Annotated in this window: 209 protein-coding genes and 3 tRNA genes (2 of these 212 cut by a window edge); 147 read left to right on the top strand and 65 right to left on the bottom strand. The window is 60.3% G+C overall.

The window, feature by feature from the left end; all coding sequences use genetic code 11:
- From tldD to thpD, 6 genes are all read left to right on the top strand, one after another.
- Nucleotides 1-297 carry the 3' portion of a metalloprotease TldD gene (gene tldD, locus ERD78_RS09540; RefSeq protein WP_129969015.1) on the top strand. 1161 nt of this gene lie to the left of the window's left edge, so only the last 297 of its 1458 coding nucleotides appear in the window; its start codon lies beyond the left edge, outside the window; the stop codon is at nt 295-297.
- A gap of 228 nt (nt 298-525) precedes the next feature.
- Nucleotides 526-1071 carry a MarR family winged helix-turn-helix transcriptional regulator gene (locus tag ERD78_RS09535; protein ID WP_129969014.1) on the top strand — a complete coding sequence of 182 codons (546 nt, stop codon included), beginning with the start codon at nt 526-528 and terminating at the stop codon, nt 1069-1071.
- Nucleotides 1068-1631 carry a diaminobutyrate acetyltransferase gene (gene ectA, locus ERD78_RS09530; RefSeq protein WP_371734576.1) on the top strand — a complete coding sequence of 188 codons (564 nt, stop codon included), beginning with the start codon at nt 1068-1070 and terminating at the stop codon, nt 1629-1631. The genes ERD78_RS09535 and ectA overlap by 4 nt, the downstream gene beginning before the upstream one ends.
- A 95-nt stretch (nt 1632-1726) precedes the next feature.
- Complete coding sequence (gene ectB, locus ERD78_RS09525) at nt 1727-3034, top strand: diaminobutyrate--2-oxoglutarate transaminase (protein ID WP_129969129.1); 1308 nt, start codon at nt 1727-1729, stop codon at nt 3032-3034.
- A complete protein-coding gene (locus ERD78_RS09520) occupies nt 3031-3426 on the top strand; it encodes an ectoine synthase (RefSeq protein ID WP_129969013.1) in 396 nt (131 codons plus the stop codon). The genes ectB and ERD78_RS09520 overlap by 4 nt, the downstream gene beginning before the upstream one ends.
- 33 nt (nt 3427-3459) lie before the next feature.
- The gene (gene thpD, locus ERD78_RS09515) at nt 3460-4380 is read left to right on the top strand and encodes an ectoine hydroxylase (RefSeq protein ID WP_129969012.1); all 921 of its coding nucleotides are present in this window, start codon (nt 3460-3462) and stop codon (nt 4378-4380) included.
- A gap of 110 nt (nt 4381-4490) precedes the next feature.
- Here the strand turns inward: thpD and ehuA are convergent, their stop codons facing one another.
- From ehuA to ehuB, 4 genes are all read right to left on the bottom strand, one after another.
- Nucleotides 4491-5342: an ectoine/hydroxyectoine ABC transporter ATP-binding protein EhuA gene (gene ehuA / locus ERD78_RS09510; RefSeq protein ID WP_129969011.1), complete on the bottom strand. Its 852-nt coding sequence runs from the start codon at nt 5340-5342 to the stop codon at nt 4491-4493.
- The gene (gene ehuD / locus ERD78_RS09505; RefSeq protein ID WP_129969010.1) at nt 5339-6031 is read right to left on the bottom strand and encodes an ectoine/hydroxyectoine ABC transporter permease subunit EhuD; all 693 of its coding nucleotides are present in this window, start codon (nt 6029-6031) and stop codon (nt 5339-5341) included. The genes ehuA and ehuD overlap by 4 nt, the downstream gene beginning before the upstream one ends.
- Nucleotide 6032: 1 nt before the next feature.
- The gene (gene ehuC, locus ERD78_RS09500; RefSeq protein WP_129969009.1) at nt 6033-6704 is read right to left on the bottom strand and encodes an ectoine/hydroxyectoine ABC transporter permease subunit EhuC; all 672 of its coding nucleotides are present in this window, start codon (nt 6702-6704) and stop codon (nt 6033-6035) included.
- A 107-nt stretch (nt 6705-6811) separates the two neighbouring features.
- On the bottom strand, nt 6812-7672 hold the full coding sequence (ehuB, locus tag ERD78_RS09495; RefSeq protein ID WP_129969008.1) for an ectoine/hydroxyectoine ABC transporter substrate-binding protein EhuB: 861 nt from the start codon (nt 7670-7672) through the stop codon (nt 6812-6814).
- Between the two features lie 132 nt (nt 7673-7804).
- Between ehuB and ERD78_RS09490 the strand changes: the two genes are divergently transcribed.
- The 7 genes from ERD78_RS09490 (at nt 7805) to mnmA (ending at nt 15945) form a co-directional block, all read left to right on the top strand.
- The gene (locus tag ERD78_RS09490; protein ID WP_129969007.1) at nt 7805-8143 is read left to right on the top strand and encodes a hypothetical protein; all 339 of its coding nucleotides are present in this window, start codon (nt 7805-7807) and stop codon (nt 8141-8143) included.
- Between the two features lie 3 nt (nt 8144-8146).
- Nucleotides 8147-9232 carry a 3-deoxy-7-phosphoheptulonate synthase AroG gene (gene aroG, locus ERD78_RS09485; protein WP_129969006.1) on the top strand — a complete coding sequence of 362 codons (1086 nt, stop codon included), beginning with the start codon at nt 8147-8149 and terminating at the stop codon, nt 9230-9232.
- 63 nt (nt 9233-9295) lie between these two features.
- Nucleotides 9296-10708, top strand: coding sequence for an FAD-binding oxidoreductase (locus tag ERD78_RS09480; protein WP_129969005.1), 1413 nt, complete (start codon nt 9296-9298; stop codon nt 10706-10708).
- 87 nt (nt 10709-10795) lie between these two features.
- Nucleotides 10796-12289 (top strand): FAD-linked oxidase C-terminal domain-containing protein, encoded by a 1494-nt coding sequence (locus tag ERD78_RS09475; protein ID WP_129969004.1) that lies wholly within the window; start codon nt 10796-10798, stop codon nt 12287-12289.
- An 8-nt stretch (nt 12290-12297) separates the two neighbouring features.
- A complete protein-coding gene (glcE, locus tag ERD78_RS09470; protein WP_129969003.1) occupies nt 12298-13488 on the top strand; it encodes a glycolate oxidase subunit GlcE in 1191 nt (396 codons plus the stop codon).
- Nucleotides 13489-13497: 9 nt separating this feature from the next.
- Entirely contained in the window at nt 13498-14754 is a 1257-nt protein-coding gene (gene glcF / locus ERD78_RS09465; RefSeq protein WP_129969002.1) for a glycolate oxidase subunit GlcF, read from the top strand.
- Nucleotides 14755-14826: 72 nt separating this feature from the next.
- Nucleotides 14827-15945: a tRNA 2-thiouridine(34) synthase MnmA gene (mnmA, locus tag ERD78_RS09460; RefSeq protein WP_129969001.1), complete on the top strand. Its 1119-nt coding sequence runs from the start codon at nt 14827-14829 to the stop codon at nt 15943-15945.
- A 33-nt stretch (nt 15946-15978) separates the two neighbouring features.
- On the opposite strand, the gene ERD78_RS09455 is transcribed toward mnmA, so the two are convergent.
- Together ERD78_RS09455 and ERD78_RS09450 are read right to left on the bottom strand one after the other, a co-directional pair.
- Nucleotides 15979-16593, bottom strand: coding sequence for a glutathione S-transferase N-terminal domain-containing protein (locus tag ERD78_RS09455; protein WP_129969000.1), 615 nt, complete (start codon nt 16591-16593; stop codon nt 15979-15981).
- Between the two features lie 433 nt (nt 16594-17026).
- On the bottom strand, nt 17027-17488 hold the full coding sequence (locus ERD78_RS09450; protein WP_129968999.1) for an Lrp/AsnC family transcriptional regulator: 462 nt from the start codon (nt 17486-17488) through the stop codon (nt 17027-17029).
- 140 nt (nt 17489-17628) lie between these two features.
- Here ERD78_RS09450 and kynU point away from each other — a divergent pair, with 140 nt between their 5' ends.
- Complete coding sequence (gene kynU, locus ERD78_RS09445) at nt 17629-18879, top strand: kynureninase (RefSeq protein WP_129969128.1); 1251 nt, start codon at nt 17629-17631, stop codon at nt 18877-18879.
- Nucleotides 18880-19417: 538 nt separating this feature from the next.
- Here kynU and ERD78_RS09435 read toward each other — a convergent pair.
- Nucleotides 19418-20089: a cation diffusion facilitator family transporter gene (locus ERD78_RS09435; RefSeq protein ID WP_129968998.1), complete on the bottom strand. Its 672-nt coding sequence runs from the start codon at nt 20087-20089 to the stop codon at nt 19418-19420.
- Between the two features lie 71 nt (nt 20090-20160).
- Here ERD78_RS09435 and ERD78_RS09430 point away from each other — a divergent pair, with 71 nt between their 5' ends.
- Nucleotides 20161-20601 (top strand): MerR family transcriptional regulator, encoded by a 441-nt coding sequence (locus tag ERD78_RS09430; RefSeq protein ID WP_129968997.1) that lies wholly within the window; start codon nt 20161-20163, stop codon nt 20599-20601.
- Between the two features lie 227 nt (nt 20602-20828).
- A complete protein-coding gene (locus tag ERD78_RS09425; RefSeq protein WP_129968996.1) occupies nt 20829-21149 on the top strand; it encodes a DUF1330 domain-containing protein in 321 nt (106 codons plus the stop codon).
- 394 nt (nt 21150-21543) lie between these two features.
- On the opposite strand, the gene ERD78_RS09420 is transcribed toward ERD78_RS09425, so the two are convergent.
- The 7 genes from ERD78_RS09420 to ERD78_RS09390 form a co-directional block, all read right to left on the bottom strand.
- Nucleotides 21544-21619, bottom strand: a tRNA-Lys gene (locus ERD78_RS09420).
- Between the two features lie 76 nt (nt 21620-21695).
- Nucleotides 21696-22151: a c-type cytochrome gene (locus ERD78_RS09415; protein ID WP_129968995.1), complete on the bottom strand. Its 456-nt coding sequence runs from the start codon at nt 22149-22151 to the stop codon at nt 21696-21698.
- Between the two features lie 62 nt (nt 22152-22213).
- Nucleotides 22214-23590 carry an adenylosuccinate lyase gene (gene purB / locus ERD78_RS09410; protein ID WP_129968994.1) on the bottom strand — a complete coding sequence of 459 codons (1377 nt, stop codon included), beginning with the start codon at nt 23588-23590 and terminating at the stop codon, nt 22214-22216.
- A gap of 128 nt (nt 23591-23718) precedes the next feature.
- Nucleotides 23719-24420, bottom strand: a complete 702-nt coding sequence (locus ERD78_RS09405) for a cytochrome b/b6 domain-containing protein (RefSeq protein WP_129968993.1) — start codon at nt 24418-24420, stop codon at nt 23719-23721.
- Between the two features lie 17 nt (nt 24421-24437).
- A complete protein-coding gene (locus ERD78_RS09400) occupies nt 24438-24794 on the bottom strand; it encodes a hypothetical protein (RefSeq protein WP_218940809.1) in 357 nt (118 codons plus the stop codon).
- A 14-nt stretch (nt 24795-24808) separates the two neighbouring features.
- Nucleotides 24809-25300, bottom strand: coding sequence for a hypothetical protein (locus ERD78_RS09395; protein WP_129968991.1), 492 nt, complete (start codon nt 25298-25300; stop codon nt 24809-24811).
- A gap of 156 nt (nt 25301-25456) precedes the next feature.
- On the bottom strand, nt 25457-25654 hold the full coding sequence (locus ERD78_RS09390; protein ID WP_129968990.1) for a hypothetical protein: 198 nt from the start codon (nt 25652-25654) through the stop codon (nt 25457-25459).
- Between the two features lie 199 nt (nt 25655-25853).
- Here ERD78_RS09390 and ERD78_RS09385 point away from each other — a divergent pair, with 199 nt between their 5' ends.
- The 5 genes from ERD78_RS09385 to ribA all read left to right on the top strand — a co-directional run bounded on the left by ERD78_RS09385 (nt 25854) and on the right by ribA (nt 31435).
- Entirely contained in the window at nt 25854-27212 is a 1359-nt protein-coding gene (locus ERD78_RS09385) for a substrate-binding protein (RefSeq protein ID WP_129968989.1), read from the top strand.
- 58 nt (nt 27213-27270) lie between these two features.
- Nucleotides 27271-28137, top strand: coding sequence for a branched-chain amino acid ABC transporter permease (locus tag ERD78_RS09380; protein ID WP_245152397.1), 867 nt, complete (start codon nt 27271-27273; stop codon nt 28135-28137).
- A complete protein-coding gene (locus ERD78_RS09375; RefSeq protein WP_209019959.1) occupies nt 28134-29969 on the top strand; it encodes a branched-chain amino acid ABC transporter ATP-binding protein/permease in 1836 nt (611 codons plus the stop codon). The genes ERD78_RS09380 and ERD78_RS09375 overlap by 4 nt, the downstream gene beginning before the upstream one ends.
- Entirely contained in the window at nt 29956-30660 is a 705-nt protein-coding gene (locus ERD78_RS09370) for an ABC transporter ATP-binding protein (RefSeq protein WP_129968987.1), read from the top strand. Before ERD78_RS09375 ends, ERD78_RS09370 begins: the two co-directional genes overlap by 14 nt.
- A gap of 100 nt (nt 30661-30760) precedes the next feature.
- Entirely contained in the window at nt 30761-31435 is a 675-nt protein-coding gene (gene ribA / locus ERD78_RS09365) for a GTP cyclohydrolase II (protein WP_129968986.1), read from the top strand.
- A gap of 24 nt (nt 31436-31459) precedes the next feature.
- Here ribA and ERD78_RS09360 read toward each other — a convergent pair whose 3' ends face one another.
- Complete coding sequence (locus ERD78_RS09360) at nt 31460-32107, bottom strand: FMN-dependent NADH-azoreductase (RefSeq protein ID WP_129968985.1); 648 nt, start codon at nt 32105-32107, stop codon at nt 31460-31462.
- 154 nt (nt 32108-32261) lie between these two features.
- On the opposite strand from ERD78_RS09360, the gene ERD78_RS09355 reads away from it, so the two are divergent.
- On the top strand, nt 32262-33170 hold the full coding sequence (locus ERD78_RS09355) for a LysR family transcriptional regulator (protein WP_129968984.1): 909 nt from the start codon (nt 32262-32264) through the stop codon (nt 33168-33170).
- A gap of 39 nt (nt 33171-33209) precedes the next feature.
- On the opposite strand, the gene ERD78_RS09350 is transcribed toward ERD78_RS09355, so the two are convergent.
- The 10 genes from ERD78_RS09350 to ERD78_RS09305 all read right to left on the bottom strand — a co-directional run bounded on the left by ERD78_RS09350 (nt 33210) and on the right by ERD78_RS09305 (nt 41331).
- Nucleotides 33210-34478, bottom strand: coding sequence for an AI-2E family transporter (locus ERD78_RS09350; RefSeq protein WP_245152396.1), 1269 nt, complete (start codon nt 34476-34478; stop codon nt 33210-33212).
- Between the two features lie 96 nt (nt 34479-34574).
- Nucleotides 34575-34838, bottom strand: coding sequence for a 30S ribosomal protein S20 (rpsT, locus tag ERD78_RS09345; RefSeq protein ID WP_129968983.1), 264 nt, complete (start codon nt 34836-34838; stop codon nt 34575-34577).
- A gap of 54 nt (nt 34839-34892) precedes the next feature.
- Complete coding sequence (murJ, locus tag ERD78_RS09340) at nt 34893-36449, bottom strand: murein biosynthesis integral membrane protein MurJ (RefSeq protein ID WP_129969124.1); 1557 nt, start codon at nt 36447-36449, stop codon at nt 34893-34895.
- 19 nt (nt 36450-36468) lie between these two features.
- Nucleotides 36469-37227: a 3-hydroxyacyl-CoA dehydrogenase gene (locus ERD78_RS09335; protein ID WP_129968982.1), complete on the bottom strand. Its 759-nt coding sequence runs from the start codon at nt 37225-37227 to the stop codon at nt 36469-36471.
- A 43-nt stretch (nt 37228-37270) separates the two neighbouring features.
- Nucleotides 37271-37927 (bottom strand): adenylate kinase, encoded by a 657-nt coding sequence (gene adk / locus ERD78_RS09330; protein ID WP_129968981.1) that lies wholly within the window; start codon nt 37925-37927, stop codon nt 37271-37273.
- A gap of 137 nt (nt 37928-38064) precedes the next feature.
- Nucleotides 38065-38829, bottom strand: coding sequence for a 3-deoxy-manno-octulosonate cytidylyltransferase (kdsB, locus tag ERD78_RS09325; RefSeq protein ID WP_129968980.1), 765 nt, complete (start codon nt 38827-38829; stop codon nt 38065-38067).
- Nucleotides 38826-39092, bottom strand: coding sequence for a Trm112 family protein (locus ERD78_RS09320; protein WP_129968979.1), 267 nt, complete (start codon nt 39090-39092; stop codon nt 38826-38828). The genes kdsB and ERD78_RS09320 overlap by 4 nt, the downstream gene beginning before the upstream one ends.
- Nucleotides 39093-39126: 34 nt before the next feature.
- On the bottom strand, nt 39127-40212 hold the full coding sequence (lpxK, locus tag ERD78_RS09315; RefSeq protein WP_129968978.1) for a tetraacyldisaccharide 4'-kinase: 1086 nt from the start codon (nt 40210-40212) through the stop codon (nt 39127-39129).
- A gap of 103 nt (nt 40213-40315) precedes the next feature.
- Nucleotides 40316-40726 (bottom strand): ExbD/TolR family protein, encoded by a 411-nt coding sequence (locus tag ERD78_RS09310; RefSeq protein ID WP_129968977.1) that lies wholly within the window; start codon nt 40724-40726, stop codon nt 40316-40318.
- Nucleotides 40723-41331 carry a MotA/TolQ/ExbB proton channel family protein gene (locus tag ERD78_RS09305; RefSeq protein WP_129968976.1) on the bottom strand — a complete coding sequence of 203 codons (609 nt, stop codon included), beginning with the start codon at nt 41329-41331 and terminating at the stop codon, nt 40723-40725. The genes ERD78_RS09310 and ERD78_RS09305 overlap by 4 nt, the downstream gene beginning before the upstream one ends.
- A gap of 486 nt (nt 41332-41817) precedes the next feature.
- On the opposite strand from ERD78_RS09305, the gene xseA reads away from it, so the two are divergent.
- From xseA to pcaF, 3 genes are all read left to right on the top strand, one after another.
- Nucleotides 41818-43185, top strand: a complete 1368-nt coding sequence (gene xseA, locus ERD78_RS09300) for an exodeoxyribonuclease VII large subunit (RefSeq protein WP_129969123.1) — start codon at nt 41818-41820, stop codon at nt 43183-43185.
- A 115-nt stretch (nt 43186-43300) separates the two neighbouring features.
- Complete coding sequence (gene sodB, locus ERD78_RS09295) at nt 43301-43879, top strand: superoxide dismutase [Fe] (RefSeq protein ID WP_129968975.1); 579 nt, start codon at nt 43301-43303, stop codon at nt 43877-43879.
- Between the two features lie 156 nt (nt 43880-44035).
- Entirely contained in the window at nt 44036-45241 is a 1206-nt protein-coding gene (gene pcaF, locus ERD78_RS09290; protein ID WP_129968974.1) for a 3-oxoadipyl-CoA thiolase, read from the top strand.
- A gap of 122 nt (nt 45242-45363) precedes the next feature.
- Here pcaF and ERD78_RS09285 read toward each other — a convergent pair whose 3' ends face one another.
- Together ERD78_RS09285 and ERD78_RS09280 are read right to left on the bottom strand one after the other, a co-directional pair.
- A complete protein-coding gene (locus ERD78_RS09285) occupies nt 45364-45897 on the bottom strand; it encodes a DUF192 domain-containing protein (protein ID WP_129968973.1) in 534 nt (177 codons plus the stop codon).
- A 36-nt stretch (nt 45898-45933) separates the two neighbouring features.
- On the bottom strand, nt 45934-46179 hold the full coding sequence (locus ERD78_RS09280) for a cold-shock protein (protein ID WP_129968972.1): 246 nt from the start codon (nt 46177-46179) through the stop codon (nt 45934-45936).
- Between the two features lie 161 nt (nt 46180-46340).
- Here ERD78_RS09280 and clpS point away from each other — a divergent pair, with 161 nt between their 5' ends.
- The 11 genes from clpS (at nt 46341) to ERD78_RS09225 (ending at nt 61682) form a co-directional block, all read left to right on the top strand.
- Complete coding sequence (gene clpS / locus ERD78_RS09275) at nt 46341-46664, top strand: ATP-dependent Clp protease adapter ClpS (RefSeq protein ID WP_129968971.1); 324 nt, start codon at nt 46341-46343, stop codon at nt 46662-46664.
- 140 nt (nt 46665-46804) lie between these two features.
- A complete protein-coding gene (clpA, locus tag ERD78_RS09270; RefSeq protein ID WP_129968970.1) occupies nt 46805-49126 on the top strand; it encodes an ATP-dependent Clp protease ATP-binding subunit ClpA in 2322 nt (773 codons plus the stop codon).
- Nucleotides 49126-50469, top strand: coding sequence for a paraquat-inducible protein A (locus tag ERD78_RS09265; protein ID WP_129969122.1), 1344 nt, complete (start codon nt 49126-49128; stop codon nt 50467-50469). The genes clpA and ERD78_RS09265 overlap by 1 nt, the downstream gene beginning before the upstream one ends.
- A 9-nt stretch (nt 50470-50478) precedes the next feature.
- Nucleotides 50479-52137 carry a PqiB family protein gene (locus ERD78_RS09260; RefSeq protein WP_129968969.1) on the top strand — a complete coding sequence of 553 codons (1659 nt, stop codon included), beginning with the start codon at nt 50479-50481 and terminating at the stop codon, nt 52135-52137.
- Nucleotides 52138-52186: 49 nt separating this feature from the next.
- The gene (locus ERD78_RS09255) at nt 52187-52816 is read left to right on the top strand and encodes a PqiC family protein (RefSeq protein WP_129968968.1); all 630 of its coding nucleotides are present in this window, start codon (nt 52187-52189) and stop codon (nt 52814-52816) included.
- A 124-nt stretch (nt 52817-52940) separates the two neighbouring features.
- Entirely contained in the window at nt 52941-56750 is a 3810-nt protein-coding gene (gene putA, locus ERD78_RS09250; RefSeq protein ID WP_129968967.1) for a trifunctional transcriptional regulator/proline dehydrogenase/L-glutamate gamma-semialdehyde dehydrogenase, read from the top strand.
- A gap of 132 nt (nt 56751-56882) precedes the next feature.
- The gene (locus tag ERD78_RS09245) at nt 56883-58046 is read left to right on the top strand and encodes a branched-chain amino acid ABC transporter substrate-binding protein (protein ID WP_129968966.1); all 1164 of its coding nucleotides are present in this window, start codon (nt 56883-56885) and stop codon (nt 58044-58046) included.
- 54 nt (nt 58047-58100) lie between these two features.
- The gene (locus tag ERD78_RS09240) at nt 58101-59033 is read left to right on the top strand and encodes a branched-chain amino acid ABC transporter permease (protein WP_129968965.1); all 933 of its coding nucleotides are present in this window, start codon (nt 58101-58103) and stop codon (nt 59031-59033) included.
- Nucleotides 59030-60118, top strand: coding sequence for an ABC transporter permease subunit (locus tag ERD78_RS09235; protein WP_129968964.1), 1089 nt, complete (start codon nt 59030-59032; stop codon nt 60116-60118). Before ERD78_RS09240 ends, ERD78_RS09235 begins: the two co-directional genes overlap by 4 nt.
- A complete protein-coding gene (locus ERD78_RS09230) occupies nt 60115-60951 on the top strand; it encodes an ABC transporter ATP-binding protein (protein WP_371734575.1) in 837 nt (278 codons plus the stop codon). The genes ERD78_RS09235 and ERD78_RS09230 overlap by 4 nt, the downstream gene beginning before the upstream one ends.
- Nucleotides 60948-61682 (top strand): ABC transporter ATP-binding protein, encoded by a 735-nt coding sequence (locus ERD78_RS09225; RefSeq protein WP_129968963.1) that lies wholly within the window; start codon nt 60948-60950, stop codon nt 61680-61682. The genes ERD78_RS09230 and ERD78_RS09225 overlap by 4 nt, the downstream gene beginning before the upstream one ends.
- Before the next feature lie 26 nt (nt 61683-61708).
- On the opposite strand, the gene dut is transcribed toward ERD78_RS09225, so the two are convergent.
- The 5 genes from dut to ERD78_RS09200 all read right to left on the bottom strand — a co-directional run bounded on the left by dut (nt 61709) and on the right by ERD78_RS09200 (nt 67892).
- The gene (dut, locus tag ERD78_RS09220) at nt 61709-62158 is read right to left on the bottom strand and encodes a dUTP diphosphatase (RefSeq protein ID WP_129968962.1); all 450 of its coding nucleotides are present in this window, start codon (nt 62156-62158) and stop codon (nt 61709-61711) included.
- Between the two features lie 93 nt (nt 62159-62251).
- The gene (gene coaBC, locus ERD78_RS09215; RefSeq protein ID WP_129968961.1) at nt 62252-63469 is read right to left on the bottom strand and encodes a bifunctional phosphopantothenoylcysteine decarboxylase/phosphopantothenate--cysteine ligase CoaBC; all 1218 of its coding nucleotides are present in this window, start codon (nt 63467-63469) and stop codon (nt 62252-62254) included.
- Nucleotides 63470-63507: 38 nt separating this feature from the next.
- Nucleotides 63508-63999: a signal peptidase II gene (gene lspA / locus ERD78_RS09210; protein ID WP_167668899.1), complete on the bottom strand. Its 492-nt coding sequence runs from the start codon at nt 63997-63999 to the stop codon at nt 63508-63510.
- Nucleotides 64000-64099: 100 nt separating this feature from the next.
- A complete protein-coding gene (ileS, locus tag ERD78_RS09205; protein WP_129968959.1) occupies nt 64100-66937 on the bottom strand; it encodes an isoleucine--tRNA ligase in 2838 nt (945 codons plus the stop codon).
- A complete protein-coding gene (locus ERD78_RS09200; protein ID WP_129968958.1) occupies nt 66927-67892 on the bottom strand; it encodes a bifunctional riboflavin kinase/FAD synthetase in 966 nt (321 codons plus the stop codon). The genes ileS and ERD78_RS09200 overlap by 11 nt, the downstream gene beginning before the upstream one ends.
- A gap of 47 nt (nt 67893-67939) precedes the next feature.
- Between ERD78_RS09200 and purN the strand changes: the two genes are divergently transcribed.
- The 4 genes from purN to ERD78_RS09180 all read left to right on the top strand — a co-directional run bounded on the left by purN (nt 67940) and on the right by ERD78_RS09180 (nt 73876).
- Entirely contained in the window at nt 67940-68626 is a 687-nt protein-coding gene (purN, locus tag ERD78_RS09195; protein WP_129968957.1) for a phosphoribosylglycinamide formyltransferase, read from the top strand.
- Between the two features lie 200 nt (nt 68627-68826).
- Entirely contained in the window at nt 68827-70056 is a 1230-nt protein-coding gene (locus tag ERD78_RS09190) for an RsmB/NOP family class I SAM-dependent RNA methyltransferase (protein WP_180029202.1), read from the top strand.
- Nucleotides 70057-70307: 251 nt separating this feature from the next.
- The gene (locus ERD78_RS09185) at nt 70308-71516 is read left to right on the top strand and encodes a DesA family fatty acid desaturase (protein ID WP_129968956.1); all 1209 of its coding nucleotides are present in this window, start codon (nt 70308-70310) and stop codon (nt 71514-71516) included.
- Entirely contained in the window at nt 71513-73876 is a 2364-nt protein-coding gene (locus tag ERD78_RS09180) for a UvrD-helicase domain-containing protein (RefSeq protein WP_129968955.1), read from the top strand. The genes ERD78_RS09185 and ERD78_RS09180 overlap by 4 nt, the downstream gene beginning before the upstream one ends.
- Nucleotides 73877-73883: 7 nt before the next feature.
- On the opposite strand, the gene ERD78_RS09175 is transcribed toward ERD78_RS09180, so the two are convergent.
- Nucleotides 73884-74891 (bottom strand): 4-hydroxyproline epimerase, encoded by a 1008-nt coding sequence (locus tag ERD78_RS09175; RefSeq protein WP_129968954.1) that lies wholly within the window; start codon nt 74889-74891, stop codon nt 73884-73886.
- An 87-nt stretch (nt 74892-74978) separates the two neighbouring features.
- Here ERD78_RS09175 and ERD78_RS09170 point away from each other — a divergent pair, with 87 nt between their 5' ends.
- Nucleotides 74979-75629 (top strand): GntR family transcriptional regulator, encoded by a 651-nt coding sequence (locus ERD78_RS09170; RefSeq protein WP_129968953.1) that lies wholly within the window; start codon nt 74979-74981, stop codon nt 75627-75629.
- Between the two features lie 38 nt (nt 75630-75667).
- Here the strand turns inward: ERD78_RS09170 and ERD78_RS09165 are convergent, their stop codons facing one another.
- The 6 genes from ERD78_RS09165 to ERD78_RS09140 form a co-directional block, all read right to left on the bottom strand.
- Nucleotides 75668-77680, bottom strand: a complete 2013-nt coding sequence (locus ERD78_RS09165) for an ABC-F family ATP-binding cassette domain-containing protein (RefSeq protein WP_129968952.1) — start codon at nt 77678-77680, stop codon at nt 75668-75670.
- Nucleotides 77677-78573 (bottom strand): 50S ribosomal protein L3 N(5)-glutamine methyltransferase, encoded by an 897-nt coding sequence (prmB, locus tag ERD78_RS09160; RefSeq protein ID WP_129968951.1) that lies wholly within the window; start codon nt 78571-78573, stop codon nt 77677-77679. Before prmB ends, ERD78_RS09165 begins: the two co-directional genes overlap by 4 nt.
- A gap of 12 nt (nt 78574-78585) precedes the next feature.
- A complete protein-coding gene (gene dapE / locus ERD78_RS09155) occupies nt 78586-79728 on the bottom strand; it encodes a succinyl-diaminopimelate desuccinylase (protein ID WP_129968950.1) in 1143 nt (380 codons plus the stop codon).
- The gene (gene dapD, locus ERD78_RS09150; protein ID WP_129968949.1) at nt 79728-80549 is read right to left on the bottom strand and encodes a 2,3,4,5-tetrahydropyridine-2,6-dicarboxylate N-succinyltransferase; all 822 of its coding nucleotides are present in this window, start codon (nt 80547-80549) and stop codon (nt 79728-79730) included. Before dapD ends, dapE begins: the two co-directional genes overlap by 1 nt.
- 93 nt (nt 80550-80642) lie before the next feature.
- Nucleotides 80643-81839 (bottom strand): succinyldiaminopimelate transaminase, encoded by a 1197-nt coding sequence (dapC, locus tag ERD78_RS09145; RefSeq protein ID WP_129968948.1) that lies wholly within the window; start codon nt 81837-81839, stop codon nt 80643-80645.
- A 73-nt stretch (nt 81840-81912) separates the two neighbouring features.
- A tRNA-Leu gene (locus tag ERD78_RS09140) sits at nt 81913-81997 on the bottom strand.
- Nucleotides 81998-82292: 295 nt separating this feature from the next.
- On the opposite strand from ERD78_RS09140, the gene tig reads away from it, so the two are divergent.
- The 4 genes from tig (at nt 82293) to lon (ending at nt 88268) form a co-directional block, all read left to right on the top strand.
- Nucleotides 82293-83600 (top strand): trigger factor, encoded by a 1308-nt coding sequence (gene tig / locus ERD78_RS09135; protein ID WP_129968947.1) that lies wholly within the window; start codon nt 82293-82295, stop codon nt 83598-83600.
- Between the two features lie 6 nt (nt 83601-83606).
- A complete protein-coding gene (gene clpP, locus ERD78_RS09130; RefSeq protein ID WP_129969119.1) occupies nt 83607-84263 on the top strand; it encodes an ATP-dependent Clp endopeptidase proteolytic subunit ClpP in 657 nt (218 codons plus the stop codon).
- 80 nt (nt 84264-84343) lie between these two features.
- Complete coding sequence (gene clpX, locus ERD78_RS09125; protein WP_129968946.1) at nt 84344-85651, top strand: ATP-dependent Clp protease ATP-binding subunit ClpX; 1308 nt, start codon at nt 84344-84346, stop codon at nt 85649-85651.
- 145 nt (nt 85652-85796) lie between these two features.
- The gene (gene lon / locus ERD78_RS09120; RefSeq protein WP_129968945.1) at nt 85797-88268 is read left to right on the top strand and encodes an endopeptidase La; all 2472 of its coding nucleotides are present in this window, start codon (nt 85797-85799) and stop codon (nt 88266-88268) included.
- A 142-nt stretch (nt 88269-88410) separates the two neighbouring features.
- On the opposite strand, the gene ERD78_RS09115 is transcribed toward lon, so the two are convergent.
- On the bottom strand, nt 88411-88779 hold the full coding sequence (locus ERD78_RS09115; RefSeq protein WP_167668891.1) for a DUF4148 domain-containing protein: 369 nt from the start codon (nt 88777-88779) through the stop codon (nt 88411-88413).
- A 213-nt stretch (nt 88780-88992) separates the two neighbouring features.
- Here ERD78_RS09115 and ERD78_RS09110 point away from each other — a divergent pair, with 213 nt between their 5' ends.
- The 6 genes from ERD78_RS09110 to ERD78_RS09085 all read left to right on the top strand — a co-directional run bounded on the left by ERD78_RS09110 (nt 88993) and on the right by ERD78_RS09085 (nt 94589).
- Complete coding sequence (locus ERD78_RS09110) at nt 88993-89892, top strand: LysR family transcriptional regulator (protein WP_129968943.1); 900 nt, start codon at nt 88993-88995, stop codon at nt 89890-89892.
- Nucleotides 89893-90011: 119 nt separating this feature from the next.
- Nucleotides 90012-90359: a carboxymuconolactone decarboxylase family protein gene (locus ERD78_RS09105; protein WP_129968942.1), complete on the top strand. Its 348-nt coding sequence runs from the start codon at nt 90012-90014 to the stop codon at nt 90357-90359.
- Nucleotides 90360-90436: 77 nt separating this feature from the next.
- Complete coding sequence (locus tag ERD78_RS09100) at nt 90437-91192, top strand: DUF3348 domain-containing protein (RefSeq protein WP_167668890.1); 756 nt, start codon at nt 90437-90439, stop codon at nt 91190-91192.
- Nucleotides 91193-91202: 10 nt separating this feature from the next.
- On the top strand, nt 91203-93296 hold the full coding sequence (locus ERD78_RS09095) for a DUF802 domain-containing protein (RefSeq protein WP_129968941.1): 2094 nt from the start codon (nt 91203-91205) through the stop codon (nt 93294-93296).
- Nucleotides 93293-93940: an OmpA family protein gene (locus tag ERD78_RS09090; protein WP_129968940.1), complete on the top strand. Its 648-nt coding sequence runs from the start codon at nt 93293-93295 to the stop codon at nt 93938-93940. The genes ERD78_RS09095 and ERD78_RS09090 overlap by 4 nt, the downstream gene beginning before the upstream one ends.
- A complete protein-coding gene (locus ERD78_RS09085) occupies nt 93933-94589 on the top strand; it encodes a DUF2894 domain-containing protein (protein ID WP_245152394.1) in 657 nt (218 codons plus the stop codon). Before ERD78_RS09090 ends, ERD78_RS09085 begins: the two co-directional genes overlap by 8 nt.
- A gap of 49 nt (nt 94590-94638) precedes the next feature.
- Here the strand turns inward: ERD78_RS09085 and ERD78_RS09080 are convergent, their stop codons facing one another.
- Nucleotides 94639-95547, bottom strand: coding sequence for a MurR/RpiR family transcriptional regulator (locus tag ERD78_RS09080; protein WP_129968939.1), 909 nt, complete (start codon nt 95545-95547; stop codon nt 94639-94641).
- Between the two features lie 353 nt (nt 95548-95900).
- On the opposite strand from ERD78_RS09080, the gene ERD78_RS09075 reads away from it, so the two are divergent.
- Nucleotides 95901-96866, top strand: a complete 966-nt coding sequence (locus tag ERD78_RS09075; RefSeq protein ID WP_129968938.1) for a Bug family tripartite tricarboxylate transporter substrate binding protein — start codon at nt 95901-95903, stop codon at nt 96864-96866.
- Entirely contained in the window at nt 96863-98359 is a 1497-nt protein-coding gene (locus ERD78_RS09070; protein WP_129968937.1) for a M81 family metallopeptidase, read from the top strand. Before ERD78_RS09075 ends, ERD78_RS09070 begins: the two co-directional genes overlap by 4 nt.
- A gap of 41 nt (nt 98360-98400) precedes the next feature.
- On the opposite strand, the gene lexA is transcribed toward ERD78_RS09070, so the two are convergent.
- Together lexA and ERD78_RS09060 are read right to left on the bottom strand one after the other, a co-directional pair.
- Nucleotides 98401-99060, bottom strand: a complete 660-nt coding sequence (lexA, locus tag ERD78_RS09065; RefSeq protein WP_129968936.1) for a transcriptional repressor LexA — start codon at nt 99058-99060, stop codon at nt 98401-98403.
- A 130-nt stretch (nt 99061-99190) separates the two neighbouring features.
- Nucleotides 99191-100393, bottom strand: a complete 1203-nt coding sequence (locus ERD78_RS09060) for an amino acid aminotransferase (protein ID WP_129968935.1) — start codon at nt 100391-100393, stop codon at nt 99191-99193.
- A gap of 191 nt (nt 100394-100584) precedes the next feature.
- Between ERD78_RS09060 and uvrB the strand changes: the two genes are divergently transcribed.
- From uvrB to ERD78_RS09010, 10 genes are all read left to right on the top strand, one after another.
- Nucleotides 100585-102609, top strand: coding sequence for an excinuclease ABC subunit UvrB (gene uvrB, locus ERD78_RS09055; protein WP_129968934.1), 2025 nt, complete (start codon nt 100585-100587; stop codon nt 102607-102609).
- 529 nt (nt 102610-103138) lie between these two features.
- Nucleotides 103139-103630 (top strand): low molecular weight protein-tyrosine-phosphatase, encoded by a 492-nt coding sequence (locus tag ERD78_RS09050; protein WP_129969116.1) that lies wholly within the window; start codon nt 103139-103141, stop codon nt 103628-103630.
- A gap of 267 nt (nt 103631-103897) precedes the next feature.
- Nucleotides 103898-104404, top strand: coding sequence for a Fe-S cluster assembly transcription factor (locus ERD78_RS09045; protein WP_129968933.1), 507 nt, complete (start codon nt 103898-103900; stop codon nt 104402-104404).
- A gap of 23 nt (nt 104405-104427) precedes the next feature.
- Nucleotides 104428-105642, top strand: a complete 1215-nt coding sequence (locus ERD78_RS09040) for an IscS subfamily cysteine desulfurase (RefSeq protein WP_129968932.1) — start codon at nt 104428-104430, stop codon at nt 105640-105642.
- Nucleotides 105642-106025, top strand: a complete 384-nt coding sequence (locus ERD78_RS09035; protein WP_129968931.1) for an iron-sulfur cluster assembly scaffold protein — start codon at nt 105642-105644, stop codon at nt 106023-106025. Before ERD78_RS09040 ends, ERD78_RS09035 begins: the two co-directional genes overlap by 1 nt.
- Before the next feature lie 5 nt (nt 106026-106030).
- Nucleotides 106031-106354: an iron-sulfur cluster assembly protein IscA gene (gene iscA, locus ERD78_RS09030; RefSeq protein WP_129968930.1), complete on the top strand. Its 324-nt coding sequence runs from the start codon at nt 106031-106033 to the stop codon at nt 106352-106354.
- 76 nt (nt 106355-106430) lie between these two features.
- Nucleotides 106431-107318, top strand: coding sequence for a methylglyoxal synthase (locus tag ERD78_RS09025; protein WP_129968929.1), 888 nt, complete (start codon nt 106431-106433; stop codon nt 107316-107318).
- 275 nt (nt 107319-107593) lie between these two features.
- Entirely contained in the window at nt 107594-108817 is a 1224-nt protein-coding gene (locus ERD78_RS09020) for a capsule biosynthesis protein (RefSeq protein WP_129968928.1), read from the top strand.
- Nucleotides 108814-109617, top strand: a complete 804-nt coding sequence (locus tag ERD78_RS09015) for an SDR family NAD(P)-dependent oxidoreductase (RefSeq protein ID WP_129968927.1) — start codon at nt 108814-108816, stop codon at nt 109615-109617. Before ERD78_RS09020 ends, ERD78_RS09015 begins: the two co-directional genes overlap by 4 nt.
- A gap of 1 nt (nt 109618) precedes the next feature.
- On the top strand, nt 109619-111259 hold the full coding sequence (locus ERD78_RS09010; RefSeq protein ID WP_129968926.1) for an LTA synthase family protein: 1641 nt from the start codon (nt 109619-109621) through the stop codon (nt 111257-111259).
- Here ERD78_RS09010 and gdhA read toward each other — a convergent pair.
- The 3 genes from gdhA to trxA form a co-directional block, all read right to left on the bottom strand.
- On the bottom strand, nt 111256-112599 hold the full coding sequence (gene gdhA / locus ERD78_RS09005; protein WP_129968925.1) for an NADP-specific glutamate dehydrogenase: 1344 nt from the start codon (nt 112597-112599) through the stop codon (nt 111256-111258). The genes ERD78_RS09010 and gdhA overlap by 4 nt on opposite strands.
- 32 nt (nt 112600-112631) lie before the next feature.
- The gene (gene rho, locus ERD78_RS09000) at nt 112632-113888 is read right to left on the bottom strand and encodes a transcription termination factor Rho (protein ID WP_129968924.1); all 1257 of its coding nucleotides are present in this window, start codon (nt 113886-113888) and stop codon (nt 112632-112634) included.
- A gap of 99 nt (nt 113889-113987) precedes the next feature.
- Nucleotides 113988-114314, bottom strand: a complete 327-nt coding sequence (trxA, locus tag ERD78_RS08995) for a thioredoxin TrxA (RefSeq protein WP_129968923.1) — start codon at nt 114312-114314, stop codon at nt 113988-113990.
- A 215-nt stretch (nt 114315-114529) separates the two neighbouring features.
- On the opposite strand from trxA, the gene parE reads away from it, so the two are divergent.
- The 18 genes from parE to trmD all read left to right on the top strand — a co-directional run bounded on the left by parE (nt 114530) and on the right by trmD (nt 136333).
- A complete protein-coding gene (parE, locus tag ERD78_RS08990; RefSeq protein WP_129968922.1) occupies nt 114530-116491 on the top strand; it encodes a DNA topoisomerase IV subunit B in 1962 nt (653 codons plus the stop codon).
- 18 nt (nt 116492-116509) lie between these two features.
- Nucleotides 116510-118816, top strand: coding sequence for a DNA topoisomerase IV subunit A (gene parC, locus ERD78_RS08985; RefSeq protein ID WP_129968921.1), 2307 nt, complete (start codon nt 116510-116512; stop codon nt 118814-118816).
- A 54-nt stretch (nt 118817-118870) separates the two neighbouring features.
- Nucleotides 118871-119902, top strand: a complete 1032-nt coding sequence (locus ERD78_RS08980) for a CDP-6-deoxy-delta-3,4-glucoseen reductase (RefSeq protein WP_129968920.1) — start codon at nt 118871-118873, stop codon at nt 119900-119902.
- Between the two features lie 57 nt (nt 119903-119959).
- Entirely contained in the window at nt 119960-121213 is a 1254-nt protein-coding gene (locus ERD78_RS08975; protein ID WP_129968919.1) for a D-amino acid dehydrogenase, read from the top strand.
- A 7-nt stretch (nt 121214-121220) separates the two neighbouring features.
- Nucleotides 121221-122543, top strand: coding sequence for an extracellular solute-binding protein (locus ERD78_RS08970; protein ID WP_129968918.1), 1323 nt, complete (start codon nt 121221-121223; stop codon nt 122541-122543).
- A 240-nt stretch (nt 122544-122783) separates the two neighbouring features.
- Nucleotides 122784-123671, top strand: a complete 888-nt coding sequence (locus tag ERD78_RS08965; RefSeq protein WP_129968917.1) for a TrbG/VirB9 family P-type conjugative transfer protein — start codon at nt 122784-122786, stop codon at nt 123669-123671.
- Nucleotides 123668-125257, top strand: coding sequence for a type II secretion system protein GspD (locus tag ERD78_RS08960; RefSeq protein WP_129968916.1), 1590 nt, complete (start codon nt 123668-123670; stop codon nt 125255-125257). The genes ERD78_RS08965 and ERD78_RS08960 overlap by 4 nt, the downstream gene beginning before the upstream one ends.
- A gap of 8 nt (nt 125258-125265) precedes the next feature.
- On the top strand, nt 125266-126621 hold the full coding sequence (locus ERD78_RS08955; RefSeq protein ID WP_129968915.1) for a type IV pilus inner membrane component PilO: 1356 nt from the start codon (nt 125266-125268) through the stop codon (nt 126619-126621).
- Nucleotides 126602-127036 (top strand): hypothetical protein, encoded by a 435-nt coding sequence (locus tag ERD78_RS08950; RefSeq protein ID WP_129968914.1) that lies wholly within the window; start codon nt 126602-126604, stop codon nt 127034-127036. Before ERD78_RS08955 ends, ERD78_RS08950 begins: the two co-directional genes overlap by 20 nt.
- Entirely contained in the window at nt 127033-128802 is a 1770-nt protein-coding gene (locus ERD78_RS08945; protein ID WP_167668889.1) for an ATPase, T2SS/T4P/T4SS family, read from the top strand. Before ERD78_RS08950 ends, ERD78_RS08945 begins: the two co-directional genes overlap by 4 nt.
- Nucleotides 128799-129938 (top strand): general secretion pathway protein, encoded by a 1140-nt coding sequence (locus ERD78_RS08940; protein WP_129968912.1) that lies wholly within the window; start codon nt 128799-128801, stop codon nt 129936-129938. The genes ERD78_RS08945 and ERD78_RS08940 overlap by 4 nt, the downstream gene beginning before the upstream one ends.
- A 38-nt stretch (nt 129939-129976) precedes the next feature.
- Nucleotides 129977-130585: a type 4 pilus major pilin gene (locus tag ERD78_RS08935; RefSeq protein WP_245152393.1), complete on the top strand. Its 609-nt coding sequence runs from the start codon at nt 129977-129979 to the stop codon at nt 130583-130585.
- A gap of 21 nt (nt 130586-130606) precedes the next feature.
- Nucleotides 130607-131476 (top strand): hypothetical protein, encoded by an 870-nt coding sequence (locus tag ERD78_RS08930; RefSeq protein WP_129968911.1) that lies wholly within the window; start codon nt 130607-130609, stop codon nt 131474-131476.
- Nucleotides 131477-131581: 105 nt separating this feature from the next.
- Nucleotides 131582-134203, top strand: a complete 2622-nt coding sequence (alaS, locus tag ERD78_RS08925; protein ID WP_129968910.1) for an alanine--tRNA ligase — start codon at nt 131582-131584, stop codon at nt 134201-134203.
- 22 nt (nt 134204-134225) lie between these two features.
- Entirely contained in the window at nt 134226-134477 is a 252-nt protein-coding gene (locus ERD78_RS08920; protein WP_129968909.1) for a sulfurtransferase TusA family protein, read from the top strand.
- Nucleotides 134478-134589: 112 nt separating this feature from the next.
- Nucleotides 134590-134844: a 30S ribosomal protein S16 gene (rpsP, locus tag ERD78_RS08915; protein ID WP_129968908.1), complete on the top strand. Its 255-nt coding sequence runs from the start codon at nt 134590-134592 to the stop codon at nt 134842-134844.
- A 19-nt stretch (nt 134845-134863) separates the two neighbouring features.
- Nucleotides 134864-135454 carry a ribosome maturation factor RimM gene (gene rimM, locus ERD78_RS08910; protein ID WP_129968907.1) on the top strand — a complete coding sequence of 197 codons (591 nt, stop codon included), beginning with the start codon at nt 134864-134866 and terminating at the stop codon, nt 135452-135454.
- Nucleotides 135455-135520: 66 nt separating this feature from the next.
- On the top strand, nt 135521-136333 hold the full coding sequence (gene trmD / locus ERD78_RS08905; RefSeq protein WP_129968906.1) for a tRNA (guanosine(37)-N1)-methyltransferase TrmD: 813 nt from the start codon (nt 135521-135523) through the stop codon (nt 136331-136333).
- Nucleotide 136334: 1 nt separating this feature from the next.
- Here the strand turns inward: trmD and ERD78_RS08900 are convergent, their stop codons facing one another.
- Nucleotides 136335-139208, bottom strand: a complete 2874-nt coding sequence (locus ERD78_RS08900; RefSeq protein WP_129968905.1) for a valine--tRNA ligase — start codon at nt 139206-139208, stop codon at nt 136335-136337.
- 281 nt (nt 139209-139489) lie between these two features.
- Between ERD78_RS08900 and ndk the strand changes: the two genes are divergently transcribed.
- The 19 genes from ndk to rpoD all read left to right on the top strand — a co-directional run bounded on the left by ndk (nt 139490) and on the right by rpoD (nt 160438).
- Complete coding sequence (gene ndk, locus ERD78_RS08895) at nt 139490-139915, top strand: nucleoside-diphosphate kinase (RefSeq protein ID WP_129968904.1); 426 nt, start codon at nt 139490-139492, stop codon at nt 139913-139915.
- A gap of 17 nt (nt 139916-139932) precedes the next feature.
- A complete protein-coding gene (gene rlmN, locus ERD78_RS08890) occupies nt 139933-141105 on the top strand; it encodes a dual-specificity RNA methyltransferase RlmN (protein WP_129968903.1) in 1173 nt (390 codons plus the stop codon).
- Nucleotides 141102-141680 carry a helix-turn-helix domain-containing protein gene (locus ERD78_RS08885; protein WP_245152392.1) on the top strand — a complete coding sequence of 193 codons (579 nt, stop codon included), beginning with the start codon at nt 141102-141104 and terminating at the stop codon, nt 141678-141680. Before rlmN ends, ERD78_RS08885 begins: the two co-directional genes overlap by 4 nt.
- The gene (ispG, locus tag ERD78_RS08880) at nt 141677-142963 is read left to right on the top strand and encodes a flavodoxin-dependent (E)-4-hydroxy-3-methylbut-2-enyl-diphosphate synthase (protein WP_129968902.1); all 1287 of its coding nucleotides are present in this window, start codon (nt 141677-141679) and stop codon (nt 142961-142963) included. Before ERD78_RS08885 ends, ispG begins: the two co-directional genes overlap by 4 nt.
- The gene (gene hisS / locus ERD78_RS08875) at nt 142960-144249 is read left to right on the top strand and encodes a histidine--tRNA ligase (protein ID WP_129968901.1); all 1290 of its coding nucleotides are present in this window, start codon (nt 142960-142962) and stop codon (nt 144247-144249) included. The genes ispG and hisS overlap by 4 nt, the downstream gene beginning before the upstream one ends.
- Nucleotides 144250-144252: 3 nt before the next feature.
- Nucleotides 144253-144888: a YfgM family protein gene (locus ERD78_RS08870; RefSeq protein WP_129968900.1), complete on the top strand. Its 636-nt coding sequence runs from the start codon at nt 144253-144255 to the stop codon at nt 144886-144888.
- Nucleotides 144889-144891: 3 nt separating this feature from the next.
- Nucleotides 144892-146049 carry an outer membrane protein assembly factor BamB gene (gene bamB, locus ERD78_RS08865; RefSeq protein ID WP_129968899.1) on the top strand — a complete coding sequence of 386 codons (1158 nt, stop codon included), beginning with the start codon at nt 144892-144894 and terminating at the stop codon, nt 146047-146049.
- Between the two features lie 5 nt (nt 146050-146054).
- A complete protein-coding gene (gene der, locus ERD78_RS08860) occupies nt 146055-147446 on the top strand; it encodes a ribosome biogenesis GTPase Der (RefSeq protein WP_129969113.1) in 1392 nt (463 codons plus the stop codon).
- Nucleotides 147443-148516 (top strand): histidinol-phosphate transaminase, encoded by a 1074-nt coding sequence (gene hisC / locus ERD78_RS08855; RefSeq protein ID WP_129968898.1) that lies wholly within the window; start codon nt 147443-147445, stop codon nt 148514-148516. The genes der and hisC overlap by 4 nt, the downstream gene beginning before the upstream one ends.
- A gap of 126 nt (nt 148517-148642) precedes the next feature.
- Nucleotides 148643-148879, top strand: a complete 237-nt coding sequence (hfq, locus tag ERD78_RS08850) for an RNA chaperone Hfq (protein WP_129968897.1) — start codon at nt 148643-148645, stop codon at nt 148877-148879.
- 72 nt (nt 148880-148951) lie between these two features.
- The gene (gene hflX, locus ERD78_RS08845; protein ID WP_129968896.1) at nt 148952-150058 is read left to right on the top strand and encodes a GTPase HflX; all 1107 of its coding nucleotides are present in this window, start codon (nt 148952-148954) and stop codon (nt 150056-150058) included.
- On the top strand, nt 150024-151328 hold the full coding sequence (hflK, locus tag ERD78_RS08840; protein ID WP_129968895.1) for an FtsH protease activity modulator HflK: 1305 nt from the start codon (nt 150024-150026) through the stop codon (nt 151326-151328). The genes hflX and hflK overlap by 35 nt, the downstream gene beginning before the upstream one ends.
- A 9-nt stretch (nt 151329-151337) precedes the next feature.
- The gene (gene hflC / locus ERD78_RS08835) at nt 151338-152267 is read left to right on the top strand and encodes a protease modulator HflC (protein WP_129968894.1); all 930 of its coding nucleotides are present in this window, start codon (nt 151338-151340) and stop codon (nt 152265-152267) included.
- Nucleotides 152268-152408: 141 nt separating this feature from the next.
- Entirely contained in the window at nt 152409-153572 is a 1164-nt protein-coding gene (locus ERD78_RS08830; protein WP_129968893.1) for an ATP phosphoribosyltransferase regulatory subunit, read from the top strand.
- Nucleotides 153573-153655: 83 nt separating this feature from the next.
- Nucleotides 153656-154951, top strand: a complete 1296-nt coding sequence (locus ERD78_RS08825) for an adenylosuccinate synthase (protein ID WP_129968892.1) — start codon at nt 153656-153658, stop codon at nt 154949-154951.
- 66 nt (nt 154952-155017) lie between these two features.
- Entirely contained in the window at nt 155018-155560 is a 543-nt protein-coding gene (locus tag ERD78_RS08820; protein WP_129968891.1) for a phosphoribosyltransferase, read from the top strand.
- A gap of 156 nt (nt 155561-155716) precedes the next feature.
- The gene (gene rpsU / locus ERD78_RS08815; RefSeq protein WP_129968890.1) at nt 155717-155929 is read left to right on the top strand and encodes a 30S ribosomal protein S21; all 213 of its coding nucleotides are present in this window, start codon (nt 155717-155719) and stop codon (nt 155927-155929) included.
- The gene (gene dnaG, locus ERD78_RS08810) at nt 155930-157960 is read left to right on the top strand and encodes a DNA primase (protein ID WP_129968889.1); all 2031 of its coding nucleotides are present in this window, start codon (nt 155930-155932) and stop codon (nt 157958-157960) included.
- Between the two features lie 243 nt (nt 157961-158203).
- Nucleotides 158204-160438 (top strand): RNA polymerase sigma factor RpoD, encoded by a 2235-nt coding sequence (rpoD, locus tag ERD78_RS08805; RefSeq protein WP_129968888.1) that lies wholly within the window; start codon nt 158204-158206, stop codon nt 160436-160438.
- 149 nt (nt 160439-160587) lie between these two features.
- Here the strand turns inward: rpoD and ERD78_RS08800 are convergent, their stop codons facing one another.
- Nucleotides 160588-161973, bottom strand: coding sequence for an L-serine ammonia-lyase (locus ERD78_RS08800; protein ID WP_129968887.1), 1386 nt, complete (start codon nt 161971-161973; stop codon nt 160588-160590).
- 199 nt (nt 161974-162172) lie between these two features.
- Between ERD78_RS08800 and ERD78_RS08795 the strand changes: the two genes are divergently transcribed.
- Together ERD78_RS08795 and ERD78_RS08790 are read left to right on the top strand one after the other, a co-directional pair.
- The gene (locus ERD78_RS08795) at nt 162173-162724 is read left to right on the top strand and encodes an NADPH-dependent FMN reductase (RefSeq protein WP_129968886.1); all 552 of its coding nucleotides are present in this window, start codon (nt 162173-162175) and stop codon (nt 162722-162724) included.
- Between the two features lie 9 nt (nt 162725-162733).
- On the top strand, nt 162734-163498 hold the full coding sequence (locus ERD78_RS08790) for a LamB/YcsF family protein (RefSeq protein WP_129968885.1): 765 nt from the start codon (nt 162734-162736) through the stop codon (nt 163496-163498).
- Here the strand turns inward: ERD78_RS08790 and ERD78_RS08785 are convergent.
- Nucleotides 163495-164673, bottom strand: a complete 1179-nt coding sequence (locus ERD78_RS08785) for a benzoate/H(+) symporter BenE family transporter (RefSeq protein WP_129968884.1) — start codon at nt 164671-164673, stop codon at nt 163495-163497. The genes ERD78_RS08790 and ERD78_RS08785 overlap by 4 nt on opposite strands.
- A 145-nt stretch (nt 164674-164818) precedes the next feature.
- Here ERD78_RS08785 and ERD78_RS08780 point away from each other — a divergent pair, with 145 nt between their 5' ends.
- Nucleotides 164819-166888: a TonB-dependent receptor domain-containing protein gene (locus ERD78_RS08780; RefSeq protein ID WP_129968883.1), complete on the top strand. Its 2070-nt coding sequence runs from the start codon at nt 164819-164821 to the stop codon at nt 166886-166888.
- 142 nt (nt 166889-167030) lie between these two features.
- Nucleotides 167031-169529: a membrane-bound PQQ-dependent dehydrogenase, glucose/quinate/shikimate family gene (locus ERD78_RS08775; protein WP_129968882.1), complete on the top strand. Its 2499-nt coding sequence runs from the start codon at nt 167031-167033 to the stop codon at nt 169527-169529.
- A 31-nt stretch (nt 169530-169560) separates the two neighbouring features.
- Here ERD78_RS08775 and ERD78_RS19775 read toward each other — a convergent pair whose 3' ends face one another.
- On the bottom strand, nt 169561-169698 hold the full coding sequence (locus ERD78_RS19775) for a hypothetical protein (protein ID WP_167668888.1): 138 nt from the start codon (nt 169696-169698) through the stop codon (nt 169561-169563).
- A 153-nt stretch (nt 169699-169851) separates the two neighbouring features.
- Here ERD78_RS19775 and ERD78_RS08770 point away from each other — a divergent pair, with 153 nt between their 5' ends.
- From ERD78_RS08770 to ERD78_RS20020, 6 genes are all read left to right on the top strand, one after another.
- On the top strand, nt 169852-170610 hold the full coding sequence (locus tag ERD78_RS08770; RefSeq protein WP_129968881.1) for a GntR family transcriptional regulator: 759 nt from the start codon (nt 169852-169854) through the stop codon (nt 170608-170610).
- 3 nt (nt 170611-170613) lie between these two features.
- Entirely contained in the window at nt 170614-171399 is a 786-nt protein-coding gene (locus ERD78_RS08765; RefSeq protein ID WP_129968880.1) for an ABC transporter permease, read from the top strand.
- 45 nt (nt 171400-171444) lie between these two features.
- A complete protein-coding gene (locus ERD78_RS08760) occupies nt 171445-172218 on the top strand; it encodes an ABC transporter ATP-binding protein (RefSeq protein WP_245152391.1) in 774 nt (257 codons plus the stop codon).
- A gap of 35 nt (nt 172219-172253) precedes the next feature.
- Nucleotides 172254-173252, top strand: a complete 999-nt coding sequence (locus ERD78_RS08755; protein ID WP_129968878.1) for an ABC transporter substrate-binding protein — start codon at nt 172254-172256, stop codon at nt 173250-173252.
- Nucleotides 173249-174382, top strand: coding sequence for a mandelate racemase/muconate lactonizing enzyme family protein (locus tag ERD78_RS08750; protein ID WP_245152390.1), 1134 nt, complete (start codon nt 173249-173251; stop codon nt 174380-174382). The genes ERD78_RS08755 and ERD78_RS08750 overlap by 4 nt, the downstream gene beginning before the upstream one ends.
- A 170-nt stretch (nt 174383-174552) precedes the next feature.
- Nucleotides 174553-174708 (top strand): BrnA antitoxin family protein, encoded by a 156-nt coding sequence (locus tag ERD78_RS20020; RefSeq protein ID WP_218940804.1) that lies wholly within the window; start codon nt 174553-174555, stop codon nt 174706-174708.
- A 122-nt stretch (nt 174709-174830) separates the two neighbouring features.
- Here the strand turns inward: ERD78_RS20020 and ERD78_RS08740 are convergent, their stop codons facing one another.
- Nucleotides 174831-175274, bottom strand: coding sequence for a multidrug/biocide efflux PACE transporter (locus tag ERD78_RS08740; protein ID WP_129968876.1), 444 nt, complete (start codon nt 175272-175274; stop codon nt 174831-174833).
- Between the two features lie 125 nt (nt 175275-175399).
- Complete coding sequence (gene aqpZ, locus ERD78_RS08735) at nt 175400-176107, bottom strand: aquaporin Z (protein ID WP_129968875.1); 708 nt, start codon at nt 176105-176107, stop codon at nt 175400-175402.
- 286 nt (nt 176108-176393) lie between these two features.
- Between aqpZ and ERD78_RS08730 the strand changes: the two genes are divergently transcribed.
- The 5 genes from ERD78_RS08730 to ERD78_RS08715 all read left to right on the top strand — a co-directional run bounded on the left by ERD78_RS08730 (nt 176394) and on the right by ERD78_RS08715 (nt 179769).
- The gene (locus tag ERD78_RS08730) at nt 176394-177110 is read left to right on the top strand and encodes a TerC family protein (RefSeq protein ID WP_129968874.1); all 717 of its coding nucleotides are present in this window, start codon (nt 176394-176396) and stop codon (nt 177108-177110) included.
- Between the two features lie 181 nt (nt 177111-177291).
- A complete protein-coding gene (locus ERD78_RS19770; protein ID WP_167668887.1) occupies nt 177292-177507 on the top strand; it encodes a thioredoxin domain-containing protein in 216 nt (71 codons plus the stop codon).
- Nucleotides 177508-177889: 382 nt separating this feature from the next.
- Nucleotides 177890-178072, top strand: coding sequence for a hypothetical protein (locus tag ERD78_RS08725; protein WP_129968873.1), 183 nt, complete (start codon nt 177890-177892; stop codon nt 178070-178072).
- Between the two features lie 239 nt (nt 178073-178311).
- Entirely contained in the window at nt 178312-178662 is a 351-nt protein-coding gene (locus ERD78_RS08720) for a hypothetical protein (protein ID WP_129968872.1), read from the top strand.
- A 513-nt stretch (nt 178663-179175) separates the two neighbouring features.
- A complete protein-coding gene (locus ERD78_RS08715) occupies nt 179176-179769 on the top strand; it encodes a DUF4142 domain-containing protein (RefSeq protein ID WP_129968871.1) in 594 nt (197 codons plus the stop codon).
- Nucleotides 179770-179959: 190 nt separating this feature from the next.
- Here the strand turns inward: ERD78_RS08715 and ERD78_RS08710 are convergent, their stop codons facing one another.
- Nucleotides 179960-180166, bottom strand: coding sequence for a hypothetical protein (locus ERD78_RS08710; protein ID WP_129968870.1), 207 nt, complete (start codon nt 180164-180166; stop codon nt 179960-179962).
- Nucleotides 180167-180294: 128 nt separating this feature from the next.
- The gene (locus ERD78_RS08705; RefSeq protein WP_129968869.1) at nt 180295-180483 is read right to left on the bottom strand and encodes a hypothetical protein; all 189 of its coding nucleotides are present in this window, start codon (nt 180481-180483) and stop codon (nt 180295-180297) included.
- Nucleotides 180484-180618: 135 nt separating this feature from the next.
- Between ERD78_RS08705 and ERD78_RS08700 the strand changes: the two genes are divergently transcribed.
- A complete protein-coding gene (locus tag ERD78_RS08700) occupies nt 180619-180885 on the top strand; it encodes a manganese catalase family protein (protein WP_129968868.1) in 267 nt (88 codons plus the stop codon).
- A 50-nt stretch (nt 180886-180935) separates the two neighbouring features.
- Here ERD78_RS08700 and ERD78_RS08695 read toward each other — a convergent pair whose 3' ends face one another.
- Nucleotides 180936-181370, bottom strand: coding sequence for a low affinity iron permease family protein (locus tag ERD78_RS08695; RefSeq protein WP_129968867.1), 435 nt, complete (start codon nt 181368-181370; stop codon nt 180936-180938).
- Between the two features lie 140 nt (nt 181371-181510).
- Between ERD78_RS08695 and ERD78_RS08690 the strand changes: the two genes are divergently transcribed.
- Complete coding sequence (locus ERD78_RS08690) at nt 181511-181990, top strand: hemerythrin domain-containing protein (RefSeq protein WP_129968866.1); 480 nt, start codon at nt 181511-181513, stop codon at nt 181988-181990.
- A 204-nt stretch (nt 181991-182194) separates the two neighbouring features.
- On the opposite strand, the gene ERD78_RS08685 is transcribed toward ERD78_RS08690, so the two are convergent.
- A tRNA-Ile gene (locus ERD78_RS08685) sits at nt 182195-182273 on the bottom strand.
- Between the two features lie 223 nt (nt 182274-182496).
- Between ERD78_RS08685 and ERD78_RS08680 the strand changes: the two genes are divergently transcribed.
- The 5 genes from ERD78_RS08680 (at nt 182497) to ERD78_RS08660 (ending at nt 193418) form a co-directional block, all read left to right on the top strand.
- On the top strand, nt 182497-188439 hold the full coding sequence (locus tag ERD78_RS08680; RefSeq protein WP_129968865.1) for an alpha-2-macroglobulin family protein: 5943 nt from the start codon (nt 182497-182499) through the stop codon (nt 188437-188439).
- Nucleotides 188436-190703, top strand: a complete 2268-nt coding sequence (gene pbpC, locus ERD78_RS08675; protein WP_129968864.1) for a penicillin-binding protein 1C — start codon at nt 188436-188438, stop codon at nt 190701-190703. The genes ERD78_RS08680 and pbpC overlap by 4 nt, the downstream gene beginning before the upstream one ends.
- 127 nt (nt 190704-190830) lie before the next feature.
- Entirely contained in the window at nt 190831-191478 is a 648-nt protein-coding gene (locus ERD78_RS08670) for a SecDF P1 head subdomain-containing protein (protein WP_180029199.1), read from the top strand.
- A gap of 147 nt (nt 191479-191625) precedes the next feature.
- Nucleotides 191626-192009 (top strand): hypothetical protein, encoded by a 384-nt coding sequence (locus ERD78_RS08665; protein ID WP_129968863.1) that lies wholly within the window; start codon nt 191626-191628, stop codon nt 192007-192009.
- Nucleotides 192010-192125: 116 nt separating this feature from the next.
- Nucleotides 192126-193418: an aspartate carbamoyltransferase gene (locus ERD78_RS08660; protein ID WP_129968862.1), complete on the top strand. Its 1293-nt coding sequence runs from the start codon at nt 192126-192128 to the stop codon at nt 193416-193418.
- A 79-nt stretch (nt 193419-193497) separates the two neighbouring features.
- Here the strand turns inward: ERD78_RS08660 and ERD78_RS08655 are convergent, their stop codons facing one another.
- From ERD78_RS08655 to ERD78_RS08640, 4 genes are all read right to left on the bottom strand, one after another.
- Nucleotides 193498-194400 carry a recombination-associated protein RdgC gene (locus ERD78_RS08655; protein WP_129969111.1) on the bottom strand — a complete coding sequence of 301 codons (903 nt, stop codon included), beginning with the start codon at nt 194398-194400 and terminating at the stop codon, nt 193498-193500.
- A 351-nt stretch (nt 194401-194751) separates the two neighbouring features.
- Nucleotides 194752-196377, bottom strand: a complete 1626-nt coding sequence (locus ERD78_RS08650; protein WP_167668896.1) for an MFS transporter — start codon at nt 196375-196377, stop codon at nt 194752-194754.
- A 158-nt stretch (nt 196378-196535) separates the two neighbouring features.
- Nucleotides 196536-198032: a sensor histidine kinase gene (locus ERD78_RS08645; RefSeq protein WP_129968861.1), complete on the bottom strand. Its 1497-nt coding sequence runs from the start codon at nt 198030-198032 to the stop codon at nt 196536-196538.
- Nucleotides 198033-198046: 14 nt separating this feature from the next.
- On the bottom strand, nt 198047-198736 hold the full coding sequence (locus ERD78_RS08640; RefSeq protein WP_129968860.1) for a response regulator transcription factor: 690 nt from the start codon (nt 198734-198736) through the stop codon (nt 198047-198049).
- Between the two features lie 218 nt (nt 198737-198954).
- On the opposite strand from ERD78_RS08640, the gene recA reads away from it, so the two are divergent.
- Complete coding sequence (gene recA / locus ERD78_RS08635; protein ID WP_129968859.1) at nt 198955-200043, top strand: recombinase RecA; 1089 nt, start codon at nt 198955-198957, stop codon at nt 200041-200043.
- 19 nt (nt 200044-200062) lie between these two features.
- A complete protein-coding gene (gene recX, locus ERD78_RS08630) occupies nt 200063-200659 on the top strand; it encodes a recombination regulator RecX (RefSeq protein WP_129968858.1) in 597 nt (198 codons plus the stop codon).
- Here the strand turns inward: recX and ERD78_RS08625 are convergent.
- Entirely contained in the window at nt 200656-201606 is a 951-nt protein-coding gene (locus tag ERD78_RS08625; RefSeq protein WP_129968857.1) for a LysR family transcriptional regulator, read from the bottom strand. The genes recX and ERD78_RS08625 overlap by 4 nt on opposite strands.
- 178 nt (nt 201607-201784) lie before the next feature.
- Between ERD78_RS08625 and metE the strand changes: the two genes are divergently transcribed.
- The 22 genes from metE (at nt 201785) to ERD78_RS08520 (ending at nt 223987) form a co-directional block, all read left to right on the top strand.
- Nucleotides 201785-204079, top strand: coding sequence for a 5-methyltetrahydropteroyltriglutamate--homocysteine S-methyltransferase (gene metE / locus ERD78_RS08620; protein ID WP_129968856.1), 2295 nt, complete (start codon nt 201785-201787; stop codon nt 204077-204079).
- 29 nt (nt 204080-204108) lie between these two features.
- A complete protein-coding gene (locus ERD78_RS08615) occupies nt 204109-204684 on the top strand; it encodes a DUF2889 domain-containing protein (protein WP_129968855.1) in 576 nt (191 codons plus the stop codon).
- Nucleotides 204685-204768: 84 nt separating this feature from the next.
- A complete protein-coding gene (gene sucC, locus ERD78_RS08610; protein WP_129968854.1) occupies nt 204769-205929 on the top strand; it encodes an ADP-forming succinate--CoA ligase subunit beta in 1161 nt (386 codons plus the stop codon).
- Between the two features lie 20 nt (nt 205930-205949).
- A complete protein-coding gene (sucD, locus tag ERD78_RS08605) occupies nt 205950-206831 on the top strand; it encodes a succinate--CoA ligase subunit alpha (RefSeq protein WP_129968853.1) in 882 nt (293 codons plus the stop codon).
- A 204-nt stretch (nt 206832-207035) separates the two neighbouring features.
- Nucleotides 207036-207740, top strand: a complete 705-nt coding sequence (locus tag ERD78_RS08600) for a YjbE family putative metal transport protein (protein WP_129968852.1) — start codon at nt 207036-207038, stop codon at nt 207738-207740.
- 172 nt (nt 207741-207912) lie between these two features.
- Nucleotides 207913-208038 carry a hypothetical protein gene (locus ERD78_RS20115; protein WP_257216505.1) on the top strand — a complete coding sequence of 42 codons (126 nt, stop codon included), beginning with the start codon at nt 207913-207915 and terminating at the stop codon, nt 208036-208038.
- Nucleotides 208039-208042: 4 nt separating this feature from the next.
- Nucleotides 208043-209023 (top strand): hydroxymethylbilane synthase, encoded by a 981-nt coding sequence (hemC, locus tag ERD78_RS08595; protein ID WP_129968851.1) that lies wholly within the window; start codon nt 208043-208045, stop codon nt 209021-209023.
- A gap of 14 nt (nt 209024-209037) precedes the next feature.
- Nucleotides 209038-209922, top strand: coding sequence for a uroporphyrinogen-III synthase (locus ERD78_RS08590; RefSeq protein ID WP_280634112.1), 885 nt, complete (start codon nt 209038-209040; stop codon nt 209920-209922).
- Between the two features lie 15 nt (nt 209923-209937).
- Nucleotides 209938-211539: a uroporphyrinogen-III C-methyltransferase gene (locus ERD78_RS08585; protein ID WP_129968849.1), complete on the top strand. Its 1602-nt coding sequence runs from the start codon at nt 209938-209940 to the stop codon at nt 211537-211539.
- A gap of 3 nt (nt 211540-211542) precedes the next feature.
- Nucleotides 211543-213099, top strand: coding sequence for a heme biosynthesis HemY N-terminal domain-containing protein (locus ERD78_RS08580; protein WP_129968848.1), 1557 nt, complete (start codon nt 211543-211545; stop codon nt 213097-213099).
- 34 nt (nt 213100-213133) lie between these two features.
- A complete protein-coding gene (gene ppa / locus ERD78_RS08575) occupies nt 213134-213670 on the top strand; it encodes an inorganic diphosphatase (RefSeq protein WP_129968847.1) in 537 nt (178 codons plus the stop codon).
- Between the two features lie 2 nt (nt 213671-213672).
- Nucleotides 213673-214368: a fumarylacetoacetate hydrolase family protein gene (locus ERD78_RS08570; RefSeq protein WP_129968846.1), complete on the top strand. Its 696-nt coding sequence runs from the start codon at nt 213673-213675 to the stop codon at nt 214366-214368.
- 255 nt (nt 214369-214623) lie between these two features.
- A complete protein-coding gene (locus tag ERD78_RS08565) occupies nt 214624-214878 on the top strand; it encodes a hypothetical protein (RefSeq protein ID WP_129969109.1) in 255 nt (84 codons plus the stop codon).
- Entirely contained in the window at nt 214875-216251 is a 1377-nt protein-coding gene (locus tag ERD78_RS08560; RefSeq protein WP_180029198.1) for a hypothetical protein, read from the top strand. Before ERD78_RS08565 ends, ERD78_RS08560 begins: the two co-directional genes overlap by 4 nt.
- Entirely contained in the window at nt 216251-217015 is a 765-nt protein-coding gene (locus tag ERD78_RS08555) for a hypothetical protein (protein ID WP_129968845.1), read from the top strand. Before ERD78_RS08560 ends, ERD78_RS08555 begins: the two co-directional genes overlap by 1 nt.
- Nucleotides 217005-217682: a hypothetical protein gene (locus ERD78_RS08550; RefSeq protein ID WP_129968844.1), complete on the top strand. Its 678-nt coding sequence runs from the start codon at nt 217005-217007 to the stop codon at nt 217680-217682. Before ERD78_RS08555 ends, ERD78_RS08550 begins: the two co-directional genes overlap by 11 nt.
- Nucleotides 217660-218655 (top strand): Flp pilus assembly protein CpaB, encoded by a 996-nt coding sequence (gene cpaB / locus ERD78_RS08545; RefSeq protein WP_129968843.1) that lies wholly within the window; start codon nt 217660-217662, stop codon nt 218653-218655. The genes ERD78_RS08550 and cpaB overlap by 23 nt, the downstream gene beginning before the upstream one ends.
- Complete coding sequence (locus ERD78_RS08540) at nt 218652-220112, top strand: type II and III secretion system protein family protein (RefSeq protein ID WP_245152389.1); 1461 nt, start codon at nt 218652-218654, stop codon at nt 220110-220112. Before cpaB ends, ERD78_RS08540 begins: the two co-directional genes overlap by 4 nt.
- Nucleotides 220113-220117: 5 nt before the next feature.
- The gene (locus ERD78_RS08535; protein WP_129968842.1) at nt 220118-221902 is read left to right on the top strand and encodes a TadA family conjugal transfer-associated ATPase; all 1785 of its coding nucleotides are present in this window, start codon (nt 220118-220120) and stop codon (nt 221900-221902) included.
- Nucleotides 221899-222747, top strand: a complete 849-nt coding sequence (locus ERD78_RS08530; RefSeq protein ID WP_129968841.1) for a type II secretion system F family protein — start codon at nt 221899-221901, stop codon at nt 222745-222747. Before ERD78_RS08535 ends, ERD78_RS08530 begins: the two co-directional genes overlap by 4 nt.
- Before the next feature lie 113 nt (nt 222748-222860).
- The gene (locus tag ERD78_RS08525) at nt 222861-223634 is read left to right on the top strand and encodes a type II secretion system F family protein (protein WP_245152388.1); all 774 of its coding nucleotides are present in this window, start codon (nt 222861-222863) and stop codon (nt 223632-223634) included.
- Nucleotides 223631-223987, top strand: a complete 357-nt coding sequence (locus tag ERD78_RS08520; RefSeq protein WP_129968839.1) for a DUF192 domain-containing protein — start codon at nt 223631-223633, stop codon at nt 223985-223987. Before ERD78_RS08525 ends, ERD78_RS08520 begins: the two co-directional genes overlap by 4 nt.
- Before the next feature lie 15 nt (nt 223988-224002).
- Here ERD78_RS08520 and ERD78_RS08515 read toward each other — a convergent pair whose 3' ends face one another.
- The 4 genes from ERD78_RS08515 to ERD78_RS08500 form a co-directional block, all read right to left on the bottom strand.
- The gene (locus ERD78_RS08515; protein ID WP_245152387.1) at nt 224003-224872 is read right to left on the bottom strand and encodes a BPSS1780 family membrane protein; all 870 of its coding nucleotides are present in this window, start codon (nt 224870-224872) and stop codon (nt 224003-224005) included.
- Between the two features lie 8 nt (nt 224873-224880).
- On the bottom strand, nt 224881-225852 hold the full coding sequence (locus ERD78_RS08510; protein ID WP_129968838.1) for a homoserine kinase: 972 nt from the start codon (nt 225850-225852) through the stop codon (nt 224881-224883).
- 141 nt (nt 225853-225993) lie between these two features.
- A complete protein-coding gene (locus ERD78_RS08505; protein WP_129968837.1) occupies nt 225994-227202 on the bottom strand; it encodes an ABC transporter substrate-binding protein in 1209 nt (402 codons plus the stop codon).
- Between the two features lie 71 nt (nt 227203-227273).
- Entirely contained in the window at nt 227274-228560 is a 1287-nt protein-coding gene (locus ERD78_RS08500) for a hydroxymethylglutaryl-CoA reductase, degradative (RefSeq protein WP_129968836.1), read from the bottom strand.
- A 125-nt stretch (nt 228561-228685) separates the two neighbouring features.
- Between ERD78_RS08500 and ERD78_RS08495 the strand changes: the two genes are divergently transcribed.
- Nucleotides 228686-230686, top strand: partial view of a helix-turn-helix domain-containing protein gene (locus ERD78_RS08495; RefSeq protein ID WP_129968835.1) — the 5' portion only. The gene runs 30 nt beyond the window's last position; only the first 2001 of its 2031 coding nucleotides appear in the window; its start codon is at nt 228686-228688; its stop codon lies off the right edge, out of view.

Genomic DNA, 230686 nt, shown 5'->3' with positions numbered 1-230686 from the left:
AAAGGCTTGTACGCAGCCAATTTCGGAGGCGGTCAGGTCGATATCACCAGCGGGAAGTTCGTTTTTTCCGCGTCGGAGGCCTATATGATCGAGAACGGCAAGCTGACTTATCCGGTCAAGGGAGCCACGCTGATCGGCAACGGCCCCGATGCCATGAATACCATCAGCCTGATCGGCAACGACCTGCGGCTGGACTCGGGAGTAGGCACCTGCGGCAAAGAGGGGCAGAGCGTCCCGGTTGGTGTCGGCATGCCGACTGTCCGAATGGACGGCCTGACGGTGGGAGGGACTGCCTAGGTCTCCCGCCCGTAGCGGCAAATACCTGGGCGCCTAGTCCTGGAAGCATCGCCCCAGCCGCCGCATGAATCGCGGCGCTGGGGCGATGGCCGTTTGGCCCACGGAATTCCTCATTTTCCCTGGCGAGCGGAGCGGGAAACGCCGGCGCCGCGGCTTGACTTAATTGTTCGATACTCTTATGATTTCAGTAGAAATCAATTTTATTGAATTCTTTATAACACTACGTAAATGACTACGCCCTTGATGCCTTCCCAACACTACGACCTGCGCATATTGCGTGCTTTGCGCCGCATTACGCGTTCGGTTGCGTTGCACTCGCGGCAACTGGCCGCATGCAGCAACATTACCGCGCCGCAGTTGGTGTGCCTGGGTGCGGTCATCGACCATGGCCCGCTTACAGCCACGGCCATCAGCCGTGAAATTCACGTCAGCGCCAGCACGGTCGTGGGTATTCTTGACCGCCTGGAAGACAAGGGGCTGGTGCGGCGCGAACGAGGCCGCGAAGACCGCCGCATCGTCTTTGTGTCCGCCACCGATGCCGGCCGGAAACTGGCGGCCGATACGCCTTCGCCGCTGCAGAAAAAGCTGTCCGAGGCTTTCAAGGCGCTGCCCGAGTTAGAGCAGGCCACCATCACAATGTCGCTCGAACGCATCGTCGATCTCATGGAGTCCGATGGCGTCGTGCCGGCCGAAGCGCCCGGCGAGCAAGCCTCGCCCATACTGGATGTACCGACAACCAGCGGGACGCTTCCCGAATCGGGACTGGTGGTGTGACAAATTGCCCAACAACCGCGCAACCTCTTCGATCTCCCCCTGACCTCCTCGCCAAACACGAGGGCGAGGCCGCCGCTGCCTGGCTGCGGCCGCCGCAAAGAACGGACGGCGCCGCTGTCCATCGCCTGATTTCCGAGTGCCCGCCACTCGATCTCAATTCACTTTACAGTTATCTACTGCTCTGCGAGCACTTCAGCGCCACCAGCGTGGTGGCGGGCAGGGCGGACGCATTCCTGGGCTTTATTTCGGGATACCTTGTCCCCGGACGCCCGGATACATTGTTTGTCTGGCAGGTTGCCGTGCATGCCGATGCCCGGGGCCAGAGGCTGGGCAAGCGCATGCTGGCGCATCTGCTGCACCGTCCTGGCTTGGCCGGCGTGCGTTATATCGAAACCACCGTGGGTCCGGACAATGGCGCATCGCGTGCCATGTTTGCCAGTCTGGCCCGTCTGTACAAGGCTCCCGTACATGAAAGCCCCCTGTTCGATCGCGCCCTCTTTGGCGCGCAGGGACATGACGACGAGCCATTGTTGCGTATCGGCCCTCTGCAGCCCCTGTGATCCCCAGGATCGGGCCGATAGTCTGAAACCGGAACGTCCGGCAGCGCACTGGGCTGCCAGAACGTGGCGTTTCTCAAAATAGGAGAGAAAACATGATGGATTTGAAAATTTTTGACCGGATGGAGTCGGAAGTACGGGGCTACGTCCGGTCATTTCCCGTCGTTTTCAAGAAAGCCACCGGATCGATCCTGACAGATGAGGAAAACCAGGAATACATCGACTTTTTCAGCGGTGCCGGTACACTGAATTACGGTCACAACAACCCTATTCTCAAGCAGAAGGTCATCGACTATCTGAACACTGATGGCGTGGTGCATGGCCTGGACATGGCCACCAGCGCCAAGCAGTACTTTCTTGAAACCGTCGAGCGCGTGCTGTTTAAGCCGCGCAATATGGAATACACCCTTCAATTCACCGGCCCCACGGGCACCAACGCGGTGGAGGCGGCACTCAAGATTGCCCGCCAGGTCAAGGGCCGCCAGAACGTCATTTCCTTTACCCATGGTTTCCATGGCGTCAGCGGCGGTTCGCTGGCCGTCACGGCAAATGCCAAATTCCGCAAGGCGGCGGGCGTGGCGCTGGGCAATACCACATTCATGCCTTTCGACGGCTACCTGGGGCCCGATGTCAACACCATGGCCTATCTCGAGCGCATGCTTGATGATCCGAGCAGCGGCATGGACCATCCGGCGGCGGTCATCGTCGAAACTGTGCAGGGTGAAGGCGGGGTCAACGTCGCGACCCGCCGCTGGCTCAAGGAGCTGGAAAAGCTGTGCCGCAAGCATGACATGCTGCTCATCGTGGACGACATCCAAGTGGGCTGCGGCCGCACGGGCAGCTTCTTCAGCTTCGAGTCCGCCGGCATTCAGCCAGACATCATCACGCTGTCCAAGTCCTTGTCGGGCTTTGGCCTGCCCATGTCCCTCGTTCTGATGAAGCCAGAACTGGATATTTGGAAGCCGGGCGCGCACAGCGGCACCTTCCGAGGCAACAACTTGGCCTTCGTGACCGCGGCCCAGGCGCTTGAAAGCTATTGGAGCGACGACCGCTTTGCCGCAGAGACGGCGCGCAAGGAGCATATGGTGCGCGACTGGCTCGAGAACCTGGTGCACAGCTATCCCATGGCTGGCCTCAGCGTGCGCGGGCGCGGCCTGATACAAGGTCTGGTTACGCCGGTGGGCGACGATCTGGCCAACGAAATCGCGCATAGGGCGTTTGAGCATGGCGTGGTCATCGAAACGTCGGGCGCCAACGATGAAGTGCTCAAGCTGCTGCCGGCATTGACCATTGAGGACGATCTACTGGCGCGCGGGCTCGAGGTCATTGAACGCAGCGTGGGTGAAATTCTGTCGGAGAAGGGCGTCAGTGCCCGTGTATTGAAATTTGGAGGTCAAGCACGATGATCGTGAGAAACGTGAAGGATGTCATTGGAACCGATGGCGAGGTCAAGACGGAAAACTGGCTGAGCCGCCGGGTCCTGCTGAAGAAGGATGGCATGGGTTTTTCCTTTCATGAAACGGTCATCTTTCCCGGTACCGAAACCCACATTCATTATCAGAACCACCTCGAGGCGGTGTGGTGCATAGAAGGCGATGGCGAAGTCGAAACCATTGCCGACGGCAAGAAATACGCACTGGGTCCTGGCGTCGTGTATGCCCTGGACCAGCACGACGAGCACTGGCTGCGCGGCGGCAAGGAGCCGCTGCGTGTCATCTGCGTGTTCAACCCGCCGCTGACAGGCTATGAGGTGCATGACGACAAGGGGGTCTATCCTCTTGAGTCGACTGCGGCGTAAGTCCGCAGGCCACATCGCGAGAAAGGAGTTGCCATGAATACGATGCAAGACCTGTACGCCTCGCGCACCGACAGGACGGCGGCCATTATTGCCCGCCAAGATCCTGTCGTATATGGTGGCGGCAGCTATGCGCAGGCGATCGAGCCCGCGCAACTGTCCAGCTATGAGCGCGATGGCTTCCTGCTGCTGGAGGATGTTTTCAGCGAGGACGAAGTCCAGGCGCTGCTGGACGAAATCAAGCGCATGAGCGCGGATCCCGCCATCACGGTGCTGGAGGAAGCGATTACGGAGCCTGGCAGCGATGCCGTGCGCTCCATATTCAGAGTCCACGAACTCAGCGAACGGATCGGCCTTCTGGCGCGCGATCCGCGCCTGATCAATGTGGCACGGCAGATACTCGGCTCGGAGGTGTACATGCACCAGTCCCGTGCCAATATGAAGCCCGGTTTCAAGGGCAAGGAGTTCTACTGGCACTCTGACTTCGAGACCTGGCATGTTGAAGATGGCATGCCGGCCATGCGGGCCCTGAGCTGCTCGGTGCTGCTGACCGACAACAATGCCTGCAACGGGCCGCTCATGCTGGTACCGGGTTCACACCAGCAGTTCATTTCCTGCCAGGGCCAGACGCCTGAGAACCACTACAAGAAATCGCTCAAGAAGCAGGAGTATGGCGTACCGGATACGCTTAGCCTCCAACTTCTGGTGGAGCAGGGCGGCATTCAACCGATGACCGCCAAGGCGGGCTCGGTGGTATTTTTCGACTGCAATACCATGCACGGATCGAACGGCAATATCTCGCCGTGGCCGCGCGCCAATGTGTTCATGGTCTACAACAGCATGGAAAATACCTTGCAGCCGCCCAAGTACGGCCTCAAGCCGCGTCCGGAGCACATCGCCACGCGTAAGCGTTTCCAGGCGCTGGAGCCCGTCGAGGCGCCGGCCACCGCGGGCTGAACTGGACGGCCCGGCATCGAATAGCGGTGCCGATGAACGAACACCCCGCCGGCCTGGCCCGCGGGGTGTTTTCTATAAAGCCTGTTCGTGCAATCCGCTCTCGCAGGACATCATTCCGGATTGATGAAGCCCTTCAGGAACTCCTGCGTGCGGGTTTCGTGCGGGGCGACCAGCACCTGCTCGGGCGGACCTTCCTCGACGATGCGGCCTTTGTCGAAAAAGCACACGCGATCGGAAATTTGCTTGGCGAACTGCATTTCGTGCGTGACCAGCAGCATGGTCAGGTCGTGTTCGCCCGCCAGGCGCTGAATCACATTGAGCACTTCGCCCACCAACTCTGGATCCAGCGCCGAGGTCGGCTCGTCGAAAAGCATGATGTTTGGCCGCATGGCCAGGGCGCGCGCAATAGCCACGCGCTGCTGCTGGCCGCCCGAGAGCTGGCTGGGGAATTTATCCGCATGCTCGGCCAATCCCACGAGATCCAGGTATTTTTCAGCGCGTTCCGCCGCTTTTGCCTTGGACAGCCCCAGTACATGCACTGGCGCCTCCGTGATATTGCGCCGCACCGTCATGTGCGGAAACAGATTGAATTGCTGGAAAACCATGCCCATTTCCTTGCGCATCTCGCGCAAGTGCTCCTCGCCTGCGGGCACAAGCCGGCCATCTTTTTCCTCGTGCCACAATGGCTTGCCCGCAACATGGATGACGCCGTCGTTGATGGTTTCCAGCGTCATGAGAATACGCAGCACTGTGGACTTGCCCGATCCAGACGGACCGATGATGGTCACTTTCTCGCCCTTGCGCACCTGGAAATCCAGCTCGTCCAGAACGGTGATGTCGCCAAAGCGCTTGATGACTTTTTCGAACTTGATGATGGGTTCGCCCGCCGCGGCCTGGTCGGGTGCCGCGATGGTCTGGCCCGTTTCCGGGGAGGCGGTGTTGGCGGTGTCGGTCGAATTCATCGTAATGGTATTCCTTGCTTGGGCAGGCGGCGATCCAGGTGGCGCACGGCGGCCGATGCCAGCAGTGTCAGCACAAGATACAGGCCGCCGACCATGGACAGCGGGATCAGATAGTTGAACGTGCGATCGCCGATGATCTTGGCGACATTGAGCATTTCCAGTATGGCCACCACGGACAACACAGGCACATCTTTCATGATGGAGACCAGATAATTGCCCAGAGCGGGAATGATGCGCGGAATCGCCTGCGGCACGATGATGACGCCGAACAGCCGCAAGGGTGAAAGATCCAGCGCTCGCGCTGCCTCGGTCTGCCCGTGGGCCACAGATTCGATGCCCGCCCGGTAGACCTCGGATGTGTAGGCGCTGTATTGCAGGCCCAGCGCCAGCGCGCCGGTCAGGAAGGCTGGCAGCAGGATGCCGTATTCCGGCAGCACGTAGTACAGGAAAAAGACCTGGACAAGAAGTGGCGTGTCGCGCAGAAACTCGGTGATGAAGCGGGCGGGCCATGAAATGATGCGTAGGCGCGCGGACTTGAGCGCCGCCAGGACCAGACCCAGGACGCTGGCGATGAAGAAGCCAACCACCGTGGCCTCGATGGTCACCACGAGCCCGCGCAGGAGGATGGGGAAGATCGAGACGGCGAGCGTCCAGTTGCTGCTGGTGTCCCATTCTATGCCGAACAACATGTCAGGTCCTCCCCACGCGCCAGCGCCCGACGGAGCGCTCCAGCAGCTTCATGACGCCCGTCAGCACCAGGGCCATGCCGAAGTACATGAACAACAGCAGCGTGTACACACCGATGCTGTCCTGGGTGAAGTTGCGAATCTGTTCCGCGCGGAAAGCCATGTCGCCCAGGCTGATCAGCGACACCAGCGCCGTATCCTTCAGATTCTGCACGGCAAGGTTGCCGAAGCTGGGCATCATTTCCGGGATGGCTTGCGGCAGCGCGATCCGCCACAGTACCTGTCTGGGCGTGAAGTCCAGCGCCTTGGCCGCCTCGTGCTGGGAGCCGGGCACGGCCTGGATGGCGCCGCGCACGACTTCCGCGCCGTAGGCGCCAATGTTCAGGCCCAGCGCCAGCGTGCCGGCCATCACCGGGTCCAGGCGCAGGTCCACGCCGATTTTCTGCCCAAGAATGGGCAGGGCAAAATACAGCCAGAAGAGCTGGACCAGTAGCGAGGTACCCCGGAACACTTCAATAAAGCATACGGAGATCGCCTTGATCAGCCAGTTGCGGGACAGCTTGCCTATGCCGAAGGCAAACGAGGCAATGGCGCCCAGGATGGTTGAGTACACCGTCAGCTCCACGGTCACCCATGCCCCCTGCAACAGGGGATTCAGGTAGCTGATCCATTCCATCAGGGTTGTTTCCTGGTTTCAAGCAAATGGAAGACGCGCACCCCACTTCGCGGCCGGCAAGGCTGGCCGCGCGATGGGGTGCCTGGATGCGTCCATGGCGGACGAGATTACTCGGCCGTGCAGAGCTGCTTGGTGGATTGGTCGAACGAAGCCTTGGCGTCGTGCTCGCTGAAGCCGTAGCCGGTCAGTATCTTCTGCCACTCGGGCGTCTTCTTGAATTTGGCGAGTTCGGCATTGACAGCGTCGCGCAGCGCCCCGGAATCCTGGCTGAATGTGAAGCCGCCCCAACTGCGCACGGGCTTGCCATCCACGACGGGATCCTCGAATTCGGCTGCGGCCTCGACCTTGTCGCTCTTTGCCGCCAATTGGGCCACTGTCAGGCTGGTGGCGGCATAGCCCGCCGCGCGGCCGGTGGATACGGTTGAAATAGCGTCCGCATTGCTCGAGATGGTGACCATGCGGTCGCCGGGCACGCCCAGTTTCTGCAGCATTTCCAGTTGGTCCGCACCTGCCATGATGGCGATTTTCTTGTCGTTCTTGGCAAATGCGTCATAGGAATGCAGGCCGTCGGGATTGCCTTTGGCTACCAGCAGGCCTTCACCATACGAGCTGTTGGGCTCGGAAAAAAGAACTTCCTTGCAGCGCTGGGGAAGAATGGCCATCTCGGCAGCCACCATGTCAAAGCGATTGGCCCGCAACCCCGGAATGAGGGAGCCGAAATTCGTAGTGACCCATTTGATGTTCTTGATGCCCAGCTGCTCCATGATGTGTTTGGCAACGTCGGGGCCGGCGCCCTTTGCCTGGCCGTTCATATCCATGTAGCCATAGGGTATTTCGTTGGCGACGGCGATGCGGATGGTACCGTTGTCCTTGATTTCCTTCAGGCTGGCGGCACTTGCCTGCGCAGCCACGCCGCCCGTGAGCAATGCTGCCAGGGCGATGAATGTGGTTCGGCGGATATTGAGCATAGATGTCGTCCTTATCGTTGTTTCGATGCGAAAGCTCGCTGCACGGGCCGGCGACCAGCCCCTTCTTGTGCAATAGTCTCGAAGAAAATCATACACTACATAATTATTTGAGTTCAAATCAATTGATAGCGCATGATTATCGTGCGACATATTTGCTTTGTGGAAAACAGGCCGGATCGGCGTGCCTGCATCGCGCCGCAATGCTGCGCCGGCAGCAAGGGGCATGCCAAGCGTCATGAGGGCCAAGCCCGCTGTGCGCCGGGCTTGGCAAAGCGGGGTCTCTGTGCTAGGATTATCGACTATGTACCGCGCCATTTCGTTTTTTTTCTTTTATTTTGCTTTTCCAAAACCGCTGGTGGAGGAAGGGAAGCGCTGTACGCAGTAAAAAATCATCAAATTCCCAAAAAGCCGCCAGCTTCGCTAGGCGGCTTTTTTGTTCCGCATACTGGCTGGCAAACACCCTGGAGTTGAACCGTGTCGCACAATACTGACGATCTAAGAATCCGCGAAATCAAGGAACTCAGCCCGCCTGCCCATGTCATGCGCGAATTTCCCTGCACCACTGCCATTTCCTCGACGGTCTACGATGCCCGTCGTGCGGCACACCGCATTTTGCATGGCGAAGACGACCGCCTGGTGGTCGTCGTGGGCCCGTGTTCCATCCATAATCCGGAGGCCGGCCTCGAGTACGCCCGTCGTCTCGCCAACGAGCGCAGCCGGCTGCGGGGCGAATTGGAAATCATCATGCGGGTGTATTTCGAAAAACCCCGCACGACCGTGGGCTGGAAAGGCCTGATCAACGATCCGGGTCTGGACGGCAGCTTCAACATCAACCAGGGGCTGCGCACAGCACGCGAATTGCTCATTGACATCAATGCCTTGGGGCTTCCAGCCGGCTGCGAGTTCCTTGACATGATTACGCCCCAATATATTGCCGACCTGGTATCGTGGGGCGCCATAGGAGCGCGCACCACCGAAAGCCAGGTGCACCGCGAGCTTGCCTCCGGCCTTTCTTGCCCCGTGGGGTTCAAGAATGGCACAGACGGCAATACGCGCATTGCCATTGATGCCATCAAGGCCGCTTCCCAGCCGCACCATTTCCTGTCGGTGACCAAGGGCGGTCATTCGGCCATTGTTTCCACTGTGGGCAATAATGATTGCCACGTTATTCTACGCGGCGGCAAGCAGCCCAATTACGATGCGGCCAGCGTCGGGTCCGCCTGCGAGACCCTGGCGCAGGCTGGGTTGGGCAACCGTGTCATGATTGACGCCAGCCATGCGAACAGCAACAAAGACTATCGCAATCAGCCGCGCGTCATCGACGACATCGCGGGCCAGCTTGAATCCGGCAGCGTCTCGGTCTGTGGCGTCATGATCGAAAGCCATCTCGTTGCGGGGCGGCAGGATCTGGTTGCGGGCAAGCCTCTGGTATATGGCCAGAGCATTACCGACGGCTGCATAGACTGGGACACCACCGTGCAGGTGCTTGATCGCCTGGCAGAGGCGGTGCGAGCACGCCGGCAGGCGCAATCCTCGCCGGCGCACAGCCAGGCTGCATGAAAATCGTCTTTGGCGCTATGATCATGGGGGGCGCCCGCCCTGACACAAGGAGGTCCAGTTACCATGAATGCCCCAGCCCAGGCGCAAGGGTTGCGTCGAGACATACCCGCGGGGTTTCTGCAGGCGTTGTCCGAGCGATTCGGAGACCGGTTTTCAACTGCTGAGGCGGTGCGCGAACATCACGGGCGCGACGAGTCTCCCTATCCGCCCATGCTGCCGGACGGTGTCGTGTTTGCGCAAAGCACCGAGGATGTCGCCTGGGTGGCGCGCCATTGCCACGAATACCGCGTGCCGCTGATTCCCTATGGGGCTGGCTCGTCGCTTGAGGGCCATTTGCTTGCGCTGCATGGGGGCATCAGCCTGGACTTGTCGGGCCTGAACCATATTGTGGCGCTGCACGCGGAGGACTTCACCGTCACCGTGCAGGCGGGTGTCACCCGCAAGCAGCTAAACGAGTCAATCCGCGACACCGGCCTGTTTTTCCCCATAGATCCCGGCGCGGATGCCAGCCTTGGCGGCATGGCGGCCACGCGCGCCTCGGGCACCAATGCCGTGCGTTACGGCACCATGCGCGAAAACGTCATGTCGCTCAAAGTCGTGACCGCCGACGGGCGCATCATTGAAACCGCGAACCGGGCCCGCAAATCGTCGGCGGGCTACGACCTGACTCGAATTTTTGTCGGAAGCGAAGGCACCCTGGGCATCATTACCGAGGTGACCGTGCGCCTCTATCCTCAGCCCGAGGCGCTTTCGGCCGCGATCTGCAATTTTCCGTCGCTGGATGCGGCTGTGCAAAGCGTTATCGAGATCATTCAGATGGGCGTGCCGGTGGCGCGGGTCGAGTTCATGGATGCCTGGGCAGTCAAGGCCACCAACGCTTACAGCAAGCTCGAACTGAAAGAGACGCCGCTGCTGCTGTTCGAATTTCATGGTACGCCTTCGGGAGTACGAGAGCAGGCCGAGGTGGTGCAGGAAATTGCCCGCGGCAATGGCGGTATGGATTTCGACTGGGCCGAACGCCCCGAGGATCGCAGCCGCCTCTGGACTGCCCGGCACAATGCCTATTTTGCCGGCCTGCAACTTCGCCCGGGCTGCCGAGCCAGCACCACCGATGTCTGCGTGCCTATTTCCCGCCTGGCGGACTGTGTTTCAGCGACTGCGGCAGACCTGGACAACGCCAGCTTTCCCTATACCGTCGTCGGCCACGTGGGAGACGGAAACTTCCATGTGCTCATGCTACTCGATCCCGACAGCCAGCAGGAGTGGGAAGAGTCCGAGCGACTGAACAAAAGGCTGGTGCAGCGTGCCATCGAAATGGAGGGCACCTGCACTGGCGAGCATGGGGTGGGCATGCACAAGATGGAATTCATGCTGGCCGAGCACGGCCAGGATGCGTTGGACCTAATGACTTCCCTGAAGCGGGCGTTCGATCCGCATGACATCCTTAATCCCGGCAAGATGATTCCGCGGGCGTAGACCCACCAGCCGGAACGCCTGTCGCCCGAGCCAACCTCATGCGACGGTTGCGGGCGGAGGCGCGACATGAGCGCATAACGAGAGACAATGACTGATACCCTGATCAGCCCAGCGTACCAGCAGACCCCCGACTTTCCCGGACTGCTGGCGCGTCTTGCGGGCAAGCTGCCCCAGCACTGCATACTGTCCCGGGTCGAGGACACGCGTGCCTACGAGTGCGACGGCCTGTCGCTTTACCGTACGCTCCCGCCGGTAGTCATCCTGCCCGAAAACGAAGCCCAGCTCATTGCTGTTGTCACGGCCTGCAAGGTGCTCAACATTCCCATTGTGGCGCGCGGGGCGGGTACAGGGCTCTCCGGCGGAGCCATGCCGCACGCCCAAGGCATTATTTTGGGCTTGAGCAAGCTGAACCGCATTCTCAGCATAGATCCGGCTTCGGCAAGCGCCGTCGTGCAGCCGGGCGTGCGCAACCTCGCCATTTCCGAAGCGGCGGCCCCTTTCGGTCTGTACTATGCACCGGATCCCTCCAGCCAGATCGCCTGTACCATCGGCGGGAACATCGCCGAGAACTCCGGCGGCGTTCACTGCCTGAAGTACGGGCTGACGGTGCACAACATATTGCGCGCGCGCGTGATTACGATTGACGGAGAGGTGTTGGAGCTGGGTTCCGAGGCGCCTGACAGTCCGGGGCTGGAGCTGCTGGCCGCCTTCATCGGTTCCGAGGGGATGCTGGGTTTCGTCACCGAAGCCACCGTGCGGCTCATTCCCAAGCCCGCGTGCGCGCGCGTCGTCATGGCCAGTTTTGCCAGCGTCGAGTCAGCCGGGCACGCTGTCGCCAACGTCATAGGCGCTGGCATCATTCCCGCTGGGCTGGAAATGATGGATAAGCGCGCCGTGCATATGGTCGAGCCCTTCGTCAATGCTGGCTATGATCTTGAGGCCAATGCCTTGCTTCTGTGCGAGTCAGACGGCACGGAAGAAGAAGTGGAGCACGAAATACAGCGCATGGAGGCGGTATTCCGCGAAGCCGGCGCCACGCGCCTGCAGGTATCGTCCAGCGAGCAGGAAAGACTCACATTCTGGGCGGGCCGCAAGAATGCCTTTCCCGCTGCGGGACGGATCTCGCCTGACTACTATTGCATGGACGGCACTATTCCGCGCCGCCACCTGGCGCGGGTGCTCAACGCCATCGAAGAGATGGAAGACGAATACGGCCTGCGCTGCGCCAATGTCTTTCATGCCGGCGACGGCAATCTGCACCCGCTCATCATGTTCGATTCGAACAAGCCCGACGAGGTCGAGCGCGCCGAGAAATTCGGCGCCGCCATCCTGGAGCTCTGTGTACAGGTGGGCGGAACCATTACCGGCGAGCATGGCGTGGGCATAGAGAAGATCAATCAGATGTGCGTGCAGTTCACCCGCCCCGAGCTGGATTTCTTCAGCGCCTTCAAGCGCGCCTTTGACCCGTACAGTCTCCTGAATCCGGAGAAGGTCGTGCCGACGCTCGCGCGCTGTGCCGAGTACGGAAAGATGCATGTACATGGCGGCGAACTGCGTTTCCCCGATCTGCCGCGTTTCTAGGATTGAAGATGGAATACATGCTTTCGGAATTATGTGAGCACGTCATGACCGCCCACGGGGCGGAGCGGCCTGTCTACATAAGAGGAGGGGGCACCCGGGATTTCTACGGCGAACCCTGTCCGGCCGACCCCGAGGGGCCGGCGGTACTGGACATGTCGGGCTACAAGGGGATTGTCAATTACCAGCCTTCCGAACTTGTGATCACCGCGCGAGCCGGCACGACCTTGGAAGAAATAGAGGCGGTACTGCATGCCGAAGGTCAGATGCTGGCCTTCGAACCGCCTCGCTTTGGCGCCGGATCCACACTGGGCGGCGCGGTGGCAAGCGGTCTGTCTGGCCCGCGGCGTGTGGCGGCGGGGCCGTTGCGCGACTTTGTTCAGGGCGCCAAGCTGCTGGAGGCGTCGGGCGAGGTGCTGTCATTTGGCGGCGAGGTCATGAAAAACGTGGCAGGTTTTGATATTTCGCGCCTGTTGGCCGGCTCCATGGGTATCTTCGGCGCGCTGACCGAGGTATCGCTCAAGGTTCTGCCTTTGCCGCAGGGTGAGCAGACACAAGTGCTGGAGGTGGATCAGGCCCAGGCGCTGGATCTCTTCAACCAATGGCGCAGCCAGCCTTTACCCATCAGCGCGAGCTGCTGGCTGGGCCAGGCTGACCTGGCCAGCATAGTGTCTCCCGACGCCGAACGCGATACCGCAAATGGGGACGCGCCATCATTCCAGAGGCAGGGATGCTTGCTGCTGCGGCTGTCGGGCAGTGATCCGGCCGTGGCTGCCGCCGCACGTAAGATTGGCGGGACGGTGCTGGCTGCGCCGCAGGCCGCCACTTTTTGGACTGCCTTGCGCGACCAGACATTGCCCTTCTTCGGGCACCGTCCCCTGTGGCGCATTGCGGTGCCGCCAAGAACCCCTGCTCTGGATTTTGGCCACACCATGCTGGAGTGGAATGGCGGGCTACGTTGGGTGGCGGGGCCAGCCAAGCTGGCCGCCCAGCCGGGCAATGGGCCACGCGACGGCGGCTTGCGTGATGCGGTGGCCCGGCATCACGGCCACGCCACGCTCTATCGCTATGAGGAGCGGCCGGCGGGCGTAACCGTGTTTCATCCCCTGGCCCCCGCATTGAGAAACATTACCCGGCGCCTGAAGCAGGAGCTGGACCCGGTCGGCATTTTCAATCCCGGCCGCCTGTATCCCGATTTTTGAGGCAATAACGTGCAAACAAATCTGGCATCCTGGGCGCGCGGCACGAACGAAGGTAATGATGCGGAGGAAATCCTGCGCCGCTGCGTGCATTGCGGATTCTGTCTGGCCACCTGCCCGACCTATCAGATACTTGGGGACGAGCTGGACAGCCCGCGCGGCCGCATTTATCTCATCAAGCAGGTTCTGGAAGGTGCAGAACCCACGCGCGCCACGCAACAGCATCTCGACCGCTGCTTGACATGCCGGAACTGCGAAACAACCTGTCCTTCGGGGGTGGAATATGGCGCGTTGGTGGATATCGGCCGCAAGCTTGTCGATGAGCGCGTGGAACGCCCGCTCGCACAGCGCCTGCAACGCGGCGCGTTGCGCACGCTGCTGACCTCCCGGTTGTTCGGGCCGGCACTGGCATTGGGGAGGCTGATGCGTCCCATGCTGCCCGTGCTGCTGCGCAATAAGATTCCGGCCCGGCGGCCTGCAGGCGCTGTGCCTCGCCATGGTGGGCGTCATGCGCGGCAGGTTCTGATGCCGCGCGGCTGCGTACAGCCGGACATGCTGCCCAGTATCGATGCCGCAACGTTGCGTGTTCTGGATGCCGTGGGCATAGGCGCGCGCGATGTACCCGCCGCGGGGTGCTGCGGGGCCATCCAGTTCCATCTCGATGCGCAGGACAGGGCATTGGATCAAATGAGGGCCAATATCGATGCCTGGCTACCGCTGCTGGATAGCGGCCAGGTCGAAGCGATTGTTATCAACGCGTCCGGTTGCGGCGGCATGGTGCGCGAGTATGCCCATCATCTTCGGCACGATCCAAACTACGCGGCCAAGGCGCTGCGTGTGGTGGACAAGGTGCGTGACGTATCGGAGATTCTTGCGCCTCATGCGCAACAGTTACGCGCGCGAATGGCTAGCCTGCCGGCACGGGTGGCCTTTCATCCGCCATGCACATTGCAGCACTGGCAGGGCCTACGGTCGGTGAGCGAGCGCCTGCTCACCGACCTGGGCTTTGCGCTGCAGCCATTCAACGAGTCCCATCTGTGCTGCGGGTCGGCGGGGACTTACTCAGTGACACAGCCGTCGCTGTCGGGCAGCTTGCGCGAACGCAAACTGCAGGCCATAGGCGAGACGCAGCCCGACTGCATCGTTTCTTCCAACATCGGCTGCATAACGCATCTGCAGGCCGGCACCGAAACGCCTGTGCGCCACTGGATCGAGGTGGTTGACGAGGCGCTTTCCGCGGGAGATGGCGGCATGCGCAATGCCGCCTGAGCGGCGCCGCCAGCGCGGTACGGGCCGCCACTGACGGCGGGCTCCCGGCTTGCCACCGATTACAATACAGACATGTCCAATACCACCATTTCAAAGAGACGAGTCGTTGTCGGCATGTCGGGCGGCGTCGACTCGTCCGTTACCGCCTGGCTGCTCAAGGAGCAAGGCTACGACGTTCTTGGCCTGTTCATGAAGAACTGGGAAGACGACGATGACTCGGAGTACTGTTCCACACGGCAGGACTGGCTCGACGCGGCCAGCGTCGCGGATGTCATCGGCATTGACATCGAAGCCGTCAATTTTGCGGCCGAGTACAAGGATCGCGTGTTTGCCGATTTCCTGCGCGAGTATTCCGCAGGCCGCACACCCAACCCCGATGTGCTTTGCAATGCCGAAATCAAGTTCAAGGCTTTTCTGGATCATGCCATGTCCTTGGGTGCCGAGCATATCGCCACTGGGCACTACGCGCGCGTCAGGCAGGTGCAGGGCCCTGATGGCCGCCACACGTACCAGTTGCTCAAAGCGCTGGATGGCAGCAAGGACCAAAGCTATTTTCTGCACAGGCTTAACCAGGAACAGTTGGCCCGCACTTTATTTCCATTGGGTGAAATACACAAGACGGAAGTGCGGCGCATTGCCCGGTCGCTGGGCTTGCCAAATGCGGCCAAGAAAGACTCCACCGGTATCTGTTTCATCGGTGAACGGCCATTTCGAGAATTCCTGAACCGCTATTTGCCGACGCATCCCGGCCCCATCAAGACGCCGGAAGGCGCCGTGGTGGGACAGCATCAAGGGCTTTCGTTTTATACGCTGGGCCAGCGCAAAGGCTTGGGTATTGGCGGCGTTAAAGGGCGCCAGCGCGACGATGGCACGGCCGACGCCTGGTATACGGCACGCAAGGATCTGGATGAAAACACACTGTATGTGGTGCAGGGTCACGATCATCCATGGCTGCTCAGCCAGGCAGTGAATGCGCAAGATGTGAGCTGGGTTGCGGGTCATGCGCCGCAGGCCGGGCGCTATGCAGCCAAGACGCGCTACCGGCAGCCCGATGCGGCGTGCGATCTGGTCTCGGCGGATGCGGCGCATTGTGCGCTCGCATTTCCTCAGGCCCAATGGGCGGTTACTCCGGGGCAGTCGGCCGTGCTCTACGAGGGCGAAATCTGTCTGGGAGGCGGCATCATCATCTGACGCCTTTGGGCATTATTCGACCCGCCGCGTGAATCAGGCCTGCGCGGGTGCCGTGCTGCTGAAAGAGGGCCGGGCCTGCAGTTTTTCGTTCAGCCTGTGCAGATTGCCATAGCCGGCTCGCCAATCGAGCTCAGGGCAGCGAAGATCGAGATAGCCAAGGGCACAACCCACGGCGACATCAGCCAGGCTGAAATTGACGCCCATACAGAATGGCTGATCGTCCAGGCTTTTGTCCATGGACTCCAGCGCCGATTCGATCTTGCTCCGCTGGCGAGCTATCCACTTTTCGCTGCGGAATTGCGGCTCCCGGCGGTTGTTCTCGATATTGATGGCCACGGCCGCGTCCAGCATGCCGTCTGCAATGGCTTCCCAGCACTTGGTGGCGGCACGGTCGCGGCCAGGCTGGGGAATAAGCCGGCCCACCGGTGACAGCGTATCCAGATACTCGACGATCACCCGCGAGTCGAACAGGCTGCCGTGATCGTCCATGAGCAGACAGGGAATTTTGCCCAGCGGATTGTGCTGCTGGATGCTGGTGTCGTCGGCCCACACATTTTCGAGTATGAATTCGTAATCCAGCTTTTTTTCCGCCATGACGACGCGCACCTTGCGCACGTAAGGGCTGGTTAACGAGCCTATGAGTTTCATGAGTAGGTCGATGAGTTTCAGGGGGCGAAAAAAGTATAGCAGGATAGCGACGCGATCCTTGCGCTGCGGCAGCTAAAGAAGGCTGAATTGCCCTTGTTTAACAAAACTGTCGTTTATCTGCGAATATGGATGCCGCTTGAAGGGTAGAGTGCGCCCCTGGTCCGCGCCAGGTTTGGCGCGATGCCATAGTGTGCCTATCTTCTGGATACCAGGTAGAGCAATCCCCAGGCAAGCGCGGCAACGCAATAAAGCAGCCCAGGCACGTTTTCGGAATAGAACACCTGTCGCTCGTCACAGTAGTCTGGATGAAACAGGATAGTGTCATTTTTGACGGTATTTTGCAATGCGTCATTTGGCCAGGGGTGTCAAACATTGCAAATACCGTAATTCGGCGAAGGCCGTCTGGCCGCACGTCGATCCGACTGCGAAATAATCAGACCGGCACCTGTCCCTCGTGGGCCTTCAGTTCGCTGAGAACTAGCTGTGAACGTATCCTGGTCACCCCCTTGAGCTTGCTCAGACGGTTCACAATAAATTGCGAAAATTCTTCGAAATTGCGGGTACGCACGTACAGCATGTAATTGGCCTCTCCGGTAACGATGCTGGCACTAACGACTTCGGGCATGGCGCTGATTTCGCGCGTGAAGTAACGGTGTTCGGCATCGCTGACCTGGCCTAGGTTCAATTCGACATAGGCCTGGATGTCGAATCCCAGCTTTTTTGCGTTTAGAACTGCGCCATAGCCTTCGATGAATCCTTGCTCCTCGAGAAGTTTCACGCGCCGATGGCAGGCTGAAGGGGACAGGGAAACGCGTTCGGCAAGGTCCAGATTGCTCAGGCGTCCATCCTGCTGCAGGATGGCCAGAATTTTCAGATCGACGGGATCTATTTGCATGATTCGAATTCTATTCGAATAAATTTAATATTAGTGGGATTATATTCAATAAAACCATATTTTTAATCGAATAATCGAATCCTTCACCTCATTGCCGATGCTAAACTATTTTCAGGAAACAATGATGCGCGGGAGGCATGTTGATTACTCTGGAGCAATGTCGAGTCTGGGATCAGGCAGACGAACTGGCGGCGCTAAGGCAGCAATTTGATTTGCCCGATGGCATCATCTATCTGGATGGAAACTCCCTGGGGGTCTTGCCCCGGAGCGCAATGAGTCGCGCCCAGGATGTAATCCGCAGGGAATGGGGCGCCGACCTCATCAACAGTTGGAACAAGGCAGGGTGGTGGTCACTCCCCGTCCGACTGGGCGATCATGTCGCCCCTTTGGTAGGTGCCGGGGCGGGTGAAATCGTCGTCACCGACACCGCCTCATTGAATCTGTTCAAGGTTCTGGCCAATGCGGTGCGCATCCAGAATAGCCGCCATCCGGAAAAGAAAATCATCCTGGCGGAGCGCGATGCCTTTCCGACTGATCTGTACATGATTCAGGGACTGATCGAACTCCTTGATCAAGGCTATGCTCTGCAATTGTTGGATGAACCCGGAGATCTGGCAACAGCAGTCACGGAGCAGACGGCAGTGGTGGTGCTGTCACATGTAAATTATCGAACAGGCTACCTGTACGACATGGAGGCCGTCACTGGATTGGTACATGCGCATGATGCTCTGATTATCTGGGATTTATGTCATTCGATAGGCGCTGTTCCCATGAACCTGAAAGCCGCGGACGCGGACTTTGCCATCGGCTGCACCTACAAGTATCTAAACGGTGGGCCGGGCGCGCCGGCCATGCTATGGGCCAACCCGCGGCATCATGGCGCCCTATGGCAGCCGCTGTCTGGCTGGTGGGGCCATGCACGCCCCTTCGATATGTCGACCGAATTCGTACCTGCCACGGGCATACGCAGTTTTCTTTGCGGGACGCAGCCCATCGTTTCCATGAGCCTGATTGCATGCGGTGTGGACATCTTCCGGCAAACGGACATGCAGATCATCCGCAGCAAGTCGCTGAGATTGACTGATTTATTCATTCAGTTGGTGGAGCAGGAGTGCGCCGGCCTGGACATGATGCTGATCACGCCGCTTGATCACCAACACCGGGGCAGCCATGTCAGCTTTCGCCACCCGCAAGGGTACGCCGTGCTGCAGGCGCTTATTGCGCGCGGCGTGATCGGCGACTACCGGGAGCCCGAGGTCATGCGTTTCGGTGTGACCCCGCTTTACCTTGGCTACAGCGACATATGGCATGCAGTGCAGAACCTGAAGGCAGTGCTGCAGGATCGAGAATGGGACCAGGACAGATTTCGCGTGCGCGGCCTGGTGACCTGACTTGCATCATCGCTGCCAGGGCCTCTGCATCCGTGCTGGAGACATCGCTTTACATTTTCATTTACGGCAGGCGCAATCGTTCTTTCATGCGTCTGGTATAAAAACGCCTGTACCGTCTTTTTTGAGGCCAGCGAGCATGTCCATTCAAACTTTAAGCCGATGGGGCGCCGTGCTGTTCGCCGCCGCATTTGTTTCGGGGTGTTCTCTGATTGGACTTGGCGATTCAGATGGCGACGATGGCCGGGCAAATGCATGCAAACGGGATCGCAGCAGTTGCATGTACGAGGGGCGGTATGAGCCCGGCGAACGGGGCTATGCAGAAGAGGAGGCAAAACGTCTCAACAAGGCGGCCTCGGCCCGGTTGCGGCGCAGTGCAGACTGGTGACCCGGGCCGGTATGCTTAAAATTCCTTGATCCAACGCTTTGTTGGTAACAGAACATAATTGCGGGTGCTCGCTTGGCTGGCCACAGGCAGGTGCGGCGCGGTTCGGCATGCAGCGGCCACCGCATAAATTGCGTTTGACTATGCCCCTTCAGTTCAGCAGCCGGGTTTTCCGTTGGAGGCGTGATCGCAACTGTGCGATGCGCTCTCTGGCGAGGATGGCCGCAATGCCAACCAGGCTTCCTTGGTCACCTGGCGGGCTGAATACAGAAACAGGACGGCAATCGCCACGCCGATAAGTAGGTCGGGCCATAGGCTGTCGGTGAAAGCGACCAGAATGGCAGCAGCAATGACACTGCTGTTGGCCAGCAAGTCGTTACGCGAGCAGATCCAGGTCGACCGCATATTCAGGTCGTCGGCGCGATGGCGATGAAGCAGCGCGAAGCATACGCCATTGGCCAGCAGCGCCAGCGCGCCGGTTCCACCCATCCAGTCCGCCGCCGGCACCTCGGGTACGAGCAGTTTACGAATGGCCTCGGCAATAACCACAGTGCCGAACATCAGCATAAGCCCTCCCTTGGCCATCGCCGCCCTGGCCCGGGCGCGCTTGCCTCGGTGGAGGACAAATAAAGTCAGTGCGTAGACGGCGGCATCGCCGAACATGTCCAACGAGTCGCCCAACAGGGCGGTTGACCGCGCCAGCCAGCCAGCAATGAATTCCACAAGAAACATTACCGCGTTGATAGCGAAAACCGCGTACAGTACCCGGCCCTGCCGCACACGCAACTGGGCCAATTCGGCCGATTTGTCCTGACAGCAACTATCCATGGCGGCGATCTCCACTGAAGCATATGACGCCTATTACAATGAAGGTTATAGCCGCTATAAGGTCAAGTGCCATGGACAAGATCGCTTTCAGCATCGGACAGCTGGCCCGCGCGACCGGCGTGAAACCGGTGACGATTCGGTACTACGAGCGAGTCGGCTTGCTTCCAATGGTTTCCCGCAATGCCTCTGGCTACAGAAAGTATTCCGAAGCGGCCCGTAATCGCTTGCTCTTCATTCGTCGTTGTCGGGCGTTGGGGTTTGGTCTCGACGATATTCGGGAGTTGCTGGAGCTGGCGGGGCTTCATGAGGATTCTTGCGCTCGGGTTGATGGGAAGGTGGCGGCGCAACTGGACCAAGTAAGGGTGCGCATCCATGATTTGCAAGATCTCGAGCGGGAGTTGGAACGCCTGCTGTCCAATTGCCATGGCGGCATTATTGACGAATGCCGCATTATTGAGTCGTTGAGCCGTCGCGCCTGCCCATCCGTTCAGCCTGATGCGCCCATGACATGATGCGATTCTGTTGCGGAACTGGAGACCCCTTCTGTTGGAAATAAATGCAGAGCACCCCAGTTTTGCTTGACTCGATTATGGCACCCAATCTCGAGAGGTCTCCCCGTTTTGCTTGACCTTTAATACTTTTACTTCGTCTTTGATTTTTAATTGGCGCGTGGCGCTGTCCCGCTTCTAGCTGTGCAAGCGTGATATAAAAATGGGCTTGTGATCTCTTGGAGGGAGTAATGACTGCTTATGCTGTAGCTGTGATTCGGGAAACACGATTCAATGACGAAGTGGTCGGGTATCTGCAGGGTATCGATGCGACGCTGGCGCCGTTCTCCGGCAAGTATCTGATTCACGGTGGCCCGTATCAGCCGCTGGAGGGCGCCTGGTCTGGGGATTTGGTGGTAATCGAATTTCCGTCGATGGAGCAGGCACAGGCCTGGTATAACTCCGATGCCTATGCTGCGATTCGCCCGCTTCGGACCGCCAATACCGAAGGTGACGTGCTGCTGGTACAAGGCGTGGCGGAAGGCCATAAGGGGGCGGATATCCTGACGTAAGTGTGATCATCCTCATTCCCCCGGCGGCGGGCCGCGCGATTAGCGCAAGATGCATCGGGAAAAGAGAAAAGGGCGCGGCCAGCTGGGTGGCGCTCCTCGCTCATCATTGCGACGTAGTGGGTGGCCGGACACCCTGGCCAGGATGGCGTTATCTGCTTAGGGGCTTGATGCTGTGCATCCCGAGACATCGTTAACAACTGGTCGCGCTGACTGATATATGCCATGCCAGAAGACGCCATGCGATAGGTTTAGCGATCGCTTGGGTTGGCATTCTTCCGTTCCGGCAAAATTCCGGCAAAGGCCAGTTCTTGACACTGACAGGCCCAGAAATGGACAAAAAAGAAAAGGCCGCTTGAGAGAGCGGCCTTAACGTACTGATCTACAAGAAAATTCTTGGTGGGCTGTGAGTGGCTCGAACACTCGACCTACGGATTAAGAGTCCGCTGCTCTACCAACTGAGCTAACAGCCCGTGTGCTGCAAAGAACGAAATTTTAGCGCAAAAATTTCCATCGCGCCAATCGGGTGTGAGGGCGCCACCTCAAAGGTCAATCATCCTTCTCGCGATAGGAGTCGTGACAGGATTTGCAGCTTTTGCCGACTGTACCAAAGGCAACGCGGAACGCGTCAAAGTCGCCGGATGCGGCGGCGGCGTCCAGTTTCTTCATGCCATCCAGGAATTTTTCCTGAGCTTGCTTGAAGCCCTCGGGATCGCTCCATATCTCGGGTTTGGCATCGCCTGCCTGGGTGTCCGGGCCGAAAGCCTTCCAGGGCAGTGTAGCCAGGACGTCAAGGACAGCGACGTTTTTGCGGACGACTTCCGCGTCGAAGGGAATTTCCTTCTTGGCCATTGGCGCCATGCTGCCGAAATGGTAGGCCATCACATGCATGACGGACTCCCGGTACTGATGGGCATCCTTGGCTTTTTTCGATTCGGCGTGCGCCGGCATACAGGCAACGCCGATGAGGGCGGTTGCTGCAAGGAGGGCGAGCTTGGTTTTCATCGTGATCTCCTGAAGGTCGGTCGTGGGAAGCAGGCCGCCAAAACGGCATGGGTCGGGGAAAACTAGATGTCGCTGGCCAGATTTGCAGCCAGACCGATATAACTGCGCGGCGTCAGGGCCATGAGGCGGGCCTTAGGCTCCTGGGGCAGATCCAATCCGGCGATGAATTCGGATAGTGCTTGCTGCGTGATGCCCTTGCCGCGGGTGAGCGCTTTAAGTTGCTCGTAGGGTTGGGGCAAGCCGTAGCGGCGCATGACGGTTTGCACCGGCTCGGCCAGGACTTCCCAGCAGCTGTCGATATCGGCGTCGATAGCGGCGGCATTCAGCTCCAGCTTCGCCAGGCCGCGCAGGCAGGCGTCGTAGGCCACCGCGCAGTAGCCGAGGGCCACGCCCAGATTGCGCAGTACCGTGGAATCGGTGAGATCGCGCTGCCAGCGGGAAACGGGCAGCTTCTCGGAAAGATGCCGCAGCATGGCGTTGGCCAGACCGAGATTTCCTTCGGAATTTTCGAAGTCGATAGGATTGACCTTGTGCGGCATGGTGGAGGAGCCGACTTCTCCTTCTTTCAGTCGCTGCTTGAAGTAGCCCAGGGAAATGTAGCCCCATATGTCGCGATTCAGATCCAGCAGAATGGTATTGGCGCGTGCGACAGCATCGAACAGTGCGGCCATCCAGTCATGCGGTTCGATCTGGATGGAGTAGGGGTTTTGGGTCAGGCCGAGTCCAGACAGAACGCGTTGGCTGAAGGCCGGCCAGTCGATTTCCGGATAGGCCGACATATGCGCGTTGTAGTTTCCGGTGGCGCCGTTCATCTTGGCGAGCGGCTGCACCGACTCAATGGCTGCCAAAGCGCGCTCGAGTCTGGCGGCCACGTTGGCGAATTCCTTGCCAAGTGTGGTGGGGCTGGCAGGCTGCCCATGTGTGCGCGACAGCATGGGTTGATGCGCAAACTGGCGTGCCAGGTTTTTCAGTGTGTCATTGAGCTCGCCGATTTTTGGGGTGATGAACGCCGAGCGTGTGCGCGAAAGCATGAGCGCATGCGACGTGTTGTTGATGTCTTCGGACGTACAGGCAAAGTGAATGAATTCCGCCGCCTTGGCCAGCTCGGCATTGTCGGCCACGCGTTCCTTCAACCAGTATTCGACGGCCTTGACGTCGTGATTGGTGGTTCTCTCGATTTCCTTGATGCGCGCAGCATCATCCTCGGAAAAATTGCGCACCAGATTCTGAAGTGCGGTTCTGGATGCATCGGAGAACGGCGTGAGTTCAGGCAGGCCGGCTTCGGACAGGCCTATGAGCCATGCGATCTCCACCTCGACCCTGTGCGCCATGAAGCCCGCTTCCGATAGAAATGGGCGCAGCGGCTGGCACTTGGCGGCATAGCGGCCGTCCAGGGGAGACAAGGCGTTGAGAGATGTGGATTGCGGGTTGACTTGCATGGCGGCTCAGGATGGAAAATTCAGCCTGAATTCTAACATTCCGCGCGATGAGCCAAACGAACTCACAGGCCGGCAAGATCGGGCGAGATTCCAGGCCTGGCGCAGGTTTCATCATGGCTGCGGGCGGCCTACATGAATGAATAGTCGCCCACCGGTTCAAGCGTCGTCAGCCACCAGACCCCCGCCGAGATGGCGAGCAAGAGCACCAGCGCCGCCAGGCGCAGCCACAGATTGTCGCGGGCATGTGCCTGCGCCGGATCCAATGCCCCGATTTCCTCGTCGCGCAGCATAGTATCGCCTGTCACCATCGGGCCGATGAGATTCTGCCTGCGCCGGAACTGATACCAGAAGATGGCCGCCACATGCATCGCGACCAGCACGATGATCGGCCATTCGTTCAGGTTATGCAGCGCCGTCAGGCGCGCCGACCAAGTGTCGTCCAGATAGGCCAGCGGGCCGGTCGTGATGATGTCGTCGTTTGCAAACAGGCCGCTGCCCGCTTGCACCCCCAATACCAGCAGCAGCGCAATAACCGAGCAGGCACCCAGCGGATTGTGCCCCAGGGTATGAGGCACTTTGCCGCGCAGGTAAGCGAATACGGTGGAAGGACCGCGTACGAACTGTCCAAAGCGCGCATAGCGCGGCCCGGCAAATCCCCACACAAGGCGGAAAATCAGCAGCGCCAACACCGCAAGGCCGAACCGGACATGCCAGTCCATCCACAGCCCGCCCACCTTCACGCTGATGTAGGCGCCTGCGACGCATGCGGCCAGCGCCCAATGAAAAATGCGGGTGGGCAGATCCCAGACCCTGACTGAATGGCTACTCATGCCTGCTCCTGCGCGGATCAATTGATGCTTTGAGATCCTTGTTCAGACTGCACGTCCAGGATCAATTGCTCCAGATGTGGCGATGTATGCAACGCCAGAACCGGCTTGTCGGGTTCGTTTTCATCCGGCTCCAGATGCAGGGTGATGCTCTGGCCCTCGAAGGCATCAGGATTGGCCTGAATCTGCACATATTGATTGAGCAGCCGGTCGACTGCCTTCTGCGCTTCGGCAAGACGCGTTTCAAGCGACGCGGATTCATGCAGGCGAAACTGCTCTTCGATGCAGCGGGCAAGATCCCAACTGAAGAACATAAGCGCATTGCGCCCATGGCATTCAGGATGCAGAAAACCCCATTCTCTCTTTTCGGTCGTCAATATGCTGTCCCGGATCAGTTCGATGTCGTGGTACGGCGGATTTCCTTGCCGTCGTACGTGTATACGTCGATTTTATCCGGCTTCATGGCACTGGGGGTGCGCATGGTCAGTTTGTGGCCCTTGGCGGTTACGGCAATGCGTTCGGAGCAGGAGCCAAACGAGGGAGAGAGGGTATAGCCTGATTTCTTCAATATCACCCAGCGATAGGAAATGGGGCAGTCTCCGTTGCCATCATTGATGGATACCAGGGCGATCAGCGCATCGGGCCGCTTGAATGCGTAGGTGATATTGAGGATGCCGCGCACATGCGGCTGCACCTCCGCATCATCGATCAGCAGGCGCGATTCGTAGATATATTCATTGGTGTCGATATGCAGCCGCCCGTAGGGCGTGGTCAGGCTCAGCCGGGACGGGCTTACCGGCCAGGTCTGGGGCGAATTGGCTCGCACCGGCATGCAAGCCAGCAGCATTACCAGGGGAATGAAGATGCGCAAAAGAACGTTCATATCGATGTCCTTTTCACAGCAAAAGACAAGATTGTTACAATTAAGTGCATACGTTGATACATTGTAATTTATATTACATTTCTTTTTGCCGATGCAAATCGGGCAAGCGGCCTATCTGACAAGGCCCAGCTTATCTTTTTCTCAGGCGTATTCTTCTCAGACGCGGCCGGTCGCCAGCAGATAGGTCAGCGCGCACGCCATCAATACGAAATAGGTCGCGACGCCTGCCGCCACACTGCGCAGCAGAATGCGCGGGGTCGTCACTTTGCCTCGGCCATCGGCGCCGCGCCGGGCGTGCCACCACCAACTGGCCGCCATGGCAGCAAGACTGAGCAAAACCATCCAGACTTTCACGCAGGGTTTTCCTTGACAGAAGAGGAAGCGTAAGTTTTACGTAAGTTTCAATTTGTATTTCTATTGCACCCGAGCATATCAGGAAATACCTGGCGACCTGGCAACCAGGGACGCAGGCCTGCAGACGGGACATTAAATCGGCGCAGATCGGTACTCCCATGTGATTTCAAATCAGGCATGACAAACAGGAGATATTAGGATGGAAGACAAGAAAACAGGCACGGTGCAGGATACATTCATTGATCGGCGCACCATGTTGAAGATGGGGGTTGCCGGCGCGGCGGCCGGCGGCATGCTGATGCATGGCGCATCCGCAATGGCCGCGGATGAAAAGAAGCCGGTTGGAAACTACCCCGCTGGCACGGAAGGTGATTCGGTTTTTATGGGCCTGACACTGGATATCACCGGCCCATATTCGGCGCAAGGCGCCGACCAGCAGAAGGGCTACGAACTGGCGATCGAGCAGCTCAATGCGGGCGCGCCGGAAATCAAGAAGATTTCTCCGCTGACCAAGAAGGGCATTCTGGGCAAGACGGTCAAGTTCGGCGTGGCGGATGCGGAAACCAAGCCCAATACCGCCGTGCAGGCGGCTACGCGTTTTATTCACGACAACAAGGCCATGGTGGTGTCGGGCAGCACCAGCAGCGCAGTGGCCATTGCCTTGCAGAAGGTGTGCAACCGCGAGCACACCATTTATCTTCCCGCCATCAGCGGCTCAAACGAAACCACGGGCGTGGACTGCCAGCGTTACGGCTTTCGCCTTTGCTACTTCGCATACACCGCCTGCAAAGCCATCGCACCTGTGCTGGCCAAGAACATGGGCAAGGACCGCAAGGCCATCTATCTGGTGCCTGACTACACCTATGGGCACACGACCTTCGATTCGATGAAGGAGTTCACCGAGAAAGAGGGCTGGACCACCGTGGGCGAACAAGTTCACCCTTTGGGTGCCAAGGACTACAGTTCCTTCCTTATCAATATCGCCAACAGCGGCGCGGATACGCTGGTCGTCATCGCCTACGGCGCGGATGCCGCAAACTCCATCAAGCAGGCCAAGCAGTTTGGGCTGCTGGAAAAGATGCAGATTGTGGTGCCCTACATGTCGGCCTTCCTGGAAAAGGAAATCGGCGCGGACATCATGCAAGGCGTCTATGCCGCCACTGGCTTCTGGTGGACGCTGCAGGACAAGTATCCCATTGCCAAGGACTTCGTGGCGGCGTTCGAGAAGAAGTACAAGGCCAAGCCGCGCGATTCAGCCTATATCGCTTATCTGCAGACGGCCTTGTGGGCGGATGCGTGCGAGCGGGCGGGTTCCTTCTATCCGCCTGATGTCATCAAGGCCTATGAGGCCGGGGAAGTACGGCAGGGGCCGATCGGCGATGTCACCTTCCGCGCCGAAGACCACCAGGGGGTCATCAACTTCCCCATTGTGCGCGGCAAGAAGAAGGCCGACATGCAGAACGAGGACGATTACTTCGAAGTGGTCGAAGTCGTTGATGGCCGCAAGGCGCTGCCCGAGGTAGGCCTGCTCGGATGCAAGCTCGGAGACTACATCTGACGCAACGACCTGGCTGAGAGGCATATGAGCTGAAAAGGAGGAACTTTGAATGCCAAGCATGTCGTTGTTTTTTTCCCAGTTATTCAATGGGCTGGCCATGGGCCTGCTGCTGGCGTTGATCAGCACGGGCCTGACCATCATCTACGGCACGCTGGGGGTGGTGAACTTCGCGCATGGCGCTCTGTTTGTTGTGGGCGCCTACGCGGGTTACACCGCCTATGGCATTACGCAGTCCTTCGTGGCAGCCATTGTCATCGGCGCAGCCGTGGCGCTGGTGCTGGGATTGGTCATCGAGCGCGGCCTGATGCGGATGTATTACAGCAGGCCGCCCGAAGACCAAATCCTGGTGACTTTTGGGATAGGTATTATTCTGGTCGAGATAGTGCGCTCCATATTTGGCGGCATCAGCCTGTCGGTGCCCACGCCTGAATGGGGCCAAGGCATTGCCCGCATCGGATCGCTGATCTATCCCCTATACAGGCTTCAGGCCCTCGGCATCGCCGCCGCCACGCTTGCTGTGCTGTACTACGTCCTTTATCGCACCAGTCTGGGACTCATCGTGCGCGCGGGCATCGAGGATGCGCAGATGGTCAACGTGCTGGGTATCAATGTAAAGCGCACCTTTCTGCTCGTTTTCGGTATTGGTGCCATGGCGGCCGGCTATGCCGGCGTCATCGATTCACCCATTGTCACGCTGTCGCCCGACATGGGCCACCGCGTGCTGGTCGATTCATTCGTGGTTGTCGTCATTGGCGGAGTCGGATCATTTCCGGGCGCCATTATCGGCGGCATCATTGCCGGTGAAATCCTGAGTCTGACATCCATGTTCAATCCTGCTTATTCCCATGTCATGCTGTTCGTGGTCATGGCACTCGTTCTCATTCTGCGCCCCCAAGGCCTGATGGGCCAGGAGGGCCGCGAATGAGCACGCACACCGTTTCCCTTGCGCGCCGTCAACTTCCCGAGATGATCGTCGGCGTCTGTCTGCTGGCTGCGCCCTTTGTATTGCCGTATCTCGGCATGAGTGCCGATCTGCTGACCCGCATACTCATCTGGGGCCTGTTCGGCCTGGGTTTTGACCTGCTGTTCGGCTACACGGGCCTGCTTTCCTTCGGGCAGTCGGCCTTCTATGGCACGGGCGGCTTTGTGTCCGCTTATCTGCTGACATCCGGTATCGTGCCGCATATGCTGCTGGCCCTGCTGATCGGCGTCATCGTCGCCGCGCTGGCGGGACTGGTCATCGGCTATCTGACCCTGCGGCGCACAGGCATCTACTTCGCCATGAGTACGCTGGCATTCGGCGAGATGTTCTATTTCCTGGAAAACTCCGCATTCAAGGAGTACACCGGAGGCGAAAACGGCATTGCCGGCGTACCTCCGCCAGAGATATCGCTGGGCTTTACTACAATCCACATTTCCAGTGGGTGGCCGATGTACTGGTTCGTGGCCATCTTTTTCTTCATAGGATATGTGATCGCGCGGCGCATCGTGCGGTCGCCCGTGGGCGCGGTGCTCAAGGCGATCCGCGGCAATCCCAAGCGCGCGCTGGCCCTCGGGCATGCAATCCAGCGTTACAAGCTCATGGTATTTGTCATTGCGGCGGCATACGGCGGCCTGGCAGGAGGGCTGCTTGGCGTCTTTCAGTCGTACATGCCACCCGATGCCTTTTCGCTCGACACGTCCGCGCAATTGGTGATACAGACGGTGATGGGCGGCGCGGGCACATTGCTGGGCCCGGTATTCGGCGCCACCATATGGCTGTATCTGTATGACGGCCTGCAACAGATCGCGGAGATCGGCGCATATTGGAAGCTGATACTCGGTATCGTGTTCGTGGTGCTGGTCACCGTATTCAGGCACGGTGTCGCAGGCGGCGTCATTGCCTGGTACAAGCGCCGGCATCGCAGCTCGCAGGTAGTGGACCTCGATGCCGACACGCATGCCATCGCACAACTGGATATCGTCACGCCAACGCAGTCATCGCGTCCGGGCGCGCCGGTGCTTGAGGCGCGTGGCATCACCAAGCAGTATGGCGGATTGATGGCGGTCAGCGATGTGGACTTTTCATTGGCCGAAGGCGAGATGCGCGGGGTGATCGGGCCGAACGGCGCGGGCAAATCCACGTTCTTTGCCATGCTGGCCGGGGAGCTTGCCACCACGCGGGGCCAGGTGTTCTTTCGTGGACAAGAAATCACGGGCATCGGCGTCACGGCGGTGTGCCAGTTGGGCATGAGCAAGAGCTACCAGATCAACCAGCTGTTCGAACACCTCTCGGTGCGCCAGAACGTCATGATTCCGGTGCTGGCGCGTCGTCGCGGACACTTCCGCATCGACCTGCTACGCAGCCTGCATCATTCGCATGAGATGGACGAGCAGGTCAATGCCGCCATCGCATTGGTGGATCTGACGCGCCAGGCGGACACCCTTGTCTCGGAACTGTCGTACGGCGAGAAGCGCAGACTGGAGATCGGGCTGGCGCTTGCCACGGGCGCCAATGTGCTGCTCTTTGACGAGCCGCTGGCGGGGCTGGGCCCCGAGGAGCGCGTGCATGTCGTGGCGCTGCTCAAGTCCATACGGCAAGGGCGCAGCATGGTTATCGTCGAGCACGACATGGATGCCATGTTCGAGCTGGCTGAGCGTATAACGGTGCTGTACGAAGGCCGCAAGCTTGCGGAAGGCACGCCGGACGAAATCCGGACCAATCCGGCAGTACAGGCTGCCTATCTCGGAGGGATGGACGAGCATGAGTCTGCTTGAGGTCGAAAAAATCAACAGCTATTACGGGGATTCGCATATCCTCTTCGATGTCTCCATGCGTGTGGAGGAGAACGAGGTCGTGGCCTTGCTGGGTCGCAATGGCGCGGGCAAGAGCACGACACTGAAGTCGCTGATGGGTATGGTTCCGCCCAAGAGCGGCATCATTCGGCACAACGGTGAGGCCGTGCAGCATTTGCCGCCATACCAGCTGGCGCGCCGTGGAATACAACTGGTGCCCGAGGAAAGACGCATCTTCGGGGCCATCACGGTACAGGAGAATCTGCAGCTTGCGGCCATGACGGCCAAGCCGGCCCGCACGCTCGATGAGATCTACGAAACCTTTCCACGCCTGGCTGAGCGGCGGCGCAATCGTGGCAAGCAGCTTTCGGGCGGCGAGCAGCAGATGCTGGCCATTGCCCGCGCCATGATACGCAATGCCCGGCTTATCATGCTGGATGAGCCATTCGAGGGCCTTGCGCCGCTTATTGTGCAGGATCTCATCGAGGTGTGCCGCAAGCTGGCCGAAAGTGGCCACACCATAGTGTTGGTGGAGCAGAACTGGCGGGCGGCTTTGTCGCTGGCGCATCGTTGCTACATCATTAATAATGGCCATGTGGTGTTCGACGGCACACCTGAGCAGTTGCATGCAGATAATTCAGTAATCGAGAAATATCTCGGCGTGAAGGTATAGCAGTATGATGGAAGGGACGCAGCCGGGCGCACGCCCGGCGGCGGGAGGCGCTGCATGGCAGACAGTGTTAAGCTTGCCTGCTTTCCGACAGAGGTAAACGATGCCTTCCACTCCCGGCGATGATTCCGACCTGACAAACCATCAGCGCGCGGCTGCGGCCAGCGAGCACGGGGCGGCGTACAGGCTGGACTACATTGCCGCCAGCAAGCTGCCCACGCCCTGGGCTGTCTTCGACATCCATGTATTTGTGGATCCCGCCACAGCCAAGGAGCACCTCCTACTGACGCTGGGCAACGTCGGCGACGGCCTTCCCGTCCTGGCGCGTGTACATTCAGAATGCTTGACCGGCGACGCGTTGTTCAGCCAGCGCTGCGACTGCGGCGCTCAGCTCGAAGCGGCCCTGCAGGCGATTGCGAAGCAGGGGCGCGGCGCTTTGCTGTATTTGCGCCAGGAAGGACGCGGCATAGGCTTGGTCAATAAGATACGCGCTTATCAGTTGCAGGATCAGGGCGCCGACACCGTCGAAGCCAACGAGCGCCTGGGCTTCCCGGCGGATATGCGGCGCTACGATCTCTGTCGCCCCATGCTGGATCACGCCGGCATCCGTTCGCTGCGTCTCATGACCAACAACCCCCGCAAAGTGGCTGCCATGGAAAAGCTGGGTATTCAGGTTGTGGAGCGGTTGCCACTGCAGGTCAACCGCAATCCGTACAACGAAAACTATCTCACTACCAAGGCCAGCAAGCTCGGGCACTGGCTCAAAGATCGCAGCTAGGGGGCGTGGCGTCCCTGGCCGCGGTCAGGCGGCCTGGACGTCTGCCTGCGCCGGGAGCCGTTGAGCCAGCACTTTCGGAATGTTGACCGCCGCCGCGCTCATGGCATTGGCAAGAACCTCGCCACCCATGGCGGTGCCTTCCACGCGTATTACACGCAGGTCGGTTATGCCGAAGAAGCCGAAAATCGCTTTCAGGTAGGATTCCTGGTGCTCCATGGCCTGGCCCGCCTCGCTCGTGGAGTAGATGCCGCCGCGGCTAAGCGCCACAATCACGGTCTTGCCCGCGCACAGGCCAATGGGACCGCTTTCTGTGTAGCGGAACGTGCGCCCGGCTTGCGCAATGCGGTCTATCCATGCCTTGAGCTGGCTGGGAATCGAGAAGTTGTACAGCGGCGCCCCGACAACGACCACATCGGCATCCAGAAACTGGCTGACCAGCGCTTCTGACAGCGCGTTCTCGCGGCGCTGGGCCTCGGTTTGCCGGTCATCCTGCGGCACCCGGATGCCCATGGCATCGCTTGAAAAGTGGTTGGGCGTGTCCACGGCCAAATCCAGATACTGGACCTCGGTATCGGGGTGACCGGCTAGCCACTGCGAAACGATATCGCCGCTCAACTTGCGGGATATGGATTGTGTGCCATTGATGCTTGAGTCGATATGCAGCAGTTTCATGTGTGTTGCGCTCCGTTTGTTAGAGGAATGGCCTAATTAGCGACCTGGTATGTTGAATTATGAATAGATACAATAATATTTATAAGTAGGCGCAGATGCGATAGATTGTCCTGAATTTGAACGCTATTGAGGTTACATATCGAGAGGCACGATCATGCAGGATCTGAATGACATGATGTATTTTGCCGAAGTGGTGACCCAGGGCAGTTTTGCGGCGGCAGGCCGCACCTTGGGCATTCCCAAGTCTCGCCTGTCGCGGCGCGTCGCCAGGCTGGAGGACGAGCTTGGGGTAAGGCTGTTGCAGCGGACGACCCGAAAGCTTTCTCTCACAATGGCGGGCGAACTGTATTACAGGCACTGCCTGGCCATGTGCGAACAGGCCCAGGCCGCATCGGCGGCGGTGGCGCAAGTGCAGGTGGAGCCGCGTGGCATCATACGTGTTGCGTGTCCCGTGACGGTAGCCCAGACCATGGTCGGGCCCTTGCTGCCCGATTTCCAGCAGCTTCATCCGCTGGTTCAGGTGCACATGGCGGTCAGCAACCGTGTTGTGGATGTGGTGGAAGAGGGGGTGGATATTGCATTGCGCGTGCGTGTGTCGCTCGCGGAAAGCGGGAGCCTGGTGGTCAAGCACCTGGGCAGATCGCAGGTGCTCCTGGTGGCCAGTCCGGGACAGTTGGAACGCCAAGGCGTGCCCAGTCAGCCCAGCGACCTGACGCTGCTCGATTCCGTGGCCATGTCCGTCAGCGATGAGCGGGCCATTTGGACGCTGTTCGGGCCCAACGGCGCACAGTACCGCCTGACGCATAGGCCCCGCCTTGTGGCCGATGACATGTTGACGCTCAAATATGCCATTCTGGGCGGCGTCGGGGCGGGGCTCCTGCCCGACTATATGTGCGTCGACGAGATTGCCCAGGGCAGGCTGGTGCAACCCCTTCCGCAGTGGTCGACCGCCCCCGGCATCGTGCATGCCGTGTTCAGTTCGCGACGGGGCATGGTGCCGGCGGTTCGCGCCTTTCTGGATTTTCTCGGCGAACGCCTGATGTCTTCTGGGCAGCCTTCCTAGCAGGCTGGGCCTTGGCACTCAGGATGCAGAGCAGGGCCGTCAGTCGCTCAGCAGCTCTGCAATCGGCTGCATGGCATCCACATGCTGGGCAATCACGCGTATCACCACAATTACCGGCACACACAGCAGCAATCCCCAGACGCCCCACAGCCAGCCGCCAAACAGCAGTGCGACAAATACGGCGGTCGCATTCATCCTGGCAATGCGTCCCGTCATCCATGTGGTGACCAGCGTACCCACAAAAGACGAAATGCCCACCGTCACGGCAATGACCAGTAGCATCATGGAGAAAGACTCGAATTGAAGAAAGGCTGCCACGCCCGCGGCCAAGGCGGCAATAAGCACGCCAAAATAGGGAATGATGTGCAACAAGGCCGTGGCAACAGCCCACGCGCCCGGGTTGTCCAGGCCGATCAGATGCAGGGCGACCCAGGCAAGAAGGCCCAGCAAGACGTTGGTGACCAAGAGCATGAACATATATTTCTGGATGGACATATTGATGTCGTCCAGAATCTGCACGGTAATCTTCTTGCGCGACAGCGAGGGCCCGGTCAACTTGACCAGCTTGCGCTTGAAGATATCGCCCGACACCAGCGCGAAGAACACCAGAAACAGCACCATGATCATCTGGCCGACAAAGCGGGCCGCACTTAGCGATCCCGCCCATAGCCAATCGTCCAGATCCTTCTCAGGCTGCTGAATGACAACCTGCGGTATCGTCTGTCCGTCCTTGACGACTGCCGGGGGTGTGGTCTGCGCAGGTTCGGGACTTGCCGCCTTCTTCAGTTCGTCAGCCATGCGACGCAACTTGTCCAGCGTGCTGAGCTCGCCGCTGCTGCGGACTTCGCGCATAGCATGCGTTATCTTGTAGGTGGTATAGGGAAGTTCATCCACGATGGACCGCGCTTCGCGATAGACGGTGGCGCCCGCCATTGCACCGGATCCCAGGAGCACGAGCATGACCAGGCTGGCGCCGGCGACGCGGGGCACCCGATAGCGCTCCAGCCACGCCACAATGGGATTGAGCGTATAGGCGATAAAGATGCCGAAAACCAAGGGAATGAAAAAGTCCTCGGCCCATTGCAATGCAAAGATGACGGCGATGGCGGCCAGGATGGTCAGTGCGACTTCCCGCTTGTCGGCTGGGGGGGAAGGCTCGTGCGTGGGCGCCAAGTCAGTGGCGGCAGCTGCATGGCCCGCAGGGCCGGCCGCATCAAGCGGATTGCTGGGTGGTGCGTTTGTGTGCGTGTCGTGGCTCGAGTGCATGGTCCGGTGCCCAGGCAGGGGCATGGAGTCAGTCTTTCGCAACTATACTCCAGCCAAAAAAAACAGGACGCGGTGCGTCCTGTTCCTTGGTAGCCGGCCGGGCCGGCGTCTTTGCCGTATCAAACCTTTCCTGTGCTGTCAGGCAAGGGCTTTGACTGCAGCGGCAAGACGGCTTTTATGACGGGCCGCCTTGTTTTTGTGAATAATGTTCTTGTCGGCTACGCGATCGATGATGCTGGTGGTTTTCTGAAAAACTTCCGTCGCGGCGGCTTTGTCGCCGGCGGCAATGGCCTGGCGAACGCGCTTGATGGACGTGCGCAGCATGGAACGCATGCTGGCGTTGTGCTTGTTGCGCTGCACCGACTGGCGGGCGCGCTTGCGGGCTTGTGCTGAATTGGCCATGTTATGCGTGCAATCCTAGTAAAGGTCTAATCTGGCAAAGACCGCTATTCTAGATTATTTGGCGCGTCTTGTAAAGTCAGAGGCTCTGAAACCACACAGCAGGAGCATGGCGAAGTAGCCTGCGATTCCGCCCAGCACGACCAGGGCGAGCCATCCGGCGCGGCGCGCGGGATGCGTGCCCAGGGCCAGCCAGTCGAGGTGGACCTGAGCCAGCCACAGAATGCCGGCCAGCACCGCCAGAGCGGGAACCAAGCGCAGAAGAAAGACCATCCAGCCGGGTCGCGGCTGGTACACCCCGCGGCGGCGCAGCAGATACACCAGGCACAGGGCGTTGACGCTGGCTCCGAGTCCGATGGACAGTGCCAGCCCCGCATGGGCAAACAAGGGCACGAATATCACATTGAATAGCTGGGTGAGAACCAGCACGCCCAGCGCAATCTTGACCGGCGTGCGTATGTCCTGCTTGGCGTAGAAACCGGGGGCAAGGATCTTGATGGCAAGCAGGCCGATGAGGCCGGCCGAATAGGCGGTCACGGCCAGTCTTGTCTGCGCCACGTCATGGGCCGAAAAAGCGCCGTAGTTGAATAATGTTGCAACCAGTCCGTCGGACAGCAACGCCATGCCCAGCGCAGCCGGCAGTCCCAGCAGGCATACCAGGCGCAGGCCCCAGTCGAGCAGGGCGCTGTAGCCCCCCTGGTCGGCGCTCGCATGCGCGGCCGACAGACTGGGCAGCAGCACGGTGCCCAGCGCCACGCCAAGCAGGGCAGTCGGAAACTCCATCAGTCGATCCGCGAACGACAACCAACTGACACTGCCCGGCGCAAGCCATGTGGCGATATTCGTATTGATGAGCAGGGATATCTGGGCAACCGATACGCCCAACACCGCTGGCAGCATTTGCCGCATGATGCGTTTGACGATTGGATCGCGCCAGGCTCCGCGCAGGTCGATGCGGTAACGCGGCAGCAGGCCCAGGCGGGCCAGGGCTGCCCATTGCACTACAAGCTGCGCCACACCACCCGCCATGACGCCGGCGGCAAGTGCATATATGGGCACCTGCAGGTGCGGTGCCAGCAACAAGGCTGAGGCGATCATGGACAGGTTCAGCAGTACGGGCGTGACGGCGGGTACGGCAAAGCGGCTCCATGTATTCAGCACGCCCGACGCAAATGCCACCAGCGACATGCAGATAATGTAAGGGAACATCACGCGCGTCATCCATACGGCTGCGTGAAACTCGGGCTGGCGGGAAGCGGCTCGTAGACCGCTGGCCATGGCACTGACCACCCAGGGCGCGGCGAGTATGCCGACCGCAGTGACCGCCATGAGTGCAAAGGTAAGCAGCAATGCGACCCGATCGAGCAGCAGGCGCACCTCGGACTGGCTGCGCTGTGTGCGGGCCTGACCGAGAATGGGCACGAAAGCCTGTGAGAAGGCGCCTTCGGCAAAGAGCCGGCGCAGGAGATTCGGGATGCGGAACGCCACCCAGAAGGCGTCGGTGAGTGCGCCCGCCCCGAATATGCCGGCGATCAGGACGTCGCGCACCAGGCCCGTGATACGGGAAACCAGGGTGAAGCTGCTGACGGTTGCGGCCGAGCGAAGCAGGCCCATGGCTGTACGCTGTCCTTGTTTACTTTGGCGCCATACGGATGGCGCCATCGAGCCGTATGGTCTCGCCATTGAGCATCTCGTTGGTCACGATGCTCTGCACCAGCTTGGCGTAGTCGTCCGGTCGTCCCAGGCGGGAAGGGAAGGGAATGCTGGCGGCAAGGCTGTCCTGCACTTCCTGGGGCATGCCGAATACCATAGGCGTGCCGAATATGCCCGGCGCAATGGTGACGCAGCGGATACCAAGCTTGGACAGATCGCGCGCCACGGGCAGCGTGAGCCCGACCACGCCGGCCTTGGATGATGCATAGGCAGCCTGCCCGATCTGGCCGTCGTAGGCGGCGACCGATGCGGTGTTAATCAGCACGCCTCGTTCGCCTGTAGGCTCCGGTTCGTTCTGGCTCATGGCCTGCGACGCAAGCCGTATCATGTTGAAGGTGCCCACCAGGTTGATCATCACGACCTTCTGGTACATGTCGAGCGGATGGGGCCCGTTTTTGCCCACGGTGCGGGTAGCAGGCGCCACGCCCGCGCAGTTGACCAGACCGAACAGGCGGCCGGCCTTCAGCGCGGCGTCAACGGCCGCCTGGCCATCGGCCTCCTGCGTGACATCGCAGTGTACATAGGTCTGCCCCAGCTCTGCGGCCAGCTGTTGCCCCGCTTCGTCCTGCACATCCGCGATCACGACGCGGGCGCCTTCCCCGACCAGCATGCGCGCTGTGCCGGCGCCCAGGCCGGAGGCGCCGCCGGTCACGATGAAAACCTTGTCCTTTATTTCCATGTCTGTCTCTGTCCTTTGAGTGTGTGGCAGATTCTGGCGCGAATCAGCGCTGCAGGGCCTCGAATATGCGCTCGCGGATTTCGTCCACCGTGCCCAACCCGGAAAGCTGGCGATAGGCGGGCGCATCTTTGTCGCCCGACGCGGCCCATTGCGAGTAATAGTCGACCAGCGGTCGTGTTTGCTCGCGGTACACCGCCAGCCGCTTGCGCACGGTTTCCTCCCGGTCGTCGTCGCGCTGGACCAGCGGCTCGCCGGTGATGTCGTCGACGCCGGCGGCTTGAGGCGGGTTGAACGTGACATGATAGGTGCGCCCGCTGGCCGGATGTACGCGCCGGCCGCTCATCCGATCGATGATGTTTTCCTCCGGCACCACGATTTCCACGACGTAGTCCAAGGGGATGCCTGCGTGTTTCAGGGCATCAGCCTGGGGAATGGTGCGAGGGAAGCCGTCGAACAGGTAGCCTTGACTGCAGTCGGGCTGGGCAAGACGGTCTCTGACCAGACCGATGATGAGATCGTCGGATACCAGGCCTCCCGTATCCATGATTTTCTTGGCTTCCAGACCCAGCGGCGTGCCTGCCTTGACCGCTGCGCGCAGCATGTCGCCGGTGGAAATCTGCGGGATGCCATATTTTTGCGTAATGTAGGCAGCCTGGGTTCCCTTGCCAGCGCCGGGAGGACCGAGCAATATCAGTCGCATGTTTTCTTCTCCAGGAGTGTGTCGTTTTTTTAAGTTATGGATTATGCCGCAATGCAGCATGATCTGCTTGGCCCGCTAGGCACGCATGGGCGTGCGGAATCAGGGCCAAGCATGCGAATTTCGGGCAAAACATGTTTTTATAACCGATTTGCAAAGAGCGCGCGTATATGCGCCAGGTCTTCAGGGGTGTCCACGCCCGGTGCAGGCAGTGCGTCCACCTGCTGAACAGTGATGGCGTGGCCGTTTTCCAGCGCTCTGAGCTGTTCCAGGCACTCGAAGGTTTCCAGCGGCCCTACGGGCAGCGAGGGAAAGCCTAGCAGGAACGCCGCCCGATAAGCGTATAGGCCAATATGATGCAAGGCTGGCAGGCCTGGTGCCAGGACGTGCGCGCCGCCAGCCAGGGCATCGCGCGCCCACGGGATGGGTGCGCGAGAGAAATACAGGGCGCGCCGGTCGGCCGTGCACACGACTTTGACGGCGTTGGGATTGAAAAGCGTGTCTTGCCGGGAAATAGGCGCGGCGCAGGTTGCAATGGCTGCGCTCGCGTCTTTTTCGAGCGCAGCGGCTACTTTGTCGATGTATCCAGGCTCGATTAGCGGCTCGTCGCCCTGCACGTTGACCACGATGCGATCGGGCGCCAGCGTCAGTTGCTGGCAGACTTCGGCCAGCCTGTCGGTACCAGTGGGATGGTCGCCGCGCGTGAGCACCGCCTCGATGCCATGTTCTCGGGCTGCTGCCTGTACGCGCGCATCGTCGGTGGCCACAATGACACGCTCCGCACGGGAGCGCGCAGCCTGGCGTGCGGTGCGAACCACCATGGGCAGACCTCCGATGTCCAGGAGCGGCTTGTCGGGCAGGCGCGAGGAAGCTGCCCTGGCGGGCACTATGGCAATGAAGCTCATTGCCGGTCTTCCGTGCCGCTGTTCTCCGATTCGGAGGATGAGCCCGGTGCCGCACCCCAGGCATCGGCCTGGCCTGGGGAGCCGTCTGGGGGGCGACTGGCGGTCAGTTTGCGGGCTTCGCTTTCCAGCATGACGGGAATGCCGTCTCGTATGGGAAACGCCAGCTTGTCGGCGCCACACACCAGTTCCTGCCTGCCGCGGTCCACGCGCAGCGGGCCCTTGCAGAGCGGGCAGACCAGGATTTGAAGCAGACGGGATTCCATGGGCGATTCCAGAACGAAGAGGCAAAAGGAGAGTTTAATCCCTGGGCGGGCTTGCGGCCATTGCTGCTCCACTGCGGGGCAGGGCGCGAAGTCGCTCGTCGATGCGGCGGGTCCATGCAGGGTCGGAAAACCGGGGGGCGGCATGCACCACCCAGAGGCGGTCGTCGCGCACCTTCCTGCATTTCACGGCGTCCTTGGCCGTGATGAGTATGCATTCGGCATCAATCTGGCTGAAGGGGGGCTGGGCATAGTCGTCGTGGTCCGGCAACGCGATGCATTCGGAGAGCGTGACACCCGATTCGCGCAGCATGGAAAAATAGCGGGCAGGATTGCCGATGGCCGCGACTGCGGCCGCAGGCGCACACCCATGCTTGGCCAGCCAGGCGTCCCAGGGCATTGTCGTGCCCGATACCAGATGTTCGGCGCTTGCGGGAGTCAGCCGCATGACGACCATCTGCGCCGGCTCGACAGGCATGGTCGGCGGTGTGTCGGCGGGCCCCAGGTTGGTCACGACGAGATCGACCGAAGCAATCCTGTCTGGCGGCTCGCGCAGCGGACCTGCCGGCAGCATGCGCCCGTTGCCGGTGCCCCGCGCATCCTGAACCAGAATCTCGACATGGCGACCCAGTGCATGGTGCTGCAAGCCGTCGTCCGCAATGACGACATTCACGGCAGGATAATGCGCGATCATTGCGCCCAGGGCCAGGCAGCGCCGGGGATGCACCGAAACCGGCGCGCCCGTGGCTGCGGCAATGAGCGCCGGCTCATCGCCGAAACGGGCGGCGTCGAGGCTGCCCTGGCCGCAGCGTGGATGGGTGCCGACGCGCACGCCGTAGCCGCGGCTGATAATGCCGGGCCGCCAGCCCTGACGCCGCAGGGATTGCGCGAGCGCTATGACGACGGGCGTCTTGCCCGTGCCGCCCACATAGATATTGCCGACCACGATTACTGGCACGGGGCCGATGCACACTCGGCCCGGGTCACGGGAGATGCGCACCCGCCGGTATTCGGCAACGGCGCGGGAAATCAGCGACAGGGGGTACAGCAGGTTGGACAGCATGCCCTTGTGCTGCCATGCGGATTGCAGACTGGTATGCAGACGCTCGATCACACCGTTCATATACGCCGCTCCTTCCTGCCGGCGGCGGTCCATCGCCTCGCTCGCTCCACAAAACGGGGTGGCGGGCTGCGCCGAGACGCTGTGGCGGGCGTGGACGTCGTCATTACTCGGGACTGCGCGTAGCGAAGTTCACGCGCCCGATGCCGGCCATGCGCGCCGCCTCCATGGCCCGGATCACCGAGGCATGCGGAGCCTGACCGTCTGCCTCGATGACCAGTATATCCAGCCCGCGCGCCTGGCGCGCCGTGCGCAGCGCCTCGGCCATGGCCTGTATGCTGGCGCCGTCCAGCAACTGGCCGTCCAGCGCATACATGCCTTCCTGGCTGATGGCGAGGTCGAGCGTATGGCGTTGCGGCGCATCGCCGCGCGCCTGCGGCAGGTCCAGTCTCAACTGCTGGTAGCGGGTGAAGGAGGTGGTGGCGGCGAGAAAGATGAGAATGACCAGCAATACATCGATAAGCGGAATCAAGTTGATCTCCGGCTCGTCATTGTATGGGTGGCGCCGGAAATTCATCGTGGGCCTCCCCGGTTGATGATGCGATTCAGTGCGCTGGCCTCGCGCTCCATGCGGTGCAGGTATTCTTCCACGCGCGAACGAAAGTAGCGATGAAACACCAGTGCAGGCACGGCGATGATGATGCCAAAACCCGTGTTGTAGAGTGCAATTGAAATGCCCCGGGCCAATTGAGCGGGATCGCCGCCCTCGGGCGTGTACGAAGCGAAGATGTCTATCATGCCGACAACCGTGCCAAACAGTCCCAGCAGGGGGGCAACGACAGCGATCGTGGAGAGGGCCGGCAGGTAGCGGTTCAGCCTGTAGGCCACGTCCTTGCCGGCGTCTTCCGCGGCGGCAATGCGATAGGTGTTGGTTTCGTCCCGATACAGCAGGATCTCGGCCAGGACGTGGCCCAATGGTGCCTGGTCAGACAGACGCATCAGTGCCTCGCCGCTGATATTGCCTTGACGCAGCAGGTCTAACGCCTGGCTGGGAAGGCGTTTGGGGAAGACGACGCTTGCGCGCAGCGACAGCAAGCGTTCGATAATGAGGGCGAGCGTTAGCACGGAGGTGGCAACCAGCAGCCAGATGGGCCAACCGGCGGCTTCGAGGATATCCAACAAGATGTTTTCTCCGCGATAAGATAATGAGTTGCTGCAATGTCTGCCAGTGCGATGTCTGTCAGCGGCATTTTACAGGGGTGCGCGTGCCGCGTTGCGTCAAAGGCGGCGGTATGGCGTGGCGGGGCCAGTTGCGGAAGTGGTCGTGACATGGAAGCCGCGCGAATGCGAATGATGCCAGATCGAAGGGCTGAAGAACCCGGCGATTCCTTGTCGTCGGTACCGCGAATGGCGTCGATGCTGGCTTTCCGTCGGGTATCCACAGAATCTGTGGATAATTCTGTGCAGAACTTCCCTGATGTGCGCTATTCATGGGACTTTGCGGTTCAATGGTTAATTTGCATTCAAATGGAAACTTTTTAGAAAATTCATAAAAATCAATCTATTACAGAGAAAATCTAAAGCAAGGTTTAATCATTGGGCTGAATTGGATTGATATTTCACTGATTTGACAAGAAAGAATCCGCTGTGGAAAGAGTGATGGCGAATATGGATGATTTCCCCCGTTTTACGGCCGGCCGGGATGACCGGGAAGGCCAGGAGATCTGGTCGGTCGGGCAACTGAATCGCCGTGTGGGCGAACTGTTGCAGGGCGCGTTCAGCCGCGTGTGGGTGCGCGGTGAGATTTCGAATTTCACGCAGGCCGCATCGGGGCATTGGTACTTTTCCATCAAGGACGAGCGCGCCACTGTACGCGCCGTCATGTTCCGGGGCAGGGCGCAGGCCGTTGGCTTCGTGCCGCGCGCAGGCGAGAAATTTGAATTTCGGGCCACGGTGACGCTGTACGAGCCGCGCGGCGATTATCAGCTGCAAGTCGAGGCCATGCGCCGGGCCGGTCGCGGCGATCTCCACGAAGCGTTTCTTGCGCTCAAGGAGCGCCTTGCCGCCGAAGGCCTGTTCGAGCCCTCGCGCAAACGTGCGCCGGTGTCCATGCCGTGCGCGGTGGGCGTGATTACCTCCCTGGCCGCCGCCGCTTTGCGTGACGTGCTATCCGCGCTGGCCCGCAGGGCGCCGCATGTGCGTGTCATCATTTATCCCGCGCCTGTGCAGGGCATGGCCGCGGCGGGGCGGCTCTGCGAGGCGCTTGGCCGGGCGATCGACCGCAAAGAGGTCGACACGCTGCTGCTGGTGCGCGGCGGAGGCAGTCTGGAGGATCTATGGAGCTTCAACGACGAAACCCTGGCGCGCATGGTGGCCGCCAGCCCGATTCCTGTCATCAGCGGGGTGGGTCACGAGACCGACTTCACCATCGCCGATTTCGTGGCGGATGTGCGCGCGCCCACACCTACCGCGGCTGCCGAACTGTGCTGCCGCAGCTTGTCATCATGCACAGACCAGTTGCAAGCGCTGGTGCGCGCCCTAACATCGCGCCAATCGCGTTTTCTCGAGCACGCCGCCATGCGGCTGGACAGGGCGGTCGCCATGCTGGTTTCGCCCCAGGAACGTTTGCGCCAGCAGGGCGACAGACTAGCCGCGCTGACGCAGCGGTTGGCACGCGCCGCCGGCCAGCCTGCGCAGGCGCGGGCACAGCGCTTGCAAGCCATCCAGGCGCGCCTGGCCATGGCCGGACCCGATATGCAGATCCGTCGCGACCGGCTGGCTCGTTTGCGCAGGGATATGGCGGCAAGCGCTGAAAGGCTGCTTGAACGCCGCCGCCATCGTCTTGCCGCAGAGCTGCAGACGCTGCGCGCGCTCGACCCGCACACAGTGCTTGACCGTGGCTATGCCATCGTGCGTCAGGCGAACGGGAAGATTGTCAAAAATGCGTTAGACTTAAAAGTCGGCGATCAACTCGGTGTGGAACTGGGCCAGGGCGAGCTGCAGGTGCGTGTGCTGCAAGCGCATGGTCTGCTGTGAGCGGCCGGGTGTCTGCGTCCGTGTTATGCACCGGTTGCCGGCGGAGGGTATGCGCCGCTCCGCCTGCTGCATTTCTTCGGTACCTTGAAACGGCTTTTTTTGAAGGAATTGAATCATGGCTTTTACGCTTCCCCCACTTCCGTATGCAATGGACGCTTTGGCGCCCACTATTTCCAAGGAAACACTTGAGTACCACTATGGCAAGCACCATCAGGCATACGTTACCAATCTGAACAAGCAGATCGAAGGTACCGAGTTCGCTTCCGCCTCGCTTGAGGAAATCATCAAGAAGGCCTCGGGTGGCGTGTTCAACAACGCAGCCCAAGTCTGGAACCATACCTTCTACTGGAGCTGTATGTCGCCCAATGGGGGCGGACAACCAACCGGCAAGCTGCTCGAGGCGATCAATGCCAAATGGGGTAGCGTCGATGCCTTCATCGAAGCATTCAATACATCCGCTGCCGGTAACTTCGGTTCCGGATGGACGTGGCTGGTCAAGAAGGCCGACGGCTCGCTGGACATTGTCAATACCAGCAATGCCCAGACACCCATCACTGGCGATGACGTGCCCCTGCTCACCTGCGACGTCTGGGAGCACGCGTATTACATCGATTACCGCAATGCGCGGCCAAAATATCTTGAAAGCTTCTGGAAGCTGGTGAACTGGGAATTCGCCGCCAGCAACCTGGGCTGATGGTTCCAAAGCCCGGCCCCGAAGGCCGGGTGTCGGCCTTCGGGGCCGGCGGGGACGCCCACAGCGTGGACATTCCGCGCTGTGGGCGTTTGCATGAGGATCGGCCGTCGCTAATATGGCTCACTATCCTTCGTCAATCTCACAACGGGTTCTTCCATGAGCACACAAGCCTTCATCTGCGACGCTGTTCGCACGCCTTTTGGCCGCTACGGCGGCGCACTGTCCCCGGTTCGCACAGACGATCTGGCCGCCACGCCGATCAAGGCCCTGATGGAGCGCAATGCCGGCGCGGACTGGGCGGCGCTGGACGATGCTTTGTTGGGATGTGCCAACCAGGCTGGCGAGGACAACCGCAATGTGGCCCATATGGCCACCCTGCTGGCCGGCTTGCCCGTCGAGGTCGCCGGTGCGACCATCAATCGCCTCTGCGGCTCGGGTCTTGATGCCGTGGGCTCGGCCGCGCGGGCGATCCGAGCGGGCGACGCGAGCTTCATCCTGGCCGGCGGGGTCGAAAGCATGTCGCGGGCTCCTTTTGTCATTGGCAAGGGCGAAACCGCTTTTTCGCGTAGTGCTGAGATCTTCGATACCACCATAGGCTGGCGTTTTGTCAACCGCAAACTGAAGGCCCAGTACGGCATCGATTCCATGCCTGAAACGGCGGAAAATGTGGCTGACCAGTTCAAGGTCAGCCGCGAGGACCAGGACGCATTTGCATTGGCCAGCCAGACCAAGACGGCGCAGGGGCAGGCGTCGGGTTTCTTCGCACGGGAAATCGTGCCTGTGGTGATTCCGCAGCGCAAGGGCGATCCAGTGGTCGTCGACAAGGATGAACATCCTCGCGCCACTTCGCTCGAAGCGCTGGCGCGCTTGAAGCCGATCGTGCGTGCGGACGGTACCGTGACAGCCGGGAACGCCTCGGGTGTCAACGACGGCGCCTGCGCTTTACTGGTGGCTTCGGAAGCGGCCGCGGGCAAGCATGGGCTGACGCCGCGCGCGCGTATTGTCGCCATGGCAACGGCGGGGGTGGAGCCGCGCATCATGGGCATCGGGCCTGCGCCGGCGTCCCGCAAGGTACTGGAGTTGGCCGGGCTCGGCATAGACCAGATGGATGTCATTGAGCTGAATGAAGCTTTTGCGGCCCAGGGGCTGGCCGTGCTGCGCATGCTGGGTGTGGCGGACGACGACCCGCGCGTGAACCCCAATGGCGGCGCGATTGCCCTGGGACATCCCCTGGGCGCGAGCGGCGCGCGCCTGGCGCTTACGGCGGTGAATCAGTTGCACACGCAGGGCGGGCGCTACGCGCTGTGCACGATGTGCATAGGCGTGGGGCAGGGGATCGCCGTGGTGCTGGAAAGAGTCTGAGCAGGCGGCTGGTCGGCGCCGAAGGCGTACTCATGGCCTCGATGTCCCGACAGCGAAACACAGCGCCCCATTCCGCATGCCTAACCGCGCGATGGGGATAACCGTCCCCGCCTTGCGGTCGCCTACTTAACCGCTCCGGGTTGGCCTGCCCGGGGCTGACCTGCCCGGGGCAATCCCTTTACCTGTTCGCCGGGCTGGATGCCACGGGCCGTAAACCAGCCTTGCCGCATCTCCAGCGCGTACTGCACAGGTTCGGCGGGGCAATGGGTATCCAGCGACTGCGGTTGCATGTCGGCGAGCGTCACGATCCGTCCTTGTGCGTCCACGAATGCAATGGACAGGGGCAGCAGCGTGTTCTTCATCCAGAAGCAATAGATGTCGGGCTGCTCAAACACGAACAGCATGCCATGGTTTTCCGGCAGGGACTGCCGATTCATGAGTCCGTAGCTGCGGGTCTCGGGCGTGGCAGCGATCTCGGCCTCGACCGCTTGTCCCTTGATTTGTAGTGTGCTCGTGGGCAGCAGCGCTTGGGCGCAGGCCCATATTGGCGCCGCGAGCAGGCCGGAAAAGACCGCGGCACGTGCGGCCGCGCGCCAGCCCGAGGGGCAAAAAAAAGCAGGGCTGAAAAGCCCCGCAGACCGGTAGATTTTATACATTATTATTAAACGCAGCAGCTTCCTGAAAATAATGGATCAGGCAGCAGTAATATTGAGTGCTTGTTTGCCCTTGGGGCCTTGTGCGATTTCGAACGCTACTTTCTGGCCCTCTTTCAGGGTCTTGAAGCCATTCATCTGGATGGAGGAGAAATGCGCGAACAGGTCTTCGCCCCCGTTGTCCGGGGTGATAAAGCCGAACCCTTTGGCATCATTGAACCACTTGACGGTACCGGTCAGCTTCTGGGTATCCTCGGGCGCGGAGGTTGCGGTTGAATCGGACATGCGAACTGCCTCTCGACTATAGTGTTAAATTGAAACTTGACTACAAGGGTTACCTTTAGCCTTCGGATTCTGGCATGCGTGCAACTTCCAGACACCCAGAATAGCACGATGATGCGCATTTGCCCCTGTGCAGTCAACTATGGAAACCACTAGTATTTTGTATGGCAACTCAGCTCGATAACCAGCGTGAAATCGTCCTGGACCGGGAGCCGGCCAAGGTGGCTCCGCCGCCCATGTATCAAGTTGTTCTGCTGAACGACGATTACACCCCCATGGAATTCGTCGTGGTGGTGCTTCAGCGGATTTTTGGCAAGAATGAGGATGAGGCAGCGCGCATCATGCTGAAAGTGCATCATGAGGGCAGAGGCGTATGCGGCGTTTACACGCGCGATATTGCGGCCACGCGCGTGGAAATGGTTCGCCGCATGGCGCAGGCTCGCCAGCATCCGCTTCAGTGCATTATGGAGCCGGCGCCCGATGCGTGAGCTGCATTTGCCGGCCCCGTCCGCCGCGCGGGAAAGTTGCGGCCTTTTTATTAATTCAGTAATGTTGATACGCAACTTCGATTTAGTCATAGAATAGGATTTATCGAATTGTCGTCCGCTCCGAAAAGCATGGAGGAAGCGTGATCTCCGAAGAACTTGAAGTTAGCCTGCATATGGCTTTTGTCGAAGCGCGCAGCGCCCGGCATGAATTTATTACCGTGGAGCACCTGCTGCTTTCCTTGCTGGACAACGCGGCGGCGGCGGAGGTGCTGCGCGCCTGCTCGGCCAATATCGATGTTCTGCGCCAGGAGTTGCGCAAGTTCATCAGCGAGAACACGCCCATCTTTCCTGGCCAGGAAGAGGTCGACACGCAGCCCACACTGGGCTTTCAGCGTGTGATCCAGCGTGCCATCATGCACGTCTCTTCTGGCAACTCCAACAAGAATACCGTTACGGGCGCCAATGTTCTTGTCGCCATGTATGGCGAGAAGGATTCGCATGCCGTGTATTTCCTGCAACAGCAGGGAGTCAGCCGCCTGGATGTCGTCAACTATCTGTCGCACGGCATTACCAAGCAGGCCGATGACCCCCCCGCCGAGCAGGCGAAGGCGCAGGCAGCCGAGTCGGACAACAAGCCCGATCAGCAGAAATCACCGCTTGAACTTTATGCCACCGATTTGAATGCGGAGGCGCGCAAAGGTCGCATCGATCCGCTCATCGGACGCGAGCTCGAGGTGGAGCGGGTCATCCAGGTGCTTTGCCGCCGCCGCAAAAACAACCCGTTGCTGGTCGGCGAAGCCGGCGTCGGCAAGACGGCCATTGCCGAGGGGCTAGCTTGGCGCATCACGCGCGACGACGTCCCCGAGGTCTTGAAGAGCGCCGAGGTCTATGCGCTGGATATGGGAGCCCTGCTGGCGGGTACCAAGTATCGTGGTGATTTCGAGCAGCGCCTCAAGGGCGTGCTCAAATCGCTCAAGGACAACAGCAACGCCATTCTGTTCATCGACGAAATCCATACCCTGATAGGTGCAGGTTCCGCGTCGGGCGGCACGCTGGATGCGTCCAATCTTCTCAAGCCCGCACTCTCGTCGGGCCAATTGAAATGCCTGGGGGCCACCACCTATAACGAGTATCGCGGCATCTTTGAGAAAGATCATGCGCTTTCCCGCAGGTTCCAGAAAATCGATGTGCCCGAGCCCACGGTGGAGCAAACAGTACAGATACTGCGCGGCCTCAAAGGACATTTTGAGGCACACCATGGCGTCAAGTATTCCAGCGCTGCCATTTCCGCCGCCGCGGAGCTGTCCGCACGTTATATCAATGACCGTTTCCTGCCTGACAAGGCCATAGATGTCATTGACGAGGCGGGAGCCGCGCAGCGCCTGCTTCCGCGCTCGCGCCAGAAGAAGACGATAGGCAAGGGCGAGATTCAGGCCACGGTGGCCAAGATCGCCCGCATTCCGCCGCAATCCGTGTCGCATGACGATCGCAACAAGTTGGCTACGCTGGAACGCGATCTCAAGACGGTGGTTTTCGGCCAGGACAAGGCCATCGAGGCCTTGGCGGCCGCCATCAAGATGGCCCGTTCGGGGCTGGGCCGGCCAGACAAACCCATCGGCTCCTTCCTTTTCTCGGGCCCCACCGGCGTGGGCAAGACCGAGGTTGCCCGGCAGTTGGCGTTCATTCTGGGTATCGAGCTCTTGCGGTTCGACATGTCCGAGTATATGGAGCGCCATACCGTGTCGCGGCTTATCGGCGCCCCGCCGGGATATGTTGGGTACGATCAGGGCGGCCTGCTCACCGAAGCCATCAGCAAGCAACCGCATTGCGTGCTGCTGCTCGACGAAATCGAGAAAGCCCATCCCGACGTGTACAACATCCTGCTGCAGGTTATGGATCACGGGACGCTGACAGACAACAATGGCCGCAAGTCCGATTTCCGCAATGTCATCATCGTCATGACCACCAATGCCGGTGCAGAGGCGCTGAATCGCAGCACCATCGGTTTCGCCAGCCCGGAAAAAACCGGCGACGAAATGGCGGACATCAAGCGGCTGTTCACGCCCGAGTTTCGCAATCGGCTCGATGCCACGATTAGTTTTACACCGCTTTCCCGCGAGATCATCTTGCGCGTAGTCGACAAATTCCTGATGCAGCTCGAGGATCAGTTGCACGAGAAGCGGGTCGAGGTCACCTTCACGTCCGCGTTGAGGGATCATCTGGCCAAGAGCGGCTTCGATCCCGCGATGGGCGCGCGGCCCATGCAGCGTCTCATTCAAGACACCATACGCCGGGCGCTGGCCGACGAATTGCTGTTTGGGCGGCTGGTGGATGGTGGGCGCGTCGAAGTGGGCCTGGATGACGATGGCAAGGTCGTGCTGGTATTCCCCGACGACCATGGCAAATCCGGCCCTGCCAGCCAGCCTTCCCCGTCGCGACCGGAACCAGAGCTCGTCGATTGATGGCGGGCAGGCCGCTCATAGCTTGCGTGCATTGCGATACGCTGTATGAGCGTGTTCCCATTGCGGCGGGCGCGGTGGCGTCGTGCACGCGTTGCGGCACCGAGCTCTATCGCAATAGCCGCGTTTCGCTCGGCGGTTGGATCGCGCTCACGCTGACAGGCTTGATTGTATTCGCGCTGTCCAATTACTACCCCATTGCCAGGCTCAATATTCAGGGGCATTTTCTGGAGGCAACGCTGCCGCAGGCCCTTTGGCTGACATGGACGAACGGACACCGCGTTCTCGCCATCATGACCGGCATGTTCGGCTTCTGGATGCCGCTGGCGCAGTTGCTGGCCATGCTGTGGGCACTGATGGCCGTGCGCTCGGGCCGCCTTCCTGGCGATTTTCGCCAGGGCATGCGGCTGCTGCGCTTCGTCATTCCCTGGAGCATGATTCCCGTGCTCATGCTGGCCATCATCGTGGCCGTCGTCAAGTTCGCGGGTCTTGCCGTCGTGGAACTGCGGCCCGCCGCCTTCGGCTTTGCGATTCTCGCCTTCCTCATGACCGCTATGGAACGCGTCACGCCGCAACGTATATGGCAGTATGCCGAAGACGCTGGCATTGCGCCGGTGTCGGGCCACGCGCTGAGCCATCCCGCCTCGCACATGGTGGCGTGCCATGGCTGCGGCTATGTGCAGCCCGCCGCTGATGCGCTCATCGCGCATGAACATGCAGCCGTGCCCGATCTGTTGGCCTATCCGGTCTGCGGCCGCTGTGCCAGCCCGCTGCACAAACGCAAGAAGGATGCGCAGCGCAGGGCCTGGGCGTTGCTGATTGCCGCTGCCATTTTCTACTTGCCCGCCAATCTGCTGCCCGTCATGCGCATCCAGACGCTGGCAAGCGACAGCGCCCACACGATTCTGGGCGGCGTGCTAGAGCTATGGCGGCTGGGTTCGCCGGATCTCGCCCTGATCGTCTTCGTGGCCAGCATTGTCGTGCCGGTGACCAAGCTGCTTATCCTGATGTTGCTGTTGCTGCATAGGCGCTGGGCGGGAAGGGATCTGGCGCGCCAGCGTACACGCCTTTATGAATTCATCAACTTCATTGGCCACTGGTCCATGCTGGATGTTTTCGTGGTTATTCTGATGGCCGCCATGGCGAACTTTCCCGGCATTTCCCAGGTGACCGCCGGGCCCGCCGCTGCCAGCTTCGGACTGGTCGTCGTTCTGACCATGCTTGCCGCGGAATGCTACGATCCCCGGAGGGTGTGGGATCTCGAGCCGGGCTGGTCGCCCGACCGCGCCCATGTGCCGGACCGCGCCGAGCCGTCCTCCAGCCGCACCATGCCCGTGCAGGAATGAAGCCATCCTATGACAGAATCCGAAGATACCTCTCCGACCCCGTCATCCAGCGACCGCCCGCCAAGACCACAAGTCAGGTCGCCCCGGCGTGCACGTATTTCGTGGATATGGCTGGTGCCTTTGATCGCCGCGATTGTCGGCGCTTCCATGCTGTTTCGCGACTGGCTGCATGCCGGTCCGACCGTTACCATCAGTTTCGATACGGCCGAAGGGCTTGAGGTGGGGCGAACCACGGTACGCTACAAGGACGTCAATATCGGGATTGTGTCGAATATCAAAGTGTCGTCCGATCGCAAGAAGGCGCTGGTCAAGGTGGATGTGAACCGGGATGCCGCCAGCTACGTCACACAGCCCGGCACGCGTTTCTGGGTGGTGCGCCCGCGGCTCGGCATCAGCGGGGTCACGGGCCTGAATACGTTGCTCTCAGGGGCCTATATCAGTGTGGATGCACCCGAGAAACCTGATCCGGATGCTGAACCCGTCTATGAATTCAAAGGCCTGGAGACGCCGCCCGAAATCAGCAGCACCCGCCCGGGCACTCGCTTCACGCTGGTGGCGCCCGACCTGGGGTCGCTGGAAATCGGGTCACCGGTCTACTATCGCAAAATCCAGGTTGGGCAGGTGGTTGGCTATGCGTTGGACAAGAGCGGCAATTCCGTCAATGTCCAGGTTTTCATCGACGCGCCCAATGACAAGTTCGTAACGCGCAATGCGCGTTTCTGGAATGCCAGCGGCATCAATCTGTCGTTGAGCGCGGAAGGCTTCAATGTGCAGACGGGCTCGCTCGTATCGGTGGTTGCGGGCGGTGTGGCTTTTGCGCAGGCGGGACTCGGCAGCACGGAGCCTGCCGAACCCAATGCGCGTTTCCCGCTGGCCAATACCCGGGAGGAGGCCATGGCCGACCCCGACGGGCCGCCCTTTGATCTGGAAATGCATTTCACGCAGTCGGTGCGCGGCCTCAAGGTTGGCGCCCCTGTGGATTTCCGCGGCATGGAGCTGGGCAATGTGACCGGTATCGAGATCGACTACGATCGCGACAACCAGACGTTTTTCGCTCGTGTGAGAACGCGGCTGTATCCGCTGCGCCTGGGCCGCCTGTACCGGGAAATGGTAGAGGTGGGCAAGAATCGCGATGTCGCCGGCGAGCGACTGCTGGCCAATATGGTCAAGCATGGCCTGCGCGGCCAGATGCGGCCCTCCAATCTACTCACAGGCCAGCAGTATGTGGCGCTGGATTTCTTCCCCAAGGCGGAGCCCGTCACCATCGATATCGATCAAAGTCCCATCGTCCTGCCGACTATCGCAGGAAGCTTCGACCGCCTGCAGCAGCAGATCAGCAGCATCGTCGGCAAGCTGGAGGGCGTGCCCTTCGACGATATCGGCAAGGAGTTGCGTAACAGCCTGAACGCGCTTAATGGCCTGCTTCGCACGATGGATGGCACATTGGCGCCGCAGGCTACCGCTATGCTCAAGTCGGCGCAGAAATCGCTGGATAGCGTCAATCGCACCCTCAGCGACGACTCATCCCTGAGCGGCAATCTGCAGCAAACCATGCGGGAGCTGAGCCGCGCCGCCAAATCCCTGCGGGACCTGGCGGATTATCTGCAGGCGCACCCCGCCTCGCTGGTGAGGGGTACCGCCAAGGATCCGGAGTTCATCACGCCATGACCCATCGACCGCTTCCGGGCGTAGCCGGAAAGTTCACGGAGCAATCTGGATGAATGCGATCAAAACCCTGGTACTGGTGGCAAGCAGTTGTGTGCTGGCTGCCTGCGCCTCGTCGCCGCCCAGCCACTACTACACACTGATAAGCCCCGCCGCCGTGCGGCAGGACGCGCCATCTTCCGGCGAACCTGGTTATGCCATGCGCATGCAGGCGGTGACCGTGCCTGAGCAGGTTGCGCGCCAGCAGATCATGCTGACCGAGGCCGACTCCACCCAGGTTACGCCACTCAATACCTACCTCTGGGCGTCGCCGTTGCCTGATGAGATACGCAGGGCACTGGCTGACGACCTGGTGCGCCGCCTCGGGGTCCTGCAGTTGCCCGACGGACAGGCTGTGCCGGAAAGGCTTTCTTTGTGGAACGTGGCTGTCAATGTGCAGCGGTTTGAGTCCCTATACGGCCAGCGGGCCGTCCTGCAGGCTACATGGCAGTTGACACCGTCGAACCTCAAGCGCAAGCCGGTGTTTTGCCGGGCGACCCTGATGGTCGATGTCGGAGACGGCATTGGCGCGCTGGTCGAGGGGCATAGGCAGGCGTTATGGCAGCTGTCGGGCTTGATTGCCGAGGGAATGCGGGGCGGGAGCCCGCCCTCGGGTAAGCACGCCGCGGCCCAATGCGCCTGATACGTTTTCCGTGACCGGTTATACCTTTTCCATGTTTCAATCAGGTTCGGGTTAACCTGAATGTATAAAAAGGTATAACTCCTTTAGTATTTCGCATTTCCATGCAGGGGATTCGGAGTACGGTATGGCCACCACCACTTTGGGCGTCAAAGTCGACGATACATTGCGCGAGCGCCTTCGGCTGGCAGCATCGCGGCTCGGATGCACGCCGCACTGGCTGCACAAACAAGCCTTGTTTGCCTATATAGACGCCATAGAGCGCGGCCAGATTCCAGCCGAAATCGCCCGTTTCGACAACAGCGCCGAAGAGGGGGCCGAATTGCCCCGCACGCCAGAGGCCGCGCCGCCGTTTTATGAGTTCGCTCAGGATGTGCAGCCCCAATCGGTGCTGCGCGCGGCCATTACGGCCGCCTATAGGCGACCTGAAGCCGAGTGTCTTCCCATACTCATCGATCAGGCCCGCACGACGCGACCCGCCGATGTGCAGGCGCTGGCCCACCGACTGGTGTCCACCATGCGCGGCAGGCGCAAGAGTGGCGGCGTGGAAAACCTGATCCAGGAGTTCTCCCTGTCCAGCCAGGAAGGGGTCGCCCTGATGTGCTTGGCCGAGGCGTTGCTGCGCATTCCGGACCGTGCCACACGCGATGCCTTGATACGCGACAAGATCAGCCGCGGCGACTGGCGTTCGCATATGGGCGAGTCTTCTTCTCTTTTCGTCAATGCGGCGGCGTGGGGGCTCATGGTTACGGGCCGGCTGGTCAGCGTGAACAGTGAGCAGTCGCTTTCCCGCGCGCTGACGCGCATGATAGGAAAGGGCGGCGAGCCGCTTATCCGCAAGGGTGTCAACCTGGCCATGCGGATGATGGGCGAGCAGTTCGTCTGCGGGCAAACCATTTCGTCGGCGCTGGCAAACAGCCGCAAGCATGAGGAAAAAGGCTTTCGCTATTCATATGACATGCTGGGCGAGGCGGCCACCACGGCGGCCGACGCCGATCGCTACTATGCGTCGTATGAGCAATCCATTCATGCCATTGGAAAGGCCGCGCAGGGACGGGGCATATACGAGGGGCCGGGCATCTCCATCAAGCTTTCGGCGCTGCATCCACGCTACGCCCGCAGCCAGCGCGACCGCGTCATGGCCGAGCTTCTGCCGCGTCTGCGGGCGCTGGCGCATCTGGCGCACCGTTATGACATCGGATTGAATATCGACGCCGAAGAGGCCGACCGGCTCGAACTGTCGCTGGACCTGCTGGAAGCGTTGTGCTTCGATCCGGAACTTGAGGGGTGGAATGGCATCGGATTCGTGGTGCAGGCCTATCAGAAGCGCGCGCCGTTCGTGCTCGACTACCTGATCGACCTCGCCGCGCGCAGCAAGCACCGCCTCATGGTGCGCTTGGTCAAGGGCGCGTACTGGGATACGGAAATCAAGCGCGCCCAGGTCGATGGCCTGGAGGGGTATCCGGTTTTCACTCGCAAGATCCATACCGACGTGTCCTATCTCGCTTGCGCACGCAAGCTGCTGGCCGCGCCGCAGGCGGTGTTCCCGCAATTTGCAACCCATAACGCGCATACATTGTCCGCCATCTACTACATGGCAGGACAGAACTATTATCCGGGGCAGTACGAGTTCCAATGCCTGCATGGCATGGGCGAATCGCTCTACGAACACGTCACCGGTCCGGTGGCGCAGGGTGGACTCAACCGGCCGTGCCGCATCTACGCACCCGTGGGCACCCATGAGACCCTGCTTGCCTATCTGGTGCGCAGACTGCTCGAGAACGGTGCCAATACCTCCTTTGTCAATCAGATTGGCGACGAGGACATTCCCGTGGATACGCTGATCGCCGATCCGGTGCAGGCGGCCGAGCGCATCGTCCCCCTGGGCGCGCCTCATGACAAGATTCCCTTGCCGCGCGATCTTTACGCGGCCTCCGAAGGGCGCGACAACTCCGCCGGCATAGACCTCAGCAACGAGCACCGGCTGGGATCGCTGGCACCCGCGCTGCTCAGCGGTGCAAGCCATGCCTGGCGCGCAATGCCGCGCCTGGCGGGCCGGGAAGAGGTCTGGGACGAGTCCCAGGCGAAGCCCGTTGTCAATCCGGCTGATCATCGCGATATTGTCGGCCACGTCATTGAAGCCAATGAGGACGATGTGCGCGACGCGCTGGCTGCCGCTCGTCACGCCGCGCCCATTTGGGCGGCGACACCGGTCAGCGACCGTGCAGCGTGCCTGCGGCGCACCGCGCAGATTCTCGAGGGCGATATGCAGATGCTGCTGGGGCTTATCGTGCGGGAGGCGGGCAAGTCGCTGCCCAACGCCATTGCCGAAGTGCGCGAGGCCGTTGATTTCCTGCGCTATTACGCGGGCCGAATCGAACGCGACTTTTCCAACGATACCCATCGCCCGCTGGGGCCAGTGCTTTGCATCAGTCCCTGGAATTTTCCGCTGGCCATTTTTACCGGCCAGGTATCGGCCGCGCTTGCGGCAGGCAATACCGTTCTGGCCAAGCCGGCGGAACAGACCACCCTCATCGCGGCGGCGGCCGTGGCGGCCATGCACCGCGCCGGGATTCCCAACGATGCCGTCCAACTGCTGCCGGGCAAGGGAGAGACAGTCGGAGCGGCGCTGGTCGCCAGTCCGGCGGTGCGCGGTGTGCTGTTCACGGGTTCCACCGAGGTGGCGCATCTTATCTCGCGCCAGCTGGCCGACCGGCTCGACGACGCCGGACATCCCATCCCGCTGATCGCCGAGACGGGCGGATTGAATGCAATGATTGTCGATTCGTCCGCGCTGGCCGAACAGGTGGTGGGCGATGTGTTGGCATCGGCCTTCGATTCGGCCGGCCAGCGTTGCTCGGCGCTGCGGCTGCTGTGCGTCCAGGAGGATTGTGCCGATCATCTTATGGCCATGCTGCGCGGCGCCATGCAGGAGCTGCGTGTCGGCAATCCGGACAGGCTGGGTACTGATGTCGGGCCTGTGATCGATGCCCAGGCCTGCGCGGCTATCCAGGGGCATATTCAGGCAATGCGCGAGGCGGGGCATAGGGTAGACCAGGTGAGTCTCGACCTCGAATGCCGCCACGGCGCTTTTGTGCCCCCCACGCTTATCGAGATCAAGAAGGCCGGCGACCTCAAGAAGGAGGTATTCGGCCCCGTGCTGCATGTGATGCGCTACCGGCGCAGCGACCTCGATCGCCTGGTGGACGCCATCAATGCGTCGGGCTATGGGCTGACTTTTGGCGTGCACACCCGCCTCGATGAAACCATGGCACGCGTGTCCGAGCGGATTCATGCGGGCAATATCTACGTCAACCGTAATATCGTGGGTGCCGTGGTCGGCGTGCAGCCTTTTGGCGGCGAAGGATTGTCGGGGACGGGCCCCAAGGCGGGCGGCCCGCTGTATATGCTGCGCATGTTGAGCCGTCAGCCTGCGGGCATGCCTGGATGCCTGGCGTCGGGTATGCCGGAAAAGCCCGTGACGCTCTCCGGACCGACAGGAGAAAGCAATCTGTACAACGTCGCGCCACGCGGCATTGTCCTATGCATCCCCGCCACCCGCGCGGGCGCGCAGGCGCAGTACGATGCCTGCCGCCTGACCGGCAATCGAGCAGCCTTGATGCGCGGCAAAGCCGCGGATGAATTTTTTGAGAGGCTGGATGCGGATGCGCGCGCGCGCATTGATCTTGTGGATGATGCGTATGTCGGCCAAGGCGATTACCAAGGCGTGCTGTTCGAGGGAGACGGCGATGCGCTGCGTGAATTGAATCGCGCGGTTGCGGCACGTCCCGGCGCGATCATTTCCGTTCAAGGTCTGAGCAGCGACGACCTGGCCATCGGCATGGTATACCGCCCCGAACGATTGCTCAGAGAGATATCCATCAGCATCAACACAACGGCGGCCGGCGGCAATGCCAGCCTCATGATGATAGGCTGAGCGCGCCACTGGAGAGCAAGACAGTTTCTGCTTCCGGCGCCTGTACACGGCGCCGGAAAGCTTCCCGGGTTGGGTCGGCACACACAATGCGCCGATGCAGCCATATTTTCATAATCACCAACGGAGATCACTATGCAATCCACCACTGGAGTCAAGTTGCTGGCGGCCGCTGCGGCGCTTGCCGCGGGCCTGGCAGCCATGCCGGGCTACGCCGCCGACACCGAAACAGTCAAGCTTGGCTTTGCAGCACCGCTTACCGGCCCGCAGTCGCATTACGGCGAGGATATGAAGAACGGCCTGCTCCTGGCTTTGGAGGAAGCCAACAAGCAGAACATCCAACTGGATGGGAAGACCGCGAAGTTCGAGCTTGTTTCCCGGGACGATCAAGCCGATCCCCGTACTGCCGTACAGGTTGCCCAGCAGATTGTCGATGAGGACGTGCAGGGCGTGCTTGGCCATTTCAACTCGGGCACGACTATTCCCGCATCCCGCGTCTACAACGATGCGGGCCTGCCGCAGATCGCCATGGCTACGTCACCGGAATACACGCAGCAAGGCTACGACACCACTTTTCGCATGATGACCAGCGACACGCAGCAAGGCGCGGCGGACGGGGAGTTCATCGTCAAGGACCTGGGTGCCAAGAAGGTTGCACTCATTGACGACCGCACCGCCTACGGCCAGGGCTTGGCCGATCAGGTGGCCGCCGCCGTCAAGGCCAACGGAGGCGAGGTCGTTGCGCGCGAGTACACCAATGACAAGGCCAACGACTTCACGGCGATTCTCACCAATATCAAGGAGAAGCAGCCCGACGTCATCTTCTTTGGCGGTCTGGATGCGCAATCGGGTCCCATGCGTCGCCAGATGGTCCGCCTGGGCATCAAGGCGCCGCTGATGTCCGGCGAAATGACACGCAGCGAAACGTTTATCAAGCTGGCTGGCGATGCTGCCAATGGCACTTATGCCTCGCTGGCGGGCGTGCCGCTCAAGCAAATGGCGGCTGGCGAGAAGTTCGCTGCTGACTATAAGGCGCGCTTCAACAAAGATCCTGGCGTCTACGCGCCTTATGCCTACGATGGCGCATGGAATATGATTACCGCCATGAAGGAAGCGGGGTCTTCCGATCCTGAAAAGTATCTGCCCAAGCTTGCCTCGCTGCAGCGCGCGGGCGCCACCAGCAAGAATATTGCCTACGATGAAAATGGCGACCTGAAGGAGATCGCCGTCACCATCTATGAAGTGAAAGATGGCAAGTGGGAAATGGTGAAGACCATGGTCAGCAAAGCAAGCCAATAAGCCGTCCCCTCCACGGGCCGGCCGCCGGCCGGCCCAAGCAGAGAGATCCAAGGCATGGACATACTCATACAACAACTCATAAATGGCATCACGGTCGGCAGCGTCTATGCGCTGGTGGCACTGGGCTACACCATGGTATATGGCATCATAGGCCTGATCAACTTCGCGCATGGCGACGTTGTGATGGTCGGGGCCATGCTGGCAACGACGGTTGTCCTGGCCATGGTAGGCAGCGACCCCGGCGGTTCGTCCGCCTGGTTTACCGTGATTGTGTCGCTGCTGGCGGCGATCCCGGCATGCATGGTGGTAGGCTGGATAGCGGAGCGCTACGCTTATCGCCCCTTGCTGCGCGCCCCGCGATTGGCTGCCCTTATCACCGCGATCGGTGTCTCCTTTATTATCCAGAATCTTGCAATGATGATCTGGGGCCGCAACTATCTCAGCTTCCCCCACATCATTGAACCCATCATCTATCAGTTGGGCGGCGCGCGCATCAGCCAACTGCAGATCATCATCATCCTCGGCGCCACAATCATCATGGCGGGCCTTCTTATGGTCGTGCATCGCACGCGGCTGGGCACGGCCATGCGGGCTACCGCTCAGAACCGCGAAGTGGCGGGGCTCATGGGCGTCAACATACACACCGTTATTTCCGCCGCCTTTCTCATCGGCTCGGCGCTGGCCGCTGTGGCCGGTGTCATGGTCACGACCTACTACGGCGTGGCCCAGTACACCATGGGCTTCATGCTGGGACTGAAGGCTTTCACGGCCGCGGTGCTTGGCGGCATCGGCAACCTGGGCGGCGCCATGCTGGGCGGGCTGCTGCTGGGAATCATCGAGTCGCTCGGAGCCGGCTACATTGGCGACCTGACCAATGGCGTGTTCGGCAGCAACTACCAGGATGTTTTTTCCTTCATTGTGCTGATTCTGGTGCTAGTGTTCCGGCCTTCGGGATTGCTGGGTGAAAGAGTGGGGGACCGCGCATGAATCCGAACACGACCACACGCAACGGCGTACCCACCCGGGTCTGGCTGAGCGTGGCCATACTCGGCGTGGTTCTTGCCGTGCTGCCTTTCCTGTTGGGCATGGCGGGACAAAGCTGGATACGCACGCTGAATTTCGCTCTCATCTACGTCATGCTGGCCCTGGGCCTGAATATTGTCGTGGGGTTCGCGGGCTTGCTCGACCTGGGCTACATCGCCTTCTATGCCGTGGGTGCCTATACCTGGGCGCTGCTGGCTTCCCCACACTTCGGACTGCACCTGCCATTCTGGGCCATTCTTCCCATAGGCGTCGTGCTGGCGGCATTTTTTGGGGCAGTGCTCGGAGCGCCCACGCTCAAGCTGCGCGGCGATTATCTGGCCATCGTCACGCTGGGCTTTGGTGAAATCGTGCGCATCTTCATGAACAATCTGGATGCGCCCATCAACATCACGAATGGCCCGCAAGGCATCAACCGCGTCGACACTTTTGCCGTAGGCGATTTTCTTTTTGGCAAGTCGCAGCATTTGTTCGGCATGCGCATCACGGGACCGGAAAAATACTATTACCTGCTGCTGGTGTTCACGCTTCTCATCGTGTTGATCTGCGTGCGTCTGCAGAACTCGCGAATTGGGCGCGCCTGGGAGGCTGTGCGGGAAGACGAGGTGGCTGCCAAGGCGATGGGCATCAATACGCGCAACATCAAACTGCTGGCTTTTTCCATGGGGGCCAGCTTTGGCGGTATTTCCGGCGCCATGTTTGCGTCCATGCAGGGCTTTGTCAGCCCCGAAAGTTTCAGCCTGACGGAGTCCATCTCCGTCCTGTGCATGGTCGTGCTGGGAGGGATGGGCAACATTCCGGGCGTCATTCTGGGCGCACTTATTCTGTCTGTCTTTCCGGAGATTCTGCGCGCCATCGTGGTGCCTGTACAGCAAACCATTTTTGGCGATGTCCTGCTCGATCCTGAAGGCATACGCATGCTGCTGTTCGGCTTTGCACTCGTTCTGGTGATGATTTTCCGTCCCGCCGGCTTGTGGCCCTCCGCCACGCGCAAGCGCGAACTGGCTGGCGCGCGCAAGGAGAACGCATGAAACAGGCAACACCCAATGCCATGGCGCGCTCCATGCCCGACATGCTGCTTATTGCCAACAAGCTGAGCAAGCGCTTCGGCGGCCTGCAGGCGCTGTCCGATGTCAGCTTCTCGATTTGCAAGGGCGACATCTACGGGCTTATCGGCCCCAATGGCGCCGGCAAGACGACCCTGTTCAATGTGCTGACCAGCCTCTACATTCCCGAGTCAGGCAGCTGCAATTTCATGGGGCATCAATTGACGCGGCTCAAGCCGCATGAGATTGCCATTGCGGGCATCGCGCGCACTTTTCAGAACATCCGCCTGTTCGGCAGCTTGAGCGCCATCGAGAACGTCATGATAGGCCGCCATATCCGCACGCGCGCGGGATTATGGGGTGCCATATCGCGCAATCGCGCCACGCTGCAGGAAGAGGCGGACATCCAGCAGCGTGCGCTTGATCTGCTGGCGTATGTCGGCATCGCGCATCGCGCCAATGATGTCGCCAGCGCATTGCCCTATGGCGATCAGCGGCGCCTCGAGATTGCTCGCGCGTTAGCGACCGAACCCGCACTGCTGGCTCTGGACGAGCCGGCGGCTGGCATGAATGCATCCGAGACGCTGGTTCTTCGCCGTCTCATCGAGAAGATACGTGACGACGGTATCACGGTGTTGCTGATCGAGCATGATATGAAGCTGGTCATGGGTTTGTGCGACCGGGTGCTGGTGCTGGAGTACGGCAAGGTGCTGGCCGAAGGCAAGCCGGCCGATGTGCAACGCGACCCGCGCGTCATTGAAGCCTATCTGGGCGCGGGTGCGGCCGCGCCGGTTCCCCAGAAAAAGGAGGCGACATGAACCAGAACGACATCCTGCTCGACATTCGCCAGATCGAAGTAGCCTACGGTGGCATACGGGCCGTGCGCGGTCTGGACCTTCAAGTGGGGAAAGGCGAGCTCGTCAGCCTGATCGGCGCCAACGGCGCTGGCAAGAGTACGACACTGCGTGCCATCTGCGGGCTGGTGCCGATAGCAGGGGGAGACATCCTGTACGACGGCCAGCGCATCACCGGCACGCCGTCGTATATGCTTGTGCGGCGGGGCCTGGTAATGGTGCCGGAAGGCCGTGGCATCTTCGGCCAGTTGACCATCTCCGAGAATCTGGCCATGGGAGGCTATAGCCGCAAGGACAGTGCGCAGATACGGCGCGACATGGATCATGTGTTCGAGCTGTTTCCGCGCCTGGCCGAGCGGCGCGCGCAGTCGGCCGGCACACTGTCGGGCGGTGAACAGCAAATGCTGGCCATGGGCAGGGCGATGATTTCCCGTCCGCGACTGCTGCTGCTGGACGAACCGTCCATGGGGCTTGCGCCGCTGATGGTGGAAAAGATCTTCGAGGTCGTGCGCACCATCGCGGCGGAAGGCGTCACAATTCTGCTTATCGAGCAGAATGCGCGGCTGGCGCTGGAAACCAGTCAGCGCGGCTATGTCATGGAGTCTGGGGAAATCATTCTGCAAGGACCTTCGTCTCGATTGCTGGATGATCCGAAGGTCCGGGCGGCATACTTGGGCGAGGAAGAGGCCGCTTGATAGGGTTTCGGCCCGGGGCGCGGCCGTCAGCCGCGTCCCGTGCTGCCAAAGCCGCCTTCTCCCCGCTCGCTGTCCGCAAATTCATCGACGACGTCGAACGCCACCTGCTGCACCGGCACGACAACCAACTGTGCCAGCCTCTCCATGGGATCCAGCACGAAATCCTGTTGTCCGCGGTTCCACGCGGACACCATCAAGGGCCCCTGGTAATCCGAATCGATCAGTCCCACCAGATTGCCCAGCACAATGCCGTGCTTATGACCCAGCCCCGAGCGCGGCAGAATGATGGCGGCATAGGCGGGGTCGGCGATGTGAATGGCAAGGCCGGTGGGCACGAGTTCCGTGGTACCGGGCTTGAGGGTCAACGGCGCTTCGATGCAGGCCCTCAAGTCCAGGCCGGCTGATCCCCGCGTGGCATAGGCGGGAAGGTAGTCGTTCATACGTGGGTCGAGGATTTTCAGGGCGATTTTTCTCACGATTTGCTCGGGCTTGCAGCACGCTGCATCATGTTGTTGATGGAAAATGGGACTGACTGGCCGAGGCCGGGCCGCTGGGCGCGCGGCGCGCCTTCAGTGCTGGCGCTGCGTCGCGGTGGCGGGCAGTCGGCGGGCTATCTGCCGCACGATTTCACGTGCCGCATCCAGCTTGGGTAGCGGTGGGAGCGCATCAGCCCCTTCGTCGGAAAACAGCACGATTTCCGTCGTATCGGCATGCATGGCCTGCTGGGCAAGGTTGCCCACCAGCAGGGGAACGTGCTTGCGTGCGCGTTTTGCCTGCGCCTGCTCGTGCAGTTTCTCGGTTTCCGCGGCAAAGCCCACGCACCAAGGGCCCGACGGCATGGCAGCCACCTCGGCCAGGATATCCGGATTCTGTTCGAATTGCAGGGAGGGCGCATGGCCATCGGCCTGCTTCTTGATTTTGGTCTGGCTGCTGTTGGCCACACGCCAGTCCGCCACCGCCGCCACGGCAATGAAAACATCCATATCAGCCGCGCTCCGCATGACGGCGCTATGCATGTCGCGGGCGGTTTCCACATTGACCCGTTGCACGCCATAAGGGGCGGGCAAGGCTGTTGGGCCCGAAACCAGCAGTACGTCGGCGCCCGCCTCGCGCGCCGCGCGCGCCAGCGCATAGCCCATCTTGCCCGAGGAACGATTGGTGATGACGCGCACGGGATCGATGGGCTCGCTGGTCGGGCCCGCGGTAATCAGTATGCGCCGGCCCGCAAGCACTTTGGGTTGAAAGAAAGCGATGACTTCCGCCAGCAGTTCATCCGGCTCGAGCATGCGGCCGCTGCCTGTCTCGCCGCAGGCCTGGTCGCCTTCGGCGGGGCCAAGCATGCGCACGCCATCCTGGGCCAGCTGCGTCACATTGCGCTGCGTGGCCGGATTGAGCCACATTTCCCGATTCATGGCCGGCGCAAGCAGCAACGGGCATGCGCCGCGGGCCACGCAAAGCGTGGTCAGCAGATCGTCTGCCATGCCATGCGCCACACGGGCCATGAAGTCCGTACTGGCGGGCGCCACGACGATGGCATCCGCGCCGCGGGTGAGGTTGATGTGTGCCATGCTGTTGGCCATGCGCGCATCGAAGGTATCGAGATAAACAGGGCGCCCCGATAGTGCCTGCATGGTAGTTGGTGTGATGAAACGGCTTGCGGCCTGAGTCATGACCACATCGATGGTGGCGCCTTCATCCTGGGCACGCCGCAGGAATTCAGCCGCCTTGTAGCAGGCAATGCCGCCGGTCAGTCCAAGTACTATACGTTTTTTGCTAAGCTCGGCCATGTGCAAGGTGTGGCGCCCGGCGCCGGAAGAAGAGTTGGTCAGCGGACGGATGCCGCCCGGCGTTCGCGCCGCATACGCAGCAGCTCGTCGAGTACCAGCAGAATGGCGCCGCAGGTAATGGCAACGTCGGCTATATTGAAAGCCGGAAAAAACCAGTCGTGCCAATAAAATAACAGAAAATCAACCACATGGCCGTGCAGTATCCGATCGATGACATTGCCCACAGCGCCTCCCAGCACGCAGGCCAGCGCGGCGCAGAACAGAGGCTGCCCGGTATTTCGACGGAGCAGATACAGGATGAGCACGGCGGCGCCAAGTGCTATGGCGGTGAATAGCCAGCGTTGCCAGCCCTGGCCGCCGGCCAGGAAGCTGAATGCGGCGCCCGGATTGTAGAGCAGCGTGAAATCAAAGAAAGGCAGCAGGTGCCAGCGCTCGCCGTAGACCAGATGCGAGTCGAAATAGGCCTTTGTGAGTTGATCGACGATCACCAGGACCAGCGCAAGCAACAGCCAGCCCGCGAATCGACCCATCCAGCGCGGGCTTGGTGCCTGCGCGCCGGCGTTACCGCCATGGTCGGGCAAGCCAGCGCGCGCAAGGCCCGTCGGCGCGGGCTTCCGGCCTTTGTTCGCCTCAGGCATGGCTGCGGGGCTCGCCTGTGCCGAACAGGTTTTGCACGCAGCGTCCACATAGACCTGGGTGCTGCGGATCGCTTCCCACGTCGTCGCGATGATGCCAGCACCGCTCGCATTTTGCCGCGTCCAGCGTCTGCACATCGATGCGCAGTGCGTCGCTGCAAGCATGCAGCGCCACGCGCGACACGATGAACACGAACCGCAGATCGTCGCCCAGGCTGGACAGCAGCTCGTAGTCTGCCTCGGGGGCATGAATGTCGAGGCCTGCTGCCAGCGAGGAGCCGATTTCGCCACGCGCGCGCACTTCTTCGATGCGGCGCATGGCTTGTGCACGTATTTCGCGCAGCCGGTCCCATTTCGCGATCAGCGCCTGCGCGTCGCGCTGTACGGGCAGATCGTGGTAGACCTGGGTGAAGATAGTGCCGGCATCCTGGCCGGGATGCAGGTCCTTCCAGGCTTCCTCGGCCGTGAACGACAGGATGGGCGCCATCAGCCGCAGCAGGCAATGTGTGATGTGATGAAGCGCGGTTTGTGCGGAGCGGCGCGCCACGCTTGTCTTGCCCGCTGTATACAGCCGGTCCTTCAGCACGTCCAGATAGAAGGCGCCCAGGTCTTCGGAGCAGAACACCTGCAGTCGCGCCACCGCCGGGTGAAACTCGTAGCGGGTATAGCACTCCAGCACTTCGGTCTGCATGGCATTCGTCATGGCCAGGGCGTAGCGGTCGATTTCGAACATCTCGTTCGCTGCCACGGCTTCATGGGCGGGATTGAAGTCGCTGATATTGCCCAGCAGGAACTTGAGTGTGTTGCGGATCCGGCGGTAGCCTTCCACGACGCGCTGCAGTATCTGGTCCGAGATGGAGAGTTCGCCTGAATAATCGGTGGATGCCGTCCATAGCCGCAGAATCTCCGCGCCCAGCGTGTCCGATACCTTTTGCGGCGCCACCACATTGCCCACCGACTTGCTCATTTTCTTGCCGTCGCCATCCACGACAAAGCCATGAGTGAGCAGGGCTTTGTAGGGAGGCTGCCCGTACAGCATGCAACTGGTCAGCAAAGAGGAATGGAACCAGCCGCGATGCTGATCGGAACCTTCGAGATAGAGGTCTGCCGGCCATGCGAGTTGATCCGCATGCGAGCCCTTCAGATCGTGGTCCCTGCCTCCCAGGACGGTCGCATGGGTACTGCCCGAATCGAACCAGACATCCAGCGTGTCGCGGTTCTTTTCATACTGGCTGGCTTCGTCGCCCAGTAGCTCGGCGGGATCCAGCGACTGCCATGCCTCGATGCCATGCTGCTCGACGCGTTGCGCCACCTCTTCGAGCAGTTCGGCCGTACGCGGATGCAGTTCGCCTGTTTCCTTGTGTACGAAGAACGCCATGGGTACGCCCCACTGTCTCTGCCTGGACAGCGTCCAGTCGGGGCGGTTGGCGATCATGGCATGCAGGCGCGCACGGCCCCAGGCGGGGTAAAAGGCGGTGTTATCAACACCTTCGAGCGCGGTCTCGCGTAGCGTGCGCCCACTGGTGGGCTGGCGATCCATGCCTGCGAACCACTGGCTGGTCGCGCGGTAGATGACGGGCGTTTTGTGGCGCCAGCAATGCATATAGCTGTGGGAGATTTCCTCTGTGTGAAGGAGGGCGCCGGCCTCTCTCAGCGCATCGATGATGACCGGATTGGCTTTCCAGATATTCATGCCGCCGAACAGCGGCAAGCCCGGCGCGTAATGACCATCGCCCATGACCGGGTTCAGGATGTCGCTGTCCTGCAGGCCATGAGCCTTGCACGAAACAAAATCCTCCACACCATAGGCAGGCGAGGAATGGACGACGCCGGTACCCGTATCAAGCGTCACATAATCGCCGAGATAAACAGGCGACAGGCGCCGGTAGCCTTCGTGCGCGGCGTACAGCGGGTGACGGAAGCTCAGTCCCGCGAGCGCTTCACCTTTGGCTGTGGCAATGATCTGGCCTTGAAGCTTCCATTCTTCGAGACAGGGTTCGACCCGGTCCTTCGCCAGCAGCACAAGCGGGCCGGTGCTGCGCGGCGTATCGAGTCGAACCATTGCATACTCGAACTCGGGGTGAACGTTCAGCGCCTGGTTGGCGGGTATGGTCCAGGGCGTGGTGGTCCAGATGACAATCGCGCCGTCGTCGACCCGGTCAAGTCCGAAGGCGGCTGCCACCGCCGCCTTGTCGTCGAACGCGAAAGCCGTGTGTATGGAAGGGTCCTTGCGGTCCGCATACTCGACCTCCGCTTCGGCCAGCGCCGAGCCGCAATCGAAGCACCAATTGACCGGCTTGAGGCCGCGGAACACAAAGCCCTTTTTCATGATGCGCGCCAGCACCCGAAGCTCGTCGGCCTCGTTGCTGTGATTCATGGTGAGATAAGGGTTGTCCCAGTCGGCCAGCACGCCCAGGCGCTTGAAGTCTCTGCGCTGGCGATCGATTTGCTCACGCGCATAGGAGCGCGCCTTCGATTGAACTTCGGCAACCGGAAGATGTTTGCCGTATTTCTTTTCGATCTGAATCTCGATGGGCATGCCATGGCAGTCCCAACCCGGCACATACACGGCATCAAAGCCCGCCATGTTGCGGCTCTTGACGATAATGTCCTTCAGTATCTTGTTGACCGCATGGCCGATATGAATGTCGCCGTTGGCATAGGGCGGCCCGTCGTGCAGCACGAAACGGGGCCGGCCTTTGCTTGCAGCCCGGATTGCGGCATAGACCTTATTTTCTTCCCATTCGGCGATCCAGCCGGGTTCGCGCTTGGCGAGGTTTCCCCGCATGGGGAAGGCGGTTTCTGGCAGATTGAGGGTGTTTCTATAGTCCATGGAAGGCAAAATAGTCGCGAGCGCACTGCGCATCGTGCTCGATGGCTGCGATCAGGGTAGGAAGGTCCGGAAATTTTTCTTCGTCCCGCAAGTACTCAAGGAACTCAATAGTCGCCAGTTTACCGTATGCGTCGACCTGGCAATCGAGCAAATGCACTTCGAGCATGAGCCGTCCGGCCTGTGTCACGGTGGGCCGCACGCCCAGGCTGGCTACGCCGGGCAGCGGATCGGGTCCCAGGCCGTGCGCGCGAACGACGTAAATGCCCGATCGCAGCGCGCACTGCTGGGGTGTATGAATGTTCAGCGTGGGAAAGCCGATGTCACGGCCCAGCTTCTGCCCATGCACGACATGCCCGCTGATACGGTAGCGGTGTCCCAGCAGATGCGCCGCGTGCGCCAACTGGCCCACCGCCAGCGCCGTGCGCAATTCCGAACTCGACACCCGGTGCCCGTGCGCGTCGACGACATCGGTTATGGTATCCACTTCGAAACCGTGGCGCCGGCCCTCGCTGCGCAGCAGGTCGATGTCGCCGCTGCGTTTATGGCCGTAGCGGAAATCTTCTCCGACCAGCAGCCAGCGCGTATTCAAGCCCTGCACGAGGAGTTTTTCAATGAAGTCCTGAGCGGACATGTCGGCCAGGTGCTGATTGAAGCGCATGAGCGCGATCTGACAGGCTCCGTGTTCAACCAGGCTTGTCAGCTTGTCGCGCAGACTGCTGATCTGCGTGGGTATGAGTTCGGGGCGCTGGCCACGCCTTGCGAAATAGGCGCGCGGATGCGGCTCGAAGGTCATGACCGTGGGAGCCAGGCCACGGTCGGCGGCCAGTTTGCGCACGCGCTCCAGAATAGCCTGATGGCCACGATGAACACCGTCGAAATTGCCAATGGTGACGGCGCTGGGCTGTGCGCTGTCGTATCTTGGCAGGGTGCGATAGAGAGACAGAGATTTTTTCACAGCCGAGAGTTTACAATTTTGCGTTGAATCACTCAGGATGTTTCCCCTTGGACACTATTTCTTCTTCCGGCTGCCGCTTCGTCGTGCTCATTTCGGGCCGGGGCTCCAATATGCAGGCCATCGTCAACGCGGTACACGAGGGCGGCCTGGCGGCCCAGGTGTGCGCTGTGGTGTCCAACAAGGTGGATGCCGCTGGGCTGGCATGGGCGCGAGACCAGGGCATTCCGACGGTCGCAGTCCCCCATCGCGACTACTCTTCGCGAGAAGCCTTCGATGCGGCGCTGGCCGACGCCATTGACGCATGGCAGCCGCACTATGTGCTGCTGGCTGGCTTCATGCGTGTGCTCACTCCAGTCTTCGTCGAGCGCTACAGCGGGCGCCTGATCAATATCCATCCATCCATCCTACCCGCCTTTCCAGGACTGCACACGCATCAGCAGGCGCTGGCGGGCGGGGTGCAGTGGCATGGCTGTACGGTGCACTTTGTCACGCCGGTGCTGGATCACGGCCCCATCCTGGCCCAAGGGCTGGTGCCTGTGCTGGCCGAGGATACGCCGGACGATCTGGCTGCGCGCCTGCTGCAGGTTGAGCATAGGCTATATGCTGACGTGGTGCGCTGGCTTGCCGAGGGACGCGTCGCGCTGGACGCGATGCAGCGCGTCCAGGTGCGTGGCGTCGACAGCCGCGCCTTTGTGCTGACGCCGCGAGGCGTGGCTTCGGCGCAAGAGCTATGAGCAAGATGCCAGAGCGTCGCCGCGCGCGCAGTGGACACGCGCGGAATGAGCCGGTCGGGCGCGGCCGGCGCGGGGAGGGCGGCAGGAGCGCTGGTGACAGGAGCGCATCGCCCCAGCCCGCCAGCCGTCGGGGTGCCGCCCAGGGAGGTACGGGCGCGCCGCACAATGCGGCGGCCGTGCGCATCGGACAGGTGCATGCCGTGCTGGGCGAGGTGCTGCAATGGGAGCATGCGGCTGATGCGGTCTTGTCGCGGTGGATGCGAAGCCATCCCAAAATGGGCATGCGCGACCGTGCCGAGGTGGCGGAGGCCGTATTCGATGTGTTGCGCCATCTGCGGCGCTACCGGCAATTTGCGGAAAGCGGCACCGGGCCATCGTCGCGCAGGCTGGCCGTGCTTGGCCTGGCCTCTGTGCTTTCCCGGCCTGCTCTGGAGTCCGGTCTTGACGACACAGAGCGTGCCTGGCTGGACCATGTCCGTTCCATTGATCCGGCCAGTCTGCCGCGTGCCGTGCGCGACAGTATTCCCGATTGGCTCGATAGGCGGCTAGAAGCGCTCCCCGAGCGCGACAGCCTGATGCAGGCTCTCAACCAGCCTGCACCGCTTGATCTGCGCGTCAACCTCATGAAGGGCGAGCGGGACGACATCCTGGCCCAACTGCGCGAAGGGCCATCCGCTCGCCACGATCCGCAGCCCACGCCTTATTCACCCTGGGGCATACGCCTGCAGGGCCGCCCCGCGATCAATCGCTGGCCCATGTTTGAGAAAGGGCAGATCGAGGTCCAGGACGAGGGCAGTCAGATACTGACGGCGCTGGTGGCGCCGCGTCGTGGCGAGATGATTATCGACTACTGCGCAGGCGCTGGCGGCAAGACATTGCTGCTGGGCGCCCTGATGCGGTCCACGGGCCGCCTTTACGCGTTTGACGTCTCGGCTGCGCGGCTGGCCCGGGCAAAGCCGCGCTTTGCGCGCAGCGGGCTGTCCAATATTGTGCCGGTGGTCATCGCACCGGGCGGCGATACGCGCGTCAAGCGCCTGCGTGGCAAGGCACATCGTGTCTTGGTGGATGCACCCTGCAGCGGATTGGGTACGCTGCGCCGCAATCCCGACCTGAAGTGGCGCCAGCATCCCGATTCCCTCGCCGCATTGGTCCAAACACAGGCGGATATCCTGAAGCAGGCCGCGTCCTGCGTTGCGCCGGGCGGCCGGCTGGTTTATGCCACCTGCAGCATCCTGCCTGAGGAAAATGAAAAACAGGTTGAAGCATTTTTGGCGGAAAATCCGGAATTTACTCTACTCGATGCCAGCAAAATAGCGGCAGATCGTTGTAAAAACCTGACACTTTCGGGGCCCTACCTTCGCATGCGGCCCGATCTCCACGGCACCGACGGCTTTTTTGCCGCGGTGCTTGAGCGCAAGGACGCCGCGTAGCCTTCGCAGGCCCATCTGGCGGCCTGCGCCGTTGAAGCAGGGTAAGTCATCTCATATTGTGGGATTAAACCCTGTTTGCTGGCGGAGTGAATCGGGAGCGCATCGAATTGAGAGCGCGCCCGCCTCGTTTTTTGAAGCAGACTGCAACGGAATTCTTTGATCCGCGTTAAGCCAGGCTTAAATTTCCCTGTTATCCGGCGGCCAAGTGGGCTACACTTTTCAGGTCACAACATGAGGCCTTACAAAGGTTTATGGAACAAATTCTCAATTTCCTGGCGGGCGGCTTTCTTCATCTTGCATGGTGGGAAGTCGCGCTGATCACGCTTGCTCTTACCCACGTCACCATCGTCGCGGTAACGGTATTCCTGCATCGCAGCCAGGCGCACCGCGGTCTCGATCTTCATCCCGCGGTCATGCATTTCTTCCGCTTCTGGCTGTGGTTCACCACCGGCATGGTCACGAAGGAATGGGTCGCCATCCACCGCAAGCACCACGCCAAGGTGGAGCGCGAAGGTGATCCTCATTCACCCATGGTCTTCGGTCTGAGCAAGGTGTTCTTCCGCGGTGCCGAACTCTACCGCGAAGAAGCCACCAATGCCGAGACGCTCAAGCGTTTCGGCCATGGCACGCCCGACGACTGGCTCGAACGCAATCTTTACAGCAAGCACAGTCTGCTTGGCGTGCTCATCATGCTGGGCATAGACCTGGCGCTTTTTGGCGTGCTTGGGCTTACCGTGTGGGCCGTGCAGATGGCCTGGATACCTTTTTGGGCGGCCGGCGTTGTCAATGGCCTGGGCCATGCCTGGGGCTATCGAAACTATGCCAGCCCCGACACCAGCACCAATGTCTCGCCCTGGGGCATCATCATTGGCGGCGAAGAGCTGCACAACAACCATCACGCCTACGGCACGTCCGCAAAATTCTCCACCAAGTGGTACGAGTTCGATCTGGGCTGGTGCTACATCCGCATCCTCAGCGCTCTGGGCTTGGCCAAGGTCAAGAAGATGGCGCCCAAGCTCAAGCTCGAGCGCAACAAGACAGCGGTTGATGCTCGCACCTTGCAGGGGGTCATCACGCACCGCTATGAAATTCTGGCCCGCTATGCCGACATGGTCCGCCATGCCGCGTCCGAGGAACTGGAGCGCCTGAAACCCACGCGCAGCAAGAACAATCCCGACTGCAACTGGGCTGTATTGCGCCGCTGCAAGAAATGGATTTGGCGCAACGACGATGTGCTGGAGCCCGCGCAGCGTGCTGAAGTCGACACGGTGCTTGCCCAGAACGCCTCGCTATCCACGCTGGTGCACATGCGCCGTGAGCTGGCGCGTGTCTGGGAAAGCTCCAGCGCCAGCAGCGAGCAATTGCTGGCTGATCTGCAGGCGTGGTGCCAGCGTGCGCAGCAAAGCGGCATCGACAGCCTTGAACAGTTTGCCTATCGTCTGCGCCGCTACGCGGCATGATCGATAGTCTCAATCCAGAACAACAATCCGCCGTAACACTCCCAGCGCAGCACGCGCTGGTTCTGGCTGGTGCAGGCAGCGGCAAGACGCGGGTGCTCACCACCCGCATGGCTTGGCTGATACAGACGCACCAGGCCAGCCCCTACGGCCTGATGGCCGTTACTTTTACCAACAAGTCGGCGCGTGAAATGCTCACGCGCCTGACCGCCTTGCTGCCGATCAACGCGCGCGGCATGTGGGTCGGCACTTTTCATGGCCTGTGCAACCGTTTGCTGCGGGCGCACTATCGCGACGCCGGACTCCCGCAAACCTTCCAGATTCTCGATAGCGCCGACCAGTTGGCTGCCATAAAGCGCCTTATCAAGGGTGCGGGCATCGATGACGACAAGTTTCCGCCCCGGGATGTGCAGCGTTTCATCAATGGTGCCAAGGAAGAGGGCCAGCGCCCGGGGGACGTGGATGCGTGGGATGCATATCGGCGCAGGCTGGTTGAAATCTACGGCCTTTATCAGGCACAGTGCGAGCGGGAAGGCGTGGTGGACTTTGCCGAACTGCTGTTGCGTGCCTACGAGCTTCTGCAGCGCAACGCGCCTATACGAGAACACTATCAGCGTCGTTTCCGACACATTCTGGTGGATGAGTTCCAGGATACCAATTCACTGCAGTATCGCTGGCTGACGTTGCTGGCCGCCGGTGGCGCCTGCATTTTCGCCGTTGGCGACGACGATCAGTCCATTTATGCTTTCCGGGGCGCAAATGTAGGCAATATGGCCGATTTCGAGCGCGATTATGCGCGCGGCAATGTCATACGCCTGGAGCAAAACTATCGCTCATACGGGCATATCCTGGATTCCGCCAACGCTCTCATTGCGCATAATGCGGCCCGCTTGGGCAAGAATCTCTGGACCGAGCAGGGCGAGGGCGAACCCGTGCGCGTCATCGAGCAGCCGTCTGATCAGCTTGAGGCGCAGTGGATCATCGATGAAATCAGGGCACTCATCCACGACGGTAGCGAGCGGCGAGAAATTGCCGTGCTCTACCGAAGCAATGCCCAGTCGCGCATTATCGAGCACGGGCTGTTTTCCGCCGGCATTCCCTACAAGGTCTATGGCGGCCTGCGTTTTTTCGAGCGCCAGGAGGTCAAGCATGCGCTTGCCTATCTGCGACTCATGGACAATCCGCATGACGATACATCCTGGCTGCGCGTGGTCAATTTCCCGGCGCGCGGCATTGGGGCCCGCACTTTGGAACAACTTTCCGATGCGGCTCGCCAGCAGGATTTCAGCCTCTTTCGAGCCGTACCGTTCGTCGCGGGCAAGGGCGGCGCCAATCTGGCGCGATTTGCCGACCTTGTCCAGCAGATGGCGCACGAGGCCCAAGTCCTCTCCTTGCCTGAGCTCATCGAGCATGTCATCCATCACAGCGGCTTACTGTCCCATTATCAGGCCGATCGTGACGGCGCGGAGCGCCTGGAGAATCTCCGGGAGCTTGTCAATGCCGCGGCGGCATTCGTGGCTGAAGAGAATTTCGAAGGCCTGCCCGCCGGACGCATACCGGAATGGGCTATAGATCTGTCTCCTGCGCTGGATCGCAGCCCGGCCGCGGCTACGCCCGATCCCGTTGCTTCTTCGGGGGCCGTGGCACAGACACCGGCCGTGGCACCCGGCGATTCCGCGGAAAATGGCTTCCCAGGCGTGTCCATGTCGCCCCTGGCGGCCTTCCTCGCTCATGCGTCGCTGGAGGCGGGTGATAACCAGGCCCAGGCAGGGCAGGATGCTGTCCAGTTGATGACCGTGCATGCCGCCAAAGGTCTTGAGTTCGACGCCGTTTTCATTACGGGCGTGGAAGACGGGCTTTTTCCGCATGAAAACAGCCTCCTTGAAGCCGCAGGGCTTGAAGAAGAGCGCCGGCTGATGTATGTGGCCATCACCCGCGCCCGCGCCCGTCTGTACCTGACGCTGGCGCAAAGCCGCATGCTGCATGGGCAGACCCGCTATGCCCTGCGTTCGCGCTTTTTGGACGAGATTCCCGATGAACACCTTAAATGGCTGACACCTAAGGCGGGCCGTACGTCGGTGCGTGAAAACACCTGGAGCGGCGCATTTCGACGCGGCGACGCCTACAACCGGCCAGACTCCGGCTCAGTGGCGCCGCGCGAACCGCGCTACCAGACCAGCGGCGTCGTGGTCGGCGACAAGCAGTTTCGCATCGGCACCGGTGTGCGTCATGCCAAGTTTGGCGAAGGTACTGTTATCGCCTTGAGCGGTACGGGGGAGGACGCCCAGGCCCGAATTCAATTTCGTGAGGCGGGCACCAAGACGCTGGCGCTGGGCATTGCCAGGCTGGATATCGTGGCCTGATGCCTGATCACGCATCAGCAAGCTGGAAGCCGTGGGCAAGCGGATCCCGGTCATCGATGAACAAGGTGTTATAGCCGGTGAGGCGGGCCCAGCCTTCGATGGATGGGACGATGGCTTTGTGGGAGCCCACGCGCGTTTCCGCTTCCACCCGACCTCGGAACAGGGTGCCGATAATGCTTTCATGGACAAACTCGTCGCCCACCTCAAGCTGGCCGCGGGCGAACCATTGCGCCATGCGTGCGGATGTGCCGGTGCCGCAGGGTGAACGGTCTATGGCCTTCTGGCCATAGAAAACGGCATTGCGTGCATGCGCATCGGGATGGCGCGCCGCGCCTGTCCACTGTACGTGCGACAAGCCCTGAATGCGCGGATTCTCTGGATGAGTGAACGTATATTGTGCCGAGAAAGCCTGGCGCACACGCGGACTCCAGTGCAACACCTGCGATGGCTGCCAGAACTCCAGGCCAGGAAATCCGGGTTGCGGGTCTACAATGGCATAAAAGTTGCCCCCGTATGCCACATCCACGGTCAGTGTGCCAAGACCGGGCACCTCCGCCGTCAGGCCTCTTGCATAAAGAAAGGAAGGCACGTTGGTGATGCGCACCTTGTCTACATAGGGGCCATGCATGGTGTATCGGGCCTCGACCAGCCCGGCCGGTGTGTCGATGCGCAGCACGCCCGGCTCGCGCGGCGTGACCAGGCCCCTTTCCAAGGCCATGGTGACGGTGCCTATGGTGCCATGGCCGCACATGGGCAGACAGCCAGAAGTCTCTATGAACAGAAAGGCCACGTCGCAGTCGCCGCGAGTGGGTGGATAGAGTATCGCGCCTGACATCATGTCGTGGCCACGCGGTTCGAACATGAGTCCGGTACGGATCCAATCATAGTCGCGCAGGAAATGCGCGCGCTTTTCGACCATGTCCAAGCCTTGCAGCGTGGGCGCGCCACCGGCCACAAGGCGCACGGGGTTTCCGCAAGTGTGTCCGTCCAGACAGAAAAAAGTGTGTGTGGCCATGATGTTGGGTTGCGAAGTTGAACGGTGCGATGGCAAATGATCCAATCGTTAGTATACTGATAATATATCAAGAACAAGTCGGCGCCTATGAATACGGTAGATATCCCAAAAGCCCGGGCTGCGGAAGTGGCCTACGACAGGTTGGAAGACCTTATTGCAACATTGAAACTGACTCCCGGCCAAGCCATCGTGGAGAGCAGCCTGGCCGAAATGACGGGTCTGGGACGTACGCCGGTGCGCGAGGCGCTCATGCGCCTGGTTGCCGCGGGACTCATAGAGCAACAGCCGCGGCGGGGCCTGCGCGTCAGCGAAATCCACGTGGCGGAGCACTTGGTGCTCATCGACACTCGCCGGGTGCTGGAGCAATTGATTGCGCTGGGAGCGGCCAAGCATGCGCGGCCGGCGCAGCGCGAAGCCATCATCAGGCATGCGCAGGCCATGGTGGACGCGGCTGCAGTGGGAGATATTCAAGCTTATATGGATGCCGACCGGGCATTCGATCATGTCAATCATGAGGCCTGTCGCAATCCGTTTGCGGTGCAGGCGGTGCAGCCCCTGATCATCCAGTGCCGCCGCTTCTGGTACGCCTATCAGTACGATGGCGATCTGGATGAGGGCTCCGCTAGCCACATGAAACTTGCCCGCGGGATTGCCGAAGGCAGGTCCGAGCAGGCGTTGCAGGGCGTCGAGGCGCTCATGGATTATCTGGCGGCATTCACGCGCAAGGTGATTGAGTAGCGCGCTTGGTTTCGCCTGGCTGGCGTAAGCGCCCGGCGCTATTCGCTTGTATTTGTCTGGGCGATCTCTTCCAGGGCCATCTGGAGTTCCAGCCACTGTTCCTCGAGTTCCGCCATGCGTTTGCTGAGTTCTCCATGCTCGGCCAGAATCTGCAGGCGCTCGCTGCGGCGTTCGTCTGAGTACAGGTCCGTGTCGGCTATACGGGCATCCAGGGACGCGAGACGCGTCCGGCTGCGGTCCATGTCCGCGTCAATGCGCTTGAGTTTTGCATCGATGGGTTTGCGCAAGGCGGCCTGGCGTTGGCGCGCCTCGGCTTCGAGGCGGCGCTGCTGCTTGCGGTCCGGCGTGCCGCCGGCATCGGCGGAAGGTATGGCGGCATTGGGCTTGCCGGGCTTGTTTTCGCCGTCCGGACTGGCAACAGCGGCCTGAGCCCTGGCGTCCGCCCTGGCCTGGGATCGAGCCGACGCGCCGCGCGCTGCCAGCCATTCCCGATAATCCTCCAGATCGCCATCGAACTCCTGAACCCGACCATCAGCCACGATCCAGAAACTGTCCACGGTCGTCCGCAGCAGATGCCGGTCATGCGAGACCAGCAGTACACTGCCTGGAAATTCGGCCAACGCCGTAGCCAGGGCTTCGCGCGTATCGACATCCAGGTGATTGCTGGGCTCGTCCAGCAACAGGAGATTGGGTTTCTGCCAGACGATCAGTGCCAACGCCAGGCGCGCTTTTTCGCCGCCCGACATGGGTGCGACCGAACCGCTCGCGGCTTCGCCTCCGAACCCGAAGCCGCCAAGATAATTGCGCAGTTCCTGTTCGCGCACCTGCGGCGCGATGCGCATGAGATGCTGCAAGGGCGTGGCGTCGAGGTCCAGCATGTCAAGCTGGTGTTGCGCAAAGTAGCCAATTTGCAGGCCCCGGGACGCAAGCCGCGTTCCAGATAAGGGCGCAATCTCTCCCGCCAGCGTCTTGATCAGGGTGCTTTTGCCGGCCCCGTTGACACCCAGGACGCCGATGCGGCTTCCCCCGCGCACCATCAGATCGAGGCCGGTCAATACCTTGCGCGGCGCCCCCCCTTGCGCATCGGCATAGCCGGTGACTACTTTTTCCAGCGTCAACAGCGGATCGGGCATGCTGGGCGGCTCGGGTATGCGTATGTCGATGCCCGATTCGGTATGCAGCGGTGCAAGCGCTTCCATACGCGCCAAAGCCTTGACGCGGCTTTGCGCCTGCTTGGCCTTGGTAGCCTTGGCCTTGAAGCGGTCAATGAAGCTTTGCAGCCGCGCCGCTTCGCGTGTTTGTCTGTCCCAGGCCAGGCGCGTCTGCCTGATGCGTTCGGCGCGCTGGGTCAGAAAGTCGCTGTAGCCGCCACGATAGCGCTCCAGTTTGCCGTGATCGAAATGCAGGACGCCACGCGCCACCGCGTCCAGGAATTCGGTGTCATGCGAGATCAGCATGACTGTACCCTGGTAGGCCGACAGCCATCGCTCCAGCCAGAGCATGGCATCCAGATCCAGGTGGTTGGTGGGTTCGTCGAGCAGTAGCAGCTCGGAGGGTGCCATCAGGGCGCGCGCCAGTGCCAGACGCATCCGCCAGCCGCCTGAAAAGCTGCCTACGGGCCGCATCCACTGCGCCGGTTCGAAACCCAGCCCTGCAAGCAGTTGCTCCGCGCGCGAAGGCGCACTCCATGCATCGGCCTCGATCAGCGCGGATTCGAGCTCGGCAATGCGATGGCCATTTTCGTCCGATGTTTGGGCGCGTTCGTGCTGCAGGCCGCGCAGGTGTGTGTCACCATCGATCACGAATTCGCGCGCTGGTCGTTCGAGCGCGGAAATTTCCTGTTCCACGCTGGCCAGGCGCCAACCGGCAGGCATGTCGAGCGTGCCGGCGTCGGCGTCCAGTCGCCCTTGCATGAGAGCAAACAGCGTGGTCTTGCCTGCGCCGTTCTTGCCCACGATGCCTACCCGTTCGCCGGGATTAATGATGAAATCCGCGTCCTCCAGCAGCACCTTGGTGCCCCTGCGTACGGTCAGGCCTGAAGCGCGTATCACGAGACCAACTGCTCCCGTGTGAGCATGAGGATCTGATCCTCGGTGTTTTCAGTGCTGAGCCAAACCGGATCGAGATGGGGAAAAGCGGCTGCGAAATTGTCATACTCGTTGCCGATCTCCAACACCAGCATACCGCCTGGCGCAAGAAAGGCCGGTACTTCTTCCAGCAGTCTGCGGATCAGGTCCATGCCGTCGTCGCCGCCGGCGAGCGCTCCGGCGGGTTCGTGCCGGTATTCGGGCGGAAGCTGCTGCATGGAAAGACTGTTCACGTAGGGCGGATTGCACAGTACCAGCGGATATTCGCAGGCGGGCAGCTGGTTGAAAAGGTCGCTGCAGTGGGTGGAAACGCGGCTGGCCAGGCCGTACATGGCAATATTCTCGTCCGCCACCTCCAGGGCCTCCTCGGAGAGGTCGACGGCATCCACCTGCGCGGCCGGGAAGGCCAGCGCCGCCAGAATGGCCAGGCATCCCGAGCCGGTGCACAGATCCAGCACGAAATCGATGTCGTCGGCATTCTGTATCCAGGGGCGCAGGCCATCGGCCAGCAGTTCTGAGATGGGCGAACGGGGAATGATGACGCGCGGATCTACCTTGAATCGATGCCCCTGCAGCCATGCCTCGCCGGTAAGATAGGCGGCGGGCGTGCGCCCATTGACGCGGCGATCAAGCAGGGCCAGATACTGATCTCGCTCTTCCGGCAGTACGCGGGCGTCCAGGAAAGGGTCCAGGGTGTCCAGCGGCAGGCGCAGCGTATGCAGCAGCAGATAGGCCGCCTCGTCCCAGGCGTTGTCGCTGCCGTGGCCGAAGGACAGATTGGCTGCGTTGAACCGGCTGACGCTGTAGCGCAGCAGATCGCGCAGGGTTTTCAGTTCGGCAAAGGCATTGTCCGGCATATGGGTTTCCTGTCAGCGCAGCGGCATAAGCTGTTCCAGCGTGCGGCGATAAATATTCTTGAGCGGCTCCAGTGTATCGACCGGAATATTCTCGTTGACCTGATGGATGCTGGCATTGTTGGGACCTAGCTCGATCACCTGCGGGCAGATCTTCGCGATGAACCGGCCGTCGGAGGTGCCGCCGGTGGTGGAGAGCTGTGTCTCGACGCCGGTTTCGGCCTTGATGGCGCGGCCTACTGCGTCGCTCAGATCGCCGCGCGGCGTGAGGAAAGGCTCCCCGCCCAGCGTCCAATCAAGATCGTACTCCAGCCCATGACGATCGAGTATGCCTGTCAGGCGCTGTTTCAGCTCGCCGGGTGTACTGGCGGTGGAAAAACGGAAATTGAAATCCAGCGTCGCGGTGCCTGGCACGACATTTGTGGCGCCTGTGCCGGCATTGAGGTTGGACACTTGAAAAGTGGTGGGCGGGAAGTACGCATTGCCCTCGTCCCAGGATTGGCCGGCCAGCTCGGCCAGCGCAGGGGCGAGCAAATGAATAGGATTGCGTGCAAGGTGAGGATATGCCACATGCCCCTGTTTGCCCTTGACGGTCAGATGGCCGGACAGAGAGCCTCGACGCCCGTTCTTGACCGTGTCGCCAAGCTGTTCGACGGACGTGGGCTCGCCCACGATGCAGTAATCGAGTGTTTCTCCGCGCGCCGCCAGCACTTCGCAAACCTTCACGGTGCCGTTCACGGCGGGGCCTTCCTCATCCGATGTGATCAGCAAGGCAATGGACCCCGCGTGATCGGGATGCGCCGCGACAAACTCTTCGGCTGCAACCACGAAGGCCGCAATGGATGTTTTCATGTCCGATGCGCCGCGGCCGTACAGACGGCCGCCGCGTATGACAGGCGTGAACGGATCGCTGTCCCAGCGTTCCAGAGGCCCTGCTGGCACGACATCGGTGTGCCCCGCAAACACCAGCACAGGGCCTTGATTGCCGCGCCGTGCCCACAGATTGGTGACTTCTCCGAACTGCATGGTCTCGCAGCGAAAGCCGGCGGCCTCCAGCCGCTCTGCCAGCAGCGCCTGGCAACCATGGTCTTGCGGCGTGACCGATGGTCGCGCTATCAGCGCGCGAGCCAGGTCCAGAACAGCTGATTGTGTTGCCATCAGGCCCTCAGCAGGTCGTTGATGCTTGTCTTGGCGCGCGTTTGCGCGTCGACGCGTTTGACGATGACCGCGCATGCCAGACTGTGCGATCCATCCGCCGATGGCAGCGATCCCGGCACGACCACCGAGCCCGAGGGCACACGCCCGTAGCTTATTTCCCCGGTGGCCCTATCGTAGATCTTGGTACTCTGGGACAGGAAAACGCCCATTGCCAGCACCGAATTTTCCTCGACGATCACGCCCTCCACGATTTCGGAGCGCGCGCCAATGAAGCAGTTGTCTTCGATGATGGTCGGATTGGCCTGCAGCGGCTCCAGAACACCGCCGATGCCGACGCCGCCGGAGAGATGGACATTCTTGCCGATCTGGGCGCACGAGCCGACCGTGGCCCATGTATCGACCATGGTGCCTTCGTCGACATAGGCGCCGATGTTGACATAGGATGGCATGAGCACGACGTTGCGTGCGATGAAAGCGCCACGTCGAGCTACCGCGGGCGGCACGACGCGAAAACCCGCCTGGGCAAACGTCGCTGCGTCGTAGCTATCGAATTTGGTGGATACCTTGTCATAGAACTGCAGGGGAGGGGTGCCCATGACGGCGTTGTCCTGCAGGCGAAATGACAGCAGCACGGCTTTCTTGACCCATTGATGCACCACCCAGTCACCGCCGGTTTTTTCCGCCACGCGCAACTTGCCGGCGTCGAGCGCGGCCAGCGTGGCTTGCACCGCATCGCGCACATCGCCGTGTCCGGAATCGGGGGATAGGTCGGCGCGGTTTTCCCAGGCCTGTTCAATCGTGGTCTTCAAGTCTGTTGTCATGGCGTCCTACTGTATTGTTGGTGTGGGTCTGTTGAAATAGCCCGGCCGGCCTGGCCGGAGCGGGTATGGAAAACAAGGATGCGCCGCGAGCAGCTAGCCACCCTTGCGCAGAAACTCGGCGATGCGCTCGGCCGCCTCTATGCAGTGGTTCTTGGAGGCGACCAGGGCCAGGCGAACCCGGCCGGCGCCAGGATTGATGCCGTGCGCCTCGCGCGCGAGAAAGCTGCCGGGCAGGGTGGTAATGCCGGTGGCGCCATACAGATCGCGCACGAAGTCGGTGTCGCTGCCCGGCGTGCGCGCCCAGAGATAGAATGACGCCTCCGGCCAGCCAGTGTCCATGAGCGGCCCCAGAATGGGCACGACCGCCTCGAACTTCTCAAGATACATGCGGCGGTTTTCGACCACGTGCGCCTCATCGCGCCAGGCGGCTATGCTGGCCTGCGTCATTACATTGCTCATGGCATTGCCATGGTACGTGCGATAAAGCAGGAACTGACCGATCAGTGCCGCATCGCCCGCCACGAATCCCGAACGCATGCCCGGTACGTTGGAGCGCTTGGACAGGCTGGAAAAACAGATCAGGTTGCGAAAGTCTGGCCGGCCCAATCGTACGGCGGCCTGCATTGCGCCAAGCGGTTTGCTGTCTTCGTGAAAGTAGATTTCGGAGTAGCACTCGTCTGCGGCGATGGCAAAGCCGTGCTCGTCGGACAGTGCAAAAAGCGTGCGCCAATCGTCCAGGGTCAGGACGTTGCCGGCGGGGTTGCCTGGCGAGCACATGTACAGTAGCTGCGTGTCGCGCCAGACATCGGCCGGCACCGCGTCCCAGTCATATCCGAAGCCCAGCTTGGGATCGGAATTGATGTAGTAGGGCTGCGCGCCGGCGAGCAGCGCGGCGCCCTCGTAGATCTGATAGAAGGGATTGGGGCAAACGACGAAGGCTCCCGCCGAGGGATCGATGACGGCCTGGGCGAAGGAGAACAGCGCTTCGCGCGACCCCTGCACGGGCAGAATCTGGGTTTCCGGATCGGGGCGGGCGATGTCGTGGCGCGCCGCAATCCAGTCGGCGATGGCGGCGCGCAGCGCGGGAGCCCCTTTGGTGGGCGGATATGCCGACAGGCCGCCCGTGGCGTCGCGCAGTGCCTGTGCGATGAATTCAGGGGTGGGGTGCTTGGGCTCGCCGATGGACATGTTGATGGGCGCGAGGCCCGTCGGCGGCGAGCCAGCCTGGGCCATCAGAGCCCTGAGTTGTTCAAAGGGGTAGGGGTGCAGGGCACTGAGGTGCGGATTCATGGCAGCGTGATTGACCGCGCCGCAGGCCCCGGGGCGCCGGGCGGCGCAATGAATGTTCGGGTAGGATAGCCACTGGTGCGAACGGAGAGACTCGAACTCTCACACCTTTCGGCGCCAGAACCTAAATCTGGTGCGTCTACCAATTCCGCCACGTTCGCAAGAGACAGCCTGCCATTATAGCGACTTTTATGGTGCCCGCAACGCGCCCAAGCCTCCCCGCGCCTGTACCGCATGGCCTGCGGCCACAGGGGCGGGAACGGTTTCGCCCCCGGCGGATCTGCCCCCGCAGAGGTCGAAACCGCTGGTGCGCGTGCATCGGGGGCGTGGCCGATCAGGGGCATGGAGAAGGCGGTTGCCGGCGAGCGCGCCCGGGCGCCAAAACGCGCTTCAAGTTTCCGGTAAAATGTCCTGTTTATTTCTTCAATTCACTCTCTTTTACTATATAGGTCCCGAATGCCCGAGGTTGAAATTCTGTCCGGCCTGGAGCGCCGTGTTGACGTCGCGATCTCCGTTGCCGACATCGAAAAACAGGTCCAGGCACAACTGAAGCGCGTCGCCCGCAGCGCCAAGATACAGGGCTTTCGCCCGGGCAAGGCGCCGTTGTCCCTCATCGAGCGCAGTCATGGGCCTGGCATCCGCTACGACGTCATCAATTCCGAAGTGGGCCGCAACCTTGACAAGGTCATCGAGGAAGCCAAGCTGCGCATCGCTGGCACACCGAATCTCGAGCCCAAGACCGAGGGCGTCGAAGACGGCACCATGGCCTTCTCGGCCACGTTCGAAGTCTATCCCGACGTCAAGGTGCCCGATCTGGCCGCCCTGCAGGTCAAGCGCGCCCATGCCGAGGTCACCGACGCCGACGTGCAGCGCACGCTCGAGATTCTGCGCAAGCAGCGCGCTACCTACGAGAGCCGCGAAGACCGCGCAGCGCAGGACGATGATCGCGTGACGCTCGATTTCACAGGCACCATCGATGGCGAGGCTTTCGAGGGCGGCACTGCCGAGAAATTCCCGTTCGTGCTTGGCCAGGGCCGCATGCTGCCGGAATTCGAAACGGCTGTCCGTGGCATGAAGGCCGGCGAAAGCAAGACTTTCCCGCTGACCTTTCCGCAGGACTACGGCAGCAAGGAAGTGGCTGGCAAGACGGCCGAGTTCAGCATTACGGTCACTGAGGTTGCCGAGCCCATTCTTCCCGAGGTGGATGCCGACTTCGCCAAGTCCCTGGGTCAAGCCGAGGGTGATGTCGACAAGCTGCTTGCCGATGTCCGCGCCAATATCGAGCGCGAGGTCAAGTCCCGTGTGCAGCAGCGCACCAAGGGCAGCGTCATGGACGCCCTGGCCGCCGCCTGCGATTTTGACGTTCCCAAGGCGCTTGTCAATAACGATGCCGAGGGCCGGGTCAAGGCCGCGCGCGAGGAGCTCAAGCAGCGCGGCGTACCCAACGCCGATTCGGTGCCCATCCCCGTTGAGGCCTTCTCCGCGGAATCCGAGCGCCGCGTCCGCCTTGGCCTGCTCGTATCCGAGCTGGTGCGTACAGCCGATCTGCAGGCCAAGCCCGAGCAGGTGCGTGCCCGCATCGAAGAGTTCGCGCAAAACTACGAACAGCCTGCGCAGGTGGTGGCCTACTATCTGTCCGACCGGCAGCGCCGCGCCGAGATCGAGGCGATCGTGCTTGAAGACAACGTGGTAGATCACGTCGTATCCAAAGCCCAGGTGGCCGACGAGAATGTCAGCTTCGATGAAATCATGGGGACAAACTAAATGTCGATATCGCGATTTACCGATTTTTACGCATCAATGCATGGCGGGGACTCGGTGACCCCCACGGGGTTGGGCTATGTGCCCATCGTGATTGAACAGTCGGGCCGCGGAGAGCGGTCCTACGACATTTACTCCCGTCTGCTGCGCGAGCGCGTGATTTTTTTCGTGGGCCCGGTCACAGACCACTCCGCCAATCTGGTGGTGGCGCAATTGCTGTTCCTGGAATCCGAGAATCCCGAGAAGGATATCTCTCTGTATATCAATTCTCCGGGCGGGTCGGTTTATGCCGGCATGGCCATCTTCGACACCATGCAGTTCGTCAAGCCCGATGTCTCCACACTGTGCACGGGGCTGGCCGCGAGCATGGGCGCCTTCCTCCTGGCTGCGGGCGCGAAGGGCAAGCGCTATACGCTGCCTAATTCGCGCATCATGATTCACCAGCCATCGGGCGGTGCGCAGGGACAGGCCTCCGATATTCAGATCCAGGCGCGTGAAATCATCAGCCTGCGCGAGCGCCTGAACACGATCCTCTCCCGGAATACCGGGCAGCCCATTGAGCGCATCGAGATCGACACTGAGCGTGATAATTTCATGTCAGCCGAAGATGCGGTATCGTATGGTTTGGTAGACAAGGTCCTGGTCTCGCGTCTCGACCAGGCCTGAGTTTGCATCAGGCTGGCAGGGCCTGTGTCCTGCCGGTGTCATTATCGACAGGTTCGTCCTGTCCATGGACTGAAAGATATATGCCCGAGAAAAAAGGATCGGCGGACGAAAAGACACTTCGCTGCTCTTTCTGCAACAAGAGCCAGCACGAAGTGCGCAAGCTCATTGCTGGCCCGTCGGTGTTCATCTGCGATGAATGCATCGATTTGTGCAACGACATCATCATCGAAGAGAGCCAGGAAGCCGCGCGCGATGCCATCCGCAACGAGCTGCCCACGCCGCGCGAAATCAAGGCCTTCCTCGATGGCTACGTCATCGGCCAGGACACGCCCAAGCGTAATCTGGCGGTGGCCGTGTACAACCATTACAAGCGCATCCGCTACGGGCAGGTCGAAGGCGACGACGTCGAGCTCTCCAAAAGCAATATTCTGCTCATAGGCCCCACGGGATCAGGCAAGACCCTGCTTGCCCAGACGCTGGCGCGCATGCTCGATGTTCCCTTTGTCATGGCTGACGCCACCACCCTCACGGAGGCGGGCTATGTCGGCGAAGATGTCGAGAACATCGTCCAGAAGCTGCTGCAAAACTGCAACTACGATGTCGAGAAGGCCCAGCGTGCCATCATCTACATCGATGAAATTGACAAAATCTCGCGCAAGGCGGACAACCCTTCCATTACCCGGGATGTTTCCGGCGAGGGTGTGCAGCAGGCACTGCTCAAGCTCATCGAGGGCACGGTCGCTTCTGTGCCGCCCCAGGGCGGGCGCAAGCACCCCAACCAGGACTTTGTCCAGGTCGACACTACCAATATTCTGTTCATCGTGGGGGGGGCCTTCGACGGCCTTGAAAAAGTCATCCGCGACCGCACAGAGCGTTCCGGCATCGGCTTTTCCGCCTCTGTGCGGGCCAAGACCGAGCGGGGGGTGGGCGAGCTTTTCTCCGAGGTCGAACCCGAAGATCTCATCAAGTTCGGCCTTATTCCCGAACTGGTTGGGCGTCTGCCGGTGGTCGCCACGCTCGAGGAACTCCAGGAAGACACGCTGGTGCGCATCCTTACCGAGCCCAAGAACTCCCTTATCAAGCAGTTTCAGAAACTGTTTGAAATGGAAGATGTCGAGCTCGACGTGCGCCCGGGTGCGCTGCAGGCAATTGCCAAGCGTGCCATCAAGCGGCGCACGGGCGCGCGGGGCCTGCGTTCCATTGTCGAACAGGCATTGTTGGGTACCATGTACGAACTTCCCTCCCAGAAGAACGTCAAAAGAGTGGTACTGGACGAAAACGCCGTCGTCGGCAAAGGAACGCCCATCCTCATCTACGAAGACGAGGCGGCGCCCGAGACCGAAGGCCGTCCGGCCGCATCGCGCAAGCTCAAAGATGCGGCAGCCTGAAAATAGCCCGATTTATTACAAGCAGGCATCCACGGCGGGCTCTTGAAATCGGAGCGTTTGCCGTTATATGTAGTGACAGTAGAGGTGAGAAGGGGGGCCGGATGCTTCCCTTTTTCATCTCCGGGTAAATTTTAAGGAAGTTACTATGTCTGCGAGCCAGATCCTCTCCACCGATTCGATGGAACTGCCTCTGTTGCCCCTGCGCGACGTGGTTGTGTTCCCGCATATGGTGATTCCACTGTTTGTCGGCCGGCCTCGCTCCATCAAGGCGCTTGAACTCGCCATGGAAGGCGGCAACAACATCATGCTGGTGGCCCAGAAGTCCGCTGGCAAAGACGACCCAAGCCCTGACGACCTGTATGAAATAGGCTGTGCGGCCAGCATTCTGCAAATGCTCAAGCTGCCGGATGGCACGGTCAAGGTGTTGGTCGAAGGCGTGCAGCGTGCACGTATCCATTCCGTAGCCGATGCCGAGACCCATTTCATGGCCGTCGTCAGCGCTGTCGAGCCTGATCAGGGTGAAGACGCCGAGGCCGAGGCATTGCGCCGCGCCGTCGTGGCCCAGTTCGAGCAGTACGTCAAGCTCAACAAGAAAATCCCGCAGGAAATACTCACCTCCCTCACCGGCATCGATGATGCCGGCCGCTTGGCCGACACCATTGCCGCGCACCTGCCGCTCAAGCTTGAACAAAAGCAGCAGATGCTGGAAGTGGTCAGCACCTCCCAGCGGCTGGAAAGCCTGCTGTCGCAGCTCGAGTCCGAAATCGACATTCTCCAGGTCGAGAAGCGTATTCGCGGGCGCGTCAAGAAGCAAATGGAAAAGAGCCAGCGCGACTACTACCTGAACGAGCAGGTCAAGGCCATCCAGAAGGAACTGGGCGAAGGCGAGGAAGGCGCCGACATCGAAGAGCTCGAGCGCAAGATCGAGGCTGCTCATTTGCCCAAGGAAGCGCGCAAGAAGGCGGATGCGGAGCTCAAGAAGCTCAAGCTCATGTCGCCCATGTCGGCCGAAGCCACTGTGGTGCGCAACTACATCGATACATTGATCGGATTGCCATGGCGCAAAAAAAACCGTATCAATTCATCTATCTCCAATGCCGAACAGGTGCTGGATGCGGACCACTACGGGCTTGAAAAGGTCAAGGAACGTATCATTGAATACCTGGCCGTGCAGCAGCGCGTCGATAAGCTCAAGGCGCCTATTTTGTGCTTGGTGGGACCTCCGGGCGTGGGCAAAACTTCGCTGGGGCAGTCGGTGGCGCGCGCCACAAACCGCAAGTTCGTGCGTATGGCGCTGGGCGGCGTGCGCGACGAGGCTGAGATCCGCGGCCACAGGCGCACCTATATCGGCTCCATGCCTGGCAAGATTCTGCAGAACATGGCCAAGGTCGGCGTGCGCAACCCGCTTTTCCTGCTTGATGAAATCGACAAGATGGGCGCGGATTTTCGTGGCGATCCTTCGTCGGCCTTGCTGGAGGTACTGGATCCCGAGCAGAACCACACTTTCCAGGATCACTACATCGAGGTGGACTTCGATCTGTCCGATGTCATGTTCGTGGCAACCAGCAATACGCTGAATATTCCGCCCGCGCTGCTGGACCGCATGGAAGTCATCCGGCTGTCCGGCTACACCGAAGATGAAAAGGTGCATATCGCCTTCGATCACCTGCTGCCCAAGCTCATGAAGAACAACGGTGTGCAGGAAGGCGAGATCACCATTGAAGAATCGGCGGTGCGCGACATTGTGCGGTACTACACCCGGGAAGCCGGCGTGCGAGCCCTGGAGCGCGAAATCAGCAAGATCTGCCGCAAAGTGGTCAAGAAACTATTGGCGGCCAATCCAACAGGCAAGGCCAAAGGCCAGAAGGGTGCACCTGCCCGGGTCAATGAGCGCATTGTCGTGACGTCCGAAAATCTCAACGACTTCCTGGGCGTGCGCCGCTTCAATTTCGGTATGGCCGAGAAGGAAAACAAGATCGGGCAGGTGACCGGCTTGGCCTGGACAGAAGTCGGTGGCGATCTGCTTACCATAGAGGTGGCCGACATGCCGGGCAAGGGCGCCATCATCCGAACTGGCTCGCTGGGCGATGTCATGAAGGAGTCGGTCGAGGCCGCTCGCACGGTGGTGCGGGCCCGCGCCCAGAAATGGGGCATTGCCAACACCGCTTTCGAGAAACGCGACCTGCACGTGCACTTCCCGGAAGGGGCCACACCCAAAGATGGCCCCTCGGCAGGCATTGCCATCACCACGGCTGTCGTGTCGGCGCTCACCGGTATTCCTGTTCGCGCTGATGTTGCGATGACAGGCGAAATCACACTACGCGGCGAAGTGCTCGGTATTGGCGGCCTGAAGGAAAAACTCTTGGCAGCTCACCGGGGCGGTATCAAGACGGTCATGATTCCGGAAGAAAACGTGAAGGATCTCGCGGATATTCCAGACAATGTGAAAAACCACCTTGAAATCATTCCGGTCCGCTGGATAGATCGCGTACTTGAGGTGGCGCTGGAGCGTATGCCAACACCACTCTCAGACGAAGAGGTGGCGCGCCTGGCCGCTGAAGCTGTGGCCAACGCCAAGCCCGCCGAGGCGGGCGCCGACAATCGCCTGAAGCACTGATCCTGCTGTCCGGATCAGTGCGGCCGGGGCTGGCTGACGTATTGCGGCCAGCCCCGGCCTTCGTTTATGGCCCATGCCGAAACACCACAAAAAAAGAAGGCCGCGAGGGCCTTCCAAAAGGGGACAGCATGGTAACGGTCAATCAGGCAGGAATGTGGTGATTGCCCGATGCGGCGTAGGCATGCAGCTCCTGCAGGACTTCGGCGCGGGATTTTTCAGCGCCTTGGTCAATGCGAACGACCGGATATTGCGCCGCTTCTCCCACGGAAACCCGACCCGCAACTTGCGCTGCAGCAAGTTCATTCAGAACTTCCGTACGGCTCTTGGTGCTGGTCGGCAGTGCGTCGGCGGGATAGGCTTCTTCGCCGATGGTGACAAGACCTTGTGCCTGGGCTTGCTGCAATTCGGCAATGACTTGCGCGCGGGTGACCGGCGTAGTGTCGGCAGCCTGTGCGAAACCGGCGGCGGAGAAACTCAGGGCAATCATGGCGGCAGTAGCTAGGGATTTCATATTCATACTCCATCAAGTAAGTTCAGATTGTTTCGAAGGGCCGGGAATGGCGGTTGTTGGCTTGCGCATTTCCTGTCTCGATGGGATGAAGTATGAGGGTTTACGATATAAGGATAAATACCTAATCCACGAATTCATTTTTCCAAAATAACTAGTAATAAAGCGGTAACATGTGATTTTGGTGGAATTATTGTTGGCAAAATTGGAATAGATATGTCGGCATCCCTGAACGATATTGCCTTGTTCGTGGAAGTGGCCCGTGGTCGCAGCTTCACTCGTGCCGCCGACACGTTGAACATGCCAGCTTCCACTATTTCCCGCCGCATCAGCGAGCTCGAGCGTAGTATTGGTGTGCGCTTGCTGAACCGCAGTACCCGCAAGGTCGAGCTGACGGAGGCGGGGGCCCTCTATTTCGAGCGCTGTCAGCACATCGTCGAAGAGGCCCGCATTGCGCATGAACAGCTGCTCGAAGGCGCCCAGCAGCCCAAGGGCCTGCTCCGTATGTCCATCCCGTCCAGCTTCGCGCTCTCTTTTTTGCCAGATGCCATCAAGGAGTTTTCGCAGCGCTATCCCGAGATTGAATGCGAGTACGACCTGAGCATCAAGCCCATCGATCTTGTGACCGAGCCCTACGATATCGTGATCCGCATGAGCCGCCTGCCTGACTCGGGTGTGGTCGCGCGCCAGTTGGGGCTGGTGAGGCTCGGGCTGTACGCGTCGGACGACTACCTTGAAAAGCATGGCGTGCCTCGAACACCGGCCCAACTGGCTCGCTATGAATGCCTGCGCGCCTCCACCAGCCGGGAGGATTCCATATGGCATCTGCGCTCGGGCGAGCGCATGGAACATGTCCATGTCAAGGGACGTATTGCCGTCAACAATGTCGCGATGCTTACGCGCATGGCAGTGCGCGGCGCGGGTATCGTACCCTTGTCCAGCCACAGGCTGGCGCACAGTACCGAAGCCGATACGCTCAGACGCATTCTTCCCGAATGGGAGTTTGAAACCATTCCGCTGGTTGCGCTATTTCCCTCCCGGCTAATGCCCTTGCGCGCTCGAGTGTTCATAGACTTTCTATGCGAAAAACTGGAGCGCGCGGACAAGCTTGCATAGCGGCCGGGCGCCGGCTTCCTGTGAGCCAGGCATTGCTAATGGCAGGGGTACGCGGGTGGGCCGATGCCGCTTGGGTCTATCATATAAAGCATGCCATTCAACCACACAGGAGCCTATACATGGACGACGCGATGTATCCCAACCCAACTCGGGAAATTGCCAACAAGCGCAAGGAGCTTGCCCCCGAACCCATGGCCGCGTTCAAGGCCTTCAGCAAGGCGGTGTTCGCGCCCGGTGCCCTGGATGCGCAAACCAAGCAAATCATTGCCGTTGCCGTGGCGCATGTGACTCAATGTCCGTACTGCATCAAGGGGCATACCGAGGCGGCGGTCCGCGCGGGCGCGACAGACCAGCAGATCATGGAGGCAATCTGGGTTGCGGCTGAAATGCGTGCCGGGGGCGCATTTGCGCATTCCGCGCTGGCCTTGCAGACGCTCGATCACGTTCATGCCAAGGATCACAGCTAGGTATACTGCGCTGCTTCCCCGGTGATCCGCCATGCGGCGGCCGCCAACGTGTAAAATCACTGGTTTTTGACCTTGGCATGGTGCAAGAGCTGCCCCAGCGCACGGGCTTTGGCGGTCCGGCGCTTATTCGCCTGCTTGTTCGCCTTACGGATACTGATGTCCAGGCGTCAAGGCAGCCGCTGTCCCGTCAGCTGAGCCAATGGCTTGACTGGTCGGATGCCATTGGGTTGTCCACTGTGCTGAATGGCCCGCCACCCGCCGTACAAGCCGGCGGGCTTGGCGATGACCCAGCGCGTGAGGCGGCGACGGAATACGATCAACTGCGCGACAAGCTGGAAAAAGCCATCCTGGGCCAGGATGCATCGCCGGCAACCCGGCGCCAGCGCGTATACCGGCGTTCGGTCATTGCGGCTGACGGCAAGCCTGCGGCACCCATCGAGTACCCGGCTTTTCGGCAGCGGTATGTGTCGCTGCAGGAGCGTATGGAAACCAGTATTTCCAATCTGCGCATTCGACTGCGCGCTGTGCTGGCAGCGAGGTCTCCCACCATGGCGAGGCTCGCGTTGGTCGATGCCGCGATGGAGCAGGCATTGGGCGGGCGCGAGCAACGCTTGCTATTGAAGGTACCGGCCCTGCTTGAATCGCATTTCGAGCATCTGCGCGATGCGGCGACAGATGCGCAGCACGGAGGCGAAGGGCGGGATGCCACGTCCACGGCGCCGGTGCCGTGGCAGGACGTTTTTCGCAGGGATATGCAGCGCGTACTGTTGGCCGAACTGGATATACGTTTGAAACCCATCGAAGGGCTGATTGCGGCGCTTCGCACTTGTTGACCGGAAGGTTATGACCCGACTCTTATACATAGTCATCTTTGCCGCGGGCCTTGCGGTTGCATTCTGGATCGGCAGGGGCTATGTGGCTGCCAATCCGCTTGCCCTGGCCGTCACCGTGCTCATCATCGTGGCGTATCTCGCGGGAGCGTTTGAGTTATATCATTATCACAAGGCCACCTCCTCACTGATCCGTGCGTTGTCCCGCCTTTCCGGTGCGCCCGCCAGCCTGGGCGACTGGCTCGCCGAGCTCAACCCGGCCTTGCGCAATGCCGTCCGCCTGCGGGTCGAAGGGCAACGCGTGGGCCTTCCCGGTCCATCAATCACGCCTTACCTGCTTGGTCTGCTTGTACTTCTGGGGATGCTGGGGACTTTTCTGGGCATGGTCAGCACGCTGCGGGGCACCGGCCTGGCGCTTGAAAGCTCGACAGATCTGCAGGCGATACGCGCTTCGCTGGCAGCGCCGGTACAAGGTCTTGGTTTCGCCTTCGGCACATCGGTGGCGGGTGTGGCGACCTCTGCCATGCTGGGACTCTTATCGGCGCTTTTGCGCCGCGAACGCATGTTGGCGGCTCGACGGCTTGATACGCAAATCGCCACCACCCTACGCATTCATTCGCAGACACATCAGCGCGAGGAAGAGCTCAGGCTTCTGCAGCGACAGGCGGAAATCATGCCGACGGTCGTTGATCGTCTTCAGGATTTGATGACAGCCATGGCGCAGCAAAGCAAGACTCTGAATGAAAAGCTTGTTGCCAGCCAGGACGCTTTTCACGCGAGAATCGAAACGGCTTATACACAGCTGGCTTCCTCGGTGGCGCAGTCGCTCAGGGAGGGCATTGCCGACGGAACGCGGGCAGCCGGCACGGTCATCCAGCCTTTGGTTGAAAACACCATGGCGTCGCTGGCACGCGAAAATGCCACGATGCATGATACTGTCACGCGTGCCATGCAGCAGCAGCTCGACGGATTGTCCTCACATCTTGAAACCACAACTGCATCGGTCGCGCAAACCTGGGATAGCAAGCTGGCGGCGCATCAGCAGACCAGTGAGTCGCTGGCCGGGCGCCTGCACGATGCCCATAATCGCTTTATCGAGGAATTCGATCAGCGTATCGTGCGCCTGCTTGGCGAGGTAGATACGCGCCTTGGCAATACGTCGCAGGCCATGTCTGCGGCCTGGCAGGAAGCGCTGGCGCGCCACGAGACAAGCGGTGAAAAGCTCGCCGACGACCATCGGCGGGCATTGGTGGATTCGGTTTCTGTTTTCGAGCAGCAGGCGTCCTCGCTGCTTCGCAAGATGGATGACAGCCACACCGATCTGCGCGCCGAGCTCATGGCACAGGATGAACAGCGCCTGGCCGCATGGGCTGCGGCGCTCGACACAGCCACGGCATCCATGTGCACGCAATGGGAGGCCGCGGCGGAACGGGCTGCGAGTCAGCAAGAGAAAACGTGCGATGCATTGGCGAAGACTGCGCAGGATGTGTCCGCCGAAACTCAGGCACAGGCTGGCAGGATCATGGCCGAGATCGCATCACTGGCGCAGGCTGCCGCGCAGGCTCCCGAGGCGGCTGCGCAGGTCATTGCTGAAGTGCGCGAGAAGCTGTCCGACAGCATGGCGCGGGACAACGCATTGCTCGAAGAGCGGGGACAGATGCTGGAAACGGTAAATACATTGCTCGACGCCGTCAATCATGCATCGTCCGAGCAACGTAGCGCTGTGGATGCATTGGTGGCGACATCCGCGCAGATGCTGGCGCGCATGAGCGAGCAGTTCTCGGGCAGTATTGAGACACAAGCCGGCAGGCTGACAAGCGCCGCGGCGCAAATTACCGGTGGCGCGGCCGAAGTGGCGAGCCTGGGCGACGCATTCGGCGTGGCCGTGGGGTTGTTCAGCCAGTCCAGCGAGACACTGGTCGGTCATTTACAGCGTCTTGAAGCCGCGCTCGAGAAATCGCTCACACGCAGCGACGAGCAGCTTGCTTATTACGTCGCTCAGGCGCGCGAGGTCGTTGATCTGAGCCTACTGTCCCAGAAGCAGATTCTTGACGATCTGCAGAACCTTTCCAGCCAAGCCGCTTCCGCCGGCACTGAAGCAGCATGAACGACGACATCGACGCGGGCGCGGAAGCGACCGTACCGGTATGGGCGGTCTTTGGTGACCTCATGTCGGTGCTTTTGGGCGCTTTTGTGCTGGTGCTGGTGGGGGTAATTGGTTTGCAGCTCGAGTTGTCTGCCCGGCTTGGCGATGAAATCAAGCATCGCCAGGAAGAGACACAGCGACGCAAGGCGTTGGAACAGGCACTTGCCAGGCCGTTGGCCGAAGGTCAGGTCACCCTGGTCAATGGCCGCATCGGTATCAGCGGCAGCGTGTTGTTTGCGCTCAACTCGGATGCGTTGCAGCCCGAGGGCAGGGAGGTGTTGAAATCGCTGATAGCGCCACTCACTGGATATCTCGATTCCCATGATGAGGTGTTGATGGTGAGCGGATTCACCGACAACCAGCGCGTGCACGAGGATAATCGACGATTCGCGGACAACTGGGAACTGTCAGCCGAGCGCGCCCTGACCGTTACGCGCGCACTGATCGACGAAGGAATCCCCGCGTCGCTGGTGTTTGCGGCGGCCTTTGGCTCCGAGCAGCCCGTGGCATCCAACGATGATGAAAGCGGCCGTGCCCGAAACAGGCGAGTGGAAATTTCGCTGATTCCCAAGCCTTCTATTGCAGCGGCCGATTCTCGTGAATAAGGGGATCGAGCTTGATGTACAGGCCACGCTGGATGCGTGGCGCTGCAGTGATGCGCATAATGTCGATCCGGTGCGGTTTCATTTCATTCAAGCACTGTCAAATCGCGCCGCCGCATTGGAAGGCGAGGCCCGACGTGTCCTGGACGACAGGCTTGCTGCATTGCTGCAGGCATTTCAGCGCGATGTGGACGCAACAACGGCGCTGCCAGCCGAAAGCGCATCAGCGTCTGATGGCCTCCTGGAACCGTCCGGCGGCCCTTTGCTCGCGCTCATGCAACACATTGCCAGCCACGCGCCGCGCGCCGCCAGCGGCCGTACGCCGCAGCACGGAGCGCTGCCGCGAGAGACCTGTCCCGAACCACCTTTCATGGATTATTTCCGCCAGGTCTGGGCAGGTACCAATACCCGGCGCCAACTGCGGCATGCATTGGAGCAGGTCCCCGACAATGCGGGCCCGTTGAACTCCAGTATTCTCGTGCATCGCATGCTGTCGCTAATGCGTGATGCCGCGCCCGATTATCTGGACCACTTCATTGCCTATGTGGATGCATTGGCATGGATGGAGCAATTGGCTGGTGACGATCTGGCCCCAAGCCATGGCACAGGACGGCGCGATGGCACAGGCAGCAAGCCAGCGCGCGGCGCATAACGATACGCGATTTTTCCGGCGGGCTTCACTTATCTGTGATGCACGCCGCTTACGGGCGGTGATGCGACTTCCCGGATGGAAGCGACTTTCCGGGCTGAACGTAAATCTGCAGATCCCGCAGCTGGGTTTCACTCTTTCTTATCTTGCCCAGGCTGTTTCTTCCGCCGTCAGCCACCAGCATGGCGACCAGCGTCTGCGCTATGGCCATGACAGGCACGATGGATGGAAACAACGATGGCGTGGTGTTCTCCACGACGATTAATGCTTCCGCATGCGGGGCAACGGGTGAAATGACGCTGTCCGTAATAGCGACAATGTGCAGGCCCTGTTCGTGGGCGAAGCGTGCGGCGGACAACGCGTCTCGGGCGTAGGGCTCATAACTGAATATGACGAGTGTGTCGCCAGGCCGGGCATGGCGCAACTCGTCGAAAGAAATGCCGCCGGTGCCGGATAGCAGCGTGGTGTTGCGCATGAACATGCTGCAGGCGTAGTTGAAATAGAAAGCTGCGGGAAACAGACTGCGCAGGCCTACCGTGTAGATGTGACCGGATGTCGCAAGCCGATTTTTCGCCGTCCGAAGCGCGGCCAGTGTGTCGGCATTACTCATCTGATGCAGGTTATTGCTGTCGGCGGCTATCATCTCGCTGATGAGCGTGTCCGTCTTGTCGCGGCCCTTGCGCTGCTGAAGCGCCGTCGCCCTATCCGTGAATGGACCGGCACTGCGTGAAAGCCATTCGCGATATACATTGCGCAGACTCTCATAGCCATCGAATCCCAGGTGGCGGGCCAGCCGGTGCATTGCGCTGGATTGCAAGCCTGCATTGCCGGCGACTGTCCGCATGGAGTGCAGGGCGATTGCGCGCGGATTATCGATTGCATAGCGCGCAGCGCGCTGCAGCGTGGGCGGCAGCAGCACGAATTTTTCCTTGATGAGGCGATCGACCGTGGCCTTGTCCACCCGTTCTCCTGTTGAATTGAGGGCGTCTCATTGTATGTCCCGAACGCCATCCATGAATATGTCCACAGCGCTGCCCATAATGCCCTTGTTCGATCCGTCCAGCCGCCCTGAAAGCGAGCCTTTTGCTGGATGCTCGCACGCTGGCGTCCGTCTGGTCTGGTGAATGCATCGGGCGCAATTGCCGCCTGATTCGCATCGGTGCGCCTGATAGCCAACTAAGCTACCTGTTCCCTGCGCCTTGCCTTTGCCTTTGCCTTTGTTTTGCTTCGCTTGTTTCCCTTCCGCATAGATCATATGATGCATATTACGAATAAATAGATCAAATGCTTATCCAATTGAAAGAGAGGCACATCATGAAACGTGGAATTATTGTCTGCGCTCTGGCATCGTTCTTGGCGCTGTGCGCCGCGCCTGCTCTTGCCGATGGCTGGCCGGCGAAACCCATCCGCCTTATCGTGCCATTCGGGCCCGGCGGCACCACCGATTTGCTGGCCCGTTTGGTGGCTGATGGTCTCTCCAGGCAGCTTGGCCAGTCTGTAGTGGTCGAGAACAAGCCTGGTGCCGGCGGTAACATCGGTGCCGCGGAAGTTGCTCGGGCCACGCCCGACGGCTACACAATGTTGATGGGCACGCCAGGCCCATTGGCGATCAATCCGTATATTTACCCAGAAATGAGTTTCGATCCGGCAAAGGATTTTGCCGCGGTATCGCATGTGGCGGATGTTCCCAACGTCATTCTGGGCTATCCCGGTTCCGGCCTGAAGAACATGCGGGATGTGCTCGAGGAAGCAAAGGCGCATCCGGGAAAACTGAACTGGGGGTCCCCAGGTGTGGGCAGCACAGGGCACATAGCGCTCGAGCTGCTCAAGCAGCTGTCAGGCGTGGATATCACGCACGTCCCATACAAGGGCGCGGCCCAGGCTACGACGGACCTGATCGCTGGCAATATCCAGCTCGCCGCTGATAATGTGCCTACCGCCCTGGCCAATATCCGCGCTGGCAAAGTCGTGGCCCTGGGCGTGGCCAGCAAGCAGAGGCTCGATGTCCTGCCTGATGTCGAGCCCGTCGCAGACACAGTGAAAGGCTATGCACTATCGTCCTGGTTTGTGATCGTCGCGCCGGCCGGCACACCTGATGACATCATTGCGCGCCTCGCTCGAGAAATCGACGCATTCGAGCAAAAACCCGAGATCAAGGACAAGTTCAAGGCGCTTGGTGCCATGCCTGTGGGTGGGACACCGGCGCAGCTGGCCGCCCATCTTGATTCGGAACGCAAGCGATTTGGCGGCATATTGGAAAACCTAAGGGCGGCCAAATGAGTCGTAAACGCCTGGCCGTCGCCCGGCTCTGGTTTGAGGGCAACGCCTTTAGCCCCATGCCCGTTGGTTTGGCGGAATTCATGAATTACGAATGGCAGAAGGGTGACGCAGTGCTTGATGCAATGCGCGGCACAGCACATGAGCTGGGGGCCGTGGCAGATTTCGCGAACGCGCACCCCGACTGGGAAGTCGTCATGCTTCGCTGTGCCGCAGCGGCGCCCGCCGGTCCGATAGACGAACAGGTATTTGCGTCTCTTGTTGCGGACTTGCAGCAGGATCTGCTGGATGGCAAGCAGAATGGTGGATGGGATGCTGTCTATCTGTCACTGCACGGTGCGGCAATAACCAGTCGTCGCGAAACGCCCGAACTGGACCTGGCCCGGGCCGTACGCATGCTGTTGCCCGGCGTACCCATGGGCGCCAGCTTTGATCTGCATGGCAATCTCCCGCCTGAATGGGCGCAGGTGCTTGATTTTGTCAGCGCCTACCGGACGCATCCTCATGTCGATCTGGCTGAAACCGCGCGCCGCGTCCTGGATGTATTGCGGCGCTGCGTCGAAAGCGGTTTGAAGACGCGGCGTGTACTGATCAATGAGCGCGTCATACTGCCCAGCATCAACATGCGTACCGCAGCCGGCCCCATGGCCGAATTGGAGCGCGAAGCGCGCGGCCTTACTGTTGGCGCAGTGCTCGACGTGTCGGTATTTGGTGGGTTTCCGTATTCTGACACGGCATGGACGGGGGCGTCGGTGTTTGTGACCAGCGATCGGGAACAGGATCCACAGGGCGAACAGGCGGCTGATGCGGCGCGTCAGATAACGACGCGCATTCATGCGCTTGCTGAACAGTTTCGCATTCGATTACCCAGCGCGGCGGATGCGGTGTCTGCGGCATTGGCCAATAGCAAGCCCGGCCTACTTGCAGTCACAGATTCCGGAGACAACCCTTTGTCGGGCGGCAGTGCAGATACGCCCGGACTCTTTCGTGCACTGCTCGACATTGAACCCGAAGTGCCGTGCCTTTTCGCCAGCTTTGCACAGCCTGATGCCGTGCGTGCTGCGCGCGCGGCAGGATTGGGACATGAGGTTGATGTTTTCCTGGGAGGCCGACATGGCCCGCAGTTTGGCGAAGGCATAAGGTTGCAGGCTATCGTGGAGCATGTTTCGGATGGCTTTTTCCGCAATACAGGCCCTATGCAGCGCGGCGTCGAGCGGTCTTGCGGCTTTAGCGTGGTATTGCGTGTCGTGCGACAACCGTTCATCAGGGTGATTGTGACCGAGCGTGTTGCCGCCGCCGATGACCCGGCATTCTATGCAATGAACGGCTTGGATCTGACCGTGCTGCGGTTGATCTGTGTGAAGGCCAAAAACCATTTCCGAGCCGCGTTTGCCGATCGTTGCGTGGAAATCATTGATTGCGACGCACCTGGCCCTGCCTGCCAGGATCTGTCGAAGCTGCCTTTTCGGCATCCTCATATTCCAGCGGAATATTGATCTGGCTAAGCCAGGGATGCCAGTGTTGCTGGTGGCCGAACCTAATGCAGGGGCGTATTGCGAATAAGCCCGACCGCGATGCCTTCGATGGAAAACTCCTGGTCCTCGGTGACGATGATGGGCTGGAAGTCGGGATTCTCGGGCAGAAGCTCTATATGCTTGCTCGAACGCAGAAAGCGCTTGACGGTGACCTCCTCGCCGATGCGGGCAACCACAATCTGCCCGTTGCGGGCCTCGGGGGCTTTGCGCACGGCAAGTAGATCGCCATCGAGAATGCCGGCATCGCGCATGCTCAGACCATGCACCCGCAACAGATAGTCGGGTGTTTGGCTGAAAAGACTGGCTTCGATGCCAATTTCACGCTCGACATGCTCGGCGGCGAGAATGGGGTTGCCGGCGGCGACACGTCCAACCAGCGGCACCAGCAGCTGCGATGCGGCCGCCATGGCACGTGATGGAAGCGAGGCATCGCCCGAGGCCGTGGACGGCCCCACTAGCCGGATGCCTCGCGAAGCGCCCGCGGTAAGCTCGATGGCGCCCTTGCGCGCGAGAGCCCGCAAATGGTCTTCCGCCGCATTGGCTGACCTGAAGCCAAGCGTACGGGCGATTTCAGCGCGCGTGGGCGGAAAGCCGGTATGGGCGATTTCGCTGCGGATGAGATCGAGGATTTGTTGCTGTCTTTCTGTAAGCTTGAGGGCCATGGCTTTCCAGACTGTGTTTATATACAGCCTCGATTCTGCGGCATTTTTGAACAAAGATCAAGCCATGGGCCGACCTGCGATCTGCCTGCGACACCGTTGCGTGCCCGCCACTCAAGCTACGGGCGCAAGGTCAGCCAATAACGCTCGCCACGGCCTTGGCAACATAATCGATATTGCCGCTGTTCAGGGCGGCGACGCAGATGCGCCCGCTGCCGACGGCGTAGATGCCGTGTTCCTCGCGCAGGCGCTCGACCTGGTCGGCGGTAAGGCCGGAGTAGGAGAACATGCCGCGCTGCGATTTCACGAAGCTGAAATCCTGCGAAACGCCGTGCTCCTTCAGCTTGTCGACAAGCTGGGTACGCATGCTGCGAATGCGGTCGCGCATGCCGGCTAGTTCCTGTTTCCACAGCGCGAACAGCTCGGGCGTGTTCAGCACCGACGAAACGACCATGCCGCCGTGCGTCGGCGGGTTGGAGTAATTGGTGCGAATGACGACTTTGAGCTGGCTGAGCACACGGGCCGACTCTTCCTTGCTGGAGCACACCATGGTGAGCGCGCCGACTCGTTCGCCATACAGGGAGAAGGATTTTGAGAACGACGAGCTAATCAGCATGGTGAGATCGCGCTGCGCGAACAGGCGCACCACCGACGCGTCCTCTTCCAGCCCGTCGCCAAAGCCCTGATAGGCGATGTCCAGGAAGGGCACCAGATTGCGATCGCGAACCGTATCGGCGATTTGCGCCCATTGCTCGGCGGACGGGTCGACCCCGGTCGGATTGTGGCAGCATGCATGCAGGACGACGATGGTCTTTTCGGGCAGTGCGCGCAGCGCAGCCAACATACCCTCGAAATTGAAGCCATGGGTGGCGGCATCGTAGTAGGGATAGGTTTCGACCGTGAAGCCTGCTTCGGCAAACAGCGCGCGGTGGTTGGCCCAACTGGGATCGCTGATGACAACCTTGGAGCCGGGCAGCAGGCGCCGCAGGAAATCGGCGCCTATCTTGAGGGCGCCGGTGCCGCCCAGGCTTTGTGCCGTGAGGACGCGGCCGGAACCGACCAAGGGAGAGTTCTCGCCCAGAAGCAGCTTCTGGGCGCCGGAGTTGTAGCCGGGAATGCCATCTATAGGCAGATAGCCGCGCGCGGCATGTGCCGCCACACGGGCTTCTTCGGCCTGGCGCACACAGTCCAGCAGCGGAATGCGGCCCTCATCATCGCTGTACACCCCCACGCCCAGGTTGACTTTGTTGGGCCTGGTATCGGCGTTGTACTGTTCATTCAAACCCAGAATAGGGTCGCGTGGAGCAAGTTCGACGGATTCGAAAAGGGATGTCATTTTCAAGGAGGCCTGGGTGCGAGAAAAAAGAAGGGTGGGAAAAAGAATATATGAATGAGATAATAAGGGGTTTACCCTGATAGTGTCCAGTATGGGCGCGCAATTTGCGGCATCGCGGTGACGGCAAAACGGTAGTTTTCCGCCCGGCGCTGCGCGCCATCCCCCTCCCTCATTACACGGACAACGGCAGCATGACCACCACCAAGCCCGGTTTCATCGACTTTCCCGACAGCCCATTCAAGCTTTATCAGCCTTATCCGCCGGCTGGCGATCAGCCTGCAGCGATCAATGGATTGGTGGAGGGCATTGATGACGGCCTGATGTACCAAACCCTGCTGGGCGTCACCGGATCGGGCAAAACCTACACCATGGCCAATGTCATTGCCCGTTGTGGCCGGCCAGCCATTGTGCTGGCGCCCAATAAAACATTGGCGGCGCAGCTGTATGCGGAAATGCGGGAGTTTTTCCCTCGCAATGCGGTGGAGTATTTCGTTTCCTATTATGACTATTATCAGCCCGAAGCCTATGTGGCCGCCCGTGATCTGTTCATCGAGAAAGACTCCTCGATTAACGAGCACATCGAGCAGATGAGGCTGTCTGCAACCAAAAGCCTGCTGGAGCGGCGCGACACGATTATCGTCGGTACCGTGTCCTGTATTTACGGTATCGGCAATCCCGGCGACTATCATGCCATGGTGCTGACGCTGCGCGAGGGCGACCGCATCCCGCGGCAGGAACTGCTCGGCCGCTTAGTAGCGATGCAGTACGAGCGGAACGATGTGGAGTTTGCGCGCGGCATTTTTCGGGCGCGCGGAGAGGTCATCGACGTGTTCCCGGCTGAGCACGCCGAGCTGGCCTTGCGCATCACGCTCTTTGATGACGAGATCGAGTCTCTGGAAATGTTCGATCCGCTTACGGGCAAGATCAGGCAGAAAATACCGCGCTTCACCGTTTTCCCCAGCTCGCATTATGTAACGCCGCGGGACACCATATTGCGGGCTATCGGCACCATCAAGGAAGAGCTTCGGGATCGCCTCAAATTTTTCGTTGATGAGGGAAAGCTGGTCGAGGCGCAGCGCCTGGAGCAGCGTACCCGATTCGATCTGGAAATGCTGCAGGAGCTGGGCTTCTGCAAGGGCATCGAGAATTACTCGCGCCACTTGTCAGGTGCGGCGCCGGGCGAGCCGCCGCCGACGCTCATCGACTATCTGCCGAGGGATGCACTCATGTTCATCGATGAAAGCCATGTCACCATGGGCCAGCTCAGCGCCATGTATCGCGGCGACATGTCGCGCAAGTCCACGCTCGTGCAGTTTGGTTTCCGCCTGCCTTCGGCCGTGGATAACCGGCCGCTCAAGCTCGAGGAATTCGAGCAGCGCATGCGTCAGTGCGTGTTTGTGTCCGCGACACCCGCCAACTATGAACAGGAGCATGCGGACAGCATCGTGGAGCAGGTCGTGCGGCCGACCGGGCTGGTCGATCCGGAAGTGCTGGTTCGCCCCGCGATCACCCAGGTGGACGACCTGCTGGGCGAGGCCAAGAAGCGCATTGCCGTGGGCGAGCGCGTGCTGGTCACCACCCTCACGAAGCGCATGGCGGAGGATCTTACCGACTATCTGTCTGAAAATGGCCTGAAGGTGCGATATCTCCACTCCGACATCGACACCGTGGAACGTGTGGAAATCATCCGCGATCTGCGGCTCGGCGTGTTTGATGTGCTGGTGGGGATCAACCTGTTGCGCGAAGGCCTGGATATCCCGGAAGTGTCACTGGTTGCCATACTCGATGCGGACAAGGAGGGTTTTCTGCGATCCGAGCGCAGCCTTATTCAGACGGTGGGCCGGGCCGCGCGCAATATCCATGGTCAGGCCATTCTGTATGCGGATCGTGTTACCGATTCCATGCGGCGGGCCATGGACGAGACCGAGAGGCGGCGGCAGAAACAGTTGGCTTTCAATATGCAGCACGGAATTACTGCGCGCGGCGTATCCAAGGCGGTGCGCGAGCTCATTGATGGCGTCATGGGCGCGCCGCAGCCCCAGGCCGCCCAAGATGACATTCCGGCGGAAATTCTGCGCGACGACAAGGCGCTGGCGAAAGAAATACGGCGGCTGACGAAGCTAATGACCGATCACGCCAAGAATCTGGAGTTTGAGCAGGCTGCCGCGGCGCGCGATGCCTTGAATCGGCTCAAGGAAAAGGCCCTGCTGACCTGAAACTGCAATGCCGATTCGTCCTCGGTGTCCTGGAGGAGGCGCGCGGTGCCAAGGCGCGAATACCCGGCGCAGCCAAGGGGCACACTGACGGCGAAAGCGGGGTGCTATTGATCGCTGACGCAGGACGTCTCGGGCCGGAGGCCATCCCGCGGGAACGCGATTTGCTTTGTGCGAGTCCAATAAGGTCAGGCAGGCAATGTTGGTAAAGGCCAACACTCCACGGGAAATTCATCATCCCGTAATATACCTTCGGCCTTCTGGCAAACGTAGTATTGCCTTTGTATAACCTAGGGTTTACCATTATTACTTCGAGGTTTTTTTGCATGGTCCGCGGTTTTGTTGCAGTGCATGAATATTGGGCCTGCCGGCATTTTCCTCCGTCTTCCAGCCGTATCGTTTTCACATGGAAAATAGTCGCTAAATCGTTTGCAGGCATTAATTTTTTGCCTTTGTCAACACTGATGCAAGCAAAAATGTGGTCTTGCAAAAAGCCTTGCCTTGCAACGGGTTTTCCCTCACACTTTCGCCTATTATGACTAAGGTACTTTTCGTTTGCATGGGTAACATCTGCCGCTCGCCGAGCGCAGAGGGCGTCTTTCGTCATTTGGTTGACGAGGCTGGCCTCTCCGGGGTGATCGGGTCGGATTCTGCTGGTACCCACAGCTTCCACATTGGCGAAGCGCCTGATGCGCGCGCGCAGGCGGCAGCGCGCAAACGTGGCTACGAACTCTCCCACTGCGTGGCGCGCCAGATCACGCCCGAGGATTTCCGCGAGTTCGACCTCATTCTGGCCATGGATTGGGAAAATCTTTCCGCGCTGCAGCAGCAGTGCCCCAAGGTCTATCAGCACAAGCTCATGCTGCTCATGCGCTTTGCAAACGAGTTCGAGGAAGCTACGGTGCCCGACCCTTACTACGGCGGGCCCGAGGGCTTCAACAAGGTGCTCGATTACCTCGAAGACGCCTGTCAGGGCGTGCTGGAACTCGTTCGCAAGCGAGCGCTCCAGTACCAGGCGGCCTGATCAGCCTATCCGGCCGCTACAGCACCTCCAGAACCAGAAGCACCCAAACTCCAATCCAAAACGGGGTCGGCGCGTGATGCGCCTCTTAGCGCTCCGCTTCCCCGTCTGCACGCCGTTATGCCTGAGACCGCTTGTGTGCGAACACCCATGAGGTGTCGCTGTTGGTCATGGTAATTCCCTAGCAAATTAGTCGGATATTAGCTATACTTGACTGAAATGCTAGGTTATTGCCGGGCGCCTGTTGCGCCCGCCTTTTCAGGAGTCATCATGCGTTTGACCACCAAAGGGCGTTTTGCCGTTACCGCCATGATCGATCTGGCCCTGCGCCAGCACAGCGGACCCGTGACGCTGGCCACGATCAGCAAGCGGCAGAATATATCGCTGTCCTATCTGGAGCAATTATTCGGCAAACTCCGCCGGCACGAACTGGTCGAAAGTATGCGCGGTCCGGGCGGGGGATACTCCCTGGGGCGGTTGGCGCGCAAAATCACGGTCGCCGACATCATATTCGCGGTGGACGAGCCCATGGATGCAACCAGTTGTGGCGGAAAAGAAGATTGCACGGTCGGCCTGAATGGAGGCACCGGCAAATGCATGACCCATGAGCTCTGGGCATCGCTTAATCGTAAAATGATTGATTATCTAGATTCGGTATCCCTGCAAGATCTCGTCGATCAGCAGCGCATGCGCCAGCTGCAGGAAGCCAGCCAGCAGGTCGCGCAACAGCGCGGTGTTGCCCGCGAAATCCCTATGGTGGGCCCTGTGCCGATCTAGCCGCCATCCCGCAGGAGTCTTTTATGCCTTCCACGCCGCTTGTTTACCTGGATTATTCCGCCACCACGCCCGTGGATCCTCGCGTAGTGGAGCAGATGGTGCCTTGGCTCAATCAGCGCTTCGGCAACCCGGCCTCGCGCACCCATGCATACGGCTGGGACGCGGAGGAGGCTGTGGAGCGTGCGCGTGCCATGGTTGCGGGGCTGGTCAAGGCTGAGCCGCGGGAGATCATCTGGACTTCGGGCGCCACCGAGTCCGATAACCTGGCCATCAAGGGCGCTGCTCACGCAGCGCAAGCCAGAGGCAGGCATATCGTCACAGTCAAGACAGAGCACAAGGCTGTTCTGGATACCTGCGCGGAGCTGGAGCGCGAGGGCTTTGAAGTGACCTATCTCGATGTGCTGCCCAATGGCCTGATCGATATCGAGGCATTCCGGGCCGCGTTGCGCCCGGATACCGTTCTTGCCTCAGTGATGCTCGTCAACAACGAGATCGGTGTGATCCAGGATATCGCCGCATTGGGCGCCCTTTGCAGGGAGCAGGGCGCCGTGTTTCATGTGGACGCTGCCCAGGCGACCGGCAAGATCGCCATCGACCTTCAGACGCTGCCCGTCGATTTGATGTCATTCTCCGCTCACAAGACCTATGGGCCCAAGGGCGTGGGTGCCCTGTATGTGCGCCGGAAGCCGCGTACGCGTGTCCTGGCCCAAATACACGGCGGCGGGCATGAGCGCGGGCTACGCTCGGGCACGCTGCCCACGCACCAAATTGTGGGCATGGGCTATGCATTCGAGTTGGCGGCCCGCGAGATGGCAGCCGAGAACGAGCGCATTCGCGCCTTGCGAGATCGCCTGCTGGCGGGCCTTTCCAGCATACCCGGTATCCATATCAATGGCGACATGACGCAGCGGGTACCCCACAATCTGAACATCAGCTTCGATCATGTCGAGGGCGAGGCCCTTATCATGTCCCTCTCTGAGCTGGCAGTGTCCAGTGGTTCAGCCTGCACTTCAGCGAGTATGGAGCCGTCCTACGTTCTTCGTGCCCTGGGCCGGTCCGACGAGCTCGCCCACAGTTCATTGCGGCTGACGCTGGGACGCTTTACCAGCGGCGAGGATATCGATACGGCAGTCGACATCATCAGGCGACAGGTCGATCGCCTGCGTGAAATTTCTCCCCTCTGGGAAATGGTCGAGCAGGGGATAGACTTGAATTCTGTCACATGGGCCTCACATTAATGGCATACACTGAACAAGTTCTCGATCATTACCTGAATCCACGCAATGTCGGTTCGTTCGATGCGTCGGTTGCCCGAGTGGGTACAGGTCTGGTGGGTGCACCGTCCCAGGGTGAAGTCATGAAGCTGCAGATTCGCGTCGGCGAATCGGGTATCATCGAGGAAGCACGGTTCAAAACTTATGGTTGCGGCTGCGCCATCGCATCGAGTTCGCTCGCCACAGTCTGGGTAACCGGCAAGACGCCCGACCAGGCGCTGGGCATCAGCAACGTCGACATCGCGCACGAACTCGCCTTGCCGCCGGTCAAGCTGCATTGTTCCATCTTGGCCGAAAACGCCATCAAGGCAGCCGTGCAGGATTTCAAGCAGAAGTATCAAGGTTGAGGATCATGGCTATCACGCTTACAGAACGCGCAGCGGATCACATCCAACGCTATATCCAAAGGCGAGGCAAGGGCCTGGGCTTGCGCCTGGGCGTCAAAATGACAGGCTGCTCCGGCTTGGCATACAAACTTGACTATGTTGATGAGGCCAAAGACGGCGATCTGCTTTTTGAACAGCATGGCATCAAGCTGTATGTAGACGCCAAAAGTCTGCCATTCCTGGAGGGCACCGAGGTCGATTTCACGCGCGAAGGGTTGAATGAAGGCTTCCGTTTTGCCAATCCCAACGAAAAGGCGTCCTGCGGCTGCGGCGAGTCTTTCACGGTCTAGCCAGGCACGGCCCTGGATTTCGCTGCATTTCCAAGGCATTCTCTCACCAATTCAGGCCCTGCGCGGCCTCTGAACCATGCCTGTGTTGCGATTCGGCCTGGCGGCCAACCGGCTCCACCATGAAACCTACGGCGCTGCGCTTTTCAAATGGCTCGAACGATCGGCTGGGGGCGTGCGCGAACTGGGCATACAGTTCCATACCGTGGGCCGTACCTGTGACGCCATCGAGCGCTCCGGTCTGTTGCAAAACTACTCTGGCCTGATCCGCTATCCTTATGGCCGTGAAGGCGGGCTCATGAAGCTGGTGGCGCGCGTAACCGAAGGTCGAGACGGCTCCGAGCCGTTTGACGGCGCCATTTATCTCATCGATCCTGTCGACCCATCCTCTATTTTTCCCGAGGCCTTGGCTCTGAAGCGGCAATGCATTACGCATGGCCGTCCTTTTGTGTCCACGCTTATGGGTGCCGTGGAATGGGTGGAGATAGAACGTATCGCAGCCGGATTGCCTGCGGACACGGCTGTTGATGATTTGTTCGATTTTTCACATCAAACCCTGGCGCTGATCGCCCATGATGCGCTGAAGAATCAGATGGTAGAGTTTGCAAGCAGGCATTTCGATTTGCTGTCGCGGTTTGCGCGGCGTGTCGGCACCGGCACAACCAGCGGGCGGCTCAACGAGCTCGCATGGTCGCGCGGCTGGCCTCGCTCCGCGCCCTGGGTTCATGCCTACCTGAGCGGCCCCCTGGGCGGCGATGCGCAAATAGCCGATCAAGTGCTCGAGCGGCGCTGCCAGCGTGTCATTTTTTTCGAGGATCCGCATGTTGCCCGGCAGCATGAGGCGGATATTCAACTACTGGAAAGGGCCGTGCGAGTCGTGACCGAGCATGCCTGCTGCGTGGCCTCGCCCGCGGTCGCGTACCGCTGGGCCGACGCAGCAGCCCGGCGCATGGGCGCGGCCGCTTAGCCCGCGCTGACCCAGACGTCTCCATTGGCTTGCGACCCAGCCGCTTCGCGGCTTGTGGCCGCTGAACAGGCTGGGCGACACTTTCCCGCGCCTCACGGCGCACACAAGCCTAAAATTTCAAATTATTAACAAATCACTGTAAATAGCTATATTTGCCTATTTGATACAATAATTGCTGGGAGAATGCTCTTTAATCCGCCAACCGTCCGGCGCGGGGTTGCTTGCGCCTTCCGGGGATGAGCAGCAGGCAGAAAAACACTAATAGTTCCATGTAAATGACGCGTTCGTTTCTGTTTCTGCAGGGGGTCTGTTCGCCATTCTTTTCCAGGCTGGGCAAGCGGCTTAATCAAGAAGGCCACCAGGTGGTGAAGGTGAACTTCAATGGGGGCGACGCGGCGTTCTGGAACGCCGGTGGCGCTGTGCCCTGGCGTGGTGGTGTGGACGGCCTTACGGATTTCTACCAGGACATCTATCACAAGCATGGCGTGACCGATGTTGTTCTCTTCGGCGACCAGCGACCAGTACATCGTCCGGCCATCGATCTGGCGAAGCGCCAGCAAGTGCGTGTCCACGTCTACGAGGAAGGCTATTTCAGACCCAACTGGCTCACCCTCGAGCGCGAGGGTGTCAATGGCCATTCGACCTTGCCGCGAGACCCACAATGGTATCGGGAGGCGGCCAGGAAAGTACCCCGTTATCGCAACGGGCGTTCGCTCGGGCCGTCTTTCAAGGCAAGAGCTTGGCACGACATCCGATATCACATTTGCAATTTGGGTAATCGCTGGACTTTTCCCGAATATAAAACCCATGCTCCCGTGAGTGCATGGAAAGAATACAGCGGCTATCTTGTCCGATCGACGCGCATTGCACGCCGCAAGCAGGTCGATGCAGCAAATATCGCCCGCCTGATCAACGACGACCGTGCTTTCTACCTGTTACCGCTACAATTGGACAGCGACGCGCAGATCCGGACGCATTCGCGTTTTCGCACCATGGTTGAGCTGATGGAGCAGGTAATGGAGTCATTTGCCGCGCATGCCGCAAGCGATGCCGTGCTGGTCGTCAAGAACCACCCCTTGGACCCCGGCCTTGTTCCGCACGGACGCATTGCCCGCGACTTGGCTGGCCGCTATGGCATAGCCGACCGTATCGTTTTCCTCGAAACCGGACATTTGCCCACCTTATTGAGCAATGCAACGGGCGTGGTCACCGTAAACAGCACGGTCGGTGGCTCCGCGCTTGTGCATTCTCGCCCGCTGATTGCTCTGGGGCAGCCCATCTACGGTATTCCCGGCCTGACCTTCCAGGGCACGCTGGATGCATTCTGGCATGATCATGAGCCGCCGGATATGGGCTTGTTTCACAACTTCCGCAATGTCGTAATCCATACAACCCAGGTCAATGGCGGCTTTTACACAGAGAAGGGCATCGACATGGGCGTGGAGCAATCGGTTGGCAGGCTGACGGCGGTTCGCTCGCGGCTGGACGTCCTGGCATGACAGCCGCCGGCGCGCAACCCCCTCTTGGCGCCGAGGCAGCGTCCCGCGGCATTCTGATCACGGGAGCGGCTGGGGGCATTGGCAGCGCTCTGGCCCGCGAGTATGCTGCGCCGGGCGTCACGCTTGTACTCCACGCGCGCGATGCGTCGCATCTGCAGCCGCTTGCGCAAGCATGTCAGGCGAAGGGCGCGCGTGTCGTTGTCAAGGGACTGGACGTGCGCGATACTGCCGCGCTGCTGGACTGGCTTCGGTATATGTCGGAAACCATGCGTCTTGACCTCGTTGTAGTCAATGCGGGCGTCAATATCCATGGGAAGCCCGATGGCAGCGGGGAAGATTGGGATGAGATGCAGGTATTGCTGGATGTGAATATCAGGGCGGCCTTGGCCACGGTTCAGGGCGTACTGCCTGCCATGCGTGCGCGTGGATCCGGCCAGATCGCGCTGATGAGTTCGCTGGCAGCCCAGCGCGGCTTGCCCATCACGCCGACATACAGCGCCAGCAAGGCGGCTGTCAATGCCTATGGCGAGGGTATGCGAGATTGGCTGGGCCCGCAGGGCATCAAGGTGAACGTGATCATGCCGGGCTATGTTGAGTCGAAAATGTGTCACGACATGCCGGGCCCCAAGCCCTTTCTGTGGACCGCGGAAAAAGCGGCCCGCGTCATACGGCGCGGTCTTGACCGCAACCGCGCCCGCATCAGCTTTCCGTTTCCGCTCAATTTCAGCTGCTGGTTTCTGGGGCTGGCGCATCCGGCCTTGTCATCGTGGCTTTTGAAGCGCTTCGGCTTCGGTGATTGACTTGCCGGGATCCTTCTTCGCCGTGCCGCCATTGTCCGCGTGGTGCATTCCCTTTGTGCTGGGCTTGCTGCTGGGCTTCGTCGTCGAGGCATTTGCTCGGCCGCGCCCTGTTGCCCCGTGGCGCCGCGACTGGCGCTGCCTGGCCGTGCATGCAGGGCTATGGGCTTTGGGTTTTGCCGCGCTGCTGGCGATTTATCAGCGCCCCTGGGTGGCCACGGTTAATTTGCTGGCGCTGCTTGTACTGCTGACCGTAATCGGCAACATCAAGTACATTACTTTGCGCGAGCCCTTCATTTATCCCGATTTCGAGTATTTCACGGACGCGATCAGGCATCCGCAGTTCTATCTCCCATTTTTCGGCATCGGCAACGCCATCATGGGCGCGGCCGCCTATGTGGCCGCCATGGTGGCCGGCGTCATGCTGGAGCCAGCTTTGGGCGAGACCTGGGCCCAGTCATTGGTCTTGGCCGCCTCGCTTGCTGTCGCCGCCGCGGTGTTGTTGTGGTGCGCGGGGCGGCGGCCCGTATCCATCTCCTCGGAAGGCGGTCGCGACCAACAAGTCCTGGGCATGCTGTGCGCATGGTGGCGATACCGCCAGGAAGAAGGGCGGCAGCTTGATCTGAGCGCCCACGCGCCTTTTTCCACGCCGCCGGACAAGGAGGCTGAGCATCTGCCCGACCTGATCATGGTGCAATGCGAGTCGTTTTTCGACCCAAGGCGCACCTTCCGGGGCCTGCGACACGACATTCTGACCGTATTTGACGCCATGCTTGCGGAAAGCGCCGAACAGGGGCTGCCGCACGGTCACCTGCGGGTACCCTCCTGGGGCGCCAATACCGTGCGTACCGAGTATGCGGTGTTATCGGGCATTGCGCCCGAGGTCATGTCGGTGCACCGCTACAACCCTTATCGCTCTCTTGGCCGCCATGCCGTGCCCACGGTGGCCCATTATTTGCGTCGGCTGGGCTATAGAACCCTGTGCGTGCACCCGTATGCCCGCGCGTTTTATCGACGCGACAAAGCCATTCCCGCATTGGGTTTCGATGTTTTTCTTGCGCAGGACGACTTCCCCGACGCGGCGCGATTCGGTCCCTACATTGCCGACAGCGCGGTCGCCGAAAAGGTGTGCCGGCTACTGGACGACGAAGGCCAGCCGGGCGCGCCTCGCCCGCCGCTGTTCATCTATGTGATCACCATGGAGAATCATGGCCCGCTGCAATGGGAGCAGTTTGATCCGGGCGAGCAGCACTTCTATTTCCCTCAAGGCTTGCCCACCGGATGCGACGACGCCGTTGTATATGCGCGCCATATCGCCAACACAGACCGGATGCTTCAGCAATTGAAAGCCCGTCTGGAGAAACACGAGCGCTCCGCCTCGCTGGCGGTCTTCGGCGATCATGTGCCCATCATGCCTGCGGTGTACGCCCAGTTGGGCGAGCCCGAAGGCAGCACGGATTTTTTCATGTGGTCCAACCCCCCGGCGCTCGCCCACCGTTCACAGCCGCGTCCTGCGAGCACATCGTGCACGCTGCAATCCCATGAGCTTGCTCAGGCCTTGCTCGCGCATGCATTGCGCGTGCACAAAAAAGGCGCTTCCGATGAAGAGCCTTCTTGCGCCATGAACCGGCAACCGGAAAACTAGTAAAGCCCCTGTTGCAGCATGGCGTCGGCCACTTTCACAAAGCCCGCGATATTCGCGCCGTTCAGGTAGTTAACGCCGCCGTCCGGCTGCTTGCCGTGCAGTACGCAGTTCTCGTGAATATTGCGCATGATTGCATGCAGCTTGTTGTCCACTTGTTCGCGTGTCCACATCAGACGCTGCGCATTCTGGCTCATTTCCAGGCCCGATACCGCCACGCCGCCGGCGTTGCTTGCCTTGCCCGGCGCGTAGAGAATGCCCGCATTCACGAAGGCCTCCACGGCGTCCAGGCTTGTGGGCATGTTGGCGCCTTCCGCCACGCATCGTACGCCGTTCTTGATCAGTGTCTGTGCGTCTTCGAGCTCGAGCTCGTTCTGCGTTGCGCAGGGCAGTGCGACATCCACAGGGACGTGCCAGGGACGTTTTCCGGCTTCGTATACGAGGCCAAGGCGCTCGGCATATGTTTGCACCCGGCCCCGCTCTTCGTTCTTGATGCGAATCAGTTCGGCGAGCTTGGCCGGCGTGAACCCCGCCTTGTCTATCACCGCGCCGTGAGAGTCTGACACCGTAATCACCTTGGCGCCCAGCTGCATGCATTTCTCAATGGCGTATTGCGCCACGTTGCCCGAGCCGGATACTGATACGGTGAAGCCTTCGATAGACTGGCCGGCATGTTTCAGCATTTCTTCCGCAAAATAGACGGTGCCATAGCCTGTGGCCTCGGGCCGGATCAGGCTCCCGCCGAAGCTCAGTCCCTTTCCGGTGAACACCGACGCGGCTGAGTTGGACAATTTTTTCATCATGCCGGCCATGAAGCCGACTTCGCGTGCCCCGACGCCGATGTCGCCGGCCGGCACATCGGTATCCGGGCCGAGATGCCTGTGCAGTTCGATGATGAGCGCCTGGCAGAACCGCATGACCTCAGCATCGGACTTGCCCTTGGGATCGAAGTCGGAACCGCCCTTGCCGCCACCCATGGGCAGCGTTGTCAGGGCGTTCTTGAAGGTCTGCTCGAACGCGAGGAACTTGAGGATGGAAAGATTTACCGACGGGTGAAATCGCATGCCGCCCTTGAAAGGGCCGATGGCCGAGTTATGCTGGATGCGAAAGCCGCGATTGACGCGTGTGTTGCCCTTGTCGTCAACCCAACTGATGCGAAACTGGATGGCACGCTCGGGCTCGACCAGCCGCTCCAGGATGCCCTGTTCGGCATAGCGCGGGTTCTGCTCGATGAAAGGCCACAAACTGGTCATCACTTCCTTGACCGCCTGCATGAACTCCGGTTGGTTCGGGTCGCGGGCGCGTATCTGGTCTAGAAATTGATCGAGTGTAGGTAGTTTCATCAAGGCAAACTCGGTTGAGGTTGAAAGGAATTCTACTTTTTCATCATGTCGAAAAACTCGGCATTGGTCTTGGTCGCGCGTATCTTGTCCAGAATGAACTCCATCGCCTCGATTTCGTCCATGTCGTGAATGAACTTGCGCAGAACCCATACCTTTTGCAGCAGCTCCGGCTTGATCAGCAATTCTTCCCGGCGGGTGCCGGATTTGTTCAGATTGATGGCGGGGTATACGCGCTTTTCGGCAAGGCGCCGCTCAAGGTGTACTTCGGAGTTGCCGGTACCCTTGAATTCTTCGTAGATGACCTCGTCCATGCGACTGCCCGTTTCGACCAGGGCGGTGCCGATGATGGTCAGCGAGCCACCTTCCTCCAGGTTGCGGGCCGCGCCAAAGAAGCGCTTGGGACGTTGCAGCGCATTCGCGTCCACACCGCCGGTCAGTACCTTGCCAGAAGCCGGCACGACCGTGTTGTAGGCGCGCGCCAGACGCGTAATGGAGTCGAGCAGTATCACGACATCCTTTTTGAGTTCGACCAGGCGCTTGGCCTTTTCGATGACCATTTCGGCAACCTGCACATGGCGCGTGGCCGGCTCGTCGAATGTCGACGCCACCACTTCGCCGCGCACAGTGCGTTGCATCTCCGTCACCTCCTCGGGCCGTTCGTCGACCAGCAGCACGATCATGAATGCGTCGGGGTAATTGGTGGTGATGGCATGCGCAATGTGCTGCATCATGACCGTCTTGCCCGACTTGGGGCTGGCGACGATGAGCGCGCGCTGGCCCTTGCCCAGGGGCGCAAAGATGTCCAGGATGCGGCCGGTGATGTTTTCTTCGCTCTTGATGTTCCGCTCAAGCGTCATAACCTCGTCTGGATGCAGCGGTGTGAGGTTCTCGAACATGATGCGATGCTTGATCGCCTCGGGCTGCATGCCGTTGACCTTGTCGACCTTGACCAGCGCGAAGTAGCGTTCGCCATCCTTGGGGGTCCGCACCTCGCCTTCGATCGAATCGCCGGTATGCAGATTGAAACGGCGTATCTGCGACGGCGAGATGTAGATATCGTCGGTGCTGGCGAGATAGGACGTGTCGGGCGAGCGCAGGAAGCCGAAGCCGTCGGGCAACACCTCAAGCACGCCATCCCCGAAGATCTGCTCGCCCTGTTTGGCGCGGCGCTTCATGATGGCGAACATCAACTCCTGCTTGCGCAGGCGGCTGGCGTTGTCGATTTCCAGCTCGGCGGCCATTTCCAGCAGCTTGGAGACATGCTGCGTTTTTAATTCATTGAGATGCATGAGAGAAGAGAAGGGAGGGGTATTTGGCGGAGATGGCGGACCCAGGAAAGGGCCCGCGCGCAAAAAGGGTTTGCCTGATAAAGAGAATTTTGTATTTGGTTAAACGTTTTCGTCTAGGAAAGCGCTGAGCTGTGTCCTGGACATTGCGCCGACCTTGGTAGCGGCAGCCTTGCCATCCTTGAACAGCATGAGGGTGGGTATGCCCCGTATGCCGAACCGGGCAGCAGTGTCGGGATTTGCATCGACATCTACCTTCGCTATGATAACACGATCGGCGTATTGCTTCGAGGCTTCCTCGAGCAGCGGCGCAATCATCTTGCAGGGTCCACACCACTCCGCCCAGTAATCGACCAGTACGGGAAGGTCTGCGTTGAGAACATCAGCCTCGAACGAGGCATCGGTCACGTGTTTGATGGAATCGCTCATGATAAAAAAGAAAAAAGGATGATCGGTACAGGAAAACTATACGGGACGGCGGGGCAATCGCACAATGTATTCTGTTGGTTTTTCGCCTGTGTGCGTTGCCGCTTTCCGACAAGCATACCATTCCCATCCCGGCGGCGCAGCTTTGGCGGTGCATCACCCTTTGCCCGCCGACTTCGTAAAATATACCGTTTTCACATCACGAACCCGGACTCAAATTGGCTACACCACGTTACGACGAAGCATCCATAAGGGTGCTCAAAGGGCTGGAGCCCGTCAGGCAGCGGCCCGGCATGTATACCCGCACCGACAACCCGCTCCATATCATCCAGGAGGTCATAGACAACGCCGCCGATGAGGCTTTGGCTGGCTTTGGAAGCCAGATCAAAGTCACATTGCACACTGATGGCAGCGTGTCCGTCGAGGATGACGGGCGAGGCATTCCCGTGGGCATGCACGCCCAGGAGCATGCGCCGGTTGTCGAACTGGTGTTCACCCGCCTGCATGCCGGCGGGAAATTTGACAAGAAGCAGGGCGGCGCCTACGCTTTTTCGGGCGGCCTGCATGGTGTCGGCGTGTCCGTAACCAATGCGCTGTCGCGGCGCCTGGAGGTGCGCGTCTGGCGTGACGGAGCCGTCCATGAGCTCGCTTTTGCCGACGGCGACGTCAAGACGCCACTGAAACAGGTGGACACCGCAGCCCGCCGCAAAAGCGGCACGCTGGTGCGTGTGTGGCCCGATCCCAAGTATTTCGACAGTGCGGTCATTCCCATGGCCGAACTTGTCCACGCCTTACGCAGCAAGGCTGTACTCCTGGATGGCGTCAAGGTGGTTCTGGTCGTGGAGAAGAGCGGCGAGGTGCGCGAGTGGCAGTATCAGGCCGGATTGCGCGGCTACCTCGAGGAAGCCGTGCAGGGCGAGGAAAAAATCATCCCCTTGTTCGAAGGCAAACAGTACGCCGGCGAAGATGATGAGTCCTTTTCCGAAGGTGAGGGCGCCCACTGGGTGGTAGCCTGGACCACCGAAGGCCACGTCCTGCGTGAATCCTACGTCAACCTCATTTCCACTACAGCCGGCGGCACGCACGAGGCCGGGTTGCGCGACGGTCTGTTCAACGCGGTTCGCGCCTTTGCGGAACTGCATTCGCTGATTCCCAAGGGCGTCAAGCTGATGGCGGACGACGTCTATGCCCATGCCAGCTTTGTGCTGTCAGCCAAGGTGCTCGATCCGCAGTTCCAGGGGCAGATCAAAGAGAAACTCAACAGCCGCGACGCCGTCAGGCTGGTCAGTGGCTACGTCAAGAACGCGCTTGATCTCTGGCTTAATGCCAATGTCGAATACGGCCGCAAGTTGGCGGAAAGTGCCATCAGGCAGGCCCAGGCCCGTGCGCGCTCGGCGAAGAAGGTGGAGAAGCGCAAGAGCTCGGGTGTGGCGGTGCTGCCGGGAAAACTGACCGATTGCGAATCCACGGATGTTACGCAGACGGAAATCTTCCTCGTGGAGGGCGATTCGGCGGGAGGATCGGCCAAAATGGGCCGCGACAAAGAATTTCAGGCCATTCTTCCCCTGAGGGGCAAGGTGCTCAATGCCTGGGAGGTGGATCGCGACCGCTTGTTTGCCAACAACGAGATACATGACATTGCCGTGGCCATCGGCGTCGATCCGCACGGAGCCAGCGACAACGCCGACCTGTCCGGATTGCGCTATGGCCGCATATGCATTCTCTCGGATGCCGACGTGGACGGCTCGCACATACAGGTGCTGCTGCTCACCTTGTTCTTTCGCCATTTCCCCAAACTGGTGGAGGCCGGCCACGTCTACGTGGCGCGCCCGCCGCTGTTTCGGGTTGATGTCCCCGCATCGGGCAAGCGCCCCGCGCGCAAGCTGTACTGCCTCGATGATGAAGAGCTTCAGGTGGTCCAGGACAAGCTGCGCACCGAGGGCGTGCGGGAGGGGGCGTGGAGCATAAGCCGCTTCAAGGGGCTGGGCGAAATGAGCGCTGAGCAGTTGTGGGACACCACCATGAATCCGGACACCCGGCGCCTGATGCCGGTTGTCTACGGCGAGCCTGGCGTGGCCGCCACCACGCAGATGTTCGACATGCTCATGGGCAAGGGTGAGTCGGCCCAGCGGCGGGCATGGCTCGAGGCAAAGGGCAATCTCGCCGAAGTCGACGTATAAGCATTATGGAAATCAGCAATGGATAGTACACAAGCGGGTCTGTTCGATCACAGCCAGGGCGATGGAGACGGCATCACCCTGGCCCACTATGCCGAACAGGCGTACCTCGATTATGCCGTGTCCGTCGTGCGCGGAAGGGCGCTGCCCGACGTGACCGATGGTCAGAAGCCCGTCCAGCGCCGCATTCTTTACGCCATGGACGCCATGGGCCTGGCTGCCGGCGCCAAGCCGGTGAAATCGGCGCGCGTGGTCGGTGATGTGCTGGGTAAATACCATCCCCATGGAGATCAGGCTGCCTATGACGCCATGGTGCGCATGGCCCAGAATTTCACGCTGCGGTATCCACTGGTGGACGGCCATGGCAACTTTGGTTCTCGCGACGGCGACAATGCTGCCGCCATGCGCTATACCGAGGCTCGGCTCACGCCGTTCGCCCGCCTGCTGCTGGATGAGCTGGACGAGGGCACGGTCGACTTCATTGCCAACTATGACGGCAGTCAGAAGGAGCCGCTTCAACTGCCGGCCCGCCTGCCTGTCATGCTGCTCAACGGCGCATCCGGCATTGCCGTGGGTATGGCAACCGAAATCCCTTCGCATAATCTGCGGGAGGTTGCGCAGGCATGTGTGGCACTGATACGCGATCCCAAGTTGTCCGACGAAACGCTGGCAGATCTCATTCCAGGCCCCGATTTCGCGGGTGGCGGCCAGATTATTTCCACTGCCGAGGACATTGCCGCGATCTACGCCACGGGGCGCGGTTCGCTCAAGGCGAGGGCGCGCTGGAAGTTCGAAGAACTCGCCCGCGGTCAATGGCAGCTCGTTGTGACGGAGCTCCCACCGGGTACCTCGGCGCAGAAGATTCTTGAGGAGATCGAGGATCGCAGCAATCCCAAGGTCAAGGCCGGGAAAAAGAGCTTGAGCGCCGAACAGCAGCAAACCAAGGCGCTGGTGCTTGGCATGCTGGATGCGGTGCGCGACGAGTCTGGCAAAGAGGCGGCGGTGCGTCTGGTGTTCGAGCCCAAGACCAGCCGGGTGGACCGTAGCGAATTCGTCACCATGCTGCTTGCCCAAACAAGCATGGAGAGCAGTGTATCCATCAATCTGGTGTGTATCGGCACCGATGGACGGCCAGGCCAACGCTCGCTGCGCCATATTCTTACCGAATGGCTCGAGTTCCGCGCGCATACCATGACGCGCCGCACCCGCTTTCGCCTGGACAAGGTCAGCGACCGCATCCATGTGCTCGAAGGCCGCATGGTGGTCTACCTGAATGTCGATGAGGTTATACAGACCATCCGCGAGTCGGATGAACCGCGTGCCGCGCTCATGGCGCGATTCGATCTCACCGAGCGCCAGGCCGAGGATATCCTCGAGATGCGTTTACGGCAATTGGCACGCCTCGAAGGGTTCAGGATCGAAAAGGAACTCGCCGAGCGCCGCGACGAGCAGGCCGGTTTGCAGGAGCTGCTCGACAATCCCCGGGCCTTCAAGCGCCTCATGATCAAGGAAATCGAGGCGGATGCCAAAACCTATGGCGACGACAGGCGCACGCTTATCGAGGCAGCGGAACGCGCCGTCATGGAGGTGAAGGTGGTCGAAGAGCCCGTTACCGTCATCATTTCCCAGAAAGGCTGGCTGCGCTCGCGGCAGGGGCACGGACACGATGCGGCGCAATTCGGCTTCAAGACTGGCGACGCGCTGTACGATGCCATCGAATGTCTCAGCACCGATGAGCTGGTGGCCTTTTCCGACCAGGGCAGAGTCTATACCGTAGCAGTTTCCAGCCTGCCGTCGGCGCGCGGCGACGGCCAGCCCATCACCGCCATGATTGAACTTGAGCCGGGCGCACGCATCGTACACATGATCGCCGGAGCGGCAGGCCGGCGCTATGTCCTGGGCACGCGCGCCGGCTACGGGTTCATCACAACGCTGGGCGACTGCACAACGCGACAGCGCGCGGGCAAACAGTTCATCAGCCTCGATAAGGGCGATGTGCTGCTCAAGCCGGCGTTGCTGCAGGCAACGGACACGCATCTGGCCATGCTCACGCGCAAGGGCAAATTCCTTGTCGTGGGTCTTGCCGAACTCAAGACGCTTTCAGGCGGCGGGCGCGGCACGATACTCATGGGCCTGGATCAGGGCGACGCGCTGGATCAATGGGCATCCCTGGGCGAGGGAGGGCTGCTGATGCAAGGGGTTTATCGCAACAAGCACACGGTGCTCACGCTGTCGCTGGCCGACCTGGATGAATATCTCGGCAAACGCGCCCGCAAGGGCCGGTTGTTGTCGGTAAAGATCAAGAATCCGCGTCTTTCCAGTGTTTGATGCGAGCTGGCATAAAATGGCCCCGTTTGTTTCCATTCAGGCATCGTCAGGAACATGAGCTACAAGGTTACGGTTTTTCCCAGCAAGCACGAATTCGAGGTACAGGAAGGGCAGACTGTGCTCGACGCGGCCTTGGCCGCCGACATCGTGCTTCCATACAGCTGCCGCAATGGGGCATGCTCGACCTGCAAGGGCAAGGTGCTCGCGGGCACCTATGATGCCGGGGCCGCGCCTGCACAAATCCTGTCGCCCGAAGACATCGCACAGGGCTATACCTTGTTTTGCCAGGCCCGGCCGAGTTCCGACCTTCAGATTGAAGCGCATGAGATCCGCATGGCGAGCGATATCCAGATACGGAAAATGCCGGCCCGGGTCATGGGGCTGGAGAAGGCCACGGACGATGTCATGCTCATGACCTTGCAGTTGCCACCTGCCGATCCGTTCCGTTTCTATGCGGGGCAGTATCTCGAATTCATCATGCGCGACGGGCGCAGGCGCAGCTATTCCATGGCGTCCCCTCCGGCGCAGAACAATCAGGTCGAGCTGCATATTCGCCATATGCCTGGCGGCGCCTTTACCGATCACGTTTTCGGCGCAGGTGACACGCAAATGAAAGTGCGCGAAATCCAGCGTGTGGAGGGCCCGTTCGGCTCGTTTTTCCTGCGGGAGGACAGCGACAAGCCGGTCATTTTTCTGGCCAGCGGTACTGGCTTTGCGCCCATCAAGGCAATAGTCGAACGTATGATCGCCGAGGGAACCATGCGCAAGGCTGCGCTGTATTGGGGAGGGCGACGGCCCCGAGACCTGTACATGGACGCCATGGCCCAGGCGTGGGCGCGGAGCCTCGCCGATTTCGACTATGTGCCTGTGATTTCGGACGCGCAGCCCGAGGACGGCTGGCAGGGGCGTTCGGGGTTTGTGCATCTGGCCGTCTTGCAGGACATACCGGATCTTTCGGGCTACCAGGTGTACGCCTGTGGCGCCCCCGCGATGGTCGACAGTGCGCGGCGAGATTTCGCTCAGGCCGGGCTTCCTGAAGACGAATTCTATGCGGACGCTTTCACATCCGAGGCCGACACCGTTTAGCGGCCGCGGGCGGCAGGGGCGCGATCGTTTTTCCCAACAGCGACAGGGGGACCAGCCATGAAAGTAGCGGTTTTGGGCAGCGGCATAATTGGTGTATCGACAGCATGGTGGCTGAGACAGGCAGGCCACGACGTGGTCGTGGTGGAGCGTGGGGCGGGGCCGGCATGCGAAACCAGCAGGGCGAATGGCGGCCAGATTGCGGTGTCTCATGCCGAGCCATGGGCCAATCCGAAAGCGCCGCTGCAGATGCTGCGATGGCTCATACGCAGCGATGCGCCGCTGCTGTTTCGCCTGAGGCTTGACCCCGCCCAATGGGCGTGGGGCTTGCGGTTCCTGCGTGAATGCCTGCCCGGCAGGGTGCCAGCGAATGCCCGCGCCATGCTGCGCATGGCCGAATATGGCAGATCCACGCTGCATGCTTTACGCAGCGAGCTTGATATTGCCTACCATCAGTCGGAAACAGGCATTCTCACGCTCTACCGGGACCAGGCCGGCTTCGAGGCGTCCCAGGACATGGCCAGCCTGCTGCGGGATCTGGGCGTGGACCGGCGAGTGGTAACGACGGATGAAATCATTGAGCTCGAGCCGGCGCTCGCCTCCGCGCGTCATCTCATAGCCGGCGGCGAGTACGCCCCCGATGACGAAAGCGGCGATGTGTATCTGTTTACAACCGAACTGGCCCGGCATGCGGAGCAGGCAGGCGTCGAATTCCGCTTCAATACTCATCTAGGCCGGCTGCTCCCGGAAGATGGGCGCATCGCCGGTGCCGAACTCATCCGGCCCGATGGCCTGTACGAAACCCTCACTGCCGACGCTTACGTGGCGGCGTTGGGTGCCTGGACCCCTGCATTTGTCGAGCGGCTTGGCGTCCATTGCCCCGTGTATCCCGCCAAGGGCTATTCGGCCACCTTTGACATCACGGATCCAGATGCCGCTCCCAGGGTCAGCATGGCCGATGCCGCGCACAAGATTGTCTTCACCCGACTGGGCAATCAATTGCGCATGGCCGGCACTGCCGAATTGTCCGGTTATTCCCGGGCGCTCAATACAATCCGTTGCGATAATATGGTGCGCCAGGCGCGCGAATTGTTCCCAGCTGGCCTGGATTTTGCTAACGTACGTTTCTGGTCGGGCCTGCGTCCTTCCACGCCATCCAACGTGCCGCTCGTGGGCAAGACCAGGATTCCGAATCTTTACCTCAATACCGGGCATGGCACGCTGGGCTGGACCATGGGGGCCGGCTCCGGGCGAGCGCTTGCAGACATTATGTCGGGCAGGCAGCCTGAACCCGAGTTTCCTTTTATAGGTTGAACATTCGATGAAGATAAATCGGCTTTATGGTGCCCACGGCTTCCGGGGCGCACTGGCTTGGCTGGCTACCGGATTGCTGTTGTGCGGGCCGGGTGCCGCTTGGGCGGCTACCGATGTCGAGGTCTGGCACACGCTCAATGCGCACAACGCCGATGTGTTCAAGGATCTGGTTGACGATTTCAACGATAGCCAGAAGGACATCAAGGTCAAGCTCAAAAGCTTCACCAGCGAGAGCGATCTGCAGGCCAAGCTGCTGGCGATCAAGAAGGCAGCCGACAGGCCGCAGCTCGTGCAACTGGATGACGAGCGCACCCCAGAAAAGCTGGCGCACGCCGACGACATCGTTCCGCTATACAAACTGCTGAACAAGCATCCCATCAAGGATGCGAAATGGTTTCTGTCGGACAAGAATACCTTTGCCCGCGACAGCCGCGGCCGCCTGATCGCGTTTCCCTACATGGCCGACATACCCGTCATGTATTACAACGTGGGGGCCTTCAAGAAAGCAGGGCTCGCCAATGCGGTACCGGATCGGGCATGGAGCGGATTGCAGGCGCAATTGGTCACGCTTGCCAACAACGGATCGCGCAACTGCCCATTGACCTCCGACCAGCCTGTGTCCGTCAATCTGGAAAATCTGGCAGCCGTGAACAATCAGTTGTATGCGTCGAATGAAAACGGCCTGAAAGGAAAGGGGGATCCCGCTTTTACATTTGATGTCATGTATATCAGGCATCTGTCCATGATGATCAGTTGGGTGCGCAGCGAACTCATGGTGCGTCCCGAGTTCGATAGTGTGGCCACCAAGCGGTTTGCCAATGACGAATGCGCCGTCCTGATGTCGTCCTCCAGCAATATCGGGTGGTTCAAGGACACGCGCAAGCTGGATTTTGGCGTGTCCGGGCTGCCTTATTATCCGCAGGTTACAGGAAAGCCGGGAAATCCCTTTGTCGGAGGCGCCGCCCTCTGGCTCATGGCTGGCCATCCCGACAAGAGCGATGCGGCAAGCCTTGCTTTTCTCAACTGGCTGGCCCAGCCCAAGCACGCCGCCAGGTGGTACCAGGAAACCGGCTTCCTGCCTCTGACCGACCAGGCCTTTGGCCTGACCGGGGAAAACTATTACGACAAGCTGGGAAATTGGCGGCAACTGGTGGCGGCGCAGCAATCGACGCCAACGGCCAACGGACGGGGTTTCCGCATCGACAACTATCCGGCCATCCGGGCCATGTTCCGCAGGACGCTGGACCGGGCCCTGGACGGCAAGGAGCCAGCTGTGACTGCGCTGAAGACCGCTTCCGCGGAAGCAAGCCGGCTCATGCGGCAGAAGTAGCGCATACGCGGATGGCGCAAGCCGCGCTGCCTGGGCAAAATCAGCCTGGGCAGCGCGGTTTTTTTTTGCCGCGCCCGCAGTGTCAGTGCCTTGTGTTCAAAGAGCATTCTGACCGGCGAGCGCAAGGACTGATTTTTCCATTCGTAGTACCCGGCGTGGCGGCCAACCCGAAGCCAGTGCAGGATGTGGCTGCGCATCGGTTTTTGATGCGCGAGATCTGATCCGTGACTGAACACGCCAATGCCTCGCTTTTCTCTCGCCATTCTGGCCTTGTGCCTCTTGCCTGGATGCCTGGCCGCGCCAGGCTGGCAATCTTTCCGTGCGGTCGCAACACCCGCCTCCTTGCTGAACTTTGACTGGCGTCTTCAAGGTGACCGTGCCATTGCGCCGCTTCAGGCATTCGACAATGGGCAACAAATGTGGCTGCAGTTCGCGCCAGGCACGCCCGTGCCAGCCATCTTCGCGCCCGAGTCCGGAAGCCGCCCGCTATCCTACCGCCAGGACGGCCCTTATGTGGTTCTGTCGCGTGTCTGGTCCCGCCTGCTACTGCGCGGCGGGCATCTCCAGGCGCATGTGACCAAGGCCGCTTCCACAGCGTCGCAGCAGCAGCCCGCAGCTGTGGCGGCACCGCATGCTTTGCCAGCGATCGGGACGCCAGTCCCGTCCGAAGCGCCCGTGGGTTTGCAAGAGGACGCCACCGCTACATCCACGGTAGCGCGCTTACCTATGGCTGCCGGCCCATCGGGCGCCCCGCTGCGGCAGCGCCCCGATGCAACCGGAACCGGGTCATTGGCGGGAGACATGACCGCAGCCAGCTTTGCCGTGGCGCAACCTTATGCCTACTACGCAGGCCCCGAGGATGGAAATATGCGCCTCGTGCTGGCACGCTGGGCTTCGCATGCGGGTTGGACTTTCCGTCCGGAGCACTGGCATGCCGAGTTCGATATTCCGCTTTCAGGCTCCGCCCGCTTCGAAGGCGATTTCAAGTCTGCTGTCCGCGCATTGCTTTCCGCCACCGAGATGGGCAGCCACCCCCTCCAGCCATGCTTCTACAGCAATCATGTCCTGCGTGTGGTGCCCCATGCGCAATCATGCAGCGGAAGCCTCGCGGCAGGTGCCGCATCATGAGTTCACGAATCGCATTGAGTCTGGTTCTGTGCCTGGCGCTACAGGGTTGCACAGTCATCAGGCAAGCAGCAGAGATTTCCGGCGTATTCGCGTCGGCGCGCCAGCGCATCGATGCTGGACACCAAGGGTTTGGCCGAAAAACAATCGATGGCGCCGAGCGCCAGCAAGCCCAGGATGTGGACCGGCCCTGGCTGGCGGGCGCGCCCCAACCGCTGGGGCGCGATGTCACGCTGCCCGCCGCGCTTCGCGCGGATGTCCGAACGACGCTCGTTTTCGCTGATGGGCCCATTGATTTGCCTGGTATTGCAAGACGCTTGATGGCCGCCACCGGCATTCCGGTTCATATCAGCCCCGAGGCATTGCTGCCGGCTGAAGCATTTTTGCCCCGTCTGGCGGCTGGCGATGCGGCGCTGGCTGTGCCGGCGCCGTTGGGCATCGATCTGGTCGATGTGTCGGAGCCTTTGGCCCGAATTCTTGATCGCATCGCCGCCAGGCTAAGCATACGCTGGCGCTACCAGCAAGACCGCATCGAGTTCTACCGCACTGAAACGCGCGTCTTCGATGTGCACGCATTGACACTCAACGCGCATGCCCAGGCATCGCTCGGACAAGCCGAAGGCGACCGTCCAGGCAGCTTCGCCAGTGCATCGGGCACGCGACTGGCAGGCGGCGGCCAGGATGCGCTGGCGACCATACGTGCCCGTCTTGAGCCATTTCTTTCCCGCGCGGGGTTCATGGTTGCGGAGCCGGGTGCGGGGGCCGCCATTGTCATCACCGATACGCCAGATGTGCTGGAAAACATTACCCGCTATCTGGCGCGAGAAAACCGCGCGCTGACCCGCCGCATCCGCCTGGTGTTCGAAGAGCTGACCATCCAGGCGAGTGGCGAGGCCGAGCTGGGCATGGACTGGCAAGCCATCTTTTCCAGTGCGCATGCCGCGGCAAGCCTTACCGGCGTAGGTGTTTCCGCACCGCCGGTCGCACTGAGCGCCAGCGCGGAGGCTAGCATATCGCAAGGCATCTATAAGGGCTCCGCGGCATTGATCAAAGCACTGGGCAGAAAAGGGCAAATTGTGCGGCATACCAGTATGCCCGTACTGACGCTCAACCGACGCCCGGTCACACACGCCGTGCGCACTACATTTTCCTATGTGGATCAGGTGCAGGTGCAACCCGTGACGCAAGGGATGGGCATGGCGATGCCGCCAGTATCGGTCAGTCAACGGGAACAGACCGTCGGATCACTGATTACGCTTGTGCCCGAAGCCATGGACAATGGTCGGGTGTTGCTGTCCATCGCGTACGACAATACCGTGGCACAGCCATTGCGGTCGGTCACTTTCGGCAGCAAGGACAATCCGCTGCAATTGCAGCAGATCACGATAGATGGCAACGGCATCGTGCAGCAGGTGGCGCTGCAGCCAGGGCAGCCATTGCTTATCTCTGGCTTTGACCGCCAGGGCCGTGAAACGGAAAGCAGACGGCTTAACCCTGGCCTGCCCCTGGCGCTGGGTGGCAGCGAGGCAGCGTCCACCCACCGCCTCGGCACCATCATCATCGTGACAGCGCAGATCGAAGAGGGCTAGCGGTGTCCATGCACGAGCCTTTGCTGATACCCACAGGGCGCTGCACACTGCTGTTTGGCATGTCGTGGTTTACGGTGCTTGATGCGCAGCCGGCGAAAGCGGGCATGCGCATTGCAAGGCGATATCGCGCCACGCACAGCGTGATTACCGGACCCGAGCTTTCTGCTGTGGGCATCGCGGTGCTGCGCCAGCCTCAGCATGTACCGTTGCCGAATTCGGCAGCCGCGATTTTCGCCGCCTTGTATCCAACCGGAGCCACAGCCATGGCCATGCCTGTCGGTTCCGATGCGATCTGGCTGGTGGCGGCTCACGAAGGCATGGTCGTGGCCAGTACCGACCGTCTTTGCCGCGATATGGAAGAAGCGCGGCAGGCATTGGCGGAGCTGCGCCTATCGTTTCCTCATCTGTGCGTACTGGACGAAGCTTCGTCGCATCCAATGCCCAATATCGAAGCTCTGGCCCGCGCGGCAGACACCGCGACGACGTTGCGGAAGGTGTCCTATGCCTTCCAGCCCATTCCCATCGCCGCGGCTTGCGCAGGGCTTCTTCTGCTATGCGCCGTGTTCGCCCTGTGGTTTGGCGCAGCGCCGGCCGGCCTGCGGGTGGCCATGGTTGGCAGTCCGTCCGCATCGGCCTCAGATCCCATGCATGATGCGCCAGCAAGGGATGCACCACCCACGCCCATCATTCATGGGACGGCTGGACTGCGGGCTTTGCTGCAATCTTTGCACCGGCTACCGGTGCGACTTGATGGATGGCTGCTCACTACAATGCGATGCGAGGCCATCTTACTTCGCTGGGATTGCAGCGCAGAGTACACGCGCCATGGCACGCCTGGCAATGAAAGCCTATTGCGACCCGCCCTGCCTGGATGGCACATTGCGTTCCAAGGGCTGGACGTGGCTCGGGCGACATGGCAGATGCCCTCGCCAGGCCGCCCGCTTCATGGAGGGCGTGTCAGCCTGGCTGCAGACAACGACAGAGCCCTGCTGCCAGCGCTTCAGACGATACGCCCGGCCTTTACGGTGCTCGACACTGGCCCGTCCGAGATGCTGGCGTCGCCTGTGCCGCCCCACGCCGCGAATGCCACTGATCGGCGGTATCGATCCAGGCACTTGCGTGTCGAGGGGCCGCTCAGGTCTGTCAGCCTCATGGTACCGCTCGCCATGGACATGGGCTGGCAGACCGTCCACCTTGGCCATCGGACCCTGGAGAAACCCGATGCCAGGCAAAGTGCCTTGATGATTTCTCTTTCTGGAGCCTTGTATGAAATCTGGAGTCCCCATGCCGCCGCCATTATCTCCGAGTCCGCGCAGGTTCTGGACGCGTCGTTGGCGGGCGACCATGGTCTGCTTGGCGATTAGTCCGTCTGCCGCACCAACGCATGCATCGGCGGCGAGCGCTGCATCCATCGCCGCACAAGAAGAAGCGGACAGGATGCTGGTGTACGAGCTGATGCAGCTGGAAGCCGACGCCGCGCTCAATCAGGCGCGCACAGGCGTGCTTCGTGCCGGGCGACATGATGGCATGGAAACAAGCCCGAGCGCCGACCGGCCGAAGTTGCTCGCGCTCTATGGTTCGGGCGACAGGCTATTGGCGCATGTGTCGGTCAATGGACAGCCCATGGTCTATGTGCGCGGCCGCGCGCGGCCCTTGGGGCCGGTGCAGCAAGAGCCCGCCTACCTGTTGCGTGAAATGTCGGCGTCGTGCGTACGGCTTGAGGGCGAACAAGATTCCCATACGCTATGCGTTTACCCCGACCTTCAGGTACGGCCATGATACGGCGTTACCTTAGACGCCGACGCCCTGCGACCGGGCTCTCGGGCTCATCGGATATCCAGCCGCGTTTCAATACGGCCGATGCTGTGGTGTTGCCCAATAGCGAGGCACTACTGGCCATGCAGCCCGGCGCGTTACGTGCGCTCACCGCCGAGCTTGGACTGGAGATGCTGTCGGGCCGGCTCGCGCCCGTGTTGCTGGAGAGCGGCGATGTCGCGCTTTTCGCGCTGGCGGAGCATGTGGCCGGCGATCAGGCAGAGGAAGTATTGCGACGCGTAAAGGCAAACGGCTATTTGACGGCATCGCCGCAGCGTTACGTTGTGACGGCGCCCATGCTGCAGGCTGTTCTGCGCGGGCAGGGCATGGTTGCGGGCCGCCAATCCATAGCAGATGTGCCGGATCCGTCCAGGCCCGCGCTTGGCGGCGCCTTTCACGATCTGGTGTCATGGGGCGTGCGGCATGGTGCGACCGACATCCATCTGAACGTGCACAGGGATCGCGAGGTTTCTGAAGTGCGGTACACCATCGATGGCCGGTATGTTCAGCCCGACTGCTTCAAGGGCATTGCAACCAGCGTGCTGCTTGACATGCTTTCGGTCGCCTGGATGGATATACGAGGCGGGAATGGCGCCGTGTTTGACCCTGGCCGAGAACAGCAAGGGGTCATGGCGCTCAATATCGATGGCGCCCCATGTCGTGCTCGCTGGTCTTCCCTGGCCGCGGAGTCCGGCCCGAGCGTCTGCCTTCGGCTTCTCTCCAGCCGCGGGAATATGCTCGCCAAAAGTCTTGACGGCCTTGGCTATCTGCCTGATCAGACTGCCCAGATCCAGCGCGCGTTGAACGCGGAAGGAGGCGCGGTCATCTTCGCAGGGGCGGTGGGGGCAGGGAAGTCCACCACCCTCGCCGTGTTGCTGCACGGTTTGGCGCAGCACCGGAAAGTGGTCACGATAGAAGATCCTGTCGAGTATGCCATTCCCGGCGCCATTCAGAACTCGATAGCCCGCGACCTCGGGCATGCCGCGCACGAAGCCTATGCAGCAAAGCTGCGTGCGGTGAAGCGTTCGGCGGCACACGATGTGCTCTTGGGAGAAATACGTGACCGGGAAACAGGCAGGGCCTTCATGGATCTGGCTTCATCCGGTGTCAACGTATATGCCACTGTGCATGCCCTTTCCGCCGACTTGATTCCCGCAAGGCTGGCCTCCGATTTCATCGGCGTGTCGAAGGATTTTCTTGCGACGCCCGGCATGCTGCGCCTGCTTGTTTATCAGGCGCTAATCCCGGCGCTCTGCCAGCGCTGCGCCCAGCCTGCCGATAGATTGCTGGCTGGTGCGCCTGGCGCCGATGGACAAAATCGGTGCGGCAGGTATTGGCAGCGCTGGTTGGATATTCTGTGCCAGCTTTACGAGCGTTCGACGGATACCTTGCGCATTCGCAATCCCGAAGGGTGTGAGGCCTGCTCGCTCGGCAAGCCTGTTGAGCTGCGAGGCTATGAAGGCCACACATTGGCGGCGGAGGTGGTTGAGCCGGCCATGGCGTGTGCGCCCGAGATGTCGGCTATGGCATGCGCCGTGGATAAGGCGTTCGCCGGCATGGTGGACCCAAGGGATGTGGAGCCACGATTTCGCGCGTTTGAAACCGAACTGATTGTTGCAAAGAAAGCCGGACGACATTCTCCGCATGTAGGGCATCCGGCAGTCCTGGACTGGCCGGGGCTGCCCATGGCGAGGACGGCTGTCCCCGCGTCGCGGCTGGAGCATACATGATGGGTCTCCAGTCGAACCGCGTCGTTTTCCACCGCCCCTGGTGGTCCGGTCTGCGCATGCATCTTGACGCATATCGCTTCAGGTCAGGTCGAGGAGAATATTGCGACTATCTGGCCTGCCTGCTCCAAGGGCAGCGCGGAAGCCAGACTCTGCGAGAGATCTTTCGCCAGGACGCTCGCCGCCATGGGCGACGATCTGTGCGCGGACGCCTATCGGCAGCCTGGCTGCAAGCCTATGAGGCAAGCGGCGCGGATCTATACATGACTTGGCGGCACTGCTTTCCCCAAGGCGAACTGGCGGCCATCCGCAGTGCTCAGGCCGTGGGCAACGAGGCGCTCACCCAGACGCTCCGGGCGCTTGCAGGCGCGGCCGATATGGAATCCAGGTTGCGGCGCATTGTTGCCTCCGCGCTCTGGTCTGCCTGCGTGGCCATTGCGTTGCTGGTTCTCATGCTGTTGGCTGTGCCCTGGTTTACCGTACCGCGCTTGATGCAGGTGTTCTCAAGCCTTCCTCCCGCATTGCACGGGCAGACCGTCCAGGGTTTGATCGCCTTTGCAGCGGTGGTGGATCGTTGGTGCATCCCGCTCGCGTTGACCGCCATCGCAGCATGGATAGGGGTGCGATGGTCCCTGCCCAACGCGGTGGGGCCGGTGCGCTCATGGCTGGACCAATTTGCGCTCTGGCGCCTGTATCGCCATATGCAAGGCACGCGCCTGCTGTCCCTGCTGGTAATCCTGCTGGGGGAGGGGGCCGAAGCCAACATGCGCCTGCGCACCGCCTTGCGGCTGCTGGGAGAAGGCGCAACGCCCTGGTTGGCCTATTGCGCCAATAGGCTGCGCCAGCGCGTCGATGCCGGCTATACAGGCGGCGCCATTTTCCGTACGGGTCTGCTCGACAGGGAAGACAGTTGGTTCCTGGATGACATGATATGCGCGCGCGGCCTGCGCGAAGGCTTGTCGTTCACTGTGAATCGGTTGTGCATACACATGCTGCGCAATGCGGCGCGCCTGGCTGTGGCGCTGCGCTGGGTCCTGCTGCTTGGGGTGCTGGCCGCCATGCTGGGGCTTTGCCTTTGGCACTATGCCGCCATCGACGAGATGCGCCGCACGATCACACTTTTCCATGCCGGCCAATAGGCACCCGGCGCCCGTTCCATTCCTTCGACGGAGATTCCATGCACGATACCCGCAAAGCAGCCACGATGCACTCGACTAACGCCCTTATTTGCGCTCAGGCCCGTGTCCAGTTCGGTTTTTCGCTTCTGGAGGTCTCGATTGCGACAGCAGTCATACTTTTGCTTGCCATCATAGGCATACCTGCCATCAACAACCATGTCATCGAAAGCAGGGTTCCCAAGGCAGGCGAGGAAGTTGCCCGCTTTGCGCTGCACGCGCGGGTAAACGCCGCGCAGTCGTCAACGGCGCCATATCGCGGTATCGGCACGCATATGCTGGCGGCGCTGGCGGACGGATCCGGCGCGCTGACCGTGCTCGGCAACGGCCCCAACGTGCGTGTGCTGCACGGGCTGGGAAGCGACGGCGAAATTCGCGTTGGGGAGCATGCTTCAGGCACAGGCATGACGGTGACGTTCACGCGAGTGAACGGTGCGGCGTGCCCGGGCATCGCATCGGTCCTGCAGCGCATGGCCTCGAGCATTACGCTGTCGGCCGCGGGGCGCAGCCATGTGACACTCAAGGATGCGGGTGTGGCATACAGCGCCGTGCAGGCGGCGGCGCACTGCGCGAAAGGAGACGCGAACACGTTCACCTTTGTCATGGGTTGAGACGGGATGGCCTGGCATGCCATGTGGAGGCAACGCGGTTACGCCTTGCTTGAACTGAGCCTGGCGGTGCTGCTGAGCACGCTGATCGCCGCATGGAGCGCTTCAGCCCTTATGGCCCGGGTAGACGAAATGCGTGCGCAGTCCAGCGCACAATGGATGCTTACAGTGCAGGATGCCGCGGCTGGATACCTTTCGCGGCATGATCATGATCTGACCGTGGGAGGAGCGGCCGGCAAGCTGGCCGAATCGGGATATGCCGACTGGGCCGCGCCGACTGTTGCCGAATTGCGTGCCCAGGGCTTGTTGCCTCCGGGATTTCCCCTGCACGTCAAGCCGGGCGGTGGGGCGCGAGTGCGTATTTTGCGGGGCCGGGGCTGCCCGGGGCCTGCATGCACGATGCAGGCACTGGTCCACAGCGAAACACCTTTCTTGAAAGAGGCTTTCAGGGGCGTTGGCACGGCCGTGTTGCGCGCCGAAGTCGACGAGCGTCTGGTCGCAAACTGGCTGCTTGCCGCCGGCGGCAAGGGAGGATGGGTCAATCCGAGGCGGCCAGAGTACGTCGCAGGCCCGGTGTTTTCCTGGCCCAACCCCGCGTGGGAAGGCCCGCCATTGCCGCCGGGAACGGTGGCTCTCAGCGTTTCGGCGGTCGCCGCCCGCGGCCAGACGTCGATAGCGTCTGGATCAAAAACGTTGGACATTCTGGGCCCATTTTTTCAGGACGAGGCTGGTCATTGCCTACCGGCCCGTGGCGGACTGGCAGCGGGTGCCGGGCTGACGCACTGCGACTGCCCGGCCGACATGTATCCGGTGGCGCTGGCGAATGTCCGCCGCTCGAGCGCCGGCGGCACATCGGGCGCCGATCGGGCTGCGGGCTTTGTCTGCATACGTTGAGCCCGGCCGACGATGTGGCCTATGGGCGATCTGGCTGGTCTGGCATGACGGCGAATGCAAACACACTCTATAATGAACGGTTACCTGATACACGTGCGTTGTGCAATGAAAACATCCGAAATACGCCAGAAATTCCTGTCTTTCTTCGAATCGAAAGGCCATCAGGTCGTCGCCTCGTCGTCGCTCGTTCCGGCCAATGACCCCACACTGCTGTTCACCAACGCAGGCATGGTTCAGTTCAAGGACGTATTCACCGGCAAGGAGAGCCGCCCATACAGCCGCGCGACCACGGCACAGCGCTGCGTGCGCGCGGGCGGCAAGCACAACGATCTCGAGAATGTCGGATATACCGCCAGGCATCACACTTTCTTCGAGATGCTGGGCAACTTCAGTTTCGGGGATTACTTCAAGCGCGACGCCATTCATTATGCCTGGGAGCTGCTTACCAAGGTATATGGCCTGCCGGCTGACAAGCTCACCGTCACCGTCTATCAGGAAGACGACGAGGCATACGATATCTGGGACAAGGAAATCGGCGTGCCGCGCGAACGCATTATTCGCATTGGTGACAACAAGGGCGGGCGCTATGCCTCCGACAACTTCTGGCAGATGGCCGACACCGGCCCCTGCGGGCCCTGTTCCGAGGTGTTCTACGATCATGGACCGGAAATCTGGGGCGGCCCTCCCGGGTCGCCGGAGGAAGACGGGGACCGCTACATTGAAATCTGGAATCTGGTGTTCATGCAATTCGAGCGTTCCGCAGACGGCACAATGACGCCGCTGCCTAGCCCCTGCGTCGACACCGGCATGGGCCTGGAACGCATCGCCGCCGTGCTGCAGCATGTGCATTCGAACTACGAGATTGACCTTTTTCAGGCCCTTATCAAGGCGGCTGCGCGTGAAACCGGCACGTCCGATCTAGGCAACAACTCGCTCAAGGTCATTGCGGATCACATCCGCGCCTGCAGTTTCCTTATTGTTGACGGCGTCATTCCCGGCAATGAAGGGCGCGGCTATGTCCTGCGCCGCATCATTCGCCGAGCGCTGCGCCATGGCCACAAGTTGGGCCAGTCAAGCCTTTTCTTCCATCGCCTGGTTGGCGACCTGGTTCAACAGATGGGGCAGGCATATCCGGAGCTTGCCACCCAGCAGGGCAGGGTCGAACATGTTTTGCGCCAGGAGGAAGAACGATTCAGCGAAACGCTGGAGCATGGGATCAAGATCCTCGATGCCGCCCTGGCGGATGTTCCCGAGCATGGTGTGTTGGATGGGCAGACCCTTTTCACGCTATACGACACCTATGGATTTCCAGTCGATCTGACCGCCGACATATGCCGTGAGCGGAATGTCAATGTGGATCTTGAAGGATTCGAGGCGGCGATGAACCAGCAGCGTGAGCAGGCACGCGCGGCAGGCAAGTTCAAGGCGGCGGGGTCTCTGTCCTACAGTGGCGTGGACACGCGATTCGAGGGCTACGAGCACCTGCAGGGCCTTGGCACCGTGACAGGACTCTATATCGATGGCACGTCGGTGTCCTCGGTGCAAGCAGGCCAGGCGGCGGTAGTGGTCCTGGATGCCACACCCTTCTATGCGGAGTCTGGGGGGCAGGTTGGCGACTCGGGCGTGCTTGAGGGCGGAGGCGTGCACTTTCGGGTAGACGACACCCAGAAGATTCAAAGCAATGTTTTCGGCCATCACGGCACCCTCATGGAAGGCACCCTCACAGTGGGCGATACGGTCGATGCTCGTGTGGATGCAGTAAGGCGCGCTCGTACGGTTCGCAACCATTCCGCGACCCATCTCATGCACAAGGCGCTGCGACAGGTCCTGGGCGATCATGTCCAACAGCGCGGTTCGCTTGTCGATGCCGAGAAGACCCGTTTTGACTTTGCGCACGATGCACCCATGACGGCGCAGCAGATTGCCGAGGTCGAGCGCATCGTCAACGACGAGGTGCTGTCCAATCAGCCCGCGAACGCCAGGGTCATGCCTTACGACGAGGCCGTAAAGGGTGGTGCGATGGCGCTGTTTGGTGAAAAATACGGAGACACCGTTCGCGTCCTGGATATCGGATTTTCCCGGGAACTGTGCGGCGGCACCCACGTTGCACGCACCGGGGATATCGGCCTGTTCAAGATAGTGTCCGAGGGCGGCGTAGCTGCCGGCGTGCGGCGCGTCGAGGCCATTACCGGCGACAATGCGGTTCGCTGGGTACAGCAGGCCAGCGACACCCTGGCGCAGGCCGCTGGCCTTCTTCGGACGCAGCCTGCGGGCCTGACTGAGCGCATTCAGCAGATGCAGGGGCAGATCAAGCAACTCGAACGCGATCTGGATCAGGCCAAGAGCAAGCTTGCCGCTTCGGCAGGGAGCGATCTGGCATCGCAGGCCATTGCCATGCCAGGCGATGCTCGGTTGCTTGTCGCCAATATAGCCGGGGCCGATCCGAAAGCACTGCGAGGCATGGTCGATCAACTCAAGGACAAGCTGAAGTCCGCCGTCGTATTGCTGGCCACCGTGGCCGACGACAAAATCAGCCTTGTTGGCGGCGTCACGGCGGATCTTGCAAGTAAGGTCAAGGCCGGGGAACTCGTATCAATGGTTGCTGCGCAGATTGGCGGCAAAGGTGGTGGCCGCCCGGAGATGGCCATGGGCGGGGGTTCGGATATTGCTTCGTTGCCCGACGCCACGGCCAGCGTCGAGGCGTGGGTGCGCGAAAGGCTTGCCTGACTTTCCGTTGCGACACATTCTTATGATGACTACACAGAATCCGCCGCCTGCCGTCGACATGGAAATCGACACGTCCGGCCTGAAGTGTCCGTTACCCATTCTGCGTGCCAAGAAAGCCTTGGCGCAGTTGCATAGCGGCCAGGTGCTCAAGGTGATTACCACTGACCCACATGCTGTCCGCGACTTCGAAGCTTTTGCGCGGCAGACCGGCAACACGCTGGAGGCGCAGCACGACCAGGGCGCGAGCGTGGCGCATTTTTTGCGCAGGCGTTGACGTCGGTGTTGCCTTTTGTGCCCGCAAGGTCTTTCACAGGTCAAATATTTGGCGTAAGTAGCCAAATAATGCTAGAATCTCTTGTTTTTCACCGTATTTTCAAAGGATTACCATGGTTGTGATTCGTCTTGCCCGTGGCGGCTCGAAGAAGCGTCCGTTTTACAACGTTGTGGCAGCCGACTCGCGTAATCGCCGCGATGGCCGCTTTATCGAGCGCGTGGGCTTTTACAACCCTGTGGCCGCCGACGGCGCCGAAAGCCTGCGCCTGTCTATGGACCGTGTGCAGTACTGGGCCGACAATGGCGCCCAGTTGTCTCCCGCAGTAGCTCGTCTAGTCAAGCAATACGCCGCGCAGCCTGCCGCCTGACGGCGCAGCGGCAATACCGATGCCGTCCGACCTTGTCGAACTCGGGCGCGTCGTATCGGCCTATGGCATACGCGGCTGGGTCAAAGTGCAGCCGCATGCCGCAGACGGCGACACCCTGCTTGGGGTAAAGGCATGGTGGCTTAGAGCGCCCGTCCCTCCAGGGAGTACGGGCGCTTTGCCGTCTGCGCTGGCAATACGCGTCGCAGCCTGCCGGCTCCATGGCGGGCATGTCGTGGCCCAGCTCGAAGGCATAGGCGATAGAGATCAGGCCCAGGCGCTCAAGGGATATACGGTATGGGTGCCTCGGGATCAGTTTCCGCAGCCCGACGAAAATGAATACTATTGGGTCGATCTGATCGGTTGCCGCCTGTACGGTGAACACGAGGGCGAGGCTGCTCTCATAGGCATCGTGGAAGATGTCGTGGACAATGGCGCGCATGGCGTTCTTCGGGTCAGCCGCCAAATCGAGGACGCCGATGGCCAGTGCCAGCCGGTGCTTTCGGCGCGTGGCAAGCCGATGGATGTACTGGTTCCCTTCGTGGCCGCGCATGTGCACACCGTTGACCTAGCCAACAGGCGGTTGGTCAGCAACTGGCCCGCAGCGTTCTGAAGCTGAACGGCGGTGTTCTGATTCAAGGCCCTGCATTCCACCTATCACAAAGGGTTCCAGATGGTCGTGCGCTTCGACGTTGTTTCTCTTTTTCCCGACATGTTCTCAGTCGTCCGCGATGCGGGTGTAACCGGTCGCGCCCACAGGCAAGGTCTATGGAACTTGCGGGCATGGAATCCAAGAGACTTTACGCAGGACGCGCATCGGACGGTGGATGATCGCCCCTATGGCGGAGGACCCGGCATGGTCATGCTGGCTGATCCCCTGGAGCAGGCAGTGGACGCCGCGCTGGCGGCAAGCCAGGGCCGCCCCGAGGGCAGGGGGCTTGCTGCCGCAAACAAGGTGTTGCAGGACGGGGTGCCGGTGATTCTGCTTAGTCCCGCCGGCCAGGTGTTCGATCAGGCCAGGGCACAGGCCTTGGCCAGCAGCGACGGGGCCGTGCTGGTCTGTGGCCGCTACGAAGGTGTGGACCAGCGTTTCATCGATCGTTGCGTCACGCATGAGATATCCCTGGGTGATTTTGTGCTGTCTGGCGGCGAAATCGCCGCTTTGGCTATCATCGATGCCGCCGTGCGTCTTTTGCCAGGGGTGCTGAACGATGCGGAGTCAGCGCTGCAGGACTCGTTCAATCCTGTGTTGGCAGGCTTGCTCGATAGCCCGCACTATACGCGGCCAGAATGTTTCGAAGAGGCGGTCGTACCTGCGGCGCTGTTATCGGGACATCACGGGAATATTGCGGCTTGGCGCCGGCGCCAGTCGCTGATACTGACCGCCTCGCGGCGGCCGGACCTCATCGAGCGCGCACGGCGCGCCGGCCTGCTCTCCGGGGAAGACGAGCGCGTCCTGGCCGAGGCGGCAAAGCCAAACCGGAAGCAATAACCTAGCCCAGCCTGGCCAATTGTTCCTGCACCTTGGCCAGCGTTGCGCCAAAATCCTGCACGCGTGTTTTCTCCTGCTCCACGACCTGTGCCGGGGCACGTTGAATGAAACCTGTATTGGCAAGCTTGGCTTGCGCCTTGCCTATTTCTTTTTCCAGGCGTTCAATTTCCTTGCCCAGCCGCGCGCGTTCAGCATCGCGATCTATTTCCACCCTCAGCATGAGTTGGTTATTTCCAACGACCTGCACGGGTGCACCGATATCGGGCAATTGATCAACGATTTCCACGCTTTCAAGCCGGGCCAGCGCCACAAGATACGGGCTATTGGCCGTCAATGTGGCCTGGTCGCCCTGTGCGACCAGCGGCACCCGCTGCGCGGGAGAAATATTCATTTCGCCTCGCAGCGCACGGACGGCATCGACCTGCGCCTTGAGCTCCGCAATCTGCGCCTGGGACTGGGTATCGACAGCGGACAGGTCAGCCCTGGGATAGGGCTGGATACACAGACTGGTGGTTTCATTCGCGGCACGCTTGCCTGCAACCACCGACACCTTTTGCCACAACTCCTCAGTGATGAAAGGAATGATGGGATGAGCCAGTCGCAGGATGGCCTCGAGCACGCGGATCAATGTGCGGCGGGTGCCCAACTGCTCGGCCGGATTTCCCGCGCTGATCTGTGTCTTTGCCAGCTCCACGTACCAGTCGCAGTACTCATCCCATACAAAGTGATAGAGCGCATTGGCGATGTTGTCGAAGCGGTAGTCGGCGTAACCACGCTCGACATCGGCTTCCAGCAACTGCAGCTGGCCGATGATCCAGCGATCGGCGAATGAGAGTGCCGCCGGCACCTGTTTTCCGTCGACGTCGCAGTTATCGCGAGCAAGGTCATGCCCCTCGGTGTTCATGAGCACGAAGCGGGTGGCATTCCACAACTTGTTGCAGAAATTGCGATAGCCTTCGCAACGCTTGATGTCGAAATTGATGTTGCGCCCCAGCGTGGCGTAGGCCGCCATGGTGAAACGCAACGCGTCGGTGCCGTTCGCCGCAAAGCCGTTCGGGTAGTCTTTGCTGGTCTTCTTTCGGATGCTGGCGGCTTGTTTCGGGTTCATGAGTCCGCTGGTGCGTTTCTCAAGCAACGCGTCCAGGCTAATGCCGTCGATGACGTCCACGGGGTCTATGGTGTTGCCCTTGGACTTGCTCATTTTCTTGCCGTCCATGTCGCACACCAACCCATGCACGTAGACCGTGCGGAACGGCACCTGGCCCGTGAGATGCATGCTCATCATGACCATGCGCGCTACCCAGAAGAAAATGATATCGAAGCCGGTGACCAGCACATTGGAGGGTAGGTAGCGGGCCAGATCGGGTGTTTGTTCCGGCCACCCCAAATCCGTGAAGGGCACCAGGGCCGATGAGAACCAGGTGTCCAGCACATCGGGGTCCCGCGTAAGTGGACCCGTAACGCCGGCAGCCTGTGCCTTGGCACGGGCCTCGTCCTCGTTGCGTGCCACGAAAATTCGGCCATCTTCCGCGTACCAGGCAGGAATCTGGTGGCCCCACCACAGTTGTCGGGAAATACACCAATCCTGTATGTTCTCCAGCCACTGGTTGTAGGTGGTGGTCCAGTTTTCAGGGTAGAACTTGATGCGGCCGTCGGCCACAACCTCAAGCGCCACGTCTGTGATACTTTTGCCAGGGTTCAAGGTTCCCGCAGGGGCGGGCTTGCTCATGGCGACAAACCATTGGTCGGTGAGCATGGGCTCGATGACCGTGCCGGTGCGGTCTCCGCGCGGCACCATGAGCTTGTGCGGCTTGACGCGTTCAAGCAGGCCCTGGGCCTGCAGGTCGGCAACAATTTGTTTACGCGCGTCGAAGCGATCCATACCCTGGTAGGCTACCGGCGCGGTGTCCGCCACCTTCGCGTCCAGCGTCAGTACGCTGATCATGTCCAGGCCGTGCCGCTGGCCCACGGCGTAGTCGTTGAAATCGTGCGCCGGCGTCACTTTGACCACGCCCGTGCCGAATTCACGATCGACGTAATCGTCGGCAATAATGGGGATTTCCCTGCCCACCAGCGGGAGAACCACGCGCGCGCCTATCAGATGGGCATAGCGCTCGTCGTCGGGGTGAACCATGACCGCGACGTCGCCCAGCATGGTTTCAGGACGGGTCGTGGCAACCACGAGATGCGTCACACCGTTGGCCGGCTTGGCCAGCGGGTATCGGATCTCCCACATGCTGCCGTCTTCTTCCTCGCTGACGACCTCCAGATCGGATACCGCCGTGCCCAGAACGGGATCCCAATTGACCAGCCGCTTGCCGCGATAGATGAGGCCCTGCTCGTGCAGGCGGACGAATGTTTCCACCACGCCGCGCGACAGATTGTCGTCCATGGTGAAGTATTCGCGCTGCCAGTCGCAGGAAGAGCCGAGCCGCCGAAACTGCTCGGTGATCGCGCTGCCCGACTTCTGCTTCCAGGCCCATACTTTCTCGACGAATCGCTCCCGGCCGAGGTCATGGCGCGAGACGCCCTGCGCGTCCAGCTGGCGCTCCACAACAATTTGTGTGGCAATGCCGGCATGGTCGGTGCCAGGAATGAAGACTGTGTCGTCGCCGCGCATGCGGTGGTAGCGCACCAGCCCGTCCATGACGGTCTGGTTGAAGGCGTGCCCCATATGCAGCGTGCCTGTGACGTTGGGAGGCGGGAACTGGATGACAAACGGCTGGCTGGCGTGGCCGCTTGCCGGCTGTACGTGCTGCCCGCCCCGAAAATAGCCTCCACGCTCCCATTGCGCGTACCAGCGCGATTCGAGTTCCTGGGGTTCGTAGCTTTTGGATAGTTGATCGGTGCTGCTGGGTGCGGAGTTGGAGGTCATGGTTCTGTGAGTAGGGACGGGCTGTGGCGCGGCCTGGATGTAACGTAAGCCTGCTATTTTATGCTGGAGAGGCGAGCCTGGCGCGTGGTAAAATGCCCGGTTAACATAAACTTCGTGAAAGTTATTGTTTTTACTGGAATTTCTCCCAGGGTTCGCAGTGAACCGAAGAAACCATTTTAACAACCCAATGTCCGAGCCCTTTTCTTCCTCCCCGCTCGCGCGGCATGCGCATCGGCTTGCAGCCGAAAGGTCGGACGCTCACAATCACTTCTGGATACTTCATGGCTATTGAACGCACTCTTTCCATCATCAAACCCGACGCTGTTGCCAAGAACGCCATCGGTCAGATTGTCTCCCGCTTCGAAAAGGCAGGGTTGACGGTCATCGCCGCGCGCCTGCAGCAGCTCTCGCGAGACGAGGCCGAGCGCTTCTATGCCGTCCATAAAGAGCGCCCGTTCTTCAAGGACCTGGTCGATTTCATGGTATCGGGGCCTGTGTTCGTGCAGGTTCTGGAAGGCGAAGGCGCCATCCAGAAGAATCGCGACCTCATGGGGGCGACCGATCCCAAGAAGGCCGAGCCAGGCACGATACGCGCAGATTTCGCCGAAAGCATTGATGCCAATGCGGTGCACGGGTCCGATGCGGCTGAAACCGCTGCGGTGGAAATCGCCTTTTTCTTTCCCGAAAGCAACATCCATAGCCGTTGATACCGGCGCATAACGTCATGCAGCGCACGCTCGTCAAGGCCGATCCGGCCGAACCTGTCAATCTGCTGGGCCTGGACGCCGGCGCACTGGCCGATCTTGTCGGTCAGTGGGGCGGCAAGCCATTTCGCGCCCGGCAACTGCAGCGCTGGATGCATCAGCGCGGGGCCGACTCCTTCGACGACATGACGGATCTGGCGCGCGATTTCCGCGCCCGACTTGCCGGGCACTGCACCATCCATGCGCCCGCCGTGGCCACTGAGCAGCGCTCGGTGGACGGCACGCGAAAATGGCTGTTTGACGTAGGCCGCAATAACGCCGTTGAAACGGTTTTTATTCCCGAGGACGACCGCGGCACACTCTGCATCTCGAGCCAGGCTGGCTGTACCGTAGCCTGCCCCTTCTGCTCGACAGGATACCAGGGCTTTAATCGCAACCTCACCACAGCTGAAATCATCGGGCAGCTTTGGCATGCCCGCCGCACCCTCGAGGCAGACCGGCAGGCCGCGCGCGTTGGCGATGCAAAGCAGGCCGATCCATCGCGCGTCATCAGCAATGTGGTGTTCATGGGCATGGGCGAGCCGCTGCTGAACTACGACCAGGTGCTGGGTGCCTTGCGTCTCATGCTGGATGACAACGCTTACGGGTTGTCGCGTCGAAGGGTCACCGTGTCCACATCCGGCGTCGTGCCCATGATCGATCGTCTCGGGCATGATTGCCCCGTGGCGCTGGCGGTTTCCCTGCACGCGCCCAACGACAGCCTGCGCGACCGGTTGGTGCCGCTCAATCGTAAATATCCGCTGCACGAATTGCTTGACGCCTGCAATCGCTATCTTGAGCATGCGCCACGTGATTTCATCACTTTCGAGTACATTATGCTCGATGGCGTCAACGACAGCGATGAACATGCGCGCGAGCTGCTGGATATTGCCTCCAGGATTCGCTGCAAGTTCAATCTCATTCCTTTCAATCCCTTTCCGCAGTCGGGCCTCAAGCGCTCGCCTGCCGCTCGAGTCCGCCTGTTCGCGCAGCGCCTTATGGACGGCGGCGTGGTCACCACGGTACGCAAGACGCGCGGCGATGATATCGCCGCTGCCTGTGGCCAATTGGCGGGCGATGTCAAGGATCGCACTCGCATCAACGAACGCCTGCCCGATCGTGCCGTCATAGCCATCCACCAGGAGCGCCGATGATTCAACCTCTGTTCAGCGAAGAAGCGCCGCCTCATGCAACCCGGCCCACGCGTACCCATAATGCGGGTCACGACCCCGCCACCGAGATGGATGCCGGCCAGTCCGATCCCCTACAACAGGCAGAACAGGCCGCGGACCACGTCGAGGGCATAGGCGGGCATTTGCGTGCCTTGCGTGAAACACGGCGTATTACCCGCAACGAGGTATCTGCGAGGCTGAAGTTTTCCACCCGCCAGATAGAGGCGCTTGAGGATGAGCGCTGGGGCCAACTGCCGCAGGGCGTTTCCCTGCGCGGCATGGTCAAGAACTACGCCCGTTTTCTCGATGCTGACGTCGATGCCGCGCTGGCCATGCTCGACCAGCAGGTAGGCGGCACGCAGGCTCGCGACGTAGCCAGCGCGGCATCGCTGGGGCTGCCCGACGTGCCTTTGCAGGCCGAATCGGTGTCCCGCCCCTGGGGCTGGCTGGTCATCATACTTGTAGTCCTATTCGTGGCTGGCTTTTATGCCATAGAGCGTGGCTGGGTTCCCGACTCATGGCTGATATTCGAGTGGCTAAAATCACTGCAGCAATGACTGATATTTCAAATTCAGACGTTCCACCGCCTGTTGGCGCCGCGCCGCGGCGCCAGACCCGCGCCACGGTCGTGCGCTGGGGCGGTCACGCCGTACAGGTGGGTGGCGGGGCGCCTGTGGTGGTCCAGTCCATGACCAACACTGACACGGCCGACGCCGCCGCCACGGCCGCCCAAGTGCGTGCACTGGCCCAGGCCGGTTCCGAACTCGTCCGCATAACGGTCAATACGCCGGAGGCTGCGCGCGCCGTGCCCGCCATCCGCGCGCAGCTGGATCGGATGAACGTGTCCGTGCCGCTGGTCGGCGATTTTCACTATAACGGGCATAAGCTTCTGGGCCAGTTTCCCGAGTGCGCGCAGACGCTGTCCAAATATCGCATCAACCCTGGCAATATGGGCGGCGGCAAGAAGCGGGACGATAATTTTGCGCAGATGATAGAAGTCGCCTGCCGCCACGACAAGCCTATACGCATCGGCGTGAATTGGGGCAGTCTGGACCACGAGTTGCTGGCGCGCATGATGGATGACAACGCGCGCCGCGCGCAGCCTTGGGAGGCCCAGGCGGTAATGCGGGATGCGCTGGTAATTTCAGCGATCAGCAATGCCCGCCGCGCCGAGGAACTCGGCCTGAATCCAAATGCCATTGTCCTGTCTTGCAAAGTCAGTCATGTTCAGGACCTCATCACGGTGTATCGGGATCTGTCCGCGCGTTGCGACTATCCGCTACATCTGGGTCTTACCGAGGCCGGCATGGGCAGCAAGGGCATCGTGGCATCCACGGCCGCCCTTGCCGTGCTGCTGCAGCAGGGCATCGGCGACACAATACGCATCTCGCTCACACCGGAACCGGGCGGTGACCGGCGCCGCGAGGTGGTGGTCGCCCAGGAAATACTGCAGACCATGGGGCTGCGCGCCTTTACCCCTATGGTTGTGGCCTGCCCGGGCTGCGGGCGCACCAGCAGCACGGTGTTCCAGGAGCTGGCCAACGATATCCAGGCTTACTTGCGCGAACAGATGCCACTCTGGAAGACGCGCTACCCCGGTGTCGAAAACATGAATGTGGCCGTCATGGGCTGCGTGGTGAACGGCCCCGGCGAAAGTCGCCACGCAGATATTGGCATCAGCTTGCCGGGCACTGGCGAAGTGCCCTCGGCGCCCGTCTACATCGATGGGGAGCGCACCATCACCCTCAAGGGCGACAATATCGCGGTTGAATTCCAGGCCATCGTCGAAAACTACGTACAGCGCCGCTATGGGCGCAGCGCACACGCTTCACAATCATGACATCATCGTTCCAGAAAGTCCGTGCCCTTACCGGCATGAAGGATCTCTTGCCGGACAGCAGCGCAAGTTGGGAAAATCTCGAGGCCACAATAAGGGCCTGGCTGGCCTCGTATGGGTATCGCAACATGCGTACCCCGGTGCTGGAGCATACTCGCCTGTTTACCCGCGGCATCGGCGAAGTCACCGATATCGTCGAGAAGGAAATGTATTCCTTCAACGATGCCCTGAATGACGAGCACCTCACCATGCGTCCGGAGTTCACTGCCGGCATGGTGCGCGCAACCATTGAGCACAACCTGCTCTACGATAGGCCACAGCGTGTCTACGCAATGGGCCCGGTCTTTCGGCACGAGAAGCCGCAGCGGGGGCGTTATCGCCAGTTTCACCAGATCGATGTCGAGGCGCTGGGATTTGCGGGGCCGGACATCGATGCGGAGCTCATTGTCATGTTGTCCAGGCTCTGGAAGCTGCTGGGGCTGAATGCGATCCGGCTCGAGCTCAACTCCCTTGGGCAGGCCGAAGAAAGAGCGGCGCATCGCGCCGCGCTGGTGCGCCATCTGGAGCAGCACAAGTCGGTTCTCGACGAAGAGGCGCTGCGGCGCATGCACACCAACCCGCTGCGTGTCCTTGACACCAAGAACCCCGTCATGCAGAGCATGGCCGACAGCGCACCGCGCCTTTACGATTTCCTGGGCGAGCAGTCTCTGGCTCATTTCCAGGGGGTTTGTGACAGGCTGGACGACGCGGGTATCCCCTACACGCTGAATCCTCGCCTGGTCCGCGGGCTCGACTACTACAATCTGACTGTCTTCGAATGGGTTACCGACCAGCTCGGCGCGCAGGGTACTGTTTGCGGAGGCGGGCGCTATGATGGTCTTATCGGGCTTTTGGGCGGCCGGCCGGCACCGGCCGTGGGCTTCGCCATTGGCATGGAGCGTCTCCTCGATCTTTGCGAGCAGCAAGAGGCGGCGGACAGCCGCCCAGAGTGCGACATATATATGGTTCATCAAGGCGAGGCGGCCCAGCGGCAGTGCATGCGTCTAGCCGAGCGCTTGCGCGATGAAGGCTTGCGTGTCATTGTTCATGCCGGTCCGGGCAGCTTCAAGGCGCAATTCAAGCGTGCCGATAACAGCGGCGCGCATGCGGCGGTGGTCCTTGGCGACAGCGAGCTCGAGTCTGCGCTCGCCAGTGTCAAATGGCTGCGCGACCAGGATGACAAAGGGCAGGGCCAGCAGGAACCCGTACCGTTCGATCAATTGGCAACTATATTGAAAACCAGGATTTGAAGCATGGCATACGACTTGGAAGAACAGGAAAAACTGGACGCCCTGCGCGCATGGTGGGACCGCTACGGCACGGCGTGCGCCGTGCTGGTCTTCGTTGTTGTCACAGGGGTGGTCGGATGGCGGGGTTGGCAATGGTATGAGGGGCATAAGGCCAATCAGGCCATGGGCTATTTCGAAGCCTTGGAAAATGCCGCGCAGCAGGAGGGCGACGATGCCCAAGCGCGCATCAAGGCGGCGAGCACCACATTGCGCGACGATTTCCCCGACTCGGGCTATACCCCGCGCGGCATTCTCGTAGCGGCCGAGTCACTGCAGCGCCAGGGCGATCTGGACGGCGCGCGCGAGCAGCTCGAGTGGCTGGTGGCAAACAGCGCCGATCCCTCCTTCGTTCCATTGGCGCGCCTGCGGCTTGCTGGCGTGTTGCTCGAACTCAAGCAGTACGACAAGGCGCTTGCTCAATTGGATCCGGCGCCTGAGAGCTTTGCGGGTCTTTATGCCGACCGGCGCGGCGACATTCTGTTCGCGCAGGGTAAGCATGAGGAGGCGAAGGCGGCCTGGCAGACTGCACTCGAGACGCTCGGCGCCGATCCCGTCGCCCAGATCGTACAACTCAAGATCGACGCTCTGAACGAGGCCTGATCCATGCGTATTCTTCTTTCCCGTCGAATTGCCGCCAGTGCTGTTCTGACATTGGGCCTGCTGGGCCTTGCCGGCTGCTCCATGTTTTCCAACGACGACCCGCGATACGCGCCGGCCCCGCTCACCGACTATGCGCCGGGCATATCCGCCTCCATCGCATGGAAGACCTCGATAGGCAGCGATGGCGGATACGGGTTCGCACCCGCCGTCGTCGAAGACACCGTCTACGCCGCCACGCCCAACGGCAAGGTGTCCAAGGTGGATCTGGGTTCCGGCGCCATTCAATGGCAGACTGATACCGACAGCACGCTGTCGGCCGGCGTGGGCTCCGATGGCCGCACTACGGCCGTGGCTGCCAACGACGGCACCGTGATTGCGCTGGATGACCAGGGTGTAGAGAAATGGCGTACAAAGGCGACCAGTGCCGTGAATATCCCGCCGGCGGTTGGCGCGGGCCTCGTGGTGGTGCGCAGCACGGATTACCGCGTGCAGGCCTTTGACGCAGCCACGGGTGAGCCCCGCTGGAACGTACAGCGTCCCGGTCCCGCGCTGGCGCTCAAGACCAACATGCAGATCCTGGTTTTTGATGGTGTTGTCATTGCAGGCATGCCCAATGGGCGCATCATGATTATCGATGCTCGCAGCGGCAACGTTCAGTGGGAGGGCGCAGTGTCCGTTTCGCAGGGCGCAACCGATCTCGAGCGTATACGCGATGTGGTCGGAACGCCACAGGTGCAGGGTCCGTTGCTGTGCGGCGTGGCGTACCAGGGCCGCATGGTGTGTTTCGATGTTTCCCAGGGAGGGCGCCCCATCTGGGACAGGCCGTTTTCCTCGCACACGGGTATGACTACCGACGCGCGGCAGGCCTATGCGGCTGATGCGCACGACGCCGTGCATGCCTTCGATCTTGGAACCGGAAATGAGTTGTGGTCGCAGAACGCGCTGCGTAATCGCCGTCTCACGCAACCCGCGGTGATCGCAGCCGGCGTTGCCGTAGGCGATTTCGAAGGTTATGTGCATTTTCTGTCGCGCAGTGACGGTCACCTGCTCGGGCGGCTTGACGTGGGCGGTGATCCGCTGGTGTCGCCGCTGGTTGCTACCACTCGGGGCGTGCTGGTGCAGAATAGCGACGGAGACTTGGTACTGGTTGGTGCAAATTGACCCAGATAGCATTCAAGCCGGTGGTTGCCCTGGTGGGGCGTGCCAATGTTGGCAAATCCACGCTTTTCAACCGGATCACCCGTTCCCGCGCCGCGCTGGTCGCTGATTTCTCCGGCCTGACGCGTGACAGGCATTATGGTGAAGGAAGAGTAGGCGACCATCCGTTCATTGCGGTGGACACCGGCGGCTTCGAACCCGTTGCCAAGCAGGGTATTTTGCTGGAGATGGCCAGGCAGACTCAACAAGCCATTGCCGAGTCCGACGTCGTCATTTTCCTGGTCGATGCCCGCGCTGGTGTCAATGCGCACGACCACGAAATCGCGCGTCTGCTGCGCAAAAGCGGCCAGCGCGTGCTGCTTGCTGTCAACAAGGCCGAAGGCATGCGCCATGGTTCGGCTGCGGCCGAGTTCCATGAGCTGGGTTTGGGCGAACCGCATCCCATTTCAGCTTCCCATGGCGACGGCGTTGTGGCCTTGGTCGAAGAGGCCCTGTCAGGTCTGGTCACGGCGCCGGAAGCAGATGCCCCGGACATCGATCCCGTTCCCGCCGAGGGCCAGGCTGACGCACCCGATGCCAGCCAGCGCTCGCATCGCATACGTCTTGCAATTGCCGGCAGGCCTAACGTCGGTAAGTCCACGCTGATCAACACGCTGCTGGGCGAAGAGCGTGTTATTGCGTTCAATATGCCGGGCACGACACGCGACGCCATTGAAATCGAGTTCGAGCACGGCGGCAACGCTTATACGCTGATTGATACCGCTGGCTTGCGGCGTCGCGGCAAAGTGTTCGAGGCGGTCGAGAAATTTTCTGTCATCAAGACCTTGCAGGCGATCGAGGCGTGCAATGTCGTGTTGCTGATGCTGGATGCCCACGAAGGCATTTCCGACCAGGACGCGCATATTGCGGGTTTTGTCCTGGAAACCGGTCGCGCCCTGGTGGTCGCCATTAACAAATGGGATCAGGTCGATGCCGACCGCCGCCAGATGGTGCTGCGCGAGTTCGAACGCAAGTTGCGTTTTCTGTCTTTTGCACGCATGCATACCGTCTCGGCCCTGAAAGGGCAGGGCGTGCGCACCCTGATCAAGTCCGTGAACGCAGCGCATGCGGCGGCCTACGCCAAACTGTCTACGCCACGCCTGACTCGCGTGCTGCAGGCGGCGGTGGAACAGCAGCCGCCGCCGCGCAAAGGCATCTTCCGCCCCAAGATGCGCTACGCCCACCAGGGGGGCCAGAATCCTCCGTTGGTCATTATCCATGGCAATGCGCTGGATGCGATTCCGGAGTCTTACCGGCGCTATCTCGAGGCGCGGTTCCGCGAGGCCTTCAAGCTTGACGGCACGCCGCTGCGCATAGAATTCAAATCATCACGCAACCCATACATTCAGGGGGAACAGTGAGCCGCTATTGGGGCGACGAGGTCGCCAGTCTATCGCCGTATGTCGCCGGAGAGCAGTCCAAGGCCGAAGGGCTGCTCAAGCTGAATACCAACGAGAATCCCTATGGCCCCTCACCGCGGGTCATCGAGGCAATTGGCCAGGCGGCGGGCCCGAACCTGCGCCTTTATCCCGACAACACCAGCAAGGCGCTGCGCCAGGCCGTGGGTCAGCTGTACGACATTGATCCAGACTGTGTATTTGCCGGCAACGGATCCGATGAAGTATTGGCGCACGTTTTCAAGGCGCTGTTTCGCCGCCAGGGGCGCCCTTTGCTGCTGCCCGACATTACCTACAGCTTTTACCGCACGTATTGCCAGCTTTACGACATCCCCGTCCAGCTCGTACCGCTGTCGGACGATTTCGCCATTGTGCCGGATGACTACGCCGGGCCTCATCGTCAGCCGCCGGCGGGTATTATATTTTCCAATCCCAACGCCCCGACTGGCCGCGTTCTGGCGCTCGCGGAGATCGCGGGCATTGCCGCCGCCAATGCAGACATACCTGTTGTCGTCGACGAGGCTTATGTGGATTTTGGCGCGGAGTCGGCGGTGACCCTGCTTGAGCAGCGTCCCAACCTGGTCGTGGTGCAGACGTTGTCCAAGTCGCGATCCCTGGCTGGAATGCGTGTCGGCCTGGCCATCTCCAGCCCCACAATCATCGAGGGGCTCAACCGGGTCAAGGACAGCTTTAACTCCTATCCGCTGGACACATTGGCGCAGGCGGCGGCTGTCGCTGCGCTGGAGGACCCGTCCTACTTTGACGAAACCCGGCAGGCAATCATGCGCGAGCGCGATGATCTGACGCAACAACTTGCGGCCCTTGGTTTCGAAGTATTGCCGAGCATGGCCAATTTTGTGTTTGCTCGCCACCCGCAACACGATGGTGGCGAGCTGGCGCGCGCGCTGCGCGCGCAGAATGTACTGGTGAGGCATTTCAACCTGCCGCGCATAGATCAGTTTTTGCGCATCACGGTGGGAACCCCTGACGACTCGCGGCGTCTATGCTCTGTACTGAAGCGCATCATGGGGTAAGCAGCCGGCATTTCATTTAACAACTCGATATTTTTTACACCGCAGTGCTGCGGTTACAGGGAAAACCCTGTAAAGTACATACTTTCACCAGTCCACCTTAAAAACAACATAATTGGAGCCTAGCTAATGAGCAACAAAGGGCAAACACTACAAGATCCATTCCTAAACGCCCTGCGCAAGGACCATGTACCCGTATCCATTTATCTGGTCAATGGCATCAAGCTGCAGGGCCAGGTCGAGTCATTCGATCAATACGTTGTCCTGCTGCGCAACACAGTCACGCAAATGGTATACAAGCACGCTATTTCAACTGTAGTACCTGCACGCCCGGTCAATTTCCAGGTCGATGATTCTGCCGCCTGATTTGTACAGCACGATCTCTCGCTCGCCCGCCGTGCGCCACGCGCCGGCGGGCCTTTCGTTTTGCGGCAGGCCATGAAAGCGCTGATTGTCAGCGTGGACTTGGGGGAGCCCGACTACGCCGCGCACGCAGAAGAGTTCTCCATGTTGGCCCGGGGCGCCGGGGCGGATATTGTCGCTACGGTCGTGGCCCGGCGGTCGCGACCCGATGCGGCACATTTCATCGGCGCCGGCAAGCTCGACGAAGCGATACTGTCGGCCGATTTGGCGGGTGCCGACATCGTGTTGTTCGACCAGGCCCTCACACCCGCCCAGCAGCGCAATCTCGAAAGGCGGTTCAACCGGCGCGTGGTGGACCGCGTCACACTTATCCTGGATATCTTCGCGCTCAGGGCCAAAAGCCACGAAGGCAAACTTCAGGTGGAGCTCGCCCAGCTGCAGCACCTGTCAACCCGCCTTACTCGCATGTGGACCCACTTGGAGCGGCAACGGGGCGGCATAGGCATGCGCGGCCCCGGTGAAGCACAACTGGAAATGGATCGCCGCATGATTGGAGATCGGGTACGCTTGCTGCGCGGACGACTTGCGCGCGTCCAGCGCCAAAGAACCACTCAGCGGCGCGCGCGTTCGCGCGGCAAGACCTTGTCGGTGTCGTTGGTGGGATACACCAATGCTGGCAAGTCCACATTGTTCAATGCGCTGACGCGGGCTGACGCCTATGCAGCCGACCAGCTTTTCGCGACGCTCGACACCACCACGCGACGGGTATGGATAGAAGGGGCAGGGCAGGTCGTTATATCCGATACAGTGGGATTCATCCGTGATCTGCCGCCAACACTTATTGCTGCCTTTCGGGCCACCCTGGAGGAAACCGTCCAGGCCGATTTGCTGCTTCACGTCGTCGATGCGGCCAGTCCCCAGCGGGACGAGCAGATAATGGAGGTCAACAAGGTGCTGGATGATATCGGCGCGGCACAAATCCCCTGTATCCTGGTCTATAACAAAATCGATCAGGCCGGTTACAAACCAAGGGTCGAGCGTAACGAACATGGTACGATTGCACGAGTTTTTGTCAGTGCTCTGGGGCGCCAGGGCTTGGACGGTTTGCGGGCCGCAATCGTCGAATCTGGTCACATCGCGGGAAACAATGCGTCTAATATCGAAAATCTTCAATCTGAATGACCCGGGCTGGGGGCGCGGGAACAACAATGGTTCCGAGCCGCCGCGTCGCCCCGGCAAGCAGGACGGGCCGCCCGACCTCGACGAAGTCTGGCGCGATTTCAACAACCGGCTGGGCTCGCTGTTTGGCCGCAAGCCGCGCCGCGGGCAGAATTCCGGGGGCGGTGGCAATGGCTCCGGCGGCGGCATGGGTGTGCCCAAAGGGTCGCCAAAAGTTATCGGCATCATCGTGCTGGTCGTTGTCGCATTGTGGCTGGCCAGCGGTTTCATGATCGTCCAGGAAGGCCAGGTCGCGGTCGTGACACGTTTTGGGCAATACACCAAGACGCTGCCTCCGGGCCTGCAGTGGCGCCTGCCTTATCCCATTGAAAGCCATCAAATGGTCAATATTTCCCAGTTGCGCACCTTCGAGGTGGGGTTCCGCGGTTCGGCGCGTAACAAGGTGCTGAACGAATCGCTCATGCTCACTACCGACGAAAATATCGTTGATCTGCAGTTTGTCGTGCAGTATCGGCTCATGTCCAACGGCGCGCCCGATTATCTGTTCAAGACCAGCCAGCCCGATGAGTCGGTGAGGCAGGCTGCAGAAACGGCAATGCGCGAGGTGGTTGGAACCAAACCTATGGATTTCGTGCTGTACTCGGGCCGCACCGAGGTCGCGGCAGCCGTTCAGAAGCTGGCCCAGCAAATGCTTGACCGCTACCAGACGGGCATCCAGATCAGTACCGTAGCCATCCAGAACGTGCAGCCTCCCGAGCAGGTGCAGGCTGCATTCGATGACGCAGTCAAGGCGGGGCAGGACAGAGAACGTCTTATCAACGAGGGCAACGCCTACGCGAACAAAGTCCTGCCCGAGGCTCAGGGCCAAGTGGCGCGCATGATCCAAGAGGCCGAAGGCTACCGCGCCAAGGTCATAGGCGATGCCAAGGGCGACACCGCGCGTTTCAGCAGCATAGAAGCCGAGTATGCGAAGGCGCCCGACATCACCCGTGAACGCCTGTATCTGGCGACCATGCAAGATATCCTGGAAAGCGCCAGCAAGGTCATGATAGACACCGAGGCCAGCAGCAACATGCTATATCTGCCGTTGGACAAGATTATGGATGGCGTAGCGCGGGGGGCAGGCAAGAGCGGCAGTTCTTCCCGTACCGCCACCTCGTCCACTGCCGCCGCTGCCTCGCAGGCGTCGTCAGGCGATACCGGCGCGTCGCACAGCAATGGGCAGCAGGCGGCACCCCGCCAGCCGCTGTCGGCCAATCCGTATTCGCGCTAAGAGGTCCAGATGCAACGTTTCTTTCCCGTATTGGTCGGTCTGGTCATTGTGCTGGCCGTATTGTCGTCCTGCGTTTTCGTCGTCCGCGAACGTGACGCCGTACTGGTCTTTGCACTGGGCGAGGTGCGCGAAACCATCACTGAGCCGGGCCTGTACTTCAAGCTGCCTCCTCCGTTCGAAAACGTCGTGAGGCTGGACAAGCGGCTGCAGACCATTGAAAACAACGACCCGGAGCGTATCCAGACCGCTGAAAAAAAGAATCTTCTGATCGATTCTTTCGTCAAGTGGCGCATTTCCGATCCCCGGCTGTTCTACGTCACGTTCGGTGTCAATGACCGCGCCGCCGTCGAGCGCCTGACCGCCCAGATACGTGATGCACTGAACGCATCGGTCAACGTGCGCACGGTCAAGGAGGTGGTGGCGAACGAACGCGATACCATCATGAAGGAAGTGCTCCAGAACGTGGCGGCGCGAGCCAAACCTCTGGGCGTGGAGGTCGTCGATGTGCGTCTGCGCCGCATCGACTTCGCCCCTGAGATATCCGAGTCCGTGTATCGCCGTATGGAGGCCGAACGCAAGCAGGAAGCAAACAGGCTCAGGGCGACGGGTACCGCCGACAGCGAGCGCATCCGCGCCCAGGCTGATCGCGAACGTGCGGAACTGGTGGCGGATGCGTATTCCAAGGCGCAGGCCATACGCGGCGAGGGTGACGCCGAGGCGGCGCACATCTATGCCGAGGCTTATGGCAAGAACCCCGACTTCTTTGCATTCTTCAAGAGCATGGAAGCCTATAAAGACGCATTTGCCAATGGCGACGGTACGCTGGTTCTGAGCCCGCGTTCCGATTTCTTCAAATACTGGCGCTCCGCCCAGGGCAAGGCTGCGGCGCCCAATGGTGCTGCAGCCACATCCCAAGCTGCGCCTTCGCCGGCGCAGTGACTGTGCGCGGGCTTCGTCGTGCCCGCGCGCGTTTGCACCTGCCGCTTATTCGTTTATACTAACGCGTAAGTTTTTGTTTACCTTATCCGCAAGCGACTTGGCGGGCTTACGCCCCAGGTCGCTTTTTGTTTGGGACGACACATGTCCACTTGGTTGTTGCCAGAAAGCCTTGCCGATGTCTTGCCTGCGGAAGCGCGCCGCATAGAAGAGCTGCGGCGTGTTCTGCTGGACCTCTACCGTACCTATGGGTACGAGCTGGTTGCTCCGCCGTTGGTCGAGTATCTCGATTCGCTGCTATCGTCGGGCAGTAGCGATCTGGCGCTTCGCACCTGCAAGCTGGTGGACCAACTGTCGGGCCGCAGCCTGGGTGTCCGAGCCGATATGACGCCGCAGGTGTCACGCATTGATGCCCATCTGTTGAATCGGGAAGGTGTAACGCGTCTATGCTATTGCGGATCTGTACTGCATGCGCGACCGGCAGGGCTGCTTTCCGATCGCGAGCTGCTGCAGATCGGCGTGGAGCTGTTCGGCCATGCTGGTCACGAGGCGGACATCGAGATCATTGAGCTTGCGCTTGAGAGCATGGGCCGAGCCGGGCTTGCCGAGGCGCGGGTTGACTTGAATCATCCTGGTGTGGCGCGCGCTATCCTCGACGCCGATCCGGCGCTGGCGCAGGTCGGTGAAACAGTTTTCGAGTTGCTCAGCGTCAAGGACAGGCCGGCGCTGGAGGGCCTGCAGCAACGCTGGCCCGAAGTGCAGTCCACCACCGTGGACGCACTGGTGGCTTTGGTGTCGCTATATGGTGGCGCCGATGTCGTTGACCGCGCCCGGCGGGAGCTCCCGGCGCTGCCGGCCATTGCGGCGGCCCTCGACAGCCTGGAAACACTCATGCGTGCCCTCCCTGGCCACGCCTTCAGCGTGGACCTGGCCGATCTGGGCGGTGCTTATGGCTATCACTCCGCCGCGGTTTTTTCCATCTACGCCCAGGGATGGCATGAGGCCGTGGTGCGGGGCGGCCGCTACGACGGCATGGGCCGGGAGTTTGGGCGCGCGCGCCCAGCCACGGGTTTCAGCCTTGATTTGCGCAAGCTCTCTTCGGGCCTGCCGCCCGCACCGCTGGCCAGCGCAATACGCGCCCCATGGAGCAGCGACCCGGCGCTGCTGCAGATGCTGCGTGCCCTGCGCGACAGCGGAGAGATCGTCATCCAGATGCTGCCAGGGCAGTCGCAGCGGCTGGACGAATTCCATGTCGATCGCGAAGTCGCGCTGGAAGAGGGCAAATGGCTTGTCAGGGAGATACACTAGCCCCTTCCCATCGGGCGTTGTATCGTATTGGATTAATGTATCAGGCTCGGGGTTTGCGGGGCCACTTTTATTGAAGCATGAACATGAGCAAGAACATCGTGGTAATCGGCACCCAGTGGGGTGACGAAGGCAAGGGAAAGATCGTCGACTGGCTGGCCGAGTCCGCCCAGGGCGTTGTGCGTTTCCAGGGTGGCCACAACGCTGGCCACACCCTGTGGATCAACGGCAAGAAGACCATTCTGCGCCTCATTCCCTCGGGCATCATGCACGACCACGTAACCTGCTACATCGGCAATGGGGTGGTCATTTCGCCGCAGGCCTTGTTGCAGGAAATCGCCGAACTTGAACAGGCGGGCCTCGAAGTGCGCTCGCGGCTGCAGATTTCGCCGGCGTGCCCGCTGATCCTTCCCTACCACATCGCGGTCGATCAGGCCCGGGAGGCGCGCAAAGGGGAGGGCAAGATCGGCACTACGGGCCGGGGCATAGGCCCGGCCTACGAAGACAAGGTGGCGCGTCGGGCCTTGCGGGTTCAAGATCTCTATGACCCGGAGATCTTCGACGAGAAACTGGCCGAAGTCCTTGATTATCATAATTTTGTACTTACGCAGTATCTCGGCGCCCAGGCTGTGTCAACGGACGAGGTGCGCGACCTGGCCATGTCGCTTGCGCCCCAGATCGAGCCCATGGTGGCCGATGTCTCCCACAGTCTCTACCATGCCCGGAAATCGGGCCATAAGCTGTTGTTCGAGGGCGCGCAGGGCGCGCTGCTGGACATCGACCATGGCACTTATCCCTTCGTGACCAGCAGCAATTGCGTGGCTGGTGCCGCTTCCGCCGGTGCCGGCATAGGGCCTCAATCGCTCAATTACGTGCTAGGCATTGCCAAGGCCTACACCACGCGCGTGGGCGGTGGCCCATTCCCAACCGAATTGCTCGATGATACGGGGGCGAGGCTTGCAACAGTGGGCAAGGAGTTCGGTTCGGTCACGGGGCGCCCGCGCCGCTGCGGCTGGTTTGATGCCGCGGCCATGAAGCGTTCTGTCATGATCAATGGCATTTCTGGCCTGTGCATCACCAAGCTTGACGTACTCGATGGCGTGGAGCAAATCAAGATAGGCGTCGGATACCGCTACAAGGGCGAATTCCTCGATGTCCTGCCCTACGGCGCCCATGCGGCCGCCGAGGCGGAGCCTGTGCTCGAGGAAATGGCAGGCTGGACGGAATCCACCGTGGGAATTACCGAGTACGACAAGCTGCCGGTCAACGCCCGCCGCTATCTGGAGCGTATTGCCGAGGTTTGCGACGTCGCGATCGACATGGTGTCCACGGGCCCCGACCGCATGGAAACCATTGTGCTGCGCCATCCGTTCACGGGCTGATTCTTTTCAGCACGGTGCATCCGGGTTTATCATTACGATCCTTCAATGCATCGGAATGATAGACACATGAGCCTGCCACCCAGCACCGACCGAGACCTGTGGGTCACGTGGGACCACTACCATCGCCTTATAGAGCGCCTCGCTCTTATCGTGCACGAATCAGGGTGGCAGTTCGATAAGATACTCTGTCTTGCCCGGGGCGGCGTCCGCGTCGGAGACGTGTTGTCGCGTATTTACGATCTGCCGCTGGGTATCCTGGCCACGAGCAGCTATAGGGAGGCTGCCGGCACTCTGCAGGGCCAACTGGATATCGCCCAGTTCATTACCATTACGCGTGGCACGCTGGACGGAAAAGTGTTGCTTGTGGACGACATGGTCGATACCGGCATGACTTTTTCGCGGGTACGCGACCATCTGCTCAAGCAATTTCCTGCAATTACCGAAATGCGCACGGCTGTCCTCTGGTGGAAGGGGCATTCCCAAGCCACGCCCGATTATTTCGTGGAGAAGCTTCCTACCAATCCCTGGATACATCAACCGTTCGAAGACTACGACAGCCTGCGTCCCCATCAACTCGAATCCTGGGTTCGCAAGGGTGAAAGAGCCTGAGGCCTGAATATTCCTGCGAAATCCAGCACAGCCAGTGGAAGACTGGGGCGGTTCACCCTGTTGCAGCGCGCAATCAGGTGCCAAGAGCGCGTCTTTCATGCTAAAATTTCAGGTTGTCGTAAAACCATTCCTTTTCCATAAGGCTCAAGAGACTACATGCCTATCGTTCGTCTGAAAGAAAACGAGCCGTTTGAAGCTGCGCTGCGCCGCTTCAAGCGCACCATCGAAAAAAACGGTCTGCTGACCGAGCTGCGTTCGCGCGAGTTCTACGAAAAGCCCACGGCGGAACGTAAGCGCAAGCACGCAGCGGCCGTCAAGCGCCACTACAAGCGCATCCGCAGCCAACAACTGCCCCCGCGCCTGTATTGATTGATCCCTGAATCCTTCGTTCAGGAACTCCTCGCCCGTGTTGATGTCGTTGATGTCGTCGGGCGATATGTTCAGTTGCGCAAGGGCGGGGCCAATCTGCTTGGCCTGTGCCCTTTTCACAACGAAAAAAGCCCCTCGTTCACAGTAAGCCCCACCAAGCAGTTCTATCATTGCTTTGGTTGCGGTGCCCATGGTAGCGCCATTACCTTCCTGATGGAGCATACAGGGGCCAGCTTTCCCGAAGCGGTTCGCACACTCGCCTCAAGTGTGGGTCTCGCCGTACCCGAAACGCCTCGCAGCCCGCGCCAACGCGAAGCCGACAAGCGTCAGAAAGAAGAAATTTCTCGCCATCAGCAGGTGCTGGATATGGCGCAAGCCCACTACACGGATGCGCTCAAGCGCTCACAGCCTGCCATCCATTACCTGAAGCAGCGTGGCTTGAGTGGCGAGACGGCTGCCCGTTTCGGACTGGGCTGGTCGGGTAACGACAGGCGTGGGCTGGCCTCGGTTTTTCCACATTATGAAGATGCCGTTCTGGTGGAGTCCGGCCTCGTTATCGAGGCGGAGGACGGCCGCCGCTACGATAGATTTCGGGAACGCGTCATGTTTCCCATCCGCAATACGCGTGGCAAGCTCATCGGGTTTGGCGGGCGCATTATCGGCAAAGGCGAGCCCAAGTATCTGAATTCACCGGAAACCACGCTATTTTCCAAGGGGCACGAGCTGTATGGATTGTGGGAGGCGCGTGCCGGCATCCGCAGCGAAGGCCATGTACTGGTCGTAGAGGGGTATATGGACGTGGTGGGGCTGGCACAGCACGGCCTGGGCAATGCCGTGGCGACACTAGGCACATCGACCACGCCCCATCACATTCAAAAGTTGCTCAGGGCCAGCAACCGTATTGTGTTTAGCTTTGACGGCGACAAGGCTGGACGGCGTGCGGCATGGCGCGCGCTTACAACATGCCTGCCGCTTGTGCGCGACGATATTTCCATGCGTTTTCTCTTTCTGCCCGCCGAGCATGACCCGGATTCCTATATCCGCAATTTCGGCGCCGAGGCCTTCAGGGCCACTGTGTCCGAGGCCATGCCGCTGTCCCGGTTCATGCTGGAGGAGTTGGCATCGCGTCACGCCATGGACGAGGCCGAGGGCCGTGCTGCCTGCGTGCACGAAGCGAAGCCGCTGCTTGCGCTGCTTCCCGAAGGTACACTTCGGCTTCAGATAGAACGCGAGTTTGCGCGCATGGTAATGCTTACGCCGGAAGAACTGGCTGCGATGCTGGAAGCCTCCCCGGTGCAGGCAGAGCCGCTGCAAATCCATCCGCCATCGCAGGGCATAGTGCCCAGCGATATCGGGCGCGGCGGTATCGCTCCGGTTTCTCGCAGCGAGCCGGTCAGTCGTGAAGCCGGCATGCCTCCCGCCTATCTGGACGAGGGCCTTGACGCGTTGGTGTCAGGGCACGGCCAATGGGCAGCGGACAGTATTTTGCCAGGCTATTCGGAAGAAAGCAGCCAGGCGGCCCCGTATCACGGCAGCCCGGGCGCACACAATCCCGGAACTGGGCGCTACACCGGGCGCGGGCGACCGACCAGGGGGGCGCGCACTGTCACACCGCTGGCCAAGCGCCTGCTTCGTCTGCTGCTTGCACATCCCCAGATCGTCGACGCGCTGGGGGACCAGCAGCTTGAAATTCTGCAACAAGGCCCCCATCTTGTACTGGTAAGAGACCTGATTACGCTGGCAAATATGAGCGGTGCCAGGCATGCGGGCGCTTTGCTGCAAGCGGCGGACCCGGGCTCGGCGCTGGCGGATGTGCTGGCATCTCTCACACCAGAGCTGCTTGCCGAGGAAGAACTACCTGACCCGCAGGCCGAGTGGAATGATGCCTTGCTGCGCATGGAACTTGCCGCGATCAGGGCTGAGCAGTCCGCATTGGTCGAATCAGGCTTGAAAGACGAATTTTCTCGCAGGCGTTATCAGGAGTTGACGCGTCGTATTACATTGTTGAATACAAATGTGCCGACGCAATAAGTACAGTAAAATAGAAAGTTTCGTGCATTAGCGGTGCACCCAAGTAGCAAAAAAGCGGGTATTGACCTCGTCAGTCCATTTTGCCTTGCATGCCAATAAGCCAAGGAAGGGTTACCGGATAACAGGACGGCAGTGGTTGGTATCGGCCCATTGCGATGGGTGTGCGGGCGCGAAACGTATTTGCACCGCGGCACGCGCCAGGTAATTTTCCTGCGGCGCGTGTCTGTGTCTACGGAAAACATTATGACCAAAGATACCGGTAACACCTCCCAGGCAACCGACGAGGTTGTCAAGAAAGCCAACACAGCAGCGGCCAAGGGTGCTGACAAGGCGACAGCCGCTGCGGGAGGGGCCAAGGCCGTCAAGAAGGCCGCGACACGAAAGACGTCCAAGAGCGCCGATGCGACCGAAAAGCCGGCACGCAAGCGCGCGGCCAAGTCTGGCGCCGCAGGTACGGCAAAGGCTGCAACCCGGCCTGTTCCCTCAGGTCGTCGGCCGGGGCGTCCCTCCAAGAACGCCAACAATGATGGCGTCGATTTCACGGATGATGACAACGGTGACGCCGAGGTAATCCCCGATCTCAAGCCTCTGCCAAAACGCGGCAAGCGAGGCAAAGGTGACAAGGATGTGCCCACTCGCAGCCAGATGACGCCGGAAGAGCAGGAGGCGCGTCGCAATCGGCTCAAGATCCTGATCAAGCTGGGCAAGGACCGCGGCTACCTCACTTACGGCGAAATCAATGATCATCTGCCCGATGATCTCGTCGATGCCGAAGCCATTGACGGCATTATCAGTACCTTCAGCGACATGGGCATCTCGGTCTACGACCAGGCTCCCGACGCCGAGACGCTGCTAATGAGCGACAATGCGCCTGTTGCGTCCAGTGACGACGATGTCGAGGACGAGGCCGAGGCTGCGCTGACGACTGTCGATTCCGACTTCGGCCGTACGACCGACCCCGTTCGCATGTACATGCGGGAAATGGGCACGGTCGAACTGCTCACGCGCGAAGGCGAAATCGAAATCGCCAAGCGCATCGAGGACGGGCTCAAGCATATGGTCATGGCCATTGCCGCCTGCCCGACCACGGTCAATGAAATCCTGCAGTATGTGCAGCGCGTGCGGGATGGGCAGGCCCAGATCGACGAGGTGGTCGACGGCCTCATCGACCAGGAAGGCGAGGAGTACGCAGGTGCCGGCGTGTCCGTGGATAGCGATGGCGAGGATGATGGCCCCGCCGGTGGCATGAGCAGTAAGCAGCTTGAATATCTGCGCAGCAAGTCGCTCAAGAAGTTCGAGATCATCGGTCAATGGTTCGAGAAGATGCGCAAGGCGTTCGAGCGCGACGGCTATCAGTCGTCCGAGTACGTCCAGGCACAGGAGGCCATTCTCACCGAGCTCATGGGTGTACGTTTTACCGCCAAGATGGTCGAGAAGCTTGCCGACACCCTGCGCGAGCAAGTTGGAGAAGTGCGCAAGCTCGAGCGGGCGGTTTTGCACACATGTGTGGATCGCGCGGGCATGCCACGGGCACATTTCATCAAGGCCTTCCCAGGCAATGAGACCAATCTCGACTGGGTGCTCGAGGAAGTGGCTGCGGGGCATTCGTATTCCGAGACGCTGGAACGGCATGTGCCGGCCGTGCAGGAACTGCAGCAGAAGCTTATCGACCTGCAAGCAAGCGTGGTGTTGCCTCTGAAGGACCTGAAAGACGTCAACAAGCGCATGGCCACGGGCGAAGCCAAGGCCCGCAAGGCCAAGCGTGAAATGACGGAAGCCAACCTGCGACTGGTCATTTCCATTGCCAAGAAGTACACCAACCGTGGGCTGCAGTTCCTGGATCTTATCCAGGAGGGCAATATCGGGCTGATGAAGGCGGTGGACAAGTTTGAATACCGGCGCGGCTACAAGTTCTCAACGTATGCCACCTGGTGGATACGCCAGGCCATCACGCGTTCCATTGCGGATCAGGCCCGTACCATCCGTATTCCGGTCCATATGATCGAAACCATCAACAAGATGAACCGGATCAATCGGCAGATTCTTCAGGAAACGGGAGCGGAACCCGATCCGGCGACCCTGGCGCAGAAGATGGACATGCCGGAAGACAAGGTGCGCAAAATCCTGAAGATTGCCAAGGAGCCCATTTCCATGGAAACGCCCATCGGGGATGATGACGATTCCCATCTGGGCGATTTCATTGAAGATACGGGCACGCTGTCTCCCTCCGAATGGGCGCTGCATGGCTCGATGCGTGATGTGGTCAAGGAGGTTCTGGACTCCCTGACCCCGCGTGAAGCCAAGGTTTTGCGCATGCGTTTCGGCATTGAAATGAGCACCGACCAGACGCTGGAAGAGGTCGGCAAGCAGTTCGATGTCACGCGCGAACGCATTCGCCAGATTGAAGCCAAGGCGTTGCGCAAGTTGCGTCATCCCAGCCGGGCTGACAAGCTCAAGAGCTTTCTTGAAGGGCAGTAGTGTTTCTTGGATCCGTTCGTCGCGGACAGGCCTGACCTGCCGCGCAAAGCGCCCCGGCGATGTTTCATCGCCGGGGTTTTTGTTTTAGTTGAAGTTAGCGACAGGATTGTCCGGTGAGGGCTGGCGCCTGGATGTCATCAGCTGGTTGGTCAGCACTCGGGGAGGTTGACTGCCAGCCCGCCTTGGCTGGTTTCCTTGTATTTTGTGCTCATTTCCTCACCGGTCTGGCGCATGGCTTCAATGCAATTGTCCAGCGGCATGAAATGCGTACCATCGCCTCTCAAGGCCAGCGATGCCGCGGTTACGGCCTTGGTGGCGCCTATCCCATTGCGCTCGATGCAGGGTACTTGCACCAGACCGCCCACCGGATCGCATGTCATGCCAAGATGGTGCTCCAGCGCGATTTCAGCAGCATTCTCGATTTGACGGGGTGTTCCGCCCAGTACCGCACAGAAGCCCGCCGCCGCCATCGAGGCTGCCGAACCCACTTCACCTTGACATCCGGCTTCTGCCCCAGAAATCGATGCCCGATACTTGATCAAGCCGCCGATTGCTGCCGCCGTAAGCAGAAAATCGGGAACCTTTTGGGGATCGGCGCCTCTGCAGTGGTCCAGGTAATACCGCAGTACGGCCGGCAGCACACCCGCCGCGCCGTTGGTGGGTGAAGTCACCACTTTGCCACCGGCGGCATTTTCCTCGTTCACAGCCATGGCATAGACACTGAGCCAGTCATTGGCCGCATGGGGCTGGGCGCGCTGACTATTTCGTTCACTTTCGAGCTGACGCCGCATGGCCGCGGCTCGCCGATTGACCTTGAGGCCGCCTGGCAACTGGCCTTCGGCGTTCAGCCCGCGTTCGATACACGCATCCATGGCTTTCCATAGTGCAGTAACGCCTGCCTGCACCTGCGTGGCAGGGCGCTCGGAGCATTCGTTGGCAAACTTCATCTGGGCGATGGTAAGGCCGCTTTCCTCCGCCATCTGCAGCATCTGCGCGGCGCTGTCGAATGGATATGGCCAATGCTGCCTGCGGTCTCCGGAATCAGCCGTGGGATGTTCGCGCTCGCTGGCGGTGACAACAAAGCCCCCACCGATGGAGTAATACGTTTCACTGACACAGACCCGCCCATCTGATTGCAAGGCTTCGAAGATAAGGCCATTGGCATGTCCGGGCAGCGCCGGGCCGTAGTTAAAGACGATATCGGCTTGCGGGTCGAACGCCAGGTGGGGCAGGCCCGAATGCCGCAATACCTTGTGTTCGCGAAGTGCGACGAGCTGTGAATCTGCCGCGTCGAGATCCAGTGTGGCGGGGGCATGGCCTAGCAAGCCCAGGCAGACCGCGCGGTCCGTGGCATGGCCGCGGCCAGTGTAGGCCAGCGATCCGTACAACGTTACGCGCACGCGGGCTGCATTGCGCGCGGCGTCGTGATCGCGTAGCAGCGAGAGAAAGCGTACCGCCGCGGTCATGGGGCCCATGGTGTGCGAGGAGGACGGGCCCACGCCAATCTTGAAGACGTCGAATATGCTGAGAAACATCGGCTGCCTTGTCTGAATTAAAACGGATGGCGGTTGCGGACGTATGCTCTGCGGTCCGGGCGATGCCGAACCTTGCGTTATCTCGCGGGAGCATCCTGTTGTGCCATAGTGATAATGATAGCGGGAATGCAATGTCTCGGGTTGGCAGCACCGCAGGCCGCGCTAGAATGTCTCTACTTTGAGACACCGAGGAGAAGACATGGACCAAGTGAGCACTACTGTTGCCGTCCTGGTGGGAAGCCTGCGCAAGGCATCCATCAATCGCAAGATCGCGCTGGGCCTCCAGCAGCTTGCCCCAGCCAGCCTGTCGCTCGAGATTGTGGAAATAGGCCATCTTCCACTCTACAACCAGGATTACGATGACAACTCACCCGAGTCCTATACGGCGTTCCGACAGAAAATTCTGGCGTCTGGCAGCGTGTTGTTTGTCAGCCCGGAGCATAACCGGGGTATGCCGGCCGCGCTCAAGAACGCAATCGACATCGGATCGCGTCCGTACGGGAAAAGCGTGTGGTCCGGCAAGCCGGGCGCCGTCATTACCGCGTCGCCGTCCATGGTCGGCGGCTTCGGATCGAGCCAGCAGATTCGCCAGTCCCTGGCATGCCTGAACGTTTTGACCATGCCCAACCCTGAAACCTACCTGGGCCAAGCCGACAAACTCTTCGATCCCGCCGGGCAACTGACTGAAACGGGACAGGCGCTGCTGTCCAGTTTCATCGAACATTACGCACAATGGGTGCAACGTTTTTAGGAGACGACCATGGCCTGGACCATAGACCTGAACTGCGATATGGGCGAGAGTTTTGGCGTATGGGTCATGGGACATGACCTGGATGTGCTTCCGCACGTCACCTCGGCTAATATTGCCTGCGGCTTCCATGCGGGGGACCCCGCCACAATGCGCAAGACGGTCGAGGCGGCTTTACGGCACGGCGTCGCCCTGGGCGCTCATCCAGGGCTGCCCGATCTCATGGGATTCGGACGCCGCAGCATTCCCGTCAGGCCCGATGAGGCCTATGACATGGTTGTGGTGCAGGTAGGGGCGCTGGCGGCCGTCGCAGCCAGCCAGAATGCGCGGCTGCATCATGTGAAGGCACACGGCGCCTTGTACAACATGGCCTCGCGCCAGCGGGAGTTGGCGATGGCCATCGCCCAGGCGGTGCATGATGTCGACAATACCCTGGTGCTTTACGCTCTGGCAGGCAGCGCGCAGGTCGATGCGGCGCGCGAGGTCGGTCTGGCCGTGGCGCAAGAGGTGTTCGCCGATCGCAGCTATCAGGACGATGGCAGCCTGACGCCGCGCACGCAGCCTGGCGCCATGATCGAGGATGTGGACGCTTCTGTCAGGCAGGTGCTGCGCATGGTGACTGAAGGCAAAATTCGAAGCCAGCAGGGAACCGATATTTCAGTTCAAGCTGACACATTGTGTATACATGGTGATCAACCTGGGGCGGTAGAATTCGCCAAAGTGATACGGCAGGCGCTGGCTGAAGCCGATATCGGTGTGGGCACCGTCGACGCTTAGATGGTTGGCCGGCTGCGACGGCGCATGCCGCACAATGCCCAGTGCACCGTCATGCCCAGGATCAGACCCCAAAATGCGCTGCCTATGCCAAGCAGAACGAGACCCGACGCCGTGGCCATGAAGGTCACGAGGGCCGCTTCGCGCCCGTGTTCGTCAGCCAGGGCTGCCGACAGGCTGTTGCCGATCGTGCCGAGCAGCGCCAGCCCCGCGATGGCGGCAACGAGCTCCTTGGGAAAGGCTGCAAACAATGCAACCACGCTGGCGCCGAACACGCCCGTGAGCAGATAGAAAGTGCCTGCCCAAACCGAAGCCTTGTAACGCTGGTCTGCGTTGGGGTCGGCATCGGGGCTCATGCAAATGGCTGCCGTGATGGCAGCGAGGTTGAATGCGTAGCCGCCAAAAGGCGCCAGAACAAGACCGGTAAGGCCCGTCCAGCTAATCAATGGCGAGGCGGGTGTCTGGTAACCATTGGCGCGCAGCACTGCCAGGCCGGGTATGTTCTGCGATGTCATGGTTACTACAAACAGGGGCAGGCCGACGCCCAGCAGCGCCTGCCATGAGAATCGAGGCATGGTGAACTCAGGCCATGCAATCGCCCAGGAAAGCGTGTCGGTGTGCACCAGGCCAAGCGCTACGGCGGCAATACTTCCTGCCGCCAAGGCAACGGGTACTGTATAGCGCGGTAGCCACAGGCGTCCGGCCAGATAGGCCAGAAACATGATACCAGTCAGGGCCCAACGGCTTTGCATGGCAATAAAGAGATCCATGCCGAAGCGCAGCAGGATGCCCGCGAGCATGGCAGCCGCGATGTGGCGCGGCATGTATTGCATGAGTTTCTGAAACCAGCCCGTTACCCCGCTCAGTGTGATAAGCAACGATGAAAACAAAAAAATGCCAATGGCCTGACCCATGTCGAGGCCTGAGAGGCTGGTGGCCAGCAGGGCCGCGCCAGGTGTGGACCACGCGGTAAGGACGGGGCTGCGATAGCGCAGCGACAGGCCGATGCAGCTCGCGCCCATGCCTATGCCCAATGCCCACATCCAGGAATTGAGTTGGGCGGGGGTCGCGCCAACGGCGCTGGCCGCCTGAAAAATAATGGCCACGGAGCTGGTGTAGCCAACCAGTACGGCAATGAAGCCCGCTGAGAGGTGAGAGATCCGGAACACGTTGTTCACTTCATATCCGTCATGCTGCCTGTGGCGAGATCGTTATGCTATCACCCCGGCAGGAGCATGAGGTTGAGGCGTGTGCGGTCTTGGATGGCATCTTTTAAATGATATGTTATAACATTGCATTTTTTAAATAGACAAGAGGCATGACATGTCGATAAAACTCCGCGCGCTAACCATTGCAATTGCCTCCGCGCTTGCAGCACAGGCGCATGCCCATCAGGGCGATGCGAAGACCGGGAGAGGCGTTACAGAACTGTCCGCGGTTACGGTCCGGGCCTATCCGTTGAGTGGCGACGGTGGTACGGCTATATCGGCGGATACCCTGGACGGCTCGTCGCTGCTGTTGGCAGGCCAGGCCACATTGGGCCAGACTCTTGACGGGTTGCCAGGTGTCCATTCAGACACTTTCGGCGGCGGCGCAAGCAGGCCCGTGATACGTGGACAGACGGCGCCGCGCGTCAAGGTGCTGTCCGATGGTTCGGAGCTCATGGACGCCTCAAGCGTATCTCCCGACCACGCAATCACAAGCGAGCCCATGCTTGCACGCCGCATCGAAGTCCTGCGAGGGCCTGCAACCCTGTTGTATGGCGGAGGAGCCATTGGCGGCGTGGTCAATGTGCTTGATAACCGTATTCCTGAGGCGATGCCCGAAAACGGTCTTGAGGGCATGGTCCGTGTTAGCGGAGCCACGGGCTCGGACGAACGAACGGGGGCCTTTGGCCTGACTGCCGGGGGCAACAATATTGCCGTGCACGTCGAAGGCCTCAAGCGCCGTGCCTCCGATTATCAAGTGCCCGATTGGCCTGGAGGGCGCCTTAAGGGTTCGTTCGAACAGACCGAAACAGGTAGCGTAGGCTTGTCCTGGATAGGCAGCCGCGGCTACGCGGGGCTCGCTTACACCCATACCTATCGTAAGTATGGGCTGCCGGGGCACGAACATGAATACGAGGGCTGCCACCCTCATGGCTCCCACCTGCATTGCGGCGGGCATCATGATCACGACGACCATGACGAGCACGGGGAGCATGACGATCATGATCATGGCCATGGGCACGAAGAACACGATGCTCCTTTCGTGAAACTGCGCAGCGACCGCATGGATTTTCGTGCTGCCTATCGCGAACCATTCACTGGCGTGCGCGAGATTCGGCTGCGCGCGGGTCTGACCGACTACCAACACCAAGAGATCGAGGGCCGCGAGGTGGCCACCACATTCAAGAACCGTGGCCATGATGCCCGCATCGAGCTGGAACACCAGCCGCTCGCAGGCTGGCGAGGCGTGCTGGGCCTACAGGAAGGGCGCAGCGATTTCAGTGCCCTGGGCGAAGAGCGATTCATACCGCGATCCGTGACGCAAAGCGCCGGCATATTCCTGCTTGAGCGTTATGCCTTGGCAGATTGGCAGTTCGAGCTTGGTGCCCGCCACGACTGGCAGTCGGTCGATCCTGATTCAAGCCAGCCGGCAAGAAATATGGAGGGAACCTCATTATCGGCCGGCGCGACATGGCATTTCGCGCCGGCATATGCACTCGCCTTGTCGGCTTCGCGTTCGCAACGCCTGCCTACCGCCCAGGAACTCTATGCCAACGGCATCCATCTAGCGACAAATACATATGAACTGGGCAACGCAAGCCTTGATCGCGAAACCTCGCACAATCTGGAAATCAGCCTACGCAAGCAAGCGGGACGCCTGCGCTACACGCTGACAGCGTTCCACAATCATGTCAAAAACTATATCTATGCCGACACGCTGGACCGCCACGAAGATTTTCGTCTTATCTCCTATGCCCAGCGCGATGCCACGTTCGACGGACTGGAAGCGGAGGTTAACTACCGTCAGAATCGCCATCTGACCTGGGGCGTCTTTGGTGATCTCGTACATGGAAAACTTGAGGGTGGCGATAATTTGCCCCGCATTCCTGCAGCCCGCGCCGGCCTGCGCCTGCGCGCCGACTGGAACCGCTGGTCGGCCGATATCGAAGCTTATCGCGTGTTCAAGCAAGACCATGTGGCGGACTACGAGTCCAAGACTCCCGGATACAACATGGTCAATCTGGGCATAGCCTACGAAGGCCGGATGGGCGCGAGCGACTATACGGTTTATTTCAGAGCCAGCAATTTGTTTGACGAAAAAGCATACAACCATGCTTCGTTCATCGCCAACAAAGCGCCGCTGCCCGGCAGACGCCTCATGCTGGGCGCCAGCGTAAGCTACTGACGGGATAGAAAGCGGGGCAATTGCGGCAGGTGCTGTGCGCCTGCCGCGCGACAGCATCCATCATACATGGTCAGTCACCAGGTATTGCACTTGCTGGCAGCTTCCGAAGCAGGCTCGCCAATTTCGCAACTGGAGGCACATCATGCAGCATACCCGACCTGGCCCATGGTTGATCGCCATGGCCGTTCTATGTTTTGGACTTGGGTTGGCGCTTCTCATTGGCGGCGTGTGGCTGGCCGCACTGGGCGGGTCGTGGTTTTATCTTTGTACGGGTATGGTGCTTGTAGCGATATCCGTGCTCCTGTATAGGCGAAAGGCGAGCGCGCTCTGGCTGTACGCGGCCTTGGCGCTGGCAACTCTGGCCTGGTCCGTATGGGAAGTGGGCCTTGATTGGTGGCCGTTGGCCGCACGTCTTGATCTGGTCTTTGTTCTCGGCCTTCTATTGCTTGCCCCATGGACGGTCCGTTCGCTCACTCGCGAACACGGGGGGGGAAGCGACGAGACGACTCAGCAGCGCAATCAAGCGGCATATAGACGCGTGCGCATTCCTCTCGCCTCCGTGCTGGTCGTCACAATAGGCGTATGCATTGCATCCTGGTTGACACAACCGCATACGATCGAGGGCAGACTACCGGACCGGCACGCGGTGCTGGATGCGCCCGGGGGAAGCATGACAGCGGGAGAGTGGCCCGCATACGGGCGCACGGGCAAGGGGCAGCGTTTTTCACCACTGGCCCAAATTACTCCCGACAATGTGCGCGGGCTGGATATCGCCTGGCACTATCATACGGGCGATGTGAAGCGGGGAAAGTCCGATCCCGAAGAAACGACTTTCGAGGCAACGCCGCTGAAAATAGGTGAACGCCTGTTTCTTTGCACCCCCCATCAGTCGGTGATTGCCTTGGATGCCAGTAGTGGCGATGAGATCTGGCGCTACGACACGCAGGTGGCGAAAGATCTGACACTGCAGCATCTTACCTGCCGTGGGTTGTCCTATTTCGGAGGAGGTCCTGCGGCACCATCGGGCGGCGCTGAGACAATGTCTTCTGGTACCGATGTTCCGACCGCCAGCGCTGCGAGGCACGCGACTGCCGCTCGCATCGGCCCCGTTTCGGATCGCTGCGACGCCATGCTCTTCATGCCCACCGCAGATGGCCGCATCATTGCATTGAATCCCGATGATGGCAAAGTTTGTAAGGATTTCGGTGGCGGCACCGGGCAGATTAATCTTTGGGAACATATGCCCAACGTGAAGCCTGGCTCTTACTACTCAACCTCTCCGGTCGTAGTGACACGGTCACTCATCATTGTAGGTGGCACGGTCCTCGATAATGTGTCCACTCACGAGACATCAGGTGTCATTCGGGCCTTCGATGTGCGAACCGGTGAACTTGTCTGGAACTGGGATTCCGGCAATCCCGACAGCACTCGGCCTCTGGGCGAGGGAGCAACCTACACAGCCAATTCGCCTAACAGCTGGTCCATTTCCAGTGTAGATGAAAGCTTGGGTATGGTCTATGTGCCTATGGGCAATGCGCCGCCAGATCAGTGGGGAGCTGATCGCAGCGAGTCCGAGGAGAAGTATTCTTCTTCGGTTGTGGCACTGGACTTGGAGACAGGTCGTGTGCGCTGGGTATTTCAAACCGTACACCACGATTTGTGGGACTATGACGTCCCTTCGCAGCCTAGCCTGGTAGATCTGAAGATTGGCGGCAAAACCGTACCCGCCTTGGTGCAAGCCACTAAGCAGGGAGAACTGTATGTGCTGGATCGACGCACCGGCAAGCCGGCCTTGCCCGTCACGGAGCAGCCGGCGCCTAGTCGATCCCAGCAGGGCGATCATGTTTCGCTGACTCAGCCAGTCTCTAAGCTATCATTCAATCCTCCCAAACTGACCGAAGCTTCAATGTGGGGTGCCACGCTTCTTGATCAATTGGCATGCCGCATTGAGTTCAAACGGCTTCGGTACGAGGGGCGTTACACGCCTCCAAGCACCCGCGGCAGCCTGATCTACCCTGGCAACTTTGGCGTATTCAACTGGGGTGGTATTGCCGTGGATCCCCAGCGTCAGGCCGCCTTTACCACGCCCGCTTACCTCGCCTTTGTTTCCAGGCTGGTGCCGCGCAAAGATGACAAGACTTTCTATGTCCAGGGAAACAAGCGACCCTTTGGCAGCCTGCCGGCATTGAATGAAAACTTTGGCGCACCATACGCCGTACAGCTTTATCCTTTTCTGTCCCCACTGGGGATTCCGTGTCAGGCCCCGCCCTGGGGCTATGTGGCTGGCGTTGATCTGAATGAAGGCAGAATTGTCTGGATGCACAAAAATGGCACCGTGCGCGACAGCTCTATGCTGCCGTTGCCGTTTCGCATGGGTGTGCCTTCTCTTGGAGGGCCGCTCGTAACCGGGGGTGGCGTGGCATTTCTTTCTGGAACGATCGACAACTACGTTCGCGCCTACGACATGGCCACGGGTGAGCAGCTATGGGAAAGCCGTTTACCCGCTGGCGGGCAAGCCACTCCTATGACGTATATGGGCAGCGATGGCCGCCAGTATATTGTTGTGGTGGCCGGCGGGCATGGCTCGCTGGGCACCAAGGTCGGCGATGATGTGATTGCCTATGCCCTGCCGCCTGACTGATCGCAGGAATGGGCATGACAAGATTGCACATTCAACGCGTGGCATCCTGGCGGTGGTCGCTGTCCAGGGTGCCGCGCCGGGCGTAATCCAACCAGAAAAGTACGCCGAGTACGCTGAACAATACGGTACTCGCCGCATATAGTATGAACGGAATGAAAGACTGTTCCATGTTGTATCTCCAGTGCTTGCTGCGGCGACGATCAGCAAGTGGCGTACCTGAAAGAGGGCGTGACTAGGAAAAGTAACCATTGACATTCTTCACAATGGCGAGCCACAATCACATTGTGCTTAAATTAATAACTTTAAGATGTAGCGTCTTGCCATGAACAAAGCGTCAATATTTCGCAAGAGCCGAATGCCGCTGTATCTGCAGGTGGCCAAGTTGATGCGGCAGGAAATAGAGAATCAGGCTTGGCGATACGGAGAGCAGATTCCCACGTTGGATGAGCTGGAAAACGAATACAAAGTGTCGCGCATCACGCTTCGTGCGGCGTTGACGCAACTCGAGGAACAGGGGCTGATCCATCGTACCCGTGGCTTGGGGACATTCGTGGCGAAGGATCTGTCGCAGCAGCGGTGGTTTCGATTACCCAATAATCTGGACCAACTGGTAGACGCCGTCGCGGATCTCAAAATACGCCGCCTGCCTATTGATGCGAGCATTCCGGCCCTGACGCCGGTTTTCGAGTCGGGCGAGCCGGCCCCGGCGTATCAGCGCATGCGCCGTGTGCATTATCACGAGAATATTCCTTACTGCCTGATCGACATTTATCTCGATCAGCGGCTGTTTGATCGGGATCCGGAAGGATTCAGCAGCAACCCGGTGGTGCCCCAGATCGCTGCACTGCCCGACATGACGGTGTCGCAGGCGCGGCAGATGATGCGGATCACTGTCTCCAACGAGGACACCGCTGCGCATCTGGACATAGGCGTAGGAGACCCAATAGCCGATGTGACGCGGGGTCTGCTGGATGCCAAGGGCTGCATTGTCTATTTCGCGCACATTCAGTATCCCGCGCAGATGATTTATATCGACCTTGATCTCATGCAAGGCGTCAGAAAACGTTCGACCGGAAGCTGAGCCATGGCAAAACGAAAAAACCGCGCTCCTGCATTGCGCACAGTGTTCTGGGCGGTGTTTCCCTTCGCCTGCCTTGTCGCATTCTGGGCGCTGCTGCGCGCTTCGGGGTTGATTAACCCCGGGTTGCTGCCGTCACCAGGCAGCGTCCTGGCGGAGTTCTGGCAGCGGCTTACGCAGGGTGAGTTATTGCTCAATATCTGGATGTCGAGCCAGCGCGTGGTGCTGGGCCTGATTCTTGGCATGCTGGCCGCCATTCCTGTGAGCTTTTTGATTGGCTGGTATAGACCTTTGCGCCGCTTCTTCGATCCGCTCATCAATTTTTTTCGAGCGCTTCCGCCCATTGCCCTGATTCCCCTGGCCATCGTGTATCTAGGCATCGGTGAAGTCGCCAAGGTTGCCATCCTGTTTTATGCGGCGTTCTTTGCGGCCGTGATCGTCATGTACGAAGGCATGATGCAGATCAGCCCGGTTTATGTGCGTGTTGCGCGCACGCTTGGCGCAAGCGATTTCGAGATTTTCTCCAAGGTGATGGTTCCGATGTCGGTGCCGCACATGCTGACCGCCTTGCGCGTAGCGCTCGGTGTGGCATGGGCCACGCTGGTGGCATCCGAGCTGGTGGCCGCTCAGGAGGGGCTGGGTGCGATGATACAGGATGCATCGTCTTTTTTTGACTTGACCACAATCTATCTGGGCATTATCTGCATAGGTGCCCTGGCGCTTTTCATGGACCTCATATTGCGCAAGATTTCGGCTGTGGCGGTTAGCTGGCAGGACAAGCACACGGGGTAGGGTATGCAGGAAAAAGTAGAGCGTATACGGTTCAGCAATGTATCCATGCAATTCGAGACCGATGCAGGATTGCTGGAGGTGGTTCGCGACATGAGCCTGTCGATAAGGCAGGGCGAGTTCATTTCTCTGGTGGGGCCATCGGGGTGCGGCAAAACAACGCTGCTTAACATGGCAGCCGGCTTCATACGACCGACCTCCGGTTCCGTCACCATCGACGGCAAGGAAATTTCGGAACCAGGGCCAGACCGAGGCGTCATGTTCCAGGAATACGGCGTGTTTCCCTGGCTGACAGTGGAAGAGAACATAGGCTTTGGCTTGAACCTAAAGATCAACAAGCATCTTACAGCCGATGAGAAAAAGCGCACCATTGACCAATACCTGGATCTCATGGGTCTGGCGGATTTTCGCAAAGCCTATCCGAAGACATTGTCGGGCGGGATGCGCCAGCGCCTGGCGTTGGCGCGCACCTATGCCGTTCACCCTCAGTTCATTCTTATGGATGAACCCTTCGGCGCCTTGGATGCCCAGACGCGCAGCGCCATGCATGACCTGTTGCTTAACGTGCTGACCGAGGAAGGCAAGACGGTATTGCTGATAACACATTCGGTTGAAGAGGCCGTCTATCTATCGAGCAGGGTCATGATTATCTCGGCCCGGCCTTCGCGCATACGCGAGGTGGTTGATATTCCATTTTCATACCCGCGTGATCGCAGCCTGCTGTCAACGCCGGAGTTCAATGCGTTGCGTTCCAAGATATACGACTCGGTCATGCAGGAATATGCAGCACAAGAGGCGCTGGGCAAAGCGACTCTGCAGTAAGGCAGGACCTTCAAAAACAGATGAGGAGACTCGAGATGAAGCGTCGTACATTTATTCAATTGGCTGGTGCCTCCGCGCTCGCCGGCGCGTATCCAGGCCTGGCGCTAGCGCAGGAGAAAGTCAAGATCAAGGCGGGCTATCTGCATACCCTCGCGGTTGATGGTCAGATCTGGCTGGCTGATTCCATGGGCTTGTGGGAAAAGGCGGGGCTGGACATGGAGTTCGTGAAGTTCCAGACCGGCCTGGAGCTGTTCCAGGCCATGAGCGGGGGCAGCATCGATGTCCTGGCCACTGGCGCGGTGATGTCCAATTTTCCGGCGCGCGGGCGAGGCAAGGTGTTTCTGATTAACGATGTTGAGTTCGCAACTGCTCAATTGTGGGTGCACCCGGACATGGGGGTGAATTCCATTCAGGACCTCAAAGGCAAGAAAATTTCCACAACCACGGGAACCACGGCCCATGTCTTTCTTGACAAGGCATTGCGGGCAAACGGCCTGGATCCGGCCAAGGATGTCGACATCGTGAATCAGCGCATGCCGGATGCCGTGACTGCCTTCATTTCCAAGGCTGTGCCTGCCGTGGCACTGTGGGTCCCATTCAATATTTCGGTCAAGAAGCGCAACCCAGACGCCAAGATGCTGGTGGATGCGTCAAGCTTTTATCCTGAGGCAGCCATCGTGGGCGGATGGGCGGCGCGCAACGATTATTATGAGAACAACAAGGACGCGCTCAAGCGCATCATCAAGGCCTGGGCTCAGGCCAATGATCACATGGTGAATAACGCCAAGGAGTCGATCGAACTGCTGCAGAAAAAATACTATCCCAATGTTCCGCTTTCGGACATCCAGGAGCAGTACAAGGCACAGAAGATGTTCACTTCGCAGGACTGGGTGAAACTCTACGAAGATGGAACGGTCACCAAGTGGCTGCAGCAGGTTACCGATTTCTTCATCGACTTTGCCAAAATAAATAATGCCGTGCCGGCATCCAAATACTTCGACCCTTCTCTTTACCTGGACGTGGTGAAATCTTGAGCGCCCGCCTGAGCGTGACCAGGGCTCAAGCCCTGGTCTTCCGCGCCCCGATTTCCGAGCCAGTCCGGACGTCGTTCGGCACCATGCTCGACCGGCCCGCCGTACTGGTTCGCGTCGAGGATGTGGATGGCGAGGTCGGCTGGGGCGAGGCATGGTGCAACTTCCCAGCCGTCGGGGCGGAGCATCGCGCACGCATGTTCGACAGCTGCGTGGCACCGATACTCACAGAACGCGCATGGGACAGCCCGAGCCAGTTGTTTGAAACGCTGGTGGCGCGACTGCGTGTGCTGGGCATACAAAGTGGCGAGCCTGGCACCATTGCGCAGATCATCGCTGCCACGGATATTGCGATGTGGGATCTGACCGCCAGACGGCAGCAGAAACCGCTTTGGCGAATGCTGGGCGGCGCGGGGCGCGAGGTCAACGTCTACGCTTCGGGGCTCAATCCCGTCGAGCCAGAGAAGCTGGCTGCGCGCAAGCATGATGAAGGATATCGCGCATTCAAGATCAAGGTTGGTTTCGGCGCCGATCGCGACGTGGCCAACCTGCGCGCCTTGCGCGACATGTTCGGACCTGCTGCTCAGTTGATGGTGGATGCCAATCAGGCATGGGATGTCAATACAACAGTAACAATGAGCAGATTGCTCGCGCCCATGGATCCTGTTTGGCTAGAAGAGCCGCTGTCCGCGGACAATCCTTTGCAGACGTGGCAATCGCTGGCCCGTGACTGCGCCATACCGCTGGCCGCAGGCGAAAACATGCGGGGTGTGCCGGAGTTCGAGGCGGCTGGCGCAAGCGGCGCGTTTGCCGTTATGCAGCCCGATCTGGGGAAGTGGGGAGGATTTACGGGGTGTCTGGCGGTGGCGAAGAATGTGCTTGCCCGGCACATTCTATTCTGCCCGCATTGGTTGGGAGGTGGCATAGGCCTTCTGGCGTCCATGCATCTGAAGGCAGCCGTGGGCGGCCCGGGATACGTGGAAGTGGATGCCAATCCCAATCCCCTGCGCGACATGGTCATGTCCGCACTTCCTGTGCGCGAGGGCGTTGTTGCGCTGCCCGATGCTCCAGGGCTGGGGTTGCGTCCTGATATGGATGTCCTGAAGGCTTTTCAGGTGCCCCACAACTATTGAATCGAGCCATCTGACGGCCATGAAGCGCCTCGTAATTGACATCTATCAATCGGCGTTATGGCCGGATATAGCATGATGCGGTATTTGCGGCGACCGCCGCCTGGTATTAATCCGCGAGTATTCATGTGCATGACAAATCCAACGCTGTTCCAGACGCATGTTGCCCTGCCTTGCGATTAGCAAGGCAGCAGCGTCAGCGCAAAGTACTGCTCACGGTGCGTTACGACGCCGACATCATTGCCGCCTTCAGGGCTGAAGGGCCGGGCTGGCAAACCCGCATGAACGCAGCATTGCGCAGTTGGCTCGCCGCCAAGGGCAAAGTCTGAGCACCTGCGCGCAAATGGCCTTCCATTGATCACTGTACCTCGCAGCCCCTGCCTGCGTGGGCTTGCGCAAGGTTTCAAGTGAATATCCCCAATGTTATGCACAATTCATGGGGATAACTGCGTCATTGAGTACTATTGCGCGGCGCGCCCCAGCAGCGGGCGCGCAGATGGTCATAGGCCAGATTGAAGAGGAACGTGTACGGTAGGTAAAAAAGCACTAACCCAATGTCAAGCACAAAGGCCTGCCACAATCCTATGTCCAGCCACCAGGCCGCGAGCGGAATGGCGATCAGTATCAATCCACCCTCGAAACCACAGGCATGCATGACGCGCAACCATAGCGTGCGCTGCCATCCGCGATGATTCTCCAGTCGGTCGAATGCAGCGTTGTAGATCATGTTCCAAAGCAGGGCGATCCATGCGATGGCAATGGTCAGCACACCCATGCGCATAAAGGATTTATCCATGATCCATGCCGCGGCGGGGGCCGTGATGCCTATGGCCAATGCCTCGAAAACAAAGGCATGAAGAAAGCGTTCAGTGATGGATTTCCTGGTTTGCGTCATGAATGACAGTTGCCGGGGTGGCGACAAGAAAGCGTACAAGGGCAGCGCCCATTATACGAAGCAAGGGGAAGGCCATATCCGCGCCTTCCCGATTCTTAGATGCTTAGGCGGAAATGCTGCAGCGGTCAGCTGTTTTGCCGGGATTCCAGCACAGTGCGATAGACAAGACCGCCGATCAGCCCACCAATTACGGGGGCAAGCCAAAACAGCCATAGCTGATGGATGGCCCAATCTCCCTGAAATAGTGCAACGCCGGTGGAGCGCGCTGGATTCACCGAGGTATTGCTTACGGGAATCGAAATTAAATGAATCAAGGTAAGCGCCAGACCGATCGCAATGCCGCCCAACCCGTCGGGCGCCCTTCTGTCTGTTGCACCCATGATAATAAAAATGAAGAAGGCTGTAAGTACGATCTCGCAAAGCAGTACTGAAGAAAGCGCATAGCCGCCAGGAGAATGTTCTCCGTAACCGTTCGAGGCAAAACCGCTGGCTGTGGCATCGAAGTTGGCCTTTCCGCTGGCAATCAGGTAAAGCACTGCAGCGGCGACGATGGCGCCAGCAACCTGTGCAATCACATAGGGCACCAGCTCTCTTGCGGGAAACCGCCCGCCCGCGACCAGACCTACCGTGACGGCTGGGTTGATGTGGCAGCCTGAAATGTGGCCAATGGCGTAGCACATGGTAAGTAGTGTCAACCCGAAGGCCAGCGCAACGCCGGCATAACCTATGCCCAATTCGGGCACTGCTGCGGCGAGCACAGCACTGCCACACCCTCCCAGCACGAGCCAGAAAGTTCCAAACAGTTCTGCAATGCAACGTTTTGACAAGCTCATTTGATGCTCCATCTCACCATAGGGTGTGCGGAATTATAGGGAGAGGAGCAAGCATCGACTGTCAAGGATGGTAAGCACGTCGGGCCTTTCTTATTATCTCCTGTGTGATGAGGCCAATCCGGTTTGCTCGGCGCGAACGACATGACGGCTGCATGCCAGTAACCCCACTCCGAGCGTATGTATTCAGGTGTTTGTCAGAAAAACGCCTAGAATCGCCTGGGTATGGCCGCGGCCGAGATGCCCAGAGCATCTCTTCTGATACCTAACATGTGCAGACAAGAAAAAAGTGTTCGAACTAATCACTGCGTTCCGCTGGGATACCGTTTTCCAGATTATCTTGATTGATATCCTGCTTGGGGGAGACAATGCCGTAGTCATTGCGCTGGCCTGTAGGAACTTGCCGCATTCCAAGCGCATGCAGGGCATCTTGTGGGGTACGACGGGGGCTATTCTCCTGCGCGTGGTGCTCATTGCCTTTGCCCTGGTGCTGCTCGACATCCCGCTCATCAAGGTGCTGGGCTGCGTTCTCCTGGTGTGGATCGGCATCAAGCTGTTGTTGCCGGAGCAGGAAGGGCATGCCGATATCGATGGCGCAAGCTCGATGTGGGCCGCAGTCAGGACCATTATTATTGCTGACTTCGCAATGAGCCTGGACAATATCATTGCCATTGCCGGTGCGGCCCAGAATGCCCACGTCGATCATCAGATCTATTACGTGATTTTTGGGCTGCTGGTCAGCGTTCCCATCATCATCTGGGGCAGCACGCTGGTTCTGAAGCTGATAGACCGTTTTCCCATCGTCGTGACAGCCGGCGCGGGGTTGCTCGGATGGATCGCGGGCGGCATGCTGATAACCGACGTATATTTTGTCGAGCGGCTTGGCGAACCTACTGCACTGGCCAAGCTGCTGGCCGAAGCCGTGGGGGCTCTTGTCGTTATCGCATCCGGCAAGAGACTGGCTGCCTACAAAACTGCTCACATGCGAACGGCCGACAGACCTTAAGCTGGCGCGCCCGTGTCATTTCAAGCTGCGCTTGAGCCGCCAGCTATTGAACCGATTGCGGCAGCTGTCGGGCCAAATATGTTTGACTGTAATAAGTGATTATAGGAAGCAACTTGCGGTAGTCCGACGGCAGGTGCATGGGGCATACTTTTGCTTTTCAGCACTTGAAGGGAGGATTCAAATGGCACGCAAGGCAGCGCGAAAAATCACGCAAATCGCTGCGACAGTGGCGACTCCGAACCAGATTCCAATGGCATTGGCGTTGGCCAATGATGGAACCGTCTGGAAAATCCGTCTTTCGTTGGTCGAAAGCGATGCGCCGGCAACCAAGGAATGGGTGCAATTGCCCGATCTGCCCGAAGCGCTGAATGCTGCTGGAGAAGCACAAGACCTGTAGTGCAGGCGGTCATGGTAGCGCCCTGGTCGATGGTGGCCAGCCATGGCGTCGCAAGGTGGAGCGCACATGCCGTTGATAAAGGGGAGGGTCTGCCCAGCGGTATCTCTCGACGAGGGGTCCGCCGGCATCGTAGTAATAATATGTTTTGCCGAAGCTCTGGGCGCTGTTTCGCATTCGAGGAGGCAAGTTTGAATTCTTGCACGGTTTGCGGCCCCTACGTTCACCCCCGGGGCAGACCCATTTTTCCTTCGGCACAGTTTGCGCTGTGTCGTTTTCCAAGGTTAATGCAGCTATCACGGCCATAGATTTTCCGCGTGTTCGGATAAAACGGCACGGCAACGCGGTGCAGGTGTTCGTACTGTAACGCTGATAGGGGGCTGATATGGACAAGATGCTGATTTCAGTCTTTGTGGTGGCCTTCGCAACACTGGCCGGCGGCGCGCTATTTCTTATCCTGTTGATCGCCGCAGCAGGTATGGAACCGGGTTGGTGGAATGCGTGGCGCACTTGGTTGCGCGGTAAGTTGGCGCGCGTGATCTTTGTCCGCGCCAGGCATGGCAGGTAGCGATAAAAAGCCCGCCGACGCGAATGGCCGTTCGTGTTGTGAAAGTTCCAAAATCAGTATCGCGGCTACCACCATAAACCACGCTCAACGTATAAAACAATATATAGATAAACCCGTGGGCGGTGGTTTACTTTTTGGCGCGGCACTCACTGCGGTCTAGAATTTGCTGGCAAATTCACATCGGGTCGGCGGCGATATAGAAGCTAATGTCGGATTCTCAGGAGCTTATTCTTTCGGACATGATGGAACAGGAATTGCTGGGCCTAGCTGCCGCAGCAGCAGGAATGATTGAGCATCTAGCCTGGTCCAATGACATCGCAGAACCCTCAAGCCCGCATTTCGGTAGATCGGCTCTGTACGCTGCAGGCGCGGAACAAGATTCCTGGAACCCGCTTATCGATGACAGCGACGCATTCAGACTGGCCGTAAAGCTGGATATGCGTATTTCGATAGGCTTGGCTTATGTAAGCGCAATTTGCGACTTATTTGAAGCGAGGGAGTCGGTCACTGACGATCCCTACGAAGCGACTCGGCGTGCAATCGTGCGGGCTGCAGCAGGATGTGCAATGCGAGATGCGATAGATCGCTAGGGACGGCAATTGGTTGTCTCCTCCACCTCGCGGTGGATTTGGGCCTGTATCTCAGGATGCAGGCCCTTTTTTACCGATTGTCTCCTCTTGCTTTCTGCGGGACTTTTTCGGCCTGTGTATTCGGACCGGGGCCCGTTGGTTTTGGGGCCTTATATGTGTGCATGTTTATTGCCTACGCTACAAGGCGCGAATCTCCTAATAATTAATTGAAAGCAATAGATGCCACAGAACGCATCGTCGTCATGTGAGAGGATTGATAAGCTTTACCGGTAGCGCTCCTATTCTCTTGGAACAGGAAGTCGTGATCCCGCCCTTACCAGCGAAGGCCTATCAGGCAGATCCGCCCGTGTTCGATCTGCTTGCCCATATTCTCAGCCCATGTCCTCGAGTTGCGCTGATCAAATGCAAAGACACCAAAAAAAATCACGCCTTTAATGAGTTGCGGCGCGCAAATTGCTGAGAAAAAAGGTGTGCAACCGGCTTTTGTCGAGCCAAACTTCAGGAGCAAGATAGATGAAGCTATTTTTTTTACATGTGCGTAGCTCAGAGATTGTCATTTTGGGCTGCAGCGCGATGCTGATATCAAGCATCGCGCTTGGTCAACCGAAGGCGGCTTCGCCTGCGCCTCAGATGCAACAGGGCGGAGCGCACTCTCAAAGCCAAACGTTTACTCAACAGGAACAGGATTTCATTAACAAGGCAGCACAATCGGGTTATACGGAAGTTGAAGCGAGCAAAGTAGCAATGGAGAAGACCAAGAATAATCAGGTCCAGTCATTTGCCAAACAAATGCTCAAGGATCACACGCTTGCCAACGATAAATTGGCCGCAATTTCAAGCAAGAAGGGGTACACACCGCCTGCGGAGCCGTCCATGGCTCAGAAGGCAAAATTAAAAGCTATGAGCACGTTGCAGGGAGTGGAGTTCGACCGCGCGTATGCGCAGGACATTGGTGTTGCGGCACATGAGGAAGCCGTGAGTTTATTTAAGAATGCCCAGAGCCAATTAACCGATGCTGCCCTTAAGTCATATGTGAAGAAGACTCTTCCAATACTCGAGCACCACCTGGAAATGGCCAAGGAAATGAAAGAGCGGGTGTCCGGTTAACAATTACCGTAAGTCTATTGAGTTGCTACTTTGCCTTTATCGCGCCGTATTCGTTGCGCGCCCTGGTTTCCTATTGACTGCAAATTGTCGTTGCGCGGCTTCCCTTGAGGCGTTCTAAAAGCTCTCGTGGCATCTAAGTCACGCGCGAGCTACAACACTATTTCAGTATCCATATCTTGGAGATGGATGCCTATTTTGGCTGCTTGCTCCGCCTGATTCTTGCTAATCGTTTGTCTCCCGGACTCGGTTCGGCTATGGCATTTAAGCGTTGAGCCTGCTCAGTGACTACTAACAGCCAATCGTCGCCAGCGAATTCCTGCAGTTTCTTGATGGGGATGTCGGCACTCGTCTTGTTGTTCAGTTCATCCGACAACAGGCTATAGATATCCTTGGCCATGCAGCGCCTCCTGGTGTATCGCAGTCGTGTAACTGGGCTTCAGATAAAGAGAAAAAACTCCCCTGGCATGCAGCAGATAAGACTCAATTCAACGCATGCACTAAGCAGCAAAATGCGCGCCTGGGGCATTATGGCCCCACATACTCTCGTACATCTTCCATAGCCGATAAAGGCGAATCCTCGATATCATGCCGATCAATGGTGAGCGATGCTTTGCCTCGCACATGGAAGACACAGCTATTTTCCCGCTCATCGTAAGCCAAGACTTTCTCTTTGACCGAGGCGTCCAATTTATTCGCAAATTTTTCGGCGTTCATAACTACCTCCATCTCTGCGTTGGGAATTTAGATTACCAAACTAAGTACTCTACTGTTGTAACCGGTTATATCAGGACCGAAGCATCATCATAGAAATTCGACGCAGCAGGCAGTATTAACTGTATTCTGCCTGTCATGCCCGAACATGCAGATCAGTACTTCAATATGTCCGAAGGTGAGGGCGATGCGAGAGGCTCATGGAATAGTGATAAAAATTTCGAATACATTGCCGGCGAGGAAAAAACGATGCCGGCGGACGGAGGGGACGGCACGGCCGAGGTAAAACTGCCGCAGAAGCAAGCTAGCGTTGTCGAGCAAATGGCATTGCGTACGGCGTCGGATCCCACGCTTGATCCTACGACGGGAGCTGATCTAGGATCTGGCGGCGAGCCCGAAACGTAGGGCGCTCGTACTCTGCCGGCTCTAAGCAACCGCGGGTAAGAAAGGAAGGATTATTCCGCCGGCGAGCCCTCTATTGGCGCACGCGCTGGAACCGTCTCATTATGGGTGGGCGCCGAGCCATTCGGTTTGCTCTGGGCGTGGGCCAGTTCCCTAAATTGTTCGCGCAATGTTGCTAGTTCTTCCTCGCTTAGTTGCTCCAGATCGACCATCCCAGAGCGTGCGCCTTTCATTGCGCAAAGCAGTTCATCCAGTTTTAACTGAAGCGTCAGGGAATCCCGATTCTGCGTGTTCTGAATCAGAAACACCATCATGAACGTGACGATCGTAGTGCCGGTATTAATAATCAATTGCCATGTGTCCGAATAGCCAAATATTGGTCCAGTTATCGCCCACAGGAGTACGAGTGCAACCGCCATACAGAACCCCCAAGGGGAACCTGCCGCTTTAGATGTATTCTCGGCGAATTTGCGAAAGTGTTCATGCATGCTCAGTTCTCCCAACTAATTGTCAGAGCCTCCCGTTGCCAAGCAATTTATATGCCGATGCTTGATGCGGGTATGAGGTTTGCTAATACGTGTGTCGCCACCTCCGGCGCGACCTACATTTCAGGAGAAGGAAAATGGCCATGAACAAATCGCACGTGCCTGCAGCTCAAAGAAGCGTACTGGGCATGCTTATTGATGATCACAGAGAAGCCCAAAAGCTGTTTAAGGAGTTCAAATCCGCCAAGGATAGCGCCGCAAGAGAGGAAATAGTCAAACAGGCCTGTATGGCCTTGACGGCCCACACAGAAATTGAAGAGCAGCATTTCTATCCGCTTTTACGCGACGCGGATCCCAAAGCGTTTGGCAGCCTATTGAACGAGGCGAAGGTCGAACATGCGAGCGCGAAGGATCTAATTTCCCAGTTGCAAGCCATGAAACCTGCCGACGACTTGTATGAGGCACATTTCACGGTGTTGGGTGAGTACACCAATCATCATATTACGGAAGAAGAGGACGAGCTGTTCCCCAAGGTGATTGAGAAAGATATTGATCTTAGACACTTGGAAGCACCCATGCAGGAGACCAAGGAGCAAGTTCTCGCTGACGCATCGTCCGCATGATCCCAATGATTTAACTTTCAGCGTTGCCGTTCGCCGGTTGGGCACGAAACACCCGATAATGGGGTAGAGCCTGTGGGTAGCGATCCTTTCGCGCAAAGAGCCGCTCACCACTCCGAGAGTGTCACAATACTGACACAAGAGAAGGGGAAAAGAAAAAAGCCGCGTAAGCTGCGGCCTTAAGATACTGATTCTATTGGGTAATACTGGTGCCCCCCCCGTGAGTCGAACACGGCACCAACGGATTATGAGTCCGCTGCTCTAACCAAGCATGAGCTAGAGGGGCGAATCACAGGACATCGAAAATGAGGTGCCATGCGATAGCCCGCAATTATCGCATAATCCGGCCTCGATTGCCTAGCGGACTTCCATTGTGCGCCGGACGGCGCCTGTGCGCGTGACGATGCGTCTGCGCAGTGGTATGGTTTGCAAAAATTCCGTGCCCGGAGGCATTTGTGCGTCGTTTGCTGTTAGCTCTGTTTTCCTGCCTCGTTTGCGCCACGTCTGCCATGGCAGCCCGTATTGTGCAGTTTTCGCCGCAGGGAACGGTGGCGCTGGTGAATCAGGTCGCCGTGAAATTCGATCAGGATGTGATCGCGTTCGGCGACGGCCAGTCCGCGCCGCCCATGCAAGTACAGTGCAACGACGCCAAGCTCAAGGGCCATGGCCGTTGGCTCGACGCACGATCATGGGTTTACGCGTTTGAGCAGACGCCTGGGCCGGGCGTGAAGTGTACAGCCAGCCTGGATCCGACATTTCGCAGCAGCCTGACGCAGGCGATTGACGGCGCCACGAACTTCAGTTTCCAGACGGGCGGGCCCGTTCTGCGGGAACGGCGGCCCTACGGTGGACGAATTGCCGAGGACCAGATTTTTGCGTTGACATTCAATGGTGATGTCGATCCAAATACATTGGAAGCGCATACTCATTGTCTGGTGGAAGGGCTGGGCGAAGCCGTGCCCGTGCGTCTCGTCACAGGTGAAACGCGCAGGGAGCTGATCAAGGCGATCTACTATTGGGACGACGACTCGCGTGACAACCCGGCGCTGCAGTTGGTGCAGTGCAAGCGCACCTTGCCTGCCGATGCCCAAGTGCGGCTGGTGGTGGACGCGGGCGTGGCCACGCCGGCCCACCCAGACAGACCATCCATCGCCAGCACCAAGACGGTCGGGATCGACTATCAGGTGCGCCCTATATTTTCGGCGAGTATGACCTGCCTGCGTGAGAATGCCAGCATGCCCTGCACGCCAGTCTCGACAATCGACGTTCTCTTTTCAGCGCCCATTGCCTTTGACGATGCGGCGCGCATGCGTCTTAAAACATCTTCGGGAGACATAAAGCCCGTGCTGGACGAGGACGGCCGGCATGAAACGATGACGCGTGTGTCTTTTGAGGGCCCATTCCCGCCATCGTCCACGCTTACGCTGACACTGCCGGACGGCCTCAAGGATGATGCAGGCCGGCTTCTCGCCAATGCAGATCAGTTTCCGCTGCAGATCAATACAGCGGCATTTCCGCCTCTGGTGAAATTTTCAGCCTCGCCTTTTGGCGTGATCGAGCGTTTTGCCAATGTCGATCCCGGGCAAAGCGAGGACGATGCGCCGCCGGCCATCCCGCTGACTGTGCGCAGCGTCGAGGCGGACTTGCTCACGCGCGATATGGTGGCGTCCGCTGGCAAGGTCAGCGACTATAGGCCCAAGGATGATCGGGACGTGCTGCGCTGGTACGCACGCATCAATCGCCTGGAGAGCCGTTACCTGACGCCAGGACAGATTTCGGACATCATGCACGACCGCAAGATGCGCAGCGGCTCCAGAACGGAAAAGGACATCGACGTGCGCGGCTATTCGGCACTTGCCGATGAGTCGGGCGCGCGCAAGCTCCAGTTGCCTGGCGCTGCTGACGACAAGGTGCGCCCTTTCGAGGTAATAGGTGTGCCTCTGCCCCAACCAGGGTTTCATGTGCTGGAAATCGAATCCCCCCAGCTGGGTGCATCGCTACTTGGACGTGAATCCAGCATGTATGTGCGCACCACGGCCCTGGTCACCAATCTGGCCGTTCATATCAAGAGCGGGCGGGACGATACACTGGCCTGGGTGACCACGCTGGATGAGGGCAAGGTGGTGGCAGACGCGCAGATTACCGTCCTCGACTGCCATGGCACCCTGCTTGCGCAGGGACGCACGGATAAGCATGGCATCTGGCATGTCGAACAGAATCTGGCTGGCGATGATACCTACTGCTCGGACACGCAGCTGTCGGGCATATATGTGTCGGCACGGATAGGCGCTGATCATCCCCTTGCGCGTGGAAAGGCGGATTTTGCCTTCGCCTTGTCCAGCTGGGACGATGGAATAGAGTCCTGGCGATTCAATGTTCCCACCGATTTCCAGGAAGATCCGACACTTGCGGTGCATACGGTGTATGACCGCACACTGCTGCGCGCTGGCGAGACGGTCTCAATGAAGCATTATATCCGCGTGGAAACACGGCATGGCCTCGCCGCGCCAGATGAAGCGAATCCTTTGCCCGACCGGCTTATCATCGAACATCAGGGATCGGGCCAGCGCTATGAGCAGCCTGTCAGCTGGATTCCCACTGCGACGGGCGGCATGTCGTCCACCAGCAGCTTTGCTATTCCCGAGTCGGCGCATCTGGGCGGCTACTACGTACGCCTGACCGACGAAGAGGGAAGATGGTATGGCAGCAGCGAGTTCCGTGTCGAAGAGTTCAAGCTGCCGCTGCTGGCCGGCAACATCCAGGTCAATGGTGCACAGGCTGCGCACGCGGGGGTGATCGTCGCGCCCGACAGGCTGAATGCCAATGTGCAGGTTCACTATGTGTCGGGCGGCCCCGCCGCGAAATTGCCGGTCAGCCTGTCCGGCGTCATGCAGACGCCGTCGTGGCGCGCGCCAGAAGACTACGACGATTACTCCTTCAGTCCGCCTGCTGATGATCGTCAGGACGAAAATGCGGAAGGAGGGCGCGCGTCTGGGCAGGACAGGGTGTTGTTTCTAGATAAGCGGCCGGTCACGCTGGACGCCCAGGGGGCAGGACATGTGCGTCTGGACGAATTGCCGCCCATTACGGAGCCCAGGGATCTGCTGTTTGAGGCGAGCTTTTTTGACCCCAACGGCGAGCTCCAGACGCTCGCGCATACTGTATCCGTTTGGCCCGCAGCTGTGCAGGCTGGCATCAAGACAGCCGGCTGGGTGCGTTCCGGCGAGACGCTTGCCGTGAAAGCGGTGGCGCTGCGCCCCGATGGCGAACCCAGCGCGGGGCTTGCCCTGACAGTGAGCGCGCGCCAGACGACGACATACTCGGTGCGCAAGCGCATGGTGGGAGGCTTCTACAGCTACGATAACCATATAGAAACCCACGACCTGGGTACGGTATGCGAGGGTAGCACTGCACAAAACGGCATCCTGGAATGCAATATCAAACTTGATCAGGCGGGCTCCATTGAGCTTGTCGCGCGGGTTCGGGATGAACAGGGGCGGATCTCCCGTGCCGCGTCGCGGGTCTGGGTGAGTGGGGCCGATGAGCTGTGGTTTGGCGGCGACAATGATGATCGTATCGATATCATTCCGGCGCGCAAGGCCTGGAAGCCAGGTGAAACCGCGGAGTTCCAGGTTCGCATGCCGTTTCGGCATGCGACGGCCCTGGTAGCTGTGGAGCGCGAAGGGGTGCTGGAAACCCATGTGGTTCAGTTGGATGGAAAGTCGCCGAATGTGAGGCTGCCCGTGAAACAGGAATGGGGGCCGAATGTCTATGTGTCGGTGCTGGCGCTTCGAGGACGCATACGGGATGTTCCCTGGCAAAGCTTTTTCACCTGGGGCTGGCGCGCACCGATGCAGTGGTACAAGGCATTCACGGCGGACAACGATGCTTTTGTTGCGCCCACGCCGTTCGTGGACCTCTCCAAGCCGGCTTTTCGTTTCGGGGTAACGGAGATCCGCGTGACCGATGATCATGACAGGCTCACAGTCAAGGTGAGTGCGGATCAAGACCGCTATCAGATTCGCGACAAGGTGCATGTCAAGATCAAGGTGACGCTGCCGGATGGCAAGCCCGCTGCCAATGGCACGGTTGCGTTTGCCGCGGTCGACGAAGCACTGCTGGAATTGGCACCCAACCGCACCTGGGATCTCTTGTCTGCCATGCGCGGCGAACGCAGCTATGGCGTACGCACAGCCACGGCGCAGATGCAGGTTGTAGGCAGACGCCATTATGGCCGCAAGGCGCTGCCGGCAGGCGGCGGCGGGGGGCTGAGCGCCACCCGCGAGCTGCTCGATACGCTACTGATTTGGGAGCCATCGCTGGATTTGGACGAAAACGGCGAAGCGGAACTCATCGTGCCTCTTAATGACGCGCTGACGCGCTTCAGAATGGTGGCGGTGGCGGATTATGGCGTAGATCAATTCGGCACCGGCTCCATGGATGTGGTGAGCACTCAGGATCTGCAAGTCATTCCAGGGCTGCCGGCACTGGTGCGTGAAGGCGATCAATATAAGGCCATGCTGACGCTGCGCAACACAACCGAGCGCGATATGCATTTGCAGGTTACGGCGAAGTATGCGGGCGAGGGCGTCAAAGGCGCAGCGCTGGCTTCGCGGAATCTGGACGTGGCAGCCGGCTCGTCGCAGACCGTGTCCTGGGATGTCAGTGCACCCCACGCCACTGGGCGGGCGGCGGGCACGCGCTTGTCCTGGACGCTGGCGGCGGTGGAGCAGCGCACGGGGCAGTCTGCAGCGCAAGAGAACAATTCCGGTCGATCAGTACGGCCTGCATCGGACAGCCTGCGCTTTATACAGACGCTTCAGCCCGCGGTGCCCGTGCAAACGCGGCAGGCAACATTACTCGCCATCAATGGCGACAAGCCGGCTGTCGAGCTGCCTGTCGCTGTTCCCGAAGGGGCGATCACCGATGGTCATGGGAATGCGAGAGGTGGGCTGCGCATCCATGTGCAGTCATCCCTTGCTGGCAGCCTGCCCGCGGTACAGGCGTGGTTCGAGGCCTATCCTTATACTTGCCTGGAGCAGCAAAGCTCGAAGGCAATGGGTCTCCTGCAAACGGATACTTGGGCGGAGATCATGCGCCGCCTGCCCGATTACCTGGACGAGGATGGGCTGGCATCCTATTTTCCCGGTGCGCGCTATGGCAGCGAAGTGCTCACGGCATATATGCTGATGGCCAGCGACGAGGCGACCAAGCTGGGCCTGGATTTCAGCATACCGTCGGATTACCTGCGGCGCATGCAGAACGGGTTACTGGCGTTCGTGCAAGGCAAGTTGCAGCGCCACCGCTGGTCGCCTGTGCGTGATCTGTATATGCGCAAGCTGGCTGCGCTGGAGGCCTTGTCGCGATATGAGCCCATCTCGCCACGCTTGCTGGACAGCATACAGATCGACCCCGACCGATGGCCAACCTCGGCGGTCATAGACTGGATGGCGATCCTGCGCCGCACCCCATCGATTGCGGATGCGCAGGAGAAACTGGCGCAAGCTGGGCATGTGCTGCGCGCCCGCATGGCCGCCAGCGGCACGGCGCTGTGGTTTGCCGATGATGTGCGCAACAACTCGTGGTGGATGATGTCAGGACCACAATCCAATCTCGCCAAGCTCATGTTGGTTGGCATGGATGATTCTGCGTGGTCCGACGATATGCCCAAGCTGGCGCTGGGCTTGCTTTCCACACAGGACAAGGGCGCCTGGCGCACAACCACGGCCAATCTGCTTGGCTCGCTGGCCCTGAAGAAATTTGCCCATGTCTTCGAAAAGGAAGACGTGACGGGCAGCGTCCGGCTTATGCTGGGATCGGGGTCTGGCAGGGACATGGATTGGGTCAAGGCGCCCGAGCGGGGCGGTGTGCGCAGTCTCGACACAATGCTCCCCTGGGGCAAGGAGCCCGAAAGCATGCTGACGCTGAAACAGCAGGGTGACGGTACGGCGTGGGCGAGCATTCAATCGCTTGCGGCCGTGCCCGTCATTAAGCCCATTTCCGCGGGCTATGGGCTTGAGCGCGAAATCACGCCTGTCAGCCAGGCCGTGCCGGGCAAATGGACGCGTGGAGACGTCTACCGCGTACGCCTTGAAATCAGATCAGAAGCGCCGATGAACTGGGTGGTGCTGAGCGACCCGATACCAGCCGGCGCCACGGTGTTGGGCAGCGGGCTGGGCCGGGACTCCAGTATTGCAACCATGGGCGAACAGTCCTTCGACGGCTGGTACGGACCCAGCTTTGTCGAGCGCAGCTTCGAAGCTTATCGTGCCTATTTCGACTACCTGCCCAAGGGAATCTCTCATATCGAGTACACCGTCAGGCTTAATACCGCCGGACAGTTCGCCTTGCCGCCCACCCGCATCGAAGCGTTGTATCAACCCGACTTGTATGCGGTGCTGCCGCAGGATGGCGACCTATCCGTCCAGGATGCGGGGCAAGCCGCGCAATGACAGCCGCGGCACGTGAAAGCTGGCGGGGCCTGGGGCGGCGGGCGTGCCGCCTGATCCTTGCATGCAGCCTGCTGATTCCTGTGGCAGCAGAGGCTTTGCCGACCTATGAGACGGTGCGCGCCGCTTATGCGGCATCGGACATCCAGGTGCTGGATCGGTCAGGCATGCTGCTGGATCGTGTTCGCGCCGATTTTCAGAGCCGGCGGGGCAACTGGCTGGACTTGAACGATATCTCCATTGCCATGCAGCGGGCCGTTATCCTTTCCGAGGACAGGCGTTTTTATCAGCATGGCGGCGTAGACATGCGTGCCATCGCCTCGGCGGCTTGGGATAACCTGGTGCATGGCGGGCATCGTGGTGCGTCCACGCTTTCGATGCAGTTGCTTGGCCTGATCGACCCCCATTTCCGTCGCGGTCCTGACGGGCGCAGTCTGGTTCAGAAGGCGGACCAGGCACTGGAAGCTGTGGCATTGGAGGCGCAATGGAGCAAGTCCCAGATACTTGAGGCCTACCTGAATCTGGCGCCGTTTCATGGCGAGTTGATTGGTATCGATGCGTTGGCCCGCGTGATGTTTCAGAAGCAGGCCAGTGGCCTGAATGCGCGTGAATCCGCTCTGTCCGCTGTCTTCCTGCGCGGACCGAATGCGCCCGAAGCTACCCTGGTCGAACGCACCTGCGCCTTGTTGCGCGAGATGGGCGTGCCCAGCGAATGCAAGGGGCTGTCCGATTTCGTGTATATGGCCCTGCAGCATGGCGCCTCGCCTTGGGTGGACAACCTTGGTCTGGCTTCGCATTACGCGCGGCTTGCCTTGCTGCGTTCGCCGGTGCAGCTGCATGCGGGACAGGCCGTGCGCACGACGCTTGACGGTGCGCTGCAGCGTTTTGCCGTGAACGCTGTGAGCCGCCGCCTGCGCGCCCTGGGCATGGCGAATGTGCGTGACGCAGCCGTGGTGGTGCAGGACAACCGGACAGGCGAGATTCTGGCTTACGTGGGTTCTTCGGGCAGCTTGTCGGATGCGCCGCTAGTGGACCATGCGCGGGCATTGCGCCAAGCTGGCTCCGCCCTCAAGCCTTTCCTGTATGAACAGGCCCTTGCGCAGAAGCGCCTGACCGCTGTGTCGCTGCTACACGACAGCCCGCTCAACCTTGACACCGGCAATGGGCTCTACATACCGCAGAACTATGATGCGCAATTCGCCGGATGGGTCAGCGTCCGCACGGCCCTGGCCTCGTCGCTGAACATACCGGCAGTGCGCGTACTCATCATGGTGACGCCCGACGCTTTTGCCCGCAGCCTGGTGGCGTTGGGCCTGCCCCTGGACCGCAGCGGCGATTATTATGGCTACAGCCTGGCATTGGGTAGCGCCGATATCACGCTGCTTTCGCTGACCAATGCGTACCGCGCGCTTGCCAATCTCGGCCTCTATTCCGCGCCCCGGTTCACCTTAGCCGCCCAAGAGGCGGCGCTCACCGGCAAGAGCACAACACGGATCATGGCGCCGGGCGCGACGTGGATAGTGGGGGACATCCTGTCCGACCGCCAGGCGCGCGCGCGTACATTCGGCTTGGACAGCGCGCTTTCCACGCCATTCTGGACCGCCGTCAAGACGGGCACCAGTAAAGACATGCGCGACAACTGGTGCCTGGGCTGGTCGGAGCGCTATACCGTGGGCGTATGGGTAGGAAACAGTGGCGGGGCCAGCATGCACGACGTGTCCGGTGTTTCGGGCGCCGGCCCCATATGGCACGACGTCATGAGCTATCTGCATCGCGGCCTTCCTAGTAACCAGCCTCAGGCGCCGGCATCAGTGCACAGGCAGATGGTCACTTTTCAGGATGGCATTGAGCCAGCCCGTCTGGATGTGTTTCTGGACGATACCGAGGTCGGCCATGTGAGACTGGCGCAATCCTTCAGCCTGCCAGGCGGCGAACGCATGCACATCGTGCGGCCCGCCGACGGCGCGATACTGGCAATGGACCCAGATATTCCCTGGAAAAATCAACGCTTGTGGTTACAGGCTTCAAACATTGCAGGCGGAAAAACAGGGAATGCACGCTGGCGGGTGGATGGGCGGCCGGTGGGAGAAGGGAGCGCAGTACCCTGGCCTCCGCGGCCCGGCCGCCATCGCCTTGATCTGTTTGATGCCGAAGGTCGCTTGGCGGACACGGCGCACATCGAGGTGCGCGCCGCCATGCCGCGCCAAGCCAGGGCCGGCACGAATCCTGCTAGTGAGACTGATAAGGCTCGATCGCGTGAGCCGTAGCGAGCAACCAGTGCGTTTATGTGTTCAACATATTTACGTGTGTTGATGAATTGACAGATATTGACGTAAATCACTTGATCTTGCTGTTAAACTTTACAAGCCATTCCGTTGCAGAGGGGAAGTATTCATGAAGACTGTTCGCATGTTGGGTCGTTTTGTCGCTCCATTGAGCCTGGTGGTTCTTGCCGCATGCCAGACTGCGCCCACAAAGCAGACCACGCAGGCGCCGGCGGGCGATACCACCACCTCGCAGGCGCAGCAGACGGCGCCCACGACCCCGGCGCCTCAGGAGCAGGCGCGCCAAGGGGCGCCGGTAGCGGTATTCATTGCCGATACCGCGGTGCAGACGGGTTGGACGCCTGTAGACATCAACGCGGGCAAGCTGTATGTCAACCCACGGCCAGTCATTACGCGTGCGGATCTCACGGGCGTCCAGGCAGGTTCAAATAAAGAAGGCGAGGGCTTGCTTGCATTGCAGTTGAATGCGGCGGGGCAGAGCAAGATCACCGACGCCACCACACAAAACCCTAACAAACGCCTTGCATTGGTCGTTGGGCGCACGATGCTGGCCGCTCCCAGTTACACCAAGCCGGTCAGTTCTGATCATCTCATTTTCGCCGTAGGCACGGAGGCCAACGCAACAGCCGCCGCGCGCGCGATCGCTGGCGTGCCCCAGGACGGTTCGGGTGACGCAGGTACGGCGCCTGCGGGCAGCACGGGCGGTGCGCCGGCCACTGGCACGGGGACGACTGGCGCAGGCACAAGCGCGCAGTAATTGTCCGTGTTTTTTGTGGGTTTATGGCGGCGCCCCGAAGGGCGCCGTTTTCATGGCATGCTGGGGACGCATCGCAGGATATCGCAATGGCATGGTAAAAATGCACAGTATTATTCTCCAGGCCATCGCGCATGTACGCATATTGTCATGAACTCCATACCTGAACATCGCGAAAGCGCCATACGCGCGCTGGCGTCCACACTGACGTTGTGCTTCAAATTTCTGGCATGGGCCAATGGCTTGGGCCTGGCAACTGTCTTTGCCTGCGGCACAGGTGTCATCGCCGTGGACTTGGCTGCGGTCTGGCTGCGTTTTCCCATGGCGGTTTTCCTGGCGGGTCTTGCTTTGGCGGTGCTGGGCCTGCTGTGGTCATATCCCGTGCAGGGCAGTCTGCTATATCAGGCCATCAATGGTCGTGCCCGTCGCACGCATTGGATTCCGCTCTTCTGTACCTTGTTGGCCTACGCTTTCAGTCTTCTTGCCTTTTGCATCGGCTGTTGGTTCTTCCAGGCTTTGCTTGAAGCGCTGTAGGGTTGGTGTTGTTTTCTTGCTTGTAGCAGGAAAAATACTCGTCTCCTGTTGTTTGCCGCAATAAAATATACGCATTGCGCATATATGTTTGGCGGAATTTCCTACAGGACCAAATCATGACTGTTTCCCAGCAGGTGTTTCTTCGCGATGCCATGCGTCGCCTCAACCTCACTCGCGATGTTTTCGCCGGCCGCATCGGCGTCAAACGGCGCGCGCTCGACACCTGGTTGTTGCCGGAGGGCTCCCAGGAATACCGCAGCATGCCCGAGGTGGTTGGTCGTTTTGTGACTGAAATCGTGGAAAACGATGCATTGCTGCAGAAGTACGCGCAGCGGGCGCAGTCGGGGCCACTGCGAAATCGCATTGCGGCGGAAGGCAAGCATCAATTGCTGTCGGTAGACCAGTTCACGCGTGAGTCAGTCGAGGATTTATTTCGCGTTGCGGATCAGATGCAGCCTATTGCTCGTCGCCAGAAAGTGTCGCGTGTGCTGGAGGGAGCCGTCCTGGGCAATTTGTTCTTTGAAGCCAGCACAAGAACGCGCGTCAGTTTCGGCTCGGCATTCTGCCGCCTGGGTGGCTCGGTGTGTGATACCACCGGATTTACCTTTTCGTCCATGGCCAAGGGGGAGTCCATTTACGATACCAGTCGTGTCATGAGCGGCTATGTCGATGCAATGGTGATACGCCATCCTGAAAAAGGTTCAGTGGCGGAGTTTGCGCGTGCGACAAATATTCCTGTTGTGAACGGCGGCGATGGACCCGGCGAGCATCCCAGCCAGGCGCTGCTTGACCTTTACACCATCCTCACCGAGTTTTCACGTCTGGGTAAGCTGTTGGACGGGGCGCACATTGCCCTCGTGGGCGACCTGAAATACGGGCGTACTGTGCACTCCCTGATCAAATTATTGTCGCTGTACCGCGGGCTCAAGTTCACGCTGATTTCTCCGCATGGGCTGGAAATGCCTCCGTATATCCTGGACCAGGCCAGTACGCGAGGGCATGTCATCGAGCAAACGCATTCTTTGCAGGAGGGATTACCGGGGGCGGATGTCATCTATGCAACGCGCGTGCAGAAAGAGCGCTTTTCCGCCGAGGAGCTCGAAGGCTATAGCCCAGACTTCCAGGTCAACAAGGCCATTGTCGACGCGTGCTGCGGGCCGGATGTCATCGTCATGCATCCTTTGCCCCGCGACAGCCGCGAGGGCGCCAACGACCTCAGTGTGGATCTGAACCATGATCCGCGCCTGGCGATCTTTCGTCAGACCGACAATGGCATACCGGTACGCATGGCCATTTTTGCCGTGCTGCTGGGCGTGGAAGGCCTTGTGCAGCATTCATTGCGTGACGTGACCTGGAGTCCGCCATCGCATGTGGGTCCCGACGACAGCGTATTTCACGGGCTTGATTGATCAGGATTTCGGCACCAGGCAAGTGCCTTGAAACGGGCTGGAGCGACGGGTCTTGGGGTGCGGAGAAGCGGGCCGGGCTTCAGCCGCCCTGGTGTTCTCCGCCCAGCGCTTCGACCAGGGCCTCGATCATATTGCCAAGTTCTCCCGTCATCAGCGTGAAATCGGCATCGAACTGCTCCGCTTCATTACGACCGGCGTTGTCCGGGTTTTCCTTCAATACGTCGAGCGGCGCCACGCGCTTGATGTCCAGATTTTCGGTCAGCACAAATGAGACGCGGTCCGCCCATGTCAAGGCCAGGCGTGTGCACTGTTTTCCCGACTGCACATGGCGGCGCACATCGTCGAGCTCCACACTCTGGCGGACATAGCGCACCGCCGCTCCGCTATCGCTGGTCGAACGCAATTCGGTGTCCTGGTCGATGGTGAAACCAGAAGGCGCTTCATCGCCGATCAGCCAGTTGGTCATGGCCGCCGCAGGCGATTGCGCAACATGCAACGGCGATACGGGTAGCGACTCAAGGGACTTGGCGAGCATTCCGAGCACTTCGTCGCTCTTGGCCGCAGCCGCTGCATCGATAACCAGCCAATGACGCCGCGTATCAAGCCATACCCGTGTGTCCCGATAAATACTGAATGCCTTTGGCAGCAAGTCGTCGGTGACTTGTTCCTTGATTTCCTTCATTTGGCGCCGTCCGGGTTTGAAGCCTTGCTGCTCTTCAAGCTCCTGTGCCTTGGCGCGGGCAAACTGATTGATGACTGTGGTGGGCAGCAGTTTTTTCTCCGCCCGCAGCGCAATGAGAAACTGGCCGTCGAGGGTGTATGCAAGACCGCTGTCCTCGCGCGGCGCCACCCAGCCCAGGCTTTGCATGTCACGGCTGCCCCCTGGCTGAAAGGCCTGTCGAGCCAAGGCTGTTTCCAGCGTCTCGGTGGTGCATTTCCAGGAGGGGGCCAGGCGATATAAACGAAGATTCTTGAACCACATATGCAGATTTGGGATTGGCATGCCAGCACGCCGTCTATTGGATAGTGGTTGCTGGCGAAATGAGAGCAATGATTGTAAGCGCATTTTTGCCGATGTCTGGCCTGCTGCGCGCATTTGTCCATCTGGGCGTCGGTCGGTGGACAAAAAAATGGCCCGGAATGTCGAAGCACCGGGCCATCAGAGGAGCACACAATGTTGCGCTAAAAGGCTCGCGGGGGGCGCAACATCGGTGATAAAAAGGGCTGAGCCGGATCCGACCGGGGGATCAGACGTCGGTTGCCGGAAAGCATCCCCTTCTATGCTTTGCATTCTAAACAGGGTCCGCTGACGTTCGCCTGAAACGGCGCGCCATCAGGCGTTTATATCGTTCCCACGGGTCTCGCGCACAAACAGCACGCCGATGATAAAGGTGGCGATCGCAATGGAAATGGGATACCAAAGACCAAGGTAGATGTTGCCGGTCGCGGCAACGATGGCAAACGCGCCGGTTGGAAGAAAGCCTCCAAACCATCCATTGCCGATATGGTAGGGCAGACTCATGGAGGTGTAGCGAATACGGGTGGGAAACATCTCGACCAGCATGGCGGCGATAGGCCCATACACCATGGTGACCAGCACCACCAGTACGGTCAGCAGCAGGACAACGGCAATGTAATTGATGCGCGAAGGGTCGGCCCGGGCGGGGTAGCCATGGCTGCGTATGGCCTCGGTGAGCGCGCGCGACAATTCCGCCGATCGGGCGGCGAATTCCGCCTTGGCCATGCCCAGGCCTTCGAAAGACGGAAAGACGTCCGTGCCGATCCGCGCGCTGGCTATGGTGCCAGGCGGTGAGGCGACATTGGTGTAGTTGACCGAGTTGCTCGCCATAAACGCCTTGAGGATGTCGCACGAACTGCGAAATGACGCCGTGCCGACTGGGTTGAACTGAAATGAGCAGGCTGCGGGGTCGGCCACGATGGTCACGGGCGCCGTGGCCAGAGCCTGCTCCAGTGCGGGATTGGCGTAGTGGGTGATGGCCTTGAATATCGGAAAATACAGTAATGCCGCAAGGAGGCAGCCGGTCATGATGATGGGCTTGCGGCCTATGCGGTCCGACAGCGCGCCGAACAGCACAAAGCAGGGCGTGCCCAGCAGCAGTGCGAGCCCGAGCATGACATTGGCGGTGTTGGCCTCGATAAACAGCGTCTTGGTCAGAAAGAACAATGCATAGAACTGGCCCGTGTACCACACTACCGCCTGTCCTGCTGTGAGGCCGAACAGCGCAAGCAGCACGATTTTCAGATTGCTCCAGCGTCCGAAGGAGTCCTTGATGGGGGCTTTCGATCCCCGCCCGTCTTCTTTCATCTTGCGGTATACCGGCGATTCATTCAATCGCATGCGTATCCACACAGAAATGCCCAGCAGCACGACGGAGATAAGAAAGGGAATGCGCCATCCCCAGGCCAGGAAGGCTTCCTCGCCCAGCGAAGCGCGGATGCCCAGCACGACCAACAGCGACAGAAACAGGCCCATGCTGGCCGTGGTCTGTATCCACCCAGTGTAGAATCCGCGCCGGTGCGCCGGTGCGTGCTCTGCGACATATGTGGCGGCGCCGCCATATTCACCGCCAAGTGCCAGGCCTTGCAGCAGGCGCAGGACCACCAGTATGACCGGTGCAGCCATGCCTATCGATGCATAGGACGGCAACACGCCCACCAGAAAGGTGGAGAGTCCCATGATGAGGATGGTGATCAGAAAGGTGTATTTACGCCCCACCAGATCGCCCAGGCGGCCGAAGACCAGGGCGCCGAATGGCCTGACGGCAAAGCCGGCCGCAAAGGCAAGCAGCGAGAAGATAAAGCCCGCGGTCGGATTGACGCCGGAGAAAAAGTGAGCCGCCACCACGGCGGCCAGCGAGCCGTACAGGTAAAAGTCATACCATTCGAAGACAGTGCCCAGCGATGACGCGAAAATGACGCGCCGCTCTTCATGCGTCATGGGCCTGCTTGTGCCGCCGATGGGCTGCATGTCGTGCGGATCGCCTGGCACCGAAATGATGCGCACGTGCTCTTGTGTCTCCATGCCCTTTCTTGTGTTTCCCTTGCTGGGGACGCCGGCCGCCCGCTTTTTTCGTGAGCCGCGCCGCCTTTGCCCCGCTATGTCAGCCGGCGTCTTGCCCCGTCTATGCAATTGAAGCTGATACGTATGCACGTCCCCGACGTGCCCCGCTTGCCGGTGGGTGTCATGAACGCAATGCCTGCCTTGTGCAGATCCGCAATCTCCTTCACGATGGACAGGCCGAGGCCGCTGCCATCGATATCGCTGCCCAGAATGCGATAGAAGCGGTCGAATACCTTCTCCTGTTCATGAGCCGGAATGCCAGGCCCAGAGTCCTGCACTTCCAGATAGGCAGAGAGTGCGTCGCCGCCTACCCGGACAGTGATCGCGCTGCCGCGGGGACTGTACAGAATGGCATTTTCGATCAGGTTATTCAACATTTCCGCCAACATCAGGGGATCGCCATCGATCAATGCGGGCCGCGGGGCGCGTTCGACGCCCAGGTCGATGCGTTTCTTGATTGCCGCGTCAACCCAGGCCGAAGTCTGATTTTCAACCAGGCTGTTCAGGTCCACATCCTGCATGGGACGATGCCCAGGCGTGTCCGCACTTTCGGCTCGAGCCAATGCCAGCATCTGGTTGACCAGGCGGGTGGCACGCTCCGAGCCGCGGACCAGTTGCTTCAGGCTGGCGTCCATTTTCTCCGGGTTGCGCTCGCGCAATGCCAGCTCGGCCTGGGTGCGCATGCCAGCCAATGGCGTCTTGAGCTGATGCGCGGCATTGGCCACGAAGCGGCGTTGAGCCTGGTTGGCCGCAGCCAGCCGAGCCAGCAGACTGTTCATGGCTGCGACCAGGGGCACGATCTCGGCTGGCGCAAGATCGGCCTTGATGGGAGAGGTGTCATTCGCGCGCCGGCGCCGCATGCGTTCCTGGAGGAGATTGAGCGGTTCCAGGCCCTGTGTCAGCCCGAGTCCGGCCAGCAGCGCCGCCAGGGGCAGCACAATCAGTTGAGGAGTCAGCATGCCAGTCAGGATCTCCTGCTGCAGGGTGGCGCGCATTTCATTCGATTGGGCGACCACCGTCAGGAACGGCATGCCTGTGGCGTCGCGGCCACCCCATACATAGGCCACGCGTATGCTGCGTCCGTCGAGTGTTTCATTGCGCAGGCGTATCTGGTTGTGTTCGTACGTCCAATTGTCTGGAAGAGGAATATTGCCATTCCCGCCCAGTGAATTACCATTGGCGTCGCGGATTTCCCAGTGTATGAAATGGGTCTGGTCACCCTGCATGATGGTGATGGCGGAGGCGGAGAGCTGAAGGCCGTTCAGAATGGACTGCTGTTCCACCTCGTGGCGCAGCATGCGCAGGTGATCGGTGAGCGCCCGGTCGTAGGGGGCATTGGCGATGTTCTGGGCAATGAAGTACGTGATGACCAGCCCGATGGTCCAGAGCAGGAACAAAGGGCCGAACATCCAGATGATGATTTTGTTCAGCAGCGAGCCATGGGGCTTGCGACGCCGGATGCGCCTGAACCAGCCCGGCCGCGTGCTTGCCTGGTCGGTGGTCTGCTCCAGTATGTCGGGATCGATCAGCATGCGAGGCCGTCCGTTCAGGCGGGAATGGCGTCGCTGCGATTCTCGGGTTCCAGGCAGTAGCCCAGGCCGCGCACCGTGACGATGCGTGCGCCGCTTGGCTCTATTTTCTTGCGCAGCCGGTGTATGTAGACTTCGATGGCGTTGGGTGTGACTTCCTCGCCCCATTCGCACAGCAGATCGACGCATTGATTCTTGCTGACCATGCGGCCGCAGCGCGACAGAAAAATTTCCAGCAGGCTGGTTTCCCTTGCGGACAGCTCGAGCGGTTGTCCATCGATACAGGCCATGCGCCCGTTAAGGTCGAACGTCAGTTTTTTATGGGTGAGAACCGTGGAGGCAACCCCCGCACCGCGCCGGGCCAGTGCGCGAACCCGGGCCTCGAGCTCGGACAGCTCGAAAGGCTTGGCCATATAGTCGTCTGCCCCCAGATCCAGCCCCATGACACGTTGCTCCACCGCGTCGGCGGCCGTTAGAATGAGCACAGGAATCAGCGTATTGCGCCGCCGTAGTTCGCGCAGCACCGACAGGCCATGCATCTGCGGCAGGTCGAGGTCCAGGATCAGCAGATCGAAGGCCTGCGCCTTCAGGGCGGAATCCGCGCTGGAGCCATCATGCACGACATCGACGGCATACCCGTCGTAACGCAACGAGCGGGACAGGCCGTCTGCCAGAATACTGTCGTCCTCGGCAATCAGGATATGCATGTCATACGGAATCGATACAGGTGCGTGTGCGGAAGGCTTTTTATTCTTGCATGGTGCGCCGACACTGAACAGTCAGGGTTAACGATGTATGCAGCTATGAATCTGTTTATATATACAGTATAATTGATGCCATAATTATTCTATTCTCTATCGCCTCCGTGCAGATTGGCCTTGCGGCCAGGGCACACCATTCATTTGCCATTACAGCCAAGGATCTTATGGACGACAAAAACAGCAAAGCCGCCAACGAACGCAACAAGGCGCTGGCTGCCGCCTTATCCCAGATTGAAAAGCAATTTGGCAAGGGCTCCGTCATGCGCTACGGCGACAACGCCATTGAGCACGACATCCAAGTGGTTTCCACGGGGTCGCTGGGGCTTGACATCGCATTGGGCGTCGGTGGCCTGCCGCGTGGCCGCGTCATCGAGATCTACGGCCCCGAGTCGTCGGGCAAAACCACGCTTACCCTGCAGGTCATCGCCGAAATGCAGAAAATTGGAGGCACCTGCGCCTTCATTGATGCCGAGCATGCGCTTGACGTGCAGTACGCTTCGGGCCTCGGGGTCAACCTCGAGGATCTGCTCATTTCCCAACCCGATACCGGTGAGCAGGCCCTTGAAATCACCGATGCGCTCGTGCGCTCGGGGTCGGTCGACCTTATCGTGATCGACTCGGTCGCCGCGCTGGTGCCCCGGGCCGAGATCGAGGGCGACATGGGCGACTCTCTTCCAGGGCTTCAGGCGCGTCTTATGAGCCAGGCGTTGCGCAAGCTCACGGCCACCATCAAGCGCGCCAACTGCATGGTCATTTTCATCAACCAGATCCGCATGAAAATCGGCGTCATGTTTGGCAGCCCCGAGACAACCACCGGCGGCAATGCCCTCAAGTTCTACTCGTCCGTACGGCTGGATATCCGCCGCATAGGCTCGGTCAAGAAAGCGGATGAAGTTCTCGGCAACGAAACCCGGGTCAAGGTGGTCAAAAACAAGATTGCCCCGCCTTTCAAAGAAGCTACATTCGACATCATGTATGGCGCAGGCATTTCGCGCGAAGGCGAAATTATCGATCTTGGCGTCGAAGCTGGTATTGTCGACAAGGCTGGTGCCTGGTACAGCTACAGCGGCACGCGTATCGGCCAGGGAAAGGACAACGTGCGCGAGTATCTCAAAGAGCACCCCGACATGGCATTCGAGATCGAGAACCGCGTGCGCGAACAGTTCGGTGTAGCAACACTGCCTCAGGCCGCCGGCAGCAAAGCGACTCAGGCCGCCGGCAGCAAAGCGGTTTCGGCGCAAGCCGGGGAATAGGCTGCGGCGGTAAAAGGCCATGCCCAAAGACGACTTCGAAACCCTGGCGCCTGTCTCGAACAGGGCAGGGCGTGAGGTTGTCCATGAGCGGGAGAGTGCCAGGCCTGCGTCCTCCGCGCCCGATCCCACGGATAAGACCGCCGGGGCCGGACAGAAGTCATCTTCCCGGCGAGGCCTGTCTCTCAAGGCTCGGGCAATAGGCTATCTTTCGCGGCGTGAGCATTCCCGCCAGGAGTTGCGCCGCAAACTGGCACCGCACACCGACGATGCCGATGCGCTTGAGCAACTGCTGGACAGTCTCCAACGTGAAAACTGGCTTTCCGACGCACGCTTTGCCCAAAGCTTGGTTCACCGTCGAGCTGGCCGGCAGGGCGTGCGGCGCGTGGTCCAGGCGCTGCGTCAGCATGGCCTGGATGACGCCACCGTGTCGCAAATCGGCGAAGTGCTTCAGGCTACCGAGTTTGAGCGGGCGCAGGCTGTGTGGCAGAAAAAATTCGGTCAGCCGCCCACGAATACCAAAGAATATGCCCGACAATATCGCTTCCTGGGCTCACGAGGCTTTTCCGCGGAAGTTGCAAGACGCCTGTTGGGCGAAATTCCCTACGACAACGTTTAGGCTGCGGCATGCCTTGTGCCGCGGTGCGCACTCTTTGCCGACTTGATGCCCGACAATGTCTTGAAACAGGTTTCCCGTGCCTGGGAAATAAAAGCGCGCATATAGTCGGCCTGCATGTCTTCCGTCCGCAGTGCGGCATACAGCGTGCGCCATACGCCCTGTGTGCCCAGCTTGCAGGTTTTCATCCAGCCTTGCCCCAAATATTCAGTGAGCGCCCAGTTCGGCAAGGCGGCCACACCGCGCTGGCTGGCCACCAGTTGCATGATCATGGGTGTCAGCTCGGCTTTGCGTAAGGCAAGCGGCTCCACATCGGAAGGATCCAGAAAGGCGGTAAATACATCGAGGCGGTCTCGTTCGACGGGATACACGATGAGTACGCGTTCGGCCAATTGGGCGGGCTCGACATACGGCAGGGCGGCCAGCGGGTCGGTTGCTGCCACGGCCAGCACCAGCTCATAGCGAAACAGCGGCTCGTATTCCACGGCGTCCATGGGCTGGGGATCGGAGGTAATGACAACATCGAGATCCCCCCGAACAAGAGCGGGCAGTGGCGTGAAGGAGAAGGCGGCGCTCAGATCGAGTTCGACCTCGGGCCAGTCACGGCGGAAAATATCCAGTGCGGGCATCAGCCACTGAAAACAGGAGTGGCAGTCTATGGCCAGATGGAGGCGCCCGCTGCGTCCCGCCGCCAGCTTTTGTAGTTCGCGTTCCACAGCCCTGATGCGAGGCAGAATGTCGTCGGCGGCGGCGAGGACGCGCAAACCCGCGGTGGTGAGACGGGCAGGGCGCGTACGACGGTTGAGCAAGGGGGTCTTCAACCTGACTTCCAGGTCGCGCAGCTGATGCGATAGCGCGGACTGAGTGACGTGCAGGCGCTCGGCCGCTTCCTGGAGGCTGCCCCCGTCGCGTATGGCGGCCAGTGTTTCCAGATGGCGGATTTCTAGCATGGTATTGCCTTGCCCTCTAGTGATTGTCGGTCTAGATATCGGCGTGCCGCTACAAGGCATCCAACGAGTACAAATTGAATAATATTCATTATAAACATGCCGAGTTTGATTTTGTGTCAAGCAATTCTACAGGCAAAATGTATTTTTGCGCACATTTCTCAACTTACGGTTTATTAAAATGACAATCACTCATAATTTAGGTTTTCCGCGTATCGGCGTGCAACGCGAGCTGAAACGCGCAGTGGAAGCCTATTGGGCTGGCAATCTTGATCAGGCTGCGCTCGAAGAGCAGGGTAAGGCCCTCAGGGTGCGCCACTGGCAAATCCAGGCGCAGTCTGGCGTACGTTATGTGCCAGTCGGCGATTTTGCATGGTACGACCATATCCTGGCGTGGTCCACATTGCTTGGCGCCGTACCGGCTCGCTTCGGGCAGCCGGAAGACGAGCCCGTGAGTCTGGATACTTTGTTCCGCATGGGGCGTGGCAGGGCGCCTACAGGCACACCGGCTGCTGCGTGCGAAATGACCAAATGGTTCGATACCAACTATCACTATATCGTTCCCGAATTGGTGCCGAAGCAGCACTTTCGCATCGCCCGCAGTGACCTTTTCGATCAGGTCGCCGAGGCGCAACATGCCGGCCATGAAGTCAAGCCGGTCATTCCGGGCCCTTTGACCTGGCTGTGGCTGGGCAAAGGCGACGCTTTTGCCCAAGGGGCGGCTGACGAGGCCAAGCTGAGCCTGCTTGAACAATTGCTGCCTGTGTACCAGGAGGTGCTGCACAGGCTGGCTGCCCAGGGCGTGGAATGGGTGCAGATCGACGAGCCCATTCTGGTTCTGGACCTGCCCGAGGCCTGGCGGGAGGCGTTTCGCAAGGCCTATGCGGCACTTTGCCAGCGTGGGCCGGCGGTGATGTTGGCCACGTATTTTGGCGGCCTGGGCGACAACATCGATGTACTAAAAGATCTTCCCGTGCAGGGCGTTCATGTCGATCTGGTGCGCGCACCCGAACAATTGGACGCCGTGGCGGCTGCGCTCAAGCCGGACCAAATTCTTTCGCTGGGTGTCATCGACGGGCGCAATATCTGGCGGGCCGATCTGGATGTCCTGAGTGAGCGCATCGAGCCTCTGCGGAAGGCGCGGGGCGATGCACTGTGGCTGGCGCCTTCCTGCTCGCTGCTGCATGTGCCTGTTGATCTGGAGGCCGAGACGGCCCTGGATCAGGAACTGCGCAGCTGGCTGTCGTTTGCCACCCAGAAGCTGGATGAACTGAGCCTGTTGGCGGCAGCGGTCGACCAGCGCCGCGAGCCCGGCATCATCGAGGCCCTGGCGGCGCAGCGCGAGGCCCTGCGCACCCGGCGCAACTCCACACGTATTCACAATGCCGCGGTTCAACGCCGCATGCAGGCAATTGATACGCTCAGCCGCGAGCGGTCGCCTTTTGCGGCACGCATTGCGCTGCAGCAAAAGCGTCTGGGGCTGCCCAGTTATCCGACCACCACCATCGGATCATTCCCGCAGACTGCCGAGATCCGCAAGACGCGCCGGGACTGGAAGCAAGGAGCGCTCAGCGATGCCGCCTACGAGAAGGCGATGCAGAGCGAAATCGAGCAGGTGATTCGCTTTCAGGAAAAAATCGGGCTGGATGTTCTAGTGCACGGTGAGCCTGAACGCAACGACATGGTCGAATACTTCGGCGAACTGCTCGGCGGATTTGCCTTTACCCAAAATGGATGGGTGCAAAGCTACGGCTCGCGCTGCGTCAAGCCGCCTGTGATTTTTGGCGATGTGGCCAGGCCTGCACCCATGACGGTGGCGTGGTCGTCGTATGCACAATCCCTTACCGAGCGGCCTGTAAAGGGCATGCTGACGGGGCCAGTCACCATTCTGCAGTGGTCTTTCGTGCGCGATGATCAGCCGCGTTCGGCCACCTGCCGCCAATTGGCCCTCGCTCTGCGCGATGAGGTCAATGACCTGGAGGCTGCGGGCATTGCTGTCATTCAGATCGATGAACCCGCCTTCCGCGAAGGGCTGCCTTTGCGCAAGTCGGACTGGCAACCCTATCTGGACTGGGCGGTCGATTGCTTCCGCCTCTCCACCAGCGGCGTGCGGGATGATACGCAGATTCACACCCATATGTGCTACTCGGAATTCAACGACATCATCAAGGCGATTGCCGCCATGGATGCCGACGTGATCACCATCGAGACTTCGCGCTCCAACATGGAGCTTCTGGATGCGTTCGAACAGTTCCGATATCCAAACGATATCGGGCCTGGGGTATACGATATTCATTCTCCGAATATTCCGGCCCTGGACTGGATGGTTGGCTTGATGAAGAAGGCAGCGGCCCGGCTGCCCGCGGAGCGTCTGTGGGTCAATCCAGATTGCGGCCTCAAGACGCGCGGCTGGCCGGAAACAGAAGCGGCGCTATCGGCCATGGTCAAGGCGGCCCAGACACTGCGCTATACTTAAGTGTTTATCGTCTCTCCCATGTTGTGTAAATGCCGTTGCCACCTCCCGAATATGCGCGCGAGCCGCTGCACACACGTTCCATACGTGTGAATTCGTTCGCCCGGGAGGACGGCTGCTGGGATCTCGAAGCCGAGCTCATCGACACCAAGGCCTACGATTTTCCCAAGCGTGCCGGCGCGATGCAACGCGCCGGCGACCCCGTCCATCACATGCATCTTCGCGTCACGATCGATGAGCGCTTCACGATCGTCGATGCCCTTGCCGCTTACGATGCTGCGCCTTACGAGCAGCATTGCATGGCCATCGCGCCCGACTACAAGGCGCTGATAGGCATGAATCTGCTGCGCAACTTCCGGCACACAGTCAAGGCCCGCTTTGCCCGCACCGCCGGCTGTACGCACCTCACCGAACTTTCCTATGTCCTGCCCACCGTGGCCGTCCAGACCATGGCCAACCGCCGGCGTCAGGCTCGCGACATGGGCATGGACAAAAGCAAGCCGTTTCAGCTTGAGGGCTGTCATGCCTTGCGTCTGGATGGCGAGGTTGTGCGCGAGTTCTATCCGCAGTGGCACAAGCCGTCAGTGGTGCTGGGCAAATGCGAATGAGTGCTGGCTTCATGCATGGCGATACGGCGCGTTGCGTGCGCCTGCGTTCTTTCTTTACTTATCCTACGTTCTGACAGGTAACAAATGAAAATTCACGAATATCAAGGCAAGGAACTGCTGAAGAAGTTTGGCGTTACCGTGCCCCGCGGCATTCCTGCTTTTTCCGTAGACGAGGCCGTTGCGGCCGCGGAAAAGCTCGGCGGCCCGGTCTGGGTTGTCAAGGCCCAGATCCACGCGGGCGGGCGCGGCAAGGGCGGTGGTGTGAAGCTGGCACGCTCCATCGATGAGGTGCGTCAACTCGCCTCGGAAATTCTGGGCATGCAACTGGTCACCCATCAGACCGGGCCGGAAGGCCAGAAAGTCGGGAGGCTGCTTATCGAGGAAGGCGCCGACATCAAGAAGGAATACTACGTAGGCATCGTCACTGACCGTGCATCCCAGCGTGTGTGCGTCATGGCCTCGAACGAAGGCGGCATGGAAATAGAAGAGGTTGCCGAGCATTCTCCCGAGAAAATTCTGAAGGTGTTCGTCGATCCCAAGGCTGGCCTGACCGATGCCGATGCTGAAAAGCTCGCGCGCGGCATCGGCGTGCCCGACGCATCTGTCGCCAAGGCGGCGGCCGAATTCCAGAAGCTCTACCAGGCATACTGGGAAACGGACGCTTCCCTGGCGGAAATCAATCCGCTCATCCTGACCGGCTCGGGCGATATTATTGCGCTGGACGCCAAGTTCAACTTCGATTCGAACGCCCTGTATCGTCATTCCGACATTGTCGAGTACCGTGATCTGTCGGAAGAAGATCCGGCGGAAATCGAGGCCAGCAAATTCGGTCTTGCCTATATCCAGCTCGACGGCAACATAGGCTGCCTGGTCAATGGCGCGGGCCTGGCCATGGCCACCATGGACACCATCAAGCTGTTTGGCGGCGAGCCCGCCAACTTTCTCGACGTAGGCGGCGGCGCCAGCGCCGAGAAGGTGACTGAAGCCTTCAAGATCATGCTTGCCAACAAGGGCGTCAAGGCCATTCTTGTCAATATCTTTGGTGGCATCATGCGCTGCGACGTCATCGCAGAGGGTGTCATTGCAGCATGCAAGGCGGTCAACCTTACGGTCCCGCTGGTTGTGCGCATGAAAGGCACCAACGAAGAACTGGGCAAGAAGCTGCTGGCTGAATCGGGTCTTCCCATCATCAGCGCCGACACCATGGCCGAAGCCGCGACCAAAGTCGTGGCCGCCGCGAAATAAGAATTCAGAGGATCCGTTAAATGTCGATTCTGATCAACAAAGACACGAAAGTCATCACGCAGGGAATCACCGGCAAGACCGGCCAGTTCCACACCCATATGTGCCGCGAGTACGCCAACGGCAAGAACGCGTTCGTCGCCGGCGTGCATCCCAAGAAGGCGGGCGAGAATTTCGAGGGCGTGCCTATCTACGCCACGGTGAAAGACGCCAAGGAGGCCACCGGCGCCACGGTGTCGGTCATTTACGTGCCGCCTGCCGGCGCAGCGGGCGCCATCTGGGAAGCGGTGGAAGCTGACCTGGATCTGGTCATCTGCATCACCGAAGGCATTCCTGTGCGCGACATGCTCGAGGTTCGCAATCGCATGCGCGACCAGAACCGCAAGACGCTGCTGCTCGGGCCCAACTGCCCGGGCCTGATTACGCCCGATGAACTCAAGATCGGCATCATGCCGGGCCATATATCCAGGAAAGGCCGCATTGGCGTGGTGAGCCGTTCGGGTACACTTACCTATGAAGCCGTTGCCCAGCTTACGGAGCTTGGCCTTGGGCAGTCCACGGCGGTGGGCATTGGTGGCGATCCCATCAATGGCTTGAAGCACATCGATGTGCTGCAAATGTTCAACGACGATCCTGATACCGATGCCGTTGTCATGATCGGTGAGATCGGCGGCCCTGACGAAGTCAATGCCGCGCGCTGGGCCAAGGACAACATGAGCAAGCCCATCGTAGGGTTCATCGCAGGCGTTACCGCGCCTCCGGGAAAACGCATGGGCCATGCCGGCGCGCTTATCTCTGGTGGCGCCGATACGGCCGATGCCAAGCTCGAGATCATGGAAGAATGCGGAATACGCACCACGCGTGATCCATCCGAAATGGGTCGCCTGCTCAAATCGGTGCTTTGACAACCGGCTAGCACCGCGGGCTGTGAACAGCACAAGACGCTAAACAGGCGTTGATGCTGGGACGGTTCGAGCAAGGGGCCATGTGCAGGCTGTGCGGGCAGCCGGGCATGGCCCTCGTTCGTTTTTTGGCGCTGCGGGGATGCAGCGTCGTCGCGCTCTTTGCTTGTCTGTCATGAAGGGGGATCTTCATACGGGACATGAAACATGGATGTCGGTACGACACATTTTTGGTTGGCTCTGCTGGAAATCATCTGGGTCAATATATTGCTATCCGGCGACAATGCCGTCGTCATCGCGCTGGCTGCGCGTACGCTGCCAGCCAAGCAGCAGCGCACCGCGATTGCGCTGGGCTCCACTGGCGCCATTGTGCTGCGCATCATCCTTACGATTGTTGCGGCCAAGCTGCTGCTTCTACCGTGGCTCAAGCTTATCGGCGGCCTGCTCCTGCTGTATATCGGCATCAGCCTGCTGCTGCCCGAGAAAGAGGACGACGGTCCGGCGAAGGAATACAACAGCCTCTGGAGCGCCATACGCACCATATTGCTCGCCGATCTGGTCATGAGCCTGGACAACGTCGTGGCCGTGGCGGCCGCCGCGCACGGCAATCTTGTGCTACTTATCTTCGGTCTTGCCATCAGCATTCCGTTGGTTATCTTCGGCAGCACGCTGCTGCTCAAGGTCATTGAGCGCCTGCCTATCATTGTGTGGCTGGGTGGGGCGCTGCTTGGCTATATCGCGGGAGAAATGCTGGTGAGCGATCCGGCGCTGGTGGATACGGTCGCGGCGATGTCGCAGTCTTTCCACACCAGTGTGCATCATTTGGCGATCGCGGTGGGCGTCATAGGTGCATTGATCGTGCTTGCAGCCGGCAAGCTCGCGCGAACCCGGGCCCGGACCGCCAACGCCTGACGCGCACTCCGACGGCCAAGGGGCGGTATCATCCGCCTCTGGTCCCGGTGGGTGCCGCCCCAGAGACGGGTGCGGGTGGGATTTGCACGTCGAAGCTGCCGTGCACCCTTCAGCCTTCTCCTGCACTACAATACGGTGTTTGTATGGTCTGGTCCCTTAGGGGAAAATCCGCATGAGTCTCTTCAAATCGTCCGCCGGCAAGAAGCCCTACGAATCCGGGCTGTCCCTGCTCCAGGGGCTGGGCATACTGGCGGTCATCGGCATTGTTGCCGCCGTCATTGTCAATTATTTTGTCTGAACCCATGACCGAAGTGCCAAAACGCTTGGTCATCGCTACCCGTGCCAGTCGTCTGGCGCTCTGGCAGGCTGAGCACGTGCGCGACGCGCTGCGTGCCCATTATCCATCCTGCGACATCAGTCTGCTCACGCTGACAACCCGTGGCGACCAGATTCTCGATCGCAGCCTGTCCAAGGTCGGCGGCAAGGGGCTTTTCGTCAAAGAGCTTGAAAATGCGCTGCTGGACGGGCGTGCCGATCTGGCTGTTCACTCGCTCAAGGATGTGCCCATGGAGCTGGCGCCATCTTTTGCGCTGCCCGTCATCCTGAAGCGCGATGATCCGCGTGATGCCTTCGTGTCCAATGACTACGGCAGTCTGCACGACCTGCCTGATGGCGCTGTCGTCGGCACGTCCAGCCTGCGCCGCGAGGCACAGATCAGGGCGCGCCATCCGTCGCTCGTCGTCAAGCCCCTGCGCGGCAATCTGGACACCCGGCTTGGAAAGCTCGACCGGGGCGATTACGCGGCCATCATTCTTGCTGCGGCAGGACTGCGTCGCCTGGGACTGCAGGACCGCATCCGCGCCTATCTGTCGCCCGACGAAAGCCTGCCCGCAGCCGGGCAGGGCGCCCTGGGCATAGAAATATTGGCTAGCCGCGGCGATCTGGCGCGGCAGCTTGCAGTGCTGGCAGACCCGGCTGCCACAGCATGCGCCCACGCCGAACGTGCCGTATCGCGCGTGCTGGGCGGTTCATGCCAAGTACCACTCGCCGCGTATGCCGAACTAGAGGGCGGCATCGTTTCCATTCGGGCGCGTGTCGCCGAGCCTGATGGCTCCAGGATGCTGCATGCCCAGGCCAGCGGCGAGGCGGAGCGGGCCCAGGCTGTAGGTGAACAGGCCGCGCAATCACTGCTCGAGCAGGGCGCCGGCGCCATCCTGACACGGCTGGTGGATGTGTCCGATATGTCCTCCGACACCGCGCCCGGTGCGCGATCCGCATTCTGACGGGCGGTTGGCGGGTGCAGGCCCCTGGCGTTTACCCTTTCGTTGTCTTGACGCGTCCAAAGGACAAGAATGCCGTCTTGGCGCAGCGCTTGCGGCAGGCAGGCATGAGTGTGCTCGAATTGCCCGCGCTCAAACTGGTAGACTGCGAAGCGGGCCCCGCTTCGCAGTATGCACCCGTACGCTATGACCTCGTCGTCCTGGTCAGCGGCTATGCTTGCCGGCGCTATTTGCAGTGGCAGCTCGGGCTCGACTATCCGCGCACCGATGCGCAGGCGACCTCCCGGCAGGCCTCCGCCACGGCATCGCCAGCGCGCGCGGCATGGCCGCCAGATACGCTGGCAGCCACAGTCGGGCAGGCGAGCGCCCGAATACTGTACGATAGCGCCGTGGTACCTGGCTCCGCCATCATCCATCCCGCCGCAGACCAGAGTGCGGATTCCGAACATCTCTGGCAACAGCTTTTGCCTCGCATGGACCGGATACGCCGTGTCTTGATTGTCCGCGGCGAATCGGGTCGAGAGTGGCTGGCGGACAGGCTGGAGCAGGCCGGTGCCAGCGTGGACAAGCTGGCATTGTATCGGCGCGAAGCCGCGCGCTGGTCGGCCGAAGAGGGCGTAATGCTGCACCAGGCCATGAGCGCGCCGCAGCCTTGCGTGGTTCTGCTGACCAGTCGCGAAGGAGTGGATGCTGCGCTGGCAAACGGGCGCAGGCTTGCTCTCGATGGACTGTGGGCCAGCGCGCGCTTTGTAGTTGTGCATGAGCGCATTGCAGATTATCTTCAATCACGGTTGCCACCTTCTGGCAAGGCGGCCTTACCAATGGTAAAAATAAGTCAACCCGGCGATGATGCCCTTTTCGAGTCAATCCTCGAGATGGCATCATGTCAAGCAAGCTCCTAGGATTACAATCGCGCCATGACTGATAAAAACGAGCCCAAGCACGCCTCCACGGCGAACAGCGCCCCGGATTCGGCCCGGCCCGAAGTTCCGGTTGCCTCCACGCCGCCAGCGAAAGAAAGCGGCGCCACGCCTTCGGCCAAGAATACGCCCGCCGGCAGCGGTGCCGCGTCGCCCGCTTCGGCTGGCAGCACGGCCAAGCCAGCGCCCACGGCTGCAACCGCAAAAGCAGGGGGTGAAGGCGCACGCAAGCCCCGCGGCAAGCTGCCAGTGATTGCACTGGTGCTGTTGTTTATTGTCGTGGTTCTGGCGGCTGCGCTCTGGCATCAGCAACGGCAGTTTGCGACGGTGGCGACAGGCTTGCAGAGCCAGGCGAATAACAGCGCCAGCACGGCGGAGCGCGCTGCAGGCAAGGCGCAGGAAGCCCTCGCGCTGGCTCAAAGGCAATCGGCCGAAATTGCGCAGCTGCAAATGGCGCTGCGCGATGCGCATGAACAGCAGCAGGATCTGCAGCAGGCTTTTCAGATGCTCACGGACAGCGGTTCCGAGCTGGTACTGCTCAACGATATCGATCACCTGCTCACGATCGCTCAACAGCAGCTGCAATTGGGCGGCAATGTCGCCAACGCCATTATTTCCCTGGAAACCGCGCAGGCGCAGTTGGCGCGTGCCAACCGTCCGGATCTGGCTTCTTTGCAGCAAACTATCAATGGCGATCTCGATCGCCTGCGGGCCGCCTCGACCATCGACGTCGCCATGCTGTCTCAACGGCTCGACGAACTGGGCAACCTCGTCAGCCAGGCACCTTTGCTGGTGCCTGACGACGCAGCGCCCAAGCCAGTCGAAGGTGCGCGTGAACCTGCGGCGAATGCGCCGACGGACTATGCAAGCGACCCCAACCCTGATGCCGATGCACCCTGGTGGCAACGTTCCCTGCATGTGGCCGGTGCTTGGGCTTCGGATGCCTGGCAGGCGCTGGGCCAGGATCTTGGCCAGTTCATCACGGTTCGCAAGGTCGACGATGCCGCCGCGCTGCTCATGTCTCCCGACCAGGCAACGCGATTTCGCGAGAACCTGCGTCTGCGCGTCATGACAGCGCAACTGGCCCTGATGATGCATCAGCCTGGCATCTGGGATTCGGAAACCGATGCCCTTGTACAAGCCATCGAAAAGCGCTACGACGGCAACTCCGGCCAGACGCGGCAGGCCTTGAAGCTTGCCCGACAGTTTGCGGATACCGCCATCGACACGCCTTTGCCAACGGTGGACAACAGCCTGCAAGCGCTGGCCGCCTTGCGTGCCGAAAAAGCCAGCGAGGAGCAAGGGGATGCTAACGATGTGCAGAGGGACCAGGCACCTCCGCCGGCGCCCGATGAGTCATCGTCGACGGGGCAGGATGATACGCACGGCGACGACGCACAGGATGCATCTTCGACGGACACGTCGCCCGAGGGCGAGCCCGCGGAAGGGGGGCAGGCAGGCGCCGGTCCGGTGCCGTCCGGACAAGAGCGCGCCTCTGAAAAGGCACCGCAGACGAATGCGGATGGCGCGCATTCCGATGGGACGGGGGCTGGCCGCCTAGTCGGCGCCAGCCTACCTGTCATGATGCAGCAAGGATAGCCCATGAAAGCCTGGTTCTGGACCATCGTTGTCTTCATCGCCGCCGTTGCGCTGGCCCTGGTGCTGCGCGAACACAGCGGCAATGTGCTCATCATCGCGCAGCCTTGGCGCATAGAGCTGTCCCTGACGCTTGCTGTATTGCTCCTCGTTGCGTCCTTCGTCATTCTGTACGTATTGCTGCGGATCCTTGCATGGATAGGCGGCGGGCCTGAACGCTTTCGTTCGTGGCGTGCGCTGCGCGCCGAGAAGCGCGACCACGACCTGCTCGAGAGCGGATGGATCAAGGTACTGGAAGGCCGCTACACCGATGCGGACAAAGACCTCACCAAACTGTTGGGCCGCACCCGTTCAAGCAGCCGCAAGGTGCTTGCCGGCTTGGCATCGGCTCGCGCTTGTCATCATCAGGGCGAGTTTGCGCGCCGCGACGAGGCCCTGGCGCTTGCGTCGGCCAATGCCCGCAATAACCCCAAACTGCGGGAGGCGACGGCCACTGTGGCGGCTGAAATGTATCTCGATCAGAATCGGCCCCAGCAGGCGCTCGAGCTCCTAAAGCCTCTGCAGGACGCCAGCTCGCGCCATTTGCAGTCGGCTCGCCTGCTGCTGCGTGCCTATCGTCAGTTGCATAACCACGACCGCATATACGAGCTTACGCGCCTGCTGGCGCGCCGCGACGCTATTGAGAAATCCGAGGCGCGCCAGCTTATCGAAATATCCGCGGCGGCGCGCCTCGAAGCCGGTGGCATCGATCAATTCAAGACGCTTTGGGGCGATCTGAAATCCGATGAACGCACCATGCCCGACATTGCACTTGCCGGGGCGGCCGTGCAGAAAGCTGCTGGCCACAACGAAGAGGCAGGCCGCATACTCGAGGCGGCGCTCAATGCCAGACTGGAGCCGCGTTTGCTGAGCGCATATGCGCAATGTCCACCGGATCAGGTGGCCCGCCGTCTGAGCAAGGCCGAGGGCTGGCTCAAGTCGCATCCAGATGATGCCGCGCTGCTGGCAGCGCTCGGTAAGCTATGTCTTACTGGCGAGCTGTGGGGGCAGGGCGAACACTACCTGTTGCGCAGCATGAAACTGCGTAGCGATCTGCGCATTCACGCGTTGCTAGGTAGCCTCTACGACCGCCTGGGCCGCACTGGCGATGCCATGAAACACTGGCGGCTTGCTGCGGGCGTGGTCGGCACGCTGCCCATCTTGCCCATTGATCGCTCGCTGCCGGCTGCCGATATGCGGGCCGATCCCATGCTCGTCGATGCGGGCCGCGTCCAGACTCCGGCGGTCGAGCAGCATGCACAAGCGCCGCTGGCGGCCAGCGCGGCGGATTTCGTCGAGGAAGACTACGAGCCCTTGCCTGCGCGCCCCGGCCGCGATGCGCCCGTTGAGTCTGAATACGCGCGCAATGCGGGTTCGCCGTCTGCCGCATCAGCGGGATCGGGCAACGTCGCGACGTCGGCCGACAACTCGGGGCTGGATGAGTATTTCGATAGTGCCCCCATACCTGGCGTCGATCTTTCAGAAGCGCCCGACCGCGCCGGTCGTAGTTCCGGCAGAAACTGATTTTTATTTCACTCCATATAAGGCAGACACAAGCATGAGCTTGACCAATGTACCAGCCGGCGCAAAATTGCCCGACGAATTCAATGTTGTCATCGAGATTCCGATGAACGCGGATCCGGTCAAATACGAGGTGGACAAGGATAGCGGTGCGGTTTTTGTAGATCGTTTCATGTTGACCGCCATGCACTATCCTTGCAATTACGGCTATATTCCCCAGACGATTTCCGATGATGGCGACCCGGTTGATGTGCTGGTTCTTGCGCCCTTTGCCGTCCAGCCAGGTACGGTAATCCGTTCGCGTGCAATTGGCGTGCTGAAGATGGAAGACGAGGCTGGCGGCGATGCCAAGCTGCTGGCGGTACCCGTGGATAAACTGTATCCGCCTTACCGGAATATCAAGTCTCCCCAGGATCTTCCCGAGGAAGACTTGGCGCGCATACAGCATTTTTTTGAGCACTACAAGGATCTCGAGAAAGGCAAGTGGGTCAAAGTTCAAGGTTGGGAGGGGGCTGAGGCTGCCTTGCAGGAAATACGTGATAGTGCTGCGCGCTATGCTGAAGGAGCAAAATGAGCATGGAAACCATCGTCGCCTTCCCTTCTCAGCCGGCGCTCGCCGTGGCTGCCTCCTCCGCCGTATTTCCCGTGCGCCGTGTCTACTGTGTCGGACGTAACTACGCCGATCATGCTCGGGAAATGGGCTTCACCGGCCGAGAGGATCCTTTCTTCTTCTGCAAGCCGGCGGACGCCATCATCAATGTAGCCGATGGCCAAACGGGCGAAATGCCTTACCCATCGCGCACGTCCAACTTACATTACGAGGTGGAATTGGTTGTCGCCCTGGACAAGGGCGGACGCGATCTCACCCCTGAGCAGGCTGCTGAATGTGTCTGGGGGTATGCGATCGGCCTGGACATGACACGCCGCGACCTCCAGGGTGAAGCCAAGAAGCAGGGGCGTCCATGGGAAGTGGGCAAGGCGTTTGACCAGTCAGCGCCTGTCGGTCCCTTGCATCCGCGCAGCAAGACCGGCGCGTTGGACAAGGGGGCTATCACGCTGGGTGTCAACGGCGAAGGCAAGCAGAAGGGTGATCTTTCCGACATGATCTGGAATGTGGCGGAATCCATTGCCTATCTCTCTACGCTGTTCGAACTCAAGGCAGGCGATATTGTCTTTACTGGCACACCTGAAGGCGTGGGGCCGGTCGTGGCAGGCGATCATATGGTCGGCACCATAAACGGACTTGGCGAATTGCATGTGAAAGTCGTATAGCAGGCTGACCCGCGGCCCCGCTCATCGGTCGGGGTTTGCCGCGGTCTCTTCATATACACGCACGGATCAAGGGCGCGCTTATTCTGAAGCGCGCCCTTGTTGCGTGTGGGTTTGGCTGTCTGTATAGGTTCGGCAGCCAACGGGTTCGGCTGCCAGCGCAGCTTTGTCCCTTTCGGTTTTTGCGACTAGGCGAAGGCGATTGAGGTCGGCACACTGTCCCTCCCATGTTTAGGGGAGATTATTGTGTTCAAGCAGATGCATTTGCAGCGCGGCCAGGCCATGACCGAGTACGTCATTGTGGTGGCGCTTGTCGCCGTAGCCGCCATCGCCGTCTATCAGTCTTTTGGCCGCGTTGTGCGCACCCAGACAGCGGCCATGGCCAAGGAACTTGCCGGAGAAGACGGCAGTGCGCTTTCCCGCGATGCAGCCTCCGCGGCCGATACCGCGGCAACGTCCTCGGGCACTCGTACACTCAAATCATTCACCGGTAACGCGGGCATGGGCCAATGAGGCGTCCTGATGACACCATGGCGCAACACGGCCAGGCCATGGTCCTGGGCATGCTGCTGGTGGGCGCTCTCATGGCCATTGTGTTGCGGTACTTCAGTTTTGGCCAAGTCGTGGCCGCCAAATCCCGCCAGACTCATGCGCTGGATGCGGCGGCCTACAGTGCGGCGCTTGCCCAGGCCCGTGCACTCAATATGCTGGCCTATATCAATAGGGCGCACGTTGCGCATCAGATGGCCATGGCTCACCTGGCAACGCTGGCTTCGTGGTCCGCCTTGGGCGGCACCCAGGCCATGCAGGCAGGTATAGGCAATCCTCCTGCACACGTTATTGGCATGTTTTTCGGCCCGTCGCATGCACAGGCCTACATGGCGGCAGCAAGGGCTGCCGGACTCGGACAGGCGGCGGGTACTCATGCCGAGCTAGCACGCGCTTATGCATTTCACGACGACACTGTTCATGGTCTGCTGACCAAGGTTCAGGCTGGAATCGTAAATAGTGTGCCGCAAGTGCGCATGGCGGTTCTAGAGACAGTGCTTGCGCATAATTACCCGGAGAGCAGCCGGCACGATGCGCAATTGCACATCGCGAATGACCAGTGGCCACGGTTTTTACGACGCATGCCCGGACGCGGACCGCAATCGGGAATACGCAGGCTCTCTCAGCAAGCTCAGGCGCTCTATGGTTTTCTTGGGCGAAGAGACTACACCGAGCGCGGTTTTTGGCCTGCATCGGCACGTTGTCCCTCCCGCCGCAATCAGCTGCGTCGCAGGGGAAGTACGCAACTGGATGGCCATGGCCATTGGGTGTCGGCTGACACACAATCCTTTCACGCTGTGCGATCTAACCGATGGATCGCCTGCTACAGCCGCGAGTACCCCATGGGCTGGGGCTTGGTACCTGGTCGATCGGGCCGTTTCGCGGGGCCACATGAGGCCAATCCGCCTGCCGACTTTTCAAGGGAAGCGTTCTGGCGCTGGGCGCGCCGTGTCGCGCCTTCGCAAATCCTAAATGGCCGAAGCAATCTGCTGGCCAATTCGTGGGCGATGCTCAGGCCCAAGCGCCTGGGTGGCAAAGGGTTGCCAGATTATTTCGATCTGGCTTCCGCGTCCCCAGATGCAGCATTGCGTTTTGCCGTGACATTGCATTTGCCCGGCCCTGACGGCTTGCGTATTGCCACGCACAGCGGGGCGGAAGCCTATTTCGCCGTGCCGCCGTTGCAGAAAAAGAAGGAACACGCGAAACCCAATCTGTTTCAGCCATACTGGCAGGCGCGGTTGGCAGATCCGCACGCCAACGGCACATCCGGTCAGACACGCTCCACCAGACCGGCCATGTGGCGGCCCGACACCCTGTCAGTGTTCGGGGAGCCGTGATGAACCCTTCCACCTGGTATTTGCGCAAGGAATTTGTCCAGCGGGGACAAGCCCTGGCAGAGGGGGTAATTGTCATGGTGCTATTGCTTGCGTTATGGACGGCCGGGAGCTTGCTGTTCCGTCTGCACGACATAGCGCTTTCCGCGCAGCATGCAAGCGCTTATGCGGCCTTTGCGCTGGCTCGCACGGAAGAAAACATGAAACCGGGGAGGTACGATCCAGACACAGTCGCGCGATTTTTTGCCGGCCCTGCGCATGCATGGAGGACATTGGCCGGGCATCATATGCTCGCACAACAGAACTTGGGCATGCACACAACGCATAATGACACATTGCCCACGCTTGTCCAGGTGGGCGGCGCCGACGGACAGGCACGGACACTACGGGGCGATTGGGGCATTGAGGATGCCGGCGTCCTCACTGTCCAAAGCCACACCAGGCCTGATGCCTCTTTTCTCCTTCGCCATTTGGGTGCGGCGCCCACGATTCGCCGGCACACGGCCATTCTGGCTGGTGCGGGCCACGCTGACACGGCAACGGTGACGCAACGTCGGCTGGCACAGTCCTGGTTGGGCTGGCGGTCTCCCGCGTCAACATCGCTGGGTTTGGCTCGGCATCTTGGCAGTCGCATGAGCGCCGTGGACGCGGCTTGGAAGCGTCCCTTGCCTCTTTACGACTGGCTCACGCCATGGGCGGAGGAAGTGCCAGATGGGCAGTACATGCCAGATAGGCGGCGCACATCAGGAGCAGAGCATGAGGGGTAAGCATGCCTTGTATCGTGGGCGCATGTGGCTGGCCACCTTGGGCCTGCTTGCCCACACCTCGTTTGCGGAAATACCTGGCTCTTTGACCATCCAGGGCTTGGTGTGGCACTACCCCTATTCCACAAGTATGGCCGGTGTGCCGCTTCATGGCAGTTCGTTTGTTTCCAATCTTGATCCGTTGACGCTCGCTGAACGGTTTTCAGCATTTCCGCAGTTCCGGCAGGTATTACTGTTGCCGGATGGCGTGAGCCTCTCGGGCATCGAGGCAGATCGTCACTGGCTCGTCCAGATACGCGCCGCGTCCTCTGGGTCTGAAGGCGATGTGTCCGTCCTGGACTTTGCGGGTGAGTCAGTCTCCGCCATGCACATGGCTGCAGAGCTGTCTTGGCTGGCTGCGCATGCCAGGCCTTTGCTGCATCAGCGGCATCCGGCCAAGATTGCATCCGGCAACGAAGGCCGAAGTCAGTACATTTATATGGTCAATATGGCTGCCGGGCAATTGGGCCGCTTCATGGCCACCCGCCTCCAGCTCGACGGCTGGCTTGCCGCATCCGTGCCCGTTTCGCTTGACAGCCAGACGTGGCGTAAGGGGCCGTTGGAGCTCTTTATTCATATCGAGCCTTCCATGAAAGGTACGTTGCTTTATGTTCAAATTCAAAGCAATTAGCGCCGCCATGCATTTTCTAGCCGCATACAGGCCCGTCGTGGTGCTCGTGGTGGCCGCAGTGTGCGGGTTGATTTCAGCGTGGGCCGCGGGCCGGCACATCCAGCAGCGTGTACAGGACGCCGAGGCAAGGGTGCGCGTGCCCATGGTCGAGCGTATTGTGGCTGCCTCCCACCTTCAGGCCGGCACTCTACTGCAGCCGCACCATCTGGCGCTGCGCGCTTTTCCCGCAGACTATGTTTCCAGCGACAGTGTCGGGGAACATGAGTTGGGCGAGCTCGAGGGAACACGGCTGCGCCAGCCTTTGAGGGCGGGTGATCCAGTGCTCGCCGCGCATGTAGAGCGTACCCGGCCGACCGCGTTCTCAGGCAAGCTGCATGCCGGCCGCCGCGCGATCACGCTGCCGGTGGACAGCCTCAATGCATTGGGAGGCCTGCTGCAACCGGGAGATCTCATAGACCTTTATGTCTCCTTTGAACACGAGCGCAGACAGGTAACCGCACCGTTGCTGCAGGGTGTGCGCGTGCTGGCGACAGGGGCAGATGCACAGCCTCAGCAGGAACACGAGGACCGAGTCTATAACACCATCACACTGGATGCCACGCCCGAAGAGGCCGTCAAGCTTGTTGCCGCCCGCCACGACGGGCGCATTACGGCCGTGTTGCGATCGCCCTTCGACGCGGACACATCCCAGGTGGCTGCCCGGGGCGATCTGGCAAGCCTGCTAGGGCTGCAGCGGCGTTCGTCTGTGACGCGCCGTGCCCGAGTGATTTACGGCAACAAGACAAATAGGTCCTTGCCGGCTCTGGCTGGCTTGCCGAACACCACCCCGCAGGGCCTGTTTCAGCTTCCCTATGTGCCCGAGCTTTCCAGCACTTCCAGTCTGGATGCAGGCTGGTCATGGAACGAAGCATTGATTGACGCGATATCCACCCATGATCGCTGGTCACCCGCCATGCAAGGAGAAATGCCGTGAAGGGGATAAAGAGCAGCACACGCCGCTGCTGGTCGCGGCGTGAGGGCGCGGGCCCGCTTGGGCCGGCGTCAATGGCTTTGGCGCTGTTTTTGTTGTGCGCCACGATGGCTCAGGCGGAAGATCGTCTTCTGGAGATGCAGGCAGGGGAAGTGAAAGTATTGAGCGTGCCCGGGGCTGCACGCGTTGCAGTGGGCGACGGTCATGTGGTGCATGCCATCGCCACTGAAGAGGAAGAGGTCATTGTTTTTGCGCGGAACGAAGGCAGCAGCGCCATGCAGATATGGACACGCACGGGAGAACGCCATGCTTATCGCATTCAGGTCGTGCCCGAGGAGGCCCAACGCGCGCGCCAGGAGCTGCATAGTCTGCTCGAGCGCATACCCAAGGCACGGATCACGGCGACAGGCAACAAAATCGTGGTCGAGGGCGATGATCTGGCCGACGAGGACAGGCAGCGTATTGCCGCGCTAGCCAGCCGTTATCCGCAATTGGTGGACCTGACTGGGCAGGTTGGCTGGGAGCCCATGGTCTTATTGGACGTGCAAGTGGTCGAGTTGCCGAGGTCTCAATTGCGTGAACTTGGTTTGCGCTGGTCATCTCCCCTGGCCGGTGGCGTGCGCACCGGCATGGCCTGGGACAGGGGGGCCGCTCATTTGGGTGCATCGCCCGGAGAAACACCTTTTTCGCTTTCGGGCACCACCAGCCGCGCCGTGGGTTATTTGGGCATGAATGCCTTGGTATCGGCGCACATCCACGCGCTTGCGCAAGTGGGCTCCGCGGTTGTACTGGCGCAGCCGCAATTGCTGGCGCGCAGTGGCGCCACCGCCGAATTCCTTGCTGGTGGCGAAGTGCCTTATACAACGAGCACCGACGACGGGCGCGGACACACTGTATTCAAACCATACGGCGTATCGCTGCGCATAACGCCGCAGGTCGACCGCAGCCGGATTGTCAGATCTCGCATAGAAGTCGAGGTCAGCGCGGTGGACCAAGGTATGTCGATGGCTGGCGGGCCCGCGCTCAAGACCCGCCGTGCAATGACAGAGTTCAATGTGCGTTCAGGACAGACGCTGGTGTTGGCGGGGTTTCTATCCCGCGAAACGGCAAGACAGCGGGATGGGCTGCCAGGCTTGAGCGATCTGCCGTTGCTGGGCGGCTTGTTCGGGTCCAGGCGCAGGCATGATACCGAAACCGAGCTAGCCATCTTCGTGACGCCAGTGCTCATCGAAGACCATGATGCCGCGATGCAGGCGCGCGTCGAGGCGGGGCGCGCGGTGCTGGATGCTTCCTTCCCTCATCCGACAACCCTTACGCACCCTGTGCATGGCCAGCCCGACCATGCGTCTGCGCTTGGCGGGCGCGAGATCCAGGCGTGGGATCCCTGGGGCGGCCCCGGCTCGCAATGGGTGGTGGACTCAGGCGCAGCATCCGGTACTTCACATCAACCGACGGAGTAATGCATATGGTGCAACTGGAACTGCGGTTCGAGGACGGCCGTAGCGAATATAGGACGTTTGCGCTTCCATTATCCATAGGCCGCTCAGGAGAGTGTGGCCTTTGCCTCAGATCGTGGCGCGTGGCGCGCGTTCACGCACGCCTTACGCAGCGATCATCCGGGGTGTTCGTGGATGACTTGGGATCCATTGCAGGCACGCTGGTAAATGGACGCAGGGTGGCGCACTATGGGCCACTGACGTGCGAAGATGAAATATGCATAGGCCCCTGCCTTATTCGTCTTGCGGACGCAACCGGCAGCGCTTTGCCAACCCCCCCAGCGGCGCGTTCATCCGCATTCGCCGTTTTCTCGCCGCCTTCAACGGCGGAGCCCGTACCCTTGGCCAGGGATAGCGCTTTTCCGGAACAGCACGGAGCATCCGTGGGGCTGGACGACTTACTGCCCAAGGAAAATACGTGCTCATTTCCAGTGCAGGCAACGCTTCCTGCGACTGGGGCCGCATCCGATGCTGGGGATTCCGTCAGGCACAGGCAGCGCCTGCATGCTGATCTGATCCAGGCGCTGGATCTCAGGCGTCGCGACATCAGCGGTCTTAGCGATCAGGATTTACGCGCGGAGGCGCACACAGTCTTGTTGGGCCTGATTACACGCGACACGCAGTTGCCAGACGGCATAGACCGCGATGGATTGCTGCGGCAGGTGGTGGACGAGGCCGTAGGGCTGGGGCCGCTGGAGCCTTTGCTCTCTGATCCGGGCATCACCGAGATTATGGTGAATTGTCACAGTGAGATTTTCGTGGAGCAGGCCGGAAAACTGAGCCGCCGCCATGTCGGCTTCAGTAGCGAGCACGCCCTCAGGCGCATTATCGAACGTATCGTTGCGCCATTGGGGCGGCGGGTGGATGAGGGCTCGCCAATGGTGGATGCTCGGCTGGCAGATGGATCCCGTGTCAACGCGGTGATACCGCCAGTGGCAATCCGGGGCGCCAGCCTTACCATTCGGAAATTCCCGACGATGCGTCCAAACATGGACGATCTGCTGCGCGCTGGCGCGCTTGATTCAAACATGAGCCATTTCCTGGCTGCCTGCGTACGGCTGCGCAAGAATATTATCGTGTCGGGCGGTACCGGCACCGGCAAGACAACCCTGTTGAACATTCTCTCCAATTACATCGATGAAGGCGAACGTGTTGTAACAATCGAAGATGCGGCCGAATTGAAGCTTGATCATCATCATCTCGTAGCCCTGGAGGCCAGGCCCGCCAACCAGGAGGGGCTGGGACGGATCGAGATACGCGATCTGGTGCGCAATGCATTGCGCATGCGCCCGGATCGCATTGTGGTGGGAGAGTGCCGTGGCGCTGAGGCATTCGATATGCTCGCAGCCATGAACACCGGGCACGAGGGCTCGCTGACCACACTGCATGCGAACAGTCCGCGCGACGCGTTGGCGCGGCTTGAGACCATGATTCTCATGGCGGGCATGCATCTTCCGCTTGGCGCTGTGCGTGAGCATATCGCGGCCAGCATCGATTTCATCGTTCAGCAAACGCGCCTGCGCAATGGCATGCGCCTTATCTCTAGTATTGTCGAAGTAACGGGCATGGAAAGCGGCTGCATCCAGACTCAGGAGATATTCCGCTATCAGGAACATCCTGCGCCTGCCTTCGTGGGCTGCGGCCTGGTTCCAGAAAGCATGCTGGAAGGCGGGCAGGCCATGCTTGCGGCGGCACTGTTCCATCAATGCACGCATGTCGATGCATTGCTGCATGACCATTCGGAGGCCGCATGATGGTAGCCGTTGCAGCCGTTATGGCGGCGATCGCGGGCGCCTGCATTGGCTGGATTTGCCTGCGTGCGAGTTCTACGGCCCATCGGCGCTATCGCAATCATTTTGGTCTGGCGGTATCCGGCAGCCTTGCGGAGGTCTTCCTGTTCCTGGACCCGACGCGCGTGTGGGTGGTGCATCTTGCATTATGCGTGGGCTTTGGAGCCGTCGCCTTGCTGCTATCCGGATCCCTTGTGCTGATGTTAATGGCCGCAGGGGTGGCGCTCGCCATAGTGCCATGCCTGATTGCCAGGGCGCGGCGCGCACGCTTGCGTCGGTATGAGAAACAGTTGCCGGACTTCCTTATGGCGCTGGCGGGCGCGCTGCGTGCAGGCACAGGTTTGCAGGCCGCCTTGTCCTGCATTGTGCCTCGTCAATCGCCACCGTTGTCGCAGGAATTCGGTCTGCTTCTTCGGCAGCAGCGTATGGGGCTGTCCTTTGATGATGCCTTGGCGGATCTGCTTGTGCGTATGCCCACCGACGCCAATAATCTGCTCGTGTCTTCACTGCGGATGGCGTGGCGAAGTGGAGGCAGCCTGGCGGCCTTGCTGGATGTTCTGGCAGAGACACTGCGTTCTTGCGGGCACTTGTCAGCGCGTGTTCGCGCATTGACCTCTCAGGGAAAGATGCAGGCCTATCTGATGGCCGGTATGCCTCTCATGGTGGGTGCGGCGTTGTATCTGCTTGATCCCGACAGCATGAGACCACTATGGCAGACACCTCCGGGCTGGATGGCATTGGGGCTGCTTGTCTTGCTGGAGGCGGCCGGGCTGTGGTTCATCCGCCGCATTGTCGACATCCGCGTCTGACTTGAGTGCGAATGATGTTCTGGATCAGTTGCGCGGGAGCAGGTTGTGCATTGTGCCTGCTGATGTGGTTGATTGCTCGCCCCGTATCAGGCATGTGTCATGAGCCAGTTCCTATGGATCATGCAGTCGTGCGCGGTATATGGCCCTGGCTGCACAAGCTGCTCCCCCTGGCCCGCGTGTACACGCCCTGGGTGCTGCGCCAGGCGCTGCATCGCCGGGTCCGCCGGGCCGGCCCTGGCTTTGAAAAGGTCGCGCCCGAGCATATCGTGGCCATGCAGATACTTGGCGCCGTGACCGCCACGGCGGCGGGTGCCCTGTGTTTGCGGTTCCTGGTCGACGCATCGATGCCCACGGTTGTGTGCGCGGCACTTTTCGCAGGCGCTCTGGCTGGGGCATGGCCATTGATATACCTGCGCCGCATGCATATGCACAGAAGCGCGCACATTCTGCGCGAACTGCCTTTTCTGCTGGACATGGCCACGCTCGCCCTGGGGGCGGGCGCCAATCTGCACGGTGCGCTGCAGCAAGTTGCCCAGTATGGGCCGGAAGGCCCCTTGCGATCGGAGTTGCGCCATGCGCTGGCTGACATGCGGGCAGGTACGGCGCGCATGATTGCTCTTCACAACATGGCGCAGCGGTGTGATGTTGAAGCTGTGCATGTATTGGTGCAACTGGTGGAGCAGGCTGAACAAATGGGCATGAGCATGGGGCCCCTGTTTCGGGCACAGGCGGCACAACACAGGGCAGAGCGTTTCCTGCTCGCCGAGAAACTTGCACTTGAGGCGCCGGTGAAAATGCTGTTTCCACTCGCCTTGTGCATTTTTCCCTGCACTTTCCTGGTTATCGCATTTCCTATTGCAATGCGTCTGATTGCGTCGGGCGCATGATGTCGCAAGACGGATATCCCCTGACGCTTATTTCAGCTCGCGGAACAGCGCAACGCCTGTTCGGGCTGATCGGCCAGCCGTCGCCCGCCTGGCATACTGGACTATATTTTGCACACTGTCGGTCCGTGCACACATGCTTTATGCGGTATGCCATCGATGTGGTGTTTATTGACGCGGAAGGGCGGATAATAAAGAAAATCGTCCGGTTGCCGCCTTGGCGGTGCGCATCGTGCCGCGCTGCACATGCGGCCATAGAACTGCCTGCCGGCTATTGCGATGCGTGTGCCGACATGGATGCGCGCGTGATGGCCGCGGTGGCCAACCTGCGCGACGCAGCGCGTTTGCCGGTCTGATGCCGGCCAGTTGGATCAGGGCGATGGCTTGTCGCCGTCGGAAGGATCGTCGCGCGAAGCGTTATCGAGGTCGTGGGACGTGCCATCGCCGACTTCAATACTGCCGTTGTTGTCTTCGCGCATGTCGTAGGTGTTGCCGAATACGCTGACGTAGGCCGGGTAGAAACTGCAATACAAGATGGCGGCCACGATGATGTTGATGGGTGTCAGAACGACTTGGACAGCCCCCGGGCTGAGGCCCAGTGTCACCAAGAAAGAGCCGGTGAAGTCGACGGCGAAAAAAATGGCGATCCAACTGGCGCCATAGGCAAGAAAGGGCCATTTGTTGCGCCAGCAGGCCACCATGGAGAAAAACAGAGCCTGTGGCATGCGGATATGATGCCAACCGATGAGAGCGGGGGCATGCCAGAAAAAGCCCGAGATGACGACATATAGTAGGCCGAAGGTGATGAACGGCCCTTTCATCGCTGCCAGCAGGGCTGTTTCGTCGAGATTGCCTTGTGCATCCAGTGCTTGGCCCAATTGACCGATGAAGGGAAGGGTTGCAATAAGGCCCGCCGCCAGGCATGCGGCCAGGTAGGCCAGGCCGAGGGCAAGCAGCCGCTTGCGGGTTTCGCGATTGGACAGCGGTTGCAGCCACATGGGCAGTTGCATGGCGCGGCCTGCTTCGACATTGCGGCAAGCGCAGAGTATGACGAAAGTAAGCAGGGGTGTGCAGACAATCAGTGCCATTTGTCCCAGCAAGGGAATCAGGTAGCTGGCGGTGATCAGGAATCCTGTGACGAGGCTCCAGAAGAACAGCGCCAGGGGCTGTCGTCGGAACAACCCCAGGCCATTGTGGATCCAGGACCAGCCTGCGGTAATGGGTAGCTTGGCGGCTTGCATGAGCGTGATTAATTCTGCAAGGCCCGGACCGGCGCCTTGAAACGTTCGCGCAGGATGCGCTCGAAATGACGGGGATCGTGCGGCTTGAGGGTTTGTGCGGGTCGAGGCAGGTAGAAATCGTAGAGCCGGGAAATCCAGAATCGCAGTGCGGCGCCGCGCAGCATGACGGGCCAGGCCTCGATCTCTTCTGCGGTAAACGGGCGCACCTGTGTATAAGCATGCAGCCATGCGTCAAGCCGGGAAACGTCGAACACACCGGTGGCCAGGTCCACACACCAGTCATTGACGCCGACAGCCAGGTCGAACAGCCATGTGTCGCAGCCTGCAAAGTAGAAATCGATGATGCCGCCCATGCGTGGCATCTCGAAGGTGCCATCAAACAGTACATTGTCGCGAAACAGATCGCAATGGCCTGGCCCACCCGGCAGCGCCCGATAGGTGGGCGTCGATGCAAACCGGATCTGCTCCTGCAGGGCGGTGTCCAGCAGCGCTGCCTGATCGGGTTCGAGAAACGGCCGGACGTGGGGCGCGGTTTCTCGCCACCATTGCAGGCCACGCAGGTTGGGCTGCCGGATGGAAAAGCCCTGGCCAGCCAGATGGGCGCGGGCGAGCGTGTCGCCAGTCAGTGCACAATGTGCAACGCTGGGCGCGGGCTCATAGCCGCCGGATAGACGTGTGACGATCGTGGAGGGCTTATCGTGGACGACCGTGATGAGGCCCCCACCTCGCAGAGCCTGGGGTTGTGGCACAGGAATACCACGCGCTGCCAGATGATGCATGAGTTCGATGTAGAAGGGCAGCTGCTCGAGGGTAAGAACCTCGAACAGGGTCAGGACATACTCGCCTGTGGTCGTATTGAGAAAGTAATTGGTGTTTTCGATGCCCGCTGTGATGCCGCGGAGCGAAACAAGTTCGCCCAGGTCGTAGCGTGCCAGGAGTTTGCGTGCATCGCTGTCGCTGACGGGAGTAAAGACGGCCATAAGCTGAGTGTACCGGGGTCGCGTAGATAAACAAAAAGCCCGTGCGAACGGGCCATTGATTTTAGACGATAGCGCGGCACCCTGCTTGAGGGCCTGTCGGCGGCGCCGCAGCCAGCGAGCGTAATGCTCGCTGGACTGGATTTATTTATGCAGCAGCGGGCATGTCGAGTCCGCCTCGCTCGTAAAAGCTTCTTCCCCGGGTATGGTCGCGATGGTTTTCATATAGTCCCATTCCCCCTTGGATTCCTCGGGCGTCTTGACCTGCATCAGGTACATGTCATGAATGTAGCGGCCGTCAGCTCGAATATAGCCGTGACTGTACATATCGCTCAACTTCATCTTCTTGAGTTGCGCCATCACTTTGTCGGAATCGGTTGTGCCCGCCTCCTTGATCGCCTTCAGATAGGTAGCGGCTGCTGAGTAGTCGGCTGCCTGGTGCGTGCTGGGCATGGTGCCCGTGGCCTCTTTGAAGCGCTTGGCGAACTTGCGGGTGGCTTCATCCCTATCCCAATACCAACTGTCCGTCATAAGCAGCTTCTGGGCGACAGGCAAACCCATGCCATGGATATCATTGATGGTCATGAGCAGACCCACGACCTTCATCTTGTCGGCCAGCCCGAAATCGTTTGCGGCCTTGATGGCGTTGACCGTGTCGGAGCCCGCATTGGCCAGTCCCAGGACCTGGGCGCCTGAGGCGCCTGCCTGCAGAATGTAGGAAGACATGTCAGGCGAATTAGGCGGATGCCTGACCGAGCCGACTACCGTGCCGCCGTTGGCCTTGATCACCGCGCTGGTATCTGCTTCCAGGGAATGGCCGAAGGCGTAGTCGGCGACCAGGAAAAACCAGGACTTTCCTCCCTGTTTCACGACGGCGGAGCCGGTGCCCTTGGCCAGCGCCACGGTGTCGTACTCGTAATGCACGGTGTAGGGGGTGCAGTCCTGATTGGTCAGCCGGGCGGTGGCAGCCCCGATGTTGATATAAGGCACATGCTTTTCCTTGACGATGGTATTCATGGCCAGCGCGGTTGCAGAGTTGACACCGCCAATCAGCAGAGCCAGATTCTGCTCGTCTATCCATGCCCGGGCGCGGGAAGAGGCTATGTCGGGCTTGTTCTGATGATCGGCCGATAGCACCTCGACCTTCCGGCCCAGTACTTCGCCGCCCGCATCTTCCACTGCCATGCGTATCGCCTGCAGTCCGCCTGGACCATCGGTATCGGTGTACGGGCCGGACATGTCGGTAATGAAGCCGATGCGTATGGGGCCGCTGTCCGTGTGCGCCAGCGCGTTGCCAGCCGCCAGGCCGAGCGTGAGTGCAAGTGTGCCGAGCGTCAGTGATTTGGTATTCATATTGTGTCTCCCTGTTCTGGATAGTAGTTTGTGGTTTGCCTGCGGCATCGCATGAGGCGATGCCTGGTGATTCAATGGCCTGACGAGGCCCGTTCCTTCAGAAGCTGTGTCGCCAGGTCGCTGCGCACATCGCCTGCCTGCACCATGTGGGCCGCCACCCAGTCGATGTCTGCACCCTGTGCGCCAGCCGCAACCGCGATATTGCGTGCATGCAGTGCCATATGGCCGCGCTGTATGCCTTCGGTGGACAGGGCGCGCAGGGCGGCCATATTCTGGGCCAGGCCAACCGCCGCCGCGATTTCGCCAAGCTCGCTGGCGTGCCGCACATCCAGGATTTTCAGGGAGGCGCGCGCCATGGGATGGGTTTTTGTCGCGCCGCCCACGAGTCCGACGGGCATCGGTATTTCCAGTGTTCCGACCAGATCGCCTCGGGCAGATTGTTCCCATGAGGTCAGCGAGGTGTAGCGGCCATGCCGTGTTGCGTAGGCATGTGCGCCGGCCTCCACTGCTCGCCAATCATTGCCTGTTGCCACGATGACCGGGTCAATGCCGTTCATGATGCCTTTATTGTGCGTCGCGGCTCGATAGGGATCCACGCGCGCAAACTCGCAGGCATCCACAATGCCCTGTGCCACGTCCTCGCCGGAAAAATCGGCCGTGCCGAGGCTGGCAACAGGAATCTGCACCCGGGCGCATGCAAGACGCAAATCAGCCAGATTGGACAGGATGCGCAGGCGCACCTTGCCGCCCGTGATCTCCTCCACCAGCCCAGCCACGGCCTCCGCCATGGTGTTGACGGTGTTTGCGCCCATGGCATCGCGCACATCCACCAGCAGATGCACGACCACCATGGGGCCGCTGGCTGTCTGCGGGAAGACATGGACCTCGATGTCCCGGCAGCCGCCGCCCAGCGATACCAGTGTGGCGTCCCGGCTGTTTGCGAGATCGATGAGTTCTTGCCGGCGCAGGAGCAGTGCGATGCGAGCGCCGTCTGGATCACTCAATCCGAGGATTTGAACCTGCGCACGCATGATGGGGCCGGTGCTACAGGCTTGAAAGCCGCCATGCGGCCGGGCGATTTTTGCCATGTAGGAAGCGGCCGCAACCACCGATGGCTCCTCGACCGCCATGGGTATGAGGACGTCTCTGCCATTAATGGTGAAATTGCTGGCGATGGCGTAGGGCAGCTCAAAGCGTCCGATCACGTTTTCGATCATGCCGTTGGCTACGTCCAGCGGCAGGGCACCGGGTTCGGCGATTTGCTGCTGCTCCTGCCGTGTCAGCGGCACACGCTCGGCAATGGCAGCCAGACGTTCGGCGGGAGAAAGAGAGCGGAAATCGGCGATCCGGGAATCCATAAAGTCGGCCTTGTCGTTACATAAAAATCAGCCATTAGTTTGGACGCGTTGGTGGGGTGCGTATATGGCTAAAATAGCTAATAAATAATATATTTAATGTTCATTATTAATATAAACAGAGCGTAATGCCGGGAACTATTCAGGACTCCATGCAATCAGCCGTCCAGGAAAGTCTGGAAGGCGCCTTATTGAGCCTGTTGCATCGCGATGCGGAGCGTGAGAACTTCGAGGATTTGCGTGAGCAGATCAATCTTCTGCCCGACAGTGAAGGGAAAAAGCGGTTGCTGACTTCCGCCGCCATGGCCATCACGGTCATGGAGCGGCTTGTTCAGCATAAACAGCGCGAACGGGGTCTGCTGGCGGTCATAGAGACGGCCCAGGATCTTACGGCGATCACCGACACGGATGCGGTGCTCCATGCGATTGTGCAGCGCGCCCGCAAGCTGCTGGGATGCGATGTGGGGTATCTCTCCATCTACGACGAGAAGCACCAGGATTTCTATGTGCGCGCGACAGACGGTGCGTTTTCAGAACAGTTTCGCAAGGTCAGGGTGGGTATGGATGTGGGCGTATGCGGCTATGTAGCGCGTCACCGTACGCCTTATTCATCTTCCGACTATCTCGGCGACAGCCGCTTCAGCCACGATGTGAAGATAGACGCTGCCATGCAGGATGAGAATATTCAATCCATCCTGGGCGTGCCCTTGCTGGCCGGCGAGCGGGTCAGCGGCGTGCTGTTTGTCGGCGACCGTTATCTGCGCGCTTATAGCGCCTGGGAAAAATCCATACTGGCCACCCTGGGCGCGCATGCTTCGGTTGCCATAGATAATGCGCGCCTTTTTGAACAGGCTCAGGAGGCGCTGGCGCGCGCCAGCGCCACTAATGAGTTGCTCGCGCGCCAATCCGCGGGAGCGCGCGCGGCGGCGGAGGCACATGAGGCATTGACGTCGCTGGTGGCGCGCGGGGGAGATCTGTCCGATATCTGCGACATGATCAGTAGTCGGCTGGGCGGCCGGGTGGCTGTCTGCGACGAAACAGGCAAGGAAATCTGCGTCAGCGAGACGGGCGCGGAAGCTGGTGCGGCCACGGCGCCAGCCAGAAGAGCAACAGTTGGCAGGCGCGCAGCTTTCGAGGCGGGTATCCATACGGTGCTGGACGAGGCGCGCCGCCGGGGACGCTCGGTGCAGGCCTATGAGCGCCGTGGCGACGTATGCCGCATATGTGCGGTGATGGGTGGTCGTGGACTGCTTGGCGGGCTTGTCATTCATACGCCCCAGGCCCTCGATGATGTGGCGGTGCGCATCCTGGAACGCGCGGGCATGGTGGCGGGCATTGTGTTGCTGTTGCGTCGGCAGCAGGAGTTTTCTCTGCGTTCGGACGCGCCGGCCATATTGCGCGCATTGACCTATGCGCCGCAAGGCGATGTGCTTGCCCTGGCGCCGCGTGCGGCAGCGCACGGATTGGATCTGGAGCGGCCCATGCAGCTTGCGCTGTTGCGCGTGGCGGGCAATGTGTCGACAGTGCCTGGCTGGCTGCCGCTATCCGGCCTGTCCTCTTTCAACGCGTTGTGCGATGAAGACGGCGTGAATGTCTGCGTACTGGTCAACTTGGCCGATGCGCCGCGCGTCCGCCACGCGCTGGAGGCCGGCATGGCGGAAGCACAATATGCCTGCGCCGGCGTGATCTCGCTGCCGGTGCATGACGCCAGGGCGTTGCCCGATGCGCGGCGCCGATGCGAGGCTTGTCTCGATCTGTTGGACGCGCTTGGTCGCGGACAGATTGTCGCCGATGAGCAGAGTCTGGCACTCTATACGCCGTTGCTTGCCGGCGCGAATGCGCCGGCAGCCGAAGACTTGCTGGCCGCGACATTGGGACCGCTTTACCGGCCCGGCCATGCGCGCAGCCAGCAGCTCGCGCGAACGCTGTTGGCCTACCTTGATCACGGGTACAATGCGAGCGCGGCTGCCAAATCGCTTGGCCTGCACCTGAACACGCTGCGCCAGCGCCTGGAGGTCGCGCAAGTCTTGCTGGGCGACTGGCGTGCGGATGGTCGGGCGCTGGAGTTGCATATGGGGCTGCGGCTCTGGCACCTGCGCGACGAACTGCCGCCAGCACAAAGGGCTTCC

It is taken from the genome of Allopusillimonas soli, from assembly GCF_004153445.1.
In the GTDB taxonomy this organism is placed as follows: Bacteria; Pseudomonadota; Gammaproteobacteria; order Burkholderiales; family Burkholderiaceae_B; genus Allopusillimonas; species Allopusillimonas soli.
This window is presented reverse-complemented; position numbering and strand designations above follow the sequence as displayed.

Bases quoted from the DNA above. Each gene is read 5' to 3' on its own strand.
- ERD78_RS09170 (WP_129968953.1), top strand. From the start codon at position 74,979: ATGAATACGGTAGATATCCCAAAAGCCCGGGCTGCGGAAGTGGCCTAC.
- ERD78_RS09225 (WP_129968963.1), top strand. From the start codon at position 60,948: ATGAACCAGAACGACATCCTGCTCGACATTCGCCAGATCGAAGTAGCC.
- pbpC (WP_129968864.1), top strand. From the start codon at position 188,436: ATGACAGCCGCGGCACGTGAAAGCTGGCGGGGCCTGGGGCGGCGGGCG.
- ileS (WP_129968959.1), bottom strand. From the start codon at position 66,937: ATGGACTATAGAAACACCCTCAATCTGCCAGAAACCGCCTTCCCCATG.
- ERD78_RS09075 (WP_129968938.1), top strand. From the start codon at position 95,901: ATGAAACGTGGAATTATTGTCTGCGCTCTGGCATCGTTCTTGGCGCTG.
- hflX (WP_129968896.1), top strand. From the start codon at position 148,952: ATGAAAGCGCTGATTGTCAGCGTGGACTTGGGGGAGCCCGACTACGCC.
- ERD78_RS09480 (WP_129969005.1), top strand. From the start codon at position 9,296: ATGAATGCCCCAGCCCAGGCGCAAGGGTTGCGTCGAGACATACCCGCG.
- ERD78_RS09020 (WP_129968928.1), top strand. From the start codon at position 107,594: ATGACGCGTTCGTTTCTGTTTCTGCAGGGGGTCTGTTCGCCATTCTTT.
- ERD78_RS09490 (WP_129969007.1), top strand. From the start codon at position 7,805: ATGATTATCGTGCGACATATTTGCTTTGTGGAAAACAGGCCGGATCGG.
- ERD78_RS09035 (WP_129968931.1), top strand. From the start codon at position 105,642: ATGGCATACACTGAACAAGTTCTCGATCATTACCTGAATCCACGCAAT.
- ERD78_RS09240 (WP_129968965.1), top strand. From the start codon at position 58,101: ATGGACATACTCATACAACAACTCATAAATGGCATCACGGTCGGCAGC.
- ERD78_RS08515 (WP_245152387.1), bottom strand. From the start codon at position 224,872: ATGCAAGCCGCCAAGCTACCCATTACCGCAGGCTGGTCCTGGATCCAC.
- ERD78_RS08950 (WP_129968914.1), top strand. From the start codon at position 126,602: ATGGTCTGCTTGGCGATTAGTCCGTCTGCCGCACCAACGCATGCATCG.
- ERD78_RS08830 (WP_129968893.1), top strand. From the start codon at position 152,409: ATGTCCACTTGGTTGTTGCCAGAAAGCCTTGCCGATGTCTTGCCTGCG.
- ERD78_RS09180 (WP_129968955.1), top strand. From the start codon at position 71,513: ATGATCGATAGTCTCAATCCAGAACAACAATCCGCCGTAACACTCCCA.
- ERD78_RS08920 (WP_129968909.1), top strand. From the start codon at position 134,226: ATGATGACTACACAGAATCCGCCGCCTGCCGTCGACATGGAAATCGAC.
- ERD78_RS08705 (WP_129968869.1), bottom strand. From the start codon at position 180,483: ATGAACGCCGAAAAATTTGCGAATAAATTGGACGCCTCGGTCAAAGAG.
- ERD78_RS08780 (WP_129968883.1), top strand. From the start codon at position 164,819: ATGTCGATAAAACTCCGCGCGCTAACCATTGCAATTGCCTCCGCGCTT.
- coaBC (WP_129968961.1), bottom strand. From the start codon at position 63,469: ATGGCCGAGCTTAGCAAAAAACGTATAGTACTTGGACTGACCGGCGGC.
- ERD78_RS08775 (WP_129968882.1), top strand. From the start codon at position 167,031: ATGCAGCATACCCGACCTGGCCCATGGTTGATCGCCATGGCCGTTCTA.
- ERD78_RS08940 (WP_129968912.1), top strand. From the start codon at position 128,799: ATGATGGGTCTCCAGTCGAACCGCGTCGTTTTCCACCGCCCCTGGTGG.
- ERD78_RS09060 (WP_129968935.1), bottom strand. From the start codon at position 100,393: ATGACATCCCTTTTCGAATCCGTCGAACTTGCTCCACGCGACCCTATT.
- ehuC (WP_129969009.1), bottom strand. From the start codon at position 6,704: ATGGAATGGATCAGCTACCTGAATCCCCTGTTGCAGGGGGCATGGGTG.
- ERD78_RS09100 (WP_167668890.1), top strand. From the start codon at position 90,437: ATGGTGCAAGAGCTGCCCCAGCGCACGGGCTTTGGCGGTCCGGCGCTT.
- ERD78_RS09450 (WP_129968999.1), bottom strand. From the start codon at position 17,488: ATGCAAATAGATCCCGTCGATCTGAAAATTCTGGCCATCCTGCAGCAG.
- ERD78_RS09110 (WP_129968943.1), top strand. From the start codon at position 88,993: ATGTCGGCATCCCTGAACGATATTGCCTTGTTCGTGGAAGTGGCCCGT.
- ribA (WP_129968986.1), top strand. From the start codon at position 30,761: ATGCCTTCCACTCCCGGCGATGATTCCGACCTGACAAACCATCAGCGC.
- dapC (WP_129968948.1), bottom strand. From the start codon at position 81,839: ATGAATCCGCACCTCAGTGCCCTGCACCCCTACCCCTTTGAACAACTC.
- ERD78_RS09535 (WP_129969014.1), top strand. From the start codon at position 526: ATGACTACGCCCTTGATGCCTTCCCAACACTACGACCTGCGCATATTG.
- ERD78_RS09285 (WP_129968973.1), bottom strand. From the start codon at position 45,897: ATGTATAAAATCTACCGGTCTGCGGGGCTTTTCAGCCCTGCTTTTTTT.
- kdsB (WP_129968980.1), bottom strand. From the start codon at position 38,829: ATGAGCTTCATTGCCATAGTGCCCGCCAGGGCAGCTTCCTCGCGCCTG.
- ERD78_RS09025 (WP_129968929.1), top strand. From the start codon at position 106,431: ATGCCTGTGTTGCGATTCGGCCTGGCGGCCAACCGGCTCCACCATGAA.
- ERD78_RS08550 (WP_129968844.1), top strand. From the start codon at position 217,005: ATGAGGGGTAAGCATGCCTTGTATCGTGGGCGCATGTGGCTGGCCACC.
- ERD78_RS08900 (WP_129968905.1), bottom strand. From the start codon at position 139,208: ATGACCTCCAACTCCGCACCCAGCAGCACCGATCAACTATCCAAAAGC.
- clpS (WP_129968971.1), top strand. From the start codon at position 46,341: ATGGCAACTCAGCTCGATAACCAGCGTGAAATCGTCCTGGACCGGGAG.
- ERD78_RS08680 (WP_129968865.1), top strand. From the start codon at position 182,497: ATGGCAGCCCGTATTGTGCAGTTTTCGCCGCAGGGAACGGTGGCGCTG.
- ERD78_RS09230 (WP_371734575.1), top strand. From the start codon at position 60,115: ATGAAACAGGCAACACCCAATGCCATGGCGCGCTCCATGCCCGACATG.
- hflC (WP_129968894.1), top strand. From the start codon at position 151,338: ATGCAACGTTTCTTTCCCGTATTGGTCGGTCTGGTCATTGTGCTGGCC.
- tig (WP_129968947.1), top strand. From the start codon at position 82,293: ATGCCCGAGGTTGAAATTCTGTCCGGCCTGGAGCGCCGTGTTGACGTC.
- ERD78_RS08725 (WP_129968873.1), top strand. From the start codon at position 177,890: ATGGACAAGATGCTGATTTCAGTCTTTGTGGTGGCCTTCGCAACACTG.
- ispG (WP_129968902.1), top strand. From the start codon at position 141,677: ATGACTGATATTTCAAATTCAGACGTTCCACCGCCTGTTGGCGCCGCG.
- ERD78_RS08585 (WP_129968849.1), top strand. From the start codon at position 209,938: ATGACTGATAAAAACGAGCCCAAGCACGCCTCCACGGCGAACAGCGCC.
- ERD78_RS08825 (WP_129968892.1), top strand. From the start codon at position 153,656: ATGAGCAAGAACATCGTGGTAATCGGCACCCAGTGGGGTGACGAAGGC.
- ERD78_RS08655 (WP_129969111.1), bottom strand. From the start codon at position 194,400: ATGTGGTTCAAGAATCTTCGTTTATATCGCCTGGCCCCCTCCTGGAAA.
- ERD78_RS08820 (WP_129968891.1), top strand. From the start codon at position 155,018: ATGAGCCTGCCACCCAGCACCGACCGAGACCTGTGGGTCACGTGGGAC.
- lexA (WP_129968936.1), bottom strand. From the start codon at position 99,060: ATGGCCCTCAAGCTTACAGAAAGACAGCAACAAATCCTCGATCTCATC.
- ERD78_RS08670 (WP_180029199.1), top strand. From the start codon at position 190,831: ATGAAGACTGTTCGCATGTTGGGTCGTTTTGTCGCTCCATTGAGCCTG.
- ERD78_RS09015 (WP_129968927.1), top strand. From the start codon at position 108,814: ATGACAGCCGCCGGCGCGCAACCCCCTCTTGGCGCCGAGGCAGCGTCC.
- rpsU (WP_129968890.1), top strand. From the start codon at position 155,717: ATGCCTATCGTTCGTCTGAAAGAAAACGAGCCGTTTGAAGCTGCGCTG.
- xseA (WP_129969123.1), top strand. From the start codon at position 41,818: ATGGATGATTTCCCCCGTTTTACGGCCGGCCGGGATGACCGGGAAGGC.
- ERD78_RS09040 (WP_129968932.1), top strand. From the start codon at position 104,428: ATGCCTTCCACGCCGCTTGTTTACCTGGATTATTCCGCCACCACGCCC.
- recA (WP_129968859.1), top strand. From the start codon at position 198,955: ATGGACGACAAAAACAGCAAAGCCGCCAACGAACGCAACAAGGCGCTG.
- rlmN (WP_129968903.1), top strand. From the start codon at position 139,933: ATGCAGCGCACGCTCGTCAAGGCCGATCCGGCCGAACCTGTCAATCTG.
- ERD78_RS08800 (WP_129968887.1), bottom strand. From the start codon at position 161,973: ATGTTTCTCAGCATATTCGACGTCTTCAAGATTGGCGTGGGCCCGTCC.
- putA (WP_129968967.1), top strand. From the start codon at position 52,941: ATGGCCACCACCACTTTGGGCGTCAAAGTCGACGATACATTGCGCGAG.
- mnmA (WP_129969001.1), top strand. From the start codon at position 14,827: ATGTCCAATACCACCATTTCAAAGAGACGAGTCGTTGTCGGCATGTCG.
- aqpZ (WP_129968875.1), bottom strand. From the start codon at position 176,107: ATGAGCTTGTCAAAACGTTGCATTGCAGAACTGTTTGGAACTTTCTGG.
- recX (WP_129968858.1), top strand. From the start codon at position 200,063: ATGCCCAAAGACGACTTCGAAACCCTGGCGCCTGTCTCGAACAGGGCA.
- ERD78_RS09435 (WP_129968998.1), bottom strand. From the start codon at position 20,089: ATGGATAGTTGCTGTCAGGACAAATCGGCCGAATTGGCCCAGTTGCGT.
- ERD78_RS08580 (WP_129968848.1), top strand. From the start codon at position 211,543: ATGAAAGCCTGGTTCTGGACCATCGTTGTCTTCATCGCCGCCGTTGCG.
- rpsP (WP_129968908.1), top strand. From the start codon at position 134,590: ATGGTTGTGATTCGTCTTGCCCGTGGCGGCTCGAAGAAGCGTCCGTTT.
- ERD78_RS09375 (WP_209019959.1), top strand. From the start codon at position 28,134: ATGAGCACGCACACCGTTTCCCTTGCGCGCCGTCAACTTCCCGAGATG.
- parC (WP_129968921.1), top strand. From the start codon at position 116,510: ATGGATAGTACACAAGCGGGTCTGTTCGATCACAGCCAGGGCGATGGA.
- ERD78_RS09360 (WP_129968985.1), bottom strand. From the start codon at position 32,107: ATGAAACTGCTGCATATCGACTCAAGCATCAATGGCACACAATCCATA.
- ERD78_RS09355 (WP_129968984.1), top strand. From the start codon at position 32,262: ATGCAGGATCTGAATGACATGATGTATTTTGCCGAAGTGGTGACCCAG.
- ERD78_RS09185 (WP_129968956.1), top strand. From the start codon at position 70,308: ATGGAACAAATTCTCAATTTCCTGGCGGGCGGCTTTCTTCATCTTGCA.
- ERD78_RS08885 (WP_245152392.1), top strand. From the start codon at position 141,102: ATGATTCAACCTCTGTTCAGCGAAGAAGCGCCGCCTCATGCAACCCGG.
- ERD78_RS08710 (WP_129968870.1), bottom strand. From the start codon at position 180,166: ATGGCCAAGGATATCTATAGCCTGTTGTCGGATGAACTGAACAACAAG.
- dapD (WP_129968949.1), bottom strand. From the start codon at position 80,549: ATGACAACAGACTTGAAGACCACGATTGAACAGGCCTGGGAAAACCGC.
- ehuB (WP_129969008.1), bottom strand. From the start codon at position 7,672: ATGCTCAATATCCGCCGAACCACATTCATCGCCCTGGCAGCATTGCTC.
- ERD78_RS09475 (WP_129969004.1), top strand. From the start codon at position 10,796: ATGACTGATACCCTGATCAGCCCAGCGTACCAGCAGACCCCCGACTTT.
- trxA (WP_129968923.1), bottom strand. From the start codon at position 114,314: ATGAGCGATTCCATCAAACACGTGACCGATGCCTCGTTCGAGGCTGAT.
- lon (WP_129968945.1), top strand. From the start codon at position 85,797: ATGTCTGCGAGCCAGATCCTCTCCACCGATTCGATGGAACTGCCTCTG.
- ERD78_RS08510 (WP_129968838.1), bottom strand. From the start codon at position 225,852: ATGGCCGTCTTTACTCCCGTCAGCGACAGCGATGCACGCAAACTCCTG.
- ERD78_RS08665 (WP_129968863.1), top strand. From the start codon at position 191,626: ATGAACTCCATACCTGAACATCGCGAAAGCGCCATACGCGCGCTGGCG.
- ndk (WP_129968904.1), top strand. From the start codon at position 139,490: ATGGCTATTGAACGCACTCTTTCCATCATCAAACCCGACGCTGTTGCC.
- ERD78_RS09405 (WP_129968993.1), bottom strand. From the start codon at position 24,420: ATGAGTAGCCATTCAGTCAGGGTCTGGGATCTGCCCACCCGCATTTTT.
- ERD78_RS08690 (WP_129968866.1), top strand. From the start codon at position 181,511: ATGAACAAATCGCACGTGCCTGCAGCTCAAAGAAGCGTACTGGGCATG.
- ERD78_RS09105 (WP_129968942.1), top strand. From the start codon at position 90,012: ATGGACGACGCGATGTATCCCAACCCAACTCGGGAAATTGCCAACAAG.
- ERD78_RS08650 (WP_167668896.1), bottom strand. From the start codon at position 196,377: ATGACGCATGAAGAGCGGCGCGTCATTTTCGCGTCATCGCTGGGCACT.
- dapE (WP_129968950.1), bottom strand. From the start codon at position 79,728: ATGGCAACACAATCAGCTGTTCTGGACCTGGCTCGCGCGCTGATAGCG.
- ERD78_RS08870 (WP_129968900.1), top strand. From the start codon at position 144,253: ATGGCATACGACTTGGAAGAACAGGAAAAACTGGACGCCCTGCGCGCA.
- rimM (WP_129968907.1), top strand. From the start codon at position 134,864: ATGCCGTCCGACCTTGTCGAACTCGGGCGCGTCGTATCGGCCTATGGC.
- ERD78_RS08625 (WP_129968857.1), bottom strand. From the start codon at position 201,606: ATGCTAGAAATCCGCCATCTGGAAACACTGGCCGCCATACGCGACGGG.
- ERD78_RS09235 (WP_129968964.1), top strand. From the start codon at position 59,030: ATGAATCCGAACACGACCACACGCAACGGCGTACCCACCCGGGTCTGG.
- rpsT (WP_129968983.1), bottom strand. From the start codon at position 34,838: ATGGCCAATTCAGCACAAGCCCGCAAGCGCGCCCGCCAGTCGGTGCAG.
- ERD78_RS08600 (WP_129968852.1), top strand. From the start codon at position 207,036: ATGGATGTCGGTACGACACATTTTTGGTTGGCTCTGCTGGAAATCATC.
- ERD78_RS08615 (WP_129968855.1), top strand. From the start codon at position 204,109: ATGCCGTTGCCACCTCCCGAATATGCGCGCGAGCCGCTGCACACACGT.
- ERD78_RS08740 (WP_129968876.1), bottom strand. From the start codon at position 175,274: ATGACGCAAACCAGGAAATCCATCACTGAACGCTTTCTTCATGCCTTT.
- rpoD (WP_129968888.1), top strand. From the start codon at position 158,204: ATGACCAAAGATACCGGTAACACCTCCCAGGCAACCGACGAGGTTGTC.
- ERD78_RS09520 (WP_129969013.1), top strand. From the start codon at position 3,031: ATGATCGTGAGAAACGTGAAGGATGTCATTGGAACCGATGGCGAGGTC.
- ERD78_RS08755 (WP_129968878.1), top strand. From the start codon at position 172,254: ATGAAGCGTCGTACATTTATTCAATTGGCTGGTGCCTCCGCGCTCGCC.
- ERD78_RS09090 (WP_129968940.1), top strand. From the start codon at position 93,293: ATGAACGACGACATCGACGCGGGCGCGGAAGCGACCGTACCGGTATGG.
- ERD78_RS08640 (WP_129968860.1), bottom strand. From the start codon at position 198,736: ATGCATATCCTGATTGCCGAGGACGACAGTATTCTGGCAGACGGCCTG.
- ERD78_RS08505 (WP_129968837.1), bottom strand. From the start codon at position 227,202: ATGAATACCAAATCACTGACGCTCGGCACACTTGCACTCACGCTCGGC.
- ERD78_RS08975 (WP_129968919.1), top strand. From the start codon at position 119,960: ATGAAAGTAGCGGTTTTGGGCAGCGGCATAATTGGTGTATCGACAGCA.
- thpD (WP_129969012.1), top strand. From the start codon at position 3,460: ATGAATACGATGCAAGACCTGTACGCCTCGCGCACCGACAGGACGGCG.
- alaS (WP_129968910.1), top strand. From the start codon at position 131,582: ATGAAAACATCCGAAATACGCCAGAAATTCCTGTCTTTCTTCGAATCG.
- ERD78_RS08980 (WP_129968920.1), top strand. From the start codon at position 118,871: ATGAGCTACAAGGTTACGGTTTTTCCCAGCAAGCACGAATTCGAGGTA.
- ERD78_RS08520 (WP_129968839.1), top strand. From the start codon at position 223,631: ATGATGTCGCAAGACGGATATCCCCTGACGCTTATTTCAGCTCGCGGA.
- ERD78_RS09255 (WP_129968968.1), top strand. From the start codon at position 52,187: ATGAATGCGATCAAAACCCTGGTACTGGTGGCAAGCAGTTGTGTGCTG.
- gdhA (WP_129968925.1), bottom strand. From the start codon at position 112,599: ATGAAACTACCTACACTCGATCAATTTCTAGACCAGATACGCGCCCGC.
- ERD78_RS08955 (WP_129968915.1), top strand. From the start codon at position 125,266: ATGCACGAGCCTTTGCTGATACCCACAGGGCGCTGCACACTGCTGTTT.
- ERD78_RS08765 (WP_129968880.1), top strand. From the start codon at position 170,614: ATGGCAAAACGAAAAAACCGCGCTCCTGCATTGCGCACAGTGTTCTGG.
- ERD78_RS09245 (WP_129968966.1), top strand. From the start codon at position 56,883: ATGCAATCCACCACTGGAGTCAAGTTGCTGGCGGCCGCTGCGGCGCTT.
- ERD78_RS20115 (WP_257216505.1), top strand. From the start codon at position 207,913: ATGAGTCTCTTCAAATCGTCCGCCGGCAAGAAGCCCTACGAATCCGGG.
- uvrB (WP_129968934.1), top strand. From the start codon at position 100,585: ATGACCACCACCAAGCCCGGTTTCATCGACTTTCCCGACAGCCCATTC.
- hisS (WP_129968901.1), top strand. From the start codon at position 142,960: ATGACATCATCGTTCCAGAAAGTCCGTGCCCTTACCGGCATGAAGGAT.
- ERD78_RS08530 (WP_129968841.1), top strand. From the start codon at position 221,899: ATGATGGTAGCCGTTGCAGCCGTTATGGCGGCGATCGCGGGCGCCTGC.
- ERD78_RS08500 (WP_129968836.1), bottom strand. From the start codon at position 228,560: ATGGATTCCCGGATCGCCGATTTCCGCTCTCTTTCTCCCGCCGAACGT.
- ERD78_RS09395 (WP_129968991.1), bottom strand. From the start codon at position 25,300: ATGAACGTTCTTTTGCGCATCTTCATTCCCCTGGTAATGCTGCTGGCT.
- ERD78_RS09335 (WP_129968982.1), bottom strand. From the start codon at position 37,227: ATGGAAATAAAGGACAAGGTTTTCATCGTGACCGGCGGCGCCTCCGGC.
- lspA (WP_167668899.1), bottom strand. From the start codon at position 63,999: ATGGGTCGATTCGCGGGCTGGCTGTTGCTTGCGCTGGTCCTGGTGATC.
- lpxK (WP_129968978.1), bottom strand. From the start codon at position 40,212: ATGAACGGTGTGATCGAGCGTCTGCATACCAGTCTGCAATCCGCATGG.
- ERD78_RS08935 (WP_245152393.1), top strand. From the start codon at position 129,977: ATGCACGATACCCGCAAAGCAGCCACGATGCACTCGACTAACGCCCTT.
- metE (WP_129968856.1), top strand. From the start codon at position 201,785: ATGACAATCACTCATAATTTAGGTTTTCCGCGTATCGGCGTGCAACGC.
- ERD78_RS08525 (WP_245152388.1), top strand. From the start codon at position 222,861: ATGGATCATGCAGTCGTGCGCGGTATATGGCCCTGGCTGCACAAGCTG.
- glcE (WP_129969003.1), top strand. From the start codon at position 12,298: ATGGAATACATGCTTTCGGAATTATGTGAGCACGTCATGACCGCCCAC.
- cpaB (WP_129968843.1), top strand. From the start codon at position 217,660: ATGTTCAAATTCAAAGCAATTAGCGCCGCCATGCATTTTCTAGCCGCA.
- ERD78_RS08720 (WP_129968872.1), top strand. From the start codon at position 178,312: ATGATGGAACAGGAATTGCTGGGCCTAGCTGCCGCAGCAGCAGGAATG.
- ERD78_RS09370 (WP_129968987.1), top strand. From the start codon at position 29,956: ATGAGTCTGCTTGAGGTCGAAAAAATCAACAGCTATTACGGGGATTCG.
- ERD78_RS08660 (WP_129968862.1), top strand. From the start codon at position 192,126: ATGACTGTTTCCCAGCAGGTGTTTCTTCGCGATGCCATGCGTCGCCTC.
- ehuA (WP_129969011.1), bottom strand. From the start codon at position 5,342: ATGAATTCGACCGACACCGCCAACACCGCCTCCCCGGAAACGGGCCAG.
- ERD78_RS08960 (WP_129968916.1), top strand. From the start codon at position 123,668: ATGAGTTCACGAATCGCATTGAGTCTGGTTCTGTGCCTGGCGCTACAG.
- adk (WP_129968981.1), bottom strand. From the start codon at position 37,927: ATGCGACTGATATTGCTCGGTCCTCCCGGCGCTGGCAAGGGAACCCAG.
- ERD78_RS08695 (WP_129968867.1), bottom strand. From the start codon at position 181,370: ATGCATGAACACTTTCGCAAATTCGCCGAGAATACATCTAAAGCGGCA.
- ERD78_RS08570 (WP_129968846.1), top strand. From the start codon at position 213,673: ATGGAAACCATCGTCGCCTTCCCTTCTCAGCCGGCGCTCGCCGTGGCT.
- ERD78_RS09455 (WP_129969000.1), bottom strand. From the start codon at position 16,593: ATGAAACTCATAGGCTCGTTAACCAGCCCTTACGTGCGCAAGGTGCGC.
- ERD78_RS08700 (WP_129968868.1), top strand. From the start codon at position 180,619: ATGCCCGAACATGCAGATCAGTACTTCAATATGTCCGAAGGTGAGGGC.
- ERD78_RS09310 (WP_129968977.1), bottom strand. From the start codon at position 40,726: ATGAATTTCCGGCGCCACCCATACAATGACGAGCCGGAGATCAACTTG.
- sucD (WP_129968853.1), top strand. From the start codon at position 205,950: ATGTCGATTCTGATCAACAAAGACACGAAAGTCATCACGCAGGGAATC.
- ERD78_RS09115 (WP_167668891.1), bottom strand. From the start codon at position 88,779: ATGAAATCCCTAGCTACTGCCGCCATGATTGCCCTGAGTTTCTCCGCC.
- ERD78_RS08645 (WP_129968861.1), bottom strand. From the start codon at position 198,032: ATGCTGATCGATCCCGACATACTGGAGCAGACCACCGACCAGGCAAGC.
- prmB (WP_129968951.1), bottom strand. From the start codon at position 78,573: ATGCCGGACAATGCCTTTGCCGAACTGAAAACCCTGCGCGATCTGCTG.
- ectB (WP_129969129.1), top strand. From the start codon at position 1,727: ATGGATTTGAAAATTTTTGACCGGATGGAGTCGGAAGTACGGGGCTAC.
- ERD78_RS08565 (WP_129969109.1), top strand. From the start codon at position 214,624: ATGCATTTGCAGCGCGGCCAGGCCATGACCGAGTACGTCATTGTGGTG.
- hflK (WP_129968895.1), top strand. From the start codon at position 150,024: ATGCGTCTAATATCGAAAATCTTCAATCTGAATGACCCGGGCTGGGGG.
- ERD78_RS09415 (WP_129968995.1), bottom strand. From the start codon at position 22,151: ATGAAAACCAAGCTCGCCCTCCTTGCAGCAACCGCCCTCATCGGCGTT.
- hfq (WP_129968897.1), top strand. From the start codon at position 148,643: ATGAGCAACAAAGGGCAAACACTACAAGATCCATTCCTAAACGCCCTG.
- ERD78_RS09380 (WP_245152397.1), top strand. From the start codon at position 27,271: ATGTCGTTGTTTTTTTCCCAGTTATTCAATGGGCTGGCCATGGGCCTG.
- iscA (WP_129968930.1), top strand. From the start codon at position 106,031: ATGGCTATCACGCTTACAGAACGCGCAGCGGATCACATCCAACGCTAT.
- ERD78_RS09260 (WP_129968969.1), top strand. From the start codon at position 50,479: ATGACAGAATCCGAAGATACCTCTCCGACCCCGTCATCCAGCGACCGC.
- ERD78_RS19775 (WP_167668888.1), bottom strand. From the start codon at position 169,698: ATGGAACAGTCTTTCATTCCGTTCATACTATATGCGGCGAGTACCGTA.
- ERD78_RS08555 (WP_129968845.1), top strand. From the start codon at position 216,251: ATGAACCCTTCCACCTGGTATTTGCGCAAGGAATTTGTCCAGCGGGGA.
- ERD78_RS09045 (WP_129968933.1), top strand. From the start codon at position 103,898: ATGCGTTTGACCACCAAAGGGCGTTTTGCCGTTACCGCCATGATCGAT.
- purB (WP_129968994.1), bottom strand. From the start codon at position 23,590: ATGCAAGTCAACCCGCAATCCACATCTCTCAACGCCTTGTCTCCCCTG.
- ERD78_RS19770 (WP_167668887.1), top strand. From the start codon at position 177,292: ATGGCACGCAAGGCAGCGCGAAAAATCACGCAAATCGCTGCGACAGTG.
- ERD78_RS09070 (WP_129968937.1), top strand. From the start codon at position 96,863: ATGAGTCGTAAACGCCTGGCCGTCGCCCGGCTCTGGTTTGAGGGCAAC.
- clpX (WP_129968946.1), top strand. From the start codon at position 84,344: ATGCCCGAGAAAAAAGGATCGGCGGACGAAAAGACACTTCGCTGCTCT.
- ERD78_RS08760 (WP_245152391.1), top strand. From the start codon at position 171,445: ATGCAATTCGAGACCGATGCAGGATTGCTGGAGGTGGTTCGCGACATG.
- ERD78_RS08945 (WP_167668889.1), top strand. From the start codon at position 127,033: ATGATACGGCGTTACCTTAGACGCCGACGCCCTGCGACCGGGCTCTCG.
- sodB (WP_129968975.1), top strand. From the start codon at position 43,301: ATGGCTTTTACGCTTCCCCCACTTCCGTATGCAATGGACGCTTTGGCG.
- ERD78_RS08770 (WP_129968881.1), top strand. From the start codon at position 169,852: ATGAACAAAGCGTCAATATTTCGCAAGAGCCGAATGCCGCTGTATCTG.
- murJ (WP_129969124.1), bottom strand. From the start codon at position 36,449: ATGGGCCTGCTTCGCTCGGCCGCAACCGTCAGCAGCTTCACCCTGGTT.
- ERD78_RS09175 (WP_129968954.1), bottom strand. From the start codon at position 74,891: ATGGCCACACACACTTTTTTCTGTCTGGACGGACACACTTGCGGAAAC.
- pcaF (WP_129968974.1), top strand. From the start codon at position 44,036: ATGAGCACACAAGCCTTCATCTGCGACGCTGTTCGCACGCCTTTTGGC.
- hemC (WP_129968851.1), top strand. From the start codon at position 208,043: ATGACCGAAGTGCCAAAACGCTTGGTCATCGCTACCCGTGCCAGTCGT.
- ERD78_RS08790 (WP_129968885.1), top strand. From the start codon at position 162,734: ATGGCCTGGACCATAGACCTGAACTGCGATATGGGCGAGAGTTTTGGC.
- ERD78_RS08970 (WP_129968918.1), top strand. From the start codon at position 121,221: ATGAAGATAAATCGGCTTTATGGTGCCCACGGCTTCCGGGGCGCACTG.
- ERD78_RS08965 (WP_129968917.1), top strand. From the start codon at position 122,784: ATGCCTCGCTTTTCTCTCGCCATTCTGGCCTTGTGCCTCTTGCCTGGA.
- ERD78_RS09425 (WP_129968996.1), top strand. From the start codon at position 20,829: ATGACTGCTTATGCTGTAGCTGTGATTCGGGAAACACGATTCAATGAC.
- sucC (WP_129968854.1), top strand. From the start codon at position 204,769: ATGAAAATTCACGAATATCAAGGCAAGGAACTGCTGAAGAAGTTTGGC.
- ppa (WP_129968847.1), top strand. From the start codon at position 213,134: ATGAGCTTGACCAATGTACCAGCCGGCGCAAAATTGCCCGACGAATTC.
- ERD78_RS08535 (WP_129968842.1), top strand. From the start codon at position 220,118: ATGGTGCAACTGGAACTGCGGTTCGAGGACGGCCGTAGCGAATATAGG.
- ehuD (WP_129969010.1), bottom strand. From the start codon at position 6,031: ATGTTGTTCGGCATAGAATGGGACACCAGCAGCAACTGGACGCTCGCC.
- ERD78_RS09280 (WP_129968972.1), bottom strand. From the start codon at position 46,179: ATGTCCGATTCAACCGCAACCTCCGCGCCCGAGGATACCCAGAAGCTG.
- ERD78_RS08715 (WP_129968871.1), top strand. From the start codon at position 179,176: ATGAAGCTATTTTTTTTACATGTGCGTAGCTCAGAGATTGTCATTTTG.
- ERD78_RS08795 (WP_129968886.1), top strand. From the start codon at position 162,173: ATGGACCAAGTGAGCACTACTGTTGCCGTCCTGGTGGGAAGCCTGCGC.
- ERD78_RS09265 (WP_129969122.1), top strand. From the start codon at position 49,126: ATGGCGGGCAGGCCGCTCATAGCTTGCGTGCATTGCGATACGCTGTAT.
- ERD78_RS09430 (WP_129968997.1), top strand. From the start codon at position 20,161: ATGGACAAGATCGCTTTCAGCATCGGACAGCTGGCCCGCGCGACCGGC.
- rho (WP_129968924.1), bottom strand. From the start codon at position 113,888: ATGCATCTCAATGAATTAAAAACGCAGCATGTCTCCAAGCTGCTGGAA.
- ERD78_RS09385 (WP_129968989.1), top strand. From the start codon at position 25,854: ATGGAAGACAAGAAAACAGGCACGGTGCAGGATACATTCATTGATCGG.
- ERD78_RS08930 (WP_129968911.1), top strand. From the start codon at position 130,607: ATGTGGAGGCAACGCGGTTACGCCTTGCTTGAACTGAGCCTGGCGGTG.
- ERD78_RS09095 (WP_129968941.1), top strand. From the start codon at position 91,203: ATGACCCGACTCTTATACATAGTCATCTTTGCCGCGGGCCTTGCGGTT.
- ERD78_RS08560 (WP_180029198.1), top strand. From the start codon at position 214,875: ATGAGGCGTCCTGATGACACCATGGCGCAACACGGCCAGGCCATGGTC.
- ERD78_RS09320 (WP_129968979.1), bottom strand. From the start codon at position 39,092: ATGGAATCCCGTCTGCTTCAAATCCTGGTCTGCCCGCTCTGCAAGGGC.
- bamB (WP_129968899.1), top strand. From the start codon at position 144,892: ATGCGTATTCTTCTTTCCCGTCGAATTGCCGCCAGTGCTGTTCTGACA.